Annotated in this window: 206 protein-coding genes, 3 rRNA genes, 6 pseudogenes and 1 riboswitch (1 of these 216 running past the window's edge); of the genes and pseudogenes, 96 read left to right on the top strand and 119 right to left on the bottom strand. The window is 69.9% G+C overall.

The features are described from left to right. Positions 1-212: 212 nt before the first annotated feature. The 4 genes from ald to C4B68_RS31610 form a co-directional block, all read right to left on the bottom strand. Positions 213-1337 (bottom strand): alanine dehydrogenase, encoded by a 1125-nt coding sequence (gene ald, locus C4B68_RS31625; RefSeq protein WP_099502943.1) that lies wholly within the window; start codon positions 1335-1337, stop codon positions 213-215. A 163-nt stretch (positions 1338-1500) separates the two neighbouring features. Next, entirely contained in the window at positions 1501-3570 is a 2070-nt protein-coding gene (locus C4B68_RS31620) for a tetratricopeptide repeat protein (RefSeq protein ID WP_099502941.1), read from the bottom strand. A 237-nt stretch (positions 3571-3807) separates the two neighbouring features. Beyond that, positions 3808-4434, bottom strand: a complete 627-nt coding sequence (locus C4B68_RS31615; protein ID WP_099502939.1) for an NUDIX domain-containing protein — start codon at positions 4432-4434, stop codon at positions 3808-3810. 99 nt (positions 4435-4533) lie between these two features. After that, complete coding sequence (locus C4B68_RS31610; protein WP_099502938.1) at positions 4534-6201, bottom strand: CTP synthase; 1668 nt, start codon at positions 6199-6201, stop codon at positions 4534-4536. A 539-nt stretch (positions 6202-6740) separates the two neighbouring features. Here C4B68_RS31610 and C4B68_RS31605 point away from each other — a divergent pair. Further along, positions 6741-8543, top strand: coding sequence for a glycoside hydrolase family 15 protein (locus C4B68_RS31605; protein ID WP_099503162.1), 1803 nt, complete (start codon positions 6741-6743; stop codon positions 8541-8543). A gap of 227 nt (positions 8544-8770) precedes the next feature. On the opposite strand, the gene C4B68_RS31600 is transcribed toward C4B68_RS31605, so the two are convergent. From C4B68_RS31600 to C4B68_RS31590, 3 genes are all read right to left on the bottom strand, one after another. Further along, positions 8771-9379, bottom strand: coding sequence for a DJ-1/PfpI family protein (locus tag C4B68_RS31600; RefSeq protein WP_099502936.1), 609 nt, complete (start codon positions 9377-9379; stop codon positions 8771-8773). Between the two features lie 240 nt (positions 9380-9619). Continuing rightward, complete coding sequence (locus C4B68_RS31595) at positions 9620-10021, bottom strand: tautomerase family protein (RefSeq protein WP_099502935.1); 402 nt, start codon at positions 10019-10021, stop codon at positions 9620-9622. A 184-nt stretch (positions 10022-10205) separates the two neighbouring features. Beyond that, the gene (locus C4B68_RS31590) at positions 10206-10631 is read right to left on the bottom strand and encodes a nuclear transport factor 2 family protein (RefSeq protein ID WP_206337097.1); all 426 of its coding nucleotides are present in this window, start codon (positions 10629-10631) and stop codon (positions 10206-10208) included. 137 nt (positions 10632-10768) lie between these two features. On the opposite strand from C4B68_RS31590, the gene C4B68_RS31585 reads away from it, so the two are divergent. The 4 genes from C4B68_RS31585 to C4B68_RS31570 all read left to right on the top strand — a co-directional run bounded on the left by C4B68_RS31585 (position 10769) and on the right by C4B68_RS31570 (position 14167). Continuing rightward, the gene (locus tag C4B68_RS31585) at positions 10769-11236 is read left to right on the top strand and encodes a winged helix-turn-helix transcriptional regulator (RefSeq protein ID WP_099502933.1); all 468 of its coding nucleotides are present in this window, start codon (positions 10769-10771) and stop codon (positions 11234-11236) included. A 54-nt stretch (positions 11237-11290) separates the two neighbouring features. Continuing rightward, positions 11291-11890, top strand: a complete 600-nt coding sequence (locus C4B68_RS31580) for an alpha/beta hydrolase family protein (RefSeq protein WP_240634538.1) — start codon at positions 11291-11293, stop codon at positions 11888-11890. A gap of 59 nt (positions 11891-11949) precedes the next feature. Continuing rightward, a complete protein-coding gene (locus tag C4B68_RS31575) occupies positions 11950-12669 on the top strand; it encodes a hypothetical protein (protein WP_099502931.1) in 720 nt (239 codons plus the stop codon). Positions 12670-12784: 115 nt separating this feature from the next. Beyond that, positions 12785-14167 (top strand): FAD-binding oxidoreductase, encoded by a 1383-nt coding sequence (locus tag C4B68_RS31570; RefSeq protein ID WP_099502930.1) that lies wholly within the window; start codon positions 12785-12787, stop codon positions 14165-14167. A gap of 36 nt (positions 14168-14203) precedes the next feature. On the opposite strand, the gene C4B68_RS31565 is transcribed toward C4B68_RS31570, so the two are convergent. Next, on the bottom strand, positions 14204-14665 hold the full coding sequence (locus tag C4B68_RS31565) for a C45 family autoproteolytic acyltransferase/hydrolase (protein WP_240634762.1): 462 nt from the start codon (positions 14663-14665) through the stop codon (positions 14204-14206). A 386-nt stretch (positions 14666-15051) separates the two neighbouring features. Here C4B68_RS31565 and C4B68_RS31560 point away from each other — a divergent pair, with 386 nt between their 5' ends. Continuing rightward, the gene (locus C4B68_RS31560) at positions 15052-16695 is read left to right on the top strand and encodes a PucR family transcriptional regulator (protein WP_099502928.1); all 1644 of its coding nucleotides are present in this window, start codon (positions 15052-15054) and stop codon (positions 16693-16695) included. On the opposite strand, the gene C4B68_RS31555 is transcribed toward C4B68_RS31560, so the two are convergent. The 5 genes from C4B68_RS31555 to C4B68_RS31535 all read right to left on the bottom strand — a co-directional run bounded on the left by C4B68_RS31555 (position 16692) and on the right by C4B68_RS31535 (position 22221). Then, positions 16692-17846, bottom strand: coding sequence for a glycosyltransferase family 4 protein (locus C4B68_RS31555; RefSeq protein WP_099502926.1), 1155 nt, complete (start codon positions 17844-17846; stop codon positions 16692-16694). The genes C4B68_RS31560 and C4B68_RS31555 overlap by 4 nt on opposite strands. Before the next feature lie 430 nt (positions 17847-18276). After that, a complete protein-coding gene (recN, locus tag C4B68_RS31550) occupies positions 18277-19995 on the bottom strand; it encodes a DNA repair protein RecN (protein ID WP_099502925.1) in 1719 nt (572 codons plus the stop codon). A 165-nt stretch (positions 19996-20160) separates the two neighbouring features. Further along, a complete protein-coding gene (locus tag C4B68_RS31545; protein WP_099502923.1) occupies positions 20161-21066 on the bottom strand; it encodes an NAD kinase in 906 nt (301 codons plus the stop codon). Beyond that, complete coding sequence (locus C4B68_RS31540; RefSeq protein ID WP_099502921.1) at positions 21063-21878, bottom strand: TlyA family RNA methyltransferase; 816 nt, start codon at positions 21876-21878, stop codon at positions 21063-21065. Before C4B68_RS31540 ends, C4B68_RS31545 begins: the two co-directional genes overlap by 4 nt. Before the next feature lie 7 nt (positions 21879-21885). After that, the gene (locus tag C4B68_RS31535) at positions 21886-22221 is read right to left on the bottom strand and encodes a hypothetical protein (protein ID WP_099503158.1); all 336 of its coding nucleotides are present in this window, start codon (positions 22219-22221) and stop codon (positions 21886-21888) included. Positions 22222-22398: 177 nt separating this feature from the next. Here C4B68_RS31535 and C4B68_RS31530 point away from each other — a divergent pair, with 177 nt between their 5' ends. Beyond that, entirely contained in the window at positions 22399-22746 is a 348-nt protein-coding gene (locus tag C4B68_RS31530) for an SCP2 sterol-binding domain-containing protein (protein ID WP_099502919.1), read from the top strand. Here the strand turns inward: C4B68_RS31530 and C4B68_RS31525 are convergent. The 4 genes from C4B68_RS31525 to C4B68_RS31510 all read right to left on the bottom strand — a co-directional run bounded on the left by C4B68_RS31525 (position 22730) and on the right by C4B68_RS31510 (position 27258). Continuing rightward, positions 22730-23551, bottom strand: coding sequence for an ABC transporter ATP-binding protein (locus C4B68_RS31525; RefSeq protein WP_240634537.1), 822 nt, complete (start codon positions 23549-23551; stop codon positions 22730-22732). The genes C4B68_RS31530 and C4B68_RS31525 overlap by 17 nt on opposite strands. Positions 23552-23574: 23 nt before the next feature. Next, the gene (locus tag C4B68_RS31520; RefSeq protein WP_240634761.1) at positions 23575-24576 is read right to left on the bottom strand and encodes a FecCD family ABC transporter permease; all 1002 of its coding nucleotides are present in this window, start codon (positions 24574-24576) and stop codon (positions 23575-23577) included. Positions 24577-24686: 110 nt separating this feature from the next. Next, positions 24687-25730, bottom strand: coding sequence for a FecCD family ABC transporter permease (locus tag C4B68_RS31515; protein WP_099502913.1), 1044 nt, complete (start codon positions 25728-25730; stop codon positions 24687-24689). A 499-nt stretch (positions 25731-26229) separates the two neighbouring features. Continuing rightward, positions 26230-27258 (bottom strand): HAD hydrolase-like protein, encoded by a 1029-nt coding sequence (locus C4B68_RS31510; protein WP_099502911.1) that lies wholly within the window; start codon positions 27256-27258, stop codon positions 26230-26232. A gap of 91 nt (positions 27259-27349) precedes the next feature. On the opposite strand from C4B68_RS31510, the gene C4B68_RS31505 reads away from it, so the two are divergent. After that, positions 27350-28639 (top strand): DUF1015 domain-containing protein, encoded by a 1290-nt coding sequence (locus C4B68_RS31505; RefSeq protein ID WP_099502909.1) that lies wholly within the window; start codon positions 27350-27352, stop codon positions 28637-28639. 67 nt (positions 28640-28706) lie between these two features. Here C4B68_RS31505 and C4B68_RS42550 read toward each other — a convergent pair whose 3' ends face one another. The 8 genes and pseudogenes from C4B68_RS42550 to C4B68_RS31460 form a co-directional block, all read right to left on the bottom strand. Beyond that, positions 28707-29546, bottom strand: coding sequence for a tetratricopeptide repeat protein (locus C4B68_RS42550; protein WP_240634760.1), 840 nt, complete (start codon positions 29544-29546; stop codon positions 28707-28709). Continuing rightward, entirely contained in the window at positions 29438-30613 is a 1176-nt protein-coding gene (locus tag C4B68_RS42545) for a hypothetical protein (RefSeq protein WP_206337144.1), read from the bottom strand. Before C4B68_RS42545 ends, C4B68_RS42550 begins: the two co-directional genes overlap by 109 nt. 182 nt (positions 30614-30795) lie before the next feature. Beyond that, positions 30796-30912 (bottom strand): 5S ribosomal RNA (gene rrf, locus C4B68_RS31490). Between the two features lie 137 nt (positions 30913-31049). Continuing rightward, positions 31050-34167: ribosomal RNA gene (locus C4B68_RS31485) — 23S ribosomal RNA — on the bottom strand. A 319-nt stretch (positions 34168-34486) separates the two neighbouring features. Then, positions 34487-36012, bottom strand: a 16S ribosomal RNA gene (locus tag C4B68_RS31480). The 16S, 23S and 5S rRNA genes sit together here, the layout of an rRNA operon. Before the next feature lie 560 nt (positions 36013-36572). Beyond that, positions 36573-36967, bottom strand: a pseudogene (locus tag C4B68_RS31475) (DNA-3-methyladenine glycosylase); the annotation flags it as partial. Positions 36968-37461: 494 nt separating this feature from the next. Beyond that, positions 37462-38073: a DNA-3-methyladenine glycosylase gene (locus C4B68_RS31465; protein WP_099504697.1), complete on the bottom strand. Its 612-nt coding sequence runs from the start codon at positions 38071-38073 to the stop codon at positions 37462-37464. Between the two features lie 14 nt (positions 38074-38087). Continuing rightward, positions 38088-38345 (bottom strand): annotated as a pseudogene (locus C4B68_RS31460) (DNA-3-methyladenine glycosylase); the annotation flags it as partial. A gap of 188 nt (positions 38346-38533) precedes the next feature. Here C4B68_RS31460 and C4B68_RS31455 point away from each other — a divergent pair. From C4B68_RS31455 to C4B68_RS31445, 3 genes are all read left to right on the top strand, one after another. Continuing rightward, a complete protein-coding gene (locus tag C4B68_RS31455) occupies positions 38534-39319 on the top strand; it encodes a sporulation protein (protein ID WP_099504695.1) in 786 nt (261 codons plus the stop codon). A 260-nt stretch (positions 39320-39579) separates the two neighbouring features. Then, positions 39580-40113, top strand: a complete 534-nt coding sequence (locus C4B68_RS31450; protein WP_099504694.1) for a YbhB/YbcL family Raf kinase inhibitor-like protein — start codon at positions 39580-39582, stop codon at positions 40111-40113. Between the two features lie 186 nt (positions 40114-40299). Further along, entirely contained in the window at positions 40300-40806 is a 507-nt protein-coding gene (locus C4B68_RS31445) for an HNH endonuclease (protein ID WP_099504693.1), read from the top strand. Between the two features lie 57 nt (positions 40807-40863). Here C4B68_RS31445 and C4B68_RS31440 read toward each other — a convergent pair whose 3' ends face one another. The 3 genes from C4B68_RS31440 to C4B68_RS31430 all read right to left on the bottom strand — a co-directional run bounded on the left by C4B68_RS31440 (position 40864) and on the right by C4B68_RS31430 (position 43276). Beyond that, entirely contained in the window at positions 40864-41823 is a 960-nt protein-coding gene (locus C4B68_RS31440; protein ID WP_099504692.1) for an SPFH domain-containing protein, read from the bottom strand. 131 nt (positions 41824-41954) lie between these two features. Continuing rightward, complete coding sequence (locus C4B68_RS31435; protein ID WP_099504691.1) at positions 41955-42389, bottom strand: NfeD family protein; 435 nt, start codon at positions 42387-42389, stop codon at positions 41955-41957. Between the two features lie 95 nt (positions 42390-42484). Then, positions 42485-43276 carry an ABC transporter ATP-binding protein gene (locus C4B68_RS31430; RefSeq protein ID WP_099504703.1) on the bottom strand — a complete coding sequence of 264 codons (792 nt, stop codon included), beginning with the start codon at positions 43274-43276 and terminating at the stop codon, positions 42485-42487. Between the two features lie 121 nt (positions 43277-43397). Here C4B68_RS31430 and C4B68_RS31425 point away from each other — a divergent pair, with 121 nt between their 5' ends. After that, positions 43398-44186, top strand: a complete 789-nt coding sequence (locus C4B68_RS31425; protein WP_099504690.1) for a hypothetical protein — start codon at positions 43398-43400, stop codon at positions 44184-44186. A 58-nt stretch (positions 44187-44244) separates the two neighbouring features. Here C4B68_RS31425 and C4B68_RS31420 read toward each other — a convergent pair whose 3' ends face one another. The 4 genes from C4B68_RS31420 to C4B68_RS31405 all read right to left on the bottom strand — a co-directional run bounded on the left by C4B68_RS31420 (position 44245) and on the right by C4B68_RS31405 (position 46861). Beyond that, complete coding sequence (locus C4B68_RS31420; RefSeq protein ID WP_099504689.1) at positions 44245-44484, bottom strand: chaplin; 240 nt, start codon at positions 44482-44484, stop codon at positions 44245-44247. Positions 44485-44684: 200 nt separating this feature from the next. Continuing rightward, positions 44685-44930 carry a chaplin ChpE gene (gene chpE / locus C4B68_RS31415; RefSeq protein WP_099504688.1) on the bottom strand — a complete coding sequence of 82 codons (246 nt, stop codon included), beginning with the start codon at positions 44928-44930 and terminating at the stop codon, positions 44685-44687. A 151-nt stretch (positions 44931-45081) separates the two neighbouring features. Next, a complete protein-coding gene (locus C4B68_RS31410; RefSeq protein WP_099504687.1) occupies positions 45082-45723 on the bottom strand; it encodes a response regulator in 642 nt (213 codons plus the stop codon). Next, a complete protein-coding gene (locus C4B68_RS31405) occupies positions 45716-46861 on the bottom strand; it encodes a GAF domain-containing sensor histidine kinase (protein WP_099504686.1) in 1146 nt (381 codons plus the stop codon). The genes C4B68_RS31410 and C4B68_RS31405 overlap by 8 nt, the downstream gene beginning before the upstream one ends. 205 nt (positions 46862-47066) lie before the next feature. On the opposite strand from C4B68_RS31405, the gene C4B68_RS31400 reads away from it, so the two are divergent. The 3 genes from C4B68_RS31400 (at position 47067) to C4B68_RS31390 (ending at position 49956) form a co-directional block, all read left to right on the top strand. After that, a complete protein-coding gene (locus C4B68_RS31400) occupies positions 47067-47762 on the top strand; it encodes an SDR family NAD(P)-dependent oxidoreductase (RefSeq protein WP_099504685.1) in 696 nt (231 codons plus the stop codon). Then, complete coding sequence (locus C4B68_RS31395) at positions 47759-48928, top strand: S-adenosylmethionine:tRNA ribosyltransferase-isomerase (protein ID WP_099504684.1); 1170 nt, start codon at positions 47759-47761, stop codon at positions 48926-48928. Before C4B68_RS31400 ends, C4B68_RS31395 begins: the two co-directional genes overlap by 4 nt. A 299-nt stretch (positions 48929-49227) precedes the next feature. Further along, complete coding sequence (locus tag C4B68_RS31390; RefSeq protein ID WP_099504683.1) at positions 49228-49956, top strand: transglycosylase SLT domain-containing protein; 729 nt, start codon at positions 49228-49230, stop codon at positions 49954-49956. Positions 49957-50049: 93 nt separating this feature from the next. Here the strand turns inward: C4B68_RS31390 and C4B68_RS31385 are convergent, their stop codons facing one another. Then, positions 50050-52557 (bottom strand): ABC transporter ATP-binding protein/permease, encoded by a 2508-nt coding sequence (locus C4B68_RS31385; RefSeq protein ID WP_099504682.1) that lies wholly within the window; start codon positions 52555-52557, stop codon positions 50050-50052. A gap of 240 nt (positions 52558-52797) precedes the next feature. Here C4B68_RS31385 and C4B68_RS31380 point away from each other — a divergent pair, with 240 nt between their 5' ends. After that, positions 52798-54432 carry a streptophobe family protein gene (locus C4B68_RS31380; RefSeq protein ID WP_218963938.1) on the top strand — a complete coding sequence of 545 codons (1635 nt, stop codon included), beginning with the start codon at positions 52798-52800 and terminating at the stop codon, positions 54430-54432. Between the two features lie 569 nt (positions 54433-55001). Beyond that, positions 55002-56216, top strand: coding sequence for a phosphoserine phosphatase SerB (gene serB, locus C4B68_RS31375; RefSeq protein WP_099504681.1), 1215 nt, complete (start codon positions 55002-55004; stop codon positions 56214-56216). Positions 56217-56286: 70 nt separating this feature from the next. Here serB and C4B68_RS31370 read toward each other — a convergent pair whose 3' ends face one another. From C4B68_RS31370 to C4B68_RS31355, 4 genes are all read right to left on the bottom strand, one after another. Beyond that, positions 56287-56805, bottom strand: coding sequence for a SixA phosphatase family protein (locus tag C4B68_RS31370; RefSeq protein WP_099504702.1), 519 nt, complete (start codon positions 56803-56805; stop codon positions 56287-56289). 112 nt (positions 56806-56917) lie between these two features. Beyond that, positions 56918-57133, bottom strand: coding sequence for a hypothetical protein (locus C4B68_RS31365; protein WP_099504680.1), 216 nt, complete (start codon positions 57131-57133; stop codon positions 56918-56920). A gap of 227 nt (positions 57134-57360) precedes the next feature. Further along, complete coding sequence (locus tag C4B68_RS44145) at positions 57361-57477, bottom strand: SGM_5486 family transporter-associated protein (protein WP_099504679.1); 117 nt, start codon at positions 57475-57477, stop codon at positions 57361-57363. A gap of 63 nt (positions 57478-57540) precedes the next feature. Continuing rightward, positions 57541-58977, bottom strand: coding sequence for a CynX/NimT family MFS transporter (locus tag C4B68_RS31355; RefSeq protein WP_099504678.1), 1437 nt, complete (start codon positions 58975-58977; stop codon positions 57541-57543). A gap of 99 nt (positions 58978-59076) precedes the next feature. Here C4B68_RS31355 and C4B68_RS31350 point away from each other — a divergent pair, with 99 nt between their 5' ends. After that, positions 59077-59796: a FadR/GntR family transcriptional regulator gene (locus C4B68_RS31350; RefSeq protein ID WP_099504677.1), complete on the top strand. Its 720-nt coding sequence runs from the start codon at positions 59077-59079 to the stop codon at positions 59794-59796. A 196-nt stretch (positions 59797-59992) separates the two neighbouring features. On the opposite strand, the gene C4B68_RS31345 is transcribed toward C4B68_RS31350, so the two are convergent. From C4B68_RS31345 to fabG, 3 genes are all read right to left on the bottom strand, one after another. Continuing rightward, complete coding sequence (locus C4B68_RS31345) at positions 59993-60367, bottom strand: hypothetical protein (protein WP_099504676.1); 375 nt, start codon at positions 60365-60367, stop codon at positions 59993-59995. 229 nt (positions 60368-60596) lie between these two features. Continuing rightward, complete coding sequence (fabI, locus tag C4B68_RS31340; protein ID WP_099504675.1) at positions 60597-61364, bottom strand: enoyl-ACP reductase FabI; 768 nt, start codon at positions 61362-61364, stop codon at positions 60597-60599. A 5-nt stretch (positions 61365-61369) separates the two neighbouring features. Continuing rightward, positions 61370-62089 (bottom strand): 3-oxoacyl-[acyl-carrier-protein] reductase, encoded by a 720-nt coding sequence (gene fabG, locus C4B68_RS31335; RefSeq protein ID WP_099504674.1) that lies wholly within the window; start codon positions 62087-62089, stop codon positions 61370-61372. 227 nt (positions 62090-62316) lie between these two features. On the opposite strand from fabG, the gene C4B68_RS31330 reads away from it, so the two are divergent. The 3 genes from C4B68_RS31330 to tyrS are packed head-to-tail and all read left to right on the top strand — an operon-like array spanning position 62317 to position 66543. Next, the gene (locus tag C4B68_RS31330; protein WP_099504673.1) at positions 62317-63840 is read left to right on the top strand and encodes a TldD/PmbA family protein; all 1524 of its coding nucleotides are present in this window, start codon (positions 62317-62319) and stop codon (positions 63838-63840) included. Continuing rightward, positions 63837-65231, top strand: a complete 1395-nt coding sequence (locus tag C4B68_RS31325) for a metallopeptidase TldD-related protein (RefSeq protein WP_099504672.1) — start codon at positions 63837-63839, stop codon at positions 65229-65231. The genes C4B68_RS31330 and C4B68_RS31325 overlap by 4 nt, the downstream gene beginning before the upstream one ends. Positions 65232-65274: 43 nt before the next feature. Further along, positions 65275-66543, top strand: coding sequence for a tyrosine--tRNA ligase (gene tyrS, locus C4B68_RS31320; protein WP_099504671.1), 1269 nt, complete (start codon positions 65275-65277; stop codon positions 66541-66543). 84 nt (positions 66544-66627) lie between these two features. Here tyrS and C4B68_RS31315 read toward each other — a convergent pair whose 3' ends face one another. Continuing rightward, positions 66628-66903: a GlsB/YeaQ/YmgE family stress response membrane protein gene (locus C4B68_RS31315; RefSeq protein WP_099504670.1), complete on the bottom strand. Its 276-nt coding sequence runs from the start codon at positions 66901-66903 to the stop codon at positions 66628-66630. Between the two features lie 243 nt (positions 66904-67146). On the opposite strand from C4B68_RS31315, the gene C4B68_RS31310 reads away from it, so the two are divergent. The 3 genes from C4B68_RS31310 to C4B68_RS31300 all read left to right on the top strand — a co-directional run bounded on the left by C4B68_RS31310 (position 67147) and on the right by C4B68_RS31300 (position 68512). Then, positions 67147-67581 (top strand): DUF3099 domain-containing protein, encoded by a 435-nt coding sequence (locus C4B68_RS31310; RefSeq protein WP_099504669.1) that lies wholly within the window; start codon positions 67147-67149, stop codon positions 67579-67581. 452 nt (positions 67582-68033) lie between these two features. After that, the gene (locus C4B68_RS31305) at positions 68034-68243 is read left to right on the top strand and encodes a hypothetical protein (RefSeq protein ID WP_099504668.1); all 210 of its coding nucleotides are present in this window, start codon (positions 68034-68036) and stop codon (positions 68241-68243) included. Between the two features lie 26 nt (positions 68244-68269). Continuing rightward, entirely contained in the window at positions 68270-68512 is a 243-nt protein-coding gene (locus tag C4B68_RS31300; protein WP_099504667.1) for a hypothetical protein, read from the top strand. 123 nt (positions 68513-68635) lie between these two features. On the opposite strand, the gene moaA is transcribed toward C4B68_RS31300, so the two are convergent. From moaA to C4B68_RS31285, 3 genes are all read right to left on the bottom strand, one after another. Next, positions 68636-69625, bottom strand: a complete 990-nt coding sequence (gene moaA / locus C4B68_RS31295; RefSeq protein ID WP_099504666.1) for a GTP 3',8-cyclase MoaA — start codon at positions 69623-69625, stop codon at positions 68636-68638. Positions 69626-69771: 146 nt separating this feature from the next. Then, complete coding sequence (locus C4B68_RS31290) at positions 69772-71421, bottom strand: solute symporter family protein (RefSeq protein WP_099504665.1); 1650 nt, start codon at positions 71419-71421, stop codon at positions 69772-69774. Further along, positions 71418-71774 (bottom strand): DUF485 domain-containing protein, encoded by a 357-nt coding sequence (locus tag C4B68_RS31285; RefSeq protein ID WP_240634536.1) that lies wholly within the window; start codon positions 71772-71774, stop codon positions 71418-71420. The genes C4B68_RS31290 and C4B68_RS31285 overlap by 4 nt, the downstream gene beginning before the upstream one ends. Before the next feature lie 401 nt (positions 71775-72175). Between C4B68_RS31285 and C4B68_RS31280 the strand changes: the two genes are divergently transcribed. The 3 genes from C4B68_RS31280 to C4B68_RS31270 all read left to right on the top strand — a co-directional run bounded on the left by C4B68_RS31280 (position 72176) and on the right by C4B68_RS31270 (position 76408). Beyond that, complete coding sequence (locus C4B68_RS31280; RefSeq protein ID WP_099504663.1) at positions 72176-73702, top strand: S8 family serine peptidase; 1527 nt, start codon at positions 72176-72178, stop codon at positions 73700-73702. Between the two features lie 139 nt (positions 73703-73841). Then, positions 73842-75242 (top strand): CoA transferase, encoded by a 1401-nt coding sequence (locus C4B68_RS31275; protein WP_240634535.1) that lies wholly within the window; start codon positions 73842-73844, stop codon positions 75240-75242. A 152-nt stretch (positions 75243-75394) separates the two neighbouring features. Next, positions 75395-76408, top strand: coding sequence for a CopD family protein (locus C4B68_RS31270; RefSeq protein WP_099504661.1), 1014 nt, complete (start codon positions 75395-75397; stop codon positions 76406-76408). A 75-nt stretch (positions 76409-76483) separates the two neighbouring features. On the opposite strand, the gene C4B68_RS31265 is transcribed toward C4B68_RS31270, so the two are convergent. Next, positions 76484-77179 carry a lysoplasmalogenase gene (locus C4B68_RS31265; protein WP_099504660.1) on the bottom strand — a complete coding sequence of 232 codons (696 nt, stop codon included), beginning with the start codon at positions 77177-77179 and terminating at the stop codon, positions 76484-76486. Continuing rightward, positions 77176-78042, bottom strand: a complete 867-nt coding sequence (locus C4B68_RS31260) for a sterol desaturase family protein (RefSeq protein WP_099504659.1) — start codon at positions 78040-78042, stop codon at positions 77176-77178. The genes C4B68_RS31265 and C4B68_RS31260 overlap by 4 nt, the downstream gene beginning before the upstream one ends. 256 nt (positions 78043-78298) lie before the next feature. Here C4B68_RS31260 and C4B68_RS31255 point away from each other — a divergent pair, with 256 nt between their 5' ends. The 5 genes from C4B68_RS31255 to C4B68_RS31235 all read left to right on the top strand — a co-directional run bounded on the left by C4B68_RS31255 (position 78299) and on the right by C4B68_RS31235 (position 83319). Next, positions 78299-79300: a DEDDh family exonuclease gene (locus C4B68_RS31255; RefSeq protein WP_099504658.1), complete on the top strand. Its 1002-nt coding sequence runs from the start codon at positions 78299-78301 to the stop codon at positions 79298-79300. Between the two features lie 176 nt (positions 79301-79476). Further along, a complete protein-coding gene (locus C4B68_RS31250) occupies positions 79477-79710 on the top strand; it encodes a hypothetical protein (RefSeq protein ID WP_054232337.1) in 234 nt (77 codons plus the stop codon). Positions 79711-79803: 93 nt separating this feature from the next. Then, entirely contained in the window at positions 79804-80592 is a 789-nt protein-coding gene (locus C4B68_RS31245; protein ID WP_099504657.1) for an SURF1 family cytochrome oxidase biogenesis protein, read from the top strand. A 175-nt stretch (positions 80593-80767) separates the two neighbouring features. After that, positions 80768-82558, top strand: a complete 1791-nt coding sequence (locus C4B68_RS31240; protein WP_099504656.1) for a glycoside hydrolase family 15 protein — start codon at positions 80768-80770, stop codon at positions 82556-82558. A gap of 5 nt (positions 82559-82563) precedes the next feature. Continuing rightward, positions 82564-83319, top strand: a complete 756-nt coding sequence (locus tag C4B68_RS31235; RefSeq protein ID WP_099504655.1) for an SDR family oxidoreductase — start codon at positions 82564-82566, stop codon at positions 83317-83319. 266 nt (positions 83320-83585) lie between these two features. Here the strand turns inward: C4B68_RS31235 and amaP are convergent, their stop codons facing one another. From amaP to C4B68_RS31210, 5 genes are all read right to left on the bottom strand, one after another. Then, entirely contained in the window at positions 83586-84173 is a 588-nt protein-coding gene (gene amaP / locus C4B68_RS31230; RefSeq protein ID WP_180289336.1) for an alkaline shock response membrane anchor protein AmaP, read from the bottom strand. Beyond that, a complete protein-coding gene (locus tag C4B68_RS31225; RefSeq protein WP_099504653.1) occupies positions 84170-84853 on the bottom strand; it encodes a DUF6286 domain-containing protein in 684 nt (227 codons plus the stop codon). The genes amaP and C4B68_RS31225 overlap by 4 nt, the downstream gene beginning before the upstream one ends. Then, the gene (locus C4B68_RS31220) at positions 84850-85233 is read right to left on the bottom strand and encodes an Asp23/Gls24 family envelope stress response protein (protein WP_099504652.1); all 384 of its coding nucleotides are present in this window, start codon (positions 85231-85233) and stop codon (positions 84850-84852) included. The genes C4B68_RS31225 and C4B68_RS31220 overlap by 4 nt, the downstream gene beginning before the upstream one ends. A 3-nt stretch (positions 85234-85236) precedes the next feature. Next, complete coding sequence (locus C4B68_RS31215) at positions 85237-85422, bottom strand: hypothetical protein (protein WP_099504651.1); 186 nt, start codon at positions 85420-85422, stop codon at positions 85237-85239. A gap of 109 nt (positions 85423-85531) precedes the next feature. Continuing rightward, positions 85532-86011: an Asp23/Gls24 family envelope stress response protein gene (locus C4B68_RS31210; RefSeq protein ID WP_099504650.1), complete on the bottom strand. Its 480-nt coding sequence runs from the start codon at positions 86009-86011 to the stop codon at positions 85532-85534. Between the two features lie 87 nt (positions 86012-86098). On the opposite strand from C4B68_RS31210, the gene C4B68_RS31205 reads away from it, so the two are divergent. Continuing rightward, a complete protein-coding gene (locus tag C4B68_RS31205; protein ID WP_099504649.1) occupies positions 86099-86815 on the top strand; it encodes a nucleopolyhedrovirus P10 family protein in 717 nt (238 codons plus the stop codon). A 127-nt stretch (positions 86816-86942) separates the two neighbouring features. Here the strand turns inward: C4B68_RS31205 and C4B68_RS31200 are convergent, their stop codons facing one another. The 4 genes from C4B68_RS31200 to C4B68_RS42540 all read right to left on the bottom strand — a co-directional run bounded on the left by C4B68_RS31200 (position 86943) and on the right by C4B68_RS42540 (position 91116). After that, on the bottom strand, positions 86943-87734 hold the full coding sequence (locus C4B68_RS31200; protein ID WP_099504648.1) for an enoyl-CoA hydratase/isomerase family protein: 792 nt from the start codon (positions 87732-87734) through the stop codon (positions 86943-86945). 137 nt (positions 87735-87871) lie between these two features. Beyond that, complete coding sequence (locus C4B68_RS31195; RefSeq protein WP_006123601.1) at positions 87872-88093, bottom strand: helix-turn-helix domain-containing protein; 222 nt, start codon at positions 88091-88093, stop codon at positions 87872-87874. A 390-nt stretch (positions 88094-88483) separates the two neighbouring features. Continuing rightward, positions 88484-90082, bottom strand: coding sequence for an ABC-F family ATP-binding cassette domain-containing protein (locus tag C4B68_RS31190; RefSeq protein WP_099504646.1), 1599 nt, complete (start codon positions 90080-90082; stop codon positions 88484-88486). A 92-nt stretch (positions 90083-90174) separates the two neighbouring features. Beyond that, entirely contained in the window at positions 90175-91116 is a 942-nt protein-coding gene (locus C4B68_RS42540) for a PQQ-binding-like beta-propeller repeat protein (protein ID WP_180289335.1), read from the bottom strand. 188 nt (positions 91117-91304) lie between these two features. On the opposite strand from C4B68_RS42540, the gene ypfJ reads away from it, so the two are divergent. Together ypfJ and C4B68_RS31175 are read left to right on the top strand one after the other, a co-directional pair. Further along, on the top strand, positions 91305-92195 hold the full coding sequence (gene ypfJ / locus C4B68_RS31180) for a KPN_02809 family neutral zinc metallopeptidase (RefSeq protein WP_099504645.1): 891 nt from the start codon (positions 91305-91307) through the stop codon (positions 92193-92195). A 116-nt stretch (positions 92196-92311) separates the two neighbouring features. Further along, on the top strand, positions 92312-92725 hold the full coding sequence (locus C4B68_RS31175; protein WP_099504644.1) for a VOC family protein: 414 nt from the start codon (positions 92312-92314) through the stop codon (positions 92723-92725). 55 nt (positions 92726-92780) lie between these two features. Here the strand turns inward: C4B68_RS31175 and C4B68_RS31170 are convergent, their stop codons facing one another. The 3 genes from C4B68_RS31170 to C4B68_RS31160 form a co-directional block, all read right to left on the bottom strand. Next, positions 92781-94196 carry a hypothetical protein gene (locus C4B68_RS31170; RefSeq protein ID WP_167459199.1) on the bottom strand — a complete coding sequence of 472 codons (1416 nt, stop codon included), beginning with the start codon at positions 94194-94196 and terminating at the stop codon, positions 92781-92783. 179 nt (positions 94197-94375) lie between these two features. Further along, complete coding sequence (locus C4B68_RS31165) at positions 94376-95512, bottom strand: alpha/beta hydrolase (RefSeq protein WP_373682251.1); 1137 nt, start codon at positions 95510-95512, stop codon at positions 94376-94378. Positions 95513-96063: 551 nt separating this feature from the next. After that, the gene (locus C4B68_RS31160) at positions 96064-96777 is read right to left on the bottom strand and encodes a class II aldolase/adducin family protein (protein WP_099504642.1); all 714 of its coding nucleotides are present in this window, start codon (positions 96775-96777) and stop codon (positions 96064-96066) included. A 196-nt stretch (positions 96778-96973) separates the two neighbouring features. Between C4B68_RS31160 and C4B68_RS31155 the strand changes: the two genes are divergently transcribed. From C4B68_RS31155 to cobI, 10 genes are all read left to right on the top strand, one after another. Then, positions 96974-97723, top strand: coding sequence for a lysozyme (locus C4B68_RS31155; protein WP_240634534.1), 750 nt, complete (start codon positions 96974-96976; stop codon positions 97721-97723). A 179-nt stretch (positions 97724-97902) separates the two neighbouring features. After that, positions 97903-99147 carry an inorganic phosphate transporter gene (locus tag C4B68_RS31150; protein WP_099504640.1) on the top strand — a complete coding sequence of 415 codons (1245 nt, stop codon included), beginning with the start codon at positions 97903-97905 and terminating at the stop codon, positions 99145-99147. Between the two features lie 15 nt (positions 99148-99162). Next, positions 99163-99384: a hypothetical protein gene (locus C4B68_RS31145; protein WP_099504639.1), complete on the top strand. Its 222-nt coding sequence runs from the start codon at positions 99163-99165 to the stop codon at positions 99382-99384. A 173-nt stretch (positions 99385-99557) separates the two neighbouring features. Beyond that, positions 99558-99701: riboswitch (cobalamin riboswitch) on the top strand. A gap of 101 nt (positions 99702-99802) precedes the next feature. Then, the gene (locus C4B68_RS31140) at positions 99803-100750 is read left to right on the top strand and encodes a cobalamin biosynthesis protein (RefSeq protein ID WP_099504638.1); all 948 of its coding nucleotides are present in this window, start codon (positions 99803-99805) and stop codon (positions 100748-100750) included. Continuing rightward, positions 100747-102273: a cobyric acid synthase gene (locus tag C4B68_RS31135; protein WP_099504637.1), complete on the top strand. Its 1527-nt coding sequence runs from the start codon at positions 100747-100749 to the stop codon at positions 102271-102273. Before C4B68_RS31140 ends, C4B68_RS31135 begins: the two co-directional genes overlap by 4 nt. Then, positions 102270-105923 (top strand): cobaltochelatase subunit CobN, encoded by a 3654-nt coding sequence (gene cobN, locus C4B68_RS31130; RefSeq protein ID WP_099504636.1) that lies wholly within the window; start codon positions 102270-102272, stop codon positions 105921-105923. The genes C4B68_RS31135 and cobN overlap by 4 nt, the downstream gene beginning before the upstream one ends. A gap of 169 nt (positions 105924-106092) precedes the next feature. Next, on the top strand, positions 106093-108096 hold the full coding sequence (locus tag C4B68_RS31125; RefSeq protein ID WP_099504635.1) for a putative cobaltochelatase: 2004 nt from the start codon (positions 106093-106095) through the stop codon (positions 108094-108096). Continuing rightward, positions 108096-108695: a cob(I)yrinic acid a,c-diamide adenosyltransferase gene (cobO, locus tag C4B68_RS31120; protein WP_099504634.1), complete on the top strand. Its 600-nt coding sequence runs from the start codon at positions 108096-108098 to the stop codon at positions 108693-108695. Before C4B68_RS31125 ends, cobO begins: the two co-directional genes overlap by 1 nt. Positions 108696-108702: 7 nt before the next feature. Further along, positions 108703-110175, top strand: a complete 1473-nt coding sequence (locus C4B68_RS31115) for a cobyrinic acid a,c-diamide synthase CobB (RefSeq protein WP_099504633.1) — start codon at positions 108703-108705, stop codon at positions 110173-110175. Further along, positions 110172-110903 carry a precorrin-2 C(20)-methyltransferase gene (gene cobI / locus C4B68_RS31110; RefSeq protein WP_099504632.1) on the top strand — a complete coding sequence of 244 codons (732 nt, stop codon included), beginning with the start codon at positions 110172-110174 and terminating at the stop codon, positions 110901-110903. Before C4B68_RS31115 ends, cobI begins: the two co-directional genes overlap by 4 nt. 17 nt (positions 110904-110920) lie before the next feature. Here the strand turns inward: cobI and C4B68_RS31105 are convergent, their stop codons facing one another. After that, positions 110921-111649 (bottom strand): ZIP family metal transporter, encoded by a 729-nt coding sequence (locus C4B68_RS31105; RefSeq protein WP_099504631.1) that lies wholly within the window; start codon positions 111647-111649, stop codon positions 110921-110923. 112 nt (positions 111650-111761) lie between these two features. Here C4B68_RS31105 and cobM point away from each other — a divergent pair, with 112 nt between their 5' ends. From cobM to C4B68_RS31065, 8 genes and pseudogenes are all read left to right on the top strand, one after another. Then, the gene (cobM, locus tag C4B68_RS31100; RefSeq protein ID WP_099504630.1) at positions 111762-112580 is read left to right on the top strand and encodes a precorrin-4 C(11)-methyltransferase; all 819 of its coding nucleotides are present in this window, start codon (positions 111762-111764) and stop codon (positions 112578-112580) included. Next, on the top strand, positions 112577-113827 hold the full coding sequence (gene cbiE, locus C4B68_RS31095; RefSeq protein ID WP_099504629.1) for a precorrin-6y C5,15-methyltransferase (decarboxylating) subunit CbiE: 1251 nt from the start codon (positions 112577-112579) through the stop codon (positions 113825-113827). The genes cobM and cbiE overlap by 4 nt, the downstream gene beginning before the upstream one ends. Beyond that, positions 113824-115515: a precorrin-3B C(17)-methyltransferase gene (gene cobJ, locus C4B68_RS31090; protein WP_099504628.1), complete on the top strand. Its 1692-nt coding sequence runs from the start codon at positions 113824-113826 to the stop codon at positions 115513-115515. The genes cbiE and cobJ overlap by 4 nt, the downstream gene beginning before the upstream one ends. 5 nt (positions 115516-115520) lie before the next feature. Further along, positions 115521-116150: a precorrin-8X methylmutase gene (locus C4B68_RS31085; protein WP_099504700.1), complete on the top strand. Its 630-nt coding sequence runs from the start codon at positions 115521-115523 to the stop codon at positions 116148-116150. Further along, positions 116147-117082, top strand: coding sequence for a sirohydrochlorin chelatase (locus C4B68_RS31080; protein WP_099504627.1), 936 nt, complete (start codon positions 116147-116149; stop codon positions 117080-117082). The genes C4B68_RS31085 and C4B68_RS31080 overlap by 4 nt, the downstream gene beginning before the upstream one ends. Then, positions 117072-118169 carry an Rv2231c family histidinol phosphate aminotransferase CobC gene (gene cobC / locus C4B68_RS31075; protein ID WP_099504626.1) on the top strand — a complete coding sequence of 366 codons (1098 nt, stop codon included), beginning with the start codon at positions 117072-117074 and terminating at the stop codon, positions 118167-118169. Before C4B68_RS31080 ends, cobC begins: the two co-directional genes overlap by 11 nt. Positions 118170-118357: 188 nt before the next feature. Continuing rightward, entirely contained in the window at positions 118358-118615 is a 258-nt protein-coding gene (locus tag C4B68_RS31070) for a hypothetical protein (protein WP_099504625.1), read from the top strand. Continuing rightward, positions 118585-118788 (top strand): annotated as a pseudogene (locus tag C4B68_RS31065) (MmyB family transcriptional regulator); the annotation flags it as partial. The gene C4B68_RS31070 and the pseudogene C4B68_RS31065, both read left to right, overlap by 31 nt. A 58-nt stretch (positions 118789-118846) precedes the next feature. Here C4B68_RS31065 and C4B68_RS31060 read toward each other — a convergent pair. Beyond that, positions 118847-119530 (bottom strand): TetR/AcrR family transcriptional regulator, encoded by a 684-nt coding sequence (locus tag C4B68_RS31060; RefSeq protein ID WP_099504623.1) that lies wholly within the window; start codon positions 119528-119530, stop codon positions 118847-118849. Positions 119531-119702: 172 nt separating this feature from the next. Here C4B68_RS31060 and C4B68_RS31055 point away from each other — a divergent pair, with 172 nt between their 5' ends. Together C4B68_RS31055 and C4B68_RS31050 are read left to right on the top strand one after the other, a co-directional pair. Continuing rightward, a complete protein-coding gene (locus C4B68_RS31055; protein WP_099504622.1) occupies positions 119703-120383 on the top strand; it encodes an SDR family NAD(P)-dependent oxidoreductase in 681 nt (226 codons plus the stop codon). Between the two features lie 153 nt (positions 120384-120536). Then, a complete protein-coding gene (locus C4B68_RS31050; protein ID WP_099504699.1) occupies positions 120537-121577 on the top strand; it encodes an aldo/keto reductase in 1041 nt (346 codons plus the stop codon). A gap of 101 nt (positions 121578-121678) precedes the next feature. Here C4B68_RS31050 and C4B68_RS44140 read toward each other — a convergent pair whose 3' ends face one another. Continuing rightward, a complete protein-coding gene (locus tag C4B68_RS44140) occupies positions 121679-122170 on the bottom strand; it encodes a Tn3 family transposase (RefSeq protein WP_099504621.1) in 492 nt (163 codons plus the stop codon). A gap of 87 nt (positions 122171-122257) precedes the next feature. Beyond that, entirely contained in the window at positions 122258-123163 is a 906-nt protein-coding gene (locus tag C4B68_RS31040; RefSeq protein WP_099504620.1) for an SCO1860 family LAETG-anchored protein, read from the bottom strand. Between the two features lie 353 nt (positions 123164-123516). Between C4B68_RS31040 and C4B68_RS31035 the strand changes: the two genes are divergently transcribed. From C4B68_RS31035 to C4B68_RS31025, 3 genes are all read left to right on the top strand, one after another. Then, positions 123517-124764: a serine hydrolase domain-containing protein gene (locus C4B68_RS31035; protein WP_099504619.1), complete on the top strand. Its 1248-nt coding sequence runs from the start codon at positions 123517-123519 to the stop codon at positions 124762-124764. A gap of 167 nt (positions 124765-124931) precedes the next feature. Next, positions 124932-125195: a hypothetical protein gene (locus C4B68_RS42535; protein WP_206337096.1), complete on the top strand. Its 264-nt coding sequence runs from the start codon at positions 124932-124934 to the stop codon at positions 125193-125195. Then, complete coding sequence (locus tag C4B68_RS31025) at positions 125119-125397, top strand: transposase (protein WP_373682252.1); 279 nt, start codon at positions 125119-125121, stop codon at positions 125395-125397. The genes C4B68_RS42535 and C4B68_RS31025 overlap by 77 nt, the downstream gene beginning before the upstream one ends. A gap of 59 nt (positions 125398-125456) precedes the next feature. Here C4B68_RS31025 and C4B68_RS31020 read toward each other — a convergent pair whose 3' ends face one another. From C4B68_RS31020 to C4B68_RS31005, 4 genes are read right to left on the bottom strand one after another with little or no spacing between them, the layout of a single operon-like run. After that, positions 125457-126548, bottom strand: a complete 1092-nt coding sequence (locus C4B68_RS31020; RefSeq protein ID WP_099504618.1) for an amidohydrolase family protein — start codon at positions 126546-126548, stop codon at positions 125457-125459. 10 nt (positions 126549-126558) lie between these two features. Continuing rightward, positions 126559-127371 (bottom strand): amino acid ABC transporter ATP-binding protein, encoded by an 813-nt coding sequence (locus C4B68_RS31015; RefSeq protein ID WP_099504617.1) that lies wholly within the window; start codon positions 127369-127371, stop codon positions 126559-126561. Beyond that, a complete protein-coding gene (locus C4B68_RS31010; protein WP_099504616.1) occupies positions 127368-128201 on the bottom strand; it encodes an amino acid ABC transporter permease in 834 nt (277 codons plus the stop codon). Before C4B68_RS31010 ends, C4B68_RS31015 begins: the two co-directional genes overlap by 4 nt. Next, positions 128198-129040, bottom strand: a complete 843-nt coding sequence (locus tag C4B68_RS31005; protein ID WP_099504615.1) for a basic amino acid ABC transporter substrate-binding protein — start codon at positions 129038-129040, stop codon at positions 128198-128200. The genes C4B68_RS31010 and C4B68_RS31005 overlap by 4 nt, the downstream gene beginning before the upstream one ends. Before the next feature lie 136 nt (positions 129041-129176). Between C4B68_RS31005 and C4B68_RS43645 the strand changes: the two are divergent. From C4B68_RS43645 to thpD, 5 genes and pseudogenes are all read left to right on the top strand, one after another. Next, positions 129177-129371: pseudogene (locus C4B68_RS43645) on the top strand (alanine--glyoxylate aminotransferase family protein); the annotation flags it as partial. A 423-nt stretch (positions 129372-129794) separates the two neighbouring features. After that, the gene (gene ectA / locus C4B68_RS30995; RefSeq protein WP_099504614.1) at positions 129795-130334 is read left to right on the top strand and encodes a diaminobutyrate acetyltransferase; all 540 of its coding nucleotides are present in this window, start codon (positions 129795-129797) and stop codon (positions 130332-130334) included. Between the two features lie 49 nt (positions 130335-130383). Then, positions 130384-131655 carry a diaminobutyrate--2-oxoglutarate transaminase gene (ectB, locus tag C4B68_RS30990; protein ID WP_099504613.1) on the top strand — a complete coding sequence of 424 codons (1272 nt, stop codon included), beginning with the start codon at positions 130384-130386 and terminating at the stop codon, positions 131653-131655. Positions 131656-131704: 49 nt separating this feature from the next. Further along, on the top strand, positions 131705-132139 hold the full coding sequence (locus C4B68_RS30985) for an ectoine synthase (protein ID WP_099504612.1): 435 nt from the start codon (positions 131705-131707) through the stop codon (positions 132137-132139). 7 nt (positions 132140-132146) lie between these two features. Beyond that, a complete protein-coding gene (thpD, locus tag C4B68_RS30980) occupies positions 132147-133034 on the top strand; it encodes an ectoine hydroxylase (RefSeq protein WP_099504611.1) in 888 nt (295 codons plus the stop codon). 510 nt (positions 133035-133544) lie between these two features. On the opposite strand, the gene C4B68_RS30975 is transcribed toward thpD, so the two are convergent. From C4B68_RS30975 to C4B68_RS30950, 6 genes are all read right to left on the bottom strand, one after another. Beyond that, positions 133545-134609, bottom strand: coding sequence for a maleylpyruvate isomerase N-terminal domain-containing protein (locus tag C4B68_RS30975; RefSeq protein ID WP_099504610.1), 1065 nt, complete (start codon positions 134607-134609; stop codon positions 133545-133547). A 91-nt stretch (positions 134610-134700) separates the two neighbouring features. After that, positions 134701-135309 carry an RNA polymerase sigma factor gene (locus tag C4B68_RS30970; RefSeq protein WP_099504609.1) on the bottom strand — a complete coding sequence of 203 codons (609 nt, stop codon included), beginning with the start codon at positions 135307-135309 and terminating at the stop codon, positions 134701-134703. A 77-nt stretch (positions 135310-135386) separates the two neighbouring features. Beyond that, positions 135387-136490 (bottom strand): aminotransferase class V-fold PLP-dependent enzyme, encoded by a 1104-nt coding sequence (locus C4B68_RS30965; RefSeq protein WP_180289333.1) that lies wholly within the window; start codon positions 136488-136490, stop codon positions 135387-135389. 84 nt (positions 136491-136574) lie between these two features. Then, complete coding sequence (locus C4B68_RS30960) at positions 136575-137291, bottom strand: DsbA family oxidoreductase (protein WP_099504608.1); 717 nt, start codon at positions 137289-137291, stop codon at positions 136575-136577. Positions 137292-137430: 139 nt separating this feature from the next. Further along, positions 137431-138039 carry a DUF1349 domain-containing protein gene (locus tag C4B68_RS30955; RefSeq protein ID WP_099504607.1) on the bottom strand — a complete coding sequence of 203 codons (609 nt, stop codon included), beginning with the start codon at positions 138037-138039 and terminating at the stop codon, positions 137431-137433. Between the two features lie 61 nt (positions 138040-138100). Beyond that, positions 138101-139633, bottom strand: coding sequence for an aldehyde dehydrogenase (NADP(+)) (locus tag C4B68_RS30950; RefSeq protein ID WP_099504606.1), 1533 nt, complete (start codon positions 139631-139633; stop codon positions 138101-138103). A gap of 129 nt (positions 139634-139762) precedes the next feature. On the opposite strand from C4B68_RS30950, the gene C4B68_RS30945 reads away from it, so the two are divergent. Together C4B68_RS30945 and C4B68_RS30940 are read left to right on the top strand one after the other, a co-directional pair. Continuing rightward, positions 139763-140536, top strand: a complete 774-nt coding sequence (locus tag C4B68_RS30945; RefSeq protein ID WP_099504605.1) for an IclR family transcriptional regulator — start codon at positions 139763-139765, stop codon at positions 140534-140536. 163 nt (positions 140537-140699) lie between these two features. Further along, positions 140700-142151, top strand: coding sequence for a peptidoglycan D,D-transpeptidase FtsI family protein (locus tag C4B68_RS30940; protein ID WP_099504604.1), 1452 nt, complete (start codon positions 140700-140702; stop codon positions 142149-142151). Positions 142152-142205: 54 nt separating this feature from the next. Here the strand turns inward: C4B68_RS30940 and C4B68_RS30935 are convergent, their stop codons facing one another. Both C4B68_RS30935 and C4B68_RS30930 read right to left on the bottom strand, forming a co-directional pair. After that, positions 142206-143657, bottom strand: coding sequence for an NCS2 family permease (locus tag C4B68_RS30935; protein ID WP_099504603.1), 1452 nt, complete (start codon positions 143655-143657; stop codon positions 142206-142208). A 342-nt stretch (positions 143658-143999) separates the two neighbouring features. Then, positions 144000-144248, bottom strand: a pseudogene (locus C4B68_RS30930) (TIGR03086 family metal-binding protein); the annotation flags it as partial. A 403-nt stretch (positions 144249-144651) separates the two neighbouring features. Here C4B68_RS30930 and C4B68_RS30925 point away from each other — a divergent pair. The 7 genes from C4B68_RS30925 (at position 144652) to C4B68_RS30895 (ending at position 152275) form a co-directional block, all read left to right on the top strand. Beyond that, a complete protein-coding gene (locus tag C4B68_RS30925; RefSeq protein WP_099504602.1) occupies positions 144652-145473 on the top strand; it encodes an NAD-dependent epimerase/dehydratase family protein in 822 nt (273 codons plus the stop codon). Positions 145474-145848: 375 nt separating this feature from the next. Next, positions 145849-146619 carry a DeoR/GlpR family DNA-binding transcription regulator gene (locus tag C4B68_RS30920; protein ID WP_099504601.1) on the top strand — a complete coding sequence of 257 codons (771 nt, stop codon included), beginning with the start codon at positions 145849-145851 and terminating at the stop codon, positions 146617-146619. A 108-nt stretch (positions 146620-146727) separates the two neighbouring features. Then, positions 146728-148098, top strand: a complete 1371-nt coding sequence (locus C4B68_RS30915) for an ABC transporter substrate-binding protein (RefSeq protein WP_099504600.1) — start codon at positions 146728-146730, stop codon at positions 148096-148098. Beyond that, the gene (locus tag C4B68_RS30910; protein ID WP_099504599.1) at positions 148095-149033 is read left to right on the top strand and encodes a carbohydrate ABC transporter permease; all 939 of its coding nucleotides are present in this window, start codon (positions 148095-148097) and stop codon (positions 149031-149033) included. The genes C4B68_RS30915 and C4B68_RS30910 overlap by 4 nt, the downstream gene beginning before the upstream one ends. Next, on the top strand, positions 149030-149881 hold the full coding sequence (locus C4B68_RS30905) for a carbohydrate ABC transporter permease (protein ID WP_099504598.1): 852 nt from the start codon (positions 149030-149032) through the stop codon (positions 149879-149881). The genes C4B68_RS30910 and C4B68_RS30905 overlap by 4 nt, the downstream gene beginning before the upstream one ends. Next, the gene (locus C4B68_RS30900) at positions 149878-150867 is read left to right on the top strand and encodes a zinc-dependent alcohol dehydrogenase family protein (RefSeq protein ID WP_099504597.1); all 990 of its coding nucleotides are present in this window, start codon (positions 149878-149880) and stop codon (positions 150865-150867) included. The genes C4B68_RS30905 and C4B68_RS30900 overlap by 4 nt, the downstream gene beginning before the upstream one ends. A 178-nt stretch (positions 150868-151045) precedes the next feature. Further along, positions 151046-152275: a TerD family protein gene (locus tag C4B68_RS30895; RefSeq protein WP_180289332.1), complete on the top strand. Its 1230-nt coding sequence runs from the start codon at positions 151046-151048 to the stop codon at positions 152273-152275. A gap of 50 nt (positions 152276-152325) precedes the next feature. Here the strand turns inward: C4B68_RS30895 and C4B68_RS30890 are convergent, their stop codons facing one another. The 3 genes from C4B68_RS30890 to C4B68_RS30880 form a co-directional block, all read right to left on the bottom strand. Then, on the bottom strand, positions 152326-153906 hold the full coding sequence (locus C4B68_RS30890; RefSeq protein ID WP_099504595.1) for a TROVE domain-containing protein: 1581 nt from the start codon (positions 153904-153906) through the stop codon (positions 152326-152328). A gap of 475 nt (positions 153907-154381) precedes the next feature. After that, positions 154382-155848, bottom strand: coding sequence for an alkaline phosphatase PhoX (locus C4B68_RS30885; protein WP_099504594.1), 1467 nt, complete (start codon positions 155846-155848; stop codon positions 154382-154384). A gap of 291 nt (positions 155849-156139) precedes the next feature. Then, complete coding sequence (locus C4B68_RS30880) at positions 156140-157567, bottom strand: hypothetical protein (protein ID WP_099504593.1); 1428 nt, start codon at positions 157565-157567, stop codon at positions 156140-156142. Positions 157568-157968: 401 nt separating this feature from the next. Here C4B68_RS30880 and C4B68_RS30875 point away from each other — a divergent pair, with 401 nt between their 5' ends. Next, positions 157969-159795, top strand: a complete 1827-nt coding sequence (locus C4B68_RS30875; protein ID WP_099504592.1) for an endonuclease/exonuclease/phosphatase family protein — start codon at positions 157969-157971, stop codon at positions 159793-159795. Between the two features lie 110 nt (positions 159796-159905). On the opposite strand, the gene C4B68_RS30870 is transcribed toward C4B68_RS30875, so the two are convergent. The 4 genes from C4B68_RS30870 to C4B68_RS44135 form a co-directional block, all read right to left on the bottom strand. Continuing rightward, positions 159906-160646, bottom strand: coding sequence for an SRPBCC family protein (locus C4B68_RS30870; RefSeq protein ID WP_099504591.1), 741 nt, complete (start codon positions 160644-160646; stop codon positions 159906-159908). 5 nt (positions 160647-160651) lie between these two features. Then, complete coding sequence (locus C4B68_RS30865) at positions 160652-161269, bottom strand: ArsR/SmtB family transcription factor (protein WP_099504590.1); 618 nt, start codon at positions 161267-161269, stop codon at positions 160652-160654. Positions 161270-161529: 260 nt separating this feature from the next. Next, complete coding sequence (locus C4B68_RS30860; RefSeq protein WP_180289331.1) at positions 161530-161862, bottom strand: hypothetical protein; 333 nt, start codon at positions 161860-161862, stop codon at positions 161530-161532. A gap of 120 nt (positions 161863-161982) precedes the next feature. Continuing rightward, positions 161983-162117 (bottom strand): hypothetical protein, encoded by a 135-nt coding sequence (locus tag C4B68_RS44135; RefSeq protein WP_257217448.1) that lies wholly within the window; start codon positions 162115-162117, stop codon positions 161983-161985. Between the two features lie 131 nt (positions 162118-162248). Between C4B68_RS44135 and dapA the strand changes: the two genes are divergently transcribed. Continuing rightward, complete coding sequence (gene dapA / locus C4B68_RS30855) at positions 162249-163178, top strand: 4-hydroxy-tetrahydrodipicolinate synthase (protein ID WP_167459197.1); 930 nt, start codon at positions 162249-162251, stop codon at positions 163176-163178. Positions 163179-163533: 355 nt separating this feature from the next. After that, complete coding sequence (locus C4B68_RS30850; protein ID WP_099504588.1) at positions 163534-164043, top strand: hypothetical protein; 510 nt, start codon at positions 163534-163536, stop codon at positions 164041-164043. A 56-nt stretch (positions 164044-164099) separates the two neighbouring features. Here C4B68_RS30850 and C4B68_RS30845 read toward each other — a convergent pair whose 3' ends face one another. Continuing rightward, positions 164100-165323, bottom strand: coding sequence for an RNA-guided endonuclease InsQ/TnpB family protein (locus C4B68_RS30845; protein ID WP_104880072.1), 1224 nt, complete (start codon positions 165321-165323; stop codon positions 164100-164102). Between the two features lie 825 nt (positions 165324-166148). Here C4B68_RS30845 and C4B68_RS30840 point away from each other — a divergent pair. Beyond that, positions 166149-167900, top strand: coding sequence for an ATP-binding SpoIIE family protein phosphatase (locus C4B68_RS30840; RefSeq protein WP_240634533.1), 1752 nt, complete (start codon positions 166149-166151; stop codon positions 167898-167900). Positions 167901-168276: 376 nt separating this feature from the next. Here the strand turns inward: C4B68_RS30840 and dapD are convergent, their stop codons facing one another. The 11 genes from dapD to C4B68_RS30785 form a co-directional block, all read right to left on the bottom strand. Continuing rightward, entirely contained in the window at positions 168277-169266 is a 990-nt protein-coding gene (dapD, locus tag C4B68_RS30835) for a 2,3,4,5-tetrahydropyridine-2,6-dicarboxylate N-succinyltransferase (RefSeq protein WP_099504986.1), read from the bottom strand. Positions 169267-169413: 147 nt separating this feature from the next. Further along, positions 169414-169956, bottom strand: a complete 543-nt coding sequence (locus tag C4B68_RS30830; protein WP_099504987.1) for a TetR/AcrR family transcriptional regulator — start codon at positions 169954-169956, stop codon at positions 169414-169416. Next, a complete protein-coding gene (locus C4B68_RS30825; RefSeq protein WP_099504988.1) occupies positions 169956-170276 on the bottom strand; it encodes a DMT family transporter in 321 nt (106 codons plus the stop codon). The genes C4B68_RS30830 and C4B68_RS30825 overlap by 1 nt, the downstream gene beginning before the upstream one ends. A 156-nt stretch (positions 170277-170432) precedes the next feature. Beyond that, entirely contained in the window at positions 170433-170771 is a 339-nt protein-coding gene (locus C4B68_RS30820; protein WP_028803403.1) for a metal-sulfur cluster assembly factor, read from the bottom strand. Then, positions 170768-171232: a Fe-S cluster assembly sulfur transfer protein SufU gene (gene sufU / locus C4B68_RS30815; RefSeq protein WP_099504989.1), complete on the bottom strand. Its 465-nt coding sequence runs from the start codon at positions 171230-171232 to the stop codon at positions 170768-170770. The genes C4B68_RS30820 and sufU overlap by 4 nt, the downstream gene beginning before the upstream one ends. Positions 171233-171251: 19 nt before the next feature. Then, positions 171252-172508, bottom strand: coding sequence for a cysteine desulfurase (locus C4B68_RS30810; protein WP_099504990.1), 1257 nt, complete (start codon positions 172506-172508; stop codon positions 171252-171254). After that, the gene (gene sufC / locus C4B68_RS30805) at positions 172505-173269 is read right to left on the bottom strand and encodes a Fe-S cluster assembly ATPase SufC (protein ID WP_099504991.1); all 765 of its coding nucleotides are present in this window, start codon (positions 173267-173269) and stop codon (positions 172505-172507) included. Before sufC ends, C4B68_RS30810 begins: the two co-directional genes overlap by 4 nt. A gap of 7 nt (positions 173270-173276) precedes the next feature. Next, positions 173277-173597: a non-heme iron oxygenase ferredoxin subunit gene (locus C4B68_RS30800; protein WP_099504992.1), complete on the bottom strand. Its 321-nt coding sequence runs from the start codon at positions 173595-173597 to the stop codon at positions 173277-173279. Further along, complete coding sequence (gene sufD / locus C4B68_RS30795) at positions 173594-174778, bottom strand: Fe-S cluster assembly protein SufD (protein ID WP_099504993.1); 1185 nt, start codon at positions 174776-174778, stop codon at positions 173594-173596. The genes C4B68_RS30800 and sufD overlap by 4 nt, the downstream gene beginning before the upstream one ends. 60 nt (positions 174779-174838) lie before the next feature. Next, complete coding sequence (sufB, locus tag C4B68_RS30790; RefSeq protein ID WP_099504994.1) at positions 174839-176260, bottom strand: Fe-S cluster assembly protein SufB; 1422 nt, start codon at positions 176258-176260, stop codon at positions 174839-174841. Next, positions 176257-177000: a helix-turn-helix transcriptional regulator gene (locus tag C4B68_RS30785; RefSeq protein ID WP_099504995.1), complete on the bottom strand. Its 744-nt coding sequence runs from the start codon at positions 176998-177000 to the stop codon at positions 176257-176259. The genes sufB and C4B68_RS30785 overlap by 4 nt, the downstream gene beginning before the upstream one ends. Positions 177001-177161: 161 nt before the next feature. Here C4B68_RS30785 and C4B68_RS30780 point away from each other — a divergent pair, with 161 nt between their 5' ends. From C4B68_RS30780 to C4B68_RS30765, 4 genes are all read left to right on the top strand, one after another. Continuing rightward, the gene (locus C4B68_RS30780) at positions 177162-177998 is read left to right on the top strand and encodes an AAC(3) family N-acetyltransferase (RefSeq protein WP_099504996.1); all 837 of its coding nucleotides are present in this window, start codon (positions 177162-177164) and stop codon (positions 177996-177998) included. A gap of 11 nt (positions 177999-178009) precedes the next feature. Then, positions 178010-178933 (top strand): ABC transporter ATP-binding protein, encoded by a 924-nt coding sequence (locus C4B68_RS30775; RefSeq protein WP_099505071.1) that lies wholly within the window; start codon positions 178010-178012, stop codon positions 178931-178933. Positions 178934-178998: 65 nt separating this feature from the next. After that, a complete protein-coding gene (locus tag C4B68_RS30770; RefSeq protein ID WP_099505072.1) occupies positions 178999-179715 on the top strand; it encodes an ABC transporter permease in 717 nt (238 codons plus the stop codon). Between the two features lie 134 nt (positions 179716-179849). Beyond that, positions 179850-180857, top strand: coding sequence for a COX15/CtaA family protein (locus C4B68_RS30765; protein ID WP_099504997.1), 1008 nt, complete (start codon positions 179850-179852; stop codon positions 180855-180857). Between the two features lie 44 nt (positions 180858-180901). On the opposite strand, the gene C4B68_RS30760 is transcribed toward C4B68_RS30765, so the two are convergent. From C4B68_RS30760 to C4B68_RS30745, 4 genes are all read right to left on the bottom strand, one after another. Next, positions 180902-181669, bottom strand: a complete 768-nt coding sequence (locus tag C4B68_RS30760; protein ID WP_099504998.1) for a nucleotidyltransferase domain-containing protein — start codon at positions 181667-181669, stop codon at positions 180902-180904. A 21-nt stretch (positions 181670-181690) separates the two neighbouring features. Continuing rightward, positions 181691-182797 (bottom strand): amidohydrolase family protein, encoded by a 1107-nt coding sequence (locus C4B68_RS30755; protein ID WP_099504999.1) that lies wholly within the window; start codon positions 182795-182797, stop codon positions 181691-181693. A 208-nt stretch (positions 182798-183005) separates the two neighbouring features. Next, entirely contained in the window at positions 183006-183362 is a 357-nt protein-coding gene (locus C4B68_RS30750; protein WP_099505000.1) for a hypothetical protein, read from the bottom strand. An 83-nt stretch (positions 183363-183445) separates the two neighbouring features. Beyond that, a complete protein-coding gene (locus tag C4B68_RS30745; protein ID WP_099505001.1) occupies positions 183446-184399 on the bottom strand; it encodes a heme o synthase in 954 nt (317 codons plus the stop codon). Positions 184400-184754: 355 nt separating this feature from the next. Here C4B68_RS30745 and tkt point away from each other — a divergent pair, with 355 nt between their 5' ends. The 5 genes from tkt to pgl are packed head-to-tail and all read left to right on the top strand — an operon-like array spanning position 184755 to position 191324. Further along, positions 184755-186842 carry a transketolase gene (gene tkt, locus C4B68_RS30735; RefSeq protein ID WP_099505003.1) on the top strand — a complete coding sequence of 696 codons (2088 nt, stop codon included), beginning with the start codon at positions 184755-184757 and terminating at the stop codon, positions 186840-186842. 34 nt (positions 186843-186876) lie between these two features. Then, the gene (tal, locus tag C4B68_RS30730; protein WP_099505004.1) at positions 186877-187995 is read left to right on the top strand and encodes a transaldolase; all 1119 of its coding nucleotides are present in this window, start codon (positions 186877-186879) and stop codon (positions 187993-187995) included. Between the two features lie 4 nt (positions 187996-187999). Beyond that, positions 188000-189523, top strand: coding sequence for a glucose-6-phosphate dehydrogenase (gene zwf, locus C4B68_RS30725; RefSeq protein WP_099505005.1), 1524 nt, complete (start codon positions 188000-188002; stop codon positions 189521-189523). Next, complete coding sequence (gene opcA / locus C4B68_RS30720) at positions 189520-190545, top strand: glucose-6-phosphate dehydrogenase assembly protein OpcA (protein WP_099505006.1); 1026 nt, start codon at positions 189520-189522, stop codon at positions 190543-190545. The genes zwf and opcA overlap by 4 nt, the downstream gene beginning before the upstream one ends. Then, positions 190542-191324, top strand: a complete 783-nt coding sequence (gene pgl, locus C4B68_RS30715; protein ID WP_099505007.1) for a 6-phosphogluconolactonase — start codon at positions 190542-190544, stop codon at positions 191322-191324. The genes opcA and pgl overlap by 4 nt, the downstream gene beginning before the upstream one ends. 162 nt (positions 191325-191486) lie before the next feature. Here pgl and C4B68_RS30710 read toward each other — a convergent pair whose 3' ends face one another. From C4B68_RS30710 to C4B68_RS30690, 5 genes are all read right to left on the bottom strand, one after another. Next, on the bottom strand, positions 191487-192326 hold the full coding sequence (locus C4B68_RS30710) for a carbohydrate ABC transporter permease (RefSeq protein ID WP_099505008.1): 840 nt from the start codon (positions 192324-192326) through the stop codon (positions 191487-191489). Next, the gene (locus C4B68_RS30705) at positions 192323-193678 is read right to left on the bottom strand and encodes an ABC transporter permease (RefSeq protein ID WP_099505009.1); all 1356 of its coding nucleotides are present in this window, start codon (positions 193676-193678) and stop codon (positions 192323-192325) included. The genes C4B68_RS30710 and C4B68_RS30705 overlap by 4 nt, the downstream gene beginning before the upstream one ends. A gap of 5 nt (positions 193679-193683) precedes the next feature. Next, complete coding sequence (locus C4B68_RS30700) at positions 193684-195009, bottom strand: ABC transporter substrate-binding protein (protein ID WP_099505010.1); 1326 nt, start codon at positions 195007-195009, stop codon at positions 193684-193686. 53 nt (positions 195010-195062) lie between these two features. After that, positions 195063-196736, bottom strand: coding sequence for a glycoside hydrolase family 13 protein (locus C4B68_RS30695; protein WP_099505011.1), 1674 nt, complete (start codon positions 196734-196736; stop codon positions 195063-195065). 159 nt (positions 196737-196895) lie between these two features. Then, complete coding sequence (locus C4B68_RS30690; protein ID WP_099505012.1) at positions 196896-198170, bottom strand: ABC transporter substrate-binding protein; 1275 nt, start codon at positions 198168-198170, stop codon at positions 196896-196898. Between the two features lie 154 nt (positions 198171-198324). On the opposite strand from C4B68_RS30690, the gene C4B68_RS30685 reads away from it, so the two are divergent. From C4B68_RS30685 to C4B68_RS30675, 3 genes are all read left to right on the top strand, one after another. Beyond that, positions 198325-198840, top strand: coding sequence for a PadR family transcriptional regulator (locus C4B68_RS30685; protein ID WP_099505013.1), 516 nt, complete (start codon positions 198325-198327; stop codon positions 198838-198840). 14 nt (positions 198841-198854) lie between these two features. Beyond that, entirely contained in the window at positions 198855-199631 is a 777-nt protein-coding gene (locus C4B68_RS30680; RefSeq protein WP_099505073.1) for an ABC transporter ATP-binding protein, read from the top strand. Between the two features lie 185 nt (positions 199632-199816). After that, positions 199817-202108 carry an ABC transporter permease gene (locus C4B68_RS30675; protein WP_099505014.1) on the top strand — a complete coding sequence of 764 codons (2292 nt, stop codon included), beginning with the start codon at positions 199817-199819 and terminating at the stop codon, positions 202106-202108. A gap of 6 nt (positions 202109-202114) precedes the next feature. Here the strand turns inward: C4B68_RS30675 and C4B68_RS30670 are convergent, their stop codons facing one another. The 13 genes and pseudogenes from C4B68_RS30670 to uvrC all read right to left on the bottom strand — a co-directional run bounded on the left by C4B68_RS30670 (position 202115) and on the right by uvrC (position 218837). After that, positions 202115-203071 carry a hypothetical protein gene (locus tag C4B68_RS30670; protein WP_099505015.1) on the bottom strand — a complete coding sequence of 319 codons (957 nt, stop codon included), beginning with the start codon at positions 203069-203071 and terminating at the stop codon, positions 202115-202117. A 101-nt stretch (positions 203072-203172) separates the two neighbouring features. Continuing rightward, entirely contained in the window at positions 203173-204825 is a 1653-nt protein-coding gene (gene pgi, locus C4B68_RS30665) for a glucose-6-phosphate isomerase (RefSeq protein WP_099505016.1), read from the bottom strand. A 71-nt stretch (positions 204826-204896) separates the two neighbouring features. Then, complete coding sequence (locus C4B68_RS30660) at positions 204897-206090, bottom strand: MFS transporter (RefSeq protein ID WP_240634532.1); 1194 nt, start codon at positions 206088-206090, stop codon at positions 204897-204899. A 277-nt stretch (positions 206091-206367) separates the two neighbouring features. Further along, the gene (locus C4B68_RS30655) at positions 206368-206703 is read right to left on the bottom strand and encodes an RNA polymerase-binding protein RbpA (protein ID WP_003976875.1); all 336 of its coding nucleotides are present in this window, start codon (positions 206701-206703) and stop codon (positions 206368-206370) included. Positions 206704-206939: 236 nt separating this feature from the next. After that, on the bottom strand, positions 206940-207170 hold the full coding sequence (gene secG, locus C4B68_RS30650) for a preprotein translocase subunit SecG (RefSeq protein WP_099505017.1): 231 nt from the start codon (positions 207168-207170) through the stop codon (positions 206940-206942). A gap of 128 nt (positions 207171-207298) precedes the next feature. Further along, on the bottom strand, positions 207299-208075 hold the full coding sequence (gene tpiA / locus C4B68_RS30645) for a triose-phosphate isomerase (RefSeq protein WP_099505018.1): 777 nt from the start codon (positions 208073-208075) through the stop codon (positions 207299-207301). A 5-nt stretch (positions 208076-208080) separates the two neighbouring features. Then, a complete protein-coding gene (locus C4B68_RS30640) occupies positions 208081-209292 on the bottom strand; it encodes a phosphoglycerate kinase (protein ID WP_099505019.1) in 1212 nt (403 codons plus the stop codon). Between the two features lie 190 nt (positions 209293-209482). After that, positions 209483-210493 carry a type I glyceraldehyde-3-phosphate dehydrogenase gene (gene gap, locus C4B68_RS30635; RefSeq protein ID WP_099505020.1) on the bottom strand — a complete coding sequence of 337 codons (1011 nt, stop codon included), beginning with the start codon at positions 210491-210493 and terminating at the stop codon, positions 209483-209485. 191 nt (positions 210494-210684) lie between these two features. Then, positions 210685-213446: pseudogene (locus C4B68_RS44875) on the bottom strand (M14 family metallopeptidase); the annotation flags it as partial. A 279-nt stretch (positions 213447-213725) separates the two neighbouring features. Beyond that, positions 213726-214715: a DNA-binding protein WhiA gene (gene whiA, locus C4B68_RS30620; RefSeq protein WP_010987695.1), complete on the bottom strand. Its 990-nt coding sequence runs from the start codon at positions 214713-214715 to the stop codon at positions 213726-213728. Then, entirely contained in the window at positions 214706-215776 is a 1071-nt protein-coding gene (locus C4B68_RS30615; protein ID WP_099505021.1) for a gluconeogenesis factor YvcK family protein, read from the bottom strand. The genes whiA and C4B68_RS30615 overlap by 10 nt, the downstream gene beginning before the upstream one ends. Continuing rightward, complete coding sequence (rapZ, locus tag C4B68_RS30610; protein ID WP_099505022.1) at positions 215773-216795, bottom strand: RNase adapter RapZ; 1023 nt, start codon at positions 216793-216795, stop codon at positions 215773-215775. Before rapZ ends, C4B68_RS30615 begins: the two co-directional genes overlap by 4 nt. Beyond that, positions 216792-218837, bottom strand: coding sequence for an excinuclease ABC subunit UvrC (uvrC, locus tag C4B68_RS30605; protein WP_099505023.1), 2046 nt, complete (start codon positions 218835-218837; stop codon positions 216792-216794). The genes rapZ and uvrC overlap by 4 nt, the downstream gene beginning before the upstream one ends. 525 nt (positions 218838-219362) lie before the next feature. Between uvrC and C4B68_RS30600 the strand changes: the two genes are divergently transcribed. Further along, positions 219363-220310, top strand: coding sequence for a hypothetical protein (locus C4B68_RS30600; RefSeq protein WP_099505075.1), 948 nt, complete (start codon positions 219363-219365; stop codon positions 220308-220310). 104 nt (positions 220311-220414) lie between these two features. On the opposite strand, the gene C4B68_RS30595 is transcribed toward C4B68_RS30600, so the two are convergent. Next, positions 220415-220837, bottom strand: coding sequence for a Rieske (2Fe-2S) protein (locus C4B68_RS30595; protein WP_099505024.1), 423 nt, complete (start codon positions 220835-220837; stop codon positions 220415-220417). Positions 220838-221061: 224 nt separating this feature from the next. Between C4B68_RS30595 and C4B68_RS30590 the strand changes: the two genes are divergently transcribed. Both C4B68_RS30590 and C4B68_RS30585 read left to right on the top strand, forming a co-directional pair. Further along, positions 221062-222111 carry a LacI family DNA-binding transcriptional regulator gene (locus tag C4B68_RS30590; RefSeq protein WP_099505025.1) on the top strand — a complete coding sequence of 350 codons (1050 nt, stop codon included), beginning with the start codon at positions 221062-221064 and terminating at the stop codon, positions 222109-222111. Then, positions 222108-223019 (top strand): carbohydrate kinase family protein, encoded by a 912-nt coding sequence (locus C4B68_RS30585; protein ID WP_099505026.1) that lies wholly within the window; start codon positions 222108-222110, stop codon positions 223017-223019. The genes C4B68_RS30590 and C4B68_RS30585 overlap by 4 nt, the downstream gene beginning before the upstream one ends. Before the next feature lie 8 nt (positions 223020-223027). Here C4B68_RS30585 and C4B68_RS30580 read toward each other — a convergent pair whose 3' ends face one another. Next, on the bottom strand, positions 223028-223882 hold the full coding sequence (locus tag C4B68_RS30580) for a helix-turn-helix domain-containing protein (protein WP_099505027.1): 855 nt from the start codon (positions 223880-223882) through the stop codon (positions 223028-223030). 100 nt (positions 223883-223982) lie between these two features. Between C4B68_RS30580 and C4B68_RS30575 the strand changes: the two genes are divergently transcribed. Next, positions 223983-224552 carry a YceI family protein gene (locus tag C4B68_RS30575; protein ID WP_099505028.1) on the top strand — a complete coding sequence of 190 codons (570 nt, stop codon included), beginning with the start codon at positions 223983-223985 and terminating at the stop codon, positions 224550-224552. Positions 224553-224613: 61 nt separating this feature from the next. Here C4B68_RS30575 and uvrA read toward each other — a convergent pair whose 3' ends face one another. After that, a complete protein-coding gene (gene uvrA, locus C4B68_RS30570; RefSeq protein ID WP_099505029.1) occupies positions 224614-227652 on the bottom strand; it encodes an excinuclease ABC subunit UvrA in 3039 nt (1012 codons plus the stop codon). 223 nt (positions 227653-227875) lie between these two features. On the opposite strand from uvrA, the gene C4B68_RS30565 reads away from it, so the two are divergent. From C4B68_RS30565 to C4B68_RS30555, 3 genes are read left to right on the top strand one after another with little or no spacing between them, the layout of a single operon-like run. Then, complete coding sequence (locus C4B68_RS30565) at positions 227876-228565, top strand: maleylpyruvate isomerase family mycothiol-dependent enzyme (protein WP_099505030.1); 690 nt, start codon at positions 227876-227878, stop codon at positions 228563-228565. Positions 228566-228574: 9 nt separating this feature from the next. Beyond that, positions 228575-229231: an MBL fold metallo-hydrolase gene (locus tag C4B68_RS30560; protein ID WP_099505031.1), complete on the top strand. Its 657-nt coding sequence runs from the start codon at positions 228575-228577 to the stop codon at positions 229229-229231. A gap of 24 nt (positions 229232-229255) precedes the next feature. Then, complete coding sequence (locus tag C4B68_RS30555; protein WP_206337095.1) at positions 229256-229837, top strand: TetR/AcrR family transcriptional regulator; 582 nt, start codon at positions 229256-229258, stop codon at positions 229835-229837. 111 nt (positions 229838-229948) lie between these two features. Here C4B68_RS30555 and aroQ read toward each other — a convergent pair whose 3' ends face one another. Beyond that, positions 229949-230422 carry a type II 3-dehydroquinate dehydratase gene (gene aroQ, locus C4B68_RS30550; RefSeq protein ID WP_099505033.1) on the bottom strand — a complete coding sequence of 158 codons (474 nt, stop codon included), beginning with the start codon at positions 230420-230422 and terminating at the stop codon, positions 229949-229951. Between the two features lie 101 nt (positions 230423-230523). Between aroQ and C4B68_RS30545 the strand changes: the two genes are divergently transcribed. Next, positions 230524-230686, top strand: partial view of a S66 family peptidase gene (locus C4B68_RS30545; protein ID WP_099505034.1) — the 5' end (the start) only. Its footprint extends 884 nt past the window's final position; 163 of the gene's 1047 nt are visible here — the first part of the coding sequence; the start codon lies at positions 230524-230526; its stop codon lies off the right edge, out of view.

Below are 230686 nucleotides of genomic sequence, written 5' to 3'. Positions count from 1 at the left end.
AAGAGTTACGTTCGCGGCGAGTTGAACGAGCGTCGCAAAGTGACCCGACACACATCCGGCCGGACCTTGTCGGGCAAGATCCGGCCGGGTGCGCGGTGTTGACGATCCGTAATGGGGGTCCCCCCGATCGAGCGAAGCCGAGATTGGGGGGAGTATCGCCTTTTGTCATCACGGAATCGACCGGAAAGTCGACTCCGGACGTCGCCGGAGGCTCAGCCGAGCAGGGTCTCGAGCTCCACGCTCTCCAGCCCGTGCGCCTCGGCGACTTCCTTGTAAACGACCTTGCCGTCATGGGTGTTGAGGCCCTTGGCCAGCGCGGCGTCACGGCGCAGCGCCTCGGCCCAGCCGTTGTTGGCCAGCGACACGATGTACGGCAGCGTGGCGTTCGTCAGCGCGTACGTCGAGGTGTTGGGCACCGCGCCGGGCATGTTGGCGACGCAGTAGAAGACCGAGTTGTGGACCCGGAAGGTCGGCTCGGCGTGGGTGGTCGGACGCGAGTCCTCGAAGCAGCCACCCTGGTCGATCGCGATGTCGACAAGGACACTTCCCGGCTTCATCCGCGAGACGAGCTCGTTGGTGACCAGCATCGGGGCCTTGGCGCCCGGGATGAGCACGGCACCGATGACGAGGTCGGCCTCGAGGCAGGCCTTCTCCAGCTCGAAGGCGTTGGAGACGACGGTCTGGATCTTCGAACCGAAGGTTTTGTCCGCCTCCTTCAACTTGTTGATGTCCTTGTCGAGCAGGGTCACCTGGAAGCCCATGCCGATGGCGATCTGCGCGGCGTTCCAGCCGGAGACGCCGGCGCCGATGACGACGGCCTTGGCGGGCAGCACGCCCGGGACACCGCCCGGCAGGACGCCGCGGCCGCCGGCCGGGGCCATCAGGTGGTAGGCGCCGACCTGCGGGGCGAGCCGGCCCGCGACCTCGGACATCGGGGCGAGCAGCGGCAGCGCGCGGCTGGGCAGCTCGACCGTCTCGTACGCGATCGCCGTGGTGCCGGACTCCAGGAGGGCGTCCGTGCACTCCTTGGAGGCGGCCAGGTGCAGGTAGGTGAAGAGCGTCTGGTCCTTGCGGAGCCGGTGGTACTCCTCCGCGATGGGCTCCTTGACCTTCAGCAGCAGGTCGGCGGTGGCCCACACCTCGTCGGCGGTGTCCAGGATCTGGGCGCCGGCGGCGACGTACTCGCCGTCGGGGATCGACGAGCCGAGGCCGGCGCCGCGCTCGATGACGACCTGGTGACCGTTGCGCACCAGCTCGTTCACGCCGGCGGGGGTGATGGCCACCCGGAACTCGTTGTTCTTGACCTCGCGGGGGATACCGACCTTCACGTCGATCACGGTCCTTGACTCAGAGGGTTCTGGGGCTATGCGTGCCGGGGCGATGCGAGCCAGGGCAATGCATGTCATACCCGACGCACGGGAGCACAGCGGGAGACACCACGAAAGAACGCGGCGGAGCCAGTCTAATGAAGGGATTCTCTCTGTCCAGCCTTTCAATGCATCAATCTTCAGCAGATGCACTGCGGATTTCGCAGGCGTTAGCGCCTTGTTCCATGGCTGCTGCGCCCTCCGGGAGCTCATCTCCCAGCATGCGCTCCGCCGCCCCGCGATGCAGCCGGGCGGTGGCCGGGTCGCCGAGCCGCTCCAGGGTGTCGGCCAGCCTGAGCTGCAGCGCGGCCTGCAGCCGTACGTCCTCGGCGCGGCGCGCCCACTCGACCGCCTCCTGGCAGGTGGCCAGCGACTCCTCGGGGCGCCCGGCGTACTCCTGGACGCGCGCCAGCTCGCTCAAAGCCCGCGCCTGGGCGGCCACATCGCCGTTCCTGCGGTGCCCGGTGACGGCGGCGCGCCAGTTGCGCAGCGCCTCGCCGTAGCGGCCGGCGTAGGTGTGCGCGGTGGCGATACGGCCGTACAGCCGGGCGGCGTCCACGCGCTCGTCGCGGGCGAGCCGCTGGGCGAGCGCCCTGCCGTACCAGTCGGCGGCCCGGTCGTAGTCCCCCAGCTCCTGGTGGGCGCCGCCCACGGATTCCATCGCGCGGCCGGTCGCATACGAATCGTCCGCCTCGCGTCCGGCGTCCAGAGCGGCCCGGTAGCGGGCCAGCGCTTCCGTCGTACGGCCGGTCTGCGCGTCCAGGTCGGCGAGGTTCAGCAGGGCCGCGGCCTTCTCGCGGGGCAGGTTCCGGCGCTCGGCGACGTCCAGGACGAGCCGGTGGATGCCGTACAGCTCGGGCGCCGCGGCCTGCGTACCCACGTGCGCGACCATCGCCCTCACCAGCGCGGCCATCAGGCGCCGGGCCAGGGTGTCCAGCTCGCCGTCGGCGACCGCGAGCCGGGCGGCGGCCAGCAGCGCGGGCTGCCGGATGCGCAGCCAGTCGGCGGCCGCCCGCGGGGTGGGGAAGCGCAGGGCGCGGGGCATCCCGGCGAGCTTCTCGCGGGCGGGCGAGCTGTCGGTCTCGGTGATGGCGCGGCAGGACACCAGCAGCCGTACGGTCCGCTCCAGCATCCGGGCGCGGGCCAGTTGCAGCTCGGCCGGGCGGTCGTGGTTCTCGGCGAGCTCGCGCAGCAGCGGCAGCAGACAGCCGGGCACCTCGTACTGCGGCAGCGGGGAGGCGACGGCCCGTACGAAGCCGAGCCCGGTGAGGTCGTCCAGGGTGGTGCGCGCCGCACCCACGGAGCAGCCGGCCAGCGCCGACGCGGTGTGCGGGTCGACGAGACCGGCGGGGGCCAGGGAGAGCAGGCGCAGTATCCGCGCGGGGGCGCTGGGGAGCGCGGCGTAGGCGAGCCGGAAGGCGCGGACCAGTGGCGTGCCCTCCGCGGCGTCGGTGCGCAGCTGCTTGGCGAGGTCGGCGACGGCCGACTGCGGGCGGGCCGCGAGCCAGCCGCCGGCCAGGATGAGGGCGGCGGGCTGCCCCGCGCACAGTTCGACCAGGCCTTCGGCGGCACGCGGGTCGACGGTGATGCGCACCGAGCCGGTGAAGCGGTCGAGGAGTTCCAGGGCGGACTTGGTGTCCAAGCCGCCCAGGGTGCACGGGCGCACGTCCGCGATCCCGGTGAGCGGCCCGCCGGAGACGGCGACGACCAGGCACTCCGGTGTGTCGGGCAGCAGGGCGTCGACCTGCTCGGCGTCGGCCGCGTCGTCGAGCAGGAGCAGCGCGCGGCGGGTGGCGAGGGCCTCGCGCACCGCCTCGCTCAGATCGTCGTCCGCGGCCCCGGGCGGTGTGGGCCGCCCCAGGGCGGTGAGCAGTTCCCGTGCGGTGCGTTCGGTGGGCACCCGAGTGCCGTCGGACTCGGTGAGCCGGGCGCGCAGCACACCGTCGGGGTAACGCTCGGCAACCTGCCGTACGAGCTCTTCGGCGAGCGCGGTGCGGCCCGAGCCGGGCTTGCCCGCGATGAGCAGCACGCGCGCGCGTGGCGCCTTTCGCCCGGAGAGGGTGTCCAGGCCCGCTCGCTCGATGTCGGCCCGGAGTTCCTTCAACTCTCGTGTACGGCCGAGGAACTGACTGTCCGTGGGAGCGAGGGGACGCCCGTTTCCCGACACCTTGGTGCCGCCGCTGTCCACCGCCTGATCCGTCACGGGCCACGCTCCCGTCCCACCGCACGCGCAAGCCCGCCGGGACTCCGGTTCGGGCGTTTCCAGAGCCTAGTTCACGCTCTGCGACGATCCGGGCGGAGCGCGGCGGACACGTCCCCCGATCGGATCAGGCGATCGTAGGACCGGCGGTGTCGGAACGACGTCAGTGGCCTGTCAGAGGTGCGTCAGACCAGAGGTGCGCCGGACGAAAGGCGCATCGGACCGGAAGCGTGTGCCGCGTCAGACCTCGAAGGGCCGCGCGGGCCACGGCGCCTCTGCCGGGCGCAGCGCGTCGAGGCCGTCGCCCTGCCGCGCCGCCAGCAGCGAGAGGACGCCGACAGCCAGGCAGTTGTTGTGCAGGTCACCGGCGAGAACACCGCTCACGAGGTCGTCGACGGGGACCCTGGCCACCTCCATGTCGGCCTCTTCGTCTTCGACCTCGAAGCGCTGCCCCTCGGCTTCGGAGAGATCGCGGGCCAGGAAAATCCGCACAGCCTCGTCGCAGCCGCCGGGCGTCGGGAAGACATCGGTCAGTACGCGCCAGTTCTCGGCTTTGACGTGCGCCTCCTCGTAGAGCTCGCGCTGGGCGGCGTGCAGCGGGTTCTCACCCGGGATGTCGAGCAGGCCCGCGGGGATTTCCCAGAGCTTGTGGCGTACGGGGTGACGGTACTGGCGGATCACCAGCACGCGGCCCTCGTCGTCGAGGGCGAGGACGGCCACGGAGCCGGGGTGGACCTGGTAGTCGCGGCGGACGACCCGTCCGTCGGGCATGACCACGTCGTCGGTGCGCACCGAGGTCTTGTTGCCCTTGAAGGGGATCTCGGTCGCCCGGACCTCCCACTCCTCGGCGGTGTCCTTGATCGTCATGGCCTGTCCTCCCACACGTGCAAAAGAAACCGGTCCGGTGACGGAACCGGGGCGCCCACCTCGTAAGACGCGCACCCCGGCCACCGTACAACCCGTGCGTCACTTGCCTGTCTTGCGCTCCACGGCAGCCTTGACCAGACCCGCGAACAGCGGGTGCGGGCGGGTCGGACGCGAGCGCAGCTCGGGGTGCGCCTGGGTCGCGACCAGGTAGGGGTGGACGTCGCGCGGGTACTCGACGTACTCGACGAGCTTGCCGTCCGGGGAGGTACCGGAGAACTGCAGACCGGCCTTCTTCTCCAGCTCGGCGCGGTAGGCGTTGTTCACCTCGTAGCGGTGGCGGTGACGCTCCTCGACGTACTCCTTGCCGTCGTACACCTCGCGCACGATCGAGCCGTCGGCGAGCTTGGCCGGATACATACCAAGGCGCATGGTGCCGCCCATGTCACCTTCGCCCGCCACGATGTCGAGCTGCTCGGCCATGGTGGAGATGACCGGGTGCGCGGTGGCGGAGTCGAACTCGGTGGAGTTGGCGTCCGGGATGTCGGCCAAGTTGCGGGCGGCCTCGATCACGATGCACTGCAGGCCGAGGCAGAGGCCGAGCAGCGGGATCTTGTTCTCGCGGGCGTACTGGATGGCGCCGACCTTGCCGGAGACACCGCGGTCGCCGAAGCCGCCGGGGATGCAGATCGCGTCGACGTCGCCGAGCTGCTTGGCGGCGCCCGCCGGGGTCTTGCAGTCGTCCGAGGTGACCCACTTGATCTTCACGCGGGCCTTGTTGGCGAAGCCGCCGGCGCGCAGCGCCTCGGTGACCGAGAGGTAGGCGTCGGGCAGGTCGATGTACTTGCCGACGAGCGCCATGGTGATCTCGTGGTCCGGGTTGTGGACGCGGTCGAGCAGGTCGTCCCAGGTCGTCCAGTCCACGTCGCGGAAGGGCAGGTCGAGCTTGCGCACGACGTACGCGTCGAGGCCCTCGGTGTGCACGACCTTCGGGATGTCGTAGATCGAGCGGGCGTCGGGGCAGGCGACCACGGCGGCCTCGTCGACGTCGCACATCAGCGAGATCTTGCGCTTGATCGCGGTCGGGACCTCGCGGTCGCAGCGCAGCACGATCGCATCTGGCTGAATACCGATGTTGCGAAGGGCCGCGACCGAGTGCTGGGTCGGCTTCGTCTTCAGCTCTCCCGAGGGGCCGATGTACGGCAGGAGCGAGATGTGAACGACGAAGACGTTGTCACGGCCGACCTCGTGCCGGACCTGGCGGACGGTCTCCAGGAACGGCAGCGACTCGATGTCACCGACGGTGCCGCCGACCTCGGTGATCACGACGTCGACCTCGTCCGTCGCCATGCGGCGGATGCGATGCTTGATTTCATTGGTGATGTGCGGGATGACCTGAACGGTGTCGCCCAGGTACTCGCCGCGTCGCTCCTTGGCGATGACCGTCGAGTAGACCTGACCTGTGGTGACGTTGGCGGAGCCGTCCAGGTCACGGTCGAGGAAGCGCTCGTAGTGGCCGATGTCCAGGTCGGTCTCGGCGCCGTCGTTGGTGACGAACACCTCACCGTGCTGGAACGGGTTCATGGTGCCCGGGTCGACGTTCAGGTACGGGTCGAGCTTCTGCATCACGACGCGCAGACCCCGTGCCTTGAGCAGCATGCCCAGGCTGGAGGCCGTCAGGCCCTTGCCGAGTGAGGAGGCGACACCCCCGGTGACGAAGATGTGCTTGGTCGTCGTGGCTGTGCTATTTCGAAAAACAGCGGGCGGCATGGCCAAGAGGGGGCTCCCGTGGTCGCGGTCTGGGTGCGTGCCGGCATGGTGTCCGGAGATTCCGGAGGTGCCGTCGCTGCGGTTCGGGGGTTTCTTGCCCACCGGTCCACGGGCTACCAGGGTATCAGCGCCCGGACGAGGCCGCTTCCGGCCACGCTCCGCACACACGTCGGCACAGTCCCAGCACAGCCGGGGGGTACGGCGGCCATCCCGTGATCATCCGCTCACTCGATCGGCGCAGCCGGGTTGGCGGGAGCGGCACGCGTATCTTCCAGGTGCGTCGTATCCTGCTCGGACACTCGCTGCCGAGCGCGGCCGGCACACGGCACCATCCCCGCCCGTACCCCGGAACCAACAGAGCTCGTCAGTTCGTTTCGCAACGACAATCGCACCACCATCAATGTGTCGCAGCGGCGCACCACCACCGTTTCGCAACACCACACCTTCCGCAACACAACCCTTCCCCACTATCAACGTTCCCCTGACCGCAAGAGCAACCGCCCCTCGGGGGCGACGTGGCCGTTCGACTGGAGATGCACGTGGCCGGGCGCATCGAGGACTACGCACTCATCGGAGACATGCAGACAGCTGCGCTGGTCTGCAGGGACGGCACAGTCGACTGGCTGTGCCTGCCCCGCTTCGACTCACATGCCATCTTCGCGGGGCTGCTCGGCACGGAAGAACACGGATTCTGGCGGCTCGGCCCCGCGTACGCGGCCGACGCCGAACCCCCGACGGCGGCACGTCGCCGGTACCGCGGTGACTCTCTGATCCTCGAATCCGAGTGGGACACCCCGCGCGGCACGGTCCGCGTGATCGACTTCATGCCCCCGCGCGACGGCGCGCCTCAGCTGATCCGGATCGTCGAGGGCATCACGGGCCGGGTGCCGATGCGCTCCGCGCTGCGGATGCGTTTCTCGTACGGGCGCGTGGTGCCCTGGGTGCACAAGCACGAGGGCCGGACGGTCGCCGTCGCCGGGCCCGACTCGGTGTGGTTCGACACCGCCTGCGAGACGTACGGCGAGCATCTGACCACGTACGCCGACTTCACGGTGGCGCCCGGTGACCGGATCGCGTTCACCGTCTCGTGGGAGCCCTCGCACAAGGAGCCGCCCGGGCTGCCCGAGCCGGAGCAGTCCCTGGAGGCCACCGAGGAGTTCTGGCGCGACTGGGTCGAGCACTGCACGTACCACGGGCCCTACCGCGAGGCCGTCGTCCGCTCGCTGATCACGCTGAAGGCCCTGACGTACGCGCCCACGGGCGGCATCGTCGCGGCGCCCACCACCTCGCTCCCGGAGGAGATCGGCGGCGTACGCAACTGGGACTACCGCTACACCTGGCTGCGCGACGCGGCGATCACCCTCTCCTCGCTCCTGCGCACCGGCTACCGCGAGGAGGCGCGCGCCTGGCGCGAGTGGCTGCTGCGCGCGGTCGCGGGGGACCCGGAGAACCTGCAGATCATGTACGGCATCGCGGGTGAACGGGAGTTGGGCGAGGCGGAGCTCGACTGGCTCCCCGGATACGAGCATTCGAGTCCCGTACGGGTCGGGAACGGCGCGGCGCACCAGCTCCAGCTGGACGTGTACGGCGAGGTCACCGAGGCCCTGCACCTGGCACATATGACGGGTCTGTCCCGCAATGACTACGCCTCGCTCCTCCAGCTGAAGCTGATCCGCTATCTGGCGGACCACTGGGACCAGCCGGACGAGGGCATCTGGGAAGTGCGAGGTCCGCGTCGGCACTTCGTGCACTCCAAGGTGATGGCCTGGGTCGCCGTCGACCGCACCATCAAGCTGATCGAGTCCGGTGACGCGGACGGTCCGCTGGAGAAGTGGCGCGAACTGCGCGACGAGATCCACCGGGACGTGTGCGAGAAGGGCTACGACAAGGAGCGCAACACGTTCACGCAGTACTACGGCTCCAAGGAGCTGGACGCCTCGCTGCTCCTGATCCCGCAGGTGGGCTTCCTGCCGCCGGACGACAAGCGCGTGATCGGCACGATCGAGGCGATCCAGCGCGAGCTGTCCACCCCGGACGGCTTCATCCTGCGCTACCCGACCACCGGTGCGGACGCGGGCGTGGACGGCCTGGAGGGCGACGAGGGCGCCTTCCTCGCCTGCTCGTTCTGGATGGCGGACGACCTCGCGATGATCGGCCGCGTGGACGAGGCCCGCAAGCTCTTCGAGAAGCTCCTGGCGCTCAGGAACGACCTCGGTCTGCTCGCCGAGGAGTGGGACCCGCGCCTGCAGCGACAGGTCGGGAACTTCCCGCAGGCGTTCAGCCACGTCCCGCTGATCGACACGGCCCTGCGCCTGACGGCTTCGGGCGCGTACGGCGGCTGAACGGGAACATGGTCTCTGCGGCCGCTTCGCCGCTGAGGCAGCGGATGACGGACCTGGAGCGGGAGCTCGATCACCGGCTGCTCGAGCGTGACGCACACCGCGTCGCGCTCGCGCCCGCGTGAACGATATGGCGCCAAGAAGTCCCATGGGCGCCGGCCCGCAGCGCCATACACCTCACTGCGCTCAGGAGTGACTGCGGGCGGTCCCGGAAGGCTGATGGCGGCGCGTCAGCGCGGGGCAAGCTCGCCCGAGTGGACAGCACGCATGGCGCGCTCGACAGTCTCCTGGTTTTCGCCGACCGGAGCCACGTAATCGATGACGTCGCGCGCGGCGTCCTCCCCGAGCGTTCGGGTGATCACCCATGTGGCGAGATACTGGGACGCCAGGCAACCGCCCGCTGTGGCGATGTTCCCCTCGGCGTGGAACGGCGCGTCCAGCACGGTGACGTTGCGGGCTTCGACAAAGGGCCGGCTCTTCCTGTCCGTGCAGGCCGGCATGCCATCCAGCAGCCCGAGCCGGGCGAGCACCAGCGCGCCGGAGCACTGCGCACCGATCAGCTGCCGCGAAGGGTCGAGCCGCAGCCGGGAGATCAGCCGGTCGTCGGCGACCACGTCTCGCGCCTTCACGCCGCTACCGATCAGCACGACCTCGGCTTCGGTCACGAACTCCATCGGGCGCTGTCCTGTCACCTCGACGCCGTTCATCGACGTGACCACCGGCGTCGGTGTCGTAATGAAGGCTTCCAAGCCGTCCTTACGGCATCGGTTGATCAGCGCGGAAGCGATGAAACTGTCGAGCTCGTTGAACCCGTCGAAGGTGACTACGGCTACCTGCATCACAACTCCTTCAAGTACGGCATCAGATGAGCAGTCTCCCCCGGTGCGCCGTTCCGGCGCGAGAGCCGATCACTGACCCATCTCGCTTGCTTTTTGCAAGTGGTTCGACCAGCTTGACTGTCGCACTTGTAAAAAGCAAGCGAGATGACGCCATGCACGGCGTCACCCGTTTCAGGGACTTCAGCAAGAGCATCGGCCTCGCCACCAACATCCTGACCCACGACCTGGCTCAGCGGGGGTTCACCAGCGAGGGGCACCTTCGGCAAGCTGAAGATCGCCCCTGCCGAAGGAGAAGTTCTCGTTCGGTACCGGAATCAATGCGACGAATATGTCGTCGGGGGAGATACCGAGCGCCTCGACGACCAGCTTGTTGAGGGCCGCGGTCACTGCCCGCTTGTCCTCCAGGGGCCGGTGAGCCCCGAGGAGCACCGTGATGATCATGGCGTCGCTGCTGCGCCGCATGCCCATGAACGTCGGATCCAGGAACAGTTCGCTCTCGCCGTGTTCGCTGATCATGATGAAGCGGTCACCCTCGGGAATGCCGAGTGCCTGTACCAGTGACTGGTTGAGGGCATCGGCGAGTGCGCGCTTCTGTTCGGGCGAGAAACGGTTGGCCGGTACGTGGGCGTTGAAAACAGGCACGGGAATGCTCCTCCATCAGGGGTGGGGCGATTGCGTTGTCGGTCGGGGCGCGTTCCGCGGCGCGGTCTACGTCGGGAGAAGGGGGTGCTGCTCAGCTGCTCGGTTCCTTGGCCCCGACAGGAAGTGCTCCCCTGGACCTCGCTGGACGGAGAACGGCGCGACGCTCTCTGCGCGTTCGGGGGACTCAGGAGGCCGCAGAGGGGAAGACTTCGAGGCCGTCGATGACGTCACGCCCCTTGGCGGTGTCCGCGTACAGCCGCGCCTCGCTGATCAGCCCGTCGGCCACGGTGAACAGCAGGCAGTGTTCGTTCTCCATGGTGCGACCGTTCTTTGCCTTCGCCCTGGCCCGGACGGGAACCACTACGTGCGTCCCGGCATCGAGGACCGCGTGGGCGTCGTAGTCGAAGTATTCGTAGTAATGATCGAAAAGATCCTGATAGAAAGCGGCGAACCCTTCCCTGCCATGGAATGTCCCCCCGTAAGGCAGGGACGTAGGGAAATCGAAAACCACGTCAGGCGACATCAGCGCCACCAGGTCGGATGAATCGTTCTTCTCGAATCCGGTGTAGGCCCGCCGACAGGCCTCCACGATCGCCTTGTTGTGCGACACGCTTCCTCCATGGTCGAAGCTGAAGCGGTTACGGACAGGAAACTGCTGCCCGGTGACCGAAGGGCCTAAGTCTCTATCCGGAACCCAGGCGCGTCAAGGCTGGGTTCCGGATAGGAACCTTGCAGTACCCTGAGGTCATGGAGTGGCGAGAACTTGATCTGGGCAACTGCAGCGTCGCAGCGACCCTGGAACTGGTCGGCGAGCGATGGAGCCTGCTCATCCTGCGCGAGGTCTTCGCGGGCCTGCACCGCTTCGACGAGATCGTCGACCATCTCGGGATCTCCCGTCGGGTCCTGACAGAACGGCTTCGGCAACTCATGGACGCCGGCCTGCTGGAGCGCCGGACCTATCAGGAAGCCGGGCAGCGCACCCGCCAGGAGTACCACCTGACACCAAGCGCACATGACCTGCAGTGGGTTCTGGCCGCGCTCCTTCAGTACGGCGACACCCATATCGGCGACGGGACGGACGTACCGGTGGTGCTGCAGCACGCCGGGTGCGGCGGCCATGTCCAGGTCGAGCTGCGCTGTTCACGCGGGCACGAGGTTGCCGGCGCCGAAGTGGAGCCGACCCCGGGCCCGGGCGCCGGACGGGTGTCCCCCTGACGCGAGGCGAGGGCGGCCCTGACCGGCCGTCCCGTCCATGACGCGGAGTTGCGCATGACGAAGGCAGGCGCTCGTGATCACGCCTGCCTCGTGATCACCCCTGCCGGCGGCCACGCGATCGTCCTTGGCGCGACCGACCGTCGGCTGCGGGCGGTGGTCTCCCAGGTCCCGACCATCAGCGGATACGAGCAGGGACTGCGCCGCGTCGATCCCGACGCCCGAGTCGGCCTCGAGGAATCCTTTGACGAGGACGAGCGGGCACGGTTCCGCGGTGAAGCTCCGCGCACCCTGGCCATCGTCAGCGGTGATCCCGCGGTGCCCGCGTCGTACCGGTCGCAGGAGGCCATCGACTTCTACCTGCAGCCGAAGCCCGACGGTGTGTGGGAGAACAAGGTCACGGTCCGTTCGAGCCGCGCGGCTCGCATGTACGAGCCCGGGGTATGGATCACGCGGGTCTCTCCCACACCCTTGCTCATGGTGGTCGCTCTCCATGACACGGTCACCTTGACTGACCTGGCGCTCGCCGCCTACGAGCGTGCGTTCGAACCGAAGCGGCTCCAGCTGCTCCCGGGCGGCCACTTCGACCCGTACACCGCCCAGTTAGACCAGTCGAGCGCCGCCGCCCTCGCCTGGTTCCGTGAGCACCTCACATGACAGGCGAACACGCCCACAGGGGGCGCACCGCCGGAACGAAAGCACGGTAGGAAACCAACATGAACGATCTACTCACCAAGGCGATCGAGGCCCATGGCGGCAGCGAACGCTGGCAGGAACTGGTCCAGGCGCAAGCCACCCTTGTCAGTGGTGGCGACCTGTTCGCCATCAAGGGCCTGCCGCAGGATGCCACGCCGCGCGTGATGACCGTCAGACTGCACGAGGAGCATGCCTCGGTACAGCCCTTCGGCGCTCCCGACCAGAAGACCGACTTCACGCCCGGACGAGTGAGCATCGAAAAACTCGACGGGCACGTGGTGGCCGAACGCACGGACCCTAGGACGTCGTTCTCCGGACACACACTGGAGACACCCTGGGACCCGCTGGACCGCGCCTACTTCAACGGTTATGCGCTGTGGACCTATCTCACCACGCCCTTCCTGCTCGCCATGCCCGGCTTCACGGTCGCCGACATCGAGCCGTGGCGGGAAGGAGACGAGGTCTGGCCGGGTCTGCGCGCCACCTTCCCGCTCGACATCGCGAGCCACAGCACCCACCAGGACTTCTATTTCGGTCCCGACCGGCTCCTGCGGCGCCACGACTACCACGTCGATGTGGCCGGCGGATTCGCCGCCGCACAATACGTCTACGAGCACACAGAAGCGGACGGCATCGTGCTGCCCACCAAACGCCGGGCCTACCGCCGCGCCCCCGACGGTCGCCCGCTCACGGACCACGTCATGGTCTCCATGGACCTCAGCGACATCCACTTCAGCTGACGCAGCCTTCGGCCGGAGTCTCCTCCCTGCCTGTGTGTGAGGATGACGGCGCGGTCGAAGAGACACCCTCTAGCCTGAAAGCAGTCCTGTCCCCTGCTGGAAGGGGGCGGCTGCCATGGCTCCCCTTTCGAAGGCGGGTGCGGCGCTCGCCGCGCTCCGCGCGGATCTGGCCGGCGATGTGTGCGCCCCGGAGGACCCGGGGTACGACGAGGCCCGGACGATCTTCAACGCGATGATCGACAAGCGGCCCGCCGTGATCGCGCAGTGTGCGAACGAGGCCGACGTGATCCGTTCGGTGCGCTTCGCACGGGATCTGGACCTCCACATCGCGGTGCGAGGCGGCGGCCACAGCGTGTCGGGCATGGCGCTCAACTACGGCGGCCTGGTCGTCGACCTGCGCCGGATGCACGCGGTGACGGTCCATCCGGGTTCCGAGACGGTACGCGTCCAGGGCGGCGCCGTCATGAGCGATCTGGACCGCGCCACACAGCCGTACGGCCTGGCGACAACCGGCGGGCGGGTCTCGACCACCGGTGTCGGCGGCTTCGTCCTCGGCGGCGGGAACGGCTGGCTCGACCGGACGTTCGGGCTCGCCGTCGACAATCTGCTCGGGGTCGAGCTGGTCACGGCCGACGGCACGCCGGTCCTGGCCACCAGCCAGGAGAACCCGGAGCTGTTCTGGGCCCTGCACGGCGGCGGCGGGAACTTCGGCGTCGCCACCGCGCTGACGCTGAAGCTGCATCCGCTGCCCGAGTTCTCGATCGCCCTGCTGCTGTACCGGCCGGACTCGGGCCCGGACGTGGTCCGCCTCTACCGCGAGATCATCGCGAACGGCCCGCCCGAAGCGGGAGGCGTCGTCATGTATACGACCGGCCCGCCCGAGGAGTTCGTCCCCGGGCACATGGTCGGCAAGCGGCTGTGCCTCGCCCTCCTCACGTACGCGGGCAGCGAGGAGGACCTGCGTAAACTCGCCCAGCCGCTGCTGGCGCCGCCGCACGAGTCGGAGAAGCTCACCGCCTTGCCCTACGCCGACCTCCAGTGCATGCTCGACAGCCCGCCCGGCCTGCGGAACTACTGGTCGGCGGACTGTCTGGCAGGCCTGCCCGACGACTGCGTGGACGTCTTCTGCGCCCTCGGCGACTCCGTGCCCGTGCCCACGGGAACCCAGCATGTGCTGTTCCCGCAGGGCGGCGCGATCTCCACGGGACCGGCCCGGTTCCCGGTCCCCTACCGGGACGCCCCGTGGGGCGTGCACCCCTTCGGGGCCTGGGAGGACCCCGCCGACGACGAGCGCTGCGTCCAGTGGGTCAGGGACGTCCGCGCCGCCTTCCAGCCGTGGAGCACCGGCGCGATCTACCTCAACTTCATCGGCGACGAGGGCAACGACCGCGTGGTGGCCGGCCTCGGCGCGGAGAACGTCCGGCGCCTGGCCCTCGTGAAGACCGCGTACGACCCGGACAACGTCTTCCGCTTCAACCACAACATCAAGCCGGTCTAGACGCTCCAGGGGTATGGATCACGCTTGGAGTGAGCGTCAGGGGCGGGTGGCGATGAGGAAGTGGTTGGTGCGCAGGTACGTTCCTTCGGCGGCTTGGGGTGCCTCGAAGATGCCTGCCGGGCTGATGTCGAGCAGCACGGCGTGTTCGGTGTCGAAGAGCAGGAAGGATCCGGACGAGGTGATGGGGGTGCCGTGAAGGATCTGCCGTGCGTGGGCGACGTGGTCGGCCTCTTCGAGGACGAGCGCGGCGAGGACGTGTATCGGTATGCCGCCGACGCGGTCGTCCCGGTGTCCGAGGATGTTGAAGTGCAGGGCGAGTCCGGCGCTGTTCACACCGATCTTGGCGAGGATGCCGTGTTCGGTGATGCCGACGTAGCAGTGGTTGCCGCCGGCTGAGTGGACAGTGTGCCGGTACGGGCTGAGTTCAACGTGCCAGTCCCATGTCTGCACACCGACGTGGGTGCTGCCCCCGTCGGCTGCCCGGAGTCGGCGGACGATGGTCGAGCATTCCCTGGGCGGGACGGCGCGGCTGCGGGCGAGAATCTCGGTGCGGGCGTTTCAACGCCGAGATCTGCCACGGCTCGACCCCGGGGAGCCTGCGCGGCCTCGACTGACGACGCACCGTGGACTCGGTGCGGCCCGGCAGCGAAGGCGCGCTTGCACCTCGCGGGCACGGCACCGCCCCGTCGGCGGGCGGCGAACTCGGGGTCGATACCCGCGCCGGGGCGGTTGCCGTGGCCAAGGAACGGTTCCTTCTTGCCTAGATGATGAGCCCGACGTTCGTGCTGACCGCGACCATGGCCTGACGTAAGAACCGCACTCCAGGCGACGCTGCAGCCGGCCGAAGATGTTCGCGGAACGCGTGCGCAGGTAGCGTCCGGCTCATGGACAGCCGCGCGGGCAACCGTTTCGACACCGAAGGCGCCGGGATCACCGTGCAGCGGGCGCTGGAGCTTCCCGGGCTGCGCAGCGGGCTGCCGGAGATCCTCGCGGGCGCCGACCGGCTGCACCGCACCGTGCGCTGGGTGCACGCGGGCGAGGTCCCGAACATCGCCTCGCTGCTCAAGGGCGGCGAACTGCTGCTGACCACGGGGTACGGCCTCGGCACCCGCCCCGCCGACCAGCGCGCCTTCGTCCGCGCCCTGGCCGAGCGTGGGATCGCGGCGCTCGTCGTGGAGCTCGGGCCGCGCTTCACCCGGCTGCCCGCCGCCCTCGTCGAGACGGCGCGGACGACGGGCCTCCCCTTGGTCCAGCTGCACCGCGAGGTCCCCTTCGTGTCGGTCACCGAGGAGATCCACACCGAGATCGTCAACGGCCACTACGCGCTGCTCCAGCGGGCCGAGGAGGTGCACCGGCGCTGCACCGAGGCGCTCCTCGGCGGCGGCGGAGTGCCTCAAGTCCTCGGCATCCTCGCGGACTTCAGCGGCAATCCGGTCTTCCTGGAAACGGCGGACGGGCAGCTCCTGTACGCCGCCGGGGCGGCCGGATCCGCGGGCGCCGATCCGCTCCAGGTGTGGGAGGGTCTGCGCGGCCAGCACAAGGAGGAGCCGCCCGCCGGGACGACCCTGGTGGACGTGCCCGGCGGCGGCCCCGGCACGGGCTCGGTACGGGCCCGCCTCGTCCTGCTGCCCGTCAGCTCCCCCGTCGCCCCGGTGCACCGGATCGCCGCCGAGCGGGCCGCGGGCATCCTGGCCGTCGTCCTGATGCAGGCCCGTCAGGAGGAGGAGCTCGCCGCGCGCGGTCGCGGCGACTTCCTCACCGACCTCGCCGAGGGGCGCATCGAGGCCGAGGACGCGCCCGCGCAGGCCCGCGTGCTCGGCTTCAAGCCGGGCAACAGCCCGCTCCTGCCGGTCGTGATGCGCCTCTCCGAGGGCTTGTCCCCCGGCGGCGGATGGGCGGTCCTGGCCCGTGCGGTCGCCGAGGAGCTGGCATCGGTGGGCGTCCCGGTCCTGCTGGGCGTACGTCCGGTCGAGGGCCGCGTTCCCCTCTTGCTGGGCCTCCGCTCGGAGTCCGAACGCTCGGCCGTGGCGGACCGGGTCGCGGCGGCGCTGCGGGCGGGCGTGGAGCGCGCGGGCATGCAGCGGCCAGGTACGCAGCCGCCGGTGGTGGTCGTCGGGGTCGCCGGCGGCTGGGCGGCAGCGTCGGCGGGCCTGCGGCACGCGGCGGAGACGGCGACGGCGGCGCAGGGCCTGTCGGACCGCCCTTGGTACGACGCCCGCCGCCTGGACATCGACCTGCTCCTGTGGCGGCTGCGCGACCACCCGGACCTGGCGGCCTTTGTGGACCGCGCGATCGGCCCCCTCCGCGATCACGACAGCCGCTCCAAGCCGCCGCTGCTGCCCACCCTGGAGACGTACTTGGCCCACGCGGGCCGCAAGGCGGAGACGGCCCGCGAACTGCACCTCAACCGGCAGACCCTCTACAACCGCCTGGCCCGGATCGGGGAGTTGCTGGGCACGGACCTGGACGACCCGCAGACGGTCCTGGCGTTGAGCCTGGCGCTGCGGGCCCGCAGGCATGTGCCTTAGGTCCGGCCGGCCTTGGCGAGCGGCCGATGTTGCGTCAACTCGTCGTAGACACTCAGGATTTGGGCGACGTTCTCGTCCTCCGTCGGCCAGCTGGCCGCCTGCCGGGCACCCTTTTCCTTGAGGAGCTCCCGGCGCTCGGGGTCGGCGAGGAGCCGCTCGACGACGCCGGCGAGGGCCTCCGCATCCCCGTACGGCACGAGTTCGGCCGCGTCGCCGACCAGTTCGGGAGTGCCGCCGACCGCCGTCGCGACGAGCGGCACACGCGCGTGGAGGGCCTCCTGCGCGAGGACGGAGCGCGATTCCCACCTGCTGGGCAGCAGCGCGAGATCGGCGGCCGCGAGGAGTTCCGTGATGTCGTCGCGCCGCCCGATCAGCCGGACGGGCAGCCCTTCGTCCTCAATACGGTGCTGCAGAACCGTCCGGAGCGGCCCCTCCCCCGCGATCACGAGCAGCGGAACCGGATCGAGGTGCCGCCACACGCGCGCGGCGTCCAGCAGGGTGTCGTAACCACGGTGCGGGTCGAGGGAGCCGACGGCCATCAGCAACGGGCGGTCGGTGGCGCCGAGTTCGGCCCGCGCCTTGTGGCCCAGCCGGTCGGGGTCACCGTGCTCGACGGGCGGCGTGCGCGGCGCCGGGAAGGCCACGGCGGCGAGCCGCGCGTCCCGCGCTCCCCTGCGGCGCGCCCGGTCCACGAGGTCGGAGGACGTACCGAGAACGACGGCGGCGGCCTTGGCGACCCGCCGCTCGAGCAGGCGCAGCAGATGGGCCCGCGCCCCTTCGGCGTGCGCGCTCGTGTGCCAGGTCACGACGAGCGGCACGCGCCGCCCGCTGAGCGCGAGCACCGCCCTCAGCGCGGCGTGCAGCCCATGCGCGTGCACGAGGTCGGCGTCCGCACAGGCCGCTCGCAGCACGCCGACAGAGGCGGGGTCGCTGCTGCGCGGTACGGGAACGTGCTGTGCGCCCACCCCGCTGAACCCGTACGCTCGATCCGCCTCGGCGGGGGCGCACACGGTGACCCGCACGCCCCGGGCGGCAAGCCCCGATGCCAACGACCGCACATGCGCACTGCTGCCCGCGCTCCCGCCGCCGAGGACCTGCACGGTGCGCAACGGCGACGGGCCGTGCGGTGAGTGGCTGCTCACGTGGCTCACGTGGCCGGGGCTCCTGGTTTCGGCGTCGGACGGTCACGAAGAAAATACAGAAGGATCGCGCGGCGGGGGTGGACCGCACGTCGTACTCCGCGTACTCCGCCAAGGATGCCAGGCCGCACGGGTGTTCCGGGACCGCAGCCGGACGACGGACGCGCCGCCACGGCCAACTCGACGGGGGCGGTCACCCACATGAGTGAGAGGTGCGAGGGAGGCTTTCAGCCCGTCCGACGTCCGAGGCCGAGCCCAGGCGGCGCGCACCACGCCCGCGGAGCGGGCGGGATACAGGGACCGCGGAGCGGTCAAAACGGGCGGGCGGGTGGGAACCCGCCGCGGAGCGGCGAAGATAGGACCGCGGAGCGGTAAAGGCCCGGCCGCGGAGCGGTCAAAGCCCGGCTGCGGAGCGGCGAAGCAACCCGCGGCCCCCCGGGGGCTAGCCGTCGGCCCGGGCCGTCGCGAGCAGCTCCTCCGCATGGGCCCGAGCCGTCTCCGAGTCCTCCTGCCCCGCGAGCATCCGGGACAGCTCACGGATACGGTCCTCACCCTCCAGGACCTTGACCCCGGACCGGGTCACCGACCCGTCGTTCGTCTTCTCGACCAGCAGCTGCCGGTCGGCGAACGCCGCCACCTGCGGCAGATGCGTCACGACCACGACCTGCGCGCTCTTGGCGAGCCGGGCCAGCCGCCGCCCGATCTCGACCGCGGCCTTGCCGCCGACACCCGCGTCGACCTCGTCGAACAGATACGTCGGCACCGGATCCGTACCCGCGAAGACGACCTCCACCGCGAGCATCACACGCGAGAGCTCACCGCCCGACGCCCCCTTGGCGATGGGCCGCGGCGGCGCACCGGGATGCGGGGCGAGCAGCAGCTCGACCTCGTCGACACCCGCGGGCCCGTACGCGACCGTGCGCCCGCCGACCGCCACACCCTCCGGGTCGTCGGTCTGCCGGATCTCGAAGGACACGCGCGCGTGCGGCATGGCGAGCGAGGCCAGCTCGGCGGTCACGGCGGCGGCGAACCGCTCGGCGGCCTCCGTGCGGGCGTCGCTCAACGCCTGGGCGAGCCCGCCCAGTTCGGCGCGCAGCGCGTCCCGCTCGGCGGTCAGCTCGTCGATCCGCTCGTCGTCGCCGTCGAGTTCGGTGAGCCGCGCGGCGCCCTGCTCGGCCCACGCCAGCACGGCGTTGATGTCCTCGCCGTACTTCCGGGTCAGCTGGGTGAGCGCGGCCCGGCGCTCCTCGACCGCCGCGAGCCGCAACGGATCGGCGTCGAGGTCGTCGGCGTACCCCGCCAGTTCCCCGGCCACGTCGCCCAGCAGAATCCCGATCTCCCCGATCCGCCCGGACAGCGCGGCGAGCGAGGAGTCGTGCGAACGTACGGCCTCAAGGGCCCGGTGTGCGCCCGCGACGAGAGTCGCCGCGTCGATGCCCTCGGGGTCCTCGGGATTGCCCGCGAGCGCGGCGTGCGCGGCCGTGGCGGCCGACGCGAGCGCCTCCGCGTGACCGAGCCGCTCGGCCTCGGCGGCCAGCTCCACGTCCTCGCCCGCCCGGGGCTCGACCGCCGCGATCTCGTCGAGCCCGAAGCGCAGCATGTCGGCTTCCTGGGCCCGCTCACGCGCGCGCGTGGTGATCTCGTCCAGCTCGGCCGAGATCGCCCGCAGCCGCCGGTACGCGCCCGCGTACTTGGCGAGCGGCCCGGCGACCGCGTCGCCCGCGTACCGGTCGAGAGCCTGGCGCTGCCGGGACAGCTTGAGCAGCCCCTGCTGGTCGGTCTGGCCGTGCACGGCGACGAGCTCGTCGGCGAGTTCGGCGAGCACGCCGACGGGTACGGAACGCCCGCCCAGGTGGGCCCGCGAGCGCCCTTCGGCCGAAACGGTACGGCTGATCAGCAACGCACCGTCGTCGAGTTCGGCTCCCGCCTCCTCGGCCCGTAGGACGGCCGTCCCGCCCGAGGGCATGGCGATCCGCCCCTCCACGACGGCGTTCTTCGCGCCGATCCGTACGAGGGCCGGGTCGGCGCGACCGCCCAGCAGCAGCCCGAGGCTGGTGACCACCATTGTCTTGCCCGCACCGGTCTCACCGGTCACGGCGGTGAAGCCGGGCGACAGCTCGACGACCGCGTCGTCGATGACTCCGAGCGACCGTATCCGCATCTCCTCCAACACGGACACGACCTTACGAGGTCGGGGCCCGTCTGTGCGACGGCCCCCACCCCCGCCGTACGAAGACGCAGGTAGACGGAAGCACACCGACGCCGCATATCACCCACGGGAGGTACCGCGTCCGGCGTCGTGCCAGGGCGATCCGCCGGACAGACCCTAGTGCGGCGCCCCGCGCCACCCCGAAACCGGCAGCGCGAACTTCGCCACCAGCCGGTCGGTGAACGACGCGTGGTGCAGCCGGGCCAGCCGCACCGGCACGGCCCCGCGCCGCACCTCGACCCGCGCCCCCGGCGGCAGCTCCAGGGTCCGTCGCCCGTCGCACCACAGCACACCCGGCGGAACGTGCGGCAGCACCTCCACGGCGAGCACGGAGTCCGGCGAGGTCACCAGCGGCTTGGCGAACAGCGCGTGCGCGCTGATCGGCACCATGAGCAGCGCCTCGACCTCCGGCCACACCACGGGCCCGCCCGCGGAGAAGGCGTACGCCGTGGAGCCAGTCGGGGTCGACAGACAGATGCCGTCGCAGCCGAAGGCGGTCACGGGCCGCCCGTCGATCTCCAGCACCACCTCGAGCAGCTTCTCGGCGGACACCTTCTGCACGGCGGCCTCGTTCAGCGCCCAGTCCGTGTGCACGATGGTGCCGTTCTGGTGCACGACGACGTCGACGGTCATGCGCTCCTCGACCTCGTACGCCTTCGTCACCACCCGGTCGACAACCTTGTCGAGGTCGTCGCGCTCGGCCTCCGCGAGGAAGCCGACGCTGCCGAGGTTGACGCCGAGCATCGGCACCCCGGAGGCCCGGGCGAACTCGGCGCCGCGCAGCAGCGTGCCGTCACCGCCGAGCACGATCAGCAGTTCGCATCCGTCGAGGCACTGCGGAGTCGCCTCCTTGACCAGCTTCACCTCGTCCGGCAGCGGCAGATCGGCGGCCTCCGCCTCCAGGACCCGTACGCCGATTCCGGAGCGCAGCAGCCCCTGGACGACCAGCTCGGCGCTGCGGATGGCTGCAGGCCGTCCGGTGTGGGCCAGCAGGAAAACAGTACGAGCTCTGGTCTGTGTCAACGCGGCCCCTCCGCCACTGCACGGTCAACGTCGGCCGGGTCGAGTTCGGGTGCCCCGGCACGCAGCCACAGAAAGTACTCGACATTGCCCGAGGGTCCGGGCAACGGGCTCGCGGTCACACCCTGCACTCCGAGCCCCAGCTCCCGGGCTCGCCCTGCCACCCCGCGCACGGCCTCCGCGCGCAGTTCGGGGCTGCGGACGACTCCGCCGCTCCCCAGTCGTTCCTTGCCCACCTCGAACTGCGGCTTCACCATCATCACCAGATCGGCGTCCGGCGCCGCGCACCGCACCAGGGCGGGCAGCACCAGTCCGAGCGGGATGAAGGACAGGTCCCCGACGACAAGATCCACGGGCTCCCCATCGATCGCCTCCAACGTCAACTCGCGTACGTTCGTACGGTCCTTGACGGTGACGCGTTCATCGCTCTGCAGGGACCAGGCGAGTTGTCCGTAGCCGACGTCCACGGCGACGACATGGGCGGCGCCCGCGCGCAGCAGTACGTCCGTGAAGCCGCCGGTGGACGCTCCGGCGTCCAGCGCGCGCCGGCCCTCGACCTTCAGTCCCTGCGGCACGAAGGCCTTCAGGGCGCCCGCGAGCTTGTGTCCGCCGCGCGAGACGTAGTCGGGGTCGCTCTCGTCCTGGGTGACCACGATCGCGGCCGCGGTCTCCACCTGCGTGGCGGGCTTCGTCGCGAGGGTCTTGCCGACGGTGACCCGTCCCGCGGCGATCAGCTGGCTGGCGTGCTCTCGCGAGCGGGCGAGCTTCCGGCGGACCAGCTCGGCGTCGAGGCGGCGTCGTGCCACTCCTGCCACGTTCGGTTCAGCTCCTGCGGTCGTACATCGAATGGGACTGGTGGCCCGAAGGGCCTTGGTGAGGGGTGGTGGTCGGGTGACGGACGGGCGGGGGCGCCGGAGGTCCCGGGCGGGCGTCGAGCGCGGTGAGCGCGTCACGCAGCCCCTGATGTACATCCTCGTACACCTCGACGTGTCCGTCCGTGGCGAGGTGGTCGGCGTCGGCCAGCCGGTCGAGCTGGGCGTCGACGTCGGCGTTGCCGGTGGGGGTGCGGGGCACGTTCAGCGGGGCCGGGGCGGCGGGGTCGTACGCGGGTTCGCCCGCGAGCCCGTCGGCCGGCTCGCCGTCCGGCCCAGATCCGATCGCGGGACCGGCATCCGGCTTGCCATCCGGCCCAGGTCCGGTCGCGAGTCCGGCATCCGGCTCACCGTCCGGCCCACGTCCGGCCGGGAGCCCGCTGTCCGGCTCCGTGTCCAGGTCCGGCAATGAGTCGCTCATGCCCCGACGCTACCGCGAAGCGCTGGGGTACCGTCGATCACGATGGCGACGATTGAGGAGTGCCGCACCGCACTCGACAAGCTTTCGGACAACCTGGCGGGCGCCGAGGGGGACGTACGCAGCGCGGCGGCCCTGGACCGCTCGCTGAGCTGCCGTATAACCGACCTCGACATCACCTTCGTGGGCCGCCTCAAGGACGGCCGGATCGAGGTGCTCGACACGCTCCAGGGCCCGCCCCGTGAGAAGGCCGCGATCCGTCTCACCATGAACGGCGACGACCTGGTTTCCATGGTGAACGGCGAGCTGAACTTCGCGAAGGCCTGGGGCTCGGGCCGGGTGAAGCTGGAGGCGGGTCTGCGCGACCTGTTCCGGCTCAGAACCCTTCTGTAGCCGCCGCCGTAGCGGTCACCCGGGCCCTGCGCGCCGCCGGCACCACCAGCGGCGTCCCCGTCTCCGGGTCGTCGATGACCTGGCAGCGCAGCCCGAATACCCGCTCGACCAGTTCGGCCGTGACGATGTCGTTCGGCGCGCCCTCGGCGATGACCTCGCCGTCGCGCAGGGCGATGAGGTGGGTGGCGTACCGGGCCGCGTGGTTGAGGTCGTGGAGTACGGCGACCAGGGTGCGGCCCTGCTCCTCGTGGAGCTCGGCGCACAGGTCGAGTACGTCGATCTGGTGCTGGATGTCGAGGTAGGTGGTCGGCTCGTCGAGGAGCAGCAGCGGGGTCTGCTGGGCGAGCGCCATGGCGATCCAGACGCGCTGACGCTGGCCGCCGGAGAGTTCGTCGACATGGCGATCGGCGAGCTCGGCGACCCCGGTCGAGGCCATCGACTCCTGAACGACCCGCTCGTCCTCCGTCGACCACTGGCGCAGCAGCCCCTGGTGCGGATAGCGGCCCCGGCCGACCAGGTCGCCGACGGTGATCCCGTCCGGCGCGATCGACGACTGCGGCAGCAGCCCGAGCGTGCGGGCCACCTTCTTCGCGGGCATCGACTGGATGACCTGTCCGTCCAGGAGCACCCGGCCCTCGGAAGGCTTCAGCATCCGCGAAAGGGCGCGCAGCAGCGTGGACTTTCCGCAGGCGTTCGGGCCGACGATCACGGTGAAGGAGTTGTCGGGTATCTCCACCGACAGCTTCTCCGCGATGACGCGCTGGTCGTAGCCGAGGGTGACGTTGTCGGCGGACAGGCGGTTCACAGTCGTTGCGCTCCTCTTGGTGTTCAAATCCGGCCTGCCTTGCGCTCGGTGACAAGGAGCCACAGCAAATAGACCCCGCCCAGGACGCCGGTCACGACGCCGACGGGCAACTGGTCGGCGCCGAAGGCCCGCTGTGAGGCCCAGTCCGCGACGATCAGCAGGGTCGCGCCCATGCACATCGACGGCACCAGGTTCGGTCCGGGCGACCGGGTCAGCCGCCGCGCGAGCTGCGGCGCGGTGAGCGCCACGAAGCCGACCGGGCCCGCGGCGGCCGTGGCGCCCGCGGTGAGCAGCACGGCGCACAGCATCAGCAGCAGCCGCGTCCGCTCGACACGCACACCGAGGGCGTACGACACGTCGTCGCCCATCTCCATCATGCGCAGCCCCCGCGCGTTGGCCAGGACGAGCGGTACGAGCACGGCGCACATGATGAGCAGGGGCCAGACCTGGTGCCAGTCACGGCCGTTGAGGGAACCGGTCATCCAGACGACGGCGCGGGCCGCGTCGACGATGTCGGCCTTGGTGAGCAGATAGCCATTGATCGCCGTGGCGATCGCGGCGACACCGATACCGACCAGGACCAGTCGATAACCGTGCACTCCCCGCTTCCACGCGAGCAGATAGATGGCGAGCCCGGTCACGAGACCGCCGACGAGCGCCCCGAGGGCAACCTGGTTTGCGCTCCCGGAGAACAGTACGATCATGATGAGCGCGCCGGCCGTCGAGCCCTGCCCGAGCCCGAGGACGTCCGGGCTGCCCAGGGGATTGCGGGAGATGGACTGGAAGAGCGCCCCGCCGAGCCCCAGCGAGGCTCCCACCAGCAGACCGACGAGGACCCGCGGCAGCCGCAGGTCGTGGACGATGAACTCCTCGCCCTCGCTGCCGTTGCCGACCAGCATCTTGAGGACGTCGACGGCGGAGATCGGGAAGTCGCCGGTGCCGATCAGCACCACGCTCGCGGCGAGCACGGCCACCAGCAGCAGCAGGACGACGATGAGGGCCCGGACGTCGAGCCGGACCGACAGCCCGCCAGGCGTACGGACCGCCCGGACGGCGGGAGTCGGCCTGTCTGTGGGCGTCTTGCCTGAGGGCGTCTTGTCCGTGGGCGTCTTGTCTGTGGTCGTCCGTGTGGTCGTCACAGCTGCGCCGTCCTCCGCCGTCGTACGAGATAGATGAAGACCGGGCCGCCCAGGACCGCGGTGACGATGCCGACCTGCAGCTCCGCGGGCCGGGCGACCATCCGCCCGACGACATCGGCGCCGAGCAACAGCACGGGCGACAGAACGGCGGCGTACGGCAGGATCCAGCGCAGGTCGGGCCCGGTGAAGGAGCGCACGACGTGCGGGACCATCAGCCCGACGAACACGAACGGCCCGCACGCGGCGGTCGCGGCGCCGCACAGCACGGTGGCGGCCGCCATGGACAGCGCGCGGGTGCGGTTCAGGTTGGCGCCGAGCGCGCGGGCGGTGTCGTCGCCCATGGCCACCGCGTTCAGCGGCCGGGCGAGGGCCAGCGCGACGATCGTGCCGACCGCCAGGAACGGCAGTACCTGCTTGATGGTCGTGTCGGTGGCCGAGGCCAGCGAACCGACCGTCCAGAAGCGCATCTTGCCGAGTGCGGCGTTGTCCATGATCATCACGGCCTGCAGATAGCCGTAGAGGGCCGCTGAGATCGCGGTGCCCGCGAGCGCGAGCCGCACCGGTGTCGCGCCCCGGCTGCCGCCCAGGAACCAGACCAGCGCGCCGACCGCGGCCGCGCCGAAGAAGGCGAACCAGACGTAGCCGCTCAGACTCGTGACGCCGAAGTACGTGATGGCGGTGACGACCGCGGCGGACGCGCCCGCGTTGATGCCGAGCAGTCCCGGATCGGCCAGCGGGTTGCGGGTGAGCGCCTGGAGGACGGCCCCGGACAACCCGAGCGCGGTGCCGACCAGCAGCCCGAGAACGGTGCGGGAGAGCCGGTCGGCGACCACGACGTCGGCGTACGTCCCCGAGTCGTGGAACAGGCCGTGCCAGACCTGGTCCAGCGGCAGCGATTTCGCGCCGATCGCGATGCTCGCCAGCGCGACGAGGACCAGGACACCCAGGGACGCGAGGAGCCCAAAGGCACGTATCGCCCGGCGGGTTGGGGGCGCGGGGGCGGTCTCCGCGCGCTGTTCGGGAGGACTGTCGACCAACACGAGGTTAGGTTAGCCTACCCTCGCACGTCCCCTCGGTCCCGCATGCCCACGAACAGACCGCCCGTCTGCCCCGCTGGTCACTCCACCACGACCCAATTGCCCGGCCTCCTGCGGACATCCGGGCGCCCCGGGCCCCGGATACCCCGGTGGTCACCCCACCACAACCCGAGGCCCGATCCCCCGGCCTCCAGCGGACATCCGGGGGCCCCGGTCCCCGGATACCCCGGTGGTCACCCCACCACAACCCGGGCCCCAATTGCCCGGCCTCCAGCAGACATCCGGGCGCCCCGGTCCCCGGATACCCCGGTGGTCACCCCACCACAACCCGGGCCCCAATTGCCCGGCCTCCAGCAGACATCCGGGCGCCCCGGTCCCCGTCTGCCCGGTGGTCACCCCACCACGCCCCGAGGCCCCGCTTACCCCGGTGTCCTGCTGACGTCTGGGAGCCCGGATCTCCGCGTGCCCGGCTGCCCGGTCCCCCCGCCAACGCCCAGGGGGCTCAAAGCCCCAGCCGTGCCAGTGCCTTCTCCCCGTCCAGCTGGCACACCCCGTCCCCGGCCGCCGTCCACGCCGCAGCGCAGAGCGCCCGCAGCCCGTCGAGGGCCTCGCCGTCGCCCTCCAGCTCCAGCCGCTCAGGGCCTGCCGTCGCCGTCCAGCCGCCGCACCAGAACCCGTCGCCCGCCTCGGCGACCTCCGGCTGCCCGGTCAGCAGACCGCGCAGATCGGCATCGACGTACGTCGGCCGGTGCTGGGGCGGCGCGGCGAGCAGCTGCGCTCCATCGGTCACCCCGGTGAGCACGAGCAGCGAGTCCACCTCGCCGTTGAACGCGCCCTCGATGTCCGTGTCCAGCCGGTCACCGACCGCCAGCGGGCGCTCGGCCCCGGTCCGCAGGATCGTCTCGCGGTGCATCGGGGGCAGCGGCTTGCCCGCCACCTGCGGCTCGGCGCCCGTGGCGATCCGTACGACCTCCACCGCCGCGCCGTTCCCCGGCGCGATTCCGCGCGCGCTCGGGATCGTCAGGTCGGTGTTGGACGCGAACCACGGCACCCCGCGCGCGATGGCGTAGCACGCCTCCGCGAAGCGCCCCCAGGTCAGGTCGGCACCGCCGAACCCCTGGACGACCGCCGCCGGATCGTCGTCCGCCGACTCGACCGGTTCGAGCCCGCGCTCTCGCAGCGCGACACGCAGCCCGTCGCCGCCGATGACCAGCACGCGCGCGCCGGCGGGCACCTGCTCACTGATGAGCCGTGCCGCGGCCTGCGCCGAGGTGATGACGTCCGAGGCCCCCGTCGGTATCCCCAGCTCCGTGAGGTGCTCGGCCACGGTGTCCGGCGTGCGCAGCGCGTTGTTCGTGACGTAGGCGAGATGCATCCCACCCGAGCGGGCGACGCCGAGGGACTCCACGGCGTACGCGATCGCAATGCCCCCCGCGTACACCACCCCGTCCAGATCGAGCAGCGCCGTGTCGTACGCCTCGCTCAGGGCCTGGCCACTGCCCGCGGGCCGCGTCCTGACGGTCCGGCTCATTGCACATCGCTCCTCGTTCGATCTGTTTCACCCGATCATCGCGCATGCCACTGACACGCATCCATGCCACTGACACACATACGATGCCTCAATGAACTATGCAGGTCCCGCGGAGGAGAACCCGGCGCGCAGCGGCCTCGAGCTGACCCCGTTCCGGGGCCTGCGCTACGACCCCGACCGGGTCGGCAGCCTGGCCGCCGTGACATCCCCGCCGTACGACGTAGTCGTACGGCCCGACGGCTTGCTCGAGCTCGAGTCCGCCGACCCGCACAACATCGTCCGGCTGATCCTCCCCCAGGACGGCACGCCCACCGCCCGCAACCAACAGGCGGCCGAGACCCTGCACCGCTGGCTGTCCGAGGGCGTCCTGACGACCGACCCCGAGCCGGGCCTGTACGTGTACGAACAGCGCGACGGCGGCGGCATGCTGCAGCGCGGCGTCATCGGCGCCCTGCGCCTGTCGGAGCCGTCGGACTGCGTCGTCCTCCCGCACGAGGACGTGATGCCGCACATCATCGCGGACCGGGCGGGCCTGATGCGCGCCACGTCCGCCAACCTCGAACCCCTGCTGCTGACCTACCGCGGCAACGGTTCCCGGTACGGCACGGCCGCCGTCGTCGAACGCGCCGCCCAGCGCCCTCCGCTGCTGTCGACCACCACGGAGGACGGCTTCAACCACCGCCTGTGGGCCATCACCGATCCGGCCGAGCTGGCGGAGATCCAGACAGATCTCCGCCACCGCCAAGCCCTCATCGCCGACGGCCACCACCGCTGGGCGACGTATCTGCGTCTACGCGCGGAGCACCCCTCCCCCAGCCCCTGGGACTACGGCCTGGTCCTCCTGGTGGACACCGTGCGCTATCCGCTCCGCGTCCGCGCGATCCACCGCCTGCTGCACGGCCTGCCGGTCACCGAAGCGCTGGCCGCCCTCGGGGACTCCTTCCGCGTACGCCACCTCGACGTCCCCCTGGCAAAGGCCCTGGAGGCCCTCTCCGTAGCGGCCGCCGACGGCAACGCCTTCCTCCTTGCCGGCGACGGCGCCTTCCACCTGGTCGACCGCCCATCCCCGGACCTCCTCGCCCGTACGATCCCGGCCGACCGCCCCCAGGCGTGGCGAACCCTGGACGCGACGGTCCTGCACGCCACCCTCCTCGACCACGTCTGGGGCATCCCGGACGACTCGCCCGCGCACATCGCGTACATCCACGACACGCACGCAACGGTCGAGAAGGCGGAGCGCGACGGCGGTACGGCGGTCCTGATGCACCCGGTCCGCGAGGAGGTCGTACGCGACCTCGCCCGCCAGGGGGTCACGATGCCCCGCAAGTCGACGTCGTTCGGCCCGAAGCCGGCGACGGGGCTGGTACTGCGCGCCCTCTGAAACGCCCACGGGCGGCGGGACTCCTTCCGGAATCCCGCCGCCCGTGCGTTTCTCGGTACGCCTGGCGTCAGCTCCGCGGAGCGTCGTCCTCAGAGCCGTCCTCCCCGTCGACCGGGGCCTGCGCGGACTTCGGCTCCTCGACCACGTCTGCGTCTTCGACCACGTCCACGTGTTCGTCCTCGTCCGCGACCTTGGTCTCGGGCTCGGTCTCCGTTTCGGCCCCGTCCTCGACCAGCGCGTCGACGAACTCGACGCCGTCCAGCTCGGCGAGCCGGTCGGAGGCGTCCGTGCTGCCCTCCTTGTCGGACTCGACGGCCTTCGCGAACCACTCACGTGCCTCGTCCTCCCGGCCGGCGGCGAGGAGGGCGTCGGCGTACGCGTACCGCAGGCGCGCGGTCCAAGGCTGTACGGAGTTCGAGGCTAGCTCCGGGCTCTGGAGCGTCACGATGGCGGCCTCCAGCTGCCCCATGTCCCGCCGCGCACCGGCGGCAACGAGCCGCATCTCGACCTGACTGGCCTTGTCCAGCTTCTGCACCTCGGGCGCACCGGCCATGTCCAGCGCCTTCTCGGGTCGGCCCAGACCGCGCTCGCAGTCCGCCATGACGGGCCACAGCTCGACGCTGCCGGTCATGCGGCGCGCGGCCCGGAACTCGGCGAGCGCCTCGCTGTACTTCTGGTTCGCGTACGCGGCGAAACCGGCCGCCTCGCGTACGGCGGCGACGCGCGACGCCAGACGCAGGGCGATCTTCGAGTACGCGTACGCGCCCTCGGGGTCCTCGTCGATGAGCCGGGCGACCATCACCAGGTTCCGCGAGACATCCTCGGCAAGCCCCTTGGGCAGGCTCTGGAGCTCCTGCCGTACGTCCTTGTCGATCTCCTCGCCCGTGACGTCATCCGGGATCGGCAGCCGCTTGATCGGCTCACGGTCACGGTCCCGCTCGTCCCGGAAACGGCCGCCACCGCGCCGGTCGTCGCCCCTACGGTCGTCGCGGCCGCGGAAGCCACCGGGGCGCCCGCCCCTGTCGTCACGCCGCGGACCACCGCGTCCACGGTCTTCGCGGCCACGGAAACCGCCGCCCCGGCTGTCGTCCCGGCGGTCATCGCGCCGATCGTCACGCCTGTCGTCGCGACGGTAGGACGGGCGGTCGCCTTCGCGGCGGTCGTCGCGGCGGAAGTCGCCGCCGCGGTCGTCGCGGCGGAAGCCGCCACGGTCACCGCTGTCACGACGGTCGTCCCGACGGAAACCACCACGGTCATCGCCCCGGCGATCGTCACGCCGGTCGTCACGCCTGTCGTCACGGCGGAACCCGCCACGGTCATCGCCCCGACGATCGTCACGCCGGTCATCACGCCGGTCATCACGCCTGTCGTCACGGCGGAACCCGCCACCACCACGGTGGTCATCCCGACGGAAACCACCACGGTCGTCATCACGACGCGGGCCGCTGGGGCGGTCGTCACGACGGAAGCTACGGTCGTCGCGGCGGAAGCCGCCGCGATCGCCACTGTCACGACGGTCGTCCCGACGGAAACCACCACGGTCATCGCCCCGGCGATCGTCACGCCGGTCCTCACGGCGGAACCCGCCACCACCACGGTGGTCGTCACGACGGAAACCGCCAGGGTCGTCATCGCGACGCTCACCGCGGTCGTCACGGCGGAAGGCCGGACGGTCGCCTCCGTCGCGTCGGAAGCCACGGTCACGGTCATCACGACGCGGACCGCTGGGCCGGTCGTCGCGACGGAACGCCGGGCGACCGCCGCGATCGCCCTCACGCCGGTCATCACGGCCGCGGAAGCCGCCACCACGGCTGTCATCACGGCGGCTGTCGTCGCGACGGAAACCACCGCGGTCACCGCCTCGATCAGCGTCGCGCCGGTCGTCGCGCCGGTCATCACGGCGGTCGTCGCGCCGGCCGTAGCCGCCACGGTCGCCGTCGCGACGCGGGCCCCCGCGGTAGCCGCCGCGGTCACCACTGTCCCGGCGGCGCTGATCGCGCTCCGGTCGCTCGTCGGGAGAGTTGGTGGACATGGTGACTCCTGTCTTCGGTACCGCAAGTCATTCTCGCGCAGCCGAGTACCCGGCGCGCATCGGCAAAACAAAAAAGGACCCCTGGTCCCAGCGAGTCGCTGGGACCAGGGGTCCTCCAAAGATTGTTCGGCGGCGTCCTACTCTCCCACAGGGTCCCCCCTGCAGTACCATCGGCGCTGTAAGGCTTAGCTTCCGGGTTCGAAATGTAACCGGGCGTTTCCCTCACGCTATGACCACCGAAACCCTTTCAGACACCCCGCTATAAAGCGGGGTCTTGAACGGGCAGCGAACAAGCACACTCTTCAATTAAGTAAGTGGAACTGTTCAGCCAGCACAACCGTTCGTTATCTGGGAACAACACAGTGGACGCGAGCAACTGAGGACAAGCCCTCGGCCTATTAGTACCAGTCACCTCCACACCTTACGGCGCTTCCAGATCTGGCCTATCAACCCAGTCGTCTACTGGGAGCCTTAACCCCTCAAGGGGGTGGGAGTCCTCATCTCGAAGCAGGCTTCCCGCTTAGATGCTTTCAGCGGTTATCCCTCCCGAACGTAGCCAACCAGCCATGCCCTTGGCAGGACAACTGGCACACCAGAGGTTCGTCCGTCCCGGTCCTCTCGTACTAGGGACAGCCCTTCTCAAGACTCCTACGCGCACAGCGGATAGGGACCGAACTGTCTCACGACGTTCTAAACCCAGCTCGCGTACCGCTTTAATGGGCGAACAGCCCAACCCTTGGGACCGACTCCAGCCCCAGGATGCGACGAGCCGACATCGAGGTGCCAAACCATCCCGTCGATATGGACTCTTGGGGAAGATCAGCCTGTTATCCCCGGGGTACCTTTTATCCGTTGAGCGACGGCGCTTCCACAAGCCACCGCCGGATCACTAGTCCCGACTTTCGTCCCTGCTCGACCCGTCGGTCTCACAGTCAAGCTCCCTTGTGCACTTACACTCAACACCTGATTGCCAACCAGGCTGAGGGAACCTTTGGGCGCCTCCGTTACCCTTTGGGAGGCAACCGCCCCAGTTAAACTACCCATCAGACACTGTCCCTGATCCGGATCACGGACCCAGGTTAGACATCCAGCACGACCAGACTGGTATTTCAACGACGACTCCACAAACACTGGCGTGCCTGCTTCACAGTCTCCCAGCTATCCTACACAAGCCGAACCGAACACCAATATCAAACTGTAGTAAAGGTCCCGGGGTCTTTCCGTCCTGCTGCGCGAAACGAGCATCTTTACTCGTAGTGCAATTTCACCGGGCCTATGGTTGAGACAGTCGAGAAGTCGTTACGCCATTCGTGCAGGTCGGAACTTACCCGACAAGGAATTTCGCTACCTTAGGATGGTTATAGTTACCACCGCCGTTTACTGGCGCTTAAGTTCTCAGCTTCGCCAAGACGAATCCTGACTAACCGGTCCCCTTAACGTTCCAGCACCGGGCAGGCGTCAGTCCGTATACATCGCCTTACGGCTTCGCACGGACCTGTGTTTTTAGTAAACAGTCGCTTCTCGCTGGTCTCTGCGGCCACCCCCAGCTCGAGGAGCACGTCCCCTCACCAGTGATGGCCCCCCTTCTCCCGAAGTTACGGGGGCATTTTGCCGAGTTCCTTAACCATAGTTCACCCGAACGCCTCGGTATTCTCTACCTGACCACCTGAGTCGGTTTAGGGTACGGGCCGCCATGAAACTCGCTAGAGGCTTTTCTCGACAGCATAGGATCATCCACTTCACCACAATCGGCTCGGCATCAGGTCTCAGACAATTGCCAGGCGGATTTACCTACCTGACGTCCTACACCCTTACCCCGGGACAACCACCGCCCGGGATGGACTACCTTCCTGCGTCACCCCATCACTCACCTACTACCAGCTCGGGTCACCGGCTCCACCACTTTCCTTTCCCCGAAGGGTCCGGAACGGCTTCACGGGCTTAGCATCACTGGATTCGATGTTTGACGCTTCACAGCGGGTACCGGAATATCAACCGGTTATCCATCGACTACGCCTGTCGGCCTCGCCTTAGGTCCCGACTTACCCTGGGCAGATCAGCTTGACCCAGGAACCCTTAGTCAATCGGCGCACACGTTTCTCACGTGTGTATCGCTACTCATGCCTGCATTCTCACTCGTGAACCGTCCACCACTGCCTTCCGGCGCGGCTTCACCCGGCACACGACGCTCCCCTACCCATCACAGCCTCCGTTGGGAGTATTGCTGCAATGACACGACTTCGGCGGTACGCTTGAGCCCCGCTACATTGTCGGCGCGGAATCACTAGACCAGTGAGCTATTACGCACTCTTTCAAGGGTGGCTGCTTCTAAGCCAACCTCCTGGTTGTCTCTGCGACTCCACATCCTTTCCCACTTAGCGTACGCTTAGGGGCCTTAGTCGATGCTCTGGGCTGTTTCCCTCTCGACCATGGAGCTTATCCCCCACAGTCTCACTGCCGCGCTCTCACTTACCGGCATTCGGAGTTTGGTTAAGGTCAGTAACCCGGTAGGGCCCATCGCCTATCCAGTGCTCTACCTCCGGCAAGAAACACACGACGCTGCACCTAAATGCATTTCGGGGAGAACCAGCTATCACGGAGTTTGATTGGCCTTTCACCCCTAACCACAGGTCATCCCCCAGGTTTTCAACCCTGGTGGGTTCGGTCCTCCACGACCTCTTACAGCCGCTTCAACCTGCCCATGGCTAGATCACTCCGCTTCGGGTCTTGAGCGCGCTACTAAACCGCCCTATTCGGACTCGCTTTCGCTACGGCTTCCCCACACGGGTTAACCTCGCAACACACCGCAAACTCGCAGGCTCATTCTTCAAAAGGCACGCAGTCACGAGAACGTGCAAGCACGTTCCGACGCTCCCACGGCTTGTAGGCACACGGTTTCAGGTACTATTTCACTCCGCTCCCGCGGTACTTTTCACCATTCCCTCACGGTACTATCCGCTATCGGTCACCAGGGAATATTTAGGCTTAGCGGGTGGTCCCGCCAGATTCACACGGGATTTCTCGGGCCCCGTGCTACTTGGGTGTCTCTCAAACGAGCCGCTGACGTTTCGACTACGGGGGTCTTACCCTCTACGCCGGACCTTTCGCATGTCCTTCGCCTACATCAACGGTTTCTGACTCGTCCTGTCGCCGGCAGACAACAGAAGAGAGATCCCACAACCCCCCAAGCGCAACCCCTGCCGGGTCTCACACACTTGAGGTTTGGCCTCATCCAGTTTCGCTCGCCACTACTCCCGGAATCACGGTTGTTTTCTCTTCCTGCGGGTACTGAGATGTTTCACTTCCCCGCGTTCCCTCCACACTGCCTATGTGTTCAGCAGCGGGTGACAGCCCATGACGACTGCCGGGTTTCCCCATTCGGAAACCCCCGGATCAAAGCCTGGTTGACGACTCCCCGGGGACTATCGTGGCCTCCCACGTCCTTCATCGGTTCCTGGTGCCAAGGCATCCACCGTGCGCCCTTAAAAACTTGGCCACAGATGCTCGCGTCCACTGTGCAGTTCTCAAACAACGACCAACCACCCATCACCCCGAACCAGTAGTCCGAGTGCACTGGGGCCGGCACTGAAGGCAGCCACATTCGGCCGTACCCTCAGACACCCAACAGCGTGCCCGACACGATCAGCTGACCAGATCAGCGTTCCACGCCCCGAGGGGCAGTACTAGCGCCTGATCCATCCTGGATCGTGCCGAATAATCAACGTTCCACCCATGAGCAACCAGCATCGGACGTTCGCCGATGTACTGGCCTCTGACCAAGTCCCCGAAGGTCGTTGGTGAGAAGTGCTCCTTAGAAAGGAGGTGATCCAGCCGCACCTTCCGGTACGGCTACCTTGTTACGACTTCGTCCCAATCGCCAGTCCCACCTTCGACAGCTCCCTCCCACAAGGGGTTGGGCCACCGGCTTCGGGTGTTACCGACTTTCGTGACGTGACGGGCGGTGTGTACAAGGCCCGGGAACGTATTCACCGCAGCAATGCTGATCTGCGATTACTAGCAACTCCGACTTCATGGGGTCGAGTTGCAGACCCCAATCCGAACTGAGACAGGCTTTTTGAGATTCGCTCCGCCTCGCGGCTTCGCAGCTCATTGTACCTGCCATTGTAGCACGTGTGCAGCCCAAGACATAAGGGGCATGATGACTTGACGTCGTCCCCACCTTCCTCCGAGTTGACCCCGGCAGTCTCCTGTGAGTCCCCATCACCCCGAAGGGCATGCTGGCAACACAGAACAAGGGTTGCGCTCGTTGCGGGACTTAACCCAACATCTCACGACACGAGCTGACGACAGCCATGCACCACCTGTACACCGACCACAAGGGGGCACCCATCTCTGGATGTTTCCGGTGTATGTCAAGCCTTGGTAAGGTTCTTCGCGTTGCGTCGAATTAAGCCACATGCTCCGCTGCTTGTGCGGGCCCCCGTCAATTCCTTTGAGTTTTAGCCTTGCGGCCGTACTCCCCAGGCGGGGCACTTAATGCGTTAGCTGCGGCACCGACGACGTGGAATGTCGCCAACACCTAGTGCCCACCGTTTACGGCGTGGACTACCAGGGTATCTAATCCTGTTCGCTCCCCACGCTTTCGCTCCTCAGCGTCAGTAATGGCCCAGAGATCCGCCTTCGCCACCGGTGTTCCTCCTGATATCTGCGCATTTCACCGCTACACCAGGAATTCCGATCTCCCCTACCACACTCTAGCCTGCCCGTATCGACTGCAGACCCGGGGTTAAGCCCCGGGCTTTCACAACCGACGCGACAAGCCGCCTACGAGCTCTTTACGCCCAATAATTCCGGACAACGCTTGCGCCCTACGTATTACCGCGGCTGCTGGCACGTAGTTAGCCGGCGCTTCTTCTGCAGGTACCGTCACTTTCGCTTCTTCCCTGCTGAAAGAGGTTTACAACCCGAAGGCCGTCATCCCTCACGCGGCGTCGCTGCATCAGGCTTTCGCCCATTGTGCAATATTCCCCACTGCTGCCTCCCGTAGGAGTCTGGGCCGTGTCTCAGTCCCAGTGTGGCCGGTCGCCCTCTCAGGCCGGCTACCCGTCGTCGCCTTGGTGAGCCACTACCTCACCAACAAGCTGATAGGCCGCGGGCTCATCCTTCACCGCCGGAGCTTTCCACCCAGGAGCATGCGCTCCCGGGTCGTATCCGGTATTAGACCCCGTTTCCAGGGCTTGTCCCAGAGTGAAGGGCAGATTGCCCACGTGTTACTCACCCGTTCGCCACTAATCCACCCCGAAGGGCTTCATCGTTCGACTTGCATGTGTTAAGCACGCCGCCAGCGTTCGTCCTGAGCCAGGATCAAACTCTCCGTGAATGTTTTCCCGTAATCGGGACGACACCACGAGAGCGGAACGATCAGCCGGAATAAGACCGATCGTTCACAGCGTCCTCGCTGTGCGCCCACCCCGAAGGGCAGGACTTTTTCAAAGGAACCTCGCCCCAGCCGATCGGCCGGAGACGGGGTATCAACATATCTGGCGTTGATTTTTGGCACGCTGTTGAGTTCTCAAGGAACGGACGCTTCCTTTGTACTCACCCGAGCAGACTCTCTCAGGCTTTCCTCCGGGCGCTTCCCTTCGGTCTTGCGTTTCCGACTCTATCAGACTCTTTCGTGTCCGATTCCCTGTCGGGCGGGATTTGTCTGAGGCTTTGAGTGCTTTCGTCTCGCGACCTTTCGACATTCACTACGTTAGCCGATTCCCTCCGCAACTCATAATCGAGTTCCGCGAGTTCGAATTAAGGCATGGAGACACGCCGAATTCGCCCCCGCCGAGAGGGAGTCGTAGGTAGTGGGTTGGCCACTTCCGGCTGCTGGCTGAACGCCGTACCCGGTTCAAGCGGCTCGGGCTACATTACGGACACCCCAGGGACGCGTCAAGTTGAGCGACGGCGTGGAGTATGGGCCCGATAAGGGCTCACCGTGGGGTCGTTGGCGATCCAGAAGCGCCATGGATGGATGCCTCCGTCGCCGGACACTCCGGTGCGGGGACCGCTGCGTACCTGGTCGGAGTGGACGGGGGTGCCCGTCAGGAGGGTCAGTGGGGAGCCTTCGGGGGCGCAGGCGTCCGTGCCGTCGAGCGACCGGTCCACCCCGAGGGCCATGGCGAGGCGCGCGGGCCCTTTGGCCAGTTCCTTGTCACTTCGGGCCGAAAGTCGACGTTTGCGAGCCAGTTCGGCGCCCTTGGTGACCTCGCCAGCCAGCAGCAGCACCGCGCTGGCGCTGCCCTCCACACCAGGTTCATGCAGTGCCACATGCCGTAGGTAACGTACTGAGCATGTACGTCGTCGCATCATCGGCGAGGCGACGACGAGCAGGAGAGACAGGCAGTGCGAGCGATCATCTACGCCAGGCTCAGCCCGACCCCGAGGAGCGAGGAATCCAAGGCCGGCGAGCGATACAGGATCTACACCTGCTCAGGTGGCCGGTGCATCACATGCCCGGCAGACCCCCTTGACTCCTTCGTGGTCCGGAAGGTCATCGACAGGGCCGAGGAGTGGAACCAGGCTCCGGCCCCGTATGCCGCAGACGAGGAGCGCGAGGCCGAGCTACTGGCCGAGGAGGTGGCCACATCCGAGAGGCGTACCGCCCTGGCGGAGATCCAAACTGCTTTCCTCAGTCGGCCCCTTCGGGGCCGCACTGCACTGGAGGCTAAATAGCGGCCAGGAACGCGTCACGCGCCACGCTCGCGAGCGATTAGGCAGCTGCGGACCTTAACTTTCCACGCTGGCTCACCGGCGAGCCGCGAGCGAGGCGCACAGCGGCTCAGGCTCCGGCGGACGGCTTGACTCTTGGGCTCAGTCGGTACGCCGAGACCGTTGGATCACCGGCGAGGTAGAAGCGGTGCTGCCAGTCGTGGGCTTTGCTCACGCCTACCCGAGGACCAACACGGATGAGTGCGGCGGGTACTGGCTCACCCTCGGACAGCGTGACCGAGGCGCCTGTCAGTAGGTCTATGCCGTTGTGCTCTGCCGTGATGCCGAGCGCTTGGCAGAAGTTCCCCGGACCCCGCGCGAGACGTGGACTCTCGACCTTGCCCCCCCGCCGCTTGCGTGCCAGGTCTTCCCCTTCGATGACCCTGCCTGCCCGGATGAGGACAGCTGTAGCGATACCGTCTGCCCCGGTGACGATGTTGGCGCACCAGTGGAGACCGTGAGACCGGTAGACGTACAGGTGTCCTGCGGGTCCGAACATGACGGCGTTTCGGGGTGTCCTGCCTCGGTAGGCGTGGGAGGCGGGGTCGGCCGTACCGGAGTACGCCTCGGTCTCCGTGATGGTGATGCTCACGGTTCCCTCGGGGGTCTCGTGGGTGAGGATGGCACCGAGCAGCTTGGGGGCGACTTCTTCAGCGGGGTGAGCAAGATCCACAATGTTCATGCTGACCGCCTTGACATGCCGTAGGTGAAGTAGACGTACACATGGCCGGGCGGACCGAACATCACCTCGTTGCGGGTCGTGCGGCCGCGATAGGCGTGCGAGCCGGGGTCGTTAGGGCCGTCGTACGCCTCGACCTCCGTGATGCGGAGTTCGATCGGCCTCTCAGGGGTGGTGCGCACGAGGAGGCGCCCCAGGAGGTCGGGGGCGACCTCCAATACGGGGCGGTCGCAGAACTCTCGCGCCAGTGGCGTACGGTCAGGGGCCGCGATCATGGCGTACGAGCCTAGTCCAGTAGTCCGGAGTGCTCTGGACGGATACGTGTCGGTGGGGTGGTCAGGGGTCCTCTCCCTTGGAAAGGTGAGGACGCGGAACCGGCCGGGGTCGGATCGCGTTTCTAAGGATCAAGGGATCCAGTCGGACACGGCAGATGGAAACAGGCGTTGCCTGGGGAGGAAGTGACATGGGGTTCAAGCGGCTGCTCGCGAGCCTGGGAGCCGGTGGGGCTTCGGTCGAGACGGTGCTGACCGAGGTCAACACCGTTCCGGGCGGTGTCGTCCAGGGTGAGGTGCGGATCCAGGGCGGGTCGGTGGACCAGGCCATCGAGGGTCTGTCGGTCGGTCTGCAGGCCAAGGTCGAGGTCGAGGGACAGGACGGCCAGGAGCTCAGGCAGGACATCGAGTTCACGAAGCTGCGGCTCGGTGGCGCCTTCGAGCTGCAGGCCGGTGCGGTGCACGCGGTGCCGTTCGGGCTGGAGATCCCGTGGGAGACGCCGATCACCACGATCGACGGGCAGGCCCTGCGCGGGATGCACATCGGCGTGACGACGGAGCTGGAGATCGCGCGCGCCGTCGACTCGGGTGACCTGGACCCGATCAATGTGCACCCGCTGCCGGCGCAGCAGGCGATTCTGAACGCCTTCATCCAGCTGGGCTTCCGCTTCAAGAACGCGGACATGGAGCGCGGCCGCATTCGGGATACGCGTCAGAAGCTGCCGTTCTACCAGGAGATCGAGTTCTTCCCGCCGTCGCAGTACCGCGGACTGAACCAGGTGGAGTTGAGCTTCGTCGCGGGCGACCAGGCGATGGACGTCGTCCTGGAGATGGACAAGAAGCCGGGCCTCTTCAGTGAGGGCAGCGACTCGTACCGGTGCTTCCAGGTGGGGCTGCACGACTACCAGAGCACGGACTGGACGGCGTACCTGAACCAGTGGCTGTCCGAGGTCGGCAGCAAGCGCAGCTGGTTCTAGGGCCTGTCCGGCGGATCATGCCGCAGACGCGGGGCTTGGCACGCCCATCTGCGGCTTTGTCGTCACTCGCCGACTCCCCACGCTCGAATGCGCTCGCGCGGGGGGACCCCCATCGCGTCGACTCCCTCCTCCGCCTAGCAGCTGCACCACCAAGCCCCGCTCACCAGCGTCTATGAGGTGCCGTTGCTTCTCTGCGACCTGCTCCGCCGGACAGGCCCTAGGCTCGGCACGAGAGATTCCGCCGTTCAGGAGGTGCTGACGTGACCGAGCTCAAGAGGCCGCCGCTCCCGCATGACTTCCATCCGCCCGTGCCGTCGTTCACGGTCACGAGCGAGGACGTCGAGCCGGGCGCGACGCTGAAGGACGCCCAGGTCTACGCGGCCGGGAACACCTCGCCCCAGCTGAGCTGGGAGGGCTTTCCGCCGGAGACCAAGAGCTTCGCCGTGACGTGCTTCGATCCGGACGCACCGACGGGGAGTGGATTCTGGCACTGGGTCGTGTTCGACATTCCGGTGTCGGTGACGAAATTGCCGACGGGAGCGGGCAGCGGCAAGTTTGAGGGGCTGCCCGAGGTCGCGGTCCAGGTGCGCAACGACTACGGCTCGAAGGACTTCGGTGGCGCCGCGCCGCCGGCCGGGGATCCGGCGCACCGGTACGTCTTCACGGTGTACGCCGTGGATCAGGAGAAGCTCGGTCCGGACGCGGATGTGTCGCCCGCCGTCGTGGGTTTCAATCTGCGGTTCCACACGCTGGCGCGCGCCCAGCTGATCGGTGAGTATGCCGCTCCCGCGTAAGAGATCCTGCGCGGGGCTCCCGCGTGAAGCACTGAAGACTGACGTTCACCGAACGTTTGCGCGCCTCCGGTCATGGAAGTGATCGGAGGCGGGCATTTTTTATTGCGTTGTCCATCTCGGCGCGCCCGGCCAGAGTTGATCCAAGCCCGCCAGGGGGTGGGCCGGTGCACACGGGAGGTGGCCAGGATGCGGGACACGCTGGTTCTGAACGCGAGCTTCGAGCCGCTGTCGACGGTGACGCTGAATCGAGCCGTCGTTCTGGTGTTGCAGGACAAGGCCGTCGTGGAGCAGGCCCACCCCGAACTCCGTATGCGCGGAGCCGCACTCGACATACCCGTGCCCCGGGTGATCAGGCTCTGCCGCTATGTCCGGGTGCCGTTCCGAAGACAAGCGCCGTGGTCGCGGCGCGGTGTGCTGGTACGCGACCGGCACAGGTGCGCGTACTGCGGCCGGCGCGCCACGACCGTGGATCACGTGGTGCCGCGGGCCCAGGGCGGTCAGGACTCCTGGCTGAATACGGTCGCCTCGTGCGCGGAGGACAATCACCGCAAGGCAGACCGTACGCCGGAGCAGGCGGGTATGCCGCTGCTGCGGCAGCCGTTCGAGCCGACGCCCGCGGACGCGATGCTGCTGGCCCTGGGCCGGGACGACTTCGACGCGCTGCCGGAGTGGCTGGCTCAGCCCGCCGCGTAGGGCGTACGACGTTGGGGCCCACCTCCCGGCGGAGGTGGGCCCCATCGTCGTACGCGGTCAGTCGGTGATCGACGGCTTCTCGCGGCGCTCCGTGCCGCCGGACGAGCCTCCGGAGGTCCCGCCGCCGCCCGAGGAGCCGCCCATCGGGCCGAAGTTGCCGAAGGCGCCGGACAGGCCCTTGAGGGCGTCGCCGATCTCGCTGGGCACGATCCAGAGCTTGTTGGCGTCGCCCTCGGCGATCTTCGGCAGCATCTGGAGGTACTGGTACGAGAGGAGCTTCTGGTCGGGGTCTCCGGCGTGGATGGACTCGAAGACCGTACGAATGGCCTGGGCCTCGCCCTCGGCGCGCAGGGCGGCGGCCTTGGCCTCACCTTCGGCGCGCAGGATCGCGGACTGCTTCTCGCCCTCGGCGGTGAGGATCTGCGACTGGCGGATACCTTCGGCGGTGAGGATCGCGGCGCGCTTGTCGCGGTCGGCGCGCATCTGCTTCTCCATCGAGTCCTGGATGGAGGTGGGCGGCTCGATCGCCTTGAGCTCGACGCGGTTGACGCGGATGCCCCACTTGCCGGTGGCTTCGTCGAGGACGCCGCGCAGGGCCGCGTTGATCTCCTCGCGGGAGGTCAGGGTGCGCTCCAGGTCCATGCCGCCGATGATGTTGCGCAGTGTGGTGACGGTGAGCTGCTCGATCGCCTGGATGTAGCTGGCGACCTCGTACGTGGCCGCGCGCGCGTCGGTCACCTGGTAGTAGATGACGGTGTCGATGTTGACGACCAGGTTGTCCTGGGTGATCACCGGCTGCGGCGGGAACGGGACGACCTGTTCGCGCAGGTCGATGCGGTTGCGGATCGAGTCGATGAACGGGACGACGATGTTCAGGCCCGCGTTCAGGGTGCGCGTGTAGCGGCCGAAGCGCTCGACGATGGCGGCGCTGGCCTGTGGGATCACCTGGATGGTCTTGATCAGGGCGATGAAGACCAACACCACCAGAATGATCAGGACGATGATGATCGGTTCCATCGTTGCTCCCCGTACCCTTCTCCGCCTCGGTAATTCCGGAAGATCTTACGGCTGTTGAAGATCTTGCTGGACGAGTCTGGCAGACCCTCGTCTGCTGTGTGGGGCGTTCGGTTCACTTGCGTCGTACGAGGTCACATGACGATCGCCGTGGCTCCGTCGATGTCCACGACGTCCACTTCCTGACCTACCTCGTAGGCCTGCCCGGCGTCGAGGGCGCGCGCCGACCAGATCTCCCCGCCGAGCTTGATGCGGCCACCGCCCGAACCGTCCACCCGCTCAAGGACGATGGCCTGCTTGCCCTTCAACGCGTCCACGCCCGTGGCGAGTTGGGGCCGCTGAGCGCCGTGCCGGGCCGCGATGGGGCGTACGACGGCGATGAGCGCGACCGAGACGGCGGCGAAGACGACGACTTGGAGTACGACATCGCCGCCGAGTCCCGCGACGGCCGCGGCGGCGACGGCGCCCACGGCGAGCATGCCGAACTCCGGCATCGCGGTCACGACCAGCGGGATACCTAGCGCGCCAGCGCCGACCAACCACCAGACCCATGCGTTGATGTCGTCCACAGGGTCATGGTAGATCCGCGCTCCGTCGGCGGACAGGGCGCGCGATCACGTGGGGACGTGCCCGGTCCGCGGCGCGGGCCCGGACGCCCCGGAATTCAGGCCATCGGGAGGCCCTGCGCGGTCCAGCGCTCGCCGACCTGCTCGACGACGAGCGGGAGGCCGAAGCAGAGGGAGAGGTTGCGCGAAGTGAGTTCTAGCTCCAGGGGGCCGGCGGCGAGGACCTTGCCCTGACGGATCATCAGGACGTGGGTGAAGCCGGGGGCGATCTCCTCGACGTGGTGCGTGACCATGATCATGGAGGGGGCGATCGGGTCGCGGGCGAGGCGGCCGAGGCGGCGTACGAGGTCCTCGCGGCCGCCGAGGTCGAGGCCCGCGGCGGGCTCGTCGAGCAAGAGGAGCTCGGGATCGGTCATCAGGGCGCGGGCGATCAGGGTGCGCTTGCGCTCGCCCTCGGAGAGCGTGCCGAACTTGCGGTCCAGGTAGTCGCTCATGCCGAGGCGGTCGAGGAAGGCGCGGGCGCGCTGCTCGTCGATCTCCTCGTAGTCCTCGTGCCAGTGGGCGGTCATGCCGTACGCGGCGGTCAGCACGGTCTCGAGGACGGTCTGGCGCTTGGGAAGCTTCTCCGCCATGGCGATGCCCGCCACGCCGATGCGCGGGCGCAGCTCGAAGACGTCGACCTTGCCGAGGGTCTCCCCGAGGATGGTGGCGGTGCCCTTGCTGGGGAAGAGGTAGCTCGAGGCCACGTTGAGAAGGGTCGTCTTCCCGGCGCCGTTGGGGCCGAGGATGACCCAGCGCTGTCCCTCCTTGACCGACCAGGAGACCTGGTCCACCAGAGCCCGGCCCTCGCGGACCACGGACACGTCCTCCAGCTCCAGTACATCGCTCATGAGCGCGTTGTCTCCCATTGCAGTCTCGGCCGTCGCTTACGTCGATAGACGCAGCCCCCAGGCAAAACCTACGCCACCGGTCAGTCGCTCCCATCCATCGGTCGGTCCTTAGGGTGGGAGCATGCTCTCGGAACCACGCTCAGGACGACTGGCTGCATGGGGAAATGCCCTTTTGGCCGGATTTATCTCGCCGGATGACGCGGTACTCGCCATCGTCGGCGAGGACGCGGTGCACCGGGTCGAGGGGCTGCCCGGCGAGTCGTGGCCCGTCGGGCTCACGCTCGCCCTCGGCCGGCTGCGCGCGCTCGGGGTGACTGGGCTGCGGGTCGCGCTGCCCGCGCCGGGGCATCCGCTCGGGCTGAGCGGACCGCCCGACTTCAATGCGCGCGCCCTGGACGCCGAGGAGGCCGTCGTCTGCCATGGGGCGGCGCTCGGGCTCGTTCCCGAGGTGTACGAGGCCGGGCCGGAGGGCGATGTGCATGTCGAGGTCGTCTGGCACTGCCTCGCCGTGCGGGAGGCGCCGCCCGCCGATGTGCCGTCGCTCGGCGAGGCCGAGCGGGAGCTGGCGGAGGCGCTGCGCGAGGCCACCGAGGTGTTGTCGCGGCTCGACGTGGCCGGGTCGGGGCAGGTCGCGGAGGCCGCGATCGACGCGTACCGGGCGCGAGTCGAGCGGGGGCGCGAGGTGCTCGCCCCCGGCTATCCGCCACGTGCCGTGCGGGTGTTGGAGCTTGCGCAGCGTGTGGGGCTGCTGATCTCCGTGGCGTACGAGAACGGGCACGGCGGGGCCGTGAGCGCCTCGGAGATGGCGGCTCGGGCCCAGGCCCTGCGGCCGGTGGAGCGGACAGCGCGGCGGGCCCAGGTGGCCGCGTACAACGCGTTCGTGGAGGAGCGGGAGCGGGGGGCTCGCTGACAGCAACCGGCCCCGCGAACCGTTTTTCGTTCGCGGGGCCGCTTGAAGCTGGTCCGTGTCAGTCGTTCACAGCCTCGTTGCCGAAGGCCGGGTTCAGAAGGCCGATGACGTTCACGCTGTTACCGACCGCGTTCACCGGGACGTGAACCGGGATCTGGACGACGTTGCCCGAGCCGACGCCCGGCGACCCCGCGGCCGCGGCGCCGGCACCCGAGTCGGCAACAGCGGCACCGGCGGAAGCGCCCGCGGCGATACCGGCAATGGTGACGGCCAGGGCGGCCTTTTTGGCGATGTTCATGAGAAGCGTTCCTCCAGTGTGTGCGAATCCGACCCGGCCGGGGGTCGTACGCTGAGCAACGCCACGAGGATCGGTGACGGCACGGAAGACCACGCCGATAGGCCCGTTCAGTTCAGTCGGCCGACGAACCGACAACCTGACCGGCCTCCCAGGGAGTTCCTGGAAGGCCGGTGGTCATGATGGTTCTCCGGTACGGAAACTCAGCGGTTGAGGCCGAGGTTGCCGAAGGCCGGGTTCAGAACGCCGATGACGTTCACGCTGTTACCGACCGCGTTCACCGGGACGTGAACCGGAGCCTGGACGAGGTTGCCCGAGACGACGCCCGGGGAGCCCTCGGCCTTGCCGCCCGCCCACGCACCGTCGGTGGCGGAGGCCATACCGGCACCGGCGGCTACCAGGCCACCGGTCACCATCGCGACAGCAGTGGCCTTCTTCAGGTTCTTCACTTCTCAACCCCTCCTAGCGATCGCTGCGGCAAGTCGCCGCAGCACGCCTTGGAGAACGGCCGAGCTCCGCGGAGGATGCGCCAACCGGGTGACATACACCCGACGGTATGAATCTCACCCCGGAGCGGAACCTCCGATTTGCCGTCCTGGATCAGCCTGTCACCCCATGGCGTACGGCCCAGAGCGCGGCCTGGGTCCGGTCCGCGAGGTCGAGCTTCATCAGGATGTTAGAGACATGCGTCTTGACGGTCTTCTCGGAGAGGACGAGGGCACGGGCGATCTCGCGGTTGGAGCGGCCGTCCGCGATCAGGCCGAGCACCTCGCGCTCCCGGTCGGTGAGTGAACCGCCTCTCCCCTGGCCCGAGTTGGCCTCCTCCTGCGACAGCAGGGCGCCCGCGACCTCGGGCTGCAGCAGGATGTGCCCGGCGTGCACGGAACGGATGGCGCCGGCCAGCGCGTCGGGGTCCACGTCCTTGTACACATAACCGGCGGCGCCCGCGCGCAGGGCCGGGACGACCGTACGCTGCTCGGTGAAGCTGGTGACGATCAGCACGCGCGCGGGGTTGGCCAGTTCGCGGAGTCTGCGCAGCGCGTCGATGCCGTCCATGCCCGGCATCTTGACGTCCATGAGGACGACGTCGGGCTTCAACTCCTCGGCGCGGGCGACTCCTTCGGCGCCGTCGGACGCCTCTCCCACGACCTCGATGTCGTCCTGTACTTCGAGGAAGGTACGCAGGCCCCGGCGGACGACTTGGTGGTCGTCGACGAGCAGCACCTTGATTGCGTCAGCCACCAGGGACCTCCATCTCGATCGTGGTGCCCTTTCCGGGCGCCGATTCCACGGTGAGTGTGCCGCCGACTCCGCTCGCCCGGTCGCGCATCGACACCAGGCCGAGGTGGCGGCCCGCGCTGCGTATCGCGGTGGGTTCGAAGCCGCTGCCGTCGTCGATGACGCGCAGGACGGCGCCCGGTCCGTGCTTCTCCAGGATGACGTCGACGCCGGCGGCTCCGGAGTGCCGCAGCGCGTTGTGCAGGGCCTCCTGGGCGACGCGCAGCATGGCCTCCTCCTGGGCGGCGGGCAGCGCCCGTACCCCGCAGCTGGAGAAGGTGACGCGCGCGGAGTGGGCGCGGTCGAGGACCTGGATCTGGGTGCGCAGGGTGGCGACCAGGCCGTCCTCGTCGAGGGCGGCGGGGCGCAACTCGACGACGGCGGCGCGCAGTTCGTCCACGGCTTCGGCGGCGAGCGTGGCCACCTGCTGGAGTTCGCCCTTGGCACGTGGCGGGTCGCGGTCGACGAGGGCGGCGGCCGCCTGCGCGGTCAGACGCAGGGAGAACAGCTTCTGGCTGACCGCGTCGTGGAGTTCATGGGCGAGCCGGGAGCGCTCCTCGGCGATGGTGAGTTCGCGGCTGCGCTCGTACAGGCGGGCGTTGGTGAGGGCGATCGCGGCGTGCTGGGCGAGGATCGTGAGCAGTTCGTCGTCGTCCTCCGTGAAGCCGCACCTTCCGTCCTCTTTAGGACAATTCTTGTTGGCGAGGAACAGCGCGCCGATGACCTCGTCGCCGTCGCGGATCGGCAGGCCCAGGAAGTCGGACATCTCCGGGTGGGCGGAGGGCCAGCCCTCGAAGCGGGGGTCCTTGCGCACGTCGGCGAGGCGCTCGGGCCGGGCCTCGTGCAGCATCGCGGCGAGGATGCCGTGCTGGCGCGGGAGCGGGCCGATGGCCTTCCACTGCGCGTCGCTGACCCCGTCGACGACGAACTGGGCGAAGCCTCCGTGGTCGTCGGGCACGCCGAGCGCCGCGTACTGCGCGTCGAGCAGCTCGCGGGCCGAGGCGACGATCGTCTTGAGGACGTCGCGCACCTCGAGGTGCCTGCTCATGGCCAGCAGCGCGGAACTCACCGCGTACAGGCCCGACCGGGGTCCTTGACTCATGACCCCAAAGTACCGGCGGGGTGTGACAACGCGTATCAGACCTGTGATGGCCCGTGCCTAGGTCCGTGGGACTAGGACGACCCGTGGGACTAGGACGAAGGGCCCCGCGTCATTGGGGCCCGCGCACGAGGCGGCGCGGGCGCCCGGTTCCTAGCTTGAAGACACCCGCCGGGAACGGCGGTCGAGGGACGAGGGGACGGATGTCATGCCGGTAGCGATCATCACGGGGGCTTCGAAGGGGCTGGGGCGGGCTCTCGGTGCGGCCCTGGCGGAGCGCGGCTGGGATCTGGTGCTGGACGCCAGGACAGCCGGGGTTCTGGAGGAGACGGCGGTGGCACTGTCCGCGTACGGGACGCGCGTGGAGGCGCTGCCCGGGGACGTCACGGACGCCGGTCACCGCGCCCAGCTGGTGGCGGCGGCCCGCAAGCTCGGCGGCGTGGACCTCCTGGTGAACAACGCGAGCGCGCTGGGCGCCGAGCCGCTGGTGCGCCTGGAGGACCTGACCCTGGACGGGCTGCGGCAGGCCCTGGAGGTCAACGTGGTCGCCGCGCTGGGCCTGATCCAGGAGGCGCTGCCGCTGCTGCGGGCCGCACGGGCGGGCACGGTCATCGACATCAGTTCGGACGCCGGCGCCGAGGCGTACGAGACGTGGGGCGGCTATGGCGCGTCGAAGGCGGCGCTCGACCATCTCTCGGCGGTCCTCGGCGAGGAGGAGCCCGGCCTGCGGGTGTGGGCCGTCGACCCCGGGGACATGGGCACGGACCTGTATGCGGCGGCCGTACCGGACGACGACGATCAACGGCCGGCGCCGGATCGTGTGGTTCCGGCCTTTCTGCGCCTGATCGACAACCGTCCGGCCAGTGGGCGCTACGCCGCTCCGGCCCTCCTGGATGAGCGATGACGACCGCCATGGGGGTCCCCCCGTTCGAGCGCAGTCGAGCATGGGGGAGGGTTCCGGAGGAGTTGTCGGCGCGGGTGCCGGCCGAGCAGCGGGGGCCCGGGCTCGACCGGGACTCCGTACGGCTGCTGGTCTCGCGCGGCACCGAGGTGTCGCATCACGCGTTCGTGGAGCTGCCCCGGCAGCTGAGGGCCGGGGATGTGCTCGTCGTCAACACCTCCCCCACCCTGGCGGCCGCCGTGGACGGGCGCGTCGGGCACGCGCGCGTGGTGGTGCATTTCTCCACGCGGGGCGATGACGGGCGGTGGGCGGTCGAGCTGCGGGATCCCGACGGAACGGGGACCACGCGCGCGCGTGCGGGAGGGCCCGCGGGAACAGAGGTGTGCCTGCCCGGGGACGTAGGGCTCGTCCTGGAGGAACCGCTGACGTCGCGGAGCCCTCGGCTGTGGTGGGGGCGGGTGCCGGGCGCCGACGTCCTGGGGCTGCTGCGGCGGCACGGGCGGCCCATTCGCTACTCCTATACAGAGAGGGACCAGCCGCTGTCCGCGTATCAGACGGTGTTCGCGCTGCCGTCCGCCGACGGCGCGGGCAGCGCGGAGATGCCGAGCGCGGCGCGCCCCTTCACCTCGCGTCTGGTGGCGGAGCTGGTGAGCCGGGGCGTGCAGTTCGCGCCGGTGACGCTGCACACCGGGGTCGCGTCGGCGGAGGCCCATGAGCCGCCGTATCCGGAGAAGTACGAGGTGCCGTGGGCGTCGGCGCGACTGATCAACGCGGCGAAGGGGGAACAAAGACGCGCAGCGCTTGCTTGGAAGAGTGGTGACGGGAGTCGGGCGGACGGACGGATCGTCGCGGTCGGTACGACGGCCGTGCGTGCCGTGGAGTCCGCGACGGGCCCCGACGGGCTGGTCCGGGCGGCGAAGGGCTGGACCGACCTCGTGGTGACCCCGGAGCGCGGAGTGCGGGTGATCGACGGGCTACTGACCGGGCTGCACGAGCCGGAGGCCTCGCATCTGCTGATGCTGGAGGCGATCGCGGGAGGCGCGGCGATCGACCGCAGCTACGAGGAGGCGCTGCGTGGGCACTACCTCTGGCACGAGTTCGGGGATGTGCACCTCATCGTCCCCGACGAAAGCACTCACTCTGAGCATTGCGACAGCAACTGTTGGTGAGAATGGCGCAGAGCCGATGTGACCCCGCACATAGGGCGCACATCACGTACGAAGGAACATAGGAGATAAATAGGACCCGCATGAGCGGGGCAGACGTGACAGTCTGCCCCGTTTTGCCCTTTCCAGGTCCACTACCCAGCTTCGTACGTCACACCTTTGCCACAGGTTTTTGCGGCCGCTAACAATGGCTCCCGTCGCTCAGCGCTGCGGGTTCCCCCGCGGCGTCAGTTCCGGACACACAGACCGTCCCCACCGGACCGGGAGCGACCTCCGCGCTATTCGAACGAGGTCCATCAGTGATGCCCAAGAACATGAACACCACTCCTGGTCGTAGTCCGAAGCTGACCAAGGTCCGCAAGCTCACCATCGCCGGTGTCGGCACCCTCGGTGCCGCTGTGCTCGCGCTGCCGATGGTCTCCGGCAACGCGCAGAACACCTCGACCGACGCGGCCGTCTCCACGGCCCCGGTCGTCTACAGCGACCAGCCGATCAAGAACGTGAAGGCCAGCATCACCGACCAGCTGGCCGGTGCCGAGCTCAAGACCCAGGCCATCGCCGCGAAGCAGGCCGCCGACGCGGCTGCCGACAAGAAGGCGGCTGCCGAGGCCGCCGCGAAGAAGAAGGCCGCCGAGGAGCGCTCCGCGGTGCTGGCCGCGAGCCGCTCCACGCAGCGCATCGAGTTCCAGACCGTCGCGGCGACGACGTACTCCAACAACCTCGACGGCTGGATCCGCGAGGCGCTCTCCATCATGAAGGAGAAGGGCATCCCGGGTTCGTACAACGGGCTGCACAAGAACATCATGCGCGAGTCCTCGGGCAACCCGAACGCCATCAACGACTGGGACATCAACGCCATCAACGGTGTCCCGTCGAAGGGCCTGCTCCAGGTCATCCCGCCGACGTTCAAGGCCTACCACGTCCCGGGCACGTCCTGGAACATCTACGACCCGGTCGCCAACATCACGGCCGCCGCGAACTACGCGGCCGACCGGTACGGCTCGATCGACAACGTGAACAGCGCGTACTGACGGCCTAGCGCGGAGCTCCGTCACAGCTGACGCCGAAGGGCGGCACCCCGGCCGGGGTGCCGCCCTTCCGTCATGTCCACCGGGTCCGCGGGACTACTTGCGCATGACCTCGGGCTCGTGACGGCGCAGGAAGCGGGCCACGAAGAAGGCGCAGACGGCGGCGAGGGCGAACAGGGCCGCCATGTCCAGGGCCCAGGCCGCGGCCTCGTGGTCCCAGAGCGGGTCCGTGTCGGCCGTGTTGTGCGGGTTGATCCGGTTGAAGTCCAGCGTCGTGCCGGCGGCGGCGACCGCCCAGCGTGCCGGCATCAGGTACGAGAGCTCGTTGACGCCCGGGTTGCCGTTCAGCGGGAACAGACAGCCGGTGAAGACGACCTGGATGATCGCGAACATGACCAGCAGCGGCATGGTCTTCTCGGCGGTCTTCACCAGCGAGGAGATGACCAGCCCGAACATCATCGAGGTGAAGCCCAGCGCCATGATCGGCAGGGAGAGTTCCGGCACGATCAGCTTGCCCAGGACGAGACCCTCGTCGGGCTTCTCGCGGCTCAGGAAACCGATCGCGCCGACCAGGGCGCCCTGCAGCATGGTGATCACGCCCAGGACGATCACCTTGGACATCAGGTACGCGGAGCGCGACAGCCCGGTCGCGCGTTCCCGCTCGTAGATGACCCGTTCCTTGATCAGCTCACGGACGGAGTTGGCGGCACCCGCGAAGCAGGCACCGACTGCGAGGATCAGCAGCACCGTGGCGGCCGTGCTGTTCGGGATGGGCAGACCGTTCGGGCCCACCGCCGTGTTCACCTTCAGGGTCTTGTCCGGCTCGATGAGCAGGCTCACCGCGCCGAGCACCGCCGGAAGGATCACCGTCAGCGCCAGGAAGCCCTTGTCGGACACGATGACCGAGACGTACCGCCTGATCAGCGTGCCCAGCTGGGAGAACCAGCCCTGCGGCTTGGGCGGCCGCATCGCCTGCGGCGGCGGCATGTGCACCGACTGCGGGGCGACGGCGTCGATGTCCGCGGCATACATCTGGTAGTGCTGCGAGCCCTTCCAGCGGCCCGCCCAGTCGTAGTCGCGGTAGTTCTCGAAGGAGGAGAAGACGTCGGCCCAGGTCTCGTAGCCGAAGAAGTTGAGGGCCTCCTCGGGCGGGCCGAAATACGCCACCGCGCCGCCGGGCGCCATCACCAGGAGCTTGTCGCAGATGGCCAGCTCGGCCACCGAGTGCGTGACGACGAGAACCGTACGGCCGTCGTCGGCGAGGCCGCGCAGCAGCTGCATGACATCGCGGTCCATGCCCGGGTCGAGGCCCGAGGTCGGCTCGTCCAGGAAGATCAGCGACGGCTTGGTGAGCAGCTCCAGGGCCACGGAGACGCGCTTGCGCTGGCCACCGGAGAGGGAGGTGACCTTCTTCTCCTTGTGGATGTCCAGCTTCAGCTCGCGCAGCACCTCGTCGATGCGGGCATCGCGCTCCTGGGCCGTGGTGTCGGCGGGGAAGCGCAGCTTGGCCGCGTAGGTGAGGGCCTTCTTGACCGACAGTTCCTTGTGCAGGATGTCGTCCTGCGGGACCAGGCCTATGCGCTGGCGCAGTTCGGCGAACTGCTTGTACAGGTTCCGGTTGTCGTAGAGGACGTCACCCTGGTTGGCGGGGCGGTAGCCCGTGAGCGCCTTCAGGAGCGTCGACTTGCCGGAACCGGAGGGGCCGATGACCGCGATGAGCGACTTCTCGGGGACGCCGAAGGAGACGTCCTTGAGAATCTGCTTGCCGCCGTCGACCGTGACAGTCAGATGGCGGGCCGAGAAGGAGACCTCACCGGTGTCGACGAACTCCTCGAGGCGGTCGCCGACGAGACGGAACGTCGAGTGGCCGACGCCGACGATGTCGTTCGGGCCGAGCAGCGCCGAGCCGCCCTTGGCGATCGGCATACCGTTGACATACGTGCCGTTGTGCGAGCCGAGGTCGCGGATCTCGAAGCGGCCGTCGGGCGTCGCGTGGAACTCGGCGTGGTGGCGCGAGACCTGGAGGTCGGAGACGACCAGATCGTTCTCCAGCGCACGACCGATGCGCATCACGCGGCCGAGGGCCAGCTGGTGGAAGGTCGTCGGGCTGCGGTCGCCGTAGACCGGCGGCGCCCCCGCGCCACCACCGGGTCCCTGCTGCGGCGGGATCTTCCCCGCCTGCTGCGGCTGCTGCCGGCCCTGTTCGGGCGCCTGCTGCTGCGGCGCCTGCTGGGCCCAGCCGGGGTTCGCCCCCTGGGCGGCGTACGTCTGCTGCTGGGGCTGCGCCTGCTGCGGCGAGGCGACGGCGGCCGCGGTGCCGGACAGGTTCAGGCGCGGTCCGTCGGTCGCGTTGCCGAGGTGCACGGCCGAGCCGGGGCCGATCTCCATCTGATGGATCCGCTGCCCCTGCACGAATGTGCCGTTGGTGCTGCCGTGGTCCTCGATGACCCAACTCCGGCCGCCCCAGCTGATCGTGGCGTGACGCCAGGACACTCTGGCGTCGTCGAGCACGATGTCTCCCTGCGGATCACGTCCGAGGGTGTAGGGCCTGGACGTGTCGAGCGTCCAGGTCCGTCCATTCAATTCCAGTACGAGTTCCGGCACTCCAGCCCCACTGAGTTGTCCCCCGAGTTACCCCCGTCACAGGGAGTCTAGGGATGTCGAACATCGTGGGGAACTATTTCAGTTGGAGCCCCCTGACCGAAAGTCGGGCCTTGTGAAGGATGCGTACGGGCGGGTTGCCCGATTTCGTTGACGGGGTTGATACCGGACCGGAGAGTGGTAATCCCACGCGAGGGGGACATCCGCGGTGGACCGCCGCGGCGCGGATCGGGGGGTCTGGCGATGAGCATCGAAACCGTGGACCACGGCGGGAGTGTCAGGAGGGTGCCCTGGGGGGACGTACTCCTGTCCGCGATCGCCGCTGTGAGCTGGGCGTTGATCGGGATGGCGGGCACGGCCGCGCTCGGCCTGCATCTGCTGGAGGCGGATACGGCCGGCTCGCTCGGGCCGATGACCGCTGCGGTAGTGGCACTTGGGGCGAACGGTGCGGTGAAGCCGTCCGGCGATGTGTCGGCCTTCGGCCTGAAAGGAGCGGAGGCGACCACTTCCCTTCAGATCACGCCCTTGGGTGTGGGGCTGGTCGGCGCGCTGCTGTTGTCGTGGTTCTTCCTACGGTCCTTGCGTGGGGCGGGAGTTGTGATCGCGGCCTCCGAACTCGTCGCGCGCGCGGGCGCGGTGGTCGTGCTGTTCGTGGCGACGCTCGGCGGGCTCGCCTGGGCCGGTCACGACGTCATCACGATCGACGGGAGCGAACTCGGGCTCGACGGCGTCACGGACGGCGTCACGGGCGGTGGCGGGCTCGGCGACATCACGGACCAGCTTCCCGGTGGGCTGGGAGATCTCGGCGGGCTGTTGCCCGACAAGATCGGCGATCTCGTGGACGCCGAGGCCGCCGTGGGCTTCACCGTCGACACCGTGCCCACGCTGCTCGGCGGCGCCGCCTGGGTGGCCGGAATCCTGGTGATCTCTCTGGTGGCCTCCCGGCGTACGCCCCTGCCGCAGGGCTGGGACGCCGTCCACCGGGTGGTACGGCCGGCCGCCTCCGCGCTGGTCACGGTGTTGCTGGTGGCGGTCGCGGCCGGGCTCGCGGCGGCGGCGTACGCGGCGATCGGCGACGCCCACCCCAAGCGGATCGCGGGCGCGGCGCTGCTCGGCGCGCCCAACGGGGTGTGGCTGGGCGTCCCCATCGGGCTCTTCGTGCCCTGGGACGGCAGGGCCACGGGTGAGCTCGCCAAGCTGCTCCCCGACCCCCTGGACAAGCTGCTGAGCGTCGACTCCGACCAGCCCGTCACGCTGGGGCGGCTCGCCGAACTCGACGGACGTGTGTGGCTGTTGGGGGTCGCGACCGCGGTCATGATGCTGTTCGCGGGGGTGCTGACGGCCGCGCGTACGCCATTCGTACGGGGGGCGGGTGCCGCTGTCGGGGGAGCTCCGGGTGGCGCGGATGTACGGGGTGGGGGTGCTGTCGGTTTCGCGGGGCGCTGCGCTCTTCGGCTCGGGGTCGTGACGGCGTTGGCGCTGCCGCTGCTGGCGTGGCTGACGGAGGTGTCTGTGGACGCGTCGCTGTCGGTGCTGGGGTTCGACGCGTTCGGTGCCGGGATCGTGTTGCGGGGGCATGTGGGGGTGGCGCTGCTGTTGGGGGCGGTTTGGGGGGCTGGGGCGGGGGCGGTGGGGGCGTTGCTGGCTTATGTGAGTGGGGCTGCGGGGCGGCGGGCGGTGGGGCTGGCTGTGGGGGGTGCGGGGGCCGCGGGGGCGACCCCGGGGGTCGGTGGGGAGGCTGGGCCTTATAGTCCCCAGGCCTCTTACCGGCCGCCGAATCCTGATACCAATCCGTACTTGCGGCTGCCCGATGAGTTGCTGCGGGGGCCGGATGAGGGGCCGCCGCCGCCGTCTCGGAAGCCCGGGGGGCGGGGCTGAGGCGCGCCGCCTGCCGTCGGTTCGCCTGCCGCGGGTGGGTGGGTCGGGGCCGTGCCGGTACATCCGCCCGTCGTGGCCGGTGGATCAGACGTGGGATTACAGGAACCGTCTCCAGATCCGAACGGGGCGACGGGCATGTGATGTACCGGCACGGCCCCTCCCGTGCGCTGGCGACTGCGGGTGCGTGGGGGCGGGCGCCCAGATCTTTCAGCCCGTCCGGCGAAGCCTTTTAGCCCGTCCGGCGTTTGAGGACGAGGCCGTTCAGGCCGAAGCGGGGGTCTGGGGGCGGCAGCCCCCAGGCACGATGGGGGTCCCCCCGCTCTGGGGGTACCTCCCAGGCCCTTAAGGCACTGGGGGAGAAGCCGAGAGTGGGGGAGGGTAGGGGCGGAGGGGGCGAAAAACAGGCCCACCCGCAGCGGGCAGGCGCGGGTGTGTGGGTGGTGAGGCCCGTGGGATCGGTGTTGCTCGGTGGTCATGGGTGGGCCACTTCGGTGACGGCCAGTGTTCTCTGTCCGCTAGGCGGACCAGGCGGGCGGAAGGCACTGGGTGCCGGATACGGTGGGAGGACCATGAGCGCTTCGCAGACCTCTGAAGTCCCTACCCTCCTTGTCAAGATCTTCGGCAAGGACCGGCCCGGCATCACCGCCGGACTCTTCGACACTCTGGCTGCCTACTCCGTCGACGTGGTCGACATCGAGCAGGTCGTCACCCGTGGCCGGATGGTGCTCTGCGCGCTCGTGACCGAGCCGGCCGGCGGGCTCGAGGGGGATCTGCGGGCCACCGTCCACAGCTGGGCGGAGTCGATGAAGATGCAGGCGGAGATCATCTCCGGCCTGGGTGACAACCGCCCGCGCGGGCTCGGACGTTCACTCGTCACCGTGCTCGGACACCCGCTCACCGCGGAGTCGACGGCCGCGATCACCGCGCGGATCACCAAGACCGGCGGCAACATCGACCGTATCTTCCGCCTCGCCAAGTACCCGGTGACAGCGGTCGAGTTCGCCGTGTCCGGTACGGAGACGGAGACACTGCGTACCGCTCTGGTCACCGAGGCCGCGGCACTGGGTGTCGACGTCGCGGTCGTTGCGGCCGGCTTGCACCGGCGCGCCCAGCGGCTGGTGGTCATGGATGTCGACTCGACTCTCATCCAGGACGAGGTGATCGAACTCTTCGCCGCGCACGCCGGCTGCGAGGCCGAGGTCGCCGAGGTGACGGCGTCCGCGATGCGCGGGGAGCTGGACTTCGAGCAGTCGCTGCACGCGCGCGTGGCGCTCCTGAAGGGGCTGGACGCCTCGGTGGTGAACAAGGTGCGCGAGGAGGTGCGACTGACACCGGGGGCGCGCACCCTGATCCGTACGCTGAAGCGGCTCGGCTTCCAAGTCGGTGTCGTCTCGGGTGGGTTCACACAGGTCACCGATGATCTGAAGGAACGGCTCGGACTCGACTTCGCTCAGGCCAACACGCTGGAGATCGTCGACGGGAAGCTGACGGGCCGGGTCGTCGGGGAGATCGTGGACCGCGCAGGCAAGGCGCGGCTGCTGCGCCGGTTCGCCGCCGAGGCGGGTGTGCCGCTGGCCCAGACCGTGGCGATCGGCGACGGCGCCAATGACCTCGACATGCTCAACGCGGCCGGTCTCGGCGTCGCCTTCAATGCCAAGCCCGTCGTACGCGAGGCCGCGCACACCGCGGTGAACTTCCCCTTCCTGGACACGGTCCTGTATCTGCTCGGCGTCACCCGCGAAGAGGTCGAGGCGGCGGACATGCATGAGGACGTCGATCACTGACCTCATACGGTTTTACGTCTCGGGGCCCGGCGCCGTAGTGGTGCCGGGCCCCTGTGCCTGTCGGGGTGGGTTACTCCGTCGGGGCCCAGTAGTCGAGCAGGGTGGCCGTCCCGGGCTCCAGGGACTTCCAGGAGCCGTCGTAGGAGAGCACCGCGAAGGCGGCGGTCGGGAAGCCGCGGCCGTTCATCCGGGCGCGCGAGTCGCCCTCGGCCTGGCCTGCCAGGATCTCGGCGAGGCCGTGCACGCCCGGGTTGTGGCCGATCAGGACCACGTTCTGCGCGTCGTCGGGGGTTTCGTTGAGCACGGCGATCAGCTCTCCGGGCGAGGCTTCGTAGAGCCGCTCCTCATAGACCGTTTTCGGCCGGTGCGGGAGCTCATGGACGGCGAGCTTCCAGGTCTCGCGGGTCCGGGTCGCGGTGGAGCAGAGGGCCAGATCGAAGGGGATGCCGGTGTCGGCCAGCTTGCGCCCGGCGACGGCGGCGTCCTTGCGGCCCCGGTCGGCGAGCGGCCGCTCGTGGTCGGACACCTGTGGCCAGTCGGCTTTCGCATGCCGGAAGAGGACGATCCTGCGGGGTTCTGCGACGCTCATGCGTCCCAGCTTCGCATGAAACACGCCATGGGGCGCAGGGAGTTGACGTCCTGCCCCGGCAGGGGTGACGAGGGTGCCTGGGCTGCGCGGAAGGTGTCGGCCGCGGGCCGGTTCACGGCGCCTCGTGCAGCATCGTGTCCTGGACGCGCTCGAAGACGTGGGTGATCGCGGGGGCGCCGCCCGCGGCGTGCGCGTCCACCGGGTTGAGTATCAGGAGCAGCAGCGTGACGAAGGCGAGCGTCGGCAGGGCGAGGGCCCACCAGGGCAGCCGGATGTCGACGCGGCCCGGGGTCGCCGGGTGGGGCCGGGTGTGCGTACGGGCCGACATGCCGCCTCCGTGGGTCCTCGAGTGGTCCGTGTCCGCCTCCTCGCGGCCACAACTCGAAGCTACGGAATCCGAAGCCCTCAACCCATCCGGTGATCCACCCACTTGACCCTGACACTCGCCCCCTAGGGGATGGGGGGTTAGCCCCCCATCGGGCTGGGACAGGCGCCTCGAGGGGGCGGTCGGGCAACGCCGTCGGCGCTGCCGCGTCCATGATCAGCCCGTCGGGCTCACGGTGAGGCGATCGCCGCGATGACGCCGATGATCACGGTGATGGCCAGCATCGCGCCGAACACGAGCAGCAGCTTCTTCTGGCCGTTCTGGGGGTTTGGGTCGAGCACAGGCATGCGGCCAGTCTCGCACCCTTCGTCCACCCCCTTACCGGTGGGGTCGGCACCCTCTCAAGGCGCTCAAGGAGTCACCTCACGCGTGGGCAGGCGCGCGGCCTCGTCCTCCACGATGCGGTTCCGGCCCGCCAGGATGCCCACGGCGATCTGCGGGACCATCAGCCCGGCCATGAGGGCGATCGGCAGGCCCCAGCCGCCGCTGTGCTGGTAGAGGACGCCCACCAGCAGCGGGCCCGGGATCGAGATCAGATAGCCGGTGCTCTGGGCGAACGCCGAGAGCTTGGCGACGCCCGCGCCGGTCCTGGCCCGCATGCCGACCATGGTCAGTGCCAGCGGGAAGGCGCAGTTGGAGACGCCGAGGAGCAGGGCCCAGGCCCAGGCGCCGGCCGCCGGGGCGAAGTAGAGGCCCGCGTATCCGGCGAGTCCGCAGGCGCCGAGCACGACCGCGATCGGTCCCTGGTCAGGCAGCCGCGTGGCGAGGCGGGGGATGACGAAGGCCAGCGGTACGCCCATGACCATCGTGACGGCGAGGAGCAGTCCCGCGGTGCCGGCCGCGACGCCCGCGTCACGGAAGATCTGCGCCATCCAGCCCATCGTGATGTACGCGGCGGTGGCCTGGAGCCCGAAGAAGACGGCGAGCGCCCAGGCCGTACGGCTGCGGGTGATGCGCAGCACGTCGGGTTCCTGCCGCGCGGACACGACGGCCCCTGAAGCGGTACGTCCGCCGGGGGCACCGCTCCCGGAACCGGCAAGCCGACCGGGGTCAGCGCTCCCGGACTCAGAACGCCCACCAGGGGCACCGCTCCCGGATGCCTCACCCCGCGCGCGTACGAGCGGAAGCCACGGCACCACGGCCGCCGCCGCGAGCCCCGCCCACACCGCGAGCCCGGATTGCCAGCCGCCTCCCAGGGCGTCGGTCATGGGCACCGTCACCGCGGCCGCCGCCGAGGTGCCGAGTGCGAGGGCCATCGAGTACAGGCCGGTCATGGAGCCGACCCGGTCCGGGAACCAGCGCTTGACGATCACCGGCATCAGAACGTTGCTGACGGCGATGCCCATGAGCGCGAGCGCGCTGGCGGCCAGGAAGCCGGCCGTGTTCCCGGTGTACGGCCGGATCGCCAGGCCCGCGGCGATGGCGGCCATGCCCGCACAGACGACCGCGCCGGGACCGAAGCGGCGGGCGAGCCGCGGAGCCATGACGCCGAAGGCGGCGAAGCAGAGCGGCGGTACGGAGGTGAGCAGTCCGGCGACGCTGCCGCTCATGCCGAGCCCGTCGCGCACTTCTTCGAGGAGGGCGCCGAGGCTGGTGATCGCGGGGCGGAGGTTGAGGGCGGTGAGGACGATGCCTACGACCACCAGACGCGTCGTCCACGCGCGCGTGGCGGGCGTTTCGCCCTCGGGCTCCGTGTCCGGTACGCCCTTGGGCTGCGTCTCCGCGGAGGGGCGTATCGGTGTGGACGTTATCGTCCGGGTCTCCTCGCTCACCATGACGCCCATCATAGAATCATGGGATGATTGGCTGTCCACTCCCCTTGCTTTAATCTCCGGAGCGTCCAACCCGCGCGACCGACCACACCGGGACCCGTACGAAGGACCGTCATGCCGCTGAGCCACCCCCGCCGATCGGCGCTGTCCGAGCAGGTCATCGCAGAGCTGCGGAACCAGATCACGTCGGGTGAGTGGCCGGTGGGCTCCCGCATTCCCACCGAACCGGAGCTGGTGGAGCAGCTCGGCGTCGCCCGCAACACGGTCCGCGAGGCCGTCCGCGCGCTCGCCCACAACGGGCTGCTCGACATCCGCCAGGGCTCCGGCACCTTTGTCGTGGCGACCAGCGAGCTGGCGGGCGTGATGCACCGCCGCTTCGCGGACGCCGACCCGCGGCACATCGCCGAGCTGCGCTCCACGCTGGAGTCGAGCGCCGCGAAGCTGGCCGCCGAGCGGCGCACCGAGCGCGATCTCAAGCAGCTGGACACGCTCCTCGTACGGCGTGAGGAAGCGTGGGAGTCGGGCGACGCGGAGGCCTTCGTGACCGCCGACGCGACCTTCCATCTGGCGGTGGTGGCCGCGTCCCACAACGACGTCATGACGGCGATGTACGCGGACCTGGGCGAGGTGCTGCGCGACTGGCTGCGCGAGGACGTCGGCAAGGAGCTGACGCCGGAGACCTACATGGACCACGCCCGGCTCGTCGACGCGATCCGCGCGGGGGACACAGAGGCGGCCGCCACGGAGGCCGCGGGCTATCCGTTCGCGTGCCGGCCGGGACGGCTAGGGCCTGTCCGGCGGATCAGGTCGGAGGAAAGCAACGGTGCCTCATAAACACAGGTGAGCGGGGCTTGGTGCGTCCAGCTGCAAGGCGGAGGAGGGCGGCGACGCGATGGGGGTGCCCCCGCGTGAGCGCATTCGAGCGTGGGGGAGTCGGCAACCGACGACAACGCCGCAGATGGGCGTGCCAAGCCCCGCGTCTCCGACATGATCCGCCGGACAGGCCCCATAGGCCGGAAGGACCGGGACGTCACCTCTGGTGACTGACCCACACCGACAGGATCTCCTTCCAGCAACGGCCGGTGAGCCGCACCGTCGTGGCGGGTCCCACCTCGACCGGCGCGCCGTCGCTGTCGATGTCCCACCAGCGGGCGCACTCTATGTGCAGCCGTACGCGGTCGGTGTCCACATAGGGGTTGTGGCAGTACGCGACGGCATGGGACCCGCTGGTCGTGGTGCGGCACTCGGCGCCGAACAGACCGGGCACAGGGGACTGTTCGGATGCCACTCCTTCGCGCCCCACACCGTCGTGCCCCACGCGCGCGTGGGGCATCGCCTCGTACGGCACGGCCATCACGAGAGCGACAGCGGCGAACACCGGGGCAAAGCGGCGGGACAGGCGCACAAGGGGACCTCCTCGCCGTACGAGTGCGGGGCGGTGCGTACTCCCAGCGTGCGCGGGACGCCGCTCCCCCCGCCCGGTCAGCTGGGCCGAACGGGCGACGCCCCGCTCCCCGCGCGCTGCGGGAAACGGGGCGTCGGAGGCGTACGAACGTAGGCGAAGGCGTACGGACGTCAGCGAAGGCGTACGAACGTCAGCGGAGGCGTACGAACGTAAACGCTTGCGTAAGCGTTTACGCGCCGATCGCGTGCAGACCGCCGTCCACGTGGATGATCTCGCCCGTGGTCTTCGGGAACCAGTCGCTCAGCAGGGCGACGACACCGCGGCCGGCCGGCTCCGGGTCCTTGAGGTCCCACTCCAGGGGCGAACGGGAGTCCCACACGGCGGCGAGCTCGCCGAAGCCCGGGATGGACTTGGCGGCCATGGAGCCGATCGGGCCCGCCGAGATGAGGTTGCAGCGGATGTTCTGCTTGCCCAGGTCGCGCGCCATGTAGCGGTTGGTGGCCTCGAGCGCGGCCTTGGCCGGGCCCATCCAGTCGTACTGCGGCCACGCGTACTGCGCGTCGAAGGTGAGGCCGACGACCGAGCCGCCGTTCTGCATCAGCGGCAGGCAGGCCATGGTCAGCGACTTCAGGGAGAACGCCGAGACGTGCATGGCCGTGGCGACCGACTCGAACGGCGTGTTGAGGAAGTTGCCCCCGAGGGCGTCCTGCGGCGCGAAGCCGATGGAGTGGACGACACCGTCGAGGCCGCCCAGCTCCTCACCGACGATGTCGGCGAGGCGGCCGAGGTGCTCCTCGTTGGTGACGTCGAGCTCGATGACCTTGGTGGGCTTGGGGAGCTTCTTGGCGATGCGCTCGGTCAGCGTGGGACGCGGGAACGCGGTCAGGATGATCTCGGCGCCCTGCTGCTGCGCCAGCTTGGCGGTGTGGAAGGCGATGGAGGACTCCATCAGCACACCGGTGATCAGGACGCGCTTGCCCTCGAGAATTCCGCTCATGGTGATCAGTGACCCATTCCCAGTCCGCCGTCAACGGGGATGACGGCTCCAGTGATGTACGAGGCGTCGTCCGAGGCGAGGAAACGCACCGTCGCGGCGACCTCCTCGGGCTTCGCGTAGCGGCCGAGCGGCACCTGCGACACGATGTTCGCACGCTGCTCGTCGGTGAGCGCCTTGGTCATGTCGGTGTCGACGAAGCCGGGCGCGACGACGTTGAAGGTGATGTTGCGCGAGCCCAGCTCACGGGCGAGGGAGCGCGCGAAGCCGACGAGGGCGGCCTTGGAGGCGGCGTAGTTCGCCTGGCCGGGGCCGCCGAACAGGCCGACGACCGACGAGATGAGCACGACGCGGCCCTTCTTGGCGCGCAGCATGCCGCGGTTGGCGCGCTTGACGACGCGGAAGGTGCCGGTGAGGTTGGTGTCGATGACCGAGGTGAAGTCCTCCTCGGACATGCGCATCAGGAGCTGGTCCTTGGTGATGCCGGCGTTGGCGACCAGGACCTCGACCGGGCCGTGCTCGGCCTCGATCTCCTTGTAGGCCTGCTCCACCTGCTCGGTGTCGGTGATGTCGCACTTGACGGCGAGGCAGCCCAAGTCGGTGAGGGCGGCCGGCGGCTCACCCGAACGGTATGTGATCGCGACCTTGTCGCCGGCCTCGGCGAACGCGCGGGCGATGGCGAGGCCGATGCCCCGGTTGCCTCCGGTGACGAGAACCGAGCGGCTCAACGGATCACCCTTTCTTAGCGGACTGGAACCCCTGCTGGACAGGCGCCTTCGTCGAAAACCTATCGGTCCGGACCGCCGCGCGGACAATCGGGCACCGACAGTGGCATCGGGGACTGACTGTCGGATCCCTACAGAAAGCCGCGGCTTGGCGACGGAAAGGTGTGGCCGCCGGGCCCGCCCGCGCGACATGATCGGTCCCGACAGGCCACGACAGCAGGGAGACCTCCGTGCCTCATTCCATCGACGAATCCTTCACGGCACTACCGCTGCGTGCCCTGGCCGACGCCGCGCTCGCACGCGCGCGTGCCCTCGGTGCGGAGCACGCGGACTTCCGGTTCGAGCGGGTGCGCAGCGCGTCCTGGCGGCTGCGGGACGCCAAGCCCTCCGGGTCGTCGGACACCACGGACCTGGGGTACGCGGTGCGGGTGGTGCACGGCGGTACGTGGGGGTTCGCGTCGGGTGTTGATCTGACGATGGACGCCGCCGCGAAGGTGGCGTCGCAGGCCGTCGCGATGGCGAAGCTGTCGGCCCAGGTGATCAAGGCGGCTGGATCTCAAGAGCGGGTGGAGCTGGCGGACGAGCCGGTGCACGCCGAGAAGACGTGGGTCTCGTCGTACGACATCGATCCCTTCTCCGTGCCGGACGAGGAGAAGGCGGGGCTGCTCGCCGACTGGAGCGCCCGGCTGCTGGCGGCCGAGGGTGTCAGTCACGTCGACGCCTCGCTGCTGACCGTGCACGAGAACAAGTTCTACGCCGACACCGCCGGGACCCTGACCACGCAGCAGCGCGTCCGGCTGCACCCGCAGCTCACCGCGGTCGCCGTCGACGAGTCCAGCGGCGAGTTCGACTCGATGCGGACCCTCGCGCCGCCGGTCGGGCGCGGCTGGGAGTACCTGCAGGGCACCGGCTGGGACTGGGAGTCCGAGCTCGTGCAGGTCCCGGAGCTGCTCGCCGAGAAGATGCGGGCGCCGAGCGTCGAGGCGGGCGTGTACGACCTCGTCGTCGACCCGTCCAACCTGTGGCTGACCATCCACGAGTCCATCGGCCACGCCACCGAGCTGGACCGCGCGCTGGGCTACGAGGCCGCGTACGCCGGTACCTCCTTCGCCACCTTCGACCAGCTGAACAAGCTGAGGTACGGCTCCGCGCTGATGAACGTCACCGGTGACCGCACCGCCGAGCACGGCCTCGCGACCATCGGGTACGACGACGAGGGCGTCGAGGGCCAGTCCTGGGACCTCGTCAAGGACGGGACGCTCGTCGGCTACCAGCTGGACCGGCGCATCGCGAAGCTGACCGGCTTCGAGCGCTCCAACGGCTGCGCGTACGCCGACTCCCCCGGGCATGTGCCGGTGCAGCGCATGGCGAACGTTTCCCTGCGGCCGGATCCCGGTGGGCTGTCCACCGAGGACCTCATCGGAAGCGTCGACCGCGGCATCTACGTCGTCGGCGACCGGTCCTGGTCCATCGACATGCAGCGCTACAACTTCCAGTTCACCGGGCAGCGCTTCTTCAAGATCGAGAACGGCCGGATCACCGGCCAGCTGCGGGATGTCGCGTACCAGGCCACGACCACCGACTTCTGGGGTTCGATGGCCGCGGTGGGCGGCCCGCAGACGTATGTCCTGGGCGGTGCCTTCAACTGCGGCAAGGCTCAGCCGGGCCAGGTCGCGGCGGTCTCGCACGGCTGCCCGTCCGCCCTCTTCAAGGGCGTCAACATTCTGAACACGACGCAGGAGGCCGGTCGATGAGCGCCCGTACGAACAAGCCGCACGAGATCGTCGAGCGCGCCCTCGAACTGTCCCGTGCCGACGGCTGCGTGGTGATCGCCGACGAGGAGTCGACCGCGAACCTGCGCTGGGCGGGCAACGCGCTGACCACGAACGGGGTCACGCGCGGGCGCACGCTGACCGTCATCGCCACCGTCGACGGCCGCGAGGGCACCGCGTCGGGCGTCGTCTCGCGCTCGGCCGTGACCGCCGACGAGCTGGAGCCGCTGGTGCGGGCCGCCGAGGCCGCCGCGCGTGGAGCGGGGCCCGCCGAGGACGCCCAGCCGCTGATCACCGGCGTGCCGGAGTCCCCCGACTTCACGGACGCGCCCGCCGAGACCTCGTCCGCCGTGTTCACGGACTTCGCGCCGGCGCTCGGCGAATCGTTCGCCCGTGCGCGCGAGGGCGGTCGCGAGCTGTACGGCTTCGCCAACCACGAACTCGTCTCCAGCTATCTCGGTACGTCGACGGGGCTGCGCCTGCGGCACGACCAGCCCAAGGGCACGCTGGAGCTGAACGCCAAGTCGCCGGACCGTACGCGGTCGGCGTGGGCGGGACGGTCGACGCGGGACTTCAAGGACGTCGATCCGGCGGCGCTGGACGCGGAGCTGGCCGTACGGCTCGGCTGGGCGGAGCGGCGCATCGACCTGCCCGCGGGGCGCTACGAGACGCTGCTGCCGCCGACGGCCGTCGCGGACCTGCTGATCTACCAGATGTGGTCGGCGGCGGCCCGGGACGCGGCCGAGGGCCGGACCGTCTTCAGCAAGCCCGGCGGCGGCACCCGTGTCGGCGAGAAGCTCACCGACCTGCCGCTGACGCTGCGCAGTGACCCGAACGAGCCGGGCCTGGAGTCCGCGCCCTTCGTCCTCGCGCACTCCTCCGGCGACGACGCGTCCGTGTTCGACAACGGGCTGCCGCTCCATGCCACCGAGTGGATCGGCGAGGGCGAGCTGAAGCACCTGTCGAGCACCCGGCACAGCGCGGGCCTGACCGGGCTCCCGGTGACGCCGACGATCGGCAACCTCGTCCTGGACGGCGGCGAGGACCGCTCCCTGGAGGAGATGGTCGCCGCCACCGAGCGCGGTCTGCTGCTGACCTGCCTCTGGTACATCCGCGAGGTCGACCCGGCGACGCTGCTGCTGACCGGGCTGACCCGGGACGGCGTCTACCTCGTCGAGAACGGCCAGGTCGTCGGCGAGGTGAACAACTTCCGCTTCAACGAGTCGCCGGTGGACCTGCTGGGGCGGGCCACCGAGGCGGGGCGCACGGAAAGGACACTGCCCCGTGAGTGGAGCGACTGGTTCACCAGGGCCGCGATGCCCGCGCTGCGGGTGCCGGACTTCAATATGAGCTCTGTCAGTCGGGGCGTATAACCTCGTACGTGATTGCTGGACCATCCAAGGAGATACGAGAACCGTGACGGACATCGTCGACGAGCTGAAGTGGCGGGGGCTGTTCGCCCTGTCCACTGACGAGGACGCTTTGCGCAAGGCGCTCGCGGACGGTCCCGTCACGTTCTATTGCGGCTTCGACCCGACGGCGGCCAGCCTCCACGTCGGCCACCTTGTGCAGGTCCTCACCATGCGCCGGCTCCAGCAGGCAGGTCTGCGTCCGCTGGCCCTCGTGGGCGGTGCCACCGGCCAGATCGGCGACCCGCGCCCGACGGCGGAGCGCACGCTGAACGATCCGGAGACGGTCGCCGGCTGGGTCACCAGGCTGCGCGCGCAGATCGAGCCGTTCCTGTCCTTCGACGGCGAGAACGCCGCGGTGATGGTGAACAACCTGGACTGGACGGCCGGCCTGTCGGCCATCGAGTTCCTGCGCGACATCGGCAAGCACTTCCGGGTCAACAAGATGCTGACGAAGGACTCGGTGGCCCGTCGCCTCCAGTCCGAGGAAGGCATCAGCTACACGGAGTTCAGCTACCAGCTGCTGCAGGGCATGGACTTCCTCGAGCTCTACCGGCGCTACGGCTGCACGCTGCAGCAGGGCGGCAGCGACCAGTGGGGCAACCTGACCGCGGGTCTGGACCTGATCCACAAGCTGGAGCCGCACGCCAATGTGCACGCGCTGGCGACGCCGCTGATGACGAAGGCGGACGGCACCAAGTTCGGCAAGACCGAGGGCGGTGCCATCTGGCTCGACCCCGAGATGACGACGCCGTACGCGTTCTACCAGTTCTGGCTGAACGTGGACGACCGTGACATCTCGACGTACATGCGGATCCTGTCCTTCAAGTCCCGCGAGGAACTGGAAGAGCTGGAGCGGCAGACCGAGGAGCGTCCCCAGGCCCGTGCCGCGCAGCGCGCACTCGCCGAGGAGCTGACGACGCTGGTGCACGGCGCCGACCAGACGGCCGCCGTGATCGCCGCGTCCAAGGCCCTCTTCGGGCAGGGCGAGCTGGCCGGTCTCGACGACAGGACGCTGGCTGCGGCCCTGTCCGAGGTGCCGCACGTCCAGGTCACCGAGCTCGGACCGGTCGTGGACCTCTTCGCGGAGGTCGGTCTGGTGGCGAGCAAGTCGGCCGCGCGCCGCACGATCAAGGAGGGCGGGGCGTACGTGAACAACGTGAAGGTCGCCGCCGAGGACGCGGTCCCCGCCAAGGAGGACCTGCTGCACAGACGCTGGCTGGTCCTGCGCCGAGGCAAGAAGAACCTGGCCGCGGTGGAGGTCACGGGCGCCTGAGGCATCGGCGACGCGCGTACGAAGGGGGCGGTTCCGTCACGGGCCGCCCCCTTCGTCGTACCGCCGAACCCTCCGGCTCGGCCGTCAGGCCTTCACCTTGCTGCCCCGCACCGCCATGTAGAGCATGTCGCCGAGGAAGACGATGACGATCGCGGCCACGAGCTGGAGCACGTGCCGGCCCCAGTCGATGCCTCGCGTGCTCTCGATGCCGACCGCCCGGGCGATCGCGTTGCCGACAATGCCGCCGAGAATGCCGAAAATCGTGGTCAGCCAGAGAGGACTGTGCTGCTTGCCCGGGATGATCGCCTTGGCCAGCAGGCCCAGCACGAATCCGACGATGATCGCCCACAACCAGCCCATGTCTGCCTCCTAGTACGGCTCCCGTGAGCAGTAGGCCCAGTCTCGGGCCGTCCGCCGTACGGCGCCTGCCGGGCGGAGCCATACGTGGTACGTCGCATCCTGTCCGGCCACGTCAGAACATGACCCGGTCTCGAATGCGGCGCAGCCGCGGCGTAACGTTGGTGTTGCTCGGGTCTGCTCCCTGACGGGTTCGGACCGGCTACGGACCGGGGAGCGTCCGACACAGGCGGGTGGTGGAACGTGATGCGGAAGCAGAGCAATGCCCAGGTCTTCCGGATCACCGGAGCCAGGCAGGGGCTCGACGAGGACGTACGGGGCAGGCAGCGTCGCTATGTCATCTCGATGTCCGTCCGCACGGTTGCCGTGATCCTCGCCGCCACCCTGTGGAACGTCGAGCGGCACGTCGCGATCGTCGCGCTGGTATTCGGACTGCTGCTGCCCTACATCGCCGTGGTCATCGCCAACGCGGGCCGGGAGAACGCGCCGTCGCTTCCCTCGACGTTCGTCAACGCCCCCACCCGTCCGATGATCGCTCCGCCGCGGGAGGACGACGTCGCGGAATCCGTCCCGGGCGGCTCCGCGGAATCCGTCCCGGAGGACTTCGCGGAATCCGTCCCGGAGGACGTCGCCGCCGACCCCGGAACGCGGCCGCAGCGCGAGCCGCACGACCTGAGCTGACCCCGTGCACGGAGGGTGCCGCGAAAGCGGAATCCGACCGTGTGCCAAGCTCAAAAGAAGCTCAGTTCAATCGCGCTGTCCAGTGCCCGGCGGCGGGTTACCCGTGACATACTTCGTACGCGCTCCGCATCCCCCGTCGGAGCGACGGACCGACGCCGGGCAGCTCCCCCCGTGGCTGCTCGGCGTCGCCTTTTGTGGGGGCCGGATCGCGATGTTTGAGGGGCTGGATCGAGGGGCCGCATCGTCTGAGCGGCCTCCGTGTCACCGAGGGTTCTCTACCACAACGCTTGCTGCCAAGCTCAGGAAAAGCTCAGATCAATCATGATGTTCCGGTGCAGGGCAGCCGGTACTCCGTGGCATCCTACGGACGCGCTCCGCATCCCCCGGCCGGAGAACGGACCGACCCGGACCGGCACCGGCCAGCCCATCATCCACGCGCCAGGAGGCCCCTTATGCTTGCGATCTGGCAAAATGTCAGGTTTGTCACCGCATTAACGGTGCTCGTTCCCCTGGCCTTCGTCTGCCTGACGCTTCTCGTCATCGGACTGGCCGTGCTGGTCCTGCCGCAGTCGCGTCATCCCAGCGCGTTCCGCGCCATGGGGATTCTCCGGCAGGTGGTCGAGGTGCTGGTGTCCGGGCGTCAGACGGCGCGGCGTTCATGAGGCGCGGCCTCCGTTAGGGTCGGGGCGTGAACCTGAACGTCCCCGGCACCGAACCCGCCTCCCCCATCTGCTCGGCCAAGGGTTGCCGCGCCGACGCCGTGTGGGTGCTGGCCTGGAACAATCCGAAGCTGCACACGCCGGAGCGGCGGAAGACATGGCTCGCGTGCGAGGAGCACCGCGAGCATCTGTCCAAGTTCCTTGGCGTGCGCGGGTTTCTGAAGGACGTCGTGAAGCTCGACGAGTGGGAAGCCCCTGAGGAGCAGGGCTGACCGCTCCGGGGACGTCAGCCGTCGGAGCCCGGGGACGTCAGCCGCCCGGCCCCTGCGAGGCTGAGCCGGCCGCCGGGGCCCAGCGAGGCCTGCGTCAGCCGCCAGAGCCCTGCGAGGCCTGCGTCAGCCGCCGATCGCCGACATCGGGCGCTCCGGCTGGAGGAACGACGGGTCGTCCAGGCCCGAGCCCGCCTTCTTGCCCCACATCGCGACCCGCCATATGCGGGCGATCTCCTCGTCGGGGGCGCCGGAGCGAAGGGCGGCGCGCAGGTCCGTCTCCTCGGTGGCGAACAGGCAGGTGCGGACCTGGCCGTCGGCCGTGAGGCGCGTACGGTCGCAGGCCGAGCAGAACGGGCGGGTGACCGAGGCGATCACACCGACGCGCTGCGGGCCGCCGTCGACGAGCCAGCGCTCGGCGGGGGCGGAACCCCGCTCAGCGGAGCCCTCCTCGGTGAGCTCGAACCGGGTGCGGAGGGAGGTCAGGATGTCGCCAGCCGTGACCATGCCGTCGCGCTTCCAGCCGTGCTGGGCGTCCAGGGGCATCTGCTCGATGAAGCGGAGCTCGTAGTCATGCTCCACCGCCCAGGCCAGCAGGCCAGGGGCCTCGTCGTCATTCATTCCGGGCATCAGGACCGAGTTGACCTTGACCGGGGTGAGGCCCGCGTCGCGGGCGGCTTCGAGGCCCGCGATGACGTCCTTGTGGCGGTCGCGGCGGGTGAGGGTCTTGAAGACGTCGGGGCGCAGGGTGTCCAGCGAGACGTTCACCCGGTCCAGGCCCGCCGCCTTCAGGGCGGTCGCGGTGCGCTTGAGCCCGATACCGTTGGTCGTCAGGGACATCTCGGGGCGGGGCTCGAGCACGGCGACCCGTTCGACGATGCCGACCAGGCCGGGGCGCAGCAGGGGCTCGCCGCCGGTGAAGCGGACCTCGGTGATGCCGAGGCTGGTGACCGCGATCTCTATCAGGCGGACGATCTCGTCGTCCGTGAGCAGATCGGGCTTGGCCAGCCACTGCAGGCCCTCTTCGGGCATGCAGTACGTACACCGGAGATTGCATCGGTCCGTCAATGAAACGCGCAGGTCGGTAGCCACTCGGCCGTAGGTGTCGATGAGCACGTGGGCCCCCTCCCTCGATGCGGATCACAAGCGTCGGGCATCTGTGAGCCTACGTGACACGACTGACATCGGCATCGGCCCATTCCTACGGCGTACGGCGCGGCCGCGTCGTAGGGATCTACGACGCGGCCGTCGAGGGGAACGAGTCAGTGCGCTCCGGTGCCCGTGAGGGAACGGACCTCCAGCTCGGCGTACTTGCCGGCGTCCGGCTCCTCCTTGGACAGGATCGTGCCCAGCCAGCCCAGCAGGAATCCGACCGGGATCGAGATGATGCCAGGGTTCTCCAGCCCGAACCAGTGGAAGTCGACGTCGGGGAACATCGAGGTGGGCTTGCCCGAGACCACGGGCGAGAACAGCACCAGGCCGACCGCCGTGGTGAGACCGCCGTAGATCGACCAGAGCGCTCCCTGCGTGGTGAACCGCTTCCAGAAGAGGCTGTAGAGGATCGTCGGCAGGTTGGCGGACGCGGCGACCGCGAAGGCGAGCGCGACCAGACCGGCGACGTTCAGGTCACGGGCGAGGGCGCCGAGGCCGATGGACACGGCACCGATGGCGATGGTCGCGTAGCGGGCGGCGCTGACCTCCTGCTTCTCTGTGGCCTGCCCCTTCTTGATGACGTTCGCGTAGATGTCGTGCGCGAACGAGGAGGACGAGGCCAGCGTCAGACCGGCGACGACCGCGAGGATCGTGGCGAAGGCGACGGCGGAGATGGAGGCGAGCAGGATGGCGCCCCAGCTGGAATCGACGCCTCCCAGGTGCAGTGCGAGCAGGGGTGCCGCCGTGTTGCCCGCCTTGTTGGAGGCGATGATCTCGTCCGGTTTGATCAGCGCGGCGGCGCCGAAGCCGAGGGCGAGGGTCATCAGGTAGAAGCTGCCGATGAGGGCGATCGCCCAGTTCACCGACTTCCGCGCGGTCTTGGCCGTGGGCACCGTGTAGAAGCGGATCAGGATGTGCGGCAGGCCCGCGGTGCCCAGGACCAGCGCCATGCCCAGGGAGATGAAGTCCAGCTTGGTCAGGGACGAGAGGCCGTACTTGAGGCCGGGCTCCAGGAAGGGAGCGCCCTTGCCGCTGTTGTCGGCCGCCGAGCCGAGCAGGTCGGAGATGTTGAAGTTGAACTTCAGCAGCACCAGGAAGGTGAGCAGCAGGGCGCCGGCCATCAGCAGCACCGCCTTGACCATCTGCACCCAGGTGGTGCCCTTCATCCCGCCGACGGTGACGTACACGATCATCAGGACGCCGACCAGGGCGACGATGCCGATCTTGCCGCCGTCGCTGGTGATGCCGAGGAGCAGCGAGACCAGGACGCCCGCGCCCGCCATCTGGGCCAGCAGGTAGAAGATCGACACCACGATCGTGGAGGTGCCCGCCGCCGTACGGACCGGGCGCTGGCGCATGCGGTACGCGAGGACGTCGCCCATCGTGTAGCGGCCGGAGTTGCGCAGCGGCTCGGCGACCAGGAGCAGGGCGACGAGCCAGGCGACCAGGAAGCCGATGGAGTACAGGAAGCCGTCGTACCCGAAGAGGGCGATGGCGCCGGCGATGCCGAGGAAGGACGCGGCGGACATGTAGTCACCGGAGACGGCCAGGCCGTTCTGGAAGCCGGTGAACTGCCGTCCGCCGGCGTAGAAGTCGGCGGCGTCCTTGGTCTGGCGACCCGCCCATACGGTGATGACGAGGGTCGCGACGACGAACACCGCGAACAGGGTGATGATCAGCGGCCGGTGCTCACTGGCCTCACCGGCGGCCAGGAAGGACCGCTCACCGGCGGCCAGGACAGTCGTCTGAACGGGACTCATGCGCCGTCCTCCATGCGGGACTTGATGGCCTCGGCCTTGGGGTCGAGCTTCGCGGCGGCGTGCCGCGCGTACCACCAGGCGATGAGGAACGTGGTGAGGAACTGGGCGAGTCCGAGCACCAGGGCGACATTGATGTTGCCGAACACCTTGGTGCCCATGAAGTCGCCCGCGTAGTTCGAGAGCAGGACGTACAGCAAGTACCAGACGATGAAGCCGACGGTCAGCGGGAAGGCGAAGGAGCGGTAGGAGCGGCGCAGTTCACCGAACTCCGCGCTCTCCTGCATCTCGATGAACTCCTCGGTGGAGGGGAGATGGGTTCCGGCTTCCGGAGGTGGTGGTGCGTCGGTGACCACGGTGTCTCCTCGCGTTGCGGGTGCGACGGTGGACGGGGCGGGACTCGGTACGGACATGCGATCTGACTTACGGTCTGACATTGGGTCCGACATTGGCTCTGACATGCGGTTTTGACCTCACAATGACGTGGATCACGTGACCGGGAACGACGGCTCGGCTCCCTACGTGATCCAACGGGGGGCTCGATCGTCCTCGGGCTCCCTGCTCAACGTCACGGCGCCACGCGTGGACCGGTTCAACTCCCCCGGCTTCTTTCGAAGTCGTCTTCAGAACATCGCCGGAAGTCATTGCTGGCCAGGTCGGGCGCGGGATAGCTTCGGCCTGCACCACTCCGTCATGTACCTGCCCGGGCACCACCTGTGTTCGGGCAGCTTCGTTTTCCGGATGATGTGGAGATCCCATGGCTCATCTGCGGTCCAGACGCCGCCTCGCCCTCGCGGTGCCGGTCGTTCTGTCGCTCACCGCCTCGCTCGGCTTCCTGCCGGGCGTCGCGTCGGCCGCCCCGCGCACGGCGCCCGCCGCGACGAACGCGGACAGCCCGAAAATGGCGTACGTGGTCAACACCAGCACGGATCACCGCACGATCGCGGCGGTGAAGAAAGCGATCGCGGCGGCCGACGGCACCGTCGTCATCGCGTACGAGAAGATCGGCGTGATCGTCGTCCACTCCGCCAACCCGGACTTCGGGAAGCAGATGCGCGCGGTGCGCGGAGTGCAGTCGGCGGGTGCGACCCGGACGGCGCCGCTGGCGCCCGTGGGGACGACGGACGAGGGCGCGGTGCAGATGCTGTCGGCCGCGGAGGCTGCCAAGGTCGCGCGGAGCGCCACGGCGGGCGAGGAGCCCCTCGAGGCCGACCAGTGGGACCTGCGGGCCATCGGAGCCGACAAGGCCGCGAAGATCAACCCGGGCAGCGAGAACGTGACCGTCGCCGTGATCGACACCGGCGTCGACGACACCCACCCGGACATCGCCCCGAACTTCTCCGCCTCGCAGTCCGCGAACTGCGTGGGCGGCAAGCCGGACACCACGTACGGCTCCTGGCGTCCGGTGGACGCCGACCACTACCACGGCACGCATGTCGCGGGCGAGATCGCCGCGGCCCGCAACGGCGTCGGTGTCGCCGGTGTGGCGCCCGGTGCGAAGGTCGCGGGCATCACGGTGGCCGAGCCGGACGCGGGCCAGCTCTTCTTCCCGGAGAGCGTCGTCTGCGCCTTCGTGTTCGCCGCCGACCACGGCGTCGAGATCACCAACAACAGCTACTACGTCGACCCGTGGCTGTACAACTGCGTGGACGACCCCGATCAGCGCGCCATTGTCGACGCGGTCAACAGGGCCCAGCTGTACGCCCAGAAGAAGGGCACCCTCAACGTCGCGGCGGCGGGCAACTCCAACCACGACCTCGACTCGGACGCGATCGTCGACGAGTCCAGCCCCGACGACTCGACGCCGGTCACCCGCACGATCGACCCGCACGAGTGCTTCGACGTGCCGACCCAGCTGCCGGGCGTCGTCACGGTCAGCTCGACCGGCGTCAAGAGCGCCAAGTCGTACTTCTCCAGCTACGGCGACGGTGTCATCGATGTCGCGGCGCCGGGCGGCGACAGGTTCCAGATCCCCGACACGCCGTCGAAGAACGGCCGCATCCTCTCCACCATGCCGAACAACCAGTACGGCTTCCTGCAGGGCACGTCGATGGCGACGCCGCACGTGGCGGGTGTCGCGGCGCTGCTGAAGTCCAAGTACCACTGGGCCTCTCCGGCGCAGCTCCAGGCGCTGCTGAAGGCCCAGGCGGACAACCCGGGCTGCCCGGCCGACCCGTACGACGGGAACGGCGACGGCGTCGTGGACGCCACCTGCGAGGGCGGCGAGCGTGTGAACGGTTTCTACGGATTCGGAATCGTCAACGCGCTGCGAGCGGTCAAGTAGCCCAGCGCCTCACCCGCGCCGCCGGCGCCATGGCTGTCCCGAGCGGATGGCCATGGCGCCGGGCGGGGAGCCGACGGCGACGAAGAAAGCGTCACTGGGCGCCTGCCCTGTTGATCGAGTTCACCGGCATAGTGCGGGTATGACGCGTTCACCGATGGCTGTGGTGTGGAAGGGGCTGGGCGGAGACCCCGCGCTGCTCAACCGGGTTTCGACCGTAGTGCGTGGGGATGCGCTGGAAGCCCGGCTGCCTGTACGGGAGTTGGCGCGGGCCTGTGTGGGCGCGTGCGCGCTGGCGGCATCCGAGCTGGCAGCACGGCGGACCGGTCTCGCGAAGGTGCCGCGCGTGACGGTGGACGACGGAGCCGTGGCCACCGCTTTCGTCAGCGAGCGGCATCTGCTGCTGGGCGGGCGCGCGCCGGTCAGCTTCGCGCCGCTGTCGCGGTTCTGGCGGGCGGCGGACGGCTGGGTCCGGACGCACGCGAACTATCCGCATCACCGGGCGCGGCTGCTCCGCGCGTTGGGACTGGCGGACGACGCGACCGTGGAGGACATGGCGCGTCTGCTCGCCGAGCGGTCCGCGCGGGAGGTGGAGATGACGGTGTACGCCGCCGGCGGCCTCGCCGTCGCGCTGCGCACGGCCGAGGAGTGGGCCGCGCACGAGCAGGGAGTCGCGGTGGCCGAGCGGCCGTTGGTCGAGCGCGACCGGGTGGGCAGCACGCGCGCGCGGGTACGCGCCCCGCTCGACGGCGATCCGCTGCTGCCCGCCGCCGGGGTGCGCGTCCTGGACCTGAGCCGGGTCATCGCGGGCCCGGTCGCCACCCGCACGCTCGCCCTGCTGGGGGCGGACGTGCTGCGCCTGGACGCGCCGCACCTGCCGGAAGACCCGGACGCGCACGCGGACACGGGCTTCGGGAAGCGGTCGGCGAGGCTGGACCTGACGACCGGCCGGCGCACCTTCGACGAACTGCTCGCGGCGGCGGACGTCGTCGTCACCGGGTACCGCCCGGGTGCCCTGGACCGGTTCGGGCTCTCGCCCGAGGCGCTGGCCGAGCGCAGGCCCGGGCTGATCGTGGCGCAGTTGTCGGCGTGGGGGGCGTACGGGCCGTGGGGTGAGCGGCGGGGATTCGACAGCCTGGTGCAGGCGGCCACCGGGATCGCCGCGACGGAGGGGTCGCCGGAGCGGCCGGGTGCGCTGCCCGCGCAGGCCCTCGACCACGGGACGGGGTATCTCCTGGCGGCGGCCGTGCTGCGCGCGCTGGCCGAGCAGTCGGAGCAAGGGGACGGCCGCGTCGTACGGCTGGCGCTGGCGCGGACCGCGGCGTGGCTCACCGCCGGGATCGAGCGGGGTGAGGCGGGGCGCGTCGATTCCGGCGCGGCGGACGTCCTGGGGTACGACCGGCCGGATGCCTGGCTCGCCGAGCGGGACAGCGGGTTCGGGCGCCTGCGGTACGCCCTGCCGCCGGTCTCCTTCGCGGGCGGGCCCGCCGACTGGGCACGGCCGCCGGGGCCTTGGGGGACGGACGCGGCGCGATGGGCGTGAGCCGGGGAGGGCGGGGATGGCGGGGTGGCTGATTCGCCCCCGGCGGGCCTGAGCCGCGGGGCGACCGTAAACATACCTATGGGCGGAATGGCGTTTCGCCAGTTGTTTCACCGCACTTGACCTGATCTGTGACTTCTGGCGAAGAACTTGAGGTGACCTTGATACGCCCGACAGCCGAGGTGGCGGACGCGAGCGAGCCGGCGCGGCGCCGGGCCGTCGGACGGGCCGTCGCCGTGCTCGCCCTGGTGGCCGTCGCGGCCCTGGTCCCCCTGCTCGGCCCGCGCACCGCACTGGACGGTACGGGCGAGGCCGCGGCCCCGGGCGCCGGCGGTATCGCCCTGCTGCGTACGGTCCTGTTCGCGGCGCTGTGCGTTCCCGCGGGCGAGCTGTTCGCGGCCCGGCTGGCCCGCCGTGTGCCCGGTGCTCCGTCGGGGGACGTACCGCGCAGCTGGGCGCCCTTCGCCGCTGCCGCCGGGTTCGTCGCGGCGCTGGGGCTCGCTTCCGTCGTGGCGACCGGCAATCTGCTGCCGAGCCGTCTCTCCGACGTGGACGTCGGCGGGCTCTACGAGACCCGGGACGGCAAGCTGGCGCTCCTGGAGGTCAACGCGTTCGTCGTGGCCGGGCTGTGCGCCCTCTCGCGGCGGCCGGTCACCCAGGTGTGGCCGCTGGCCGCCGTGGCCGTCGCGGAGGCGCTGCGCGCGCACCCCACGGCGGAGCACGGCCCGCTGGTCGGCTCCGGTCTGACGCTCGTTCACCTGACCTGCGCTGCACTGTGGGCGGGCGGTCTGCTGCACGTCCTGCGGATGCTGCGCAGGGGGCGTCCTTCGGAGGCCGGTGTCGCGCTGCTCGGCCTCTACGCGCGCGTGGCGGCCGTTCTGTTCGCGGCGATCACCGTCACGGGCACGTGGAGCGCGCTGCGCCGTATGCCGCCCGGCACGGTCCTGGACCAGCTGACCACGACGGCCTACGGGCGCGCCCTGCTCGCCAAGCTGCTCCTCGTGGCCGCCGTCGCCGTACTCGCCGTCCGCGCCCGCTTCCGCCTGCGCCGGGCCGCGGACCCGCTCAGCGCCTGCGCCCCCGCGCGTGCGGAGGTCGTGGCACTGGGCGTGGTCGTCGCGGTCTCGGGCGTGCTGACGGCTCTGCCACCGCCCATCAGATGGTCATGAGCCGGTGGCGACGGGCGCCTTGAGGGTGGCGCGCAGGACGCGGGGCCTGTTCGCGCGGGACGACGGTGGATGCGCTCAGGGGGTGGTTGAGCGCATCGCACCGTGCGCCGCCGCTGGCGCGGACCGCGCGCCGAGGCTGCCCAGCACACCGCGGACCAGCAGGAACTGGGCCGCGGCGTACGTGAGCATGATCCAGAGGTCCGGTCTCGGGAGCTGGGGCCGGTCGGCGACTCCGGTGGCGATGAGCGCGTCGGAGAGCATGAACAGGGCGCCGCCGAGACCCGCGACGAACCCGAGCCTCGTGGCCCCGTACGCCATCGCGGTCAGCAGCAGGCTGTAGCCCGCGACGGGGACGCGGAGGTCTGCGGGGAGGTCGGGCCACAGGAGGGTGACGGTGACGACCAGGGCGACGGCGTACCCGCCCGCGAGCCAGGCGCCACGCGCGCGTGGAGCCCCGTTTTCGCGCAGGGGCCCGCTGTTCCGGAACAGCAGCAGGTAGCAGACGTGCCCCGCCGCGAACGACGTCATCCCCATGAGGAACGCCGCGTCGGCGTCGGACAGGAGCAGTACGTCGCCGCCCCAGCCGCACAGCAGGGCGGCGACCAGGAGCCGCGGGCCCCCGCGTACGACCACGTGGGCCGCGAGCAGGGGCATCAGGAGGGGCTTGGCGACCGTGTGCCCGGCGTCGAACCCGGCGGCGAGCGAGACGAGGTCCACGACCGCCGCGAGGGCGAAGGCACCGAGCAGCACGCGCCCGTGGCGCTCGTTCACGCGACGGGCTCCTCGACCGGCTGGTCCGGCGCGGCCACCGGCTGCCAGCCGGGCCCCCGGAACACCCGCCCCGCCCGCTCGCGCCAACTCGCCGCCGCCTTCAGGTCCCTGGCGATGGAGACATACTCATGGGTGGCCACGCGCAGCGGGTTGTAGGTGGTGATGTTCTTGGTGAGCCCGTAGACGGGCCGCTCGGTCTCCAGGACGAACGATCCGAAGAGCCGGTCCCAGACGATGAGGATCCCCCCGAAGTTGCGGTCCAGATAGCCGCCTTGGGAGGCGTGATGGACGCGGTGGTGCGAGGGCGTGTTGAAGACGAACTCGAACCACCGGGGCATCCTGTCGATCCGCTCGGTGTGGATCCAGAACTGGTAGACGAGGTTCGCCGACGAGCAGAAGGCGAGCGCCGCGGGATGCACACCGAGGGCGATGAGCGGGAGGTAGAAGGGCCACACGGTGAGCGATGTCCACGGCTGGCGCAGTGCGGTGGTGAGGTTGAACTTCCGGCTGGAGTGGTGGACGACGTGGCAGGCCCACAGGATGCGGATGACGTGGTGCCCGCGGTGGGACCAGTAGTAGAAGAAGTCCTGCGCGAGCAGCATCAGCGGCACGGTCCACCACAGGACGGGCACGCGAAGCGGCGTCAGCTCGTAGACCGCCGTGTAGATGGCGACGATCGGGATCTTCCACAGGAAGTCGAACGCGAGACTCCCGAGTCCCATGCCGACACTCGCCGCGGCGTCCTTCGCCTCGTACCCTGCCGCGTCCTCGTCCGGGTGGATCCGGACGCTCACCATCTCGATCACGGTGAGCAGCACAAAGGCGGGTATCGACCACAGCACGACATCGGGCAGGTTCGGCATGGATGCACCGTAGAGCCGTCGGCAGGCTGCGGCTAGAGGTTGTTACCGACAAGTATTACCGGCGGTACGCGCTTGCTTCTTGGTGATCTCCACCAAGGGGGAAGGGAGCGTTGGGCAGTACGCTCCGTGTCGTACCGCCTGCCCCTGACGGGCCGTCACCCCACGCGCGCGTGGCCACGTCGCGGGCCCGTGACGGCTCTCCTTTGCGGGAAGCCGACGGCCGGACTGTCAGTCACGGCCCGTATCCTCAGGGACCATGCTCGAAGACCTCACGACCGCAGCGCCCCCAGCCTCCTGGCCGGCCGCGTATCCGCAGGGGTACGCGGTCGTCGACGTGGAGACCACAGGCCTGGCCCGCGACGACCGGATCATCTCGGCCGCCGTCTACCGGCTGGACGCGCGCGGCGAGGTCGAGGACCACTGGTACACGATGGTCAACCCGGAGCGTGACCCGGGCCCGGTGTGGATCCACGGCCTGACGAGCGACGTGCTCGAAGGGGCGCCGCTCTTCCAGGACATCGCCGAGGACTTCGCCGCCCACCTCGCCGACCGTGTGCTCGTCGCGCACAACGCTGTCTTCGACTGGTCGATGATCGCGCGGGAGTACGCGCGCGCGGAGCGCGAGGCGCCGGTGCGTCAGCGGCTGTGCACCATCGCGCTGTCCAAGGAGTTGGAGCTGCCGCTGCCCAACCACAAGCTGGAGTCGCTGGCCGCGCACTTCGGCGTCGTACAGCGGCGGGCGCACCACGCGCTGGACGACGCGCGCGTGCTGGCCGAGGCGTTCCGGCCGAGCCTGCGGGCCGCCATGAGCAAGGGTGTACGACTGCCGCTCCTTGAGTGCCGGCCGCTCAAGGAGTGGTCCGACTCCGCCGCGACGCCGCGCATCGGGCGGCAGGCCGGCGCTTACTCATCCGGGAGCGGTTACCCGTCCGGGAGTTGGCGCCCCTCACGCAAACGCCCTGCATGCCCCTATCCGAACCCAGGCCGGTACGAAGAGGGCAAACCGCTCAAGCAGGGCATGCGGGTCGCCTTCTCCGGGGACACCTCCGTCGACCGCGAACTGCTGGAGGACCGCGCCGTCGAGGCCGGGCTGCATGTCGCGACGAGCCTGTCCCGGCTCACCAGCCTGCTCGTCACCAACGATCCGGACTCCGGTACATCGAAGGCGGTCAGGGCCAGGCAGTTCGGGACGCCGGTGATCGACGAGGCGGCGTTCGGACAGCTGCTGCGCGATGTGGAGCCGGCGTCGGGTGCATGACGCGTGGTGCCCACGCCGGAGCATGCCGAGGGCCTGACGCGTGGTACCCACGCCGGTGCGTGCCGAGGGGAGCCCGCCTCGGGGCGCTACGGGCGTGAGCGTCAGACGGGTGATTGCCGGGCGACTCGCCCGGCGCCCGCTCGCCCGCGCCGCGTCGGCGCCTCACCCTGTGGCGCATGGCGAGATGTGAAGTCTGCGGCAATGACTACGGCATGACGTTCGAGGTGCACGCCCAGGGCGCGGTGCACGTCTTCGACTGCTTCTCCTGCGCGATCCACCGGATGGCCCCCATCTGCGAGCACTGTCGTGTCCAGATCATCGGCCAAGGCGTCGAGGTCGAGGGCCACTGGTTCTGCGGCGCGCACTGCGCCCGCGCGGAGGGGAAGGTGGGCATCATCGACAAGGTGTGACCCCGGGCTCCGGCCCAGGACACGGGGCTTCGGCACGGCCCTCGGCGGGACCCTCCCGCCGGGGGCCGAATCGTGCCGAGTACCGTCAATGGGGTGTACCGCTTCCTGTTGTCCCGGCAGTGGGTGATCCTCACCCTCGTGACCCTCGCGCTCATCCCGACGATGATCCGGCTGGGCTACTGGCAGTTGCACCGCCATGAGCACAGGATCGCGCTGAACGCGGTGATCTCCGACTCACTGGCCGCGAAGCCGGTGCCGGCCGAGTCGCTGACCGCGCCGGGGCAGCACGTCAGGCACGACGACCTGTATCGCCGCGTGACCGCGAAGGGGCACTTCGACACGGCGCACGAGGAGGTCGTACGCCGCCGCACCAACTCCGACGACGAGGTCGGCTACCACGTCCTGACCCCGTTCGTCCTCGAAGACGGCCGGGTCCTCGTCGTCAACCGGGGCTGGATCCCGGCGGACGGGGCGCAGACCGTCTTCCCGAAGATCCCCGCGCCCCCGAAGGGCGAGATCACCGTCACCGGTCGGCTCAAGGCCGACGAGACGACTGCCGACAGCGGCATCAAGAACGTGCGGGGGCTGCCCGACCGGCAGGTCATGCTGATCAACAGCGAGCAGCAGGCGCAGCGGCTCGGCAAGCAGGTCCTCGGCGGCTACATCGAGCAGACCGCGCCGGAGCCCAGCGGTGACTCCCCCGAGCTGATCCCCGACCCCGAGCACAACGACATCGGGCCGCACATGGCGTACGCGATCCAGTGGTGGCTGTTCTCGGCGGGCGTCCCGGTGGGCTGGGTCGTCCTGGTCCGCCGCGAGCGGCGTGACCGGGCGTCGGCCGCGACGGAGACCACGCCGGAAGCGGCCGCGGCGGCCGTGTAGCGCCCGGCGGCGCCGGGGCTGATCCGGGGAGGTTTTTCGCCCCCGCCGCCCCTGCCCTGCCCGTACCTGAGGGCTCCGCCCCCAGACCCCCGTATCGGCCTAACGGCCTCGTCCTCCAACGCCGGACGGGCTAAAAACCGATTGTTCCCGCTTCCCATCGGGAACTTCGCCCCACGTGCAACCACGCATCGAGGACTACGCGCTCATCGGGGACGAACAGACCGCCGCTCTGGTAGGTCGCGACGGATCCGTCGACTGGTTGTGTCTGCCGCGGTTCGACTCCGGGGCCTGCTTCGCCGCGCTCCTCGGCGACGCGGAGAACGGTCACTGGCGTATGGCGCCCAAGGGGGCGGGGCCTTGCACGCGGCGCGCTTACCGCCCGGACACGCTCGTGCTCGACACCGAGTGGGACACGGACGAGGGCTCGGTCCGGGTGACCGACCTGATGCCGCAACGCGACCGCGCCCCCGAACTCGTACGCATCATCGAAGGGCTGAGCGGCCGGGTGACGATGCGCGGCCTGCTCCGGCTGCGCTTCGACTACGGCTCGGTCGTGCCGTGGATGCGCCGGTCCGGCGGCCAGCGCGTGGCGATCGCGGGCCCGGACTCGGTGTGGCTGCGCAGCGAGCCGCCCGCGCGCACCTGGGGCAAGGACCTCAGTACCCACTCGGAGTTCACGGTCGCCGAGGGCGAGAAGGTCGCCTTCGTGCTGACCTGGCATCCCTCGCACGAGCCACGCCCTGCGCTGATCGACCCGCACGAGGCGCTGCGCGCCAGCGTCGCGGACTGGCAGGCCTGGGCAGCGCGCTGCCGTTACGACGGACCGCACCGGGACATCGTCATGCGCTCCCTGATCACCCTCAAGGCCCTCACCTACGCGCCGACGGGCGGGATCGTGGCCGCCCCCACCACCTCGCTGCCCGAAGAGCCGGGCGGTGTCCGCAACTGGGACTACCGCTACTGCTGGCTGCGCGACTCCACGCTCACGCTCGGCGCGCTCCTGGCGGTCGGCTACCAGGAGGAGGCCGAGGCCTGGCGCGACTGGCTGCTCCGCGCGGTCGCGGGCGACCCGGCGGACCTGCAGATCATGTACGGCATCGCCGGCGAGCGCCGCCTGTCCGAGTACGAGGTGCCGTGGCTGACCGGTTTCGGCCACTCGTACCCGGTCCGGGTCGGCAACGACGCCGCCACGCAGTTCCAGCTCGACGTGTACGGCGAGGTCATCGACTCGCTGTCGCTGGCGCGGCGTTCGGGCCTGCCGTTCAGGCCGCACATGTGGCGGGTGGAGTGCGCGCTGATGGAGTTCCTGCGAACGGCGTGGCGGCAGCCGGACGAGGGGATCTGGGAGGTGCGCGGCCCGCGCCGGAACTTCGTGTACTCGAAGGTGATGGCATGGGTGGCAGCCGACCGCGCCGTACGGACCCTGGAGTCCCACCCGAACCTCGTCGGCGATCTGGAGGGCTGGCGTGCGATGCGCGACGAGGTGCACCGGGAGGTGTGCGAGTACGGCTACGACCCCGAGCGGAACACCTTCACCCAGTTCTACGGCTCCAGCGAACTGGACGCCGCGCTCCTGCTCATCCCCCGCGTCGGCTTCCTGCCGCCCGACGATCCACGGGTCGTCGGCACGATCAAGGCGGTCCAGGAAGAGCTCGGCCGGGGCGCCCTCGTGCGCCGCTACAGCACCGAGGGGCCCGCTCTGGACGGACTGCCGGGCGGCGAGGGCGCCTTCCTCGTCTGCTCGTTCTGGCTCGCGGACGCGCTGCACATGACGGGCCGTACGCGGGAGGCCCACGAGATGTTCGAACGGCTGGTGGGGCTGGCCAACGACGTCGGCCTGCTGTCCGAGGAGTACGACCCCGTCGCCCGCCGGCAGCTCGGCAACTTCCCGCAGGCGTTCAGCCATATCGGCCTGGTGGGTACCGCCCTCGCCCTGTTCGCAGGCAGGGGTGGGCAGGCAGGATAGGGCCCATGGATCTTGGATTGAAGGACCGTGTGTACGTCGTCACGGGAGCCACCCGTGGCCTGGGCAACGCCACCGCGCGTGAACTCGTCGCCGACGGCGCGAAGGTGGTCGTGACGGGGCGCGACGAGAAGAGCGTCGCCGACGCCGCGTCCGCGCTCGGCCCGAACGCGGTGGGGGTCGCCGCCGACAACGCCGACCCGGAGACCGCGGCCCGGCTGATCGCGACCACCCGTGAGCACTTCGGCGGCTTCGACGGCGTCCTGATCAGCGTCGGCGGCCCGCCGCCCGGGTTCGTCACCGACAACACGGACGAGCAGTGGGCGGCCTCGTTCGAGTCGGTCTTCCTGGGCGCGGTGCGGCTGGCCCGCACGGCCGCCGCAGAGCTCGGCGAGGGCGGTGTCATCGGATTCGTGCTCTCCGGCTCGGTGCACGAACCGATCCCCGGCCTGACCATCTCCAACGGTCTGCGCCCCGGCCTCGCGGGCTTCGCCAAGTCCCTCGCGGACGAGCTGGGTCCGCGCGGCCTGCGCGTCGTCGGACTGCTCCCGGCCCGTATCGACACCGACCGCGTCCGCGAGCTCGACGGCCTCTCCGCCGATCCGGAGGCCACCCGCGCGGCCAACGAGGCCCGCATTCCGCTGCGCCGCTACGGCACCCCGGAGGAGTTCGGCCGTACGGCCGCGTTCCTGCTCTCGCCGGCGGCGTCGTACCTCACCGGCATCATGCTGCCGGTGGACGGCGGGATGCGGCACGGGTTCTAGGGTCTGTCTTTCGGATCACGCCGACTTCGGGATGCGCTGCCTCATCGCCGCCGGTGAGCGGGGTCTGGTGCGTGCAGCTGCAAGGCGGAGGAGGGCGACAACGCGATGGGGGTCCCCCGCTCGAGCGAAGCCGAGAGTGGGGGAGTTGGCAACCGACGACAACGCGGCAGATGTGCGTGCCAGACCCCGCGGCCCAGGCGTGATCCGAAAGACAGGCCCTAGGGCGGCACGGGTTCCAGGCGGCCGAAAGGGCTCGGCTCGGGACGTCAGCTCACCCGCTCGGCACGGTGTTTGACCCCGCGGAGGCGTACCTCCGCGGGGAGCGCGGCGAGGCCCGCCGAGTCCCGGGCGTGCGCGAGCGCCTCGGCCGTCAGCAGGTGCAGGGCCGCGCCCGGGTCCACATGCGGTTCCACCAGGAGCCGCACACGCGCCTCGGGGGTGCTGCGGCGGCCGGTCAGCAGGACGTGCGCCTGCGCGACGCCGTCCAACTGCCGTGCCTCGGAGGCCAGTACGCCCTCCAGGGCGCGCCCGCGCAGCAGCGCGCCCTCCCCGTCGCCGGTGTCGACGAGCACCTCGGCGAGCCGGCGCCGCCGCAGCACGGCGGCCAGCCACCACAGGGCGAGCAGGACGAGGACCGCGAGGGCGGCGACGACGGTCGGCCACCACCAGCCGTCGTCGCGCCAGCGGGTCCGCTCCGCGTAGCTGAGCAGCACATCCTTGCGTCCGTCGTGGATCCACCACGGGGGCGGCTTCAGACCGAGGCCGACGGCCAGCACGGAGCCGCCGAGGGCGACCAGGGCGAGCCCGATGATCCCGATCAGTACGCGGTTGACGATCCGCAACACCGCCCTCACCCCTTCCGTCCGGGCCGCCGGACGTGCACCGACATCGAAAGCGACCGGGTCAGCCCGAGCCCCCGGATGCCGTCGGCGACCGTGGCGTCCAAGTCGGCGCGTACGTCGTCGAGTTCACGGAAGTGCGAGACCGCGCGGACGTCGACCTTCCTGCGCCCCACACGGACCCGGACCGACTGCACCCCGGCGACCTCCATGGCCCGGTCGCGCAACGTCATCGCGGCGGCCCCCCGGTGCAGCCCGGCCCGCACGTCGGCGTGGGTGCGACGCATCGGCAGGATCTCGCGCAGTCCGGGCGTGGCGGCGAGGACGAGCAGCCAGATCCCGAGGGCCGCCGCCACTCCCGCGCCGACGAGCACCCAGGTGTCGTCAAGGGGCCGTTCGGCGAGCTGCCGGGCCAGCGCCCTGCGCCAGTGCATGGCGGGACGGTCGGCGCGTACGGCCGAGACGTCGTACAGGAAGGCTCCCGCTACGACGAGGATCAGCACCGCGAGGATGCCCGCGGGGATGCGACGCGCGGACCAGAAACGCCCCTGGCCACCGTCTTCGTCGTCGACGGTGTGCAGCGGTTCGTAGCCCGCCGAGGACGTGGACTGGCCGAGCGCGCTCTGGGCCGATTTCTCCAGAACGGGCATGCCAGATGTGGGCCGGGTGCTCTCCGAGCCCTGGGGCTCGCTCATTGCGTCCTCCCCTGTGCCGCGCCGGGCGCATGCGTCAGATGCAGCCGTTCCACCTGGACGGCCACCTCCGGCACTTCCATCCCCGCCAACGTCCTTACCCGCTCGGCGACATGGCGACGCACCGCGCCGCACCGGCCACCGATGTCGGAGGGGTAGTCGAGTTCAAGACTGATGCGGACGCGGGCGCTTCCCTGGTGCACGACGACGCTCGCGTGCGGGCGCGCTGCATCCGGGGGCAGCTCCTCCACGGCCTCGCGTGCCGCCTGCCCGGCGATCTTCGCGACGACCCTGTCGGCGATCCGGGTCGCGCCCCGCTCGGCCGCCGCGACGACCGTGACGGGCCGTTGCGTCTCACCGAGACGGCCGGGCTCATCGGGCACGTGTCACCGCCGCCGGTCGTGACGACTACGGAAGAAGTCCCCCACATCCAGGTCGCCCTCCAGGAACCGCCCGGCGACGAAGCCGACGGCACCCAGGGCGGCCACCAGCAGGAAGGCCCCGAACCCCCCGAAGTACCCGGCGAAGCCCAGCGCCATTCCGGCGATCATGCCGATCACAGCCAAGCTCATGGTGCGCTCCTCAGCAGTTCGGTGGCCGGGTGGTCACGACGGTGCCGTGCCGCAGATGATCACCAGCAGGCGATGGCCTGACGATCACCGGCGTTCGGTGGCCGGGTGGTCACTCGAGCCGCGTCTCCGGCTCCTCTTCTTCTTCCTCCGGCAGCTTGACGTCACTCACGGCGATGTTGACCTCGACGACTTCAAGCCCGGTCATGCGCTCGACGGCCGCGATGACGTTCTCCCGTACGGCATGGGCGACGTCCGAGATCGAAACGCCGTAGTCGACGACGATCTCCAGGTCGAGCGCGGTCTGCTTCTCGCCGACCTCGGCCTTCACACCCCGCGTGACGGACTTCGAACCGCCGGGCACACGATCGCGCACCGCCCCGAAGGTCCGGCTCAGCCCGCTGCCCATCGCATGCACCCCGAGCACGTCGCGGGCCGCGAGCCCGGCGATCTTCTCCACCACACCGTCGGCGATCGTGGTCCGTCCCCGGGTGGCCGGATCTCCGCCGCCACGCCTGATGGGCTTACGGGTCTGCGGCGGCTCCAGCTCGCTGTCCGGGCTCTCCGTCCGGTTCCGCTCCATGTCAGTCATCGCCGTATGTCCCTTTCGGTCGTCCTCCTTCGCCCACAGTAAGCGGCGTTGCACGGCGGCGCGCCGGAGATACGGCAGGCTGGAGCAATGACCGCGGATCGGTGGAAGCAGCTTGTACGGCAGCAGCTCGCCCTCGGCAGACTGCTGCCCCTGGGCCTCCCGCGCGACGGCGCGTGGATCACGGAGGGGGCGGCCGAGTCGGTACTGCGGCGCGCGGCGGATCCCGTGCGCGGTGTGCGCCTCGGCGCGCTGCGGATCGCGCTCGCCGATCCGGACCAGACGTACGACCCCGCCGTGCCGCCTCCGCCCAGCGCGCTGCCGCCCGGTCCCCTGCGCGTCAGCGCCGAGTTCACGGCCGCGGCGGACCCCACGGCGCCGGGCATCGAACCCCTCCCGACGACAGCCTCCCGGCTCCGCCTGGCCCTGGCCGGGGCGGCGACGGAACGTCTGGGTCTGACGGTCACGGAGGTGGACCTACGGGTCACGGGCCTGTTGGAGGAGGACGACGCCTCCCCCGCGGTACGCCGGGACGCCCCGCCCCCGGCCCTCGACGAGTCACCGGTGGCGGCCGCCGCGCTGTCCGTCCCCGGCGTGACACACCTGACGGCCGCTCTGGGCCGCCCGGTACACATAGAGGACGTCACCGGCACGGATCCGGCCCTGCCACGCCGTCATGTCCGCGTGGAACTGGCGGTTTCGGCGGACGAGCGGACCGTGGACGTGGCAAGGGCCGTAAGGGCGACGATCACGGAGAACCTGCCGGACGCCCCGTCAGTGGCTGTGCTGGTAACCGCCGTGCACTAGCGACGCGTCAGTCAGGGGCGCGGGGCTGTGGCCCATGCGGCTCCGCCGCGTGGGTGCGACAAGCCCCCACGCGGCCGCGGTGGACCAAGGGCCTCAGATCCCGAGGGGCGCAAGCCCCAAGGCAACCTCAGTCCCCCACCCCCGCAAGGTCCCGCAGCCGCCGTGCCTGAGCCTCGCGCTCGGCAACCCGCTGCTCCTCGTACGACCGCTCCTGCGCGCCGCGCAGCAAGGCCTTCGTCTCGATGACGGCGTCACGCGGCGCGGCCAGAAGCGCCGACGCCAAGTCACGTACCGCGTCGTCAAGCTGCCCGCCGGGCACCGCGAGGTTGGCGAGCCCGGTGCGCTCGGCCTCCTCGGCCGACACGAAACGTCCTGTCGCGCAGATTTCGAGCGCGCGGGCGTACCCCACGAGGCTCACCAGCGGATGCGTCCCCGTGAGGTCGGGGACGAGCCCGAGGCTGGTCTCGCGCATGGCGAACTGCACATCGTCCGCGACGACGCGCAGGTCACAGGCGAGCGCGAGCTGGAATCCCGCACCGATGGCATGTCCCTGGACGGCGGCGACGGACACGACGTCGCTACGCCGCCACCAGGTGAACGCCTCCTGGTACTCGGCGATGGTCGCGTCGAGCTCGGCATCGGAGCCGCGCGCGAGGTCGATGAACGACGGTTCCCCGTCGAAGCCCTCGGGCGTGAACGCCTGCCGGTCGAGCCCCGCGGAGAAGGACTTGCCCTCCGCGCGCAGGACCACCACGCGGACGGAGCCCGGCAGTGACCGGCCGGCCTGCGCCAACGCCCGCCACAGAGCGGGACTCTGGGCATTGCGCTTGGCCGGGTTGGTCAGCGTCACCGTGGCGATCGCGTCGTCAACGGTGAGCCGTACGCCGTCCTTGTCGAGAACCGGGTCGAACGAAGCCATGGGGCGCCTCCGATGGATGCGGTCGGATCAGGCGCGTACGCCATGAGGCACACACCTAAGTGACTGCACAGTAACCACCCGGTCGATCACCCGACCGACCGGGTGGCCACCACCGAAGCCGATGGGGACGCCCGGCCTCAGGCCGACGCGGCCTTCTTGCCCCGCGTCGCGCCACCACGCCCTCGGAGCGTGACGCCCGACTCACTGAGCATCCGGTGCACAAAGCCATACGAGCGGCCGGTCTCTTCGGCCAGCGCCCGGATACTCGCACCGGAGTCGTACTTCTTCTTCAGGTCTGCCGCGAGCTTGTCGCGCGCGGCGCCGGTCACCCGGCTGCCCTTCTTCAGAGTCTCGGCCACCCGTGCCTCCTCATGGGAAGTGCGCTCTGGACTCTCATGATCACCCCTCCTGGGCCTCGTGGCCACCCATTCGGCAAGGTCCGTAGGACAAGGTTTTGACGACAGGCGCCCATCCCCACGAGTGGAATTTCAGGTTCCGGCTGCCGTAGTCCGTACGGCCGAACGGGTTCTTCCGCGAAGTACCTGGTCAGCGACGCGAGACGGCCGAGCCCTTGGGAACAAAGGGCTCGGCCATGAAATCGATGTAGGACACACCTCGGTACGAGGAGATCTCACACAGATGAAGGATCACGGATCGGCCGAATGATCCATACGCAGTGGATCAGTCATTCGATCAAGCGGCGGTGACCCGCCGTCCGGGGCTTCAGGGACATCCGGGGCGCCCGGGGCTCAGGCGAGGGCCACCAGGTCCGCGTAGTCGGCGCCCCACAGGTCCTCGACGCCGTCCGGCAGCAGGATGATCCGCTCCGGCTGGAGCGCCTCGACGGCGCCCTCGTCGTGGGTGACGAGGACGACGGCGCCCTTGTAGGTGCGCAGCGCGCCGAGGATCTCCTCGCGGCTGGCCGGGTCGAGGTTGTTCGTCGGCTCGTCGAGCAGCAGGACGTTCGCGGAGGAAACCACCAGCGTCGCGAGCGCGAGACGGGTCTTCTCACCACCGGAGAGGACGCCGGCCGGCTTGTCGACGTCGTCGCCGGAGAACAGGAACGAGCCGAGCGTCTTGCGGACCTCGACCAGGTCCAGGTCGGGGGCGGCGGAGCGCATGTTCTCCAGGACCGTGCGCTCCGGGTCGAGCGTCTCGTGCTCCTGCGCGTAGTAGCCGAGCTTGAGGCCGTGGCCCTCGATCACCTGGCCGGTGTCGGGCTTCTCGGCGCCGCCGAGCAGCTTCAGCAGGGTCGTCTTGCCGGCGCCGTTCAGGCCCAGGATGACCACCCGCGAACCCTTGTCGATGGCCAGGTCGACATCGGTGAAGATCTCCAGCGAGCCGTACGACTTCGACAGGCCCTCGGCCAGGAGCGGGGTCTTGCCGCAGGGCGCGGGCTCCGGGAAGCGCAGCTTGGCGACCTTGTCGGAGACGCGGACCGCCTCCAGGCCGGCGAGCAGCTTGTCGGCCCGCTTGGCCATGTTCTGTGCGGCCACCGTCTTGGTGGCCTTGGCGCGCATCTTGTCCGCCTGCGAGTTCAGCGCGGCGGCCTTCTTCTCGGCGTTCTGCCGCTCGCGCTTGCGACGCTTCTCGTCGGCCTCGCGCTGCTGCTGGTAGAGCTTCCAGCCCATGTTGTAGACGTCGATCTGGGCGCGGTTGGCGTCCAGGTAGAAGACCTTGTTGACGACCGTCTCGACCAGGTCGACGTCGTGGGAGATCACGATGAAGCCGCCGCGGTAGGTCTTGAGGTAGTCACGCAGCCAGACGATCGAGTCGGCGTCGAGGTGGTTGGTCGGCTCGTCGAGCAGGAGCGTGTCGGCGTCCGAGAACAGGATGCGGGCCAGCTCGACACGGCGGCGCTGACCACCGGAGAGCGTGTGCAGCGGCTGGCCGAGCACACGGTCGGGCAGGTTGAGCGCGGCGGCGATGGTGGCGGCCTCGGCCTCGGCGGCGTATCCGCCCTTGGTGAGGAACTCCGTCTCCTGGCGCTCGTACTGCCTCATGGCCTTTTCGCGGGTGGCGCCGGTGCCGTTGGCGATCCGCTGCTCGTTCTCGCGCATCTTGCGGATCAGGGTGTCCAGGCCACGCGCGGAGAGGATGCGGTCCCGGGCGAGTACGTCGAGGTCGCCGGTACGCGGGTCCTGCGGCAGATAGCCCACCTCGCCGGAGCGGGTGACGTTGCCGGCGGCGGGGATGCCCTCACCCGCGAGGACCTTGGTCAGGGTCGTCTTGCCCGCGCCGTTGCGGCCGACCAGGCCGATGCGGTCGCCCTTGGCGATACGGAAGGTGGCGGACTCGATGAGGATGCGGGCGCCGGCGCGCAGCTCGATACCGGAGGCGGAGATCACGGACAGACTCCAGGGCGGGGGTCGTTGGCGGGGTGGGCGGCTGAGGACGTTCCCGCCGTCTAATGCGCGAGGAGAATGGCCATGGGCCAAGTCTAACGGGGCCGTGCAACCACTTTTCCTGCGTGCGCGTGCTCGGCGCTGTGACGCTCGCCCCGCCGCTCGTTGCCCAGCGGCGTACGGTCCGGGGTGATCCTGCCCACGTCGTCCACGGCGACGATCTCGCCGGTCCACTCGTCGGTGGCGGCGCAGGGCTGCGCGATCAGAAGCGCGGCGCCGTTACGTACCGCGCGCGCGGGCTCGAAAGCGCAGCCCCGTCGGGCGGGCAGCACCCAGCGCAGGTCCCCGTCGGCGATGCGGTACGCGGCCACGCGCTGCGGAGTGACCACGGCGAGCATGCGGGGGCCGAGGGTCCACAGCACGCCCGCTCCCCCGTGGGCCGCGAGCCATGGCGCGGCCCCGGGGAGACCCCGGTGCCAGCGCACCGCGCTGCCGTCCGCGCGCACGGTGGCGGTGACCATCCCGTCGTCCCAGAGCGCGATCGCGTCCCCGCGCGCGGGGATCACGACCAATGGCCGCCGCCCCTCCCGCGCATACGTCCACCGGGGGCGCCCGCTCCCTCCGTCGTACGCCTCCACGACGGCCCCTCTCGTCCGCAGCGGGGGGCGCGTCGCGTGCTCCACGCGCGCGTGGACGGCGTGAACGGTGAGGCGGTCCCCGTAGGGGACAGGTCGGGCCTGATGGGCCGTGGCGAGGAGGGGGGCTGTCAGGAGGAGGGCGAGCGTGGTGGGGAGGAGGCGGCGGAGGGTACGGGAGGCGCGGGTCGGGGGGTGCGGGCGCTCGGGGTTCGTGGGGAGGAGCAGGGGTCCGGGCTTCGCGGGCGGTACGGCCCCGGGCCTCGCGTGCGGTAGGGCCCTGGGGGTCGCGGGTCGCCGGGTGGCGGTGTCCGGCCGGGGCGGGGTCTGGTGGGCCGACGGGGCCTGGGGGTTCCGGGTGGGTGGGTTCTGGGCCGTCGTCTCGATCGGCAGAACGACCACCTTGCCCCCTTCGCCGGCACGGCCCACGGATCAGGCGGAGAGCGTAGGCGCGGGTGGCCGGAGGGCTGTCGGGACACGGCGTACGGGCGGGAGCGCGTCCCCCGTTCGGACCTTCGCCCAAGGCCGGGGCCCTGCGGGCGTATGAGGATGGCGCCACGGAGCGACGTACCGCAGAGGGAGGTGTGCCCATGCAGTTCGACGACGACGCCGACCTGGACACCTCCGAGGTCCAGGATGTGCGCGGCAGTCGAATCCCGGGCGGCAGGGCGACCGTCGGTGGCGGCATCGCCGGCCTGATCGCCCTGCTCCTCGGTCTGTTCTTCGGAGTCGGTCCCGACCAGCTCGGACTCTCCTCCGGCGACGACCAGCCCGAGGCGGCCTCCTCCTCCCTCGCCCAGGTCCAGCAGACCTGCAAGAAGGGACGGGACGCGAACGCCCAGGAGGACTGCCGCATGGTGGCGGTGGTCAACAGCGTGCAGGCCTTCTGGACGCAGGAGTTCAGGCGCCGCGCCGGCACGTACACCCTTTCCCCGACGGTCTTCTTCGGCAATCGGGTCGGCACGGCCTGCGGCACCGCCACGTCCGCCGTCGGGCCCTTCTACTGCCCCGGCGACCGCAAGGTCTATCTCGACCTGGACTTCTTCAACGATCTGCGCACCAAGTTCGGCTCGAGCGGCGGGCCGTTCGCGCAGGCGTATGTGGTGGCGCACGAGTACGGGCATCACGTGCAGGACCTGATGGGCACGCTCGGCAGGTCGCAGGACGGACTGACCGGCGCGGGCAGCAACTCGGTGAAGGTGGAGCTGCAGGCCGACTGTTACGCCGGAGTGTGGGCGCACCACGCGACGACGACGAAGGACGCCTCGACGGGCAGACCCCTGATCACCAGTCTCACGGACGCCGACATCCGCGACGGCCTGGACGCGGCGGCGGCCGTCGGCGACGACCGGATCCAGGAGACGTTCCAGGGCCGGGTGACTCCGGAGACCTGGACGCACGGCTCGGCCGAGCAGCGCCAGCAGTGGTTCTACGAGGGCTACAGGACCGGTGACATGGCGCGGTGCAACACGTTCCGCTGAGACGGCACGGCACCGCACCGCGAACGGCTGCCGCGCGCCGGGGCGTTGTCAGTGGCCGGTGCAAGACTGGGCACCAGATCGGATTCCGGCGGCGGGACGAGTAGGGAGTGATCGGAATGGCAGGCATGGACGGCGGGCGCCCGAGCATCTACCCGAGTCTGCTGTACGCGGACGCGAAGGCGGCGATCAGGCAGCTCACGGAGGCCTTCGGCTTCACCGAACTGTCTGTGTACGAGGGCGAGGACGGCTCGGTGATGCACGCCGAGCTGGTGCAGGGCAATGGCGCTGTGATGCTCGGCTCCAAGGGCCGCGGCGGCCGCTTCGACGAGGCGATGAAGGGCGCGGGCCCCTGCGGGGTGTACATCGTCGTGGACGACGTCGACGCACACCACCAGCAGGCCGTGGACCACGGCGCGGAGATCCTGATGCCCCCGACGGACCAGGACTACGGCTCGCGGGACTATATGGCCCGGGACATCGAGGGCAATATCTGGAGCTTTGGTATATACGCCCCTGAGATAGGGGTGTAGGGCCTCGGAGCCCCCGCGCTCGACTCCCGCGTCGGCTTTCCCACCGGCTTCCCTGTCAGCTCCCCCCGGTGTGCACCTGGAAGGCGGCCCGGCGTACGGCCTTGGCGAGCGCCGGGTCCGGGTGGGCGGCGGCGAGCGCGACCAGGACCTGCACGGTGCGGGGGTGACCGACCGCGCGTACCGCGTCGAGGAGCGCGGGCACGGTGGGCTGCACCGCGGACTCCAAGTGCCGTACGAGGAGCGGGGCTTCACCGTGGTCGGCGACGGCGGCCGCGGTGTCGACCCACAGCCAGGTGGTCTCCTCGCGGGTGAGTACCTCGTGGGCGTCCTCGGGGTCGTGGCCGTCGTGCTCGGCGAGCCATAGCAGGGCGTAGGGGCGAAGCGAGGTCTCCTCGGCCACGGCGCGTACGTCGGGCTCGGCGGGGGCGCCGACCACACGCAGCGCCTCGAAGGCGAGACCGCGGGTGAGGGCGTCCTCGCCGCGGGCGGCGTCGAGGAGTTCGGTGACGGCGCTGCCGACGGGGCGGGCGGCGAGCCAGGCGCGGTACTCGGCGCGGGCCGCGTTGGGGCGCAGCTGGGCGCAGCCGCGGAGCATGTCCTCGGCGGACTGCTCGATGTTCCCGGCGGGGCTCTGCGCGGCGACGCAGATCTGCTCCAGCTTGACCCAGACCGCCCAGCTGCCGAGCGGGGTGAGGGTGGCCTGGCCGTCGGCGCAGGTGAGCGCGCCCACGGAGGCGAGGGCGTGCAGGGCCCAGTCGAGGAGGGGGGCGAGGGGGGCGTCCGTGTCCTCGGCGGTCTCGGGGGTGGCCTCCGGGGCGGACTCCGGCTGGGGGCCGTACGGGATTTCGCAGCGCTCGGTGCGCAGTTCCGTGACGCGCTGTTCGAGGAGGTCGAGGAGTTGCTCCACGGGGACGGGCCCCGCGGAGAGCTGGAGGAAGGAGAGCACCTGAGGCATCGCGGAGACGACCTCGGCGACGGCGGCGGGTTCGCGGTCCGTGGGCTCCGGATACGCGAGCGACCAGGCGTCGAAGAGGGCGACCCAGCCGCGCAGTACGGCGCTGTCGTCGCGGTTCCAGGCGCGCAGCCGCCAGCCCGGGCGGGCGCTGTCGCCGTGCACCTCGACGAGACCCGCCAGGCGTGCGGTGTCCCAGTCGGCACGGACCTGAGCCGAGGTCAGCCCCAGGTCCGCGGCGGCCCGTTCGGCGGTGGCGTCGGAGAGGGCGCCCTTGCCGTCGGGGCTCGCGCCGTCGCGCCCGGGGCGCAGGGCGGCGTCGGCCCAGCGGGCGACACGGGCCGCGCCGGCCAGGCCGGTGCGCGCCATGCGGGCCAGTTCCGCGGGCGGCGGTGTGCCCTCGGGCGGCCTCGGTGCGGGGCGGGGCGTGCGGCGCTGGGTCACCGCTCGGGGGGCCGTGGCCAGGGGCCGCGGGCTGACGAGTCGGAGCCTGGAGTCGCGCGGGGTACGGGACGTCACGGGTGCAGTCTTCCGGTTGACGGTCCGAAAACCCAAACGGAATGTCACGGGGGGCGATGGGGGTGGTCGGAGCACAGGGTTCCGCGGGCGCCCGACACGCAGGAAGGTGCCATCGCGAGAGTTGTCCGGGGCGGAACCGGAAGGGGGCGCTCGGGGGCTACATCAAGGGGGTTCGGGGGCTACATCAAGGGGGTGAGGAAGCGGCGCAGGGCCTCTTCGTAGCCGTCCGGGTCGGCGTTCCACATGGCGCCGTGGGGGGCGTTCGGGACCGTGTGCAGGGTGACCAGGTCCGGGCGGCGGTCGGCGAGGCGGCGTGAGGCTGCCCAGGGGGCGATCGTGTCGTCCGGGCCGTGCAGCACGAGGGTCGGCACCGTGAGGTGCTCGGGGTGCGCGGCGTTCTCGATGCGGTCGCCGTGCAGGCCGGTACGGCCTCTCGCGGCGCGCACCGCGAGAGGCAGCAGGACGCTGGGGGTGTGGCGGGCCGAGGCGAGGGCGCGCAGCGTGGTCTCCCACTCGAGGACGGGCGAGTCCAGGACGAGGCCGGAGATCCGCTCGCGCACGGCGGAGTGCGCGGCGGCGCGCAGGGCCATGGTGGCGCCGGTGGACCAGCCGTACAGGACGACCTGCTCGGCGCCGTACCGCACGGCGTACCGGATGGCCGCGTCGAGGTCGCGCCACTCGGTCTCACCGAGATGGCTGAGGCCGTCCTGGGGGCGGGGGGCGCCGAGGTCGCCGCGGTAGGCGAGGTCGAGTACGGGGAAGTGGTGGCGGTTCAGGAACCCCATCACGTTCATCGGGTGCTCCCGGGCGGCGCCCAGGCCGTGCACGGTGATCACCCAGGTGTCGCGGACGGAGGGCACGAACCAGGCGGGCAGGACGCCGAGTTCACCGGGGATGTCGACGTCGGCGTGGTCGAGGCCCAGGGCCGTGCTGGGGTTGCCGATGTGCAGGTTCGGGGTGAGCCACACCTTGTCGCCGGGTTCCAGGGAGCCGTGGGTGACGCGTTCCAGGCGGCGTACGACCGTGTCGACGGAGTGGGCGGTGTTCATGACCGGGCCGACGATCGCGTGGCAGGCGTCGCCGGCGAGGCCGTAGGTGCCTGGGCGTTGGGAGGCCAGGTGCCGGGTGAGGGCGACCCCGCCCGCCGTCGCGCCGTGGACGGTGAGCCGGGGTTCCGTGGGCAGGGGTTTGCCGGGCGCCGCCTTGAGCGCGGCGTCGCTGGCGAGGCGGCCTGCCGCAACGGAGGCTGCGCCCGCGGCTATGGCTGCGGTGACGGTTGCGGCGGCGGCTGTGACGGCGGCTCTGATCCTGCGCACGGGTCCAGTCTCCCGGGGGAGCCCGCTGTCGGCCAGTGGGGGCGGGGCCCTGCTTGCGGATCGCCTGCTGCCGGTGGGTGGGTCGGGGCCGTGCCGGTACATCCGCCCGTCGTGGCCGGTGGATCAGACGTGGGAATACAGAAACCCTCTCCAGATCCGAACGGGGCGACGGGCATGTGATGTACCGGCACGGCCCCTCCCGCGCGCTGGCGACTGCGGGTGCGTGGGGGCGGGCCACCTCCACACCCCGCCCGGCGAAGGTGGTTTCAGCCCGCACGGCGAAGCCCCTCCGCCCGCCCGGCGAAGCCTCTCGGCCCGTCCGGCGTTCGAGGACGTGGCAACGAGGCACACCCCCACCCACCCCGCTCCTCCGCCTCTCCCACCCACCCCGCCGCACCCTCCACCCCGCCCGGCGAAGGTGCTTTCAGCCCGTCCGGCGTTTGAGGACGAGGCCGTTCAGGCCGAAGCGGGGGTCTGGGGGCGGCAGCCCCCAGGTACGGGATGGGTAGGGGCGGAGGGGGCGAAAAACAGCCCCACTCGCAGCGGAGTGGCTAGTTCTTCTGGCCGTAGGAGCGGAGGCGGGTGCCCGCTTCCTGGAGTTGGTCGGGGGACAGCAGGTGGGGGGTGAGGCCCGGGACGGAGGAGGAGAGGAGCCAGACTCGGGACATCCATTCCAGCTGGGCTGTGCGGTCGTAGGCCTGGGAGAGGGACGCCCCGTAGGCGATGGTGCCGTGGTTCTGGAGAAGGCAGGCGGTGCGGTCGGTGAGCGCCTGGAGCATGTTCTCGGCCAACTCCGGGGTGCCGTATGTCGCATACGGGGCAACACGGACCGGCCCGCCGAGGGCACCCGCCATGTAGTGAATCAGCGGGAGCTCCGCGACGAGCGTCGAGACGGCCGTCGCGTGTGCGGCGTGGGTGTGGACGACGGCGCGCGCGTCGGTCGCACGGTAGATCGCGAGATGCATCGGCAATTCGCTGGTCGGAAGAAGCGAACCGAGCACCTGCCGGCCATCGAGGTCCACACCGACCGCGTCGTCCGGCGCCAGCCGGTCGTACGGCACCCCCGTCGGCGTGACCAGGACGGTGTCACCCACGCGGACGGACACGTTGCCCGACGTGCCGACGACCAGCCCGTCGGCCACCGTCCGGCGGGCGGTCGCGACGAGCTCGCCCCAGGCCCGCTCCACCGCGTCCCACCCGTCCCGCTCGGGCTCCACCTGTGCGTCCTCCCGTACGTCCCGTGCGTCCCGCCGCTGCTCAGCCATGCCGCGATCCTGCCAGGCGGGGACGTCAACGCGCCGCAGGCGAGGGCATTTTAGGCCGGAACCCGAGCATCGGTAAGGTCGCATATCCACATAAATCCCCCTCTACCGCCGGTTGGCTTGCGATCGACGGGCATGCACTGATCTTCCAGTAGCCTCTGTGGGATTTGTCATGCACGTCGCCATTCCGGGGGGAAATGTGGCCCATGACCACAAACCGTTCCGTCGTCGTGCCCACGTCATAGTGGCAACCGCTGTCGTGGGGGCGCTCACCGCCGGGGGGACCGTTCTCGCCACGGTTCCGGTCTCCGCGGCGAGCAAGCCCAAGGGGCATGACGTCTCCTCACACCAGAAGAACGTCAATTGGCAGAGCGCGAAAGCAAAGGGCGCCCGGTTCGCCTACGTCAAGGCGACCGAGTCCCACACGTACCGCAATCCGTACTACAGCCAGCAGTACAACGGCGCGCGCAACGTGGGCATGATCCGTGGCGCCTATCACTTCGCGCTGCCGGACAAGTCGTCCGGCGCCACCCAGGCCAGGTACTTCGTGCGCAACGGCGGCGCCTGGCGCGCGGACGGCTGGACGCTGCCGCCCGCGCTGGACATCGAGTACAACCCGTACAGCAAGCGCAAGTGCTACGGCCTGAGCAAAGCCAAGATGGTGAGCTGGATCAAGGCGTTCAGTGACGAGGTCAAGCGCCAGACCGGCCGCCGCCCGGTGATCTACACGACCACCCACTGGTGGAACAACTGCACCGGGGGCAGTCGCGCCTTCGCCGGGACCCACTCTCTGTGGCTCGCCCGCTACGACTCGGCGAACGCGGGCGCACTGCCCGCCGGCTGGTCGTACTGGACGTTCTGGCAGTACGACAACAGCGGCAGCCTGCCGGGTGACCAGAACCTCTTCAACGGATCCATGGCCCAGCTCAAGAGGCTCGCGCGCGGCTAGAGAATGGAAGCGGAGCCCGACATTCCGACTCCGTTCGAACCTCCCGGACCGCCCCTCCAGTGCAAACCGAGGGGCGGTCCACCGTTTGAGACACCCCAAGTACCCCGTCAGTTCATCTTTCGTTCACCCAGGTTGCCTACGGTCCACTCGCCACTGACGTCCAATAGAAGCCTGGGTAAATGGAACACATCACGCTCCTCCTTGGAATCGTGATCGTCACCGCTCTCGTGTTCGATTTCACGAACGGTTTCCACGACACTGCCAACGCGATGGCGACGACCATCTCGACCGGCGCTCTGAAGCCCAAGACGGCGGTGGCCATGTCCGCCGTGCTGAACCTGGTCGGCGCGTTCCTCTCCGTGGAGGTCGCCAAGACGATCTCCGGCGGCATCATCGACGAAGCGGGCATACGCACCGAAGTGATCTTCGCGGCGCTCGTCGGCGCCATTCTCTGGAATCTGCTGACCTGGCTCCTGGGTCTGCCCTCCAGCTCCTCCCACGCCCTCTTCGGTGGCCTGATCGGCGCCGCCGTCATGTCGGCCGGCTGGTCGTCGGTGAACGGCTCGACCGTCATCACCAAGGTGCTGATCCCCGCGGTCGCCGCGCCCATCGTGGCCGGACTCGCCGCGATGCTCGCCACCCGGCTGACGTACAAGATCGGCGGGCGCGTCGAGGACAAGGCGACCGCCAAGGGCTACCGCGCGGGCCAGATCGCCTCCGCCGGCCTGGTCTCCCTCGCCCACGGCACGAACGACGCCCAGAAGACGATGGGCATCATCACCCTCGCCCTGGTCACCGGCGGCGTCATCGCCCCGGGCTCGAACCCCCCGATGTGGGTCATCGTCTCGGCCGGTATCGCCATCGCGCTCGGCACCTACCTGGGCGGCTGGCGCATCATCCGCACGATGGGCAAGGGCCTCACCGACCTGGCGCCGCCGCAGGGCTTCGCCGCCCAGACCAGCGCCGCGAGCGCCATCCTGGCCTCCTCCCACATCGGCTTCTCGCTCTCCACCACCCAGGTCTGCTCCGGCGCTGTGATGGGCTCGGGCCTCGGCCGCAAGGGCGGTGTCGTCCGCTGGTCGACCGCGACCCGGATGTTCGTCGCGTGGGGCCTGACCCTCCCGGCCGCCGGTCTGGCCGGTGCCTCCGCGGAGTTCCTCACCCAGCAGGGCACGTGGGGCATCATCGCCACGGGCGTGCTGCTGGTGGCGGGCGCCGGAATCATCTGGACGCTCTCCCGTCGCCAGCCGGTCACCGTCGACAATGTCAACGACATCGAGCCCGCGGGCGTCGTCACCACCGGGGTCGCGGCGGTCACCCCGCCGCCGGCCGGCCCGACGGCCACCGTCGCCGGCCTGAAGACCATGATCCCGTCCCCGTCCCCGTCCCCGGACGCGGAGCCCACCAGCCCGGCCACGGTGTAAGGAACGAACGACAGCATGCACATCGACTGGCAGGCCCTCGCCTCCGTCTTCGGAGTCAGCCTCCTCAGCACCGTGGCCCTCGTCGGCCTGTTCACCCTCGGCATCGTCGCACTCTCCAAGCGCGAGTCGGCGTCCGTCTCGGGCGGCTCGGCGACCCTCGCGGTCACGGGCGCGTACGCCTGCTTCGCCGCCTGCGCGGCGGCGGTGGCGTACGGGATCTTCATCATCGTGTCCTGACAAGGACGACGCCGCACGGTTCGACAGCCGGGCGGGTACGGGACGCCGCGTCCCGTACCCGCCCGTCGGCGTTCCTGCACAGGGCGGCTCGGCGGTCGCGGTGGGGATGTCGCAGTGGCGGCGATGTGGGCCTCGGCACACTCTCCCCGTGCAGGTCAACAGCCAGTTGACGGGTCTTCCAACCCCGTGGTGGACTTCCGGAGCCAAGTACGGCGGCAATGAGAGGAAGCCCGGTGCGAATCCGGCGCGGTCCCGCCACTGTCACCGGGGAACGAAGTTCCCCGGGAGCCAGGAACTCTCGCCGCCGGTCTCGTCGAACCAGGGCGTGGACACCCTGAGTGAGGACATATTGCCATGCGCGGCTGCGCCCATGACTTCCGAACGACGGTTGTGCCTGACCTGACGGTCGGCTGAACCCATGCGTGCCGATCGCGACTTCGCGTACGGCGCCGCCGCCGGCCTCCTCGGTGACCTGCTGCTCGGCGATCCTCGCCGGGGGCATCCGGTCGCCGCGTTCGGGCGGGCCGCTGGTGCCGTGGAACGGGTGTTGTGGCGGGACCACCGGGGGTGGGGCGCGCTGCACACCGCCGTGTGCGTGGGCGGTGCCGCCGGGCTCGCCGCGCTGGCAGGCCGTGGCGTACGCGGCTCTCGCACCGCCTCCATCGTGCTGACCGCCGCCGCCACGTGGGCCGTTGTCGGAGGGACTTCGCTGGGCCGGGAGGCCAGGGCGATCGGTGGCGCGCTCGCGGCCGGTGATGTCGAAGTGGCCCGTGAGCGGCTGCCCCACCTGTGCGGGCGGGACCCCCAGGCGCTCGACGCCGACGGGATCGCGCGTGCCGTCGTCGAGTCCGTCGCCGAGAACACCTCCGACGCCGTGGTGGGGGCCTTGGTGTGGGGTGCGGTCGGCGGGGTGCCCGGACTCGTCGCCTTTCGCGCGGTGAACACGCTCGACGCCATGGTCGGGCACAAGTCCCCCAAGTACCGGCGGTACGGCTGGGCTTCCGCCCGGCTCGACGACCTCGCCGGGTGGCCGGGGGCCCGGCTCACCGCCGTCCTCACGGCGGCAGCCGGCGGTGATCCGCGCGCGGCCCTGCGTGCCTGGCGTGACGATGCCCACCGCCATCCGAGCCCCAACGCCGGGCCCGTGGAGGCCTCGTTCGCGGGGGCCCTCGGGGTGCGGCTGGGCGGGACGCTGTCGTACGGGGGCCGCGTCGAGCACCGGCCCGTGCTCAACGGGGAAGGGCGCGCCGTCCACGTCGACGACATCGAGCGGGCCGTACGGCTGTCCCGGCGCGTCAGCTGGCTCGCCCTCGGTGTGAGTGCCGCCGCGCGGGCGCTCATGAACAGGAAGGGGCGTACGTCATGAGCGGCGGACTGCTCGTCGCCGGCACCACCTCCGATGCCGGCAAGAGTGTGGTCACCGCCGGGATCTGCCGGTGGCTGGTGCGGCAGGGGGTCAAGGTCGCGCCCTTCAAGGCGCAGAACATGTCCCTCAATTCGTTCGTCACGCTTGAGGGTGCCGAGATCGGGCGGGCCCAGGCCATGCAGGCGCAGGCCGCGCGCGTGGAGCCGACCGCGCTCATGAATCCTGTGCTGCTCAAGCCGGGCAGTGAGCGGAGCAGTCAGGTCGTGCTCATGGGGAAGCCGGTGGGCGAGCTGAGTGCGCGTGGGTATCACGGCGGGCGGCAGCAGCAGCTCCTCGGCACCGTCCTCGACTGCCTCGCCGAGTTGCGGGGCACGTATGACGCGGTGATCTGTGAGGGGGCCGGCAGCCCTGCCGAGATCAATCTGCGGCGCACCGACATCGTGAACATGGGGATCGCCAGGAATGCCCGGCTCCCGGTGCTCGTCGTGGGCGACATCGACCGCGGGGGCGTGTTCGCCTCGTTCTTCGGGACCGTCGCGCTGCTGTCGCGCGAGGACCAGGAGCTCGTCGCCGGCTTCCTCGTCAACAAGTTCCGCGGCGACGTGTCCCTGCTGGAGCCCGGCCTCGACATGCTCGACAACCTGACAGGACGCCGTACGTACGGGGTGCTCCCCTTCCAGCACGGCCTCGGGATCGACGAGGAGGACGGGCTGCGGCCCTCTTTCACATCAAACACAGCCCTGCGGGGGACGGTCCGGGAATCGGCCGTCGCCGCGCCCGTCGGCGAGGATGTGCTGCGCGTCGCCGTCTGCGCGATTCCCCTCATGTCCAACTTCACGGACGTGGACGCGCTCGCCGCCGAACCGGGCGTCGTCGTACGGTTCGTGGACCGGCCCGAGGAGCTGGCCGACGCCGATCTTGTCATCGTTCCGGGGACCCGGGGGACGGTGAAGGCGCTGGAGTGGCTGCGCGAACGCGGGCTCGCCGAGGCCCTCGTCCGAAGGGCCCGGGAAGGCCGGCCCGTCCTCGGCATCTGCGGTGGCTTCCAGGTCCTCGGCGAGCACATCGAGGACGAGGTCGAGAGCCGCGAGGGGCATGTGGACGGGCTCGGGATCCTGCCCGTGCGGGTGCGGTTCGCGCGGGAGAAGACCCTCACCCGGCCCGTCGGCGAGGCGCTCGGCGAGCGGGTCGAGGGGTACGAGATCCACCACGGGGTCGCCGAAGTCGTAGGTGGAGAACCCTTCTTGGACGGCTGCCGGGTCGGCCAGACCTGGGGCACGCACTGGCACGGCTCGCTGGAGTCGGACGGATTCCGGCGCGCCTTCCTGCGCGAGGTGGCGGCCGCCGCGGGCCGTCGTTTCGTGCCGGCCGCCGACACGTCGTTCGCGGTGCTGCGCGAGGAGCAGCTGGACCGGCTCGGCGATCTGATCGAGGAACACGCGGACACGGACGCGCTGTGGCGGCTCATCGAGTCGGGCGCGCCGTCAGGACTGCCCTTCATCCCACCGGGAGCGCCCGCATGAGCACAGTGTTGTTGTTGTCGACCGCCGACACGGATCTGCTGGCCGCCCGTGCCTCCGGCGCCCCGTACCGGATCGGCAATCCGACCCGGGTGGATGTCGCGGGCGAGCTGCCCGCGCTCGTCGAGGGCGCCGACATCGCCGTCGTACGGCTGCTGGGCGGCAAGCGCGCCTGGGAGGACGGGCTCGCCTTCCTGAAGGCGTCGGCCATCCCGACGGTGCTGCTGGGCGGAGAGGCCGTCCCGGACGCGGAGTTGATGGCCGAGTCGTCGGTGCCTGCCGGTGTCGTAGCCGAAGCGCTGCGGTACCTCGTCGAGGGCGGTCCGGCCAACCTCGTCGAGCTGGCGCGCTTCCTCTCCGACACCGTGCTGCTCACGGGTGAGGGCTTCGAGGAGCCGCGGAAGATGCCGGAGTACGGCATCCATGGCGAGCGTGCCTTCGTCGAGGGCCGTCCCACCGTCGGCGTGCTCTTCTACCGGGCGCACCAGCTGTCCGGCAACACCTCCTTCGTCGACACGCTGTGCGACGCGATCGAGGCGCGCGGCGCCAACGCCCTTGCCGTGTACTGCGGTTCGCTGCGCGGCGCCGACGACGGACTCTATGAGCTTCTCTCCCAGGCCGACGCCCTCGTCGCCACCGTGCTCGCCGCCGGTGGTACGCACGCCTCGCAGGCGTCCGCGGGCGGCGACGAGGAGGCCTGGGACATCGGCGCGCTCGCCGACCTCAACATCCCTGTCCTGCAAGGGCTTTGCCTCACCTCGTCGAAGAGTGCCTGGGACGCGTCGGACGCCGCCCTCTCCCCCATGGACGCGGCGATGCAGGTCGCGATCCCGGAGTTCGACGGGCGGCTGATCACTGTTCCGTTTTCGTTCAAGGAACCTGACGAAAACGGTATCTTTACCTATGTTGCCGACCCGGAGCGTGCTGCGCGCGTCGCTGGCATCGCTTTCCGGCATGCTCGACTGCGCTATCTCCGCGAAGGTGGAGGTGAGTCGCTCGCGCTGGTCTTCACGGCGTACCCAACCAAGCACTCCCGGGTCGGCAACGCTGTGGGACTCGATACCCCCGCATCCGCCCTTGTGCTGTTGAAGGCTCTACGCGACGCCGGGTACAAGGTCGGTGATCTTCCCGAAAGCGGCGACGAGTTGATCCACCGGCTCATCAACGCCGGCGGCCATGACGTCGAGTGGCTCACCGAGGAGCAGCTGGCCGCCGCGCCCGCGCGCGTGCCGCTCGCCGACTACCAGGCATGGTTCGACCAGCTCGACCCCGCGCTGCACGACGCCATGGTGGAGGCGTGGGGCGAGCCGCCGGGCTCCCTCTACGTCGACGGCGACGACATCGTGCTGGCCTGCCTCCAGTTCGGGAACGTCGTGGTCATGATCCAGCCGCCGCGCGGCTTCGGCGAGAACCCGATCGCGATCTACCACGACCCGGACATGCCGCCGTCGCACCACTACATGGCGGCGTACAGGTGGCTCGACAACAGTTTCGGCGCCGACGCGATCGTGCACATGGGCAAGCACGGCACGATGGAATGGCTGCCGGGCAAGGGACTCGGGCTCAGCGCAGGCTGCGCGCCCGACGCCGTCCTCGGTGAAATCCCGCTCATCTACCCGTTCATCGTCAACGACCCCGGCGAGGGCACCCAGGCCAAGCGGCGCGGGCACGCCATCGTCGTCGACCACCTCGTACCGCCGATGGCGCGCGCGGACACGTACGGCGATCTCTCGAAACTGGAGCAGCTGCTCGACGAGTACGCGCTCGTGTCCGACCTGGACCCGGCCAAGGCGCCGGCGGTCCGGGCCCAGATCTGGACCCTCGTCAAGGCGGCGGAGCTCCACCACGACCTGCATGTCGACGAACAGCCGGACGACGGCGACTTCGACGAGTTCGTCATGCACATCGATGGCTATCTCTGCGAGATCAAGGATGTGCAGATCAGGGACGGTCTGCACATCCTAGGCGGCGGTCCGGAGGCCGAGCCGCGCGTCAATCTGGTACTCGCCGTGCTGCGGGCCTCACAGGTGTGGGGCGGTGCGGCGAACGCGCTGCCCGGGCTGCGGGCCTGCCTCGCCGAACACTTCGGCCTGGTCGAGAAGGAGTTGCTCGCCGAGCCGGGCGCGCCGGTGAAGGTGCCGGTCGAGCTGACGGACCTCGTCGAGGGTCCGTCGCGTACCGGGGCTGACGCGATCGATCTCCTTGAGCAGCTGTGCCGCCGGGTCGCGGAGGGCATGGAGGAGCGCGGCTGGGTGACCGCGGAGAGCGCAGCTCTCGTACAGGACGTCCTGGGCGTCGAACTCCCGGACGCCGTCGCGGTGTTGGAGTTCGCCTGCCAGGAGGTCGTGCCCCGGCTCGCCCGTACGACGGACGAGATCGACCACATTCTCAAAGCCCTTGACGGCGGTTACGTCCCGGCGGGCCCGTCGGGTTCGCCGACCCGCGGACTCGTGAACGTCCTTCCGACCGGCCGCAACTTCTACTCCGTCGACCCCAAGGCCATTCCGTCCCGGCTGAGTTGGGAGGTCGGACAGTCGCTCGCCGACTCGCTGGTCCAACGGTATCTGCAGGACACCGGCGGGTACCCGCAGTCCGTCGGCCTGACCGTCTGGGGTACGTCCGCGATGCGCACCCAGGGCGACGACATCGCGGAGATCCTCGCACTGCTCGGCTGCCGCCCGGTGTGGGACGACGCCTCGCGCCGCGTGACCGGCTTCGAGGTCGTGTCCCTTGAGGAGCTGGGCCGTCCCCGCATCGACGTCACCGTCCGGATCTCCGGGTTCTTCCGGGACGCGTTCCCGCACGTGGTAGGTCTCATCGACGACGCGGTGCGGGCGGTGGCCGAGCTGGACGAGCCCGGTGACCGGAACTTCGTCCGCGCGCACGCCGACGAGGACACCGCCGAGCACGGCGACCGGCGGCGCGCGACGGCCCGTATCTTCGGCTCGAAGCCGGGGGCGTACGGGGCGGGGTTGCTGCCGCTGATCGACGCACGGAACTGGCGCTCGGATGCGGATCTGGCCGAGGTGTACGCGGTGTGGGGCGGTTACGCGTACGGGCGTGGGCTCGACGGGCGGGCGGCGCGCGGGGACATGGAGACGGCGTTCAGGCGCATCGCCGTGGCCGCCAAAAATGTCGACACCCGCGAGCACGATCTCGTCGACGCCGACGACTACTTCCAGTACCACGGCGGCATGGTCGCCATGGTGCGGCATCTGACGGGGGCGAGCCCGGAGGCGTACGTCGGTGACTCCGCCGTACCGGACCAGGTCAAGACCCGCACTCTCGGCGAGGAGACCCACCGCGTCTTCCGCGCGCGCGTCGTCAACCCGCGCTGGATGGCGGCGATGCGGCGGCACGGCTACAAGGGCGCCTTCGAGATGGCGGCGACCGTCGACTACCTCTTCGGCTACGACGCCACGGCCGGGGTCGTCGACGACTGGATGTACGAGAAGCTCAGCACCGAGTACGTCTTCGACGCGGAGAACCGGGACTTCATGCGGACGTCCAATCCGTGGGCGCTCAGGGGTATCACCGAGCGGCTGCTGGAAGCGGCGGACCGGGGTCTTTGGGCGGAGCCGGATCAGGAAACCCTGAACCGGCTCCGGGCGACCTACCTCGAACTCGAGGGCCATCTGGAAGGCGAAGCGTGAACGCCCTCGACACCCCCGCGGCAGCGGGGACCAATGCGCGTCGGCAAGGATCCCAGGCTCCAAGGCCGGATCACCCCCGCGGTGGCGGGGAGCACGCTGCGACTGTGGCAGGTCTGCATTCGGAGTCCGAGCCGCTTTGGCATGAATCACCCGAAGGAGTGATCACCGCGTGAGCACGCCCTACCCATTCTCCGCTGTCGTCGGACAGGACGACCTACGCTTGGCGCTGCTGCTCAACGCAGTGAGCCCCGCAGTGGGTGGAGTCCTCGTGCGTGGGGAAAAAGGCACCGCGAAGAGCACCGCAGTGCGGGCCCTCTCGGCGTTGTTGCCGGATGTACATGTCGTAGCCGGATGCAGATTCTCCTGCGATCCGACCCGGACTGACCCCGCCTGCCCGGACGGGCCACACGAGAAGACCGGGGGCATGAACCGCCCTGCACGCATGGTCGAACTACCTGTCGGCGCCTCCGAGGACCGGCTCGTCGGGGCCCTGGACCTCGAACGAGCTCTCGCGGAGGGAGTCAAAGCCTTCGAACCCGGGCTCTTGGCCCACGCGCACCGCGGGATCCTGTACGTCGACGAGGTCAACCTCCTCCACGACCACCTGGTCGACCTGCTGCTGGACGCGGCCGCGATGGGCGCCTCGTACGTCGAGCGCGAGGGTGTCTCCGTACGGCATGCCGCGCGGTTCCTGCTCGTCGGGACCATGAACCCCGAAGAGGGCGAGCTGCGGCCGCAGTTGCTCGACCGGTTCGGGCTGACCGTCGAGGTCGCGGCCTCGCGGGAGCCCGACCAGCGGGTGGAGGTCGTACGGCGGCGGCTCGCCTACGACGACGACCCCTCCGGGTTCGCCGCCCGGTGGGCGGACGAGGAGGCCGCCGTACGGGCGCGGATCGTGGCGGCGCGCGAGCTGTTGCCGTCCGTGCGGCTCGGGGACGGGGCGCTGCGGCAGATCGCGGCGACCTGCGCGGCCTTCGAGGTCGACGGGATGCGGGCCGACATCGTGATGGCGCGGACCGCGACCGCTCTGGCCGCTTGGGCCGGGCGGACCGAGGTGCTGGCGGAGGACGTCCGGCAGGCCGCGCTGCTCGCACTGCCGCACCGGCGGCGGCGGAATCCCTTTGACGCGCCGGGACTTGACGAGGACAAGCTCGACGAGACGTTGGAGGAGTTCGGGGGTTCGGACGAGGACGATCCGGATCCCGGTCCGGACGGGCCTGGTGGGGGCGGCGGGCAGTCTCCGGACTCCGACGGGCCTCAGGGCGGCGACACCTCCGCGCGGCCCGAGGCCGGTGACGGCGGGGAACCGCAGGTCTCCGGCGCCGGCTCGGGTGAGCAGTCCCCCGTACGGGCTTCCGAACCCTTCCGTACGAAGGTGCTGAGCGTGCCCGGCATCGGCGAGGGTGCCGCCGGGCGGCGTTCGCGCGCGCGGACCGAGCACGGGCGGACGACCGGGGCCCGGCGGCCCCGAGGGGCGCTTACCAAGCTGCACTTGGCGGCGACCGTGCAGGCGGCGGCGCCGCATCAGCGGGCGCGCGGGCGGTCGGGACCCGGGCTTGTCGTGCGGCGGGACGATCTGCGGCAGGCCACCCGGGAGGGGCGTGAGGGGAACCTCGTGCTGTTCGTCGTGGACGCCTCCGGGTCGATGGCGGCGCGGCAGCGGATGAGTGCGGTGAAGGGTGCCGTGCTGTCGTTGCTGCTCGACGCGTATCAGCGGCGGGACAAGGTGGGGCTGGTGTCCTTCCGCGGAACCTCGGCCGAGGTGGCGTTGCCGCCGACCTCGTCGGTGGACGCGGCGGCGGTAAGGCTGGAGTCGCTGCCGACCGGTGGGCGGACACCGCTTGCCGCCGGTCTGCTCAAGGCGCATGACGTGCTGCGGGTGGAGCGGCTGCGGGATGCCGCGCGGCGGCCGCTGGTCGTCGTCGTGACCGATGGGCGGGCCACAGGTGGGCCTGAGCCGGTCGCGCTGGCTTCGCGTGCGGCGCGGCTGTTCGCGGCCGACGGGGTCGCCTCCGTGGTCGTCGACTGCGAGGCGGGGCCCGTGCGGCTCGGACTCGCCGGGCAGCTCGCGGGTGAGTTGGGGGGCACGGCGGTGACGTTGGACGAGTTGCGGGCCGATGCCATCGCCGGGCTGGTCAGGGATGTGCGGGGGACTTCGAGGAGGGCCGCGTAATGCCTCAGGGGCAGCCGAGTGTGGTGCCGGATGACGGACTGACGACGCGTCAGCGACGTAACCGGCCTCTTGTTGTGGTGCATACGGGGATCGGGAAGGGCAAGTCGACTGCTGCCTTCGGGCTCGCTCTGCGCGCCTGGAATCAGAGATGGCCCATCGGGGTGTTCCAGTTCGTCAAGTCGGCGAAGTGGAAAGTCGGGGAGGAGAACGCGCTACGGGTGCTGGGGGCATCCGGCGAGGGCGGGTCCGTCGACTGGCACAAGATGGGCGAGGGCTGGTCCTGGGTCCAGCGCGACTCCCAGATGGACAACGAGGAGAAGGCGCGCGAGGGGTGGGAGCAGGTCAAGCGGGACCTCGCCGCCGAGACGTACAAGCTGTATGTCCTCGATGAGTTCGCTTACCCCATGCACTGGGGGTGGGTCGACACCGATGAGGTCGTCGACGTGCTGCGGGACCGTCCCGGGACTCAGCATGTGGTCATCACCGGTCGTAACGCTCCCTCGAAGCTCGTCGAGTTCGCCGATCTCGTGACCGACATGTCCAAGGTCAAGCATCCGATGGACGCCGGGCAGAAGGGCCAGAGAGGCATCGAGTGGTGATGCCGTCATGACCTCCTCGTCCTCGTCCTCATCCTCATCCTCATCCGTCCCTCGGCTGGTCATCGCCGCGCCCTCCTCGGGCAGCGGCAAGACCACCGTGGCCACGGGGTTGATGGCGGCCTTCGCCTCGCGGGGGCTCGCCGTGTCCCCGCACAAGGTGGGGCCCGACTACATCGACCCCGGGTATCACGCGCTCGTCACCGGGCGTGTGGGGCGGAATCTCGACGCGTATCTGTGCGGGGCGGAGTTGATCGCCCCGTTGTTCGCGCATGGTGCGCGCGGATGCGAGCTCGCTGTCGTCGAAGGGGTGATGGGGCTGTACGACGGGGCCGCCGGGCAGGGGGAGTTGGCGTCCACGGCTCATGTCGCGAAGCTCCTCCGGGCGCCGGTGGTGCTCGTTGTCGATGCTTCGTCGCAGTCCCGGTCCGTCGCCGCACTGGTGCACGGGTTCGCTTCCTGGGATCCCGAGGTGCGGGTGGCCGGGGTGATCCTCAACAAGGTGGGGTCCGAGCGGCATGAGTCCCTCTTGCGAGAGGCTCTTGACGAGTCTGGGGTACCTGTTCTTGGGGCACTGCGGAGGGTTCCGCAGGTGGGCACGCCTTCTCGGCACCTTGGGCTGGTGCCCGTTGCCGAGCGGCGCTCCGAGGCTGTCGGGGCGGTTGCCGCCATGGCCTCGCAGGTCCGGGAGGGGTGCGATCTCGACGGGCTGCTCGCGTTGGCGCGTAGTGCGCCCGCGTTGTCCGGTGTCGCCTGGGATGCGGCTGAGGTTGTCGGTCTTTCGCCCCCGCCGCCCCTTCCCCTTCCCGGCACCTGGGGGGCTCCGCCCCCCAGACCCCCCGTTCGGCCTGGACGGCCTCGTCCTCAAACGCCGGACGTGCTAAAGACTGTTGCCGTTGCCGGTGGTCGCGCCTTTACCTTCTCGTACGCCGAGCATGCCGAACTGCTTGCCGCCGCAGGAGCCGACGTCGTCATCTTCGACCCTCTCCGCGATGAGCAACTCCCCGAAGGCACCGGCGGGCTGGTCATCGGGGGCGGTTTTCCCGAGGTGTTCGCACCCGAGCTGTCCGCCAACGAGCCGCTGCGCAAGGCCGTTGCCGAGTTGGCGGCCAGTGGCGCGCCCATCGCCGCCGAGTGCGCCGGGCTGCTCTATCTGTCCCGCGAACTCGACGGGCAACCCATGTGCGGAGTGCTCGACGCCACCGCCCGGATGAGCGAACGGCTCACCCTGGGCTACCGGGACGCCGTCGCCGTCGGCGACAGCGTGCTCGCCGCGGCCGGCACCCGGATGCGCGGGCACGAGTTTCACCGGACCGTCGTCGAACCCGGCGCCGGGGCGGCTCCCGCCTGGGGTGTGCGCGCTCCTCAGCGGCGGGTCGAAGGTTTCGTACAACAAGGTGTGCACGCGAGTTATCTGCACACACACTGGGCGTCCGAGCCCGGTGTCGCCCGTCGGTTCGTGGAGAGGTGCCTGACGTCATGAGCAGCAAGCTGATCGGAGTCGGGGTCGGGCCCGGTGACCCGGAGCTGGTGACGGTCAAGGGCGTCAACGCTCTGCGGGCCGCCCAGGTCGTCGTCGTGCCCGTGATGGACACAGGGGAACGCGGGCGGGCCGAAGCGACCGTTCTGCACTATGTGTCCGAAGACAAGGTCGTACGGGTCGTGTTCGCGCTCAACGAGCGGACCGACCGGGCCCGCCGTGAGGTCGCCTGGGATGCCGCGGGCGCGCGGGTCGCGGAACTGCTCACGACGCACGTCTCCGTCGCCTTCGCCACCATCGGCGACCCCAATGTGTACTCGACGTTCACCTATCTCGCGCAGACCATCGCGGAACTCGTACCGGGGACCGTCGTCGAGACCGTGCCCGGCATCACCGCCATGCAGGATCTCGCCGCGCGGTCGGGGGCCGTGCTCACGGAGGGGACCGAGCCGCTCACCCTCGTACCGGTGACCGCCGGGGCCGCCGTGCTCAAGGACGCGCTCAACGGGCCCGGCACGGTCGTCGCGTACAAGTTCGGACGGCGGGCGCACGAGGTCGCCCAGGCGCTGCGCGAGACCGGGCGGACCGAGGACGCCGTGTGGGGATCCGCGCTCGGGCTGGACGACGAGTCGATCCGGCCCGCGGGCGAACTCGACGGTGGACCGCTGCCGTACCTCTCCACGCTCATCGCGCCCGCACGGCGCGACGGCGGGCGCGGCGGGAAACTGTGAGCGCTGCAGGAGGCGGCTCAGCCGGCGGCGCCCACCACCAGCCAGATGAAGCCCACGCCCGCGACGGTGCACAGCAGGGTCCGGCCGGCCGGGTGATGGTGGTGTGCCTCGGGGAGGATCTCGGCGGCGGCGAGATACAGGAGTACGCCGCCGAAGAGGCCGAGATAGCCGCCGAGCAGGTGCTCCGGGATGCGGAAGAGGAGCGTGGAGGCCGCGCCGGCCACCGGGGCCGCCGCGTCCGCGAACAGCATCGTGATCGCCTGGTGGCGGGCGTTCCCGTACAGGCTCGTGAGCGTGTACGTGTTGAAGCCGTCCGCGAAGTCATGCGCGATCACCGCGAGGGCGACCGTCAGGCCCATGCCCCCGCCGACCTGGAAGGCGGCGCCGATCGCGATGCCGTCCATCGCGCTGTGGCCGACCATCGCGGCGGCGGTCGTGAGGCCCACCTCGGGAGCGCGGCCGTCGTACTCCTCGGCTCCATGGGCGGCCTTGCGTCCGGCCAGCAGGCGTTCTCCCATGTGGGCCAGCAGGAATCCGGCGGCGAACAGCAGCAGCGCGGCCGGTACGCCGAAGACCTCGGCGCCCGCCGCGTCCAGCGCCTCCGGCAGCAGGTCCATGGCGACCACGCCGAGCATCAGGCCGCCGGCCAGGCCCAGCACGAGGTGGCGGCGGTCGGTCACGCGCAGTGCCGTCCAGCCGCCGGCCAGCGTCATCAGGAACGCGCCGAGCGCTACGAGGACCGCCATAGGCCCTTGCTATATCCGATCAAGGCCCGTTGGCGCACGTCCAACTGCCGTACGCCCACTGACTTTTCGTAGCACCCGTACTTGTAGGACTTGTAGGAGAGGACCGATTCCCGTGGCCGATGCCCCCACCGGCAAGGTGACCTTCGTCGGGGCAGGGCCCGGCGCAGCCGACCTGCTCACGTTCCGCGCCGCACGCGCCATCGCCGAGGCCGACGTCGTGATCTGGGCGGCCAGCCTGGTGCAGGCCGAGGTCCTGGAACACGCGCGCCAGGGCGCGGAGATCCTCGATTCGGCGACGATGTCGCTCGAGGACGTCGTCGCCGTGTACGAGCGGGCCGCTCGGGAAGGGCTGAAGGTGGCCCGGATCCACTCCGGCGACCCGGCCCTGTGGGGCGGTACGCAGGAGCAGCTCGACCGGTGTGCCGGCCTCGGCGTCGAGACCGAGATCGTCCCGGGTGTCTCGTCGTTCTCCGCCGTCGCCGCGCTCGCGCAGCGCGAGCTGACGATTCCCGAGGTCGCGCAGTCCGTGATCCTCACCCGGCTCGGCGGCGGCAAGACGCCGATGCCGCCCGGGGAGGAGGTGCGCGAGTTCGCCCGGCACGGCACGACCATGGCGCTGTTCCTGTCGGCCGCCCGCAGCGGCCAGCTCGTACGGGAGCTGCTGGAGGGCGGCTATCCGACGGCGACGCCGGTCGTGGTCGCGTACCAGGCGACCTGGCCGGAGGAGCTGATCGTGAAGTGCACGATCGGGACGCTGGAGGAGACCGTCAAGGAGCACAAGCTCTGGAAGCACACCCTCTTCCTGGTCGGCCCGGCGCTCGACGCGAGCGGCACGCGCTCGCACCTCTATCACCCCGGTCACTTCCACGGCTTCCGCAAGGCCGATCCGGAGGCCCGCAGGGCCCTTCGCGCGCAAGGTGCTAAGCCATGATCACCGTCGTCGGTACGGGGACGGGGGCGCCGCTTCCGCCGGACGCCACGGCGGCGCTCGCCGGGGCCGCGCTCGTCGTGGGTGCCCGGCGGCATCTGGCGGCGGCGCGGCTGCCCGAGGGGGCCGAGCAGGTTGTTCTCGGGCCTCTCGCGCCCGCGCTCGACACCATCGAACGCTATGTGGAGAAAGACGGCCGGGTCGTCGTCCTCGCTTCCGGAGACCCCGGGTTCTTCGGGATCGTGCGGGCGCTGGCCGAGCGGTTCGGGGCGGAGCGGCTGGCCGTCAGCCCGGGTGTCTCGTCCGTCGCGACCGCCTTCGCACGGCTCGGACTGCCCTGGGACGACGCGGTGGTCGTGAGCGCACACGGGCGTGACCTGCGCACCGCGCTGAACGTCTGCCGGTCGCACCCGAAGGTGGCCGTCCTGACCGGTCCCGGCTCCGGGCCCGCAGAACTGGGCGCCGCCCTCGCGTACCGCGCCGCCGAACGCGTCCTCGTCGTGGCGAGCGCCCTGGGCGACCCCGGGCACGAGCGCGTGGAGCGGGTGACGCCCGCCGAGGCCGCGGCCCGTGACTGGGGTACGGCGGTGAGCGTCGTCCTGTGCCTGGACGAGTCGCGCGCCCTTACCCCCGTACGGACCGTCGCCGGGCCGCCGCCCGGACCTGCCCCATGGGCCCTGCACGAGAGCGAGTTCGCGCACCGCGACTCGATGATCAGCAAGTTCGAGGTACGGGCGCTGGCGCTGGCCCGCCTCGGGCCACGCCTCGGCGAGCTGATCTGGGACGTCGGCGCGGGCTCCGGGTCCGTCGCCGTCGAGTGCGCGCGGTTCGGGGCCGCCGTCACCGCGGTCGAGATGACGCACGACGGGGTGGACCGGATCCGCGCCAACGCCGCGGCGCACGGTGTGGACGTCCAGGTCGTGCACGGGGCCGCGCCCACGGTGCTGTCCGACCTGGACGATCCGGACGCGGTGTTCATCGGCGGCGGCGGACGCGAACTGCCCGCCATCGTCACGGTGTGCGCGCGGCGGGCCCGGCGTGCCGTCGTGGTCGCCATGGCCGCGCTCGACCGGGTGCCGGCCGCCCGGGGCGCGCTCACCGCGGCAGGGTTCGACTGCGAGGGCGTGCTGTTGCAGTCGTCCCGGCTCGCGCCGCTGCCGGGTGATGTCACCCGGCTCGCGGCCACCAATCCCGTTTTTCTGCTGTGGGGCGTCCGGCCTCCGGCCCGTACCGAAGGAGTCCCCCAGTGATCGGCCTGATTTCCGCCACGGCGGCGGGCGCGGCGGCCCGTGACCGGCTGGCCGCGGCGTGGTCCACACGGGCCCGCGTGTACGACGGGTCCGCCGGGGACGCCGTACGGGCCGCTTTCGCGGAATGCGAGCAGCTGGTGTGCTTCCTCGCCACGGGTGCGGTGGTACGGCTCGTGGCGCCGCTGCTCTCGGACAAGGGGTCCGACCCCGGGGTCGTGTGCGTCGACGAGGCGGGGCGGTTCGCCGTGTCGCTCGTGGGGGGCCATGGGGGCGGGGCCAATGAACTCGCCCGTGAGGTGGGGGAGTTGCTGGGGGCCGAGCCGGTGGTGACGACGGCGACCGACGCGGTGGGGGTGCCAGGTCTCGACACCCTGGGCTTCCCCGTGGAGGGGGATGTCGCCGGGGTCACCCGCGCCCTGCTGGACGGTGAACCCGTCGATCTGCACGCCGAGTTGGTGTGGCCGCTGCCGCCGCTTCCGGTCGCTGAGCACGGCGCTTACGCGATCCGGGTCACCGATCGCCTCGTGCCGCCCATCGACGGCAACGTGGTCCTCCGCCCCCCCTCGCTCGTCGTAGGTGTCGGCGCCTCCCAGGGTGTGCCCGTGGACGAGGTCCTCGGGCTTGTCGAGGGTGTCCTGCGGGAGGCCGGGCTGTCGGTGAAGTCCGTCGCCGAGTTCGCGACCGTCGACGCCAAGGCCGGCGAGCCGGGCATCGTCGGGGCGGCCGAGCGGCTGGAGGTGCCCGTGGTCACGTACACCGCCGAGGAGTTGGCGACGGTGGAGGTGCCGAACCCCTCGGACGCGCCGCTCGCCGCCGTCGGTACGCCGTCCGTGGCGGAGGCCGCGGCGCTCGTACGCGGGGGTGAACTCCTGGTCCCCAAGCGGAAGTCGGAGCGTTCGGACGGGCGGCCCGCGATGGCCACCTGCGCGGTCGTACGACGGGTCGCGCGCGGCCGCCTCGCGGTCGTCGGCCTCGGACCGGGGGCCCGCGATCTGCTCACTCCGCGCGCGAAGGAGGAGCTGCGGCGGGCGTCCGTACTCGTCGGGCTCGACCAGTACGTCGACCAGATCCGCGATCTGCTGCGGCCCGGGACCCGCATCCTGGAGTCGGGGCTCGGCGCCGAGGAGGAGCGGGCGCGGACGGCGGTGGCACAGGCCCGGCGCGGGCAGGCCGTCGCGTTGATCGGCAGCGGCGACGCGGGCGTGTACGCCATGGCGTCGCCCGCGCTGGCGGAGGCGTCCGACGACATCGACGTGGTCGGGGTGCCCGGGGTGACCGCGGCCCTCGCGGCCGGAGCGATCCTGGGCGCGCCGCTCGGTCACGACCACGTGTCGATCAGCCTCTCCGATCTCCACACGCCCTGGGAGGTCATCGAGCGCCGTGTACGGGCCGCCGCGGAGGCGGACATCGTCGTGACGTTCTACAACCCGCGTAGCCGGGGCCGGGATTGGCAGCTTCCGAAGGCGCTCGCGATCCTCGCCGAGCACCGGGAGCCGACGACGCCGGTCGGTGTCGTACGAAACGCGTCACGTCCGGACGAATCCAGCCGCCTCACCACCCTCGCGCGTCTCGACCCGGCGACGGTGGACATGATGACCGTCGTTACGGTGGGGAACACGGCGACCCGCGAGGTCGCCGGACGCATGGTGACGCCGCGCGGCTACCGCTGGCAGGAGGAGGCGAAGTGAGCCAGGTGTTCCCGGAGACCCGGGTCGTGCACCCCATCGAGCAGGAGTCCTTCCGGCGACTGCGCGCCCGCCTCGACACCGCGCACTTCCCGCCGCTGACACGCGCGGTGGTGGAGCGGGTCATCCACTCCGCCGCCGACCTGGAGTACGCGAGCGACCTCGTCACCGACGAGGGCGCCCTGGAGCGGGCGCACGCCGCACTGCACGCCGGGGCGCCGGTCGTGGTGGACGTGGAGATGGTCGCGGCGGGCATCACGCGCCGCGACACGGTCTGCCGCCTCAAGGACGCCATGTCGGGTCCTGGTCTTACCCGTTCGGCGCACGCGATCCGGCTCGCGTACGAGGAGGTCGGGCCCGGCGCGCTGTGGGTGATCGGCTGCGCGCCGACCGCGCTGGAGGAACTCCTCACCCTGGACGCCGGTCCGGCGCTCGTCATCGGTCTGCCCGTCGGCTTCGTCGGCGCGGCGGAGTCCAAGGCCGCGTTGCGCGAGAGCGGGCTGCCCGCTGTCAGCAACGTGTCCGAGAAGGGCGGTTCGGCGGTCGCCGCCGCCGCGCTCAACGCCCTGCTGTACCACCCGTACCACCCCGTTCCACAGGCCGCCAAGGCTTCCCCGCCCGTCAAGGAGACACCGTGACCACCCCTGACCCCGCCCTGCTCATCGCCGGACACGGCACCCGGGACGAGGCCGGAGCCGAGGCCTTCCGCGACTTCGTACGGGAGTTGGGGCGCCGTCACCCCGAACTGCCCGTCGCCGGCGGCTTCATCGAGCTGTCCCCGCCGCCGCTGGGTGACGCCGTGACCGAGCTGGTCGAGCGGGGGGTACGGCGTTTCGCCGCCGTACCGCTGATGCTGGTGTCCGCCGGGCACGCCAAGGGGGACATCCCGGCGGCGCTGGCCCGCGAGAAGGAGCGGCACCCCGGGATCTCGTACACCTACGGGCGTCCGCTGGGCCCGCACCCCTCGCTCCTCGCCGTCCTGGACCGGCGGCTCGACGAGGCACTCGGCGGTACGGCGCGTACACCCCAGGACCGGTCCGAGGTGACCGTCCTGCTCGTCGGACGCGGTTCCACCGACCCGGACGCCAACGCCGAGGTCCACAAGGCGGCACGGCTGCTGTGGGAGGGCCGGGGGTACGCGGGTGTCGAGACGGCGTTCGTGTCGCTGGCGGCGCCGGACGTGCCGTCGGGCCTGGACCGGTGCGTGCGGCTGGGCGCCCGCCGGATCGTGGTCCTGCCGTACTTCCTCTTCACGGGCATCCTCCCGGACCGGGTACGGCAGCAGACCGAGGGCTGGGCGGACGCGCACCCGGACGTCGAGGTACGGTCCGCCGACGTGATCGGGCCTGAGCCGGAGCTGCTCGACCTGGTCATGGAGCGGTACGAGGAGGCCGTCAAGGGTGACCTGCGGATGAACTGCGACTCCTGCGTCTACCGGATCGCCCTGCCCGGCTTCGAGGACAAGGTGGGGCTCCCCCAGCAGCCGCACTTCCACCCGGACGACGACGGTCACCACCATCACGGACACCACCACGGCGGTCACGCGCACGCGCACTCCCATGCGCACTGACGGCGCGGACAGCGCGGACAGCGCTGCCGAGGCCGGTGCGCACGACCTGCGGCATCACGGCGACGCCGAGGTGCGCGACGACGGGTCCGCGCTCACCGATCTCGCCGTGAACGTCCGTGCGGACACGCCTCCTGTGTGGTTGCGGGAGCGGATCGCTGCCTCGCTGACCGGGCTCGCGGCCTACCCGGACGGGCGGGCCGCGCGGGCCGCGGTCGCCGCGCGGCACGGGCTGCCGGTGGAACGGGTGCTGCTCACCGCAGGCGCGGCCGAGGCCTTCGTGCTGCTCGCGCGCGCCCTGAAGGTCCGTCACCCCGTCGTCGTACACCCGCAGTTCACGGAGCCGGAGGCGGCGCTGCGGGACGCGGGGCACACGGTCGACCGTGTCCTGCTGCGGGAGGAGGACGGCTTCCGGCTGGCTCCGGGGGCCGTCCCAAAGGACGCGGACCTGGTGGTGATCGGCAATCCGACGAATCCGACGTCGGTACTGCACCCCGCCGCGACGATCGCCGGACTCGCCCGTCCCGGGCGGACTTTGGTGGTCGACGAGGCGTTCATGGACGCGGTGCCGGGTGAGCGGGAGGCGCTGGCCGGGCGGACGGACGTGCCCGGTCTTGTGGTCCTGCGCAGCCTCACGAAGACGTGGGGACTCGCCGGGCTCCGCATCGGTTACGCCCTCGCCGCCCCCGAGACGATCACCGAACTGGAGCGTGCCCAGCCGTTGTGGCCGGTGTCGACACCCGCGCTGGCGGCGGCGGAGGCGTGCGTGAGCCCGCGGGCGCTCGCCGAGGCCGCGCACGCGGCGCACCGGATCTCGGCGGATCGGGCCCATCTCGTGGCGAGGCTGAGGGAGTTCGGGGTGGCTGGGCTGCGGCTCGTGTCACCCGCGGAGGCGCCCTTCGTCCTGGTGCGTCTGCCGCGGGCGGCTGCCGTGCGGCGGCATCTGCGCGACCTCGGGTTCGCGGTCCGGCGCGGTGACACGTTCCCGGGGCTGGGCGAGGAGTGGCTGCGGCTGGCGGTGCGGGACCGGTCGACGGTCAACTCCTTCCTTCAGGCCCTGGCGGAGGCCATGCGGCGGGCGGGCGGCTGAGGACGGGTTCGTTTTGCCCGCCCTCAGCCGTTGCCTACACCGGCCTCAACCAGGTCCAGAAGGTCACCTAGTCGCTGTCGGGGACGGAGAAGAAGTCCACGTCGTACACGTACGACGCGAACAGTCAGCCGGACACGATCACGCACCCCGACCGGTTCTCCAAGTACACGTACGACCTGCGTGAGCTGGTGAAGACCGTCTCGGTCGGCAAGTCAGCCACGGACGAGTCACCAAAGGTGACGTCGTACACGTACACCGACCGCGGCCAGAAGCTGAAGGAGACCAAGGCCAACGGCAACACGGTCGACTACACGTACTACCTCGACGGCCCGGTCAAGACGACGACGGAGAAGAAGTCCAACGGCACCACTCTCGTCTCCTCGCACACCTACGCCTACGACCCCAACTACGATTCCACCATCCTGAGGCCGGGCCGCTGGAACTGACCTACCAGACGCTGGACCTGCCCCTGTCCGTGCACGAGGCACATTCCCTGACGATCTACACCGCCGAGCCCGGTACTCCCGACGAGGACCGGCTCAAGCTCCTCGCCAGCTGGACGGCCACCCACGTCCGTCACCAGGACCAGGGCGCTGCCAGCCGCGACTCGGCCCGGTGACTTCAGGCGCGCTGACCGTCACCCTTCGTCGCACGTCCACGGCACAAGCGCTCCGGGCTCAGGTGCCGCGTGGCGGGGTCGTCAGTCCGGCGGCGCTGGTACGGAGCATGGCCTGATACAGGGCGTCGTCGTCGGGCGCGTCAGGCAACGGGCCGTGAGCGGGTGCCTTGAACGACTGGATCATCAGGGCGACGAAACGGCGCCATGCGTCGGGCGCGGCGTCGCCGGCGAAGCTGAGGACGCCGGCGTTGGCGACGAGCAGGACGACCAGATCCTGGCTGGTGAAGTCCTCACGCAGACGGCCGTCGTCCTTGGCGCGGGCGATGAGCTGCAAGAACCCCTGGTACGACTCCAGGCGGCGTTCCTCCAGGGCCTGCGCGGCGGGGAAGGTCATGGTCAGCACGTCGGCGAAGCCCCGGTCGGCGGCCTGCATCGCGCAGATGGCCTCGATGAACCCGCTGAACCCTTCCCACGGGTCGGCGGTGTCGAGTGCCTCGCTAACGGCCGTGACGTAAGCGTCCATGCGGTCGGCGAACACGGCCGCGACCAGGTTTTCCTTGATGCGGAAGTGCCGGAAGATCGTGGCGATCCCCACGCCCGCTTCGCGGGCCACGGAGGCCATCGAGGCGCCCAGGCCCTCACGCTGGAACACCGTCCGCGCGGCGGCGATGATCCGCCCCCGGTTGCGTTCGGCGTCACTGCGCAGCGGTGCGCCGTCGGGAGACTGGGCGGCAGGGGTCATGAGCCCACCCTACCAATCGGAATGCCCTATCCAGTTCTGGTGTTACGCTGATGCAGCGAAACGGAAAGCCCTATCCGTTCTAACGGAAAGGGCTATCCAGGTAACGCGTTCGGGCTGTGCCGCCGACACGCGGCGCCACCCCACGCCTCTCAGGCAGTACGGAAGGATCATCGTGACCACCATCGCCATCGTCGGAGCCGGCCCTCAGCTCGGCTCCGCCATCGCCCGCACCTTCGGCGCCCAGGGCTTCGACATCGCCCTCATCTCCCGCAACCGCGCCAAACTCGACACGCTCGTCGAGCAGTTCGCTGCCGAGGGCATCACCGCTGCGGCGTTCCCTGCGGACGTCCTCGACCGCGACGCCCTCGCCCAGGCGCTCAAGGACGCCGCCGCCCACTTCGGGGGAGTTGACGTCCTGGAGTACTCCCCGGTGGGCACGTTCGGCTCCACCGCCCTCACGCTCCCCAGCCAGACCGACCCCTCACACGTGCAGCACGAGATCGAATTCCAGCTGTACGGGGCGATCGCCGCCACCCAGGCGGTGCTGCCCGCCATGCGCGAGGCCGGTACGGGCACGCTGCTCTACACCACCGGCGCAGGCTCCATCGACCCCGTGCCGGAGGTCGGCAACGTCAACGCCGCCGCAGCGGCCCTGCGCAACTGGGCGGTCAACCTGCACAAGGAACTGGCCGGCACCGGCATCCAGGCCGCCCACGTCGGCATCGACGTCTCGATCGGCACCGCCGTCATCGAAAGCGCCGCCCCCGTCGCCCCGCCCCAGGCGATCTCCCCCGTCTACTGGGAGCTCCACACCACCCACCGGGACCAGGCCGAACGCGTCTTCAGTATCTGACAGCGCCGACCGGCGACAAGGACCGTTCAGCTAAGCCGCGCGCCGACCGGCGCGCGGCCGACGCGGCGTGATGAGTGCACGCCGGCCATGCCGCGCGATCTGACCGCCCTTCCCCTCACCGAACCACGTCTTCGAAGCACACAGGAGAAGATCATGGAACGCAGGTACCTCGGCGCGACCGGCATGTCGGTCAGCGCCACCGCACTGGGCACCGCGAACTTCGGGCCGCCGACCAACACCGACCGCGCCGAGACCGTCGGCATGATCCGCACAGCCATCGAGGCAGGCATCAACGTGATCGACACCTCCGACGGTTACGGAGACGGCGAGGTGGAGATGATCGTGGGCGAGGCGATCCAGGACCATCGCGACGATGTCGTCCTGGCCACCAAGTTCGGCGCCCCCTTCGTCGACGACCCGAATCGTCAGGGCGCATCCCCTCGCTGGGTCCGCCGTGCGGTCGAGGCCAGCCTGCGTCGGCTGCGCACCGATCACATCGACCTCTTCCAGCTGGCCCGCTACGACTGGAACACCGGTCTGGACGAAACGCTGAGTGCCCTGACCGACCTGCAAAGCGCGGGCCTGATCCGCGCGTTCGGACACTCAAGTTTTCCCGTCGAGAAGATCGTGGAAGCGCAGTGGGTCGCAGAGCGGCGCGGGCACGCCCGGTTCGCCACCGAGCAGGCCCGCTACTCCATCCTGCATCGCGAGCTGGAAACCGCTGTACTGCCCACCGCCCAGCGCTACGGTATGGGCGTGCTCAGCTACGGTCCGCTGGCCAACGGCTGGCTGAGCGGCCGCGCCCTCGCCGAGAACCTCCGCGCCAAGTTCGACCCGTCGATGTTCGACACCACCGACCCGGCCAACGCCCGCTGCGCCGAACTCGTCGCCGAGCTGGCCAAGGTCGCCGAAGCGGCCGGCATCCCCCTCCCGCACATGGCCACGGCCTTCACCCGGACACACCCGGCCATCACCTCGGTCATCATCGGACCCCGCACGCCCCACCAACTCCAAGACCAGATTGCGGCATCCGACCTGGTCCTCACCGACGACCTCCTCGACGCCATCGACGCCATCGTGGCGCCGGGCACCGAAGTCATCCCCGGCGACACCAGCATCTACCGCACCTCGCCGCCCTCGATCACCGATCCCGCACAGCGCCGCCGCCACGGCCAGCGCTCCAGCAAGACCTGACTCCCTCTGCCACGCCACCCTGCCGGGTGTGAGGGCGCCCCGGTCCTGTGCAGGAAACGGGCCGTCAGCATCATGTGCCGCCGACGACGCGTGGCCGAGCCTCACTCTCCTCCGACGGCGTCCGGACAACGGAGCGAACACAGGCTTCCGGGCAGGCTGGGGGAAGTTGGAAAAGTTCGGCCCAGTACGTTGACGTGCTGCCGCACGAAGGAGGAAAGGCGAGCCATGCCCTCGTCGCGGACGTAGAACCCGTCAGCGCGCAGCCGAGTGACGGCGCCGTCCATGTACCTCGTGTCGAGGAGCACCAGAGCGTTGGGGACCAGTCGCAGCGCGCCGATGTGGTCATCCATGCCGTCTTGGTAGCGCTGATAGGACTGCCCCGCCTGGCCGTTCTCCGGGCGAACGCGTGGCGGCCCTTTTGGGAGGTTGGCCTGCACCTTGACCTGCTGCGGTAGCCGGTACTCCAGTTGCACTTCGTGATCTGACGGTGCGACAGGTGTCAGGGGTGCCGGGGTATGGGCGAGACCGCCCGTTGTTGGCGAATCCCGGCGGGCAGAGACAAGTGGCTGCACTGTCTCAGCGACACGCCGCATTCACGGCGTGTCGCTGAGACTCGCGAGCCATTTGTCGGCGCCGACCGAATTCGCCAACAGCATCAATGAAGCTCAGAGTCGCCCCGATCAGTTCCGCCTGCGCGCCAGCGCGACCGCTCCCCCGCCCGCCACCAGCAGCGCGATCGCGCCGCCGGCGATGTACGGCGTCGTCGAGCCGCCTCCGGTGTCGGCCAACCCCGCCTTGGCCGGGTTCCCTTGGGCCTTGATGTCGGCCGCTGGGTCGGCCACTGGGGCAGCCGACTTCACCGGCAGCACCGGTGACTCGCACGTGGTCTTCGCCAGCGTCACCGTACCCTCGACCTCGGTCACGTTCAGCTTCAACGGGTAGATGGACACCCGGAGTTCGAGCGCGGACGCGGCAGCCGTACGGGACGTGGTTTCGGTCCTGGAGAGGTCGAGGCGCACGTCCCCGACCCCCGGCACCCGCACCTCCGTCGGCCCGCCCACGGAGAGCGTGACCTTCTTGCCAAGGACGGTGACCCCGCCGAGAAGGTTCGCGGCGGCCACGGGCTTCTTCCCCGCCACGCACGTCGCCTTCGAGCTCACCTGCTCGATCTCGATGAGCGACAGCAGCGGCAGCCCGGGGACATGGACCTTCGCGTGCGCGAGGTTCGTGGAGCCCTCGGCCTTCCCGGCGGACACGGTGGCCTTCGCGGTGGCGACGTCCGCGCGCAGCACGGAGAACGGACGCCCGCCGTCGACACCATCCAACCGCGCGGTGAGCGCGGTCTTCTGGGCGCTCCGCGGTGCCCGCACCTCGTTGAGGGAGACCGCGAGCGGAACGTTCACCGTCTTGTTGAGCAGGGACACGTCGAGCCCGGCGCGGAGCACGACGGCGCTCGCCCGACCGTGGTCGGCGGTCGCGTGAGCGGAGCCCGCGTCGGCCAGCGCCGCGGGACCCACGGCGAGGGCGGTGGCGGCCGCGGTGGCGGCCCAACGGCCTGCGGGCATGCGGAAGTTGTTGGTGTTCAAGGGTGGGACCCCCAGTGGAGAAAAGCTTTGGGACCCGGCAAGAATTACGCACGGAGAGTGAACAGTCAGCGACCTGACGTGCCTTCACTCCAACGTGGGGTTTCCGTCTGTCAATTCGAATCCCCCGGCTCGGGTGTTCCCCGTAGTCACTCGTTCAACTGCCCTGACCCGAACACGCCGGTTGACGCGCCGGGGCACGGAGAGGAGCACGAAGAGGAGCACGCTCCGAACCGTCGCCAACGCCCCGTCACACTCCGACAGGAAATCGGTCACGAGCGCTCCTATGCTGGTGACGTGGTACAGGCCTCGCGGCCCACGTCGCGGGCCTCTCCTCGCGTGCTGGGAGTGAGCCCATGACGCGCTCGTGCGGACGTCTGCGCAGGGGGGCCGCCACCGCCGCGGCGGTGGGCATGCTCGCGGTACCGGCCAGCGCCGTGGCCGTGGCCACGGCGACTACCACCACCGCCACAGCCACCGAACCCCGCTCCCCGTCCGACACCCCCTCGGACCCTGTCCGCACGCTCACCCCCGCCGTGAAGCGGCAGCTCGACGCGGCCGTGCGACAGGTCATGCGGGAGGCGCACGTACCCGGAGTGACCGTCGGGATCTGGACGCCCAGCCAAGGGACCTACGTGAAGTCGTTCGGGGTCGCCGACAAGAGCAACGGCCAGAAGATGTCGCCGGATCTGTATCTGCGGATCGGCAGCGAGACCAAGACCTTCACCGTGACGGCGCTGCTGAAGCTGGTCGACGAGGGCAAGGTGGGCCTCGACGATCCGATCGGCACGTACGTCGACGGCGTGCCCAACGGGGACGAGATCACGCTGCGCGAGCTGGCCGGAATGCGCAGCGGGCTGTTCAACTACTCCGAGGACCCTGACTTCTTCAAGGCGCTGACGTCCGATCCGCAGCGGCCGTTCACCCCGCGGCAACTGCTCGACTACGCCTTCAGGCACCCGGTGCTCTTCCCACCGGGCGAGAAGTTCTCCTACTGCAACACCAACCTGATCCTGCTCGGCCTGGTCGTCGAGAAGGCGGGCGGCCTGCCGATCGAGGACTACGTCCAGCGGAACGTCCTCGATCCGGCCGGAATGCATCACACTCTGTTCCCGACCGACGCGGCGTTCCCCACGCCGCACGCGCAGGGGTACACGAACCAGACCGCGAACGGAAAGATCGCCGACACGGCCGACTGGAATCCCTCCTGGGCCTGGGCGGCCGGCGCGATGATCTCCACTCTGCACGATCTGCGCATCTGGGCGCCCACGGTCGCCACCGGCGTCCTGCCCGACGGCAAGGCCCTGATCAGCCCCGCAACGCAGAAGCAGCGACTCACCACGCCCCCGACCACGATCCCGGGCGCCGGGTACGGCCTCGGCATCTTCAACGTCCACGGCTGGATCGGGCACAACGGCTCACTGCCGGGCTACGAGTCCCTGACCGTCTTCCTTCCGTCGGCGCGGGCGACCCTCGTCGTCCTGCTGAACACCGACATCAACCATGACGGCCAGGAGCCCGGCACACTCCTCGGTGAAGCGATCACGAAGGTCATCTCTCCGCGGCACGTCTTCGACTTGGCCGCACAGCCCGCGGCGCACTGACCCTGAGCGAGCCCTGAGCCCTGACCCGTACCCGCTCCAGGAGTTCGACGACAGGGCCTAGAGGACCGCCGAGAAGTCCCTCCAGGAGGCCAAGGCCCGGATACCCGAAGCCGCTCGAAGTCCCTTGCCGACGAGGCCGGGGCACCCGGACCAACCGGGCCGGCTCAGTGGTCCTCCAGATCGAAGCGCTCTTCTTCCCCTGGTGCCGCGTGGGCGGCAAGGTCTACGAGTCGCTCGATGACACCCCGGGCGAGGGCTGGGACGAGCTGCACGCCTGGGTGAAGAGCTGGGGCGTCCACCGGTCGGCCGCCATGGCGGTGCACAGGAGACGTCTGGCGTACGCGAGTTCCGGCTCTGGCACGGGCGCCCCACCACGACCTCCAGACAGCCGCCCGCCACCAGGCCGCCACCGACCCCGGCTGGCAGGCTGACTACCGCCGCTGGCGCCCCCCGGTCGAACGCGCCGTCGCCTGGCTCGTCCACCACGGCAACCGGCGCCTGCGCTACCGCGGCACCATCAAGAACGACACCTGGCTCCACACCCGAGCCGCCGCCCTCAACCTCCGCCGACTGATCAACCTCGGACTCACCCACACCAGTGGCACCTGGCACCTCGCACCGGCCAGCGCATGACCGCAGGGGCTGTCCGCCTGACGGCCGCACAGCCCCTCACCAAGATCTTCATCGGCCTTCTAGCCGACGACCCGCCCGTTCAGCACCACGCGGCGGGGAGCCGCGAGCACCCCTACGTCCGCCCGCGGATCCGCCTCGTACACCACGAGGTCCGCGGGCGCCCCCTCGTCCAGGCCCGGCCGCCCCAGCCACCACCGCGCACCCCAGGCCGTCGCGGACAGCGCCTCGACCGGTGGGATGCCCGCGGTGACGAGTTCGGCGACCTCGCCCGCGACGAGCCCGTGCGCGAGGGAGCCGCCCGCGTCGGTGCCGACGTACACGGGGATTCCGGCGTCGTACGCGGCGCGCACGGTGTCGTAGCGCCGCTCGTGCAGCCGGCGCATGTGCGCCGACCAGCGCGGGAACTTCTCGTCCCCACCGGCCGCGAGCTGTGGGAAGGTCGCGATGTTCACGAGCGTGGGGACGATCGCGACCTGGCGCTCGGCGAACAGCGGGATGGTGTCCTCCGTCAGGCCCGTCGCGTGCTCGATGCAGTCGATGCCCGCCTCGACGAGGTCCTGCAGCGAATCCGCCGCGAAGCAGTGCGCGGTCACCCGGGCACCCAGGCGGTGTGCTTCGGCGATCGCCGCCTCCACGGCCTCGCGCGGCCAGCAGGCGCCGAGGTCGCCCGTGTCGCGGTCGAGCCAGTCACCCACCAGCTTGACCCAGCCGTCGCCGCGCCGGGCCTCCTGGGCGACGTACGCGACCAGGTCCTCCGGCTCGATCTCGTGCGCGTAGTTGCGGATGTAGCGGCGGGTACGGGCGATGTGGCGGCCCGCGCGGACGATCTTCGGGAGGTCGTCGCGGTCGTCGATCCAGCGGGTGTCGGACGGCGATCCCGCGTCCCGGATGAGGAGGGTGCCCGCCTCGCGGTCGGTGAGCGCCTGCTTCTCGGCGACGTCCTCCGGGACCGGGCCGTGGGTGTCGAGCCCGACATGGCAGTGCGCGTCGACGAGGCCGGGCAGCGCCCACCCCTGGACCGTACGGATGTCGCGGGCGTCGACGGGACGGTCGTAGGAGATCCGGCCGTCGACGACCCACAACTCGTCGCGGACCTCGTCCGGCCCGACGAGCACCCGCCCCTTCACGTGAAGCACCGCGTGATCGCTCATGGACTGAACCTTAGTTCGGCCGCTCCTCGGACTTGCCCACCTGGTCCGAAGTCTCCTCCTCCACGTCCGCCATCGCCGGGTCCAGGAGGCGGGACAGGAAGTGGCGGGTGCGCTCGTGGCTCGGGTTGCCGATGACCTGTGCGGGGGTGCCGTCCTCGACGATCACGCCGCCGTCCATGAAGACGACCCGGTCGGCGACCTCGCGCGCGAAGGTCATCTCGTGGGTGACGACCATCATGGTCATGCCCTCGTTGGCGAGCATGCGCATGACGGCGAGGACATCGCCGACGAGCTCGGGGTCGAGCGCCGAGGTCGGCTCGTCGAAGAGCATCACCTCGGGACCCATGGCGAGCGCGCGGGCGATGGCGACGCGCTGCTGCTGGCCGCCGGAGAGGGACGAGGGGTACGCCCCGGCCTTCTCGGACAGGCCCACGCGCTCCAGGTTCTCCGCGGCGACCTTGGCCGCCTCCGCCTTGTCCCGGTTCAGCACCCGCCGCTGCGGCAGCGTGAGGTTGTCGGTCACCGACAGGTGCGGGAAGAGGTTGAACTGCTGGAAGACCATGCCGATGCGGCGGCGTACGGCGTCGATGTCGACGTCGGGGTGCGTGACCTCCGTACCGCCGACGAAGACCTGGCCCTTGGTGGGCTCTTCGAGGAGGTTCACACAGCGCAGCAGGGTCGACTTGCCGGACCCCGAGGGGCCGATGACGCAGACGACTTCGCCCTGCTTGACTTCCAGGTCGATACCGCGCAGGACCTCGTTGTCGCCGAAGGACTTGTACAGGTCCTTGACCTGGATCTCGGGCGTCTGGGACGTAGTCACTTGGTGGCCTCCCCGGCCTTGGCCTCCAGGCGGCGCACGACGAAGCCGAGCGGCACCGTCACCAGCAGATAGCACAGGCCCGCGACCAGGATCGGTGTGGAGTTGGCGGTCTGGCTCGCCAGGTCCCGCCCGAACTTGGTGAGCTCACGCTCCTCCAGCGTGACACCGAGGAACAGCACCAGCGAGGAGTCCTTGAAGAGGAGGACGAGTTCGTTGGTGAGCGGCGGGATCACGATCCGGAACGCCTGCGGGATGATGATCGAGACCATGGCCCGCGCATGCGAGAAGCCCAGCGAACGGGCCGCCTCCATCTGCCCCTTGGGCACCGCCTGGATGCCCGCGCGGATCGTCTCCGCCATGTACGCCGCCGAGACCAGGCCGAGCGCGAGCGCCACCTTGCCGTAGGTGCCGCCGGGGATCTCCGTACCCGGGAACGCCAGCGGCACGGCGACACCCACGAAGACGAAGATCAGAAGGGCGGGCAGGCCCCGGAAGATCTCGATGTAGACGCCGGCCAGCCAGCGGTACGGGCCGACCGGAGACAGCCGCATCAGGGCGATGACCATGCCGAGCACGAGGCCGAAGACGAAGCCGGACACCGTGTACAGCACGGTGTTCTTCAGCGCCATCGTGATGACGTCCGGGAACATCTGCTGAACCAGGTCCCATTGCGCGAACTGGTTCTTCAGCGTCCCCCAGTCGGCCGTGACCGCGAGGGCGATCACGGCCGCGACGAAGACGACGTACTGCGCGCCGCGCGACAGCGCGCGCTTCTGACGCCGGGTCAGGCCGGACTTGCGGGGCCGGACTTGTGTACCGGCACCGCTCATGAGGCGGACGGCGTGGCGGTGGCCGCGGACTCGTCGTAGGGGCCGATCCACTGCTCGTACAGCTTCTTGTACGTGCCGTCGGCCTTCGCTTCCTTGATCGCCTTGTTGACGGCGGCGAGGAGCTCGGTGTTGCCCTTCTTCACCGTGAAGCCGTACTGCTCACCGGTGTTGAGATTGTCGACCACCTTGAAGGCGTCGGCGTTGGCCTTGTCCTTCAGCCAGCCCTGGACGACCGGGTAGTCGATGACGACGGCCTGGACCTGGCCGGTGCGCAGGCCGTTGATGACGGCGTCGGAGGACTCGAAGGAGACGGGGTCGAGGCCCTTGCTCGTCACGTACTCCTCACCGGTCGTCTGCGCCTGGGCGCCGACCTTCTTGCCCTTGAGGTCGGCGAAGGAGCCGATGCCGCTCTTCTTGTCGACGAGGACGGCCTGCGTGGCGTCGAAGTACGGGTCCGAGAAGTCGACGTTCTTCTTGCGCTCCTCGGTGATCGTCATGCCGGCCGCGGCGAGGTCGCACTGGCGGGAGTTGAGGAACGCGCCCGTCTTGAAGTTCTCGAAGGGCGTGTCGACGATGTCCTGCTTCACCCCCAGGTCGCCCGCGACCAGGTCGATCAGCGACACGTCGAAGCCCTGCACCTTGCCGCCGATCTCCGACTGGAAGGGCGGGTACGGGAGGTGGGTGCAGGTCGTGATCTGGCCCGCCTTGACCACGGGGACCCCGTTGGCGGTGGCCTTGTCACCCCCGTCGTCCGAGGAGCAGCCGGCCACGAGCAGCAGCCCAGCCGTCGCGGTGGTGGCGGCCAGAATACGGGTCCGGCGTCCGAGGACCGAGTTCACGGGGACCTCCTGTGAGGGAACTTTGGGTTCCGATTATAAGAGGATGTTTGAGTACCTCAAACCAAACCGATGACTGAGTGGCCGTCCGGCCTAAGAAGTCGCCGCTGAGAGGGGCGCCGGAAGCAAGGATTGCCTAGACCCGGCGGCGCCCCGGCGGTCGTACCTGTCGCTGCTCGACTGGAAGGAGCGATGGGTCGACGGCGGCCGAAAGGCGCTGCTGCACGCGTCGGCACAGCTGGAGATGCTGGCGCTGGAGGCGTGTGTGGAGCGGATCGAGGGTGAGGGGCTCGCTGCGGCGATGGACCGCGCTGAGGCACGAGCAGGTTCTCGCCCCCTCCGCCCCTGCCCGTCCCGGGGCTCTGCCCCGGACCCCGCTCCTCAAACGCCGGAGGGGCTGATTTTTGCCGGCCGGGCCGAAAATGGCGCCCACGACTGAATAGTGAAGCTATTTCACACGCTTATCCTGTTATTAATTGAGCGCAGCTTCCCGTATTCTTCTGCCCGCTTTCCCTGCACCTAAACGCGAAGATTTCGCGAACGCCAACCGACGTAATTCGGGCAGATCTCATGGCCGTTTCGTGGCTGTGACGCACTCCACACTGCGCCCGTTTTCTCCCCTATTACCCGGGCGAATCAGTAGCTAATGCCAGCCGCTCGCGCGGTCATACGCGGGCGCGCGATAACACATACGGACGCGGCATGTAACCCCGAGCGGCGATGCAATTTGCACTTTTGCTCGGTAAATTCAATCCGCATGACCGCCGCACAAGCAGACCTGCAAGCGGAATTCCTGGAAATGCCCGAGGGACTGCGGATCGACCGTCCTGAGGTGTCGGACGGTGCCGTGCTCTGGCGCATCGCCAAGGACTCCAGAACCCTCGACCTGAACTCCTCGTACAGCTATCTGCTCTGGTGCCGTGACTTCGCCGGCACCTCGGCGGTGGCGCGCGACGCGGACGGGGCGCCCGTCGGTTTCGTCACCGGGTACGTCCGGCCCGAGCGCCCGCGCACCCTGCTCGTATGGCAGGTGGCCGTCGACGGCGCGTACCGCGGGCGCGGGCTCGCCGCGGCGCTGCTCGACGGACTCACCGCGCGGGTCGCGGGCGAGCGCGGGCTGTCCGTCGTCGAGACGACCATCACGCCGGGCAACACCGCCTCCGAGCGCCTGTTCACGTCGTACGCGCGACGCCACGGCGCGGACGTCGAGCGCGAAGTGCTGTTCGAGGCGGCGCAGTTCCCCGACGGACCACACGACCCCGAAGTGCTGTACCGCATCGGCCCCCTCTTCCGCTGACCTCCCCCGATCTCCGTCTCCCCACACACGCTTCGAGGAGCGATTCGTTGTGACGATCACCCAGCCCGACCTCAGTGTCTTCGAGACCCTGGAGTCGGAGGTGCGCAGCTACTGCCGTGGCTGGCCCGCCGTCTTCGACCGGGCGCAGGGCAGCCGGATGTACGACGAGGACGGGCACGCGTACCTCGACTTCTTCGCCGGCGCGGGATCGCTGAACTACGGGCACAACAACCCCGTACTCAAACGGGCCCTGATCGACTACCTGGAACGCGACGGCGTCACCCACGGGCTCGACATGTCGACGACCGCCAAGCGCGCCTTCCTGGAGTCCTTCCAGAATCTCGTCCTGCGGCCGCGCGATCTGCCGTACAAGGTCATGTTCCCGGGGCCGACCGGCACCAACGCCGTCGAGTCCGCGCTGAAGCTGGCGCGCAAGGTGAAGGGGCGCGAGGCGATCGTGTCCTTCACCAACGCGTTCCACGGGATGTCGCTCGGGGCGCTCGCCGTGACCGGCAACGCGTTCAAGCGGGCGGGCGCCGGCATTCCGCTCGTGCACGGCACCCCGATGCCGTTCGACAACTACTTCGACGGGCAGGTCCCGGACTTCCTCTGGTTCGAGCGGCTGCTCGAGGACCAGGGGTCGGGGCTCAACCAGCCCGCCGCGGTCATCGTCGAGACCGTGCAGGGCGAGGGCGGCATCAACGTCGCGCGACCCGAGTGGCTGCGCGCCCTCGCCGACCTGTGCGCGCGGCGCGACATGCTGCTGATCGTCGACGACATCCAGATGGGCTGCGGACGCACGGGGGCCTTCTTCTCCTTCGAGGAGGCGGGGATCGTGCCCGACATCGTGACCGTCTCCAAGTCCATCAGCGGGTACGGCCTTCCGATGTCCCTGTGCCTGTTCAAGCCCGAGCTGGACATCTGGGAGCCGGGCGAGCACAACGGCACCTTCCGCGGCAACAACCCGGCGTTCGTCACGGCCGCCGCCGCACTGGAGGCGTACTGGGCCGACGGCTCCGCCATGGAGAAGCAGACCCGCGCCCGCGGCGAGCAGATCGAGCAGGCGCTGATCTCGATCACCGAGGAGAACCTCGCCGACGTCAAGGAGTACCGGGGGCGAGGGCTCGTCTGGGGCATCGAGTTCACGGAGAAGGAGCGCGCGGGGCGTATCGCGCAGCGCGCCTTCGAGCTCGGGCTGCTCGTCGAGACGTCGGGGCCGGAGAGCGAGGTCGTGAAACTCCTCCCGGCGCTCACCATCACCCCCGACGAGCTCGACGAGGGTCTGCGCACCCTGGCCCGCGCCGTACGAGAGACCGTCTGACACAGAGCCGCACGAGACACCGTCCGACACAGAGAGGTACTGCACCACTGTGATAGTCCGTTCGTTCAAGGACATCGAAGGCACCGACCGGCACGTCAAGGCGGCCTCAGGCACCTGGGAGAGCAAGCGCATCGTCCTCGCCAAGGAGAAGGTCGGCTTCTCCCTGCACGAGACGGTCCTGTACGCGGGTACGGAGACGTCGATGTGGTACGCGAACCACATCGAGGCCGTCGTGTGCGTCGAGGGCGAGGCCGAGCTCACCGACGACGAGACCGGGCAGAAGTACACGATCACGCCCGGCACGATGTACCTCCTCGACGGGCACGAGAGGCACACCATGCGGATCAAGGAGGACTTCCGCTGCCTGTGCGTCTTCAACCCGCCCGTGACCGGACGGGAGGACCACGACGAGAACGGCGTCTACCCTCCCCCAGAGCCGAATGCCTGGGGGGACCCCCAGCTCACCGAGCCCGAGGAGGTCTGAGCCCCCCATGACCACCGTCACCGATCTCTACCCCAGCCGCGGCGCCACCGAGGTGGCCCTGCCCCGCCAGGACCCGGTCGTCTGGAGCGCGCCGGGCGAGCCCGGGCCGATCACGGTGCCCGAACTCCAGATGTACGAGCGTGACGGCTTCCTCGCCGTCGAGGAGCTCATCGCTGAGGACGAAGTCGCCGTGTACCGGCAGGAGTTGGAGCGGCTCGTCAGCGACCCGGCGATCCGCGCAGACGAGCGGTCCATCGTGGAGCCGAAGTCGCGGGAGATCCGGTCCGTCTTCGAGGTGCACCGGATCAGCGAGATCTTCGCCCGTCTCGTGCGCGACGAGCGCGTGGTCGGGCGGGCCCGGCAGATCCTCGGCTCGGACGTGTACGTCCACCAGTCCCGGATCAATGTGAAGCCGGGCTTCGGGGCCAGCGGCTTCTACTGGCACTCGGACTTCGAGACCTGGCACGCCGAGGACGGTCTGCCGAACATGCGGACGGTGTCCGTCTCGATCGCGCTGACCGAGAACTACGACACCAACGGCGGCCTCATGATCATGCCGGGGTCGCACAAGACGTTCCTCGGCTGTGCGGGGGCCACCCCGAAGGACAACTACAAGAAGTCGCTGCAGATGCAGGACGCGGGCACGCCCTCCGACGAGGCGCTCACCCGCTTCGCCGCCCGGCACGGCATCAAGCTGTTCACGGGCAGGGCCGGTTCCGCCACCTGGTTCGACTGCAACTGCATGCACGGGTCAGGCGACAACATCACGCCGTTCGCGCGCAGCAACGTCTTCATCGTGTTCAACAGCGTGGAGAACGCGCCGGTGGAGCCGTTCGCCGCGCCCGTCCGCAGGCCCGAGTTCATCGGGGCGCGGGACTTCACACCGGTGGAGTAAGTCCTTCCCGGCCGGCGGAGCCGACCCGCGGCGAAGCCGCAATCCGACACAGCATCGGGACGCGGGACTTCACACCGGTGGAGTAAGTCCTTCCCGCCCGGCGGAGCCGACCCGCGGCGAAGCCGCAATCCGACACAGCATCGGGACGCGGGACTTCACACCGGTGGAGTAAGTCCTTCCCGCCCGGCGGAGCCGACCCGCGGCGAAGCCGCAATCCGACACAGCATCGGGACGCGGGACTTCACACCGGTGGAGTAAGTCCTTCCCGCCCGGCGGAGCCGACCCGCGGCGAAGCCGCAATCCGACACAGCATCGGGACGCGGGACTTCACGCCGGTGGAGTAAGTCCTTCCCGCCCGGCGGAGCCGACCCGCGGCGAAGCCGCAATCCGACACAGCATCGGGGCGCGGGACTTCACACCGGTGCGGTAGCCCTCCGGGGCGCGGCAGGGGGTGCGATAACGCTCCGGGGCGTCGCAGGGATGCGGTTGCCCCGGGGCGCGCCGCAGGGGCTACAACCACGCCAGTGACGCGGCACGCTCCAGGACGGCGCCGATCGCGGCGTCGTCCCCCGTCGCGCCCCGGGGCACCTCGGCGGGTGCGTACCGCCCGCCTACCAGCAGGCAGAAGTCGACCGGATCCACGACGAGTTCGGCGCGTACCGGCTCGTCCTCGGAACCGAGCACCCACTGGGCGTCGCGCCCTCCCCCGGTCACCGCGAACAGCACCGGCGGTGCCGTGGGCCCCAGCGCCATCCCAAGGATGCGGACGGCCAGGCGGACGAGTCGCCACAGGTGCGGGTCCGGGGGCGGGGGGACGGTGAGCCCGAGGGCCCGTCCGATGTCGTCGGTGTGGATCCACGCCTCGAAGGCCCGCACGGCGAAGTGGTCCGCGACGGGCAGCCGTACGCCCATCAACGTGGTGGCGTGCGCGGCCCGTTCGGGATCCGTCGCCTCCGGCGTGGCCAGCAGCGCGCCCGCCTGCGCGCTCCACGCGGCGACGGTCTCCTCGGGAGTGCGCCCCCGCTCGTACGCGATCACAGCGGCGGTCCGTGCGTCCCAGGCGGCCTCCCATTCCGTCCCCTCCGCCGCCTCGGCCTCCGCGACTTCGGTCTCCGGCACCTCGGTCTCCGGCACCCGCGGTGCCAGCCCCAGCCGCCGCGCCAACGGCTCGTCCGCCGCGATCAGATGAGCGACGGTGGCCTGCACGTCCCAGTCGTGCACGACCGGCGTACCCCAGGTCCTGCTGACGTCCAACTCCCGCAGCAGCGCCTGAAGTCCGGCGACGGCGGCGGCGTAGGGGGCGGCGTGCGGGGCGACTAGGGGAGGCGCGGGACGGGAGCGCAGGGCGAGGGCGCTGAGGCCGGGGGGTACGGGGCCGGCCGCGCTGCCCCCGGCCGGCGCCTCAGCCCGCGGCCCGTCCAGCAGTCGTACCGTCTCCCGCAGGCGTTCCGCCTCCGTCGCGCAGGGCTCGCATTCCGCCAGGTGGAGGGGGACCGTCTGCTGCTCGGCGGGGGGCAGCGCGCCGAAGGCCCAGGCCGCCAGCAGGTCCCGTACGTCTTCGTGTCCGGTGCTCATCACGTACCGCCCTTCCGGGCCATGGCCGCCCTGGTGGCCGTCCCTCGCCCCGTTGTGGCCACCTTACGCACGCCCCGCACCGCCGGGGCCATCACGCGCCCCTCTCCAGCGTCGGATCCGGTGGGTCGGCGAGGGATTCGGCGAGTTTGCGCAGGGCGGAGCGGAGGCGGGTCTTGGCCGTGCCTTCCGGGATGCCCAGCTCCACGGCGGCCTGCCGGTAGGTGCGGCCCGCGAAATAGGCGAGGTGCACCACCTCCCGCTGGGACTGCGGGAGTTCGGCGAGGGCGGTGTGCAGGAGCAGGGAGCGTTCGCGGTCGACGACCGTCTCGTCGGGGCCCGGCCCCGCGTCGGGGATCGTGTGCAGCGCCGAGTCGTCCGCGCGTGCGTCCTTGCGGTGCCGGGCCTCGCTGCGCACCCAGTCCACGGCGCGACGGTGCGCGAGCATGGACAGCCAGGTGCGCAGCGAGCCGCGGCGCGCGTCGAAGGCGTACGGCCTGCTCCACAGTTGTGCGAAGACCTCCTGCGCCACGTCCTCGGCGGCGGCGGGGCTGCGCGTGACCCGGACGGCGACCCGCCGGACCAGCCCGCCGTACGCGGTGTACACCTCGGCCAGCGCGGTCTCGTCGCCGTACACCAGCCGCCGATGCCACTCCGCGTCCACGGCGGGCTTTTCGAGCGTCGGATCCACCGGCACCACCACCTCGTGGTGCCTTCCTAGCGCCCCGTCGCACCCCGCGCCAGGGGGCCAGGGGCCGATGACCGCTTCTCAGCCGGTTCTCAGCCGGACAGTACGTCCAGCAGCCGGTCGACATCCTCGGGTGTGTTGTACAGATGGAAGGCGGCCCGCAAGTTCCCGGCGCGGTCGGACACTTCGACTCCGGATCGGCTCAAGTCCGGCTGGCGACCGCCGAGTTGGGGTACAGAGACGATCGGTGAGCCGGGGGCGGCGATCGGCTCGTGGCCCAGCGTGCGCAGACCCGCGCGGAAGCGGTCGGCGAGGGCGACGTCGTGGGCGTGTACCCGCTCGACGCCCAACTCCTCGATGAGTTCCAGCGATTGCCGGGCGCCCGCGTACGAGAACAGGCTCGGACTCTCGTCGAACCGCCGCGCGGAGTGGGCGAGTTCCTCGACCGGGCCGTAGCAGCTGTCCCAGGGCCGCTCCCCCGCGACCCAGCCCGCGAACACCGGGGTGAGCCCGCCGAGGTCCTCCGGGACGACCAGGAAGGCCACACCCCGCGGGCAGACGAGCCACTTGAAGGCGACGGAGGAGACATAGTCGTACGCGTCCGCCCGCATGGGCAGCCATCCGGCGGACTGGGACGCGTCGATATACGTACGCGCCCCGTGGACCCGCGCGGCTTCGCGGATCGCCTCCAGATCGGCGATCCGCCCGTCCGCGGACTGCGCGGCGCTGACCGCGACGAGCGCGGTGCCCGGGCGGACGGACTCGGCCATCCGCTCCAGCGGTACGGCACGCACCTTGAGGTCGCCGCGGACGTGGAAGGGGGTCACGACGGAGCTGAAGTCCCCCTCGGCGGTGAGGACTTCGGCACCCTGCGGCAGCGAGGCGGCGATCAGCCCGCTGTACACGGCGACCGAGGCCCCGGCCGCCACCCGGCGTCCGGGGACCCCGACAAGGCGCGCGAACGAGGCGCGTGCGGCCTCGACGTCCGCGAACATGTCGGCCGGCCGTCCGGCGGCGACGGACTCGACGGCGGCCCGCATGGCGGCCACCGAGCGCGCCGGCAGGAGTCCGGTGCTCGCGGTGTTCAGGTAGGTGTTCTTCGGGGCGAACTCGGTACGGACGAGGCTCTCGAATGGCTCCAAGGTCTCCAAAGTCTCCATGCGACCACTGTGAGCCCCTACGAAGTCCCAGTCCATTGCGGATTTTTGCGTGATTCGGCCAAGGAGTGCTTATAGATCGGCCCCGACCTGCGCCTTCGCGCAGGTCCGGTACTGCTGGGACTACTGGGGCACGGCGCAGCCGTCCGGGCCGCAGGCCTCCGCGTCGGCGGAACCGTCCTGGATCAGCTTCAGCGGCGGACGCTCGCCCCACGCCTGGGTCAGGGCCTGGGTGAAGACCTCGGCGGGCTGGGCGCCGGAGACGCCGTACTTGCGGTCGAGGACGAAGAACGGCACGCCGTTCGCGCCCAGCTCGGCGGCCTCGCGCTCGTCGGCGCGCACCTCATCGGCGTACGCCGTCGGGTCGGCGATGACCTCGCGGGCCGCGTCGGCTTCGAGCCCGGCGGCGACGGCCAGCTCCACGAGCCGCTCGTCGTCGTCGAAGACGGTCCGCTCCTCGGCGAAGTTCGCCTTGTACAGCAGGCCGATCAGCTCGTCCTGCCTGCCCCGCTCCTTGGCGAAGTGCGTCAGGCGGTGCATGTCGAAGGTGTTGCCGTGGTCGCGGCCACGGGTGCGGTACTCCAGGCCCTCGGCGGCGGCCTGCGCACCGAGGTTCTCCTCACCGGCCTGCGCCTGTGCCTCGCTCATGCCGTACTTCTTGGTCAGCATCGCGAGTACGGGCTGGATGTCGCCCTTGGCACGCCCGGGGTCGAGCTCGAACGAACGGTGCACGACCTCGACCTCGTCACGGTGCGGAAAGGCATCGAGGGCCTTCTCGAAACGGGCCTTGCCCACGTAGCACCAGGGGCAGGCGATGTCGCTCCAGATCTCGACGCGCATGTCTTCGGCTCTCTCCAGCTCGTACGGCTACGGAGACACCCTCCGCTGGCGTACGTGAACGTTCGAGCGGCGGGCTTCATTCCCTGCGGCTCCGCCCCGGCCCCCCACGTACGGGACGGGCAGGGGCGGAGGGGGCGAGTCAACTGCCGTCTCTCAAGTCGCGCGGCCACGACGGCCGGAACGCGATGTGGTCGTAGGTGACCACGCATCCCTCCCCCAGCGGCGACTGCGTCAGGAAGCCCACGAGCGCGGCGGACGTCTGCTTCTCGTCGCCCAGCGTGAACAGACGCACGAACGTCCACCGCTCGCCGTCACGCGAAGCGTGGAAGGCGAAGGCGCGCCCCGTGCGGCTCACCCGGAGCCACACGGACTTGCCTTCCACGGTCAAGGAGTTGGCGTCGTCGGAGTGCCCCCGGGTGACCACCGTGCAGACGGTGGGCACGTCCGGGGAGTACTCCAGACACAACTTCGCCCAGGCCCGTTCCCCCACATGGACATACAGGACCCCCGCGTCGAAGGAGGCCGCGAAGCCCACCGTGACACGGGCGATCAGCTGGAAGTCCCCCTGCGGCGCCCCCAGCAGCCGGGGCGCATCGGACGCGGGGTCCAGCCCCTCACCGGTGGGCGGCACAAAACGGTCCTGCCGGGGGCCCGCCCAGCCGGCGAGCACCCCGTCCTCGTACGACCAATGGCCATCGGGCCCGTACGTGCGGAGAGGGAAGGGCAGTTCGGGAAGTTCGACATCCATGGGCCGAGTCTTCCAGGTCCGCGGAAGCGCCTGTGGCAGGCCCAACGGCGCTTGAGCAGGGCTACCTCTCCAGCCGCCCGTTGAAGCGTCGCGGCAACCCCAACGGGTTGTCGTCCCGCAGTTCGGGCGGCAGCAGCGCCTCCGGCGCCCCCTGGTAGGCGACCGGCCGCAGCCACCGCTCGATCGCCGTGCCCCCGACCGACGTAGAGGTCGACGTCGTCGCCGGGTACGGGCCCCCGTGGTGCTGGGCCGGGGCGACGGCGACCCCCGTCGGCCAGCCGTTCACGAGCACGCGTCCGGCGAGCGGCGTGAGTTCCGCGAGGATCTCCGCACCGCGGCCCGAGCCCGCGGCCTCCTCCGTGGAGAGCTGCACGGTCGCGGTGAGGTTCCCGGGCAGCCGGGAGAGCACCGCGCTGGCCTCGGCCTCGGACGCGTAGCGCGCCACGACCGTGAGCGGCCCGAAGCACTCCTCCAGGAGCAGATCGTGCTCGCCGCCCGGGACGGTGAGCTTCTGCGCGGGCACGGTCAGGAAGCCGGGGCTCACCGTGTGCTCGCCGCCCGCGCCGGGGGTCACCGGGGATTCCACGTCGGGGAGTCCGGCGCGCTCGGCGACCCCGGCGATGAAGTTGTCGCGCATGCGGTGGTCGAGCAGGACGCCCGCGTCGGTGTCGCTCACCGCGTCCGTCAGGGACTTCACCAGGCGGTCGCCCGCCGCGCCCGCCGGCGCGAGGACCAGGCCCGGCTTCACGCAGAACTGGCCGACGCCCAGCGTCATCGAGCCCGCGAGCCCGGCACCGATCGCCTCGCCGCGCTCGGCGGCGGCGGCCTCGGTGATGACGACGGGGTTGAGCGAGCCCAGCTCGCCGTGGAAGGGGATGGGGACCGGACGGGCGGCGGCCGCGTCGAAGAGGGCCCGTCCGCCCCGTACCGAACCGGTGAACCCGGCCGCAGCGACCAGTGGATGCCTGACCAGCTCGACGCCCGCCTCGAAGCCGTGCAGAAGGCCGAGGACACCCCCGGGGATGTCGTGCCGGGCGGCGGCCCGGCGCAGTACGGCGGCGACCAGCTCGGAGAGCGCCGGGTGGTCGGGGTGGGCCTTGACGACGACCGGGCACCCGGCGGCCAGCGCGCTCGCGGTGTCGCCGCCCGGGACCGAGAAGGCGAAGGGGAAGTTCGAGGCCGCGTAGACGGCGACGACGCCCAGCGGCACCTTGTAGCGGCGCAGGTCCGGGATCGGCGGGGTCGCGGTGTCGTCGGGGTGGTTGATCACGACGTCGAGGAAGGCGCCCTCGTCGACGATGTCCGCGAAGGCGCGGAACTGGTAGCAGGTGCGAGCGAGTTCGCCGGTGAGCCTGACCGGGCCGAGCGCGGTCTCCGCGTCGGCGGCCTCGACGAGCTGGTCCTTGGCGCCTTCGAGCAGGTCGGCGGCGGTGCGCAGGAACGCGGCGCGTACGGTGCGGTCCGCGAGCGCGGACCGTGCCTCGTACGCGGCACGGACGGCCTCGTCCACCTCGTGGGCTGTGGCCTCCACAGCAACCTGTTCACGCTGCTTCCCGGTACGGGGGTCGACACTCCAGACTGGTGCTGCTGCCACCGCGGGTCCCTCCAGATGTGATGCCGCAGTTTGTCCGCACCCACCAGGGGCGTTCGATATACTGAACGCCGTTTCTGATGGTGAATGCTGGTGGAGACTATTTCCCGTCCAACGAAGGGGTCAAGGGCGATGTCGGCAGCCGAGACAGGCGGCGGGGCGCAGGTCAAGTCCGCGGTGCGGACTGTGGAACTGCTCGAGTACTTCGCCGGCCGGCCCGGAATGCACTCCCTGGCAGCGGTCCAGGAAGCCGTCGGTTACCCCAAGTCCAGCCTGTACATGCTGCTGCGTACGCTCGTGGACCTCGGCTGGGTCGAGACCGACGCGACGGGCACGCGGTACGGCATCGGCGTACGGGCGCTGCTGGTCGGTACGTCGTACATCGACGGTGACGAGGTGGTCGCCGCGGCCCGCCCCACCCTGGACCGGCTGGCGGACGACACCACGGAGACCATCCACCTGGCCCGCCTGGACGGCACGAACGTCGTCTACCTGGCCACCCGCCAGTCGCAGCACTATCTGCGCCCCTTCACCCGGGTCGGGCGCAGGCTGCCCGCACATTCGACCTCGCTCGGCAAGGCGCTGCTCGCCACGCACACGGACGAGCAGGTCCGCAAGATGCTGCCCGAGGCGCTCCCCGCGCTCACCGAGCACACGATCACCGACCGGGAGAAGCTCATCGAGGAGCTGCACCAGGTGCGGGATCAGGGCTTCGCGGTGGACCGCGAGGAGAACACGCTGGGGCTGCGCTGCTTCGGCGTGGCGATCCCGTACCGCACCCCGGCGCGCGACGCGATCAGCTGCTCGGTGCCGGTGGCACGGCTGACCCCGGCGCACGAACAGATGGTCAAGGACGCCCTGTTCGACGCGCGTGAGCGCCTCACCCTGGCGACGCGCAGGCTGTGACGAAGGCCCGCGCCGCCTGGGCAGCACGGCATGACTCGCTTCCTGAAGGAGTCACGGAAGGTCCTGAAGGAGTCACGGGCAGGCCGCCGCTCCATGAAGAAGTCATGAGAAATCCGGGCGGAAGGGAACGATCCGCTCGTCCTCGCTCGTCGTTATGAGCGGGATGAACAAGACAATCAGGCGTGCCGCCGTCTTCACTCTGCTGCTCGTGCTCGCCCTGCTGGTCAGGGCGACATGGGTGCAGTTCTACGAGGGCCGGGCGCTCGCGGAGGACAAGGACAACCGACGGAACGCGATCTCGCTGTACGCGCACCCGCTCGGGAACATCATCGTGGCCGGCGAGGCGATCACCGGTTCCGCACGGACGACGGGGAGTGACCTCAAGTACAAGCGCACCTACAAGGACGGCAGCCTGTACGCGGCGGTCACGGGCTACAGCTCGCAGGTGTACGGGGCCACCCAGCTGGAGGGCATCTACCAGGACCTCCTCGACGGCACCGACAGCCGGCTGAAGAGCCCGCTCGACGGCATCACCGGCAAGCGCACCGACCCGGGTGACGTGATCACGACGATCGACCCGGATGTACAGAAGGCGGCGTACAACGCGCTCGGGGACAAGAAGGGCGGAGTCGTCGCGATCGACCCGACGACCGGCAAGATCCTCGCGGCCGTCTCCACGCCGTCGTACGACCCGACGACGATCAGCGCGGGCGAGTCCACCGCCTGGCAGAACCTGCGGAAGGACGCGGACAAACCGCTCACGAACCGGGCGCTGCGCCAGCCGCTGCCGCCGGGCTCGACGTTCAAGCTGGTCGTCGCGGCCGCGGCGCTGGAGAACGTGCTGTACGGGGACGTGGACGAGAAGACGGACAGCCCGGACCCGTACACGCCGCCGGGCACCAACCGGGCACTGACGAACGAGAACCCGAACGCACCCTGCGAGAACGCCTCGATCCGCGTGGCGCTCCAGTACTCGTGCAACAACGTCTTCGGGAAGATGGCCGTCGACCTCGGCCAGGACAAGGTCAAGGCGATGGCCGAGAAGTTCGGCTTCAACGACGAGACGCAGGACGTGCCGGTACGGGCGTACACGAGCGTGTACCCCTCGGACATGGACAAGTCGTTCACGGCACTGACCGGCATCGGCCAGTACGACGTGACCGCGACCCCGCTCCAGATGGCCATGGTGTCGGCTGCCATTGCCAACGACGGCAAGCTGGTTTCGCCGCACATGGTGTCGCAGATCAGTGACGCCGACGGCGATGTGCTGCAGAACTACGACGACACCACGGACACCAAGGAGATCGTCAGCTCGTCCACCGCCGAGCAGCTGCAGTCCGCGATGCAGACGGTCGTCGAGGACGGCACGGGCACGAACGCCCGGATCTCTGGCGCGACCGTGGGCGGCAAGACCGGTACGGCCCAGCACGGCGAGAACAACAGCAAGACGCCGTACGCCTGGTTCACGTCGTACGCGAAGTCCGACTCCACCGGCAAGGAGGTCGCCGTCGCGGTGCTCGTCGAGCAGTCCGACGCGGCACGCTCGGAGGTCAGCGGCAACGGACTGGCGGCCCCGGTGGCCAAGGCGATGATGCGGGCGGCACTGCGGAACTGAGGGCTCCCGCGCCCCGCCGGGGCGCGGGAGCCCTGCTTCACATGGAGCAGCCGCTCACCTCACGTTGAAGAGCTGCTCGATCGGGTCGATCGCGAAGTACACCAGGAACAGCACGGAGGCCCCCCACAGCAGCCAGTGGACCTCCTTCGCCTTGCCCAGGACCGTCTTGATCAGGACGTAGGCCAGGAACCCGGCCCCGATCCCGTTGGTGATCGAGTACGTGAACGGCATCACGGCGATGGTCAGAAACGCGGGGATGGCGATCTCGTACTTGTCCCAGTCGATGTGCTTGACCTGGGTCATCATCAGGAAGCCGACGGCGACGAGGGCGGGCGCGGCGGCCTGGAGCGGGACGATCGTCAGCAGAGGGGTCAGGAACAGCGCGCAGGCGAACAGCCCACCGGTGACCAGGTTCGCGAACCCGGTGCGCGCACCCTCCCCGACGCCCGCCGCCGACTCGATGTACGAGGTCGAGGACGACGCCGAGGCCGCACCGCCCGCGACCGCCGCCGCACCGTCGATGAGCAGCACGCGGCCGAGGCCCGGCACCTTGCCCTCCTCGTCGAGCAGCCCCGCCTCGGCGCTGATGCCGACGACCGTGCCCATGGTGTCGAAGAAGTCGGACAGGACCAGCGTGAAGATCAGCAGGACGACGGTGATCGCGCCGGCCTCACCGAAGGCGCCGAACAGACTGAAGTGACCGATCAGTCCGAAGTCCGGCGAGGCCACCACATCGTCGGGGACCTTCGGCGTGGTCAGGCCCCAACTCTTGATGTCGGCCGCGGAGTCGATGATGATCGCCACGATCGTCATGACGACGATGCTGATGAGGATCGCACCCTTGACCTTGCGGGCGAGCAGTCCGATGGTCAGCAGCACACCGAGGCAGAAGACGAGAACCGGCCATCCGGCGAGCGTGCCCGTACCGCCCATCTGCACCGGCACAGTGGTGTTCGCGACGTCCGGGATGCGGCTGACGAACCCGGCGTCGACGAAGCCGATGAAGGCGATGAACAGGCCGATGCCGACGCTGATCGCCTGCTTCAGCGGCTGCGGTATCGCGTGCATGACGGCCTCGCGCAGACCCGTCACCACCAACACGCAGATGAGCAGGCCTTCGAGGACGATCAGGCCCATCGCGTCGTCCCAGCTCATCAGCGGGGCGATCTGGAAGGCGACGACCGCGTTGAGGCCGAGGCCGGCGGCGAGGGCGAGCGGGAGGTTGCCGCCGACGCCCATGATGATCGTCATGACGGCGGCCACCAGGGCGGTGGCGGTGGTCAGTTGCACCGCGTCGAGTTGGTGGCCGAACTTGTCCTTGGCGCTGCCCAGGATGATCGGATTCAGGACCAGGATGTAGGCCATGGTGAAGAACGTGGCGAAGCCGCCGCGTATCTCCCGGCCGAAGGTGGAGCCCCGGGCGGATATCTTGAAGAACCGGTCGACGCCATTCCCCCCTGGGGGCACGGCACTTGGCCGGTCGGCCACCGTCTGCGTTTCGGACATGATGCTGCTCCTCGCTGCCTGCGTGCTGGGTGTGCGGATGCTGGCTGGATTGTTCCCCTGCCGAACCGCACTCAGGTTTTCGCCGTGTTACGGAACCGCGTTCGGCCGGCCATAAGCCGGCCGAAGGACCGTACAGCGAGGAGAGGCACCGAACTCTCGTGATTGGCCAACCTGTTGACCGGCAGGCGGGACGCCGCCGACGCGCCGCTCGCCCTGGTACGCGGCGGCGGACCACCGGCGGCGTACAGGCCCGCCCCGGCCACCTATCCCGCCCGCACCCGTATACGCGAGCCATGCGTGAGCGTCGACGGACCACCCCCGCCGGCGAGGTCGGTCGAATTCCTACGGCTTCCAGCCGGGGTCGCGGCCGCTGAGGCCGATGACCCGGTCGAGCAGGGGAGCGTCGTCGGGAACCGGGACCACGGGGCCGAAGATGCCCTCGCCCCTGTTCGGATCCTCGGCCGCGGCGGTGAGGAACTCGAACGACGCCTGCAGGGCGGCGGCATCGGGCTCGTAATCCTGGCCGGTGGCCCGGGCGAGATCCCACCCGTGCACCACCAACTCGTCGGCGGCGACGGCACCCGCCACCGCGGCCCTGCCCCCGCCTTTCTTCGCCCCCGCCGCCCCTACCCTCCCCCACTCTCGGCTTCTCCCCCAGTGCCTTAAGGGCCTGGGAGGTACCCCCAGAGCGGGGGACCCCATCGTCCCTGGGGGCTGCCGCCCCCAGACCCCGCATCGGCCTGAACGGCCTCGTCCTCAAACGCCGGACGGACTGGGGGGTGCACCCGCAGTCGCCAACGCACGGAAGGGGCCGTGCCGTGCCGGTACATCACATGCCCGTCGCTTACGTTCGGATCTAGAAACGAATCCCCATAAGCCAACGTCTGATTCAGCGGCGACGGGCGGATGTACCGGCACGGCACGGCCCCGACCCACCACCCGGCAGAAAGCGAACCGGCGGTAAGCGAACCGTCAGCATCAAGGAGACCCAAGGATGCCCACCCGCACCGTTCTGCTCACCGGCGCCGCCGGCCGACTCGGCACCCTGATGCGAGGCCTGCTGCCACGCTACGGCTACGAGCTGCGCCTCCTCGACCTGCGGCCCATCGACGGCGCCCCGGACGCGATCACCACCGACCTCTCCGACAAGGCGGCGCTGCGCGAAGCCGTGCGAGGCGTCGACGGGGTCATCCACCTCGCGGGCATTTCCCTCGAAGCCTCCTTCGAGAAGATCCTCAAGGCCAACATCGAGGGGACATACAACCTGTACGAGGCGGCGCGCCAGGAGGCCGTACGCCGCATCGTCTTCGCCTCCTCCAACCACGCGGTCGGCTTCACCCCGCGCCCCCAGGACGACACCCCCATCGACAACAGCGCCCTGATCCCGATCGACACCGCGCACCGCCCGGACACCGTCTACGGCCTGTCGAAGTCCTTCGGCGAAGACCTGGCCCAGTTCTACTGGGACAAACACGGCCTGGAGACCGTCTCGGTGCGCATCGGCTCCTGCTGCCCGCAGCCCACCAGCGTGCGCATGCTCTCCATCTGGCTGAGCCCTGACGACGCCGCCCGCCTCTTCCACGCCGCGCTGACCGCCGAGGTCGTACGGCACACGGTCGTCTACGGCTCCTCCGCCAACACCCGCCTGTGGTGGGACCTCTCGACCGCAAGGGCACTGGGCTACGAGCCGCAGGACGACTCCGAGCCGTACGCCGAGAAGCTCATCGCCGAGCAGGGCGAGCTCGACCCGGCCAACCCGGACCACGCCCACCTGGGCGGCCACTTCACCACGCACCCGCCGATCTGGCCGCACTGAGTGGGATCACCCGCACAGGACGGGCACGAACAGCCCCACCCACCCGCGTACACAGGACAGGCACCGACCAGCCCCACCCACCCGCACGCACAGGACAGCCACCGAACAGTCCCACCCACCCACGGGCAGCAAACGGACCCGCCCACTCCCCCTTTCGGGCACGCCCCCTGCCCGATCAAACCTCCCCACCCGCTCCGCCCCAGGTCCGACGCGGGCACGCCGTGCGCGAAACGGGCACAGCCGGGCAGCATCGGGCACGCAACAGGCCTGGTCAGTGGCCGATACCCGCTGTAGAACTTCCCTCAAGGGTCCACTGGGCCCGATCGGGCCCGAACGGGCAGCGTGCAACGGAGCACAAGGGAGCAGGTGACGACCATGACGGCGATGACCGCAGAGGAACGACAGCGCGAGATCGTCCGGGCAGCCCGCCGCACGGGCTCGGTCGACGTCACCGCGCTCGCCGCCGAGCTGGGCGTTGCCAAGGAGACCGTACGGCGCGATCTGCGCACCCTGGAGGACCACGGTCTGCTGCGCCGCACCCACGGGGGCGCCTACCCCGTGGAGAGCGCCGGTTTCGAGACGACGCTCGCCTTCCGCACCACGAGCCATGTGCCCGAGAAGCGCCGGATCGCGGCAGCGGCCGCCGAACTGCTCGGTGACGCCGAGACGGTCTTCGTCGACGAGGGGTTCACTCCGCAGCTCATCGCCGAGGTGCTGCCCAGGGACCGGCCGCTGACCGTGGTCACCGCGTCCCTGGCCTCGGCGGGCGCGCTCGCCGAGGCCGACAACACGAGCGTCCTCCTGCTCGGGGGCCGGGTCCGCCCCGGCACGCTCGCGACCGTGGACCACTGGACGACGAAGATGCTCGCCGGCTTCGTCATCGACCTGGCCTACATCGGCGCCAACGGCATCTCCCGCGAACACGGCCTCACCACACCCGACCCGGCGGTCAGCGAGGTCAAGGCGCAGGCGATCCGGGCCTCCCGGCGCGCGGTCTTCGCCGGAGTGCACACGAAATTCGGGGCGGTCAGCTTCTGCCGGTTCGCCGACATCAGCGACCTGGAGGCGATCGTCACGAGCACGCTGCTTCCGGCGTCCGAGGCGCATCGCTACTCACTGCAAGGCCCTCAGGTCATCCGAGTCTGAAAACCCAACTCACCCCTTCAGTAGCGTCCGAAAACCCAACCCGCCCACTACAGGGACCCGCTCAACCCCTCCCCGTCCCTTATCTCCCCATACGTCCAGGAGTGATCCATGCGAACCCCGAGCCGACGGAGGCCGCGCGCACTGCTCGCCGCGGTCGCCGCTGGGACGCTGCTCACCCCGCTGCTCTCCGGCTGCTGGACCGGAGCGGGCGGCGCGGGCTCCGGAGGCAACTCCATCAACGTCCTGATGGTCAACAACCCGCAGATGGTGGAGTTGCAGAAGCTCACCCAGGCCCACTTCACCAAAGAGACCGGCATCAAGGTGAACTTCACCGTCCTGCCGGAGAACGACGTCCGCGACAAGATCAGCCAGGACTTCGCCAACCAGGCGGGCCAGTACGACGTCGCCACGCTGTCCAACTACGAGATACCGATCTACGCCAGGAACGGCTGGCTGCACGAGATGGACTCGTACGTCGCCCAGGACAGCGGCTACGACGAGCAGGACGTCCTCAAGCCGATGCGCCAGTCCCTCGCCGGCGACGACGACAAGCTCTACGGCCAGCCCTTCTACGGCGAGTCGTCCTTCCTGATGTACCGCAAGGACGTGTTTGCCGCGAAGGGCCTCACCATGCCCGAGCACCCGACCTGGACACAGGTCGCCGACCTCGCCGCCAAGGCCGACGGCGCCGAGTCGGGCATGAAGGGCATCTGTCTGCGCGGCCTGCCCGGCTGGGGCGAGGTCATGGCGCCGCTCACCACGGTCGTGAACACCTTCGGCGGCACCTGGTTCGACAAGGACTGGAAGGCGCGGCTCGACTCCCCCGAGTGGGAGGCGGCGACGAAGTTCTACGTGGACCTCGTCCGCGAGCACGGCGAGTCCGGCGCGGCCCAGTCCGGCTTCGCCGAGTGCCTCAACAACATGACCCAGGGCAAGACGGCCATGTGGTACGACGCCACCTCCGCCGCCGGTTCCCTGGAGTCGGCCAACTCCCCGGTCAAGGGCAAGATCGGCTACGTACCGGCACCGGTCGAGAAGACCGACTCCTCCGGCTGGCTCTACACCTGGGCCTGGGGGATCCAGGACGCGTCCCGCAACCCTGACAAGGCCTGGAAGTTCGTCTCCTGGGCGTCCAGCAAGCAGTACGAGCAGCTGGTCGGCGACGAGATCGGCTGGTCCAACGTCCCGGCGGGCAAGCGCGCGTCGACGTACACGAACCCCGCGTACGTCAAGGAGGCCGCCGCCTTCCAGGAGATGACGAAGAACGCCATCGAGGGCGCCCGGCCCACCGACCCGGGGGTGCAGCCGCGCCCCGCGCCCGGCATCCAGTTCGTCGGCATCCCCGAGTTCACCGACCTCGGCACCAAGGTCTCGCAGGAGATCAGCGCGGCCATCGCCGGGCGCCAGTCCGTCGAGTCGGCCCTGAAGAAGTCCCAGAAGCTGGCAGAGGAGATCTCCGAGGAGTACGAGGGACGATGACAGCGACCACGACAGCCCCGATAGCCGTGCCATCCGTACGCGCCGCGAAGCGCCCCCCGGGCCGACTGCGTGCCTGGGCCACCCGGGCCCCGCTGCTCCCGGCCCTGATCTTCATGATCGTCGTGACCCAGCTCCCCTTCGTGGCCACGCTGGTGATCTCGTTCTTCGACTGGAACTCGCTCTACCCGGACGCCCGCCACTTCGCCGGCTTCGCCAACTACGCGGACGTCCTGACCGACCCCGACCTGCGCCGCTCGGTATGGACCACGGTCGTCCTCACCGTGGCCGTGGTCCTGGCCAGCCTGGTCCTCGGCCTGGTCCTGGCCCTGCTCCTGAACCGCACCTTCCGCGGGCGCGGTATCGTCCGCACGCTGCTGATCGCCCCCTTCCTGGTGGTCCCGGTCGCCGCGGCCCTCCTCTGGAAACATGTGCTCTACAACCCCGAGTACGGCCTTCTCAACGGGCTCCTGCAGTATGTGGGCGGCCCACAGCCGGACTGGATCTCCAACACCCCGCTGCTCGCGGTCGAGGCCTCCCTCGTCTGGCAGTGGACGCCCTTCATGATGCTGATCCTGCTGGCCGGCCTGCAGAGCCGCGACCCTCAGCAGATCGAGGCCGCGCGGGTGGACGGCGCGAGCGACTGGCAGATCTTCCGCCACCTGACGCTCCCCCACCTGCGCCGCTACCTCGAACTCGGCGCCCTGCTGGGCTCGATCTACATCGTCCAGAACTTCGACGCGGTCTTCACCCTCACATCCGGCGGCCTGGGCACGGCGAACCTGCCCTACACCGTCTACCAGAGCTTCTACCAGGCCCACGAGAACGGCCTCGCCTCGGCCGCGGGCGTCCTGGTCGTCATCGGCTCGATCATCATCGCGACCTTCGCGCTGCGCGTGGTGTCGTCCCTGTTCCGCGAGGAGGTGTCCCGCGCATGAGCGCCACCGCGATACGAGTACGTCCCCGCCGCAACCGCGGAGCGGGCCTGGGCCTGGCCGCCTGGCTGCTCGGCATCCTGTTCTTCCTGCCCATCGCCTGGATGGCCCTGACGTCCTTCCACTCGGAGGAGGACGCGGCGACCAACCCGCCGTCCTTCGCCGCCGCCCTCACCCTCGACGGCTACCGCGAGTTCTTCGGCGCGGGCGGCGGAGCGAGCCCGTGGCCCGCGCTGATCAACTCGACCGTGGCGTCCGTGGTGTCCACGCTCTGCGTCCTGCTGCTGGCCTTCCCGGCCGCGTACGCCCTCTCGATCCGCCCGGTGAAGAAGTGGACGGACGTCCTGTTCTTCTTCCTGTCGACGAAGATGCTGCCGGTGGTGGCGGGCCTGCTGCCCATCTACCTGTTCGCGAAGAACACGGACATGCTGGACAACATCTGGCTCCTGGTCATCCTCTACACCTCCATGAACCTGCCGATCGCGGTGTGGATGATGCAGTCCTTCCTCGCCGAGGTCCCGGTGGCGGTGATCGAGGCCGCGCAGATCGACGGCGCGAAGCTTCCGACGGTCCTCGCCCGCGTGGTGGCGCCCATCGCGCTGCCGGGCATCGCCGCCACGGCGTTGATCTGCTTCATCTTCAGCTGGAACGAACTGCTCTTCGCGAGGGTGCTGACCGGAGTCGTCGCGGAAACCGCCCCCGTCTTCCTGACCGGCTTCATCACCAGCCAGGGCCTGTTCCTGGCGAAGGTGTGCGCCGCGTCGCTCGTGATCTCCCTGCCGGTACTCGCCGCGGGGTTCGCCGCCCAGGACAAGTTGGTCCAGGGCCTGTCCTTGGGAGCCGTGAAATGAAGGCCGCCGTCATCGAGTCCGTGGGCCGCGCCGTCGTCGCCGACGTCCCGGATCCGACGCCGGGTCCCCGCGAGGTCGTGGTCGAGGTCGCCGCGTGCGGCCTGTGCGGCACCGATCTGCACATCCTCCAGGGCGAGTTCGCGCCCAAGCTGCCGATCGTGCCGGGGCACGAGTTCGCGGGCGAGGTGGTCGGCGTCGGCACCCAGGTCACCGAGGTCGCGGTCGGCGACCAGGTGGCCGTCGACCCCTCCCTCTACTGCTACGAGTGCCGGTACTGCCGTACGGGCCACAACAACCTCTGTGAGCGGTGGGCTGCGATCGGTGTGACGACGGCAGGAGGCGCCGCCCAGTACGCCGTGGCTCCCGTGGCCAACTGCGTGAAGCTCCCCGAGCACGTACGCACCCAGGACGCCGCGCTGATCGAGCCGCTGTCCTGTGCGGTGCGGGGCTACGACGTCCTGCAGTCCCGCCTGGGCGCGCACGTCCTGATCTACGGCTCCGGGACGATGGGCCTGATGATGCTGGAACTCGCCAAGCGGACCGGCGCGGCGAGCGTGGACGTGGTGGATCTGAACCCGGCGCGCCTGGAGACCGCACAGCAGCTGGGCGTCTCGGCGTCGGCGGCGAACGCGGACGAACTGGACCGCCCGCAGGGCTGGGACCTGGTGGTGGACGCCACGGGGAACGCGGCGGCGATCCAGGACGGGCTCGGGCGGGTGGCGAAGGCGGGCACGTTCCTGCAGTTCGGCGTGGCCGACTACGCGACGCGGGTCACGATCGACCCGTACCGGATCTACAACCAAGAGATCACGATCACCGGCTCGATGGCGGTCCTGCACAGCTTCGAACGCGCGGCGGAACTCTTCGCCACGGGTGTCCTCGACCCGTCGCTCTTCATCAGCGACCGCCTCCCGCTGACGAGCTACCCCCAGGCCCTGGAGCAGTTCGCTTCGGGGGTGGGCAGGAAGATCGTGGTGGTGCCGTAGCAAAGATCAGCCCGTCCGGCGTTTGAGGACGGACAAGCCAGGGGGCGGAGCCCCCAGGTACGGGACGGGCAGGGGGCGGAGAGGGCGAAAACCCACCCGCCCCGGCCCCCGCCACCAACTGACCCATGAGTAAGGGAACGGTAAAGCGCCCTCACTCGTTACCCCAACCATGACAGCTATGACCCCCGGCTCGAACATCCCTCTCCCCGTCACCCGCGTGACGGTGGACGTCGGCGCCCCGGTGCGGCTCGACGTATCGGGCCTGCTGCTCACCGCCGACGGCAAGGTGCGCTCCGACGACGACTTCATCTTCTACAACCAACCGACCGGCCCCGGCGTGACGTACCGCTCGGGCGGCGGCACGGCCCCGGACGCGATCACGGTCGACACGACCGCGGTCCCCCCGGGCATCGAGAAGATCGTCGTCACGGCGAGCCCGGACGCGGCGGGCCAGACCTTCCAGGGCGTCGAACCCACGGCCACGATCCGCAACGCGGCCGACAACGCGGTACTGGCCACCTTCACCCCGCCCCAGCTCGGCACGGAAACGGCCCTGGTGGTCGTCGAGATCTACCTCCGCAACGGCGCGTGGAAGGCCCGAGCCGTCGGCCAGGGCTACGCGAACGGCCTGGCGGGCATCGCCACCGACTTCGGCGTGACGGTCGAGGAGCCGACGCCCACGCCGGCCCCCGCACCGGCCGCGGCCCCCGTCGCCCCGCCGGCCGCCCCGCCGATGCAGCCGCCGGTCACCCCGCCGGCCCCGCCCCTCGCCACGCCCCCGGCCCCGCCCGCCCCGGCGGCTCCCCCCGCGCCCCCGGCGCCCGGCACCGGAAAGATCAACCTCGACAAGGGCCGGGTGAGCCTCCAGAAGAACCAGACCGTGTCCCTGGTCAAGGGCGGGCGCCCGCTGCTCTCCCAGGTCAAGATGGGCCTCGGCTGGGAGCCCGCGTACCGCGGCAAGGACATCGACCTGGACGCCTCGGTCATCGCGTACGGCCCGCAGCGCAACCACATCGACAGCTGCTACTTCGGCAAGCTCTCCATCGTGAACGGCGCGATCAAGCACTCCGGCGACAACCTCACGGGCGAGGGCGGAGGCGACGACGAGGTCATCACGGTCGACCTCGGCCGCCTCCCCCAGGACGTCACCGGCCTGGTCTTCACGGTCAACTCCTTCTCCGGCCAGAAGTTCACCGAGGTGGCCAAGGCCTACTGCCGCCTCCTCGACGCGGCGACCGGCGAGGAACTGGTCCGCTTCGACCTCACCAACGCCGAATCCCAGACCGGCGTCATGATGGCGAAGCTGATCAAGCAGTTCTCCGGCGAGTGGGAGATGACGGCCATGGGCGACTTCGTCAAGTCCCGCACGGTACGCGGGATGGTGAAGCCCGCGGCCCAGGCGCTCTAGCCCTCCAGCCGAGAGCGGCCCGCACTTCCGTGCGGGCCGCGATCGAGCGCTCAGTTCCAGGGCCAGTCGGCGTCCCGCGCCGACTCCAGCAGCGGAACCATCCGGAAAGCCGCGTCCGAGAGCCCTCCGAACGTGTGCCTGTTGCCCTGCCCCGACGGGCCGTGGCCCGCGCGGTAGCCGGCCAGGTTCCACGTGTAGACCGGTACGTGCGCCGGGACCTGCTCGGTCGGATCGCCGGCGTGGCTGTACGCGGCCTGCTCGTCGGTGACGATCAGCACCCTGTCGTGCTTCTTGTAGTGCCGGCGCACCGCCTCGCTCGTGTTGGTGCCGCCGAGGTCGCCGAAGCGCTCCAGGACCTTGAGCACCGACTCGCCCTTACGGAACTTCACGCGGTTGCTGCCCGTGCCGAACTCGACGAGATCCGCGTCCGCCGCCCGCAGCGCGAGCGCCGTGCCGAAGATCGCCGCCGCGTCCGCCCGGTTGAGCTCGGAGCGGTCGGACAGCCGCGAGTAGAACATCGAACCGGACCGGTCGACGAGCACCAGCGTCCGCCCGGGCAGCGCGGGCACGTTGGCCAGCGAGTGGCCGAGCGCCTGCTCCAGCGGATACGACCAGCGCAGCGAGGGCGCGTGCTGGTACGCAGCGAGGTAGCGGAACGGGAATTGCCGCGACCGCGCGACCTCGGCCGGGTCACTGATCTTGGCGGCGACCTGCGCCGCCACCTCGTCGCTGACACCCGCCTCGTCGAAATTCCGCAGGTTGCGAACGAGTGCCATCGCGCCCATGGACGGAATCGCGGCCTCCCAGGCCGCCTTGTCCATCGGTCCCTGCAGCCAGCCGGCCAGCGCCTCCCAGGTCATGCCCGCGTCCGCCAGGCGCTGCGCGCCGTGCGCTCCGGTCACGACCCTGCGCCGCTTGGCGGGCCGCAGCACCATCAGGTCACGGTGGGCGACGAGCACGGGCAGCGACTTGGGGACGACGGCCGTGTCCGGGTTGTGGCGCCGGTCCAGCGCGTACTGGAACAGGTCGCCCTGCCACGGCTTGCCGGGATCCGGCGCCGCGTGCACCAGGTTGAGGATGTCGCCGAAGCGGTAACCCTTGGACGCGGTGTCGTACTTCAGCAGCGACTTCGCGTGGTACAGACGGCGTACGGCGTCGGCGATGCCGCGCTTGACGGGCTTGGGCACGTTGCGGCCGTACTGGGAGGTCCAGTAGGCGAGCAGCTCACCGGGCTCGTCCGGGCGGCGCAGTACGGAGTCGATGACCTGGCGGTTGGTTGGCCCGTCGGTGGCGCCCGCGTCAAGGCGCGCCTTCACGTACTCGGCGGCGCCCACGATCGAGGCCGTACGGAGGTTGCCCTCGCCGCGCAGCCAGCCGAGCAGGCCGGCCGTCCAGGACGGGTCGGCGACGGCGAGCTCGCGCACCAGCGTGGCGAACCGGTCGTCGCGTGCCGCGCCGGACTCGTAGAAGGTCTGCTGCGAGACAAAGTTGGCGACCGACAGAAGAAAAAGCTCAGAGCGTGCGTCGCGCTCCTGACCTCGGCCGCCCTCGTACGTACGTAGGACACGGCCGGTCGAGGTGATCCGCGAAGTGGGCTGGGCCTTGGCCGTCTTGGTGTTGAATCGCGCCATGGTGAATTCCCCCGAATTCATTGGTGTTTCGGAGGGAGGCGCGGCAAATGGAGGGTGCCCGAGTTCAGGAGTCGGCGACGGAACAAACAGCTGCTCTCACCGCTGAGCTACAACGCCCCGAAGGCGCAGACGGGATTCGAACCCGCGACCCACTGTCCCAGAAGCAACCGTTGCCTGCGCACCGGGCACCCACCATGAGCTGCGCCTCCCGAGATCAAATCGGCGGCGGCGTGGATTCTTTGAAAGAGAAGTAGCCGCAGCCTGCGCACCGGGAGGTGCATGAAGTTGTGGTGTCCAGAGTTCAGGTCGGCGGAACCGACGTAGGTGCTCTAACCCCTGAGCTACACCGGCGCGTTGTACCGGTGGCGGGACTCGAACCCGCGGCCGCCCCATTATCAGTGGAAGTAGGTCCTGCCTTCGCACCTGGACGTGCATCACTTTAGGAGGCGTGCCGCGGGTCGAGCCATTGAATTAATCAGCCGCGCTTCTGGCGCTTCCAGGGCCCGGTGATCGCGAGCATGATGCCCGGGTCCTGGATGTTGGCGAAGAGGGTCCGGCCGTCGGGGGAGAAGGTGACGCCGGTGAATTCGCTGTACTCCGGCTCCTCCGCGGTGCCGATGTTCAGTTCGTTGCGGGCGATGGGGTACGTACGGCCGCTGTCGGTGGCGCCGAACAGGTGCTGGAGGCCCTCGCCGTCCTCGGCGATGACGAGGCCGCCGTACGGGGAGACGGTGATGTTGTCCGGGCCGTCGAAGTTGCCTTCCTTGGACGGGTCCGGGTTGACGCCGATGAGGACCTTCAGCGTCAGGGTGCGGCGCTTGGGGTCGTAGAACCAGACGGCACCGTCGTGCGCCTGGCCGGGGCTCTCGGTGCGGGCGTACGAGGAGACGATGTACACGCCGCCGTCGCCCCACCACATGCCTTCGAGCTTGCGGGCGCGGGTGACCTGACCGTCGGTGAACTGCTTGCGCACGGGCGTGGTCTTGGCTTCGCGGTCGGGGACGTCCACCCAGTCGACGCCGTACACCGTGCCGATCTTGGTGGCGCGGGAGAGGTCGTCGACGAACTTGCCGCCGGAGTCGAAGCACTTGAAGGCCTGGAGCGCGCCCGCGTCGTCGGCGAGGGTGGCGAGCTGGCCGTGGCCGTGCTCGAAGCCCTGCGGGGGCGTCCAGCGGTACAGGAGGCCGTTGGGGCCCGAGGCGTCCTCGGTGAGGTAGAGGCGGCCGCGCTTGGGGTCGACGACGACGGCCTCGTGGGCGTAGCGGCCCAAAGCCTTGATGGGCTTGGGGTTCTTGTTGCGGCGGCGGTCCTGGGGGTCGACCTCGAAGACGTAGCCGTGGTCCTTGGTCATGCCGTTCTGGCCGGCCTTGTCCTCGGTCTCCTCGCAGGTGAGCCAGGTGCCCCACGGGGTGTCGCCGCCGGCGCAGTTGGTGGCGGTGCCCGCGATGCCGACCCACTCGGCGACCTTGTCGCCGCGGACCTCGACGACCGTGCAGCCGCCGGACGCGGCCGGGTCGTAGACCAGGCCCTCGGTGAGCGGCACCGGGTGGGGCCACTTGGAGCGGGGGCCGCTCAGCTCGTGGTTGTTGACCAGGAGGATGGCGCCGCGCGGACCGCGGAAGGTGGACGTGCCGTCGTGGTTGGAGGGCGTGAACTCGCCCGACTCCAGCTTGGTCTTGCCGCTGTAGGTGATGACGCGGCAGGAGAACCCGGCGGGCAGCGAGAGCAGGCCCTTCGGGTCGGGGACCAGCGGCCCGTAGCCGACGCCGCCGTGCCGGTCCGCCGACTCCTCGCCCGCGCTCTCGATCTCCGTGTCGGTCTCGGTCTCGGTGGACGCGAGGGCGTTCGGAGCGGTGGCGAGCGCGCCTACGCTGCCGGCCAGGGCGACTCCTGCACCGGTGATCGCGGATCGTCTGGCGAAGTCCCTGCGGGTGAGCGACATGGTGTCTCCTGTGTCGGGTGGGGTGGGACTGTCGTGGGGGCAAGTGGCGGACCTCGGTTGCGGCCACACCGTCCCGCCCGCGCCTGAACCGCAGTTGAACACGGATCGACGTCAGAAGTCCCGCTTGCGTGAATCCGCCCGACGAAGCCCGCCGCCGCAACGGGGGCAGGCCAAGAACGAGCCCCTCCGGCGTTTGAGGAGCGGGGTCTGGGGCGGAGCCCCAGGTGCGGGACGGGTAGGGGCGGAGGGGGCGAAAAACCCTGCGTCAGCGCACCGCACCTTCACCCAGGCTCACCCCCCGTGCTGCGACCGCGCCTTGAACGCGGCCTTACGCGCCTCCTTGGCGACCTTCTTGTCGGGGTGGAGGCGGCCCATGGCCTCAAGGACGTCCGGGGTGGCCGGGTGGTCGACCCGCCAGGCCGTGGCGAAGAAACCGCTGTGCTGCTGGGCAAGGCCCTCCACCAGGCCCTGCAGCTCGGCGGAGTTGCCCTCGGCCGCGAGCTGCGCCGCCACCGTGTCGATGGTGAGCCAGAAGATCATCGCCTCGGACGGCGCGGGCACGTCGGGCGCGCCGTGTTCGGAGAGCCAGACGCGGGCGAGTCCGCCCAGTTCCGGGTTGTCGAGGACTTCGCGCAGCGCGGGCTCGGCCTCGATGCCGACGAGGGACAGCGCCTGCTGACAGCGGAGGCGGCGCAGCGGCGCCCCGGCGTCGCCGCCCCGGGCCGCGGCGAGCAACTCCCGTGCGGCGGGCAGCGGTTCACGCCGGGCGAGCCACTGCTCGGTCTCGGCGTGGGCCGCGGCGGGAGGGAACGCGGAGATGCCGTCCAGCAGCACGTCCGCCCCCTTGTCCGCGAGTTCCCCCACCGCGGGAGCGGACATGCCCGCTTCGACGAGGCGCGCCCGGATCCCGTACTGCCCGAGCGGAGTCAGCCGCACCATCCCGTACCGCGAGACATCCGTGTCGTCGACGGCCGCCGCCGGCTCCTCGTCGACGTCCGCCATCAACGCCTCGTCGACGGGCTGGTAGTCGACGAGCCCGACGGGTTCGAGCAGCCGGAACTGGTCGTCGAGTCGCATCATCGCGTCCGACACCTGCTCCAGGACGTCGTCGGTGGGCTCCCCCATGCCGTCGGGCACGATCATCGACGCGGCAAGCGCGGGCAGCGGCACCGGGCCCGCACCGGGCCCGTCCTCGCTCACGGTCAGCAGATACAGATTGCCGAGCACCCCGTCGAGGAAGTCGGCCTCCGCATCCGGGTCCCAGTCCAGGGAGGAGAGGTCGATCTCGCCGCCCTCGTCCATCGTGCCGACGAGGTCGTCCAGGCCGGGCACGGTCGCGTCGGCCAGCACCGTGTCGAGGGCACCGAGCCACAGGTCCAGCACGTCCTGCGGCCCGCCGGAGGTGAGGAGGGCGAGTTCCTCGCCCGCGCCGACCGTGCCCTCGTCTTCGTCGACGATCTCGACGAGCCCGGTGTCGACGGCGACCCGCCAGGCCTCATGGGCGTAGGCGGGCGCGTCGTCCCCGGAGAGCCCGAGTATGGCGGCGGCTTCGGGAAGCTGTTCTTCGACGAGTTCGCCCCCCGCACCGACCCGCGTGTCCGGGCCCGCCCAACGGGCCAGTCGCGCGGCGCGGGAGAGCAACGGTGCGGCGAGCGCGTCCCGCGCCAGCTCCGCTTCGGAGTGCAGCCGCACCGGCGGCAGGGGGGAGCTGTCTGACATCGGCTGGGTTCTCCTCCGAACAACCGGGGCAAGCAGGACAAGCGTAGAAAGACGCGGCAAGCAGGGGCAAGCAACGCCGACGCCGACTCCGAGAACCACCCCTGGACATGAGAATCCGGAAGCCGCCCCGGAAATCCGCGCCGACGGCTCAGCCTAGACGGATTTCCACCCATGCCGCCCGGTTCATGTCCCTGACAGGAGCCGTACACCGTCGAAACCTTGACAACTCCCCTGGCGGCACACGAGATTGACGCGCGTAGAAGTCGAACGGGTCACCGGCCCGCCGACTTCTACGCGCGTCACCGCCCCCACACCCCCCGCACACAGGTCGCGCTCCCCCACGTTCGGTCCACAGCTCCACTCTCGTCCCGGCGCTCACGTACGTCTCCGGAGGGATTCCCTTGCCGAGCAAGAGAACCGCGCGCATCGGCGCGCTGACCGTCGCCGCCGTCTGTTCCACCCTTTCCGCCGTGGTGCTCACCACACCCGCCCACGCGGACACCGTCCACATCCACGACATCCAGGGCACCACCCGGATCTCCCCGCTCGCGGGCCGGCAGGTCACGGACGTGGCGGGCATTGTCACCGGCGTGCGGACCTACGGTTCGTCCAGGGGCTTCTGGATCCAGGACCCGAACGCGGACGACAACCCGGCCACCAGTGAGGGCGTGTTCGTCTTCACCAGTTCCCGGCCCACCGTCTCCGTCGGCGACTCGGTCCTCGTCACGGGCACGGTCTCGGAGTACGTCCCGGGCGGCTCGTCGTCCGGCAACCAGTCACTGACGGAGATCACCAAGCCCACGGTGACCGTGGTCTCCAGCGGCAACGCCGTCCCAGCCGCGGCGGCAGTCGCGGCCGGCTCCGTACCGGACGACTACAGCCCCGCGGGCGACGCCGCCGCGAACGGCTCGGTCAACGGCCTGGCCCTGGAGCCGGCGGCGTACGCCCTCGACTACTACGAGTCCCTGGAGGGCATGAACGTCCAGGTCTCCGACACCCGCGTGGTCGGCGCCACCGACCCGTACACCGAGCTGTGGGTCACGGTGAAGCCGCGCGAGCACGCCAACCGCCGCGGCGGCACGGTGTACGGCTCCTACACCTCGCAGAACACCGGCCGGCTCCAGATCCAGTCCCTCGGATCAACCGCCGCCTTCCCGGCCGCGAACGTCGGCGACACCCTGGAGGGCACCACCGCGGGCCCGCTGGACTACAACCAGTTCGGCGGCTACACCCTGGTCGCCAACGAGATCGGCACCCTGAAGAGCGCCGGTCTGGAGCGCGAGACGACCCACAAGCAGTCCCGCGGCGAGCTCGCGGTGGCGACGTACAACGTCGAGAACCTCGACCCGGCGGACGCCACGTTCGAGGAGCACGCCGCCGCGATCGTGAACAATCTGCGGTCGCCCGACATCGTGTCCCTGGAGGAGATCCAGGACAACAACGGCGCGGTCAACGACGGCACGGTCGCCGCCGACCGGACGATGCAGAAGCTGATCGACGCGATCGTCGCCGCGGGCGGCCCGGCGTACGACTGGCGCTCCATCGACCCGGTCGACCTCGCCGACGGCGGTGAGCCGGGCGGCAACATCCGCCAGGTGTTCCTCTTCAACCCCGAGCGGGTCTCCTTCACCGACCGCACGGGCGGCGACGCAGCCACCGCCGTCGGCGTCGGCAAGGCGCACGGCAAGGCCCGGCTGACCGTCTCCCCCGGCCGTATCGACCCGTCCGGCACGGCCTGGACGAACAGCCGCAAGCCGCTGGCCGGCGAGTTCGTCTTCCGCGGCGAGACGGTCTTCGTGATCGCCAACCACTTCAGCTCCAAGGGCGGCGACCAGGGGCTGACCTCGCAGTACCAGCCGCCGACGCGCGGCTCGGAGACCCAGCGCCACCTCCAGGCGGCCGCGGTGAACGCCTTCGTCAAGGAGATCCTGGAGACGCAGAGGAACGCGAACGTCGTCACGCTCGGCGACATCAACGACTTCGAGTTCTCCGACACCACGAAGATCCTCGAGGGCGACGGCGAGCTGTGGTCGGCGATCAAGTCGCTGCCGAAGAGCGAGCGTTACACATACGACTACCAGGGCAACAGTCAGGTCCTCGACCAGATCCTGGTCAGCCCGTCGATCCGGCGCGACTGCGACCTCACGTACGACAGCGTGCACATCAACGCGGAGTTCAACGACCAGATCAGCGACCACGACCCGCAGGTGCTGCGGTTCCGGCCGTAACTCCGCAGAGCGTTGCGGCCGTAACCCCGCAGAGCCGAGAGCCCGGCCCCGTTGTCCTGGGGCCGGGCTCCTCCGCCGGCTGCCGCTCGGGCCGCCGCCTGCGTCTATGCCTACGCGCTGAACACCCCGTTCAGCCATCCCTGCCAGGCGGTCTCGTTCCGCTTCGCGTCGGCGTCGGCCGCGAAGTCGTGAACGCTGATGCCGACCGGCGCGCCCCAGTGGTTGCGTCCGAAGAAACGGATGAGGGCGTCGTCGGTGCGCAGCCCGATGAAGTACGGGTTGCGGTAGTCGACCACGGCGTCGAGGACCTGGTCTTCGGGGCCCTGGGCCCGGACCCGCGCGCCCTCGGCGGTGTCGTCCGCGAGGCCGAGCGCCCGTCCGACGGCGGCGAAGGCGTCGGACGCCGTGGACGCCTCGGGCCCGTCGAAGGTGCTGAAGGCGGTGACCCGGCGGCCCGTGAACTGCGTCAGGTACTGGCGCAGCGTGTGCATGTAGAAGTCGGTGTGCTTGCTCGCGCCGTCGTACTGGTTGTCCCAGTCGTCGACGAAGATGCCGCTGTGCACATACCGCACCCAGGCACGTCGGCCCTCGTCACGCGGTTCGATCGTGTAGTCGAGCTGATTGAGGGTCTGCTCGGAGATGCCCTCGACGTCCTCGACCCGGTTGGTGTAGCGGTGCGGCGGGTCCCAGACGGTGATGGTGGACCCGAAGGGGCCCTTGCCGCCCTCGCGCGGCTCGGGTTCCTCCATCGGCCACAGCCAGCCGCCGGTACCGGCGGTGAAGGCGTCCCACACCTGCTCGGGCGTGGCGTCGACCTCGAACTCGCGGGCGATCTCGAATTCCTTGGACATGGTGGTCACTCCTGGGTGCTTGAAGGCAGTTCGGCGGCCTGGGGTTTGACCGTGGGGTGCACGGCCACGACGATCCGGTGATCCCGGCCGCTCTCGGCACCGGGAGCGTCGTACTTGCGGATCAGCGAGCTGACACCCGCCGTCAGCTCCTCGATGAACGCGGCGCGGTCGGCGGCCGAGGCGAAGCGCACCTCGCCGTCGAGCGCGTACGTCGCCAGCCGCTTGCGGGCTTTCGCCGCGCCGGTGATGAGCGAACCGACGTCCCGTACGAGGCGGGCGCCGAGCGCGAGCAGCCAGCGGGCGGACATCTGGTCGCGGAAGCGGTCCGGGTCGGGCTGCACGGCGGCCAGGGCGAGCGGCGAGATCACGTACGACGCCGCGGTCGCGCGCATCAACCGCTCGGTGACGTTGCCTTTGCGGCGCTCGCCCGCCAGCTCGACCAGGCCATGCCGCTCCAGCGCCTTCAGGTGGTAGTTCACCTTCTGGCGGGGCAGCCCGACCTTGCCGGCCAGCATGGCGGCCGACGCGGGCCCGGCGGCGAGCTCAGACAGCAGCCGGGCCCGTATGGGGTCCAGCGAGACGGCGGCGGCCTCCGCGTCCTCGATCACGGTCACGTCCAACATGGCTCCACCCTCCCACCGAAAACTTTTTTTGTCCAGACGGTTGTAGTCGTCGGTCAGCGCTACGGAGGGACCTCGCAAGGACGGCGGGATCTCTCAGAGACGGAGGGGCCCCTCAGGAACGGAGGGACCCCTCAGGGACATATGGGCGCGGCCCCTCGGGGCACAAGCCCGAGCGCATACGCGTACCGGCCGGTCGCGAACCCCTCACACCCGGGTACGTCCGCACGTTCTCCCACCGCGCGGTCGCCCCTCCGAGACCGTCACCCGCCGCCGCGAGGACCTTGTCGTACGCCTCCGCGCTCTCCCACTCGGCGTAGTTGAGGACCTTCGTTCCGTCGTCGCTCAGGTGGAAGTGGGGCGGAGATGAGCCCGGGCCGATCGGCCGGGCCGCCGGCGAGGGTGTCCAGGACCAGGTCGGCCCAGTCGCGCCGGCGCTCGGCGGCCGCCGACTCGAAGCCGATCTCGACGACCACGATCAGGCCGGGGGTCCGTGAGTCGTCGGCGGCCCGCTCGCGGCTCCGATACCGCGCGTACCGGCCGAGCCCCATCCGCTCGATTCCGGGCACGGCCTCGTCGATCTCGTCGACCCGCACCTGGCGCTGCGCGGCGACGAAGTCCTCGTACGGCCCGGGTGCCGTCCTGGGACAGCGCCCGGTGGGCGATCTTGTATCCGGTCGGCGGCTCCGTCGGTCGTTCCTCGGGGAGCCGCAGCCTCATCGGCCGACCGGCACCTCTTCGGGCGCGGACGCCTCCAACTCTTCGATTTCCACAGCGAGTTGACGTTCGCCCTCCGGTGCCTGGGCCTGCTCTTCCGCGACTCCGGTGGCGAGTGCCTTGCCGAGCCTCATGACGCCTCCCGCGATCTGCCGACGACTGCCGTCCTCGCCATGGTGAGAGTCCGCACTCCGTAGCATTCGTTGCCGGTATCTCGTAGAAGAATTAAGTGGAGCTTCACGGTGGCGGCGCCGACACTACTCCCATGACCACCACGACTCCCCGGACCACCACGACCTCGGCGGACGACGCTCCTCCCTTCGGCCGCGCCCTCTGCGCGATGATCACGCCCTTCACCGAGGCGGGCGCGCTCGACCTCGACGGTGCGCAGCGGCTCGCCGACCGGCTGATCTCCGGAGGGTGTGACGGGCTGGTCCTGTCCGGCACCACGGGCGAGTCGCCGACCACGACGGACGCGGAGAAGGCCGCGCTGGTGCGGGCGGTGCGCGAGGCGGTCGGCGACCGGGCGTCCATCGTGGCGGGGGTCGGCACGGCCGACACCCGGCACACCGTGGAACTGGCCCTGGCGGCCGAGAAGGCGGGCGCGGACGGGCTGTTGGTGGTCACGCCGTACTACAGCAGGCCGCCGCAGGACGCGGTCGAGGCACACTTCCGGGAGATCGCGGACGCGTCCGGGCTGCCCCTCGCGCTGTACGACATCCCTGGCCGTACCGGCACGCGCATCGAGCCGGACACGATGATCCGGCTCGCCGAGCACCCGAGAATCGTGGCGGTCAAGGACTGCGCGTACGACCTCCTGGGCACCCAGAAGGTGCTGGCCCGCACGGAGTTGGCGTACTACGCGGGCTGCGACGAGTACGTCCTCGCGCTGTACGCGATCGGTGCGAGCGGGTATGTCAGCACGGTCGCGAATGTGGCGCCCCGTCAGTTCCGCGCCATCCTCGATGCGTTCGACGCGGGGGACACGGCCGAGGCGAGCCGCCGCCAGCAACGGGCCGTCCCCCTCATCGAGTTGATGATGGCGTCCGGTCTGCCCGGCACGGTCACCGCGAAGGCGGTGCTGGGTGCGCTGAGGCTGCCCGCGGGCCCCGTGCGCTCGCCGCTGCGGCCCGCCGACCGGGGGGTGGTCGACGGGCTGATGGCGGCGTACGAGGAGCTGGTCAGTGTGTCCTGAACAGGGGTTCCCAGGCTGTTCGGGGCTGCCCGGCCGGGCGCCGCCGGTTCGGGGGCGAGTGTCCGCAGCCGGACGGGCGAGCGGTGCGTCGTGCGGCCGCGTCGACCGTACGATCCCGGTGGAGCAGCTTTCCCGGGATCCGATCCGGGCCGCATCGGCCGCCCGAGGCCGACCCGGGCCGCCTCGGCCTCGGGCGGGTCCTCGACGGAGCGCGGTGCGCGTTCCCCCCTGGCGGCGCGGGTGGCCGCCCCTGTCCCCCTGGGTGACCCGCGTGCCCGGCAGCCGCCATGCCCCGGCCCTCCGGCCCGGAAACAATTCCCGGCCGCCCCCGCCCGGCCTCGCTTACCGTGGCCTGGTGAGCCGACCGCTGCTTTTTCTCGACGTCGACGGCCCCCTCAACCCGTGGGCCGCCCAGGCGGAGCGCCGCCCGGAGGGCTATACGACGATCCGGGTGGCCCTGATGCCCGGCAGGCCCCTGCGTGTCTGGCTCCACCCCCACCACGGCCGGGCCCTCCTCGAGCTGGACTACGACCTGTGCTGGGCCAGCACCTGGATGGACGCCGCGAACGTCTATATCGCCCCCGTCATCGGCCTCCCCGAGCTCCCGTACGTCGACTTCGCGGGCGCCCTGTTCGCCGACCGGCCCGACGGGGTGCACTGGAAGACGGAGCGGATCGTGGCGTACGCGCGGGGCCGTCCCTTCGCCTGGGTGGACGACGAGCTGAGCCGGCCCGACTACGCGTACGTGGCCACCCACCATCCCGCGCCCGCCCTGCTCCATTTCGTCAGCCCCCGACTGGGCCTGCGCAAGGACGACTTCACACGGCTCGCGGATTTCGCCGCCGCTCTGACTGCGGACCGTTGACTTGCTCCTCGGGCTGAAGCCCGAGGATTCTGGCCTTCTCGTCCGTTGCTGTGCCGCTACGCGGCACAGGGTTCGGGCGGGAATCCGTGGCTTCCTGTTTCTTCGCGCTGTGCCGGGACGAGTCCTGGTCTTACCGGCGCTCCGCAGGCTGTCACCGCCCGTCCGGCGGCCGTTTTGACGTTCTTCGCGGCATTGTGGTCCCGGTCGTGGACGGTGCCGCAGGCGGTGCAGGTCCATTCCCGGACGTTCAGGGGCTTGGGGCCGTCTTTGATACCGCAGGCCGAGCAGGTCTGGGAGGTCGGCTCGAACCGGCCGATCTTGACCAGGGTCCGCCCGTACCGGGCCGCCTTGTACTCCAGCATGTTCACGAACGCCGACCATCCGGCGTCATGGACACTCCTGGCCAGCCTGGTGCGCGCGAGTCCTTGGACCGCCAGGTCCTCCACGCCGATCGCTTGGTTGTCGCGGATCAGCTGAGTGGAGAGCTGGTGGTGAAACTCGCGGCGGGCATCGGCCACCTTCGCGTGGGCGCGGGCGACCTTCAGACGGGCCTTGGCCCGGTTCTTCGATCCCTTCTGCTTGCGGGACAGCTCCCGCTGGGCCTTCTTCAGTTTCTTCTCCGCCCGGCGCAGAAACCGAGGAGAGTCGATCTTCGTCCCGTCGGAGAGGACGGCGAAGTGGGTCAGGCCCAGGTCGATGCCGACCGTCTGGTCGGTGCCGGGCATCCGGGCGGCGTCCGCGCCCGGGTCGGTGTCAACGACGAACGAGGCGAAATACCGTCCGGCCGCGTCCTTGACCACGGTGACCGAGGAGGGCCGCGCGGGCAAGGTCCTCGACCACTTCACCTTCACCGCGCCGATCTTCGGGAGGTTCAGCCTCCCGGAACCAGTGATCGACCAGCGGGCATTGGCCGTGAACCGGATCGACTGACGGCTGTCCTTGCGGGACTTGAAGCGGGGCGCACCGGTCTTCGCGCCCTTACGCTCGCCCTTGAGGGAGGCGAAGAAGTTCTTGTAGGCGGTCTCCACGTCACGCAGGGACTGCTGGAGCACCACCGAGGAGACCTCGCCCAGCCAGGCCCGTGAAGCGGTCTGCTTCGCGGCGGTGATCAGCTTCTTGGACAACTCGCCGGCCGTCGGGAATGGCTCGCCCGCCCCGCGGGCGTCCTCGCGAGCACGCACGGCATCGTTGTACACGACGCGGGCGCACCCGAACGCCCTGGCCAGCGCGAGGCGTTGGCCAGGTTCCGGGTACAGCCTGAAGGCGTACCGAAGCTGCATGCGGTGATCGTACGAACGAGCGCCGCCCGCCACCAGAGGGAACGTATGAACGGTCGGTACTCCCTTGAAACCAGGGAAGACAGAGCGGGCCGAACGGGGGAGGCGTTGCCCGGCCTCTCCGGATCGAACCCCCGTGACGCTCCGCGCCGACCGTGGTGGCGCCTGCGCTCTCATGCTCCGCAGGACAGCATCCGTGACGCTCCGCGCCACAGTCACAGATTCGCTTCACCACCGGCCTGAAGGCCGATGCACTGCGAATGAATACCAGTAGCGAGAGGAGTTCACGCTCACCGGAAAAGCCCGCCACCGTATGTCCGTGGAAGCTGTGCACCCTCGCGGTCGGCAACCCGCTTATCGGGCATGGCACCAGCTCCTGCCGGGTCCACGCCGACACACGGATCACCTCTCCCTCGTCCAGCACATCCTCAAGGACCAGCGCCGACAGCCCTGAAAACACCGTATTCAAGAGGGAGTTGACGTCTCTCATGCGATACCAACGACACCGGTCACGCATCGTCACCACCGATTACGTGACAGAGCCAAATTCAGGACAGTCCCTTCCCGGGCTGCCGCATGCATGCCGTCCACTTGCTGCGCCCGCCTCGCAGCCCATCAGTGGGCTTTCATGACCGAACTGGTATTAGCCACGGCTGCGACGTTGTCACAGGGCAGAGCGCTATCCGGTCAATTGTCCGGTTATTGGCAAATTTATTCCTATGCCCCATGTCGCCCCTTCCCAAGCCATCCGAGGATGACAGCTCGATGACTAAGACCACGATCAGCACCAATTGCGTAACACCTGGTAGGCAGATAAACGCGTCTGACATGTCCGACACGGCGTTCGCGCTGCTCGACGAGCAGGGGCGCCTGGGCAGCACCCTGGATGTGATGCAGACCGGTCAGGAACTGGCCGAACTCGCCGTGCCCCAGTTCGCCGACTACGTCGCCGTGGACCTGGAGCAGTCGGTTCCGTTCGGCGAGGGGCCCCCGGTCCGCATCGGCTCGATCGGCGAGCGCTTCCCCGTTCTCAGGCGTGCCGGCGTGGCCTCGGTCCGCCGAGGGGTGCCGGAAGCCGCGTGGGTGCGCGGTGAGCCCGTTTACGTACCGCCCGCCTCGCCCTTCACCGACGTCCTGCGCACTGGCAGGTCACACATCGAGCCGGTCCTCAAGACTGTTCCGGGCTCATGGATCGACCGGGACCCGGTGCGGACGCAGAAGATCCATGAGAACGGCATGCACTCCGCGATGGTCGTACCCATCTGCGCGCGGCGCGTCCTGCTGGGTATGGCGCTGTTCATCCGCACCGAGAATCCGGCGCCGTTCCAGGAGGACGATCTGCTCCTGGCCGAAGAGTTCGTCAGGCGCGCCGCGGTGTCGTTGGACAATGCTCGCCAGTACTGCCGCGAGCAGAGCGCGGCACTCGCGCTCCAACGCAATCTGCTCCCGCACCGTCTGCGTGGCGGTGCGGCGGTCGAGGCGGCCTCGCGCTACCGGCCCGCCGACATCGACAGGGGCGTCGGGGGCGACTGGTTCGATGTGATCCCGCTGTCTGGCGCCCGGGTGGCCCTCGTGGTCGGCGATGTGGTCGGACACGGCATCAACGCTGCCGCGACGATGGGCAGGTTCCGCACCGCGGTCCACACGCTTGCCGGCATGGAGCTGCCCTCCGACGAACTGCTGGCGCACCTCGATGACACGGTCCAGCGACTGGCTGAAGGAGACAGCGACGCTCCGGACCAATGCGCCGGGGTGGTGGGCGCCACCTGTCTGTATGCCGTCTACGACCCGCTCACCCGCCGGTGCACGGTGGCCGCGGCCGGGCACCCGCCGCCCGCGATCGTCGACCCGCAGGGCCGGGTGATGTTCCCCGATCTTCCCACCGGCGCCCCGCTCGGCTTCGGGTTGGCAGTCCCCTTCGAGGCCATGGAGCTGGAACTGCCCGAGGGCACTCTCCTCGCCTTCTACACCGACGGCATGATCGAGACCCGCGGCCAGGACATCGAGGAGGGCATGCACCGCCTGGGCACCGCCCTCGCACAACCGGGTCGATCCCTGGAGGAGCTCTGCACCCGCGCGATGGCGTCCGTCGAGGATCAGGAGGCGTTCGACGACGCCAGTCTGCTCCTGGTCCGCACCCGCTCGATCAGCCCTGCCCAGGTCGCCTCCTGGACGCTGCCCAATGACCAGACAGCTGTCCGCCACGCCCGGAACCTGGCCGCCGGTCAGCTGGCCGAATGGGGCCTGGAAGGACTCGTGGACGACATGAAGCTGATCGTCAGCGAACTGGTCACCAACGCCGTCCGCCACAGCGCCGGCCCGATTCGCCTGCGTCTGATCCAACACCATGTCCTGACCCTCGAAGTGGCCGATGACGACGTCAACTCCCCGCGTATGCGTAGCGCGCGCACCGTCGACGAGCACGGCCGCGGCCTCGCCCTGGTCGCCCAGCTGTCCCGCAGATGGGGCACCCGCCCGGCGCAGGACGGCAAGGTCGTCTGGGCCGAAGCAGACCTTGCCCACGCATCCGGCCCCCAATCGTCCGTGCTGCCCGTTGACGCGCCAACGTCAAGCACGTGAGGTGGCCGATCCCGGCACCGCTGGACACTGGGGTGGCCGTCTCATCGCGGCAGACCGTGTCAATCTTTGAGCCCGCATGCCAGATTCGTGCCCGATCCAGAGGTCAGCCGCGGTCAATCGAGGGCGACCACGGGGCCCGCACGCTCGCAACGGCAGTCCCGGCGTCCTGACGGGACGAGGTGGGCAGATGCATCAGAGATCACCGCCAGGCTTACAGGGCGGCGCACAGCAATCCTCAACGCGCGAGCGCCCTTGTGGGCCGTCCTCGGGCCGTGGAAGGGCGCTCAACGTTGACCAACGTCGACAACTACTGGCAGCTCAGAGGCAGGTCGCCGCGTTGACCGATAGGGCGGCCGCATGTCACGGCCGCCGACCGTCAGTTGTGGCTGTGCAGGATCTCGTTCAGCCCGCCCCACACCGCGTTGTTCGGCCGGGCCTCGACCGTGCCGGTGACCGAGTTGCGGCGGAAGAGGATGTTCGAGGCGCCGGACAGCTCGCGGGCCTTGACGATCTGGCCGTCGGGCATCGTCACGCGCGTACCGGCGGTGACGTACAGACCGGCCTCGACCACGCACTCGTCGCCGAGCGCGATGCCGACGCCCGCCTCGGCGCCGATGAGGCAGCGCTCGCCGATGGTGATGCGGACGTTGCCGCCGCCGGAGAGGGTGCCCATGGTGGAGGCGCCGCCGCCGATGTCGGAACCGTCACCGATCACCACGCCGGCGGAGATACGGCCCTCGACCATCGAGGTGCCGAGGGTGCCCGCGTTGAAGTTCACGAAGCCCTCGTGCATGACGGTCGTGCCCTCGGCGAGGTGCGCGCCGAGGCGGACCCGGTCGGCGTCGGCGATACGGACGCCCTTGGGCGCGACGTAGTCCGTCATGCGCGGGAACTTGTCGATGGAGGTGACCTGGAGGTGCAGGCCCTCCGCGCGGGCGTTCAGCCGCACCTTCTCGACGTCGTCGACCGCGACCGGGCCGAGCGAGGTCCAGGCGACGTTGGCGAGGTGGCCGAAGATGCCGTCCAGGCTCTGGCCGTGCGGCTTGACCAGGCGGTGCGAGAGCAGGTGCAGCCGCAGGTAGGTGTCGTGCGCGTCGAGCGGCTTGTCGTCGAGCGAGGCGATGACCGTACGGACCGCGACCACTTCGACGCCACGACGTGCGTCCGGGCCGATGGCCTTCGCCGCGCCCTCACCGAGCAGCTCCACGGCCCGCTCGGCGGACAGCCGCTCGGTACCGGCCGGACCGGGCTCGGCGGACAGCTCAGGAGCGGGGAACCAGGTGTCGAGAACGGTGCCGTCGGCGGTGAGGGTGGCAAGCCCGGCGGCGACGGCGCCGGTGGTACGAGGAGAAGTCGTGTCGGTCATGAGTGAAACCTAACTTGACGGGGGCCGCCCGGGCGAACCGGTGTGGGGGCGTCTCATTTACCGGGCGCCACACGGGCAAGGGGCGCCCGTCCGGGAGCCCCCAGAACCGCCGGCGCGGGCGGGAGCCACCGCCGCCCAGTCCCGGCCTCACCCCCCGTCCAGCACCCGCCTGAGCACCTCCCGTGCGTACCCCTCGTCGTACGCGACCTCGGTCAGCAGCACCTGCAGGCAGATCCCGTCCATCACCGCGAGCAGCGCCCGTGCCGTGACCGGGTCGGTGCGGCGGGACAGCAGCGCGGCGATGTCCTCGGTCCATTCCGCGGCGACGGGGCGCAGGGCGGGGCGGCGGAGGGCGGCAAGGTAGAGCTCGTACTCCAGCTCGACGCCGGTGCGGTCGCCGGCGAGCAGCTCGCCCATCAGCGCGGCGAGGTCGTTCGCGAGGTCGACCTGGGGGTCCTCCAGCATGCCGCGCGTGGCGAGCACCTTGGCGAAGCCCTCGTTGGCCTGCCGCAGCGCGGCGACCATGAGTTCGTCGAGGGTCTTGAAGTGGTACGTGGTGGAGCCGAGCGGCACATCGGCCTCGGCGGCGACGGAGCGATGGCTCAGCCCGGCGAGCCCCTTGGCGCCCACGACGCGGATCGCCGCGTCGATGATCCGCTGCCGCCGCTCGGGGTCGTACCGGCGGGCCATCAGTGCGCACCGCCCAGATTCAGCAGCACCACACCGCCGATGATCAGTGCGATCCCGGCGAGCTTGGCGGCGCCGAGCCCCTCGCCGAGGAAGAGCATGCCGATCGCGGCGATCACGGCGGTGCCGACCCCGGCCCATATCGCGTACGCCGTCCCGATCTCGACGGTCTTCAGGGTCTGCGCGAGCAGCACGAAGGCGATGACGTATCCGAGGAGGGTCACCAGCGACGGCCACAGCCTGCTGAAGCCCTCGCTGTACTTCATCGCGGTTGTCGCGCCCACCTCTGCGGCGATGGCTCCGGCAAGCAGAACGTATCCCATGCGTACGAGTGTACATATCGATGCGTACACCCGTACACAAACCTCTCCTCCCCGGGGCTCGCCACAGACACCACCGCACAGGGCCGTCACCGGGAAAAGCCGTGGCCCCCGGCACACTGCCGGGGGCCACAGCCATGACGTACGGGGATACGGGACTCAGACGTTGAACCCGAGCGCCCGAAGCTGCTCTCGGCCGTCATCCGTGATCTTGTCCGGGCCCCACGGCGGCATCCAGACCCAGTTGATGCGCAGCTCGTTCACGAGCCCGTCCGTGGCGGACTTGGCCTGGTCCTCGATGACGTCGGTGAGCGGACAGGCCGCGGACGTCAGGGTCATGTCGATCGTCGCGATGTTCGCGTCGTCGATGTGAATGCCGTAGATCAGGCCGAGGTTGACGACGTCGATGCCCAGCTCGGGGTCGACGACGTCGTACAGCGCCTCGCGCAGTTCCTCCTCGGAGGCCGGCTTCGTCGTCAGGGTCTCGTTCTCGCTCATGCCGTCTTCCTCTCGGCGCCATCGCCCAGAGCCTGGGCCGTCGCGTCCTTCCACGCCATCCAGCTGAGGAGGGCGCACTTGACCCGGGCCGGGTACTTGGAGACACCGGCGAACGCGACCGCGTCCTCCAGCACCTCCTCCATCGCGTCGTCGGGTTCGACCCGGCCCTTGGACTGCATCAGCTCCAGGAAGGTCTCCTGGATCTTCTGCGCCTGGGACACGTCCTTGCCGACCAGGAGCTCGTTGAGTACGGAGGCCGAGGCCTGGCTGATGGAGCAGCCCTGGCCCTCGTACGAGATGTCGTCGATCCGTTCGCCGTCGTACTTCACGCGCAGCGTGATCTCGTCGCCGCACGTCGGGTTGACGTGGTGCACCTCGGCGTCGCCATCCCGCAAGCCCCGCCCGTGCGGGTGCTTGTAGTGGTCCAGGATGACTTCCTGGTACATCGAATCAAGCTTCATGCGATCGCTAGCCCATCCCTCAGCCGAAGAAGTTCCGTACGTGCTCCAGGCCGTCGACCAGCGCGTCGATCTCGGCCGGGGTGGAGTACAGGTAGAACGACGCCCGCGTGGTCGCAGGAATTCCGTAGCGCAGGCAGACCGGGCGGGCGCAGTGGTGGCCGACCCGGACCGCGATGCCCTGCTCGTCGAGGACCTGGCCCACGTCGTGCGGGTGGATGTCACCCAGCGTGAACGAGATCGCGGCGCCGCGGTCCTCGGCCGTGGTGGGGCCGATGATCCTGAGGTCGGGGACCTCCGCGAGCCGCTTCACCGCATACTCGGTGAGCGCGTGCTCGTGGGCCTGGATCTTGTCCATGCCGATCGAGTTCAGGTAGTCGATCGCCGCGCCGAGGCCGACCGCCTGGGCGATCGGGGGCGTACCCGCCTCGAACTTGTGGGGCGCCGGGGCGTACGTCGACGAGTGCATCGACACGGTCTCGATCATCTCGCCGCCGCCGAGGAACGGCGGCAGGTCCTCGAGCAGTTCCTGGCGGCCCCAGAGGACGCCGATGCCCGTCGGGCCGCACATCTTGTGGCCGGTGAAGGCCACGAAGTCGGCCTGCAGGGCCTGGACGTCGAGGGGCATGTGAGGTGCCGCCTGCGAGGCGTCGATCAGGACCAGGGCGCCGACCTCCTGGGCGCGGCGCACTATCGCCTCGACCGGGTTGACCGTGCCCAGGATGTTGGAGACCAGCACGAAGGAGACGATCTTCGTCTTCTCGGTGATGATCTCGTTGATGTTGGACAGGTCGAGGCGGCCGTCGTCGGTGAGGCCGAACCACTTCAGCTTCGCGCCCGTGCGCTGCGACAGCAGCTGCCACGGCACGATGTTGGAGTGGTGCTCCATCTCCGTGATGACGATCTCGGTCTCGTGGTCCACGCGATAGGGCTCGTCGGCCCAGCCCAGCATGTTGGCCACGAGGTTCAGCGACTCGGAGGCGTTCTTGGTGAAGATCACCTCGTCGCGGCTGGGCGCGTTGATGAACTCGGCGACCTTGTCGCGCGCGCCCTCGTACAGCGCCGTGGCCTCCTCGGCGAGCACATGCACACCGCGGTGGACGTTGGCGTTGTAGCGCTCGTAGTACTCACTGAGTGCGTCCAGCACCTGGCGCGGCTTCTGCGAGGTCGCCGCGTTGTCCAGGTATACGAGCTTCTTGCCGTCGTGGACCAGTCGGTCCAGGACGGGGAAGTCCTTGCGGATCGCCTCGGTGTCGAGGAGGCCCGGCAGCTGTGTCACGCGGATACGCCACCCTTCGTGTAAGCCTCGTAGCCCTCGTTCTCCAGCTTGTCGGCGAGCTCGGCGCCGCCGGACTCCACGATCCGCCCGGCGGAGAAGACGTGGACGAAGTCAGGCTTGATGTAGCGCAGGATGCGCGTGTAGTGGGTGATCAGCATGGTGCCGACCTCGCCGGTCTCGCGGACGCGGTTGACGCCCTCGGAGACGATGCGCAGGGCGTCGACGTCCAGGCCGGAGTCGGTCTCGTCGAGGATCGCGATCTTCGGCTTGAGCAGCTCGAGCTGAAGGATCTCGTGGCGCTTCTTCTCACCGCCGGAGAAGCCCTCGTTGACGTTGCGCTCGGCGAAGGAGGGGTCGATCTGGAGACGCTCCATGGTCTCCTTGACCTCCTTCACCCAGGTGCGCAGCTTGGGCGCCTCGCCGCGGATGGCGGTGGCGGAGGTGCGCAGGAAGTTGGAGACGGAGACGCCGGGGACCTCGACCGGGTACTGCATCGCCAGGAACAGGCCCGCGCGGGCACGCTCGTCGACGGACATCTCCAGGACGTCCTCGCCGTCGAGGGTGACGGTGCCGCCGGTGATCGTGTACTTGGGGTGGCCCGCGAGCGAGTAGGCGAGGGTCGACTTGCCGGAGCCGTTGGGGCCCATGATGGCGTGCGTCTCGCCCTGCTTCACGGTCAGGTCGACGCCCTTGAGGATCTCCTTCGTGGCGTTGTCGGCCTCGACGGTGACGTGCAGGTCGTGGATTTCAAGCGTTGCCATGGGTTCCTCAGGACTCCTGGGTGAGGGAGACGAGCACGTCGTCCCCTTCGATCTTTACGGGGTATACGGGGACCGGTCGCGTCGCGGGAAGGCCGGACGGCTTGCCGGTGCGGAGGTCGAACGCGGAGCCGTGCAGCCAGCACTCGATCTGACAGTCCTCCACCTCGCCCTCGGAAAGCGAGACGTTCGCGTGCGAGCAGATGTCGTTGATCGCGAACACCTCCCCCTCGGTCTTCACGAGCGAGACCGGCGTGCCGTCGAGTTCCACCCGCTTCGGGGTGTCCTCCTCCAGCTCGCTCAGCCCACAGGCGCGTACGAAGGTGGTCATGCGACCGACGCCTCCAGCTCCTCTTCGATCTTGGCGATGAGGCGCTCCTCGATGTCCTTGACGCCGATCTGCTGGACCAGTCCGGCGAAGAAGCCGCGGACGACGAGACGGCGGGCCTCGTGCTCCGGGATACCGCGGGCCATCAGGTAGAAGAGCTGCTCGTCGTCGAAGCGGCCGGTCGCGGAGGCATGTCCGGCGCCGACGATCTCGCCGGTCTCGATCTCCAGGTTCGGCACGGAGTCGACCCGGGCGCCGTCGGTCAGAACCAGGTTGCGGTTCATCTCGTAGGTGTCCGTGCCCTCGGCCCTGGCCTCGATGAGGACGTCACCGATCCACACCGCGTGGGCGTCCTGGCCCTGGAGCGCGCCCTTGTAGGCGACGTTCGACTTGCAGTGCGGGGTGTTGTGGTCGACCAGGAGGCGGTGCTCCTGGTGCTGGCCCGCGTCGGTGAAGTACAGGCCGAAGAGCTCGACCTCGCCACCGGTGCCCGCGTACGAGACGCGCGGGTGGAGGCGTACGACGTCGCCGCCGAAGGTGACCACGAAGGACTTGAAGGTGGCATCGCGGCCGATCAGCGCGTTGTGCTGGCCCACGTGCACGGCCTTGTCGTCCCAGTCCTGGACGGAGACGACGGTGAGCTTGGCGCCGTCGCCCAGGATGTAGTCGACGTTGGCGGCGAGCACGGCGTCACCGGTGTGGTCGATGACGACGACGGCCTCGGCGAAGGCTCCGAGCTCGACGACCTGGTGGCCGTAGGCGACCCCGCCATCGCCGTGCACGGCGATGCGGATCGGCTCGGTGAGCACCGTTTCCTTGGGGACGGTGACGACACCGGCCTTCTCGAACGCCGAGTACGCCTGGGCGGCGATGCGGTCCACCGGGGTGCCGGCCCTGCCGAGCCGGGCGTCGTCGCGGCCGACGGTCTCGACGATGACGCCCTCGGGCGCCTCGATGTCGACCTTCACGCCGTCGCCGGTGGCGACGGCGGTGCCGTCGTGCAGCCCGCGCAGGCGCTCCAGCGGGGTGAACCGCCACTCCTCCTCGCGGCCGTGGGGGACCGGGAAGTCCGCCACGTCGAAGGACGGGGGCGCGCTCATGCGCGTGGCGACGGTCGACTCGGCGGCCACCGCGATCTGGCCGGCGGTGGTGGAACCCACCGGGATGTTCTGAGCCTCAGCCATGGCTGTCGGTCTGCTCTCTTCCTACGTCAGATTTCGCTAGCTGGTTCCGGAGGGCGGGTCTCAGCCGACCGCGCCTTCCATCTGCAGCTCGATCAGCCGGTTGAGCTCAAGGGCGTACTCCATGGGCAGCTCCTTGGCGATCGGCTCGACGAAGCCGCGCACGATCATCGCCATCGCCTCGAACTCGGTCAGACCGCGGCTCATCAGGTAGAAGAGCTGGTCCTCGGAGACCTTGGAGACGGTCGCCTCGTGGCCCATGGACACGTCGTCCTCGCGGACGTCGACGTACGGGTACGTGTCGGAGCGGGAGATGGTGTCGACGAGCAGCGCGTCGCACAGCACGTTCGACTTCGAGCCGTGGGCACCCTCGCCGATCTCGACCAGACCGCGGTACGAGGTACGGCCGCCACCGCGGGCGACGGACTTCGACACGATGTTGGACGAGGTGTTCGGCGCCATGTGGACCATCTTGGAGCCGGCGTCCTGGTGCTGCCCCTCGCCCGCGAAGGCGATGGAGAGGGTCTCACCCTTGGCGTGCTCGCCCATCAGGTAGACGGCCGGGTACTTCATGGTGACCTTGGAGCCGATGTTGCCGTCGATCCACTCCATGGTCGCGCCCTCGTACGCCACGGCGCGCTTGGTGACCAGGTTGTAGACGTTGTTCGACCAGTTCTGGATGGTCGTGTAGCGGCAGCGGGCGCCCTTCTTCACGATGATCTCGACCACCGCGGAGTGCAGGGAGTCCGACTTGTAGATCGGGGCCGTACAACCCTCGACGTAGTGGACATAGGCGTCCTCGTCGACGATGATCAGCGTCCGCTCGAACTGGCCCATGTTCTCCGTGTTGATGCGGAAGTAGGCCTGGAGCGGGATCTCGACGTGCACGCCCTTCGGCACGTAGATGAAGGAGCCGCCGGACCACACGGCCGTGTTCAGCGACGCGAACTTGTTGTCACCGACCGGGATGACGGTGCCGAAGTACTCCTTGAAGAGCTCCGGGTGCTCCTTCAGGGCCGTGTCGGTGTCGAGGAAGATGACGCCCTGCTCCTCCAGGTCCTCGCGGATCTGGTGGTAGACGACCTCCGACTCGTACTGGGCCGCGACACCGGCCACGAGGCGCTGCTTCTCCGCCTCGGGGATGCCGAGCTTGTCGTACGTGTTCTTGATGTCCTCGGGCAGGTCCTCCCAGGACTCCGCCTGCTTCTCCGTGGAGCGTACGAAGTACTTGATGTTGTCGAAGTCGATGCCCGACAGGTCCGAGCCCCAGTTCGGCATGGGCTTCTTCTCGAACAGGCGCAGGCCCTTGAGACGGAGCTTGGTCATCCACTCCGGCTCGTTCTTCTTGGCGGAGATGTCGCGGACGACGTTCTCGCTCAGACCGCGCTTGGCAGAGGCACCGGCTTCGTCGGAGTCGGCCCAGCCGTATTCGTACTTGCCCAGGCCCTCGAGTTCGGGGTGAGCAGTCTCCATGGGGAGAGTCATGCGGGGTTCCTCCCGGCCGTGCTTGCAGATGCGTTGTCAGTGGTCTTGGAAATCTTGGGGATGAACGTGGTGCACACCCCGTCGCCGTGGGCGATGGTGGCCAGCCGCTGGACGTGTGTGCCGAGCAGCTGGGAGAAGACCTCGGTCTCCGCCTCGCACAGCTGCGGGAACTGCTCGGCGACGTGGGCGACCGGGCAGTGGTGCTGGCAGAGCTGCTCGCCGACCGGAGCGCTGCGCGCCGTCGCGGCGTACCCGTCGACGCTCAGGGCCTTGGCCAGAGCTTCGGTGCGCTGGTCGGGGGCGGCGGCCTCGATGGCCTGGCGGTAGGCGCCCGCCTGCGCCGCGATCCGGGCGCGGGCGAAGGAGAGGATCGCTTCGTCCCCGCCCTCGTGTGCCGCGATCCAGCGGAGCGCGTCGGCGGCGAGCTTGTCGTAGGACTGGTCGAAGGCGTCCCGGCCGCAGTCGGTCAGGGCGAACACCTTGGCGGGCCGGCCGCGCGTCCGCGCTCCGTAGACCCGCTGCTCACGCGCTGCCACGACGTCGTCGGCGACGAGCGCGTCGAGATGACGGCGTACGGCGGCCTGGGTCAGGCCCAGACGTCCCGCGAGGTCCGCGACGGTCGACGGGCCGTGATCCAGGATGGAGCGCGCGACCCGGTTGCGGGTGGACCGCTCCCCGGTCGCGAGTTCCTCCTGGGGGGCCCCCGTGGGGGTCACCCGAGCCTCGCCAACGTTTTTCACAACGCCATTGTTGCGTAATTCCTCAGAGCCTGACAAGCGGCGCCCTGAGCGGTGGACGGTGCCGTGCATCACTTAGGTAAACCTAAGGTGACCTGCGGAAACGATCTTTGGCCGCTCAATTCGGTGGCACCCCGTCGGGCCCTCCGGGAGACTGCCGAACCATGTCGACACCCCCTCCGACCGGCCCACTCGTCACTCGGGACACCGTCGCCGCACAGCTTCTCGCAATGGGAGTCCAGCCCGGCGAAACGCTTCTCGTGCACTCCTCCCTCAGCGCCCTCGGCTGGGTCAACGGCGGCCCGGTCGCCGTCGTCCAAGGACTGCTCGACGCGCTCGGCCCCGACGGCACTCTGGTGGTCCCGACCCAATCCGGCGACCTCTCCGATCCGGCCCTGTGGGGCAGCCCGCCGGTTCCCGAGGAGTGGTGGGCGGCCATCCGGGCGACGATGCCCGCGTACGACCCGCTCATCACGCCCTCCCGCGGGGTCGGCGTGATCCCGGAGACCGTACGCAACTGGCCGGGCGCCCTGCGCAGCGCGCACCCGCAGACCTCGTTCGCGGCGCTCGGCCCGCGCGCGGCGGCGATCGTCGAGGGCCACGCGCCCGACTGCCGCCTCGGCGAGTACAGCCCGCTGGCCCGTCTGGAGGCCGCAGGCGCCCGGATCCTGCTGCTCGGCGCGGGCTACGACGCGTGCACGAGCTTCCACCTGGCCGAGTACCGCATACCGTCGCCCGTCGTGGAGGTGGGGCGCCCGTCCCCCACGGGCTGGGAAGTGGTGCGTGATGTGTCCATCACCTCCGAGCGCTTCGACGAGCTGGGCTCCGACTTCGAACGGGACCGCCCCGTCGTGCGGGGGCAGGTGGGCGCGGCCGACGCACGGCTGTTCCCGGTGGCCGACGCGGTGGCGTACGCGGAACGCTGGCTGGCGCTGCACCGGCCACGGGACCTCTACGTGGATGCCGCCCCCGGCGGCTCCGCGCCGCGACGACGTCCTTAGACTTGCGCCTCATGCGAAGCGAGCCCGTGGTCCAGGTCCAGGCCCTGGTGAAGCGGTACGGCACGAAGACCGCGGTGGACGGCCTCGACCTGGTGGCCGGGGCGGGCATCACCGCCGTACTCGGACCCAATGGCGCGGGCAAGACGACCACGGTCGAGTCCTGCGAGGGGTACCGGAGACCGGATTCCGGCACGGTGCGCGTCCTGGGCCTCGACCCCGTCCGCCAGGCCTCGGCGCTGCGCCCCCGCATCGGCGTGATGCTCCAGTCCGGAGGCGTGTACTCGGGCGCCCGCGCCGACGAAATGCTCCGCCATGTCGCGAAGCTGCACGCCCACCCCCTGGACGTGGACGCGCTCATCGAACGGCTCGGCCTGGAAGGCTGCGGCCGTACGACGTACCGGCGTCTGTCGGGCGGACAGCAGCAGCGTCTCGCGCTGGCGATGGCCGTGGTCGGCCGCCCCGAGCTGGTCTTCCTCGACGAGCCGACCGCCGGGCTCGACCCGCAGGCCCGGCGCGCCACCTGGGACCTGGTCCGCGATCTGCGGGCCGACGGCGTCTCCGTCATCCTCACCACGCACTACATGGACGAGGCCGAGCAGCTCGCCGACGACGTCGCGATCATCGACGCGGGCAAGGTCATCGCCCAGGGCTCCCCCGAGGCGCTGTGCCGGGGCGGCGCGGAGAACACCCTGCGCTTCATCGGCCGCCCGGGGCTCGACGTGGGGTCCCTGCTCAAGGCCCTGCCGGCCGACTGCACGGCGGCCGAGCTGACGCCGGGCTCGTACCGCGTGGGCGGCAAGGTCAACCCGCAGCTGCTGGCGACGGTCACGTCCTGGTGCGCGCAGCACGGGGTGATGCCGGAGAGGATCTCGGTCGAGCGCCACACCCTCGAAGACGTGTTTTTGGAGCTCACCGGCAAGGAGCTGCGTTCGTGACGACCACGACCACGACCACCGCCGCGACCTACACCCCGAAACCCGGTGCGGCCCCGCTGCCCCGCATGATCGGCGCGCAGGCCGCCCTCGAAACGAAGATGCTGCTCCGCAACGGCGAGCAGCTCCTGCTGACGGTCGTCATCCCGACCCTGCTGCTCGTGCTGTTCAGCTCGGTCGACATCATCGACACGGGCAAGGGCGAGGCGATCGACTTCCTGGCCCCTGGCATCCTCGCGCTCGCCGTGATGTCGACGGCGTTCACGGGGCAGGCCATCGGGACGGGCTTCGAGCGCCGGTACGGGGTGCTGAAGCGGCTGGCCACCTCGCCGCTGCCCCGCTGGGGCCTGATGACCGCGAAGACGGTGTCCGTCCTGGTCACGGAGATCCTCCAGGTCGTCCTGCTGACGGTGATCGCCTTCGCGCTGGGCTGGTCACCGCACGGCAACCCCTTCGCCGTACTCCTCCTGCTGATCCTCGGCACGGCCGCCTTCTCGGGCCTCGGCCTGCTGATGGCCGGCACGCTGAAGGCGGAGGCGACGCTGGCCGCCGCCAACCTGGTCTTCCTGCTGCTGCTCGTGGGCGGCGGTGTGGTCGTCCCGCTCGACAAGTTCCCGTCCGGCGCGCAGGACGTGCTCGCTCTGCTGCCGATCACGGCGCTCTCCGACGGCCTGCGGGATGTGCTCCAGCACGGCGCCGGGATGCCGTGGGGCAACCTGGGGATCCTGGCGGTGTGGGCGGCCGGAGGGCTGGCGGCTGCCGGGAAGTTCTTCCGCTGGGAGTAGCCGGGAAAGTTCTCCCGCGGGAGGGGATGTTCGTCCGCGGGAGCAGATGTTCTTCCACGGGAGCAGCTGGGATGTTCCTCGGCAGGGCCTCATCGGGTGCCCCTCGTGAAAGTGTGCACAAGCGGGCCCCTACGATGGTGCGCGTGCCAAACGTGACCCGCGCCGATGCCGTAGCCGCCGTGCGCAACCCACTCGCCTTCATCGCCGCACGCTGGACCCCGACCCCCCGGACGGTGCAGCGCGCGGCCCTCGCCGCACTCGTCATGTCGGTGGTCATCGTGGTCACCGGCGGTGCCGTACGGCTGACCGGCTCGGGCCTCGGCTGCCCGACCTGGCCCAAGTGCACCGACGACTCGCTCACCACGACGAGCGCGATGGGCGTCCACGGCGTCATCGAGTTCGGCAACCGCATGCTGACGTACGTCCTGTGCGCGGCGGTCGGCTGGGCGATCATCGCCGCGCGCTCGCAGAAGCCGTGGCGGCGGAGCCTCACCCGGCTCGGCTGGACCCAGTTCTGGGTCGTCATGGGCAACGCGGTCCTCGGCGGCATCGTCGTCCTGGTCGGTCTGAACCCCTATACGGTCGCCGCCCACTTCCTGCTGTCCTCCGCCCTGATCGCGGTCGCCACGGTGATGTGGCAGCGCACCCGGGAGGGCGACGCGGAGCCCCGGCCCCTGGTCGGCAAGTCGGTGCGGCAGCTGGTGTGGGTCCTGGTGGTGGCCGCGGTGCTGCTGATCGCGGTCGGCACGGTGGTGACCGGCTCGGGCCCGCACGCGGGCGACTCCAGCGAGGTCGAGCGCATGCCGCTGGACTGGGAGACCGTCAGCAAGCTGCACGCCGTGCTCGCCTGGATCGTGGTCACGCTGACGTTCGCCCTGTGGTTCGTCCTCAAGGCGGTCGACGCCCCCAAGGGCCCGCTGAACCGCACCCGCGACCTGTTCCTGATCCTGCTCGCCCAAGGCCTCATCGGCTACGTCCAGTACTTCACGGACCTCCCCGAGGTCCTGGTCGGCCTCCACATGTTCGGCTCCTGCCTGATGTGGATCGCGGTCCTCCGCGTCCTGCTGTCGCTGCGCGAGCGCCCGGACGTCGCGGCCGAACTGCCGGCTCCCGCCACGGAAGCGACGCTCACGCGCGCGTAGGCCGCTCGTATCCGCTCACGCGCGCGTAGGCCGCTCGTATCCGCTCACGCGCGCGTAGATCGCTCGTACGTGGTGACCAAGGCGTCCATGGCGGGACCGAGGTAGTCCCGGGTCAGCTCGGACCTGCGCGCCGTCCACTCCTCGGTGGGCGGCGCGGGATCCTCGTAACGCCGCCTCCTGATGTCGTCGACCACCTCGGCCGGCGCCCCGAGCCCGGGGAGCAGTTCCAGGGCCTCCCGCTTGGAGATCAGCCGGCCGTCCCGCAGGGTGACGGTCGCCCGGGCGAAGGTGATCACCCCGAGGTCGACCCAATCGTTCTGCGTCCAGAGCCTGGCCTTGTCGACCGCGGGCCGCCAGAACTCCTTCTGGTCCCGTACGACGAAATCGTCGAGCTCCTGGTCCGGGACGGGCGGCAGCAGCAGCTCCTCGGGCGATGCGCCGTGCAGGACGCGTCCGAAGGCATGCAGTTCGCGGCGGGTGACCGGGGTGACCGGTCGTTTCAGCAGCCGGTCGTGGGCCCAGGTGGCGTACGACCGCTCGGCGCCGGCCAGAGTGTCGGGCGTCAGATAGCTGCAGTGCAGCTTCACAGCCAGCGGCTCGTCGGCTCGCAGCCGTCGGTGCAGCCAGACCAGCTTCCGTATCGTGCCGATCGAGACCGGTCCCTCCAGGACGGCGATCAGATCGAGATCACTGCGCCCCTCCTGATAGTCGCCCCCGGCGAGCGAACCGTGCGCCCACAGGGCGACCGGGGCGAGGGCGCGCAGATCGGTGAGGAGGCGTTTCAGCAGGCGGGCCGTTGCGTCGTCAGTCATAGGGGCAGAGTCTGGCGGGCCTCACTCCACCCCGTACACCCGGCGCGCATTACCGGCCGCGATGAGCCCCGCCACGCGCTGCGCGTCGGCCAACGACCAGGCCCCCTCGGCGACCCAGTTGCCCAGCACCCGCGCGAGCGCCTCACGGAAGAGACGTGCCCCGACCACATGAAGCTCCGGCAACCCCTGTGCTCCGCTGGAGAAAAGGAGCTTGCCGAAGGGCGCCAGCTCCAGGATCTCGGCGAGCACGGCCGCCGCCCGTGCCCCCGTACGGACCAGGGCCGCGCCCAGGTCGGCGTACACATGCGGGAAGACCCCGGCGAGGTGCGCCGCGTGCCGGTGGTACGGGTAGCCGTGTAGAAGGACCAGGTCGGTGCCGAGTCCGGCCGTCGCGCGGGCGAAGTCGGTGAGCAGGACGGGGTCGGTGCGGTCGATGCGCAGCCCGGGTTCACCGAGTCCGGCGTGGAGTTGCAGGGGCAGGCCCGAGGCCACCGCGATCCACAGCAGATGGCGCAGGAGGACGGGGTCGCTGAGCGGCCCGCCCACCCGGCGACCCGCCAGCCAGCGGCCCGCCGCGCCGCGCACTTCCCCGGGCCCGGGCGGCTCGGGCGCGAGCGCCAGACCGTGCCGTACGCCCGCCACGGAGGTGAAGGCGACGGCGGTCGCGGCGGCCCCGTGGACGGACTCCGCGAGATTGGCGAGAAAGGACTCGACGGTGCCGGATGTGTCGGCGACCTGTTCGGCCAGCAGCTCCAGGCGGACGATCTCGTGCGCGTGGGCACCGCCCGCGGACGCCATCTCGCCGGGCCCGGTCAGATCTCCGGGCAGCCCGGTGTCCACGAGATACGTCGTGATGCCACTGCCGCTCAGCAGCCTGCGGCCCGACTCCAGTACGCCGAGTTCACGACGCCGGGCCAGATAGCGGGCGGGCGGACAGTGCGGCTCAAGACCGAGCAACGGCGGGCACCAGCGGCGCACGGCGAAACCGGTCTGGGTGTCGAAAAGGGTGGTGCCGGGGGCGGGCGGGCCCTCGGTTCTGGCGAGGTGGGCCTCGAATGTGCCGAGGCCCAGCTCCGTCCTCAGTACGCCGTGGCAGTACTGGTCCACCAGGGACGGCGTTTCGATCATCCGGACTCCCGCGACTGGACCGTGCCTTCTCAGGTCCTAACGGGTGAACCGGGCATCAGGTGTTGCTCGCGCACACCCCCGTGCGAACTGCCGACGGATCACAGCCGACGGATAACAGCCGACAGCTGACGGATCACAGCCGACGGATGACGGATGACAGCTGACGGATATCAACTGTCATCCGACGGATAACAGATGACAGATAACGTCAGTCGTTACCCGGCGCCCCAACCTGAATCCCCGCCATCCGCTTCCACTCGTACGGCCCCGTCTCCACCTTCGCCGCGAACTCCCCGTCGAACGCCTCGTGAACCGTGATCCCCGCCTTCTTCACGGCCTCCTCGGCGATCGCGTACGTGGGCGCCACGAGGTCGCCCCAGCCACCGTCCTCGCCGACGAGCACGATCCGGGCGCCCTTCTGCCCGATGTACGCGACCTGGCCCTCGGCTCCGCCGTGCGCCTTGGAGAAGGCGGAGATCTGCTGAGCAAGCTTGGCTGCCTTGCGCTCGGCCTTGGCGTCCTGGGCGGCGCCGGTGGTCTCGTCAACCTGTTGCGTGTCTGCCATGGTCAGGATGCTATCGACGAGTGGATCAAACAGCGACGGGCGGGGTGCGTGGCCTTGACCACGCACCCCGCCCGCCCAAAGCGCTAGCGCAGGAAGGGGTCCACCGCGACGGCGACGAACAGGATCGACACGTAGGTGATCGACCAGTGGAACAGCCGCATCTCCTTGAGCTTGCCGCCCGTCACCTCGGCCTTGGCGCGGTTCTGCAGCCCGTGCGCCTCCCACAGCCAGAACCCGCCGGCGGCGAGCGCGACCGCCGTATAGAACCAGCCGGTGTAGCCGAGCGGGGTGAGCAGCAGCGAGACCGCGACCATCACCCAGCTGTAGATGACGATCTGTCGGGCGACCACCTTGTTGGAGGCGACGACCGGCAGCATCGGCACGCCCACGCGCGCGTAGTCGTCCTTCACCTTCATGGACAGCGGCCAGTAGTGCGGCGGCGTCCAGAAGAACATGACGAGGAAGAGGATGACCGGCGCCCACGACAGGGAGTTCGTGACGGACGACCAGCCGATGAGCACCGGGAGACAGCCCGCGATGCCGCCCCACACGATGTTCTGCGACGTACGCCGCTTGAGGAGCATCGTGTAGACGACGACGTAGAAGAGGAGTGCTCCGAGCGACAGCCAGGCGGACAGCCAGTTGACGGTCAGGCCGAACAGCAGCGTCGAGACGACGGCGAGGGCGATGCCGAAGGCGAGGCATTCGCGCGGGCTGACCATGCCGGTGACCAGCGGGCGCTGCGAGGTGCGCTCCATGAGGGCGTCGATGTCACGGTCGATGTACATGTTCAGCGCGTTGGCGCCGCCCGCCGAGAGGTAGCCGCCGAGGCAGGTGAGGAGCACCAGCTTCAGGTCGGGCACTCCCTGGTCGGCCAGGAACATCACCGGAACGGTGGTGATCAGCAGCAGTTCGATGATCCGCGGCTTGGTCAGCGCCACGAACGCCTTGACACGGGCCCCGAACGGCCGGTGGCTCGAGCTCTCGCTCGCCTCCAGTACCCCCGCTGGACGGGATTCGACGGCCGTCACGCACACCCCTGACAGAGACATCCCAGCAAGCCCCCGGGTGTGAACTCCCCGTGACGGCTCGCGCGTACCACGCCACTTTAGACGTTGCCCAGACCTCGACCTTCGCGGGGGTGGGGTCGTGTTGAGCAGCACTGCTGGAAGAGCCGGCAGACACTCGATTGAGCACTCCTTCGAGCGGCTCCGTATTCACTTGCCGGACAGGGAACGGCCTTGTCGGGAGGCGGATCCCGAAGAGTCCCGGCAGTCTGGAATGACTCGAAAAAACGCACGTACTTACGGGGGTAGGCTCGACAACGGCCGGTGGCGCCCAGTGCACCGGCATTCGACATGCGTGACATGTGGAGAGGAGCCCTGACTCAGGGTGAGCACCAAGCCGACCACCACAGACCTCGAGTGGACCGAGTTGGACCAGCGGGCCGTGGACACCGCCCGCGTCCTGGCCGCCGATGCCGTACAGAAGGTCGGCAACGGCCATCCCGGTACGGCGATGAGCCTCGCGCCCGCCGCGTACACCCTCTTCCAGAAGGTGATGCGGCACGACCCGGCGGACGCCGACTGGGTCGGACGCGACCGCTTCGTGCTGTCCGCCGGCCACTCGTCCCTGACCCTCTACACCCAGCTCTACCTGGCCGGTTTCGGCCTGGAGCTGGACGACCTGAAGTCCTTCCGGACGTGGGGCAGCAAGACCCCGGGGCACCCCGAGTACGGTCACACGACGGGCGTGGAGACCACGACCGGCCCGCTCGGCCAGGGTGTCGCCAACGCGGTGGGCATGGCGATGGCCTCCCGCTACGAGCGCGGTCTGTTCGACCCGGACGCCCCCAAGGGCGAGTCCCCGTTCGACCACTTCATCTACTGCATCGCCGGTGACGGCTGTCTGCAGGAGGGCATCTCCTCGGAGGCGTCCTCGCTGGCCGGCCACCAGGAGCTCGGCAACCTGATCCTGCTGTGGGACGACAACCACATCTCGATCGAGGGCGACACGGAGACGGCCGTCTCCGAGGACACCGTGAAGCGGTACGAGGCGTACGGCTGGCATGTGCAGCGCGTGGACCCGAAGCCGAACGGCGACCTGGACCCGCAGGCGATCTACCACGCGATCGAGGCCGCGAAGAAGGTGACGGACAAGCCGTCCTTCATCGCGATGCGCTCGATCATCGCCTGGCCCGCGCCGAGCGCGCAGAACACCGAGGCCGCGCACGGCTCGGCGCTCGGCGACGACGAGGTCGCGGCCACCAAGCGCGTCCTCGGCTTCGACCCGGAGCAGACCTTCGAGGTCGCCGACGAGGTTCTCGCGCACACCCGCCAGGCTCTCGACCGGGGCGTCCAGGCCAAGGCCGAGTGGGAGAAGTCGTACCAGGCGTGGCGCACCGCCAACCCCGGCCGCGCCGCCGATTACGACCGCATCGCCGCCACCGAGCTGCCCGCGGGCTGGGAGGAGAAGCTCCCGGTCTTCGAGGCGGGCAAGGGCCTCGCCACCCGTGCCGCGTCCGGCAAGGTGCTGCAGGCGCTCGGCGCGGTGATCCCCGAGCTGTGGGGCGGCTCCGCCGACCTGGCCGGCTCGAACAACACCACGATCGACAAGACCAGCTCGTTCCTCCCGGCGGACAACCCGCTGCCCGAGGCCGACCCGTACGGCCGCACGATCCACTTCGGTATCCGTGAGCACGCCATGGCCGCGGAGATGAACGGCATCGCGCTGCACGGCAACACCCGCATCTACGGCGGCACCTTCCTGGTGTTCTCCGACTACATGCGCAACGCGGTGCGCCTGTCGGCCCTCATGCATCTGCCGGTGACGTACGTGTGGACGCACGACTCGATCGGTCTGGGCGAGGACGGCCCGACGCACCAGCCCATCGAGCATCTGTCCTCGCTGCGCGCGATCCCCGGTCTCAACCTCGTCCGTCCCGCGGACGCCAACGAGACCGCGATCGCCTGGCGCGAGATCCTCAAGCGCTACACGAAGGTGTTCGGCAAGGGTGCCCCGCACGGCCTCGCGCTGACCCGTCAGGGCGTGCCGACGTACGAGCCCAACGAGGATGCCGCCAAGGGCGGTTACGTCCTGTTCGAGGCCGATGGCGGCGAGCCCGAGGTGGTCCTGATCGCCACCGGTTCCGAGGTGCACGTGGCCGTCGAGGCGCGCGAGCAGCTCCAGGCGGAGGGTGTGCCGACGCGGGTCGTGTCGATGCCGTCCGTGGAGTGGTTCGAGGAGCAGGACCAGGGGTACCGGGACAGCGTGCTGCCGCCGTCGGTGAAGGCGCGGGTCGCGGTCGAGGCCGGTATCGGTCTGACCTGGCACCGGTTCGTCGGAGACGCCGGACGCATTGTTTCGCTGGAGCACTTCGGTGCTTCGGCCGACGGCAAGGTGCTCTTCCGTGAATTCGGTTTCACTGCCGAGAACGTCGCCAATGCCGCCCGGGAATCGATCGCCGCAGCCCAGCGCTGACGCTGATATACGACACGTAGGAGATGCAATTTCCATGACAGACGCACTCAAGCGCCTCTCCGAGGAAGGCGTCGCGATCTGGCTGGACGACCTGTCGCGCAAGCGGATCACGTCCGGCAATCTCGCCGAACTGATCGACCAGCAGCACGTCGTGGGCGTCACCACCAACCCGTCGATCTTCCAGAAGGCGATCAGCAGCGGTGACGGTTACGAGCAGCAGCTCGCCGACCTCGCCGCCCGCAAGGTCACCGTCGAAGAAGCCATCCGCATGATCACGACGGCAGATGTCCGCGACGCCGCCGACATCCTGCGCCCGGTCTTCGACGCGACCGGCGGCCAGGACGGCCGGGTCTCGATCGAGGTCGACCCGCGTCTGGCGCACAACACGAAGGCGACCATCGCCGAGGCCAAGCAGCTGGCCTGGCTGGTGGACCGCCCCAACACCCTGATCAAGATCCCGGCGACCAAGGCGGGTCTTCCGGCGATCACCGAGGTCATCGGCCTGGGCATCAGCGTCAACGTCACGCTGATCTTCTCGCTGGAGCGCTACCGCGAGGTCATGGACGCCTACCTGAGCGGCCTGGAGAAGGCCCGCGAGCGGGGTCTCGACCTCTCGAAGATCCACTCCGTGGCGTCCTTCTTCGTGTCGCGTGTGGACACCGAGATCGACAAGCGGATCGACGCGCTCGGCACGCCCGAGGCCAAGGCCGTCCGCGGCAAGGCGGGTCTCGCCAACGCCCGGCTCGCCTACCAGGCCTACGAGGAGGTCTTCTCCTCCGACCGCTGGGCGGCCCTCGACAGGGCGCAGGCCAACAAGCAGCGTCCGCTGTGGGCCTCGACCGGCGTCAAGGACAAGGCGTACAAGGACACCCTGTACGTCGACGACCTGGTCGCGCCGAACACGGTGAACACCATGCCGGAGGCCACCCTGGAGGCCACCGAGGACCACGGCCAGATCACCGGTAACACCATCGCCGGTACGTACGAGCAGGCCCGCGCAGAAATCGACGCGGTCGAGAAGCTCGGGATCTCGTACAACGACGTGGTCCAGCTACTGGAGGACGAGGGCGTCGACAAGTTCGGGGCGTCCTGGAACGACCTCCTCAAGTCGACCGAGGCGGAGCTTCAGCGCCTCGCCCCCTCGGAGGGCTGAAACCTTGTCAAGCAGCAACCCGCTGCGTGACCCCGCAGACCGACGGCTCCCGCGTATCGCGGGGCCGTCGGGCCTGGTGATCTTCGGCGTCACGGGCGATTTGTCACGTAAAAAGCTGATGCCCGCCGTGTACGACCTCGCCAACCGGGGTCTGCTGCCGCCGGGCTTCTCGCTCGTCGGCTTCGCACGCCGCGAGTGGGCACATGAGGACTTCGCCCAGGAAGTCCACGACGCGGTCAAGGAGCACGCTCGCACGCCCTTCCGCGAGGAGGTCTGGCAGCAGCTCGTCCAGGGCATGCGCTTCGTTCAGGGCACCTTCGACGACGACGACGCCTTCGACCGCCTGCGTTCCACCATCGATGAGCTGGACAAGGCACAGGGCACGGGCGGCAACTTCGCCTTCTACCTGTCCGTGCCGCCGTCCGCCTTCCCGGTGGTCATCAAGCAGTTGAAGAAGCACGGCCTGGCGGACCAGTCGGGCGGCTCCTGGCGCCGTGCGGTCATCGAGAAGCCCTTCGGCCACGACCTCGAGTCGGCCGAGGCGCTGAACTCGGTCGTCCACGAGGTCTTCGCGCCGGACCAGGTCTTCCGCATCGACCACTACCTCGGCAAGGAGACCGTCCAGAACATCCTGGCGCTCCGCTTCGCCAACCAGATGTTCGAGCCGATCTGGAACCGGTCCTTCGTGGACCACGTGCAGATCACCATGGCCGAGGACATCGGCATCGGTGGCCGCGCGGGTTACTACGACGGCATCGGCGCGGCCCGTGACGTCATCCAGAACCATCTGCTCCAGCTGCTGGCCCTCACCGCCATGGAGGAGCCCGCCTCCTTCGACGCGGACGCGCTCGCCGCCGAGAAGACCAAGGTGCTCGGCGCCGTGAGGCTGCCGAAGGACCTGGGCAAGAACTCGGTCCGCGGGCAGTACGCGGAGGGCTGGCAGGGCGGCGAGAAGGCCGTCGGCTATCTCCAGGAAGACGGCATCGACCCCAAGTCGAAGACCGACACCTACGCCGCGATCAAGGTCGAGATCGACAACCGCCGCTGGGCGGGCGTGCCCTTCTACCTGCGCACCGGCAAGCGCCTCGGCCGCCGGGTCACCGAGATCGCGGTCGTCTTCCAGAGGGCACCGCACTCCCCCTTCGACCACACCGCGACGGAGGAGCTGGGCCAGAACGCGATCGTCATCCGCGTCCAGCCCGACGAGGGCATCACGGTCCGCTTCGGCTCCAAGGTGCCGGGCACCTCCATGGAGATCCGGGACGTCTCGATGGACTTCGCGTACGGCGAGTCGTTCACGGAGTCCAGCCCGGAGGCGTACGAGCGGCTGATCCTCGACGTCCTGCTCGGCGACTCGAACCTCTTCCCGCGCACCGAGGAGGTCGAGCTGTCCTGGAAGATCCTCGACCCGATCGAGGAGTACTGGGACAAGCACGGCAAGCCCGCGCAGTACCCCGCGGGCACGTGGGGCCCGGTCGAGGCGGACGAGATGCTCGAACGAGACGGACGGAGCTGGCGGCGCCCATGAAGACCGATCTCACGGACACCACGGCCAGCAAGATCAACAAGGCGCTGGTGGAGGGCCGCCGTGCCATCGGCACACCCGCCGTCGGCATGGTGCTCACCCTGGTCATCGTCACCGACGAGGAGAACGCCTACGACGCCCTGAAGGCCGCCAACGAGGCCTCGCGCGAGCACCCCTCGCGCACCCTCGTGGTCATCAAGCGCGTCTCGCGTTCGCCCCGCGACCGCACGAAGTCGCGCCTCGACGCCGAGGTCCGCCTCGGAGCCGAGGCAGGCACCGGCGAGACGGTCGTCCTGCGCCTGTACGGCGAGGTCGCCGACCACGCCCAGTCGGTCGTCCTGCCGCTGCTCCTGCCGGACGCGCCCGTCGTCGTCTGGTGGCCGGTGAACGCTCCGCTCGACCCGGCAAACGACCCGCTCGGCGCGCTCGGCCAGCGCCGCGTGACCGACACCTACGCCGCCGAGGCGCCGATACGGGAGCTGAGCGCCCGCGCCGACGCCTACACCCCCGGTGACACGGACCTGTCGTGGACCCGCATCACGCCCTGGCGCTCGATGCTGGCCGCGGCCCTGGACCAGGTCACCTGCGAGGTGGCCGCGGTCGAGGTGGAGGGCGAGGAGTTCAACCCGAGCTGCGAGCTGCTGGCGATGTGGCTCGCGGACCGCCTCGGCGTCCCCGTCCAGCGCACCATGTCCTCCGGCCCCGGCCTCACCGGCGTCCGGCTCGACACGAGCTGCGGCCCGATCGTGCTCGACCGGGCCGACGGCTCGCTGGCGACCCTGTCCATCCAGGGGCAGCCCGACCGCGCGGTGGCACTCAAGCGCCGCGAGACGTCCGAGCTGATCGCGGAGGAGCTGCGCCGCCTCGACCCGGACGACACGTACGCGTCGGCGCTGCGTTACGGGGTGGACCGGCTGATCGCGACGGCGACCGAGGACTCCGAGGAGGCCTCCGCGCCGGATGCGGATGCGGGTGCGGTCAAGACGGCCAAAAAGGCTCCCGCGCAGGAGGCGGCCGCCAAGTGAGCACTCCGCAGCTTGTCGTCCACCGCGACAAGGAGCTGATGGCCCAGGCCGCCGCGGCCCGGCTGATCACGAAGATCGTGGACGCGCAGACCTCGCGCGGCTACGCCTCGGTCGTGCTCACGGGCGGCCGCAACGGCAACGGACTCCTCGCGGCCCTCGCGGCCGCGCCCGCCCGGGACGCCGTCGACTGGGGCCGCCTCGACCTGTGGTGGGGCGACGAGCGGTACCTGCCCGAGGGCGACCCCGACCGCAACGACACGCAGGCCCGTGCGGCGCTGCTGGACTCGGTGCCGCTGGACCCCGCGCGGGTGCACCCGATGCCCGCGTCCGACGGTCCGTTCGGCGCCGACGTGGAGGCGGCGGCGGAGTCGTACGCCGCCGACCTCAGGAAGGCCTCGGGGCCCGAGAACCACGGTTCCGTGCCGACGTTCGACGTCCTGATGCTGGGCGTCGGTCCGGACACCCACGTGGCCTCGCTCTTCCCGGAGCTGCCGGCGGTGCGGGAGACGGAGCGGATGGTGGTCGGTGTGCACGGCGCGCCGAAGCCGCCGCCGACCAGGATCTCGCTCACGCTTCCCGCGATCCGCTCCGCCCGCGAGGTGTGGTTGCTCGCGGCGGGCGAGGACAAGGCGCAGGCCGCGGCGATCGCCCTCTCGGGCGCGGGTGAGATCCAGGCCCCGGCGGCCGGCGCCTACGGGCGCTCGCGCACCCTGTGGCTGTTGGACGCGGCGGCGGCAGCCCAGCTCCCACGGTCGCTCTATCCGCCAGCTTCTCCCTGACGGGCTGACGGGGGCGGCTCGGGGTTGTTTCGCCCCCTCCGCCCCTACCCGTCCCGTACCTGGGGGCTCCCGCCTCCAGACCCCCTTATCGCGCTTCGCGCTCGTCCTCGAACGCCGGACGGGCTGAAATCCTTCAGCCCGTCCGGCGTTCGAGGAGCGGTGTCACTTCACCGACCCCGCCATCACCCCCTGCACAAAGTGCCGCTGGAAGGCGAAGAACACGGCCACCGGCACGATCAGCGACAAGAACGCCCCCGGTGCCAGCACATCGACGTTGCTCCCGAACTGCCGTATCTGCGACTGGAGTTCAACCGTCAGCGGCTGCGAGGAGCTATCGGCGAAGAGCAGCGCGACCAGCATGTCGTTCCAGACCCACAGGAACTGGAAGATGGCCAGGCTCGCGATGGCCGGCCGTCCCACCGGCAGCACGAGCCGCGTGAAGATACGCCACTCACCGCCCCCGTCCATCCGCGCCGCCTCCAGCATCTCCCGCGGCATCTCCGCGAAGTAGTTGCGCAACAGGAAGATCGCGAACGGCAGCCCGTACGACACATGGAAGAGGATGACGCCCGGAATCGTGCCGAACAGCCCCAGCTGGCCGAAGAGTTTGGCCACCGGGAGCAGGCCGATCTGCACCGGCACCACCAGCAGCGCCACCACCAGCAGGAAGAGCGGCTCACGCCCGGGGAAGTCAAGCCAGGCGAAGGCGTATCCGGCGAGCGCGGCGATGACGACGACGAGGAAGGTCGCCGGAACCGAGATCAGCACCGTGTTCCAGAACGCCTGTGTCATCCCCGCATTGCCCAGCAGCGCCGAGTAGTTGTCGAAGGACAGCTGCCCTGGACTGCTCAACGCCGTCCACCAGCCGCCCTTCGCGGCGTCCTGAGCGGACCGCAGCGAGGACAGGAACAGTCCCGCGAGCGGGGTGAGCCACACCAGGCCCACGACGACGAGGAACGCCTGCACCAGGCTGTTGCCGAGCCCCCGCCTGAGCGCGTTCATCGTTGACTCCCTCGGAAACGGCGGACGTTGAAGACCATGGCGGGGATCACCAGGAGCAGAAGCAGCACTCCCAGCGCACTGCCCAGGCCCTGGTTGTTGCCGCCGCCGAAGGACACCAGCCACATCTGCGTGGCCAGCACGGTGGCGTCCTCCTGCACCGGCCCCGGCGCGATGATGTAGACGAGGTCGAAGACCTTCATCACGTTGATGACGAGGGTCACGAAGACGACGGTCAGCACCGGCGCGAGCAGCGGCACGGTGATCCGGCGGAAGATCTGCCACTCGTTCGCCCCGTCCATCCGGGCCGCCTCCAGCGCGTCACGCGGCAGCGCGGCGAGACCCGCGCCGATCAGGACCATGGCGAAGCCGGTCCAGATCCACAGGTAGGCGCCGATGATGGCGGGCGTGACGAGCGCGGGCCCCAGCCAGGAGATGCCCTCGTACGGCGGGGCGAAGTTCGACGCGGGCAGCCGCACGGTGTACGAGCCCGATCCCAGGTCCTGGAAGCGGAAGGATCCGTCGGCCGCGGTGGTGGTGCTCGCGACCGTCTTCCCGTCCCGCACCGCCTCGACCTTCATCTCCGGCAGTCCGCTCTCCTGCCGGTCGACCTTGCCCTGCTCCCCTCCCCCGCCGCGCGTGAAGTCCAGGTAGACGACGCCGCGCACCTCGTCGGCCGCCGCCTTCTGCGTGGCCGCCGCATAGGCGGGCCGCGCACCCTGCGGCAGGTCCTGCGCGAGGACGCCGATCAGGCCGAGGCCGACGGTGTGGCCGGGCGAGGCGGCGGTCGTACCGTACGAGCCGTCGGCGCCCTTGGCCAGGCCCTGGCCTTCGCGGGCGCGGGCGGTCGGGTACGACGATGTGCCCTTGAAGGCGTCGTGCACGGAGACGACGGCGGCGTTCAGGACGCCCTTGTCGGGGTCCTCGTCGTAGGCGAGCCGGAAAATGATGCCCGCGGCGAGGAAGGAGACGGCCATCGGCATGAACAGCAGCAGCTTGAACGCCGTTGCCCAGCGGACCTTTTCGACGAGGACGGCGAGGACGAGGCCGAGCCCGGTGAGCAGGGTCGGCGCGATGACCACCCAGATGGTGGTGTTGCGGATGGCCTTGAGGGTGGCGGGGTCGCGGAACATCGCGCTGTAGTTGTCGGCGCCCACGAAGCGGGTGCCGGAGGCGTCGAAGAAGCTGCGGCCCACCGAGAACAGCACCGGGTAGACGACGAGCGCACCCAGCAGGAGCAGAGCGGGGAAGACGAAGGCGAGCGCGATGACCCGGCCCCGTCGCCGGGCACGACGTTTACGGCTGGCCGCGGCGACGGGTGGGGGGCTCGCTTCCTTCAGAAGCGTGGCGGTCATGACGATCAGCCCTGGTACGTCTTGGCCGCTGCCTTCTCCAGCTCGCCCGCGGTCGCCTTCGGGTCCGACGGGTCGCGCAGGAAGTCCTGCAGGATCTTCCATTCGCCAGCGCCCTTGGTGCCGCCGAACGCGGCCGGAGCCTGGTCGGACATGTCGAAGCGAACCGAATCACCCGCGGCGACGAGGGACTTGGCGGTCTCGCGGGTGACGTCGTCGCCGTAGGAGGCGAGGTCGAGCTCCTTGTTCGGGGAGAGGAAACCGCCCGCCTCGGCCCAGACCGCGGACGCCTCAGGGGTCGCGAGGTACTCCAGGAACCGCATGGCGGCCTTCTGGTTCTTGCCGTCCTTGAGTACGACGGCCGCGTCGCCGCCGCTGACCACGGGCGCCTTCCCGGCGCCGACCGGCGGGAAGGGGAAGAAGTTCGCGTCCTCGCCGATCTTCTTGCCGAACTGGTCCTTGGCGACGCCGGCGACGAAGTCGCCCTCGTAGACCATGCCGGCCGCGGGCTCGGGCCCGAAGACCTTCTCGACGGAGCCGGGGAAGTCGGTGTTCAGCGCCTCCTTCTGGCCGCCGGCTATCAGCTGCTTGTCCTTGAACAGCTTGCCGAGGGTGGTGAGGGCCTCGACCACGGTCGGGTCGGTCCACTTGATCTTGTGGGCTGCCAGGGCGTCGTACTTCTCGGGTCCGGCCTGGGAGAGGTAGATGTTCTCGAACCAGTCGGTGAGCGTCCAGCCGTCCTGACCTGCGACGGAGAAGGCCGCGAGGCCCGACTCGGAGACGGTGTGCCCGGCCTTCAGCATCGCGTCGTACGTCGTCGGCGGCTTGACGCCCGCCTGGTCGAGGGCGTCGGGGCTGTACCAGACGGTCGACTTGTGGGCGGCCTTGAAGTACAGGCCGTACAGGGCGCCGTCGACGCTGCCGTAGTTCTTCCACACGCTCGCGTAGTTGGTGTCGACGCTCTGCTCGGCGGTCTTGGACAGCGGCTTGAGCCAGCCCTCCTTCGCGAACTGCTGGAGCACACCGACCTGCGGGACCATCACCACGTCGGGGGCGTTGCCGCCCTCGATCTTGCTGCCGACGACGGTGGAGACGTTGTCACCGGTGGACGTGAACTGGGTCTTGGCGCCGGTCTTCTCGGTGAAGGCGTCCAGCACCTTCTGGAAGTTCTTCTGCTCACTGCCGGACCAGACACCGGCCACGGTGATCGTCTGGCCACTGAGCTCCTTGTCCCCGCCGCCCGCGGCGACCGGGCCGCCTCCGCAGGCGGTGGCGCCGAGGGCCAGGGCGAGGGCGGTGCAGCTCGCGAGCAGGGTCGTACGTGGTCGCATCATCGTTGATGTCCCTTCAGAGGTATGAAATTGACGGAGAATCAGGAAATGACAGCTCAGGGGTTGGTGCAGTCGCTGATCCACCAGGCGGCCGTCGAGCCGGGCAGGACGCCGGGCGCGCAGGGGCCGCTGGACAGCAGAGGAGTGCCGGAGACCGGCGCGGGAGCCGGCGCCGTACCGAAGTTGACGGCGCACACCAGGCCGTCACCGCGGACGAAGCAGAGGACATCGGGCTCGGTCTCCAGCCAGCGCAGCGGGCCCTCGCCCAACTGGGGTAGTCCGGCGCGCAGTTGGAGCCCGTCGCGGTAGAGGTGCCAGAAGGAGCGGGTGTCGGCGAGGGCGCGGTCGGTGGCGTACTCGGCGAACCAGTCGGGCTGCGGCAGCCACGGCTTGGCACCCTCGACCCCGGAGGTGAAGCCGAACGGGGAGGCCTGCCCCGACCAGGGCAGCGGCACCCGGCAGCCGTCGCGGACGTGGGTGCGGCTTCCGGTGCGATGGAAGATCGGGTCGGTGAGGACGTCGTCCGGCAGGTCGACGACCTCGGGCAGGCCCAGCTCCTCGCCCTGGTAGATGTACGCGGCTCCGGGCAGCGCCAGCATCAGCAGTGCGGCGGCGCGGGCGCGGGCGGCGCCCAGACCGCTGCCCTCGGTGGCGGGTTCTCCGTAGCGGGTGACGGTGCGGACCTGGTCGTGGTTGTTGAGGACCCAGGTGATCGTCGAGCCCGTGCCGGCTATGTCCTGCATGGCCTCGGAGACGACCTTGCGGAAGGCGTCGGCGTCCCAGGGGGTCCTGAGCAGGTCGAAGAAGAAGGCCTGGTGCAGCTCGTCGTGGCGTACGTACAGGGCGTGTTCGCGGGCGGTCGGCACGGAGACCTCGCCGACGAGCAGCCGCTCCTGGCCGTCCCGGGCGGTGTACTCCTCGCACACCGACCGCCACTGGCGCCAGACGTCGTGCACCTCGGGCTGGTTCCAGGCGAGCGGGTTGACCGAGTCGCGGGTGCGGTAGTCGGCCTCGGGGTCCGGCGAGTCGGGCAGCTCGGGGTGCTTGTACAGGCCGGCGGCGACGTCGATGCGGAAGCCGTCGACGCCCCGGTCGAGCCAGAAGCGCAGAGCGTGGTCGAAGTGGGCGGCGATCTCGGGGTTGCGCCAGTTCCAGTCGGGCTGCTCCGGCGTGAACATGTGCAGATACCACTGGCCGGGGGTGCCGTCCCGCTCGGTGACCCGGCTCCAGGCGGGGCCGCCGAACATGGCGTGCCAGTTGTTGGGCGGCTCGGCCCCGTCGGGGCCCCGGCCGTCGGCGAAGTGGAAGCGGGCGCGGGCCGCGCTGCCGGGCGCCGAGTCCAGCGCCTCCTGGAACCACGGGTGCTCGCTGGAACAGTGGTTGGGCACGATGTCCAGGAGCACCCTGATGCCGAGCCGCCGGGCGTCCGTCATCAGCAGGTCGAACTCGGCGAGGTCGCCGAAGAGCGGGTCCACGTCGCAGTAGTCGGCGACGTCGTAGCCGTGGTCGTGCTGCGGCGAGGGGTAGAAGGGGCTCAGCCAGATGCCGTCGACCCCGAGCTTCTTCAGGTACGGCAGTCCGGCCCGGACTCCGGCGAGATCGCCGATGCCGTCCCCGGTGCTGTCCAGAAAACTCCGGACGTACACCTGGTAGATCACTGCGTCGCGCCACCAGCGGTGCGTGTTGAGCGTCACCCGTTGACCTGTCTGTGCGTGCAAACGGTTATGCATGCATGTTAAGTAAGCGTGTCGCACGGATGTCAATGAGTAGCTAGCACACGCTGGGAAGTTGGGGGCTTATATTCTGACTTTTCCAGCCACCGAGAGGAAGGTTGAGACACGCGTGTTACCTAACATGTAACTAGGTTCGCCCAGGAGACCGCAGCGGGCTCAGCCCTGGAGCGAGATCTCCGCCAGCTCGCGCGCCAGCCGCCGCACCGCCGCCTGAGGCGTCTGGTGCCCTGTCAGCGCGTCGTGCACGACGGCCTGCACGGCCAGGCTGACCTGGTCGTAGCGGGGGCTCTTGGGGCGCGGGGCCGCCGCGAGGACGCTCGCGCGCAGCGTCGGCAGATACGGGAACTCCCGGATCAGCTCCGGGTCCTGGTACAGCGCGGCCCGTACGGGCGGCAGCGCACCCTGGGTGAGGACCTGCCGTTGCACCCGCTCGCTCGTGAGGTACGTGATCAGGCGCGCCGCGGAATCCGGGTGCCGGGCCTGCGTGTTGACCGCGAGGTTGGAGCCGCCGAGCATGCTCGTCCCCGGTCCGTCGGGGCCCGGCAGCGGCACCGCGCCGACCTTCCCGGCGACCACCGAGCCCTTGGCCGAGGCACTGACGTAGGCGTACGGCCAGTTGCGCAGGAAGAGGAGACGGCCGTCCTGGAAGGCCTGCTTGGACTCCTGCTCCTTGTACGTGAGCGCCTTCTTCGGGATCCACCCGTCGCGTACACCGTCCGCGAGGAAGCCGATGCCCCCGCGGGCCGCCGCGGAGTCGACGGTGACGCGCTCGCCCTCGTCGCCGAGGATCGTGCCGCCCGCCGAGTAGACCGCCTCGGCGGCGTTCACGGTGAGCCCCTCGTAGGGCAGGAACTGGCCCGCGTAGCCGTCGAGTCCGTACTTCGGCGCGATGGTCTTCGCCTGTCGCTCCAGCTCGGCCCAGGTGCGCGGCGGCATGACACCCTCCTTGGCCAGGATGTCCTTGCGGTAGAGGAGGAGCCCGGCGTTGGTGACGTACGGGACCGCGTACAGCCTTCCGTCGTACGTCGCCGTGTCCACGACCGGCGGCAGGAAACCGTCGAGCGGGAAGCGGTCCCGCGCCAGCGGGGAGATCCAGCCCGCGGCGGCGAACTCCGAGGTCCAGGCGACGTCGATGTTGAGGACGTCGAAGCGGCTCCGGTCGCCGCCGCGCAGGTCGGTGGTCATCTGCGCGTGGGTCTCGTCCGCGGAGTCCGGGAGTTCGACGAGGGTGACCTTCTCGCCGGGGTGGGTGCGGTTCCAGCCGTCGAGCAGCGGCCCCAGATAGTCGGTGAGGTCACCGGCGGTGGCCAGCGTGAGCGGGCCGCGGCCGCCGTCGTGCGCTCCTTCGGCCTGCGCGCCCGAGACGACGTAGCCGGACAGGACCACTGCCATGACCAGGAGGCCCCTACCGGCGGCGCGTATCCACCGCATAGGTTCCTCCCTGTACACCGGCACCGAGCGCCTTCGCCCGGGGACAGAGGCCATGTATACCTGTTAGGTATGGGCGATACTAGGGCTTGCGGCACATTGGCCTCAGGCACGTGGGCCTGCGGCACATCACACGGATCCGAGGAGGAGAGCGCGGGTGCGGCTGTCCCTCCTGGCCCTGTTGGCGCGTGGCCCGGCCCATGGCTACGAGCTCAAGCAGGACCTTGAGCAACTGCTGGGTGCCGCGTACCCTCAGCCGAACGTCGGCCAGATCTATGTGACGCTCAGCCGCCTCGAGAAGTCGGGACTGATCGAGGGCGAGGAAGTCGAGCAGTCGAGCCGGCCCAACAAGAAGATCTACCACCTCACCGACGCCGGGCGCGAGGCGCTGCGCGCCTGGTACGAGGAGACGGCGGACGAGCCGCGCGTGCGGGACGAGTTCTTCATGAAGCTCGCACTCGCACCGCAGACCGGTCTCGCCGACCAGATCGCCCTGATCAACAAGCAGCGGCGCCAGTATCTGAACACCATGCGCAATCTGTCGAAGCTCGCCGCGGCGGAGAACCGGGACAACCGCATCTCCCAGCTGCTCATCGAGGGCGCCATGCTGCATCTGCAGGCCGACCTCGACTGGCTGGAGCGCTGCCAGGAGGAGTTGGAGGAGCTGGAGTGAGCCGCACCACTCCCGTGCCGCGTGCCAAGAAGGTTCCCGCGCCGCGCGCCGAGGGCGTTCCCGTGCTGCGCGCCGAGGGTCTGGTCAAGACCCACTACGGCGAGGGCACGCCGGCGCGTGCCGTACGCGGTGTGGATCTTGCCGTACGGCAGGGCGAGTTCGTGGCCGTCACCGGTCCGTCCGGTGCCGGGAAGTCGACCCTGCTGCATCTGCTCGGCGGGCTCCAGCGGCCGGATTCCGGCAGCATCTGGCTGGACGGCGGGTGCACGGACGCGTACAGCGAGGCACGCTGGGCGGTCGAGCGCAGACGCCGCATCGGCATCGTCTTCCAGTTCTTCAACCTGGTGTCGAACCTGTCCGTCGCGGACAACGTCGAGCTGCCGGCCCTGCTCGCCGGGGTCTCCCCCAAGCGGGCGCGTGCCGAGCGCGAGCAGCTCCTCGCCGAGCTGGGCCTGGAGGGCAAGGAGCGCAGCATGCCGGGTGAGCTGTCCGGCGGTGAGCAACAGCGCGTCGCGCTGGCGCGGGCCCTGGTCAACCATCCGCCACTGCTGCTCGCCGACGAGCCCGCGGGAAGCCTCGACAGCAAAGGCACCCGCGAGGTGACACGGCTGCTGTCCCGCTTCCACCAGCGCGGCCAGACCATCCTCCTGGTCACGCATGACGCCCGGCTCGCCAGCGCCGCGGACCGGGTCATCAGCTTCTTCGACGGCGCCATCGCCGACGACGCGGAACTCGACGGCACGCCCGCACGCGGCCCGGGGATATCCGGCGTGCTGGAACTGAAGGACTGAGCGGCGTGCGCAACCATCTGCCGACCGGCTCCTCCGTCGTACGCGCATCAGAGGGCTTCGCAGGCGAACCGCAGGGCCGACCACTCGCACACAGGACGCGGAACCAGTCCGTCGTACGCGGGACCCACATCACGCCCGGGGCGTGCGGCCACCGCCTCGCGCGCACGTCGAGGGGCTGAGGCGCTGTGCGGGCCACTCTGCGCTGGGCGCACGCCGATCTGCGCACGCATCGCGGCGAGGCGCTGTTCATCGTGCTCGCCACCGCCGGGATCGTCGCCTCGCTGCTGCTGGCCATGGCGCTCTTCGGGTACGCGACCAATCCCTGGCAGCGGGTCTTCAGCCAGACACACGGCGCGCACGTGGTGATCCACACCGGACCGTCGGCCGATGCGTACAAGCTCGCCGGGCTGGACGGCGTCAGGTCCGTCGCGGGCCCGTACCCCACCGCCGCCGGCACCATCGCGTCACGCGGCGCCCGCGCCTCCGTCGAGCTGCGCGGCGCCGTAGAACCGCCAGCGACCGGCCGTCCGCTGCTCATCTCCGGCCGCTGGCTCGACCCCGCCACGGCGGACGGCGTGGTACTGGAAAGCAGCCTCGCCCGGGCGCTGTGGGCCGAACCCGGCGACACCCTCACGGTGCCCGGCACCGCACGGACGCTGACGGTCCTGGGCGTCGCCGAGAGCGCCGAGCCGCGCTACAGCCCCGGCGAGCGCTCGGGCCTCGTGTGGGCACTCCCGTCCGCCGTGCAGCACACGGCCGGGCGCACCGGCCAGGTGATCGGGCTGCGGCTGACCGATCCCGACGACACGGACTACACCGTCCAGCGGGCCGTCACCCTCCTCGGCTCCGGAGCGGTCACCGATGTCTCCCCCTGGCAGCAGACGCGGGCAGAGGCCCAGGGCGGCAACCGGCTGCTGGGCCAGGTGCTCGGCCTGTTCGGCCTTGGCGCACTGGCCGCCGCCGCGCTCGCCGTGCACGGCGCGATCAGCACCCGTATCCGCGGCCATCTGCGGGACATCTCGGTGCTGAAGGCGATCGGTTTCACCCCCGGGCAGGTGGTGCGGATCTTCCTGCTCCAGCACGTGGCGTTCGCACTGCTGGGCGCCGTGCTCGCCACGGCGATCACCCAGGCGCTGGGCAGCCGGATCCCGGGACGCCTCGGGGACGCGGTCGGTGTGTGGCAGGGGTTGCCGGGCCACACGGCGGCACTCTTCGCGGTGCCCGTGGCCGCGGTGCTGTTCATCGCCGCGACGACCGGGCTCGCGGCATGGCGGGCCGGACGGGTACCCCCGGTGCCGGGGCTGCGGGCCGCGGCACCGCTCGGCGGGCGGCTGTCGGGCCTGGCGCGCGAGGCGCTCGGGCTGCGGCTGCCGTCCCCGCTGGTGCTGGGCTGGCACAAGGCGTTCACGCGACGGCCGCGCTCGCTGGCCGCGGTCGCCCGGCTCGCGCTGCCGCTGCTGCTGATCGTGGTGGCCATGAGTGCCTGGACCACCATCGACCGCTTCCACAACAGGCCCGAGCAGATCGGTCTCGCGGCAGCGCTCACGGTGCGGGCCGACGAGAGCCTGAGCGATGCGGACGTACGCGCCCAGCTGGCACGGAACCCGCAGGTCACCGCCGTCCACCCGGGTGTCGAGGTGGCCGCCCTGGTCCCCGGCCAGACGGGCACGATCGCGCTGCGCGGGCTCGGCACACACCAGGATCCCTACCCGTTCTCGCTGGCCGAGGGCCGCCCCGCGCACGGACCGGACGAGGCGGTGGCCGGTCAGGGGCTGCTCGACCTGCTCGACGTGCGCGTCGGCGACTGGGTGAGGATGACCGTGGGCACGCAGCCGCAGATCCTGCACATCGTCGGGCGCAGCCTCGAGCCGGAGAACGGCGGCCGGGTCATCTCGACGTCGCTCGACACGCTCCGCGAGAACGACCCGGAACTGCGGCCGACCCTCTACCAGCTCCGCCTGCGTCCCGGCGCCGACGCGCACACGGTGGCTACCCAGCTGGCCACGGCCGCGCACGGACGCTTCGATGTGCACGCCGTGGCCAACCCGGCCGACGGGTTGTCGTCGCTGCGCGGGGTCGTCGTGGGGCTGATCGCCGTACTGGCCCTGATCGAGCTCATCGAGCTGCTGACCGCGATCGGCGGCACCGTGCGCGAGGGCGAGCGGGATCTGCTGGCGCTGAAGGCGATCGGGCTGACTCCGCGGCAGATCACCGCGGTCACCGTGACGGCCACGGGGTGCACGGCCCTGGCCGCGGTCCTCGTCGGGACAGCTCTGGGGCTTCCCCTCGCTCACTGGCTGATCGACACGCAGGGCAGGTCGAGCGGCATCGGCGCCGGCATCGCGCACGGACCGTCCCCCGGGCTTCTCCTGCTGTTCGGCGCCGCCGCCGTACTGGGCGCCGCCGCACTCGCCGCCCTGCCCGCGGCCCGGGCGGCCCGCCGACGGCTGGCGGACACCCTGGGCGCGGTGGCCTGAGCCCGGTCAGCTCCCGTACGGCCTTTGACCGTACGGGTTCTGCCGGCCGTAGGGGTTCTGCTGGCCGTAGGGGTTCTGTTGGCCGTACGGGTTCTGCGGTCCCGGCGCTTGGGGGTAGGTGTACCCCGGTCCCGGCGCGTAGGGGTACGTGTACCCCGGACCCGGCGCGTACGGGTTGCCCTGTGGAGGCAGATACCCGTTCGGTGTGCTGGACGGAGGAGGCGGCGGGAGCGTCGCGGGATGTGCGCCCAGCCGGATGCCGTAGCGCCGTCTGAGCCGGTTCATCTCCAGCAGCGCGATCCCCGTGACCGTCACCGGCGCGCCCAGCACGAACAAGATCCCCATCCGCAAGCTGAGCCCATGGAGGTCACCCGTGACCAGGTCCGGGATGGCCATCAGCCACGATGTCACCGTGGCGAGCAGCGGCGGCAGACACCGGTGCACGGCGGCCGTCCCGAAGAAGTTGCCGGAGACCCGCAGCGCGCCCGAGGCCACGAATCCGGTCAGCCAGAGCGCCACGAACCCGAGCAGCACCCCGGCGCCTCCGGCCCCGGTCGTCGCCCACCACGTCACCACGGTCGCCACGACCGTGCCGACGAAGAGCAGCAGCAGCTTGAGCGAGTTGAAGAGCGGCACCCGCAGCTGGCGGACCGTGCCGGTGCGCCGCCAGACGAAGACCATCACGCCGACCGTGAGCGGCGTGATGAACAGCAGAACGGCCGACGCCGTCAGCACGTTCCCCAGAATCTCCGTGAAGGCGAAGCCGCCCTCGACGAAGGTGTAGACGCCGACCGCCGCGACCGCTCCGGCGATGACACGCATCTTCTTGAGCTGATCCACGCTGGGATCGACCGACTCCGGGATCCACGCCGGATGGAACACCGCCTGCGCCACCCGCTTGGGCCTCAGGAACGACCTCGCCGTCAGTGTGCCGCCCGTCCAACTCCCTCGCGAACCTGCCAACTTCCGCTCCCCCGAGCCGTCGCGCCTTCATGATCGCCCAGGGAGTCTACGGGAAGCGGACGGACTCCACCCGCCCACTTCCCGTATCCACAGGGCCCCACCTACCGGCCGCGCAGCTCCCGGTACTTGGCGACCAGCGCCATCGTCGACTCGTCCAGGCCCGACACGTCCTCACCGTCGGTCAGCGCCGGCTCGAGACGCTTGGCGAGGACCTTGCCGAGTTCGACGCCCCACTGGTCGAAGGAGTCGATGTTCCAGATCGCGCCCTGGACGAACACCTTGTGCTCGTAGAGGGCGATCAGCTGGCCCAGGACCGACGGGGTCAGCTCGCGCGCGAGGATGGTGGTCGTCGGGTGGTTGCCCTTGAACGTCTTGTGCGGCACCAGTTCCTCGGGCACCCCCTCGGCACGCACCGCTTCCGGCGTCTTGCCGAAGGCCAGCGCCTGCGTCTGCGCGAAGAAGTTCGCCATCAGCAGGTCGTGCTGGTCGACCAGCCCGGGCTGCAGATCGGCGACCGGCTCGGCGAAGCCGATGAAGTCGGCGGGGATCAGCTTCGTCCCCTGATGGATGAGCTGGTAGTAAGCGTGCTGCCCGTTGGTGCCCGGCGTGCCCCACACGACCGGCCCGGTCTGCCACTCCGTCTCGCGCCCGTCGCGGTCCACGGACTTGCCGTTGGACTCCATGTCCAGCTGCTGCAGGTACGCCGTGAACTTGGACAGGTAGTGCGAGTACGGCAGCACGGCGTGCGACTGGGCGCCGAAGAAGTTGCCGTACCAGATGCCCAACAGGCCGAGCAGGAGCGGCGCGTTGGACTCGGCGGGAGCCGTGCGGAAGTGCTCGTCGACGAGAAGGAACCCGTTGAGCATCTCGCGGAAGTGGTCCGGGCCGATCGCGATCATCAGCGACAGGCCGATCGCCGAGTCGTACGAGTAGCGTCCGCCGACCCAGTCCCAGAACTCGAACATGTTGGCCGTGTCGATGCCGAAGTCCGACACCTTCTCGGTGTTCGTCGACAGGGCCACGAAGTGCTTGGCGACGGCTTCCTGACCGGCCCTCAGCTCGCTCAGCAGCCAGTTGCGCGCCGAGGTGGCGTTGGTGATGGTCTCGATCGTGGTGAAGGTCTTGGACGCGATGATGAACAGCGTCTCTTCCGGGTCCAGGTCCCGCACGGCCTCGTGCAGGTCGGCGCCGTCCACGTTCGACACGAAGCGGAACGTCAGATCGCGGTCGGTGTAGGAGCGCAGCGCCTCGTACGCCATCGCCGGGCCGAGGTCCGAGCCGCCGATGCCGATGTTGACGATGTTCTTGATGCGCTTGCCGGTGTGTCCGGTCCACTCGCCGGAGCGGACCCGGTTGGCGAAGTCGGCCATCTTGTCGAGCACGGCGTGCACCGCGGGGACGACGTTCTCCCCGTCGACCTCGATGACCGCGTCCCGCGGGGCGCGCAGCGCGGTGTGCAGCACCGCGCGGTCCTCGGTGACGTTGATCTTGTCGCCGCGGAACATGGCGTCCCGCAGACCGAGGACATCGGTCGCCGCGGCCAGCTCGCGCAGCAGCCGCAGCGTCTCGTCGGTGACCAGGTGCTTGGAGTAGTCGACGTGCAGATCGCCGACCTGGAGGGTGTAGCCGGAGCCGCGCCCTGGACCGGCCGCGAACAGGTCCCGCAGATGGGTGTCCGCGAGCTCCTCGCGGTGCTTGGCCAGAGCGGTCCACTCGGGCGTCTGGTTGAGCCTGGTACGGCTTTCTGCGTTCATCTCGGACTTCCGCCTTCTTCTTGCCTGTGCTGCCGCGTACCTTGCCCCGCTGCCGGTCCCAACCTAATTGATCAGGTCTTGACGTGACCTGTCGTGGCACCGTCGTGCGGGTCAACAACAGATACGTCCGGCTTGACCGCGGGTATCAGCGAGATGACGGCGAACGCGAACAGGCCGGCCGCGAACAGTGCGGGCCCGTTCAGCCCGTACGCCCCTGCCACCGCGCCGCCCAGCAGAGCGCCGAGCGGGGCTCCGGAGGTCGAGGCCGTGCGGAAAGCGGAGCTGATGCGCCCCACTATGGATTCCGGGCTGCGCTGCTGCATCAGCGTGACCTGGTTGACGTTCCACACCATGTTCATCACGCCGAGCAGTGCCATGCCCACGAGAAGAGCGCCCAGGTGGCGGACGATGCCCATGAGCACCAGGGACGCCGTCTGGACGGCCCCCGCCAGGAGCAGGCTGCGGGCGCGACCGACCCGGCCGGCGACGCGCTGGGCGACGAAGCCGCCGCAGAGGCTGCCCGCCGCGTACGCCGTCATCGCCGCCGCGTATCCCGCGTTCCCCGTGTGCAGCCAGCGGGTCGCATGCAGCACGAGGGTGGCGATGAGCGCGCCCATGCCGATGTTGCACAGCAGGGTGGCCGTGCACGTCGCCCGCAGCACCCGGTCGCGCCACAGGGCGCGCAGTCCCTCGGCTATCTCGGTGCGCAGCGTGCTGCCGGCCGGGCGGGGCTCCCGCTCGGGCGCCCGTACCCGCACGGACGCCACGAGCGCGGCGGCGAGCAGATAGCTGGCCGCGTCCGCCGTGAAGGGCGTGGCGGCTCCGACGGTCAGCAGCAGCGGCACGAGGGGAGCCGCCAGCAGACCTCCGGCGAGCTGCTGGCCGGTCATCAGCCGGGCATTGGCGCTGCCCAGGCTTCCACGGTCCACGAGGGACGGGAGCAGCGCCGTGGAGGCGTTGTCGAAGAGCGTCTGGAGGGTGGTCAGGGTGAAGGCAAGGGCGATCAGCAGGACGATCGAGGCATGCCCGAGCCCCACGGCCAGGGCGAACAGGGCGACCAGTGCGCCGCGTACGGTGTCCACGGCCCACATGGCCCGCCGCTGGTCCACGCGGTCGGCGATCGCTCCGCCCAGCAGTCCGAACAGCAGCCACGGGAGATAGCCGCAGGCCGTCACAGAGGCGACGACGAGCGGGTCGTCGGTGAGCCGCACCGCGATCAGCGGCAGCGCGGCGGTGCGCAGCGCGTCCCCGAACCGCGACACCACGGCCGCGGTCCATAACCGCCCGAATCCCCCGCGCCACGCAGGCGCCCGACCACCCGCCACGTCTGCCGCCGCCACAACGCCCCCTCCGGTTCCGTCACTTCAAGAACCGTAGAGGGCACCACTGACAATCGGCCGTCGAGCAGCCGGGCGGACCGTGTTCACGACGTACGGCGGCTCACGGACTCGCCACGGCGACCGGAATCCGCCGCGGCACGGGAGTCCGCGCGCGATACAGCTCCGGCCGGGCACCCCTCGGTGCCCGGCCGGTTCTCAAGCCCTAGATCTCGCCCCGCAGTTTGGCGAGCGCCTCGGCGAGGATCGCCTCGCCGTCCGCGTCGCTGCGCCGCTCCCGTACGTACGCGAGGTGCGTCTTGTACGGCTCGGTGCGCGGCGGGTCCGGCGGGTTGTCCCGGTCCTGTCCGGCGGGAAAGCCGCAGCGCGGGCAGTCCCAGGTCTCGGGAACCTGCGCATCGCTGGCGAAGCTGGGCTGCGTCTCGTGCCCGTTGGAGCACCAGAAGGAGATGCGCAGCCGGGGTGCGGACTCGCCGCGCTCGGCCTCACCCATCGGCCCCGCCCCGACCCGGCTTCCTCGGATCGCGTTGCCACTTGCCACGGTCGTAACTCCCTGCGTGATGGTGCCGCGAAGCGAGTCGGCGTGACGCTTCGCTGCGAGCGCCTCAGTCTACGTAAGGCCCAACGCGCGTCCAGCGATGGGAGTTACACCCCAGCCCCTAGACGCAAGCCCCATGATAGGCCGCGCCTGCGGGCGCGTACCGGACATGGGGCCTTACGTGCGGAATGTGCTTGCCTAATGTGCAGTTGTGCTGCCCTGCCGATGCCGGCCGGTGATCAGTTGCTGACCTTCATCATGATGCCGAGCACGACAATGCACGCGAACCACAGCACACCGACCACCACAGTGATGCGGTCGAGGTTGCGCTCGGCGACCGAGGAGCCGCCGACGGACGACTGCATGCCGCCACCGAACATGTCGGACAGGCCGCCGCCCTTCCCCTTGTGCATCAGCACCAGCAGCATCAGCAGCAGGCTGAAGACGATCAGGGCGATCGAGAACCCCATAACCACGGCTGGACCAACTTCCTCGGATCTGGATCGACGACGGGGGCACGGTGGCTGGCCACCATGCCCCCGCAAGGGTACGACGTATCGCCGCTACCGCATACTCACTGCCTGGATCACCGCTCCGCTCACTGGTCGCGGAACCGGACGATCTTGACGAACTCGTCGGCGTCCAGCGAGGCACCGCCGACCAGGGCGCCGTCGATGTCGGGCTTCGCCATGATCTCGGCGACGTTCCCGGCCTTCACGGAGCCGCCGTACTGGATGCGGACCTGGTCGGCCAGCTCCTGCGAGTACAGCTCGGCGAGCTTGCCGCGGATCGCCGCGCAGACCTCGTGGGCGTCGTCGGCGCCGCAGACCTTGCCGGTGCCGATGGCCCAGACGGGCTCGTACGCGATCACGATCGACTCGGCCTGCTCGGCCGGGACGTCCTTGAGACCGCCCTCGACCTGCGCGAGCGTGTGCGCGACGTGGTTGCCCGCATCGCGGACCTCCAGCTCCTCGCCGACGCACAGGATCGGGGTCAGGCCGTGCTTGAAGGCGGCCTTCACCTTACTGTTGACGATCTCGTCGGTCTCGCCGTGGTACTGACGGCGCTCGGAGTGGCCGACGGTCACGTACGTGCACTTCAGCTTGGCCAGCATCGGGCCGGAGATCTCGCCCGTGTAGGCGCCCGAGTCGTGCGCCGAGAGGTCCTGGGCGCCGTACTTGATCTTGAGCTTGTCCCCGTCGACCAAGGTCTGCACGGAGCGCAGGTCGGTGAAGGGCGGCAGGACGGCGACCTCGCAGGCCTCGTAGTCCTTGTCGGCCAGGGCGAAGGCGAGCTTCTGGACGTGCGCGATGGCCTCGAGGTGGTTGAGGTTCATCTTCCAGTTGCCCGCCATCAGCGGCGTGCGCGTGCTCATTAAGGTCAGTCCTCCAGTGCGGCGAGGCCGGGGAGCGTCTTGCCCTCGAGGTACTCGAGGGAGGCGCCTCCGCCGGTCGAGATATGGCCGAATGCCTTCTCGTCGAAGCCCAGGCTGCGGACGGCCGCGGCGGAGTCGCCACCGCCGACGACCGTGAAGGCCGGGGAGCCGACAAGGGCCTGGGCGACCGCCTTGGTGCCCTCGGCGTAGTCGGGGTGCTCGAAGACGCCCATGGGGCCGTTCCAGAAGACGGTGGCCGCGTCGGCGAGCTTCGATGCGTACAGCTTGCCGGTCTCCGGACCGATGTCGAGACCCTCCTCGTCGGCCGGGATGGCGTCCGCGGCGACGACGGTCGGGTTGGCCGGGGCCTTCGTCTTCAGGTCCGGGAACTCGGGGGAAACCAGCACGTCGACGGGAAGGAGCAGCTCGACGCCGCTCTTCTCGGCGCGCTCGATGTACTCCTTGACGGCCGGGATCTGGTCCTCCTGGAGGAGGGAGATGCCGACCTCGTACCCCTTGGCCTTGAGGAAGGTGTACGCCATGCCGCCGCCGATGAGCAGACGGTCGGCCTTGTCGAGCAGCTGGTCGATGACGGCGAGCTTGTCGGAGACCTTGGCGCCGCCGAGCACGACCACGTAGGGGCGCTTGACGTCCTCGGTGAGCTTCTTCAGGACGCCGACCTCGGTGGCGATGAGGTAGCCGGCGTAGTGCGGCAGGCGCGCCGGGAGGTCGTACACGGAGGCGTGCTTGCGGTGCACGGCGCCGAAACCGTCGCCCACGTAGACATCGGCCAGGGCCGCGAGCTGGTCGGCGAACTCGCCGCGCTCGGTGTCGTCCTTGGACGTCTCGCCCGGGTTGAAGCGCAGGTTCTCGATGACCGCGACCTGGCCCGGCTCAAGGCCGTTGACCGCGTCGTGCGCGGCGGGGCCGACGGTGTCCTGCGCGAACGCGACGGGCGCGCCGAGGAGTTCACCGAGGCGCTCGGCGGCGGGCAGCAGGGAGAAGGCCGGGTCCGGGGCGCCCTTGGGGCGGCCCAGGTGCGAGGCGACGACCACCTTGGCGCCCGCGTCCGCGAGGGCCTTGATCGTGGGCAGGACGGCGCGGATGCGGCCGTCGTCGGTGATGCGGCCGTCGGCCAGCGGCACGTTCAGGTCAGCGCGGACAAAGACCCGCTTGCCGTCCACGCCTTCGGCGAGCAGTTCGTCGATCGTCTTCATGGAGGGGCTCCTGACTGGGGCTCTGATGAATTTTCCGCGACGGCATCAGCCATCAATTGAGGAACCACGATGGCGAGAACCAGGTCCGCGAGAGCGGCGGCGGTTCAGCCGCAACAAGGTGCGACAGGGCTCGGGCGGCCTTGCGCGCTGCCCGAGCCCTGCTCTCGCATCGAGGTGCCTGCTCCGGAACTTAGAGCTGGTCGCCGACGAAGACCGTGAGGTCGACGAGGCGGTTGGAGTAGCCCCACTCGTTGTCGTACCAGCCGAGGATCTTCACCGAGTTGCCCTCCTGGACCATGGTCAGGGAGGAGTCGAAGGTGCAGGAGGCCGGGTCGCCGACGATGTCCGAGGAGACGATCAGGTCCTCGGTGTAGGTCAGGTAGCCCTTGAGGTCGCCGTCCTCGGAGGCCTTCTTGAACGCGGCGTTGACCTCGTCCTTGGTGACCTCGCGCTGCAGGGTCACGACCAGGTCGGTGGCGGAACCGGTCGGGACCGGGACGCGCATGGCGATGCCGTCCAGCTTGCCCTTGAGCTGCGGGAGGACCAGGGCGGTGGCCTTGGCGGCACCGGTCGTGGTCGGGATGATGTTCTCCGCGGCGGCGCGGGCGCGGCGCAGGTCCTTGTGCGGGAAGTCCAGGATGCGCTGGTCGTTGGTGTACGCGTGGACCGTCGTCATGAGGCCCTTGACGATGCCGAAGTTCTCGTCGAGCACCTTGGCCATCGGCGCCACACAGTTGGTGGTGCAGGAGGCGTTGGAGATGACGTTGTGCTTCGCCGGGTCGTACTTGTCCTGGTTGACGCCCATCACGATGGTGATGTCCTCGTCCTTGGCCGGAGCCGAGATGAGGACCTTCTTGGCGCCGCCGGCGATGTGCTTCTCGGCGTCGGCCTTCTTGGTGAAGATGCCGGTCGACTCGACGACGATGTCGACGCCCAGCTCGCCCCACGGGATGTCGGCGGGGTTGCGCTCGGACAGGACCTTGATGGTGTGGCCGTCGACGGTGATCGTGTCGGCGGTGTGCGTCACCTCGGCCTTGAGGCGGCCCAGAATGGTGTCGTACTTCAGCAGGTGAGCGGTGGTCGCGGTGTCACCCAGGTCGTTGACAGCCACGATCTCAATGTCTGCACCCTGCTCCAGCAGCGCGCGGAAGTAGTTACGACCGATGCGGCCAAAGCCGTTGATGCCTACGCGGATCGTCACGAACCGATCTCCTCGTTAGGTACGCCGACTCTGACGTCGGCGAGTTGTATGGGATGTCCCCGACCGCCTACGACCCTACCTCCCTGAGGCGCCTGTGGTGACATCGAGACGCCCTATACACGACACGGCGGTCCGTACCCACCAGTAGAGGTACGGACCGCCCTCAATGTTTACGGCGTCGTCACGCAGAGTCAGCGCTCAACTGCCTTGAGAGCCTTCCCGATGAGCGCCGCGCGGTCGGCGGCCGCGGTGACGTGCTCCAGGCCGAAGCCCAGCAGCACGGTGTCGTCCGTGGTGACCCCTCCGTATGTCTTGAAGAGCTCTCCGTGGCGCGCCCAGTCCTTGAGGACGGCCGGGGCCCGCGGGCGGTCCGGGGACGCTCCAGGGGCCGAGAGAGGTCTCGAAGCCCTCGGTCTCGGTCGCCGCGCCGCCGACGACGAGCGAGGCTTCGTCGGCGAGGACGCCGTGGCCGCCGCTGCTCGGGTCGGTGATGTAGCTCAGGGAGACCTCTATGGACTTGCCGACGTACGCGCTCAGGTCGAAGTCGGCCTGCTGCCAGCCGTTGGCGGCGCCCGTGAAACTGTTCCACGAGCCGGTGGTGCCGGTGTTGGCGCAGCCTGTCGCACTCACGGTCAGATACCGCTTGAGCGAGGGGTGCTCGTTGACGAGGAACCCCGCCTCGCACTCCGTGGGGACGGTGGTGCTGGTGGCGCCGCCCGCCTCCGGCAGGGTCGTCCAGTCGTCGGCCCCGGTGGTGTGGACCTCGACCACCGCGTGGTCGTAGCCGGGCTCGGTGTCCCACAGGAGCTGGGTGCGCAGCGTCGGCTTCTCCGCCGCCGCGACTCCGTGAGGTCGATGGTGCGGGTGAGGCGCTTGTAGGCGGTCGGTTGGGACGGCCGCGCCAGCGCCCCGCCGCTGCGGCCGGGCTCTCGGCGTCGACGTACACCCGAAGGCGCCCAGGTAGTACTGGGTCAACTGCCCCGTCGTCGCTACGGCGGAGCTTGCGCTACGGACACCGCTGGCTGCGCTGCACCGTACGCGTCCAACTGCCGCGAGGCAGTAGAGGTGATTGACTGCACCCCGCACCTAGCGCGGTCGATGCCCCGTACAACCGGGTCCACCGGGCTGGCCGGAGTTGTGCCTTCGGGGGCTCACGCGCTGGGAAGGCAAACATAGCGTCACCGGCCGCACGGGCGCGCCCCCGTCACACCAAAGAGCGATGCCCGAACTGATGAGCGGCGCCCGAGGTGCTTGTTCCGGTGCAGTGGACGACCGTCCTGAAGTGGTCGAGCACGCCGAGCACGCCGAGCGCGTCGGGCGCGCCCTAGGCCGCGACGTCCCAGACGAGGGGCTCCTTGCCGTTGGCCTTCAGGGCGTCGGCGTATGCCAGGGACTGTGTGGCGCTCGCCCCCTCCTCGGCGATCACCAGGGTGTCGGCGCGCGGCAGTTCGGCCACGGTGTACGTGAAGTGCTCACTGGAGGTGGGCTTCCCGCTCCTGGTCCTGCCGGTGAACCAGACCTCGACCCTGTCGCCCGGGCCGCCGTCCTGGACCTTGGCGCGGTACTCGTCGAAGTAGAGGTTGTCGTCCCCGCCGTAGGTCTCGCCGCCCTGCCAGGGCTTGAGCGCCATGTCCTTCGTACGGCCGCCGTTGACGCGGTACTTGAGCTCCTTGTCGCGTACGGACTTGCGAACGACGACGGAGACCTCCTGGTCGGCGCCGCGGGAGTACGACGTCGGGAAGGCGGCCGGGGTGAAGTCGGGCGCGTCAAGGCCGACCGAGGAGGACGGCTTGTCGGGGTGGGCCGCGGTCTCGGCGACGGAGAGCGCGAACGGGATGTTCTTCTCGAACTCCTGCCGGATCAGCTTCTCGTCGTCCGGGAACGTGAAGATCGAGGCGCAGTCGGTCGCGTCCCAGGCGTCGTCCGGGTCGATGTTGGACGCGCTCTGGCAGGTCGACATCTCGGGGGTGAACATCGCCATGCCGCTGACGTTGGCCGCGTGGCCGTCCGCCTCGCCGTTGGTGGTGTACAGCTCCGAGGAAACCTGCGGGTGGTAGCCCGGGATCGCCGAGTTCTCCGGAGTGCCGGCGAGCGCCTCGTAGAGCACGTCGTCCGGGGTCGGCGTCGCCACCTGCCAGCCCGCTCCGTAGAGGAGCAGTTCGGCGGCGGAGTGGTAGTTGATGCCGTACTCGAAGCCGATGCGCTTCTCGAAGGCGTCGAGGGCCTTGGTCTCGGGCTCGGAGCCGGGGCTCGCGCCGCGGTAGGTCTGGCTGGTGAGGTTGGGGGACAAACCTCGTCGTCGTAGCCCCACTTGTAGGCGAAGTTGCGGTTGAGGTCGACGCCGTCGCCGGTGGCGATGACACCGTCGCCGTTCACGTCCCGCAGGTTCTTGCGCCACTGGCGGGTGACCGCGTCCTGGAACGTGTAGTCGTAGCCGTCGGGGTTGGCGGAGAGGACGAACCACAGCTCCGTCGTGTCGACGATCTTCTTGATGCGCTTGTCCGTGGAGTAGTTGTCCACGTAGTAGTGCATCAGACGCCGCGTCATCTCGGGCGTGATCCACTCGCGCGCGTGCTGGTTGGACAGGTACAGCACCGACGGCTTGGCGCCGTCCTTGACTCTGTCGGCGCCCTTGCTCAGCTTGAGCGCCAGGATGTCCTGGCCGTTGATGGTCTTGCCGATGGAGACGACCTTGGTGAGGTCGGGGTGTTCCTGGCCGGTCCTGAGGATCTCCTCCTGGAGATTGCCCTGGCCGCTGTACGGGCGGAACACACCCTGGGCCGCGTCCTTCACGCGGTCCTCGGCCTTGGCCGAGATCCTGTGCTCGGTAAGGCCGACGCCCTGCTTCTCGAGCTTCTCGGCGTGCTTGTCGGTGAGGTAGACCTCGATGGTGGCCGTGCCCTTGTCTGGCACAGCCACCATCGATTCCGTGGCCATCCTGTCCGGCGACCATTGCAGAGCAGGGGGTACCTGCTGCTTCTTGAACCCTTCCCCAGCTGGCGCAGGGGGATTCCTGGCTCACGCCGCTCGGCCACCCAGCGAGCGACCGAGTCCTACGCGATCAGCACCAGCCGGATTGGAACCAGCCCGGTCGACGTAAGAGTCGAGGTGGTAGCGCACGCTTGGCTCTCGCGGTGCGCTGGACAGAACGTAGCCGGAGATCAAGCCAAGGACGGCAAAACGCCGGTGCCGCCACCCGAACGGGCTACCGCACTGGTGCTCTGAAGGGCCGTCACCCCGCGAGGTTGTCCGCCATTTCCTCGGTGAGGTTGGACTCCGTCCCGGGGATGCCGAGGTCCTGGGCGCGCTTGTCCGCCATCGCGAGCAGTCGGCGGATACGGCCGGCCACGGCGTCCTTGGTCAGCGGCGGATCGGCGAGCGCGCCCAGCTCCTCCAGGGATGCCTGCTTGTGCTCCATGCGCAGCCGTCCGGCGGCGGCGAGGTGCTCCGGCACCTCGTCGGCGAGGATCTCCAGGGCGCGCTGGACGCGGGCCCCGGCCGCGACGGCGGCACGGGCCGAGCGGCGCAGGTTGGCGTCGTCGAAGTTGGCGAGCCGGTTCGCCGTAGCGCGGACCTCGCGGCGCATCCGCCGCTCCTCCCAGGCCAGCACCGACTCATGGGCGCCGAGACGGGTGAGCAGGGCGCCGATGGCATCCCCGTCCCGCACGACCACGCGGTCCACGCCGCGCACCTCGCGGGCCTTGGCGGCGATCGACAGCCGGCGGGCGGCCCCGACCAGCGCGAGCGCGGCTTCCGGACCCGGGCAGGTCACTTCCAGGGAGGACGAGCGGCCGGGCTCGGTGAGCGAGCCGTGCGCCAGGAAGGCTCCGCGCCAGGCCGCCTCGGCGTCGCAGGTGGCCCCCGAGACCACCTGCGGGGGCAGCCCGCGGATCGGGCGGCCGCGGCCGTCGACGAGCCCGGTCTGGCGGGCCAGCTGGTCGCCGCCCGCGACAACGCGTACGACATAGCGGGAACCGCGGCGCAGACCGCCGGGCGCCATCACGATCAGCTCGGAGCTGTGGCCGAAGATCTCCAGGATGTCCCGCTTCAGCCGGCGCGCCGCCATCGCGGTGTCCAGCTCCGCCTCGATCACGATCCGGCCGCTCACCAGGTGAAGGCCGCCCGCGAACCGCAGGATGGCGGAGACCTCCGCCTTTCTGCAGCAGGTCCGGGTGACGGGGAGCCGGGAGATCTCGTCCTTCACCGCTGCCGTCATCGCCATGGGCCGATCCTTCCATGCATCCGAAAAATACGGTCGTACGCGGCGGCCAACAGCTCCGGATCGTGCCGCGGAGATCCGTCGGTCCGGGCCACCGGCGCCAGCTCGACCGCGGCGCCGAACCGCTGGGCGGCGTCGGTGAGTGAGTCGCGGTCGGGCACGGCGGCCTCGTCGGCCAGCACCACGTCCAGGGCGAGTTTAGGGGCGTGTCGTCCCAAAACCTCCAAATGACGCTGCGGGGAGAAGCCTTCGGTTTCTCCGGGCTGCGGGGCGAGGTTCAGCGAGAGTACCCGCCGCGCCTTCGTCTTTATGAGGGCGTCCAGCAGCTCGGGCACGAGCAGGTGCGGGATCACCGAGGAGAACCAGGAGCCGGGGCCGAGCACCACCCAGTCCGCGTCGAGGACCGCCTCTACGGCCTCGGGGACGGCGGGCGGGTCGTGCGGCACGACGTGTACGGACTGCACCTCGCCGGGCGTGAGCGCCACGGTCGCCTGCCCCCGTACCGTCTCGACGTCGTCGGGCCGGTCAAGGTCGTGCCCCTTGACCAGGGCCTGCAGCTCCAGGGGTACGGCCGACATGGGCAGCACCCGGCCGTGCGCGCCCAGGAGCTTGCCGACCAGGTCCAGGGCCTGGACATGGTCGCCGAGCTGCTCCCACAGGGCGACGATCAGCAGATTGCCGACCGCGTGCTCGTGCAGGTCGCCCTGGGACTGGAAGCGGTGCTGGATGACGCGGGCCCAGGTCTGGCCCCAGTCGTCGTCGCCGCACAGCGCGGCCAGGGCCTTGCGCAGATCGCCGGGCGGGAGCACGCCCAGCTCGTCGCGCAGGCGCCCGCTGGAGCCGCCGTCGTCGGCCACCGTGACGACGGCGGTGAGGTCGCCGGTGATCCGGCGCAGCGCGGCGAGCGAGGCGGACAGCCCCATGCCGCCGCCGAGGGCGACTACCTTGGGCTGGGCGCCGCGGCGCCGCGGCTTCCCCCCGCGCGCTTCGACGGGCCTGCCACCGCGCCCCTCGGGAGTGACCCGGCGCAGCCTGCTCAGCCGCAGTGCGGCACGTCCCGTCACTCGCGCCCCATGTCCCGGTGGACGACCACGGTCTCCACGCCCTGGGAGGCGAGGCGGGCGGCGAGCTTCTCGGAGGTGGCGACCGAGCGGTGCTTGCCGCCGGTGCAGCCGACCGCGATGGTCACATAGCGCTTGCCCTCACGCCGGTATCCGGCCGCGATGAGCTGGAGCAGTTCGGTGTAGCGGTCGAGGAACTCCTTGGCCCCCGGCTGATTGAAGACGTACGCCGAGACCTCCTCGTTCAGGCCGGTGAAGGGGCGCAGCTCCGGGACCCAGTGCGGGTTGGGCAGGAACCGCATGTCCACGACCAGGTCGGCGTCGACGGGCAGGCCGTACTTGAAGCCGAAGGACATGACGGTGGCCCGCAGCTCGGGCTCCTCCTCGCCGGCGAACTGGGCGTCCATCTTGGCGCGCAGCTCGTGCACGTTCAGGCTGGACGTGTCGATCACCAGGTCGGCGTCGCCGCGCAGCTCGCGCAGCAGCTCGCGCTCGGCGTCGATGCCGTCGACGATGCGGCCGTCGCCCTGGAGGGGGTGCGGGCGGCGCACGGACTCGAAGCGGCGCACCAATGCGTCGTCGGAGGACTCCAGGAAGACGATCCGCCGGGTGACGTTCTTCGACTCCAGGTCGGCGAGGGACTCACGGAGGTTGTCGAAGAAGCGGCGGCCGCGTACGTCGACGACGACCGCGATCCTGGCCACGTTGCCCTGCGAGCGGGCGCCGAGCTCCACCATGGTGGGGATCAGGGCGGGCGGCAGGTTGTCGACGACGAACCAGCCGAGGTCCTCGAGACACTTGGCGGCCGTCGACCGGCCCGCTCCGGACATGCCGGAGATGATCACCAGCTCGGGGATGGCCGCGTCGGAGGCCCCGGCCGTGTCGCTGCCCGAATTCACCTGTGCTCCGTCTTCCTGGGGCGCTTCGTGCTCCAGGCGATCTTCGCTTGTTTCCTTGTGTGTTTCCTGTGCGTCCTGGCTCTGCGCCGGGCGTTCCTCTTGGCGCGCGTCGTTCTCGGTCATCTCTCCTGCCCCCGTCGCTCGTCCGAGGCGCCCGCGGTCACGGGCTCCTCCGGGGAGCCCTCTGTCGTTTCGGGCGCCCCGTCTTCCTCGTCTCCCATGATCTCTCCAGTCGCCGTGTTCACGGCGGGTGCGGTCGGGGTCGCCTGGGCGAGCGCCAGGGCGATCGTCTCGGCCGTCTTGCGGCCTATGCCGGGAACCTCACAGATCTGGGCGATGGTCGCGGATCGCAGTTTCTTCACCGAGCCGAAGTGCTTGATCAGCGCCTGCTTGCGCGTCTCGCCCAGGCCCGGCACATCGTCCAGCGGGCTCGACCTGAAGCGCTTGCCCCGCTTGGTGCGCTGGTAGGTGATCGCGAAGCGGTGGGCCTCGTCACGGACCCGCTGGAGCAGATACAGCCCCTCGCTGGTGCGCGGCAGGACCACCGGGTCGTCCTCGGCCGGCAGCCACACCTCCTCCAGGCGCTTGGCGAGGCCGCATACGGCGATGTCGTCGATGCCGAGCTCGTCGAGGGCCTTCTGGGCTGCCGCCACCTGGGGCTGACCGCCGTCGACGACGACGAGCTGCGGGGGGTAGGCGAAGCGCTTGGGGCGGCCGTCCTCCTCAGTGAGCCCGGTCTCGCCGTCGGCCCACTCCCCCGTCTTCTCCTTCTCGGCGAGGTAGCGCCGGAAGCGGCGGGTGATCACCTCGTGCATGGAGCGGACGTCGTCCTGGCCCTCGAAGCCCTTGATCTGGAAGCGCCGGTACTCGCTCTTGCGCTGGAGTCCGTCCTCGAAGACGACCATCGACGCCACGACGTCGTCGCCCTGGAGGTGCGAAATGTCATAGCACTCGATCCGCAGGGGCGCGCTGTCCAGGTCGAGGGCCTTGGCGATCTCCTCCAGCGCGCGCGAGCGGGTGGTGAGGTCGGAGGCGCGCTTGGTCTTGTGCAGGGCGAGCGCCTGGAGCGCGTTGCGCTGCACCGTCTCCATGAGCGCCTTCTTGTCGCCGCGCTGCGGGATGCGGAGGGAGACGCCCGATCCGCGGCGCTCGGTGAGCCACTCCTGGACGGGCTCCACCGGGTCGGGCAGCGCCGGGACGAGCACTTCCTTGGGGACGGAATCGCCGGTCTCCTCCCCGTAGAGCTGCTGGAGCGCGTGCTCGACCAGGTCACCGGTGGTGACGGCCTCCACCTTGTCCGTGACCCAGCCGCGCTGGCCGCGCACCCGGCCGCCGCGTACGTGGAAGATCTGTACGGCCGCTTCCAGCTCGTCCTCGGCGACGGCGATCAGGTCGGCGTCGGTCGCGTCGGCGAGCACGACCGCGTTCTTCTCCATGGCCTTCTTCAGGGCCTCGATGTCGTCGCGTAGGCGGGCCGCCCGCTCGTACTCCATCTCCTCGGCCGCGTCCGCCATCTCCCTTTCCAGACGGCGGATGTACGTCCCCGTACGGCCTGCCATGAAGTCGCAGAACTCCTCGGCCAGTTCCCGGTGCTCCTCGGCGGAGACGCGCCCGACGCAGGGCGCGGAGCACTTGCCGATGTAACCGAGGAGGCAGGGGCGGCCGGTGCGGGCGGCGTTCTTGAAGACGCCGGCGGAGCAGGTGCGGACGGGGAAGACGCGCAGCAGCAGGTCCACGGTGTCGCGGATCGCCCACGCGTGCCCGTACGGACCGAAATAGCGCACGCCCTTGCGCTTCTGGCCGCGCATCACCTGCACGCGCGGGAACTCCTCGTTCATGGTCACCGCGAGGTACGGATAGCTCTTGTCGTCGCGATACTTGACGTTGAACCGGGGGTCGAACTCCTTGATCCAGGAGTACTCCAGCTGCAGCGCCTCGACCTCCGTGGACACGACGGTCCACTCCACCGACGCGGCCGTCGTGACCATGGTGCGGGTACGCGGGTGGAGGTTCGCCAGGTCCTGGAAGTAGCTCGCCAGGCGCTGGCGCAGGCTCTTCGCCTTTCCGACGTAGATCACCCGACGGTGCTCGTCGCGGAATTTGTACACCCCGGGAGAGTCCGGGATCTGTCCCGGCTTGGGGCGGTAGCTGGAGGGATCGGCCATGTCACACACCCTACTGGCGGAGAGTGACAGCGCGGCGGGCCTGTGGACAACGTCGGCCTGTGGACAGTGGCGGGCCTGTGGACATCGGCGGGCAGGTCCTGGCGGGACTCCAGAGAGGTCAGCAGGGGGCCGGCGTACGGCGGTGATCGCCGGGGCGGCTGGACCGGGTCAGCGGCGGTAGCCGGCGCGGAGGCGCTGGTGGGGGCCGGGGCGGCGGCCGCGGTGGGGGCCGGGGCGGCGCCGAGGGCGGAGAGCGCGGGGAGCCCGGGGCGGCTTCTGTCACGTAGCGCGCTCCTCCCGAGCGGGGTTCGAGGGGTGGGGGAGCGCCTCCTGATGCCGCAGTGCAGCACGTTGAGCATCAGGTGTTGTCGGGGCTTGGTCAACACGCTTCAATGCGGGGGAACTCGGGGGCGTGAACGGCGGCACAGGCGGGTGGACTGACCCCGCGCGCTGCCCTGACAGCCTCGACGACCCACACGAACGGTCTGACCAGCCGTTGTGAACGCCCACAGAAAGGCCTCCTGCATGCGGCACGGCACACAGCCCGCGGACGTCGCCACGGCGGAATTGGAGACGGCTCTGCGGGGCGGCCCCTTTCACGTCGCACTGCGTGCCGCGATCACCGCCCGCGGGCTGCCGCTGCAGCGCGTACAGCACCACCTGTCGCGGTACGGGGTCAAGGTCGGGGTGACGAGCCTGAGTTACTGGCAGCAGGGCGCCCGGCGCCCGCAGCGCCCCGAGTCGCTGCGCGCCGTCCGCGCGCTGGAGGAGATCCTCCAGCTGCCGGACGAGTCGCTGATCCGGCTGCTCGCCCAGGCCGACGAGCACTCCGACGCGGAACGCCCCGCGGGCCGCTCGTACCGCTCCCTCGTGGAGGCCTCCGGCGTCCTGGAGCGGCTCCTGTCCGAGCTGGAGTCACCGCGCGACGGCGGGCTGCACACCATCGGCCACCACGAACGCGTACGGATCGGCGCGCACCGCGAGCTGCTGGGTCGCGAGTCGCACCACATAGTGCGTGCCCACAAGGACGGCGTAGACCGCTACGTAGCCATCCACCACGGCGACCCGGGATGCGCCCCGGAGCGGATGGCGGTACGCGCACTGGAGAACTGTCGTACGGGGCGGGTGCGCTGGCACCACGGCACCGGGGTGCTCGTGGCCGAGCTGCTCTTCGACACGCGCATGCGCGCCGGCGACACGTTCCTTTTCCGCTACGGGTTCGACGACGGCACGGCCGGTGCGTCCAGCGAGTACGTCCGCGGCTTCGGCTTCGCGGGCGGGCAGTACGCGCTCCAGGTGCGGTTCGCCGAGGAGGCGTTGCCCGTGAGCTGCCATCGGTTCACCCAGCACTCGGCCGCGGCTCCGCGCAGCGGCCGCCAGGAACTGAGGATGAGCGGCCGCCACCGCTCGGTGCATCTGGTCGAGCCGCGGGTGCGGTCCGGAATCGTGGGGATCGGGTGGGACTGGGAGTGACGGCCCCAGTCATGGGGATGCGCATCGACGTGGTCACCGTCATGGTCATGCGCTGGTGACGATGGCGGTGGCCGGCCGGGGCAGGCGTCCGCTCCGATAGCGGCTCAGGCGCCCGGGCCCGCGACGATCTTCCCGTCCTTCGTCTCCACGGACAGTTCCTTCAGCGGCACGGTGGCCGGGGCCTGCAGCACCTCGCCCGTGGTGGCGTCGAACTCGCTGGCGTGGCAGGGGCACGTGAGCGTCGTGCCCTCCAGCTTGTTGATGGCGCACCCGGCGTGCGTGCAGATCGAGCTGAACGCCTTGAGCGAGCCGTTCTCGGCGCGGCTCACCACGACGTTCTTGTCCCGGTACAGCTTGGCGCTCCCCTTGGCGATCTCGCTCTCCGCGCCCAGCTCGACCGGCTCGGTGAGCCTCGCGGGCCCCGCGCCCTCGCCGCCGGCGCACGCGGTGAGTGCGAGCCCGGCGACCGGGGTGAGCGCCGCTCCCCGCAGGACGGTACGGCGGCTCGCGGACGGACGGCCGGGCATGGCATCTCCACTGGTCGAGGGTGGTGTCTGGGGTGTTTCGGAAGGCGCGGCGGGATCACCGCGCCTCGACGATACCGGTACCGGTCCTTCCGCCTGGAGCCGGGTGGACTGGGTGCCCACGGAAAGACGTAAACGTTTACGCATGCGTTTACGTAAGCGTTTACGTCTTCCGCCGGATGAGATACGTTCCCGTGCGAACAACCGGGTCCCAGGGAGGGAGCGCCATGGCGACGATGGTCGATGTGGCTCAGCGCGCGGGTGTGTCCATCGCGACCGTCTCGCACGTACTCAATGACACACGCCCGGTGCTGCCCCAGACACGCCAGGCCGTCCTCGACGCGATCGACGAGCTCGGATACACGCCCAACACCCTGGCCCGCTCGCTGGTCACCTCACGCACACGGTCCATCGGACTCGCGGTCTCGGCGATCAGCAACCCGTACTTCACGGATATCCTCCAGGGCGTCGAGGCAGGCGCTCTGCAGCACGGCTACAGCCTGCTGATCGCCGATCCGCACGACGACCCGGGGCACGAGAGGAAGATCGTCCAACTCCTGCACGAGCGACGCGTCGACGGCATGATCATCGCGCCCTCGGCGGATCCGGACGCACTCCTGCGTTACCTCGGCCAGCACGACGTGCCCACCGTGTTCCTGGACCGACTCGTCGACTCCCCCGCCGAGGGCCCCTTCCGCTTCGACCAGGTCTGCACCGAGAACGCCGAGCCCACGACGAGGCTGGTCACACACCTCGCCGGTCTTGGCCACAAACGCATCGCACTGGTCGCGGGGCTGCCGGGACTCAGCACCACGACCGAGCGGATCACCGGTTACCGCCACGGCCTCGCGCACGCCGGGCTCCCGTACGACGAGCGGCTCGTGGCGCACGGCAACTCCCAGGCGGAGGCGGCCGAACAGGCCACCCACGCCCTGCTGTCCCTCGCGGCGCCGCCCACCGCGCTCATCACCGCCAACAACGCCATGACCATCGGCGCGCTGCGTGGCCTGCGCGAACGGGACCTGTCCGTGCCCGACGACCTGGCACTGTGCTGCTTCGACGACTTCTCGTGGGCGGACCTGTTCACACCACGGCTGACCGCGATCTCCCAGCCCAGCAAGGAGATCGGGGCCCACGCCGTCCAGCTGCTCCTGGAGCGGCTGGCGTCGCCCGGCCGTGCGGGCCGTACCGTCCGGCTGCCCTCCGCGTTCGTCCACCGCACCTCGTGCGGCTGCCCCGAGAGCCCGAAGAGCCCCACGAAAGGAACCGAGTCGTGATCGTCGTCGCCGGTGAGGCCCTGATCGATCTGGTACCGCAAGGCGCGGGCGCCCTGGTGGGCCTGCTGCCGCGCCTCGGCGGTGGCCCCTACAACACGGCGGTGGCACTCGGCCGCCTCGGCTCCCCCACCGCCTTCTGCTCCCGGGTCTCGTCCGACGCGTTCGGCGAGGCACTCCTGGGCGGGCTGGTCGAGGCGGGCGTCGATGTGTCGTCCGTGCAGCGCGGGACGGAGCCGACGACCCTCGCGGTCGCCTCGATCGGCACGGACGGCTCGGCCGCGTACTCCTTCTACGTCGAGGGCACGGCGGACCGGCTCTTCTCCGCTTCGGACCAACTCCCCGACGCCACAAGGGCAGTGTCCTTCGGCACGTGCTCGCTCGTGCTGGAGCCGGGCGCGAGCGCGTACGAGGAGCTGATGCGGACGGCCGCCGCGCGAGGCGTGTTCACGGCGCTCGACCCGAACATCCGGGACGGACTGATCCCCGACGCGGACGCCTACAGGGCCCGCTTCAAGAGCTGGCTGCCGTCGGTGTCGCTCCTGAAGCTCTCGGAGGAGGACGCCCTGTGGCTCGGCGGTACCCCGCGCGAGTGGCTGGCGTCCGGACCTGGGGCCGTGGTGATCACGCAGGGCGGCGACGGCCTGACGGTGTTCACCCGGGACGGCGCGGTGCACTCCGTACCCGGCGAACCGGTCGACGTCGTGGACACCATCGGCGCCGGCGACACGGTGAACGCGGCGCTGCTCCACGGCCTGGCCGCGCGAGACGCCCTGTCACCGGCGGCGATGGCAGCCCTCGGCGCCGAGGGCTGGACCGCGTTGCTGCGCTTCGCGGCCCGTACGGCGGCGATCACCTGCTCCCGCGCGGGAGCGGAACCGCCGTACGCCTCCGAACTCGGCGACCTGTAACGGCACGCTCAGCTTCCGACCGCCCGCAGCACGCCGGGCTGCCGCCCATTGAGCCGGTCGAGCGCGCCGACCGTTGCTTCGTCGGCGGGAACATGTACGACCATGCGGTGGCCGTCGTCCGGCAGCGCGAGCGTCTCGTACGACAGGCGCAACGGTCCCACCTCCGGGTGGGCGACCAGTTCGGTCCCGGACTGCCGGGGCATGGCGGGCACAGCCGCGAGCCGACGGGCGAAGGGCGCTCCCGCCGTGACCGTCAACTCGTCGGCCACGGCGGTGACATGGGGATCGTGGAGCGGCGCCTCGTGCCGGAGATGCGCGACCTGTTCGTCGGCCACCCGGTCCCAGTCGGTATAGGCGGCGCGGGCCCGCTCGTCGGTGAACACATAGCGGAGGATGTTCGGCTGCGTGCCGTCGAGCAGCCCGAGCGGTCCGGCGAGCCTTCGATAGCCGGTGGTGTACGCGAGGATGTCGCCGATCCAGTTGATGAGCACCGCGGGTGCGGGCTCGAGCCGGTCCAGGATGGCCCGCAGGGTCGGGCGCACGGTGCGGGTGGGCTCCACCCCTGCCGAGCAGAGCAGGGCGTCGTGGCCTGCCTCCTTGGCGAGTCGGCGCAGCAGGATCCGCTCGCTCACGGGCAGGTGCAGCGCGTCCGCGAGCACCCCCAGGACCTGGGGCGACGGATTGCGGTCGCGGCCCTGCTCGAGCCGGGTGAGGTACTCGACGCTGATTCCGGCGAGCGTGGCCAGCTCGGCGCGGCGCAGCCCGGGCGTGCGGCGGCGGGGACCGGTCGGCAGCCCCGCCTCGGCGGGTGTGACGGATTCACGGCGTGCGCGCAGGAAGATGCCCAACTCGTTGTCGCTCACCCCAAGAACTTACAGCGGGTGCGCCGCCGGATCGTGGCCCTGTCACTACCACCCTCAGCCCGGTCTCCCTCCGGGCCTGCGGACCGCACAGGGTGGAGCCATGACTGACAACAACTCCCCGACCGCATACGCCTCTTCTCTGCCGCTCGCCGCCGGCGACTGGGAACTCGACCCCCTGCATTCGGCCGTCAACTTCACCATCCGCCACCTCGGGATCGCCAAGGTGCGTGGGCGCTTCGGTGAGGTGAAGGCCGGACTGTACGTGGGTGAGACGGCCGACGACGTCAAGGTGAGCGCCGAGATCGCTCTTGCCTCTATTGACACCGGGAACCCGGATCGTGACGCGCACACACGCTCGTCCGATCTGCTGGACGTCGAGAAGCGTCCGACGATGACCTTCCTCTCGACGCGGGTGTCGGGCGACGGTGAGGAGTGGTCGATGGAGGGGGACTTGACCATCGGGGACGTGACGCGGACGGTGACGCTCGCCGTCGAGTTCGGCGGGGTGGTGGACTCCCCCGTCGACGGTCGCAGGCACGCGGGGTTCGAGGCGACGGGTGAGATCCGCCGCAGCGATTTCGGGCTGGACTTCGGGACCGGGTTCCTGGGTGATGTTGTCAAGGTTCAGCTGGACATGCAGTTCGTCGAGCCGCAGGGACAGGGCGGCTGACTGTGCAACGGACGGCGCCCCACGGGGAGTTCCCGTGGGGCGCCGTATTTTCTGGGACTTGTCAGGCCTTGCGAGCCCGCGTGGTCTTCTTCGCGGGGGTCGCCTTCTTGGCGGCCGTATTCTTCGTGACCGCTGCAGCCTTCTTGGTGGCCGTGTTGTTGACGGTCTTCGTGGCCGTTCTCTTCGCCGTCGACTTGGCCGCCACCGTCTTGGCGGCGGTCTTGCCCGCGGCCTTCACCGGGGCGGCGTCGCTGATCCGGTCGGCGCCGAGGACCTCGCGCAGGAACTTGCCGGTGTGGCTGGTCGACACGCCGGCGACCTGCTCGGGGGTGCCCTCGGCGATGACGAGACCGCCGCCGTTGCCACCCTCGGGGCCCATGTCGACGACCCAGTCCGCGGTCTTGATGACGTCGAGGTTGTGCTCGATGACGATGACCGTGTTGCCCTTGTCGACCAGGCCGGACAGCACCGTGATGAGCTTGCTGATGTCCTCGAAGTGCAGACCGGTGGTCGGCTCGTCGAGCACGTACACCGTGCGGCCCGTGGAGCGCTTCTGCAGCTCGCTCGCGAGCTTGACGCGCTGTGCCTCACCGCCGGACAGCGTCGGCGCGGACTGGCCGAGCCGGACGTAGCCGAGGCCCACGTCGTTGAGCGTATTCAGGTGCCGGGCGATCGCCGGGACGGCCTCGAAGAATCCGAGTGCTTCCTCGATCGGCATGTCGAGGACCTCGGAGATGGACTTGCCCTTGTAGTGGACCTCCAGGGTCTCCCGGTTGTAGCGCGCCCCGTGGCAGACCTCGCAGGGGACGTACACGTCCGGCAGGAAGTTCATCTCGATCTTGATCGTGCCGTCGCCGGAGCAGTTCTCGCAGCGGCCGCCCTTGACGTTGAAGGAGAAGCGGCCGGGCAGGTAGCCCCGCACCTTCGCCTCGGTCGTCTCGGCGAACAGCTTGCGGACGTGGTCGAAGACTCCGGTGTACGTCGCCGGGTTGGACCGGGGTGTACGGCCGATGGGCGACTGGTCGACGTGCACGACCTTGTCGACGAGGTCGTCGCCCTCCACACGCGTGTGCCGCCCGGGTACGTTCCTCGCGCCGTTCAGCTCGCGGGCCAGGTGCGTGTACAGGATGTCGTTGACCAGCGTCGACTTGCCGGAGCCCGAGACGCCGGTGACGGCCGTGAGGACGCCCAGCGGGAAGGACACGTCGATGTCCTGGAGGTTGTTCTCACGGGCGCCGTGCACCGTGAGCCTGCGGCTCGGGTCGGCGGGGCGGCGGATGTCTGGAAGCGCGATCTCCTTCTTGCCCGACAGGTACTGGCCGGTCATCGACTCGGGGTTGGCGAGCAGCTCCTTCAAGGGGCCGCTGTGCACGACCTTGCCGCCGTGCTCGCCCGCGCCGGGGCCGATGTCGACGACCCAGTCGGCGACCTTGATGGTGTCCTCGTCGTGCTCGACGACGATGAGCGTGTTGCCCATGTCGCGCAGCCGGACCAGGGTCTCGATCAGCCGGTGGTTGTCGCGCTGGTGCAGACCGATGGACGGCTCGTCGAGGACGTACAGGACGCCGACGAGTCCGGAGCCGATCTGGGTGGCCAGGCGGATGCGCTGGGCCTCACCGCCGGAGAGGGTGCCGGCCGCGCGGTTCAGCGACAGGTAGTCGAGGCCGACGTCGACCAGGAAGCGCAGCCGTTCGTTGACCTCCTTCAGGACGCGCTCGGCGATCTTCTTGTCGCGCGCGTTGAGTTTCAGCTCGCCCAGGAAGTCCGCGCAGTCACTGATGGACATCGCGGAGACCTCGGCGATCGACTTCTCCATGACCGTGACCGCGAGGACCAGCGGCTTCAGGCGCGTGCCCTCACAGGTGGGGCAGGGCACCTCGCGCATATAGCCCTCGAAGCGCTCACGGCTCGCGTCGCTCTCGGCCTCGCTGTGCCGCCGCTTGACGAAGGGGACGGCGCCTTCGAAGGGCGTGGTGTACACGCGCTCGCGTCCGTACCGATTGCGGTAGCGGACCTCGATCTGCGTCTTGTGCCCGTAGAGGAGTGCCTTCCTGGCGCGCTGCGGAAGCCCGGCGAAGGGGATGTCGGTCCGGAATCCCAACGCATCGGCGAGGGCTCCGATGAGCCGGCCGAAGTAGTCCTTGGTGTGTCCGTGCGACCAGGGGTGGAGGGCGCCCTCGTCGAGGGACTTCTCCTCGTCCGGGACGATCAGCTCGGGGTCGACCTCCATGCGCGTACCGATACCGGTGCACTCGGGGCAGGCGCCGAAGGGCGAGTTGAAGGAGAAGGAGCGGGGCTCCAGCTCCTCGAAGGACAGGTCGTCGTACGGGCAGTACAGGTGCTCCGAGTACATGCGCTCGCGCTCGGGGTCGTCCTCAGGGAGGTCGACGAAGTCGAGCACGACCATGCCGCCGGACAGGCCGAGGGCCGTCTCCACGGAGTCGGTGAGGCGGCGCTTGGCGGACTCCTTCACGGTGAGGCGGTCGACGACCACCTCGATGGTGTGCTTCTCCTGCTTCTTCAGCGTGGGCGGCTCGGTGAGCTGGATCGTCTGGCCGTCGACCCTGGCGCGGCTGTACCCCTTGGTCTGGAGATCGGCGAAGAGGTCGACGAACTCGCCCTTACGCTCGCGCACCAGCGGTGACAGGACCTGGAAGCGGCTCCCCTCCGGCAGCTCCAGCACCTTGTCGACGATGGCCTGCGGCGACTGGCGCGTGATCGGGCGGCCGCACTCAGGACAGTGCGGCTTGCCGATGCGCGCGAAGAGCAGACGCAGATAGTCGTAGACCTCGGTGATGGTGCCGACCGTCGAGCGCGGGTTGCGCGAGGTCGACTTCTGGTCGATGGACACTGCCGGGGAGAGGCCCTCGATGAAGTCGACGTCCGGCTTGTCCATCTGACCGAGGAACTGCCGGGCGTACGAAGAGAGCGACTCCACGTAGCGCCGCTGCCCCTCGGCGAAGATCGTGTCGAAGGCCAGCGAGGACTTGCCCGACCCCGACAAGCCCGTGAAGACGATGAGCGAGTCGCGCGGGAGGTCGAGCGAGACATTCTTGAGATTGTGCTCGCGCGCTCCACGGACGATGAGACGGTCGGCCACGCCGGTCCGCACCTTTCTTGAGAGTAGTGACAGGGGCCGAGGCCCCCGTCTTCCTCAGACTAGGGGGAGCCACTGACAGCGCCGGTTGGTTTCCCTGGTTCACAACAATCCCGGGCTCTCCAGCATGCCCGACGCCGCATCCGAGCCTATAGCACGCACATTCGATTTGCGGGGCTGGTCGACCGCCTTCACCCAAACGTGTGGCGGGGCTAGGGTCGGCCTCATGATTGATCATGTGTGCGACCTGGCGTCTGTACGTGACGCGACCGACCGACTGCTCATCGCAGCCGCCGCATTGGACAACGCATCCGTGACCGAGTCGTCACGGCTCCCCGGCTGGAGCCGGGGCCACGTGCTCGCCCACCTCGCCCGCAACGCGGACGCTCTCGTGAACGTCCTGGAAGGGCGCCCCATGTACACCACCGGCGCCGCACGGGACGCCGACATCGAGCGGGACGCGCCGCGGTCCCTGGACGCGCAGCTCACCGACGTACGCGAGAGCGCGGCCCGCTTCCAGGAGGCGGGGGCCGCTCCCGCGGACTGGTCCCGCACGGTGGAGCTGCGCAACGGAGTCACCGACTCCGCGGCCCGGGTACCGTTCCGGCGGTGGGTCGAGGTCGAGCTGCACCATGTGGATCTGGGCATCGGATACGAACTCGAAGATCTTCCGGCGGAGTTCGTGGAGCGGGAGATCGAGTTCCTCGCCGACCGCTTCGGCGGACATCCCGATGTGCCTCCCACCCGCGTCACCGACGGCACGCGCGCGTGGAGCACGGGGCGCGTCGCGGAGGGCGGCCCCGAGGTCACCGTGACCGGTCCCACGCCCGCGCTCCTCGGCTGGCTGGCGGGACGCCGTGACGGGTCCGACCTCAGCGTCGACGGTGGTCTGCTTCCCACCCTTCCCCCGCTATAGGCTGCCGACATGACGTACAGCGGAGCGGTGAAGGTCGGCGGCCCTGCCGATGTGCACGAGCTGCAGGACCTGATGATCTCCAAGGTCGCCGTCGGCCCCATGGACAACAACGCCTATCTGCTGCGCTGCCGGGCCACCGACGAGCAGTTGCTCATCGACGCGGCGAACGACGCCGCGACGCTGCTCACGCTGGTCGGTGACGACGGCATCGCGTCCGTCGTCACCACCCATCAGCACGGCGACCACTGGCAGGCGCTCGCGGAGGTCGTGGGGGTCACGGGCGCGCGCACCTACGCGGGCCGGGACGACGCCGACGGCATCCCGGTGCCGACCGACGTCCGCGTCGACGACGGCGACATCATCCGGGTCGGGCGCGTGGAACTCACCGCGCGTCACCTGGTGGGGCATACGCCGGGCTCGATCGCCCTGGTCTACGACGACCCGCACGGGCATCCGCACGTGTTCACGGGGGACTGTCTCTTCCCGGGCGGCGTGGGCAACACACGTAAGGACCCGAAGGCGTTCGCCAGCCTCATCCACGACGTCGAGACCAAGATCTTCGACGTCCTGCCGGACGAGACCTGGGTCTACCCGGGGCATGGCAACGACACAACGCTGGGCGCGGAGCGACCGCATCTGGCGGAGTGGCACGCACGGGGCTGGTGAGCCCGGCCCTCGGAGGCGCGACGTATGAAACGTGCGCTCCTCGCGTCAGCGCGCGAGCGCACGCTCCGCGCGTTGCTGCGAGCGCACGCCGCCTCACGTGAGCCGCCTCGGTGTGCGCCCCACGTGGCCGGTTACGCCGACAGCTTCTTCGGGTACTTCGCCGGCAAGGAGGACATCCTGTTCCCCGACAGCGACGCGCGTGCGCGGGCAACGATCGCGGCGATCAGCGACCGCGACCCGACCGAGGGTCCGGTGGACGTGCTGCTACGGGCGCTCGACACCATCGCCGAGAGCGACGCCGACATGGGGAGCCCGATGGCCTCCGTGCGGATGCGACTGTTCCACACCGTCCCCGCGGTGCGGGGCAAGGCGCTGCAAGACCAACTCGCGGCGCAGCGGGAGATCGCCCGGGAGCTGCACGTGGTGTTCCCCGACGAGTTGGACCGGGTGACCGCGGCGGCGCTCGCCGGGGCGCTGACAGGAGCGGTGAGTGGCGCACTCGACGCGCTCATGGGCGAGGAGGGCACAGCCGGCGCGGACGCCGACCACCTGCGTGCGCGGGTACGACAGGCGACGGAACTGGCGCTGCGACCCTGGCGGCACTGAGGAGTTGGAGGAGAGGCCCGGTTCGGTGAACCACACCGCTCGGCGCCCCTCCCCGATCCTCGTCGGGTCTGCCGATGGCATTCCTTGGGACCCGCGGGAGGAGCGGACGCGTCAGGCGTCCGCGTGCCCCGCTCCCGCCAGCGCAGCGACCCGCTCCACCGCGAACGCGTACCCCTGCACACCGCAGCCCGCGATGACCCCGTCGGCGCGGAGCGAGACGTATGAGTGGTGCCGGAACTCCTCGCGCTGGTGGATGTTGGAGATGTGGACCTCCACCACAGGAAGGCCGTCACAGGTGTTGAGCGCATCCAGGATCGCGACGGAAGTGTGCGAGTAGGCGGCCGGGTTGATCACGATTCCGGCGTGATGCAGACGCGCTTCGTGGATCCACTCCACGAGTTCGCCCTCGTGGTTGGACTGCCGGAAGTCCACCGTGCCGCCATGCGCGGCCGCCGCCTTGGCGCACAGCGCCTCCACGTCCGCGAGTGTGTCCGAGCCGTAGATCTCCGGCTGACGCTGCCCGAGGATGTTCAGGTTGGGCCCGTTGAGGATCATGATCGGGGCGTTGGCGAGGGTGCGGGGCACAATTCCTCCGGTCCTTCAGGTCTGCCGGCCCGTTGAGGACCGCTGCTCGGACCCGGTTTATCACGGTGCACCGGAGAGGTGACCGCCCATACCCTCCCGGCATGACCATGCCTTCGTACCCTCCCAAGCCTTCACCCGGTGACCGGATAGCCGTGATCTCACCGTCCGCGGGACTGCCGGGGCTCTTCCCGCTGCCGTACGAACTGGGCCTGGAGCGGCTGAGCATGGAGTACGGCCTCGAACCGGTCGAGTATCCGGCGACCC

Source organism: Streptomyces dengpaensis, from assembly GCF_002946835.1.
Lineage (GTDB): Bacteria > Actinomycetota > Actinomycetes > Streptomycetales > Streptomycetaceae > Streptomyces > Streptomyces dengpaensis.
Note: the sequence above shows the minus strand (reverse complement) of the source record. Positions and strands in the feature narration are given on the sequence as shown.

What these genes read in the sequence shown, in the direction of transcription:
- secG (WP_099505017.1), bottom strand. Translation starts at nt 207,170, where the DNA reads ATGGGGTTCTCGATCGCCCTGATCGTCTTCAGCCTGCTGCTGATGCTG.
- C4B68_RS31135 (WP_099504637.1), top strand. Translation starts at nt 100,747, where the DNA reads ATGAGCGGCGGACTGCTCGTCGCCGGCACCACCTCCGATGCCGGCAAG.
- C4B68_RS31205 (WP_099504649.1), top strand. Translation starts at nt 86,099, where the DNA reads ATGACCGCGGATCGGTGGAAGCAGCTTGTACGGCAGCAGCTCGCCCTC.
- tpiA (WP_099505018.1), bottom strand. Translation starts at nt 208,075, where the DNA reads ATGAGCACGCGCACGCCGCTGATGGCGGGCAACTGGAAGATGAACCTC.
- dapD (WP_099504986.1), bottom strand. Translation starts at nt 169,266, where the DNA reads ATGACCGACACGACTTCTCCTCGTACCACCGGCGCCGTCGCCGCCGGG.
- C4B68_RS31600 (WP_099502936.1), bottom strand. Translation starts at nt 9,379, where the DNA reads ATGCAGGTAGCCGTAGTCACCTTCGACGGGTTCAACGAGCTCGACAGT.
- C4B68_RS31510 (WP_099502911.1), bottom strand. Translation starts at nt 27,258, where the DNA reads ATGAGCCGGACCGTCAGGACGCGGCCCGCGGGCAGTGGCCAGGCCCTG.
- cobC (WP_099504626.1), top strand. Translation starts at nt 117,072, where the DNA reads ATGCGCACTGACGGCGCGGACAGCGCGGACAGCGCTGCCGAGGCCGGT.
- sufU (WP_099504989.1), bottom strand. Translation starts at nt 171,232, where the DNA reads ATGAAGCTTGATTCGATGTACCAGGAAGTCATCCTGGACCACTACAAG.
- C4B68_RS44145 (WP_099504679.1), bottom strand. Translation starts at nt 57,477, where the DNA reads ATGCCTGTGCTCGACCCAAACCCCCAGAACGGCCAGAAGAAGCTGCTG.
- uvrC (WP_099505023.1), bottom strand. Translation starts at nt 218,837, where the DNA reads ATGGCCGATCCCTCCAGCTACCGCCCCAAGCCGGGACAGATCCCGGAC.
- C4B68_RS31310 (WP_099504669.1), top strand. Translation starts at nt 67,147, where the DNA reads ATGCGGAAGCAGAGCAATGCCCAGGTCTTCCGGATCACCGGAGCCAGG.
- C4B68_RS31235 (WP_099504655.1), top strand. Translation starts at nt 82,564, where the DNA reads ATGGATCTTGGATTGAAGGACCGTGTGTACGTCGTCACGGGAGCCACC.
- C4B68_RS31115 (WP_099504633.1), top strand. Translation starts at nt 108,703, where the DNA reads ATGACCTCCTCGTCCTCGTCCTCATCCTCATCCTCATCCGTCCCTCGG.
- sufC (WP_099504991.1), bottom strand. Translation starts at nt 173,269, where the DNA reads ATGGCAACGCTTGAAATCCACGACCTGCACGTCACCGTCGAGGCCGAC.
- C4B68_RS30750 (WP_099505000.1), bottom strand. Translation starts at nt 183,362, where the DNA reads ATGGCAGACACGCAACAGGTTGACGAGACCACCGGCGCCGCCCAGGAC.
- C4B68_RS30865 (WP_099504590.1), bottom strand. Translation starts at nt 161,269, where the DNA reads ATGTTGGACGTGACCGTGATCGAGGACGCGGAGGCCGCCGCCGTCTCG.
- C4B68_RS31160 (WP_099504642.1), bottom strand. Translation starts at nt 96,777, where the DNA reads ATGGCTGAGCAGCGGCGGGACGCACGGGACGTACGGGAGGACGCACAG.
- C4B68_RS31440 (WP_099504692.1), bottom strand. Translation starts at nt 41,823, where the DNA reads ATGGAACCGATCATCATCGTCCTGATCATTCTGGTGGTGTTGGTCTTC.
- C4B68_RS30705 (WP_099505009.1), bottom strand. Translation starts at nt 193,678, where the DNA reads ATGACCGCCACGCTTCTGAAGGAAGCGAGCCCCCCACCCGTCGCCGCG.
- C4B68_RS31280 (WP_099504663.1), top strand. Translation starts at nt 72,176, where the DNA reads ATGGCTCATCTGCGGTCCAGACGCCGCCTCGCCCTCGCGGTGCCGGTC.
- C4B68_RS30920 (WP_099504601.1), top strand. Translation starts at nt 145,849, where the DNA reads ATGACGGCGATGACCGCAGAGGAACGACAGCGCGAGATCGTCCGGGCA.
- C4B68_RS30955 (WP_099504607.1), bottom strand. Translation starts at nt 138,039, where the DNA reads ATGGATGTCGAACTTCCCGAACTGCCCTTCCCTCTCCGCACGTACGGG.
- C4B68_RS30640 (WP_099505019.1), bottom strand. Translation starts at nt 209,292, where the DNA reads ATGAAGACGATCGACGAACTGCTCGCCGAAGGCGTGGACGGCAAGCGG.
- C4B68_RS30600 (WP_099505075.1), top strand. Translation starts at nt 219,363, where the DNA reads ATGCGGCACGGCACACAGCCCGCGGACGTCGCCACGGCGGAATTGGAG.
- C4B68_RS31105 (WP_099504631.1), bottom strand. Translation starts at nt 111,649, where the DNA reads ATGGCGGTCCTCGTAGCGCTCGGCGCGTTCCTGATGACGCTGGCCGGC.
- C4B68_RS30770 (WP_099505072.1), top strand. Translation starts at nt 178,999, where the DNA reads ATGATCGGCGCGCAGGCCGCCCTCGAAACGAAGATGCTGCTCCGCAAC.
- C4B68_RS31325 (WP_099504672.1), top strand. Translation starts at nt 63,837, where the DNA reads ATGAGCGCCCGTACGAACAAGCCGCACGAGATCGTCGAGCGCGCCCTC.
- C4B68_RS31615 (WP_099502939.1), bottom strand. Translation starts at nt 4,434, where the DNA reads ATGACGATCAAGGACACCGCCGAGGAGTGGGAGGTCCGGGCGACCGAG.
- C4B68_RS31275 (WP_240634535.1), top strand. Translation starts at nt 73,842, where the DNA reads ATGACGCGTTCACCGATGGCTGTGGTGTGGAAGGGGCTGGGCGGAGAC.
- serB (WP_099504681.1), top strand. Translation starts at nt 55,002, where the DNA reads ATGAGCGCTTCGCAGACCTCTGAAGTCCCTACCCTCCTTGTCAAGATC.
- C4B68_RS31010 (WP_099504616.1), bottom strand. Translation starts at nt 128,201, where the DNA reads ATGAGCGGTGCCGGTACACAAGTCCGGCCCCGCAAGTCCGGCCTGACC.
- opcA (WP_099505006.1), top strand. Translation starts at nt 189,520, where the DNA reads ATGAAGACCGATCTCACGGACACCACGGCCAGCAAGATCAACAAGGCG.
- C4B68_RS31175 (WP_099504644.1), top strand. Translation starts at nt 92,312, where the DNA reads ATGGCAGGCATGGACGGCGGGCGCCCGAGCATCTACCCGAGTCTGCTG.
- C4B68_RS30800 (WP_099504992.1), bottom strand. Translation starts at nt 173,597, where the DNA reads ATGACCACCTTCGTACGCGCCTGTGGGCTGAGCGAGCTGGAGGAGGAC.
- C4B68_RS30560 (WP_099505031.1), top strand. Translation starts at nt 228,575, where the DNA reads ATGACGTACAGCGGAGCGGTGAAGGTCGGCGGCCCTGCCGATGTGCAC.
- C4B68_RS31465 (WP_099504697.1), bottom strand. Translation starts at nt 38,073, where the DNA reads ATGAACATTGTGGATCTTGCTCACCCCGCTGAAGAAGTCGCCCCCAAG.
- cobN (WP_099504636.1), top strand. Translation starts at nt 102,270, where the DNA reads ATGAGCACAGTGTTGTTGTTGTCGACCGCCGACACGGATCTGCTGGCC.
- dapA (WP_167459197.1), top strand. Translation starts at nt 162,249, where the DNA reads ATGACCACCACGACTCCCCGGACCACCACGACCTCGGCGGACGACGCT.
- rapZ (WP_099505022.1), bottom strand. Translation starts at nt 216,795, where the DNA reads ATGACCGAGAACGACGCGCGCCAAGAGGAACGCCCGGCGCAGAGCCAG.
- C4B68_RS30880 (WP_099504593.1), bottom strand. Translation starts at nt 157,567, where the DNA reads ATGTCAGACAGCTCCCCCCTGCCGCCGGTGCGGCTGCACTCCGAAGCG.
- C4B68_RS30765 (WP_099504997.1), top strand. Translation starts at nt 179,850, where the DNA reads ATGGTGCGCGTGCCAAACGTGACCCGCGCCGATGCCGTAGCCGCCGTG.
- sufB (WP_099504994.1), bottom strand. Translation starts at nt 176,260, where the DNA reads ATGACTCTCCCCATGGAGACTGCTCACCCCGAACTCGAGGGCCTGGGC.
- C4B68_RS31425 (WP_099504690.1), top strand. Translation starts at nt 43,398, where the DNA reads ATGCTCTCGGAACCACGCTCAGGACGACTGGCTGCATGGGGAAATGCC.
- C4B68_RS31420 (WP_099504689.1), bottom strand. Translation starts at nt 44,484, where the DNA reads ATGAACATCGCCAAAAAGGCCGCCCTGGCCGTCACCATTGCCGGTATC.
- C4B68_RS31455 (WP_099504695.1), top strand. Translation starts at nt 38,534, where the DNA reads ATGGGGTTCAAGCGGCTGCTCGCGAGCCTGGGAGCCGGTGGGGCTTCG.
- C4B68_RS30840 (WP_240634533.1), top strand. Translation starts at nt 166,149, where the DNA reads ATGTCCGACACGGCGTTCGCGCTGCTCGACGAGCAGGGGCGCCTGGGC.
- C4B68_RS31215 (WP_099504651.1), bottom strand. Translation starts at nt 85,422, where the DNA reads ATGAGCTTGGCTGTGATCGGCATGATCGCCGGAATGGCGCTGGGCTTC.
- C4B68_RS31035 (WP_099504619.1), top strand. Translation starts at nt 123,517, where the DNA reads ATGACGCGCTCGTGCGGACGTCTGCGCAGGGGGGCCGCCACCGCCGCG.
- C4B68_RS30885 (WP_099504594.1), bottom strand. Translation starts at nt 155,848, where the DNA reads ATGTCGCTCACCCGCAGGGACTTCGCCAGACGATCCGCGATCACCGGT.
- C4B68_RS31150 (WP_099504640.1), top strand. Translation starts at nt 97,903, where the DNA reads ATGGAACACATCACGCTCCTCCTTGGAATCGTGATCGTCACCGCTCTC.
- C4B68_RS31225 (WP_099504653.1), bottom strand. Translation starts at nt 84,853, where the DNA reads ATGAGCGAGCCCCAGGGCTCGGAGAGCACCCGGCCCACATCTGGCATG.
- C4B68_RS31365 (WP_099504680.1), bottom strand. Translation starts at nt 57,133, where the DNA reads ATGTCGGCCCGTACGCACACCCGGCCCCACCCGGCGACCCCGGGCCGC.
- C4B68_RS31315 (WP_099504670.1), bottom strand. Translation starts at nt 66,903, where the DNA reads ATGGGCTGGTTGTGGGCGATCATCGTCGGATTCGTGCTGGGCCTGCTG.
- C4B68_RS30905 (WP_099504598.1), top strand. Translation starts at nt 149,030, where the DNA reads ATGAGCGCCACCGCGATACGAGTACGTCCCCGCCGCAACCGCGGAGCG.
- C4B68_RS30965 (WP_180289333.1), bottom strand. Translation starts at nt 136,490, where the DNA reads ATGGACTGGGACTTCGTAGGGGCTCACAGTGGTCGCATGGAGACTTTG.
- C4B68_RS31610 (WP_099502938.1), bottom strand. Translation starts at nt 6,201, where the DNA reads ATGCCGCCCGCTGTTTTTCGAAATAGCACAGCCACGACGACCAAGCAC.
- C4B68_RS30945 (WP_099504605.1), top strand. Translation starts at nt 139,763, where the DNA reads ATGTCGGCAGCCGAGACAGGCGGCGGGGCGCAGGTCAAGTCCGCGGTG.
- C4B68_RS30960 (WP_099504608.1), bottom strand. Translation starts at nt 137,291, where the DNA reads ATGCGCGTCGAGATCTGGAGCGACATCGCCTGCCCCTGGTGCTACGTG.
- C4B68_RS30565 (WP_099505030.1), top strand. Translation starts at nt 227,876, where the DNA reads ATGATTGATCATGTGTGCGACCTGGCGTCTGTACGTGACGCGACCGAC.
- C4B68_RS30775 (WP_099505071.1), top strand. Translation starts at nt 178,010, where the DNA reads ATGCGAAGCGAGCCCGTGGTCCAGGTCCAGGCCCTGGTGAAGCGGTAC.
- C4B68_RS30575 (WP_099505028.1), top strand. Translation starts at nt 223,983, where the DNA reads ATGACTGACAACAACTCCCCGACCGCATACGCCTCTTCTCTGCCGCTC.
- C4B68_RS31585 (WP_099502933.1), top strand. Translation starts at nt 10,769, where the DNA reads ATGGAGTGGCGAGAACTTGATCTGGGCAACTGCAGCGTCGCAGCGACC.
- C4B68_RS30870 (WP_099504591.1), bottom strand. Translation starts at nt 160,646, where the DNA reads ATGTCCAAGGAATTCGAGATCGCCCGCGAGTTCGAGGTCGACGCCACG.
- C4B68_RS31390 (WP_099504683.1), top strand. Translation starts at nt 49,228, where the DNA reads ATGCCCAAGAACATGAACACCACTCCTGGTCGTAGTCCGAAGCTGACC.
- C4B68_RS31350 (WP_099504677.1), top strand. Translation starts at nt 59,077, where the DNA reads ATGCCGCTGAGCCACCCCCGCCGATCGGCGCTGTCCGAGCAGGTCATC.
- C4B68_RS31570 (WP_099502930.1), top strand. Translation starts at nt 12,785, where the DNA reads ATGGCTCCCCTTTCGAAGGCGGGTGCGGCGCTCGCCGCGCTCCGCGCG.
- C4B68_RS31210 (WP_099504650.1), bottom strand. Translation starts at nt 86,011, where the DNA reads ATGACTGACATGGAGCGGAACCGGACGGAGAGCCCGGACAGCGAGCTG.
- C4B68_RS30590 (WP_099505025.1), top strand. Translation starts at nt 221,062, where the DNA reads ATGGCGACGATGGTCGATGTGGCTCAGCGCGCGGGTGTGTCCATCGCG.
- C4B68_RS31140 (WP_099504638.1), top strand. Translation starts at nt 99,803, where the DNA reads ATGCGTGCCGATCGCGACTTCGCGTACGGCGCCGCCGCCGGCCTCCTC.
- C4B68_RS31380 (WP_218963938.1), top strand. Translation starts at nt 52,798, where the DNA reads ATGAGCATCGAAACCGTGGACCACGGCGGGAGTGTCAGGAGGGTGCCC.
- C4B68_RS31290 (WP_099504665.1), bottom strand. Translation starts at nt 71,421, where the DNA reads ATGAGTCCCGTTCAGACGACTGTCCTGGCCGCCGGTGAGCGGTCCTTC.
- recN (WP_099502925.1), bottom strand. Translation starts at nt 19,995, where the DNA reads ATGCGGATACGGTCGCTCGGAGTCATCGACGACGCGGTCGTCGAGCTG.
- C4B68_RS30760 (WP_099504998.1), bottom strand. Translation starts at nt 181,669, where the DNA reads ATGACTGACGACGCAACGGCCCGCCTGCTGAAACGCCTCCTCACCGAT.
- C4B68_RS30890 (WP_099504595.1), bottom strand. Translation starts at nt 153,906, where the DNA reads ATGGCGCGATTCAACACCAAGACGGCCAAGGCCCAGCCCACTTCGCGG.
- C4B68_RS30895 (WP_180289332.1), top strand. Translation starts at nt 151,046, where the DNA reads ATGACCCCCGGCTCGAACATCCCTCTCCCCGTCACCCGCGTGACGGTG.
- C4B68_RS31505 (WP_099502909.1), top strand. Translation starts at nt 27,350, where the DNA reads ATGAACTATGCAGGTCCCGCGGAGGAGAACCCGGCGCGCAGCGGCCTC.
- C4B68_RS31370 (WP_099504702.1), bottom strand. Translation starts at nt 56,805, where the DNA reads ATGAGCGTCGCAGAACCCCGCAGGATCGTCCTCTTCCGGCATGCGAAA.
- thpD (WP_099504611.1), top strand. Translation starts at nt 132,147, where the DNA reads ATGACCACCGTCACCGATCTCTACCCCAGCCGCGGCGCCACCGAGGTG.
- C4B68_RS30935 (WP_099504603.1), bottom strand. Translation starts at nt 143,657, where the DNA reads ATGTCCGAAACGCAGACGGTGGCCGACCGGCCAAGTGCCGTGCCCCCA.
- C4B68_RS31355 (WP_099504678.1), bottom strand. Translation starts at nt 58,977, where the DNA reads ATGATGGGCGTCATGGTGAGCGAGGAGACCCGGACGATAACGTCCACA.
- C4B68_RS31430 (WP_099504703.1), bottom strand. Translation starts at nt 43,276, where the DNA reads ATGAGCGATGTACTGGAGCTGGAGGACGTGTCCGTGGTCCGCGAGGGC.
- ectA (WP_099504614.1), top strand. Translation starts at nt 129,795, where the DNA reads ATGACCGCCGCACAAGCAGACCTGCAAGCGGAATTCCTGGAAATGCCC.
- C4B68_RS30710 (WP_099505008.1), bottom strand. Translation starts at nt 192,326, where the DNA reads ATGAACGCGCTCAGGCGGGGGCTCGGCAACAGCCTGGTGCAGGCGTTC.
- ypfJ (WP_099504645.1), top strand. Translation starts at nt 91,305, where the DNA reads ATGCAGTTCGACGACGACGCCGACCTGGACACCTCCGAGGTCCAGGAT.
- C4B68_RS30690 (WP_099505012.1), bottom strand. Translation starts at nt 198,170, where the DNA reads ATGCGGTGGATACGCGCCGCCGGTAGGGGCCTCCTGGTCATGGCAGTG.
- C4B68_RS31260 (WP_099504659.1), bottom strand. Translation starts at nt 78,042, where the DNA reads ATGCCGAACCTGCCCGATGTCGTGCTGTGGTCGATACCCGCCTTTGTG.
- C4B68_RS31395 (WP_099504684.1), top strand. Translation starts at nt 47,759, where the DNA reads ATGACGACCGCCATGGGGGTCCCCCCGTTCGAGCGCAGTCGAGCATGG.
- pgi (WP_099505016.1), bottom strand. Translation starts at nt 204,825, where the DNA reads ATGAACGCAGAAAGCCGTACCAGGCTCAACCAGACGCCCGAGTGGACC.
- C4B68_RS44140 (WP_099504621.1), bottom strand. Translation starts at nt 122,170, where the DNA reads ATGCGGCGTGTCGCTGAGACAGTGCAGCCACTTGTCTCTGCCCGCCGG.
- C4B68_RS30755 (WP_099504999.1), bottom strand. Translation starts at nt 182,797, where the DNA reads ATGATCGAAACGCCGTCCCTGGTGGACCAGTACTGCCACGGCGTACTG.
- C4B68_RS31405 (WP_099504686.1), bottom strand. Translation starts at nt 46,861, where the DNA reads ATGAGTCAAGGACCCCGGTCGGGCCTGTACGCGGTGAGTTCCGCGCTG.
- C4B68_RS30940 (WP_099504604.1), top strand. Translation starts at nt 140,700, where the DNA reads ATGAACAAGACAATCAGGCGTGCCGCCGTCTTCACTCTGCTGCTCGTG.
- C4B68_RS31255 (WP_099504658.1), top strand. Translation starts at nt 78,299, where the DNA reads ATGCTCGAAGACCTCACGACCGCAGCGCCCCCAGCCTCCTGGCCGGCC.
- C4B68_RS30975 (WP_099504610.1), bottom strand. Translation starts at nt 134,609, where the DNA reads ATGAGCACCGGACACGAAGACGTACGGGACCTGCTGGCGGCCTGGGCC.
- C4B68_RS31060 (WP_099504623.1), bottom strand. Translation starts at nt 119,530, where the DNA reads ATGACCCCTGCCGCCCAGTCTCCCGACGGCGCACCGCTGCGCAGTGAC.
- whiA (WP_010987695.1), bottom strand. Translation starts at nt 214,715, where the DNA reads ATGGCGATGACGGCAGCGGTGAAGGACGAGATCTCCCGGCTCCCCGTC.
- C4B68_RS31575 (WP_099502931.1), top strand. Translation starts at nt 11,950, where the DNA reads ATGAACGATCTACTCACCAAGGCGATCGAGGCCCATGGCGGCAGCGAA.
- C4B68_RS31145 (WP_099504639.1), top strand. Translation starts at nt 99,163, where the DNA reads ATGCACATCGACTGGCAGGCCCTCGCCTCCGTCTTCGGAGTCAGCCTC.
- C4B68_RS30925 (WP_099504602.1), top strand. Translation starts at nt 144,652, where the DNA reads ATGCCCACCCGCACCGTTCTGCTCACCGGCGCCGCCGGCCGACTCGGC.
- C4B68_RS30915 (WP_099504600.1), top strand. Translation starts at nt 146,728, where the DNA reads ATGCGAACCCCGAGCCGACGGAGGCCGCGCGCACTGCTCGCCGCGGTC.
- fabI (WP_099504675.1), bottom strand. Translation starts at nt 61,364, where the DNA reads ATGAGCGGAATTCTCGAGGGCAAGCGCGTCCTGATCACCGGTGTGCTG.
- C4B68_RS30780 (WP_099504996.1), top strand. Translation starts at nt 177,162, where the DNA reads ATGTCGACACCCCCTCCGACCGGCCCACTCGTCACTCGGGACACCGTC.
- C4B68_RS30910 (WP_099504599.1), top strand. Translation starts at nt 148,095, where the DNA reads ATGACAGCGACCACGACAGCCCCGATAGCCGTGCCATCCGTACGCGCC.
- C4B68_RS30820 (WP_028803403.1), bottom strand. Translation starts at nt 170,771, where the DNA reads ATGAGCGAGAACGAGACCCTGACGACGAAGCCGGCCTCCGAGGAGGAA.
- C4B68_RS31560 (WP_099502928.1), top strand. Translation starts at nt 15,052, where the DNA reads ATGGACAGCCGCGCGGGCAACCGTTTCGACACCGAAGGCGCCGGGATC.
- C4B68_RS31200 (WP_099504648.1), bottom strand. Translation starts at nt 87,734, where the DNA reads ATGGCTTCGTTCGACCCGGTTCTCGACAAGGACGGCGTACGGCTCACC.
- C4B68_RS30595 (WP_099505024.1), bottom strand. Translation starts at nt 220,837, where the DNA reads ATGCCCGGCCGTCCGTCCGCGAGCCGCCGTACCGTCCTGCGGGGAGCG.
- C4B68_RS30695 (WP_099505011.1), bottom strand. Translation starts at nt 196,736, where the DNA reads ATGCATAACCGTTTGCACGCACAGACAGGTCAACGGGTGACGCTCAAC.
- sufD (WP_099504993.1), bottom strand. Translation starts at nt 174,778, where the DNA reads ATGGCTGAGGCTCAGAACATCCCGGTGGGTTCCACCACCGCCGGCCAG.
- cobI (WP_099504632.1), top strand. Translation starts at nt 110,172, where the DNA reads ATGAGCAGCAAGCTGATCGGAGTCGGGGTCGGGCCCGGTGACCCGGAG.
- cobO (WP_099504634.1), top strand. Translation starts at nt 108,096, where the DNA reads ATGCCTCAGGGGCAGCCGAGTGTGGTGCCGGATGACGGACTGACGACG.
- C4B68_RS31305 (WP_099504668.1), top strand. Translation starts at nt 68,034, where the DNA reads ATGCTTGCGATCTGGCAAAATGTCAGGTTTGTCACCGCATTAACGGTG.
- C4B68_RS30555 (WP_206337095.1), top strand. Translation starts at nt 229,256, where the DNA reads ATGAAACGTGCGCTCCTCGCGTCAGCGCGCGAGCGCACGCTCCGCGCG.
- C4B68_RS30825 (WP_099504988.1), bottom strand. Translation starts at nt 170,276, where the DNA reads ATGGGATACGTTCTGCTTGCCGGAGCCATCGCCGCAGAGGTGGGCGCG.
- C4B68_RS30900 (WP_099504597.1), top strand. Translation starts at nt 149,878, where the DNA reads ATGAAGGCCGCCGTCATCGAGTCCGTGGGCCGCGCCGTCGTCGCCGAC.
- C4B68_RS31020 (WP_099504618.1), bottom strand. Translation starts at nt 126,548, where the DNA reads ATGAGCGATCACGCGGTGCTTCACGTGAAGGGGCGGGTGCTCGTCGGG.
- C4B68_RS30700 (WP_099505010.1), bottom strand. Translation starts at nt 195,009, where the DNA reads ATGATGCGACCACGTACGACCCTGCTCGCGAGCTGCACCGCCCTCGCC.
- C4B68_RS31400 (WP_099504685.1), top strand. Translation starts at nt 47,067, where the DNA reads ATGCCGGTAGCGATCATCACGGGGGCTTCGAAGGGGCTGGGGCGGGCT.
- tal (WP_099505004.1), top strand. Translation starts at nt 186,877, where the DNA reads ATGACAGACGCACTCAAGCGCCTCTCCGAGGAAGGCGTCGCGATCTGG.
- C4B68_RS31580 (WP_240634538.1), top strand. Translation starts at nt 11,291, where the DNA reads ATGACGAAGGCAGGCGCTCGTGATCACGCCTGCCTCGTGATCACCCCT.
- C4B68_RS31250 (WP_054232337.1), top strand. Translation starts at nt 79,477, where the DNA reads ATGGCGAGATGTGAAGTCTGCGGCAATGACTACGGCATGACGTTCGAG.
- C4B68_RS31050 (WP_099504699.1), top strand. Translation starts at nt 120,537, where the DNA reads ATGGAACGCAGGTACCTCGGCGCGACCGGCATGTCGGTCAGCGCCACC.
- cbiE (WP_099504629.1), top strand. Translation starts at nt 112,577, where the DNA reads ATGATCACCGTCGTCGGTACGGGGACGGGGGCGCCGCTTCCGCCGGAC.
- C4B68_RS44135 (WP_257217448.1), bottom strand. Translation starts at nt 162,117, where the DNA reads ATGAGGCTCGGCAAGGCACTCGCCACCGGAGTCGCGGAAGAGCAGGCC.
- C4B68_RS31530 (WP_099502919.1), top strand. Translation starts at nt 22,399, where the DNA reads ATGGCGACGATTGAGGAGTGCCGCACCGCACTCGACAAGCTTTCGGAC.
- C4B68_RS30845 (WP_104880072.1), bottom strand. Translation starts at nt 165,323, where the DNA reads ATGCAGCTTCGGTACGCCTTCAGGCTGTACCCGGAACCTGGCCAACGC.
- C4B68_RS31445 (WP_099504693.1), top strand. Translation starts at nt 40,300, where the DNA reads ATGCGGGACACGCTGGTTCTGAACGCGAGCTTCGAGCCGCTGTCGACG.
- C4B68_RS30830 (WP_099504987.1), bottom strand. Translation starts at nt 169,956, where the DNA reads ATGGCCCGCCGGTACGACCCCGAGCGGCGGCAGCGGATCATCGACGCG.